At 71.5% G+C, this 187007-nt stretch carries 170 protein-coding genes, 2 tRNA genes and 2 pseudogenes; 60 read left to right on the forward strand and 114 right to left on the reverse strand.

What is annotated here, in order from left to right:
- Nucleotides 1-288 precede the first annotated feature (288 nt).
- The 4 genes from AB0C12_RS07660 to AB0C12_RS07675 form a co-directional block, all read right to left on the reverse strand.
- Nucleotides 289-954, reverse strand: a complete 666-nt coding sequence (locus tag AB0C12_RS07660; protein WP_360545308.1) for a rhomboid family intramembrane serine protease — start codon at nt 952-954, stop codon at nt 289-291.
- A 60-nt stretch (nt 955-1014) separates the two neighbouring features.
- Nucleotides 1015-1806: a serine protease gene (locus AB0C12_RS07665; protein WP_360545310.1), complete on the reverse strand. Its 792-nt coding sequence runs from the start codon at nt 1804-1806 to the stop codon at nt 1015-1017.
- Nucleotides 1807-1881: 75 nt separating this feature from the next.
- Entirely contained in the window at nt 1882-2598 is a 717-nt protein-coding gene (locus tag AB0C12_RS07670; protein WP_360545312.1) for a lytic transglycosylase domain-containing protein, read from the reverse strand.
- 385 nt (nt 2599-2983) lie between these two features.
- Nucleotides 2984-4396, reverse strand: a complete 1413-nt coding sequence (locus AB0C12_RS07675; RefSeq protein ID WP_360545314.1) for a PhoH family protein — start codon at nt 4394-4396, stop codon at nt 2984-2986.
- Between the two features lie 259 nt (nt 4397-4655).
- Here AB0C12_RS07675 and otsB point away from each other — a divergent pair, with 259 nt between their 5' ends.
- Nucleotides 4656-5498, forward strand: coding sequence for a trehalose-phosphatase (gene otsB, locus AB0C12_RS07680; protein WP_360545316.1), 843 nt, complete (start codon nt 4656-4658; stop codon nt 5496-5498).
- 162 nt (nt 5499-5660) lie between these two features.
- Here the strand turns inward: otsB and AB0C12_RS07685 are convergent, their stop codons facing one another.
- Nucleotides 5661-6533 (reverse strand): LysR family transcriptional regulator, encoded by an 873-nt coding sequence (locus tag AB0C12_RS07685; RefSeq protein WP_360545318.1) that lies wholly within the window; start codon nt 6531-6533, stop codon nt 5661-5663.
- 303 nt (nt 6534-6836) lie between these two features.
- Between AB0C12_RS07685 and AB0C12_RS07690 the strand changes: the two are divergent.
- Nucleotides 6837-7397, forward strand: a pseudogene (locus AB0C12_RS07690) (EamA family transporter); the annotation flags it as partial.
- Between the two features lie 22 nt (nt 7398-7419).
- Here the strand turns inward: AB0C12_RS07690 and AB0C12_RS07695 are convergent.
- The 4 genes from AB0C12_RS07695 to AB0C12_RS07710 are packed head-to-tail and all read right to left on the reverse strand — an operon-like array spanning nt 7420 to nt 12110.
- On the reverse strand, nt 7420-8190 hold the full coding sequence (locus tag AB0C12_RS07695) for an isoprenyl transferase (protein WP_360545320.1): 771 nt from the start codon (nt 8188-8190) through the stop codon (nt 7420-7422).
- Between the two features lie 31 nt (nt 8191-8221).
- Complete coding sequence (locus AB0C12_RS07700; RefSeq protein WP_360545322.1) at nt 8222-9349, reverse strand: geranylgeranyl reductase family protein; 1128 nt, start codon at nt 9347-9349, stop codon at nt 8222-8224.
- Between the two features lie 37 nt (nt 9350-9386).
- On the reverse strand, nt 9387-10250 hold the full coding sequence (locus AB0C12_RS07705; RefSeq protein ID WP_360545325.1) for a hypothetical protein: 864 nt from the start codon (nt 10248-10250) through the stop codon (nt 9387-9389).
- 54 nt (nt 10251-10304) lie between these two features.
- On the reverse strand, nt 10305-12110 hold the full coding sequence (locus tag AB0C12_RS07710; RefSeq protein ID WP_360545327.1) for a phosphoenolpyruvate carboxykinase (GTP): 1806 nt from the start codon (nt 12108-12110) through the stop codon (nt 10305-10307).
- A 308-nt stretch (nt 12111-12418) separates the two neighbouring features.
- Between AB0C12_RS07710 and AB0C12_RS07715 the strand changes: the two genes are divergently transcribed.
- The 3 genes from AB0C12_RS07715 to AB0C12_RS07725 all read left to right on the forward strand — a co-directional run bounded on the left by AB0C12_RS07715 (nt 12419) and on the right by AB0C12_RS07725 (nt 14428).
- On the forward strand, nt 12419-13219 hold the full coding sequence (locus AB0C12_RS07715) for a sigma-70 family RNA polymerase sigma factor (protein ID WP_360545329.1): 801 nt from the start codon (nt 12419-12421) through the stop codon (nt 13217-13219).
- Nucleotides 13216-13803 carry a GtrA family protein gene (locus AB0C12_RS07720; RefSeq protein ID WP_360545331.1) on the forward strand — a complete coding sequence of 196 codons (588 nt, stop codon included), beginning with the start codon at nt 13216-13218 and terminating at the stop codon, nt 13801-13803. The genes AB0C12_RS07715 and AB0C12_RS07720 overlap by 4 nt, the downstream gene beginning before the upstream one ends.
- Before the next feature lie 61 nt (nt 13804-13864).
- A complete protein-coding gene (locus tag AB0C12_RS07725) occupies nt 13865-14428 on the forward strand; it encodes a GtrA family protein (protein WP_360545333.1) in 564 nt (187 codons plus the stop codon).
- Between the two features lie 3 nt (nt 14429-14431).
- Here the strand turns inward: AB0C12_RS07725 and AB0C12_RS07730 are convergent, their stop codons facing one another.
- The 3 genes from AB0C12_RS07730 to AB0C12_RS07740 are packed head-to-tail and all read right to left on the reverse strand — an operon-like array spanning nt 14432 to nt 17831.
- Nucleotides 14432-14989 (reverse strand): PH domain-containing protein, encoded by a 558-nt coding sequence (locus AB0C12_RS07730; RefSeq protein WP_360545335.1) that lies wholly within the window; start codon nt 14987-14989, stop codon nt 14432-14434.
- Nucleotides 14990-14993: 4 nt separating this feature from the next.
- Nucleotides 14994-15857, reverse strand: a complete 864-nt coding sequence (locus tag AB0C12_RS07735) for a biotin--[acetyl-CoA-carboxylase] ligase (protein ID WP_360545337.1) — start codon at nt 15855-15857, stop codon at nt 14994-14996.
- 24 nt (nt 15858-15881) lie between these two features.
- A complete protein-coding gene (locus AB0C12_RS07740) occupies nt 15882-17831 on the reverse strand; it encodes a hypothetical protein (RefSeq protein ID WP_360545339.1) in 1950 nt (649 codons plus the stop codon).
- A 646-nt stretch (nt 17832-18477) separates the two neighbouring features.
- On the opposite strand from AB0C12_RS07740, the gene AB0C12_RS07745 reads away from it, so the two are divergent.
- Nucleotides 18478-20049, forward strand: a complete 1572-nt coding sequence (locus AB0C12_RS07745; protein ID WP_360547054.1) for an acyl-CoA carboxylase subunit beta — start codon at nt 18478-18480, stop codon at nt 20047-20049.
- Nucleotides 20050-20053: 4 nt separating this feature from the next.
- Here the strand turns inward: AB0C12_RS07745 and AB0C12_RS07750 are convergent, their stop codons facing one another.
- The 4 genes and pseudogenes from AB0C12_RS07750 to AB0C12_RS07765 form a co-directional block, all read right to left on the reverse strand.
- Nucleotides 20054-20710 (reverse strand): M50 family metallopeptidase, encoded by a 657-nt coding sequence (locus AB0C12_RS07750; RefSeq protein WP_360545341.1) that lies wholly within the window; start codon nt 20708-20710, stop codon nt 20054-20056.
- A gap of 79 nt (nt 20711-20789) precedes the next feature.
- Entirely contained in the window at nt 20790-21530 is a 741-nt protein-coding gene (locus AB0C12_RS07755) for a M50 family metallopeptidase (protein ID WP_360545343.1), read from the reverse strand.
- 30 nt (nt 21531-21560) lie between these two features.
- Entirely contained in the window at nt 21561-21731 is a 171-nt protein-coding gene (locus AB0C12_RS07760) for a hypothetical protein (RefSeq protein WP_360545345.1), read from the reverse strand.
- Nucleotides 21732-25096: 3365 nt separating this feature from the next.
- A pseudogene (locus AB0C12_RS07765) lies at nt 25097-26380 on the reverse strand (protein kinase); the annotation flags it as partial.
- Nucleotides 26381-26481: 101 nt separating this feature from the next.
- On the opposite strand from AB0C12_RS07765, the gene AB0C12_RS07770 reads away from it, so the two are divergent.
- The 6 genes from AB0C12_RS07770 (at nt 26482) to AB0C12_RS07795 (ending at nt 31052) form a co-directional block, all read left to right on the forward strand.
- Nucleotides 26482-26679 carry an acyl-CoA carboxylase subunit epsilon gene (locus tag AB0C12_RS07770; protein ID WP_360545347.1) on the forward strand — a complete coding sequence of 66 codons (198 nt, stop codon included), beginning with the start codon at nt 26482-26484 and terminating at the stop codon, nt 26677-26679.
- 119 nt (nt 26680-26798) lie between these two features.
- Complete coding sequence (locus AB0C12_RS07775) at nt 26799-27215, forward strand: hypothetical protein (RefSeq protein WP_360545349.1); 417 nt, start codon at nt 26799-26801, stop codon at nt 27213-27215.
- A complete protein-coding gene (locus AB0C12_RS07780) occupies nt 27215-28645 on the forward strand; it encodes a hypothetical protein (RefSeq protein ID WP_360545350.1) in 1431 nt (476 codons plus the stop codon). Before AB0C12_RS07775 ends, AB0C12_RS07780 begins: the two co-directional genes overlap by 1 nt.
- Nucleotides 28642-29751, forward strand: coding sequence for a type VII secretion-associated serine protease mycosin (gene mycP / locus AB0C12_RS07785; protein WP_360545352.1), 1110 nt, complete (start codon nt 28642-28644; stop codon nt 29749-29751). Before AB0C12_RS07780 ends, mycP begins: the two co-directional genes overlap by 4 nt.
- Before the next feature lie 27 nt (nt 29752-29778).
- Nucleotides 29779-30399 (forward strand): nucleoside triphosphate pyrophosphatase, encoded by a 621-nt coding sequence (locus tag AB0C12_RS07790; protein WP_360545354.1) that lies wholly within the window; start codon nt 29779-29781, stop codon nt 30397-30399.
- Nucleotides 30396-31052, forward strand: a complete 657-nt coding sequence (locus tag AB0C12_RS07795; protein ID WP_360545356.1) for an O-methyltransferase — start codon at nt 30396-30398, stop codon at nt 31050-31052. Before AB0C12_RS07790 ends, AB0C12_RS07795 begins: the two co-directional genes overlap by 4 nt.
- A gap of 25 nt (nt 31053-31077) precedes the next feature.
- Here AB0C12_RS07795 and AB0C12_RS07800 read toward each other — a convergent pair whose 3' ends face one another.
- From AB0C12_RS07800 to AB0C12_RS07810, 3 genes are all read right to left on the reverse strand, one after another.
- Nucleotides 31078-31833 (reverse strand): ABC transporter permease, encoded by a 756-nt coding sequence (locus AB0C12_RS07800; RefSeq protein WP_360545358.1) that lies wholly within the window; start codon nt 31831-31833, stop codon nt 31078-31080.
- Between the two features lie 3 nt (nt 31834-31836).
- Nucleotides 31837-32787 carry an ATP-binding cassette domain-containing protein gene (locus tag AB0C12_RS07805; protein WP_360545360.1) on the reverse strand — a complete coding sequence of 317 codons (951 nt, stop codon included), beginning with the start codon at nt 32785-32787 and terminating at the stop codon, nt 31837-31839.
- Between the two features lie 84 nt (nt 32788-32871).
- Entirely contained in the window at nt 32872-33444 is a 573-nt protein-coding gene (locus AB0C12_RS07810; RefSeq protein ID WP_360545362.1) for a helix-turn-helix transcriptional regulator, read from the reverse strand.
- Between the two features lie 65 nt (nt 33445-33509).
- On the opposite strand from AB0C12_RS07810, the gene AB0C12_RS07815 reads away from it, so the two are divergent.
- Nucleotides 33510-35249: a biotin carboxylase N-terminal domain-containing protein gene (locus AB0C12_RS07815; protein ID WP_360545364.1), complete on the forward strand. Its 1740-nt coding sequence runs from the start codon at nt 33510-33512 to the stop codon at nt 35247-35249.
- A gap of 54 nt (nt 35250-35303) precedes the next feature.
- Here the strand turns inward: AB0C12_RS07815 and AB0C12_RS07820 are convergent, their stop codons facing one another.
- Entirely contained in the window at nt 35304-35864 is a 561-nt protein-coding gene (locus AB0C12_RS07820; protein WP_360545366.1) for a TetR/AcrR family transcriptional regulator, read from the reverse strand.
- A gap of 77 nt (nt 35865-35941) precedes the next feature.
- Here AB0C12_RS07820 and AB0C12_RS07825 point away from each other — a divergent pair, with 77 nt between their 5' ends.
- Nucleotides 35942-36385, forward strand: coding sequence for a DoxX family membrane protein (locus AB0C12_RS07825; protein WP_360545368.1), 444 nt, complete (start codon nt 35942-35944; stop codon nt 36383-36385).
- An 18-nt stretch (nt 36386-36403) separates the two neighbouring features.
- On the opposite strand, the gene AB0C12_RS07830 is transcribed toward AB0C12_RS07825, so the two are convergent.
- Genes AB0C12_RS07830 through AB0C12_RS07840 form a run of 3 tightly spaced genes read right to left on the reverse strand, consistent with a single transcriptional unit; the run spans nt 36404 to nt 39830 of the window.
- Complete coding sequence (locus AB0C12_RS07830; protein ID WP_360545370.1) at nt 36404-37276, reverse strand: transglutaminase family protein; 873 nt, start codon at nt 37274-37276, stop codon at nt 36404-36406.
- A complete protein-coding gene (locus AB0C12_RS07835) occupies nt 37273-38214 on the reverse strand; it encodes an alpha-E domain-containing protein (RefSeq protein WP_360545372.1) in 942 nt (313 codons plus the stop codon). Before AB0C12_RS07835 ends, AB0C12_RS07830 begins: the two co-directional genes overlap by 4 nt.
- Nucleotides 38208-39830 (reverse strand): circularly permuted type 2 ATP-grasp protein, encoded by a 1623-nt coding sequence (locus tag AB0C12_RS07840; RefSeq protein WP_360545374.1) that lies wholly within the window; start codon nt 39828-39830, stop codon nt 38208-38210. Before AB0C12_RS07840 ends, AB0C12_RS07835 begins: the two co-directional genes overlap by 7 nt.
- A 428-nt stretch (nt 39831-40258) precedes the next feature.
- Here AB0C12_RS07840 and AB0C12_RS07845 point away from each other — a divergent pair, with 428 nt between their 5' ends.
- Nucleotides 40259-41032 (forward strand): DedA family protein, encoded by a 774-nt coding sequence (locus AB0C12_RS07845; RefSeq protein ID WP_360545376.1) that lies wholly within the window; start codon nt 40259-40261, stop codon nt 41030-41032.
- Nucleotides 41033-41145: 113 nt separating this feature from the next.
- On the opposite strand, the gene AB0C12_RS07850 is transcribed toward AB0C12_RS07845, so the two are convergent.
- Nucleotides 41146-42546: an NAD(P)H-quinone dehydrogenase gene (locus AB0C12_RS07850; protein WP_360545378.1), complete on the reverse strand. Its 1401-nt coding sequence runs from the start codon at nt 42544-42546 to the stop codon at nt 41146-41148.
- 107 nt (nt 42547-42653) lie between these two features.
- Here AB0C12_RS07850 and AB0C12_RS07855 point away from each other — a divergent pair, with 107 nt between their 5' ends.
- Nucleotides 42654-43115, forward strand: coding sequence for a gamma-glutamylcyclotransferase (locus AB0C12_RS07855; protein WP_360545380.1), 462 nt, complete (start codon nt 42654-42656; stop codon nt 43113-43115).
- Between the two features lie 16 nt (nt 43116-43131).
- Here AB0C12_RS07855 and AB0C12_RS07860 read toward each other — a convergent pair whose 3' ends face one another.
- From AB0C12_RS07860 to AB0C12_RS07875, 4 genes are read right to left on the reverse strand one after another with little or no spacing between them, the layout of a single operon-like run.
- A complete protein-coding gene (locus AB0C12_RS07860; protein WP_360545382.1) occupies nt 43132-44082 on the reverse strand; it encodes a GNAT family N-acetyltransferase in 951 nt (316 codons plus the stop codon).
- Between the two features lie 42 nt (nt 44083-44124).
- On the reverse strand, nt 44125-44862 hold the full coding sequence (locus AB0C12_RS07865) for a hypothetical protein (RefSeq protein WP_360545384.1): 738 nt from the start codon (nt 44860-44862) through the stop codon (nt 44125-44127).
- Between the two features lie 41 nt (nt 44863-44903).
- Complete coding sequence (locus AB0C12_RS07870) at nt 44904-45875, reverse strand: hypothetical protein (RefSeq protein WP_360545386.1); 972 nt, start codon at nt 45873-45875, stop codon at nt 44904-44906.
- Between the two features lies 1 nt (nt 45876).
- The gene (locus AB0C12_RS07875) at nt 45877-46512 is read right to left on the reverse strand and encodes an MBL fold metallo-hydrolase (protein WP_360545388.1); all 636 of its coding nucleotides are present in this window, start codon (nt 46510-46512) and stop codon (nt 45877-45879) included.
- Nucleotides 46513-46621: 109 nt separating this feature from the next.
- On the opposite strand from AB0C12_RS07875, the gene AB0C12_RS07880 reads away from it, so the two are divergent.
- Complete coding sequence (locus AB0C12_RS07880; protein ID WP_360545390.1) at nt 46622-47824, forward strand: DUF4349 domain-containing protein; 1203 nt, start codon at nt 46622-46624, stop codon at nt 47822-47824.
- A 163-nt stretch (nt 47825-47987) separates the two neighbouring features.
- Here the strand turns inward: AB0C12_RS07880 and AB0C12_RS07885 are convergent, their stop codons facing one another.
- The gene (locus AB0C12_RS07885) at nt 47988-49247 is read right to left on the reverse strand and encodes an amidohydrolase (RefSeq protein WP_360545392.1); all 1260 of its coding nucleotides are present in this window, start codon (nt 49245-49247) and stop codon (nt 47988-47990) included.
- A 190-nt stretch (nt 49248-49437) separates the two neighbouring features.
- A complete protein-coding gene (locus AB0C12_RS07890; RefSeq protein WP_360545394.1) occupies nt 49438-51009 on the reverse strand; it encodes a methylmalonyl-CoA mutase family protein in 1572 nt (523 codons plus the stop codon).
- A gap of 206 nt (nt 51010-51215) precedes the next feature.
- On the opposite strand from AB0C12_RS07890, the gene AB0C12_RS07895 reads away from it, so the two are divergent.
- Together AB0C12_RS07895 and AB0C12_RS07900 are read left to right on the forward strand one after the other, a co-directional pair.
- A complete protein-coding gene (locus AB0C12_RS07895) occupies nt 51216-53168 on the forward strand; it encodes a serine/threonine-protein kinase (protein ID WP_360545396.1) in 1953 nt (650 codons plus the stop codon).
- 27 nt (nt 53169-53195) lie between these two features.
- Nucleotides 53196-54845: a phospho-sugar mutase gene (locus tag AB0C12_RS07900; RefSeq protein ID WP_360545398.1), complete on the forward strand. Its 1650-nt coding sequence runs from the start codon at nt 53196-53198 to the stop codon at nt 54843-54845.
- 38 nt (nt 54846-54883) lie between these two features.
- Here AB0C12_RS07900 and AB0C12_RS07905 read toward each other — a convergent pair whose 3' ends face one another.
- Genes AB0C12_RS07905 through AB0C12_RS07915 form a run of 3 tightly spaced genes read right to left on the reverse strand, consistent with a single transcriptional unit; the run spans nt 54884 to nt 61108 of the window.
- Nucleotides 54884-55567: a GPP34 family phosphoprotein gene (locus AB0C12_RS07905; RefSeq protein WP_360545400.1), complete on the reverse strand. Its 684-nt coding sequence runs from the start codon at nt 55565-55567 to the stop codon at nt 54884-54886.
- Complete coding sequence (locus AB0C12_RS07910; protein ID WP_360545402.1) at nt 55564-59010, reverse strand: CDP-glycerol glycerophosphotransferase family protein; 3447 nt, start codon at nt 59008-59010, stop codon at nt 55564-55566. Before AB0C12_RS07910 ends, AB0C12_RS07905 begins: the two co-directional genes overlap by 4 nt.
- The gene (locus AB0C12_RS07915; RefSeq protein WP_360545404.1) at nt 59003-61108 is read right to left on the reverse strand and encodes a bifunctional glycosyltransferase family 2 protein/CDP-glycerol:glycerophosphate glycerophosphotransferase; all 2106 of its coding nucleotides are present in this window, start codon (nt 61106-61108) and stop codon (nt 59003-59005) included. Before AB0C12_RS07915 ends, AB0C12_RS07910 begins: the two co-directional genes overlap by 8 nt.
- Nucleotides 61109-61229: 121 nt before the next feature.
- Here AB0C12_RS07915 and AB0C12_RS07920 point away from each other — a divergent pair, with 121 nt between their 5' ends.
- A complete protein-coding gene (locus AB0C12_RS07920; protein WP_360545406.1) occupies nt 61230-61775 on the forward strand; it encodes an acyltransferase in 546 nt (181 codons plus the stop codon).
- A gap of 48 nt (nt 61776-61823) precedes the next feature.
- Here AB0C12_RS07920 and AB0C12_RS07925 read toward each other — a convergent pair whose 3' ends face one another.
- From AB0C12_RS07925 to AB0C12_RS07935, 3 genes are all read right to left on the reverse strand, one after another.
- A complete protein-coding gene (locus AB0C12_RS07925; RefSeq protein WP_360545408.1) occupies nt 61824-63107 on the reverse strand; it encodes a nucleotide sugar dehydrogenase in 1284 nt (427 codons plus the stop codon).
- A 27-nt stretch (nt 63108-63134) separates the two neighbouring features.
- On the reverse strand, nt 63135-64709 hold the full coding sequence (locus tag AB0C12_RS07930) for a glycosyltransferase (RefSeq protein WP_360545410.1): 1575 nt from the start codon (nt 64707-64709) through the stop codon (nt 63135-63137).
- Between the two features lie 117 nt (nt 64710-64826).
- Nucleotides 64827-66944, reverse strand: a complete 2118-nt coding sequence (locus tag AB0C12_RS07935; RefSeq protein WP_360545412.1) for a glycosyltransferase family 4 protein — start codon at nt 66942-66944, stop codon at nt 64827-64829.
- Nucleotides 66945-67044: 100 nt separating this feature from the next.
- Between AB0C12_RS07935 and AB0C12_RS07940 the strand changes: the two genes are divergently transcribed.
- From AB0C12_RS07940 to wecB, 3 genes are all read left to right on the forward strand, one after another.
- On the forward strand, nt 67045-67686 hold the full coding sequence (locus tag AB0C12_RS07940) for a class I SAM-dependent methyltransferase (protein ID WP_360545414.1): 642 nt from the start codon (nt 67045-67047) through the stop codon (nt 67684-67686).
- A 14-nt stretch (nt 67687-67700) separates the two neighbouring features.
- Nucleotides 67701-68525, forward strand: a complete 825-nt coding sequence (locus tag AB0C12_RS07945) for a hypothetical protein (protein WP_360545416.1) — start codon at nt 67701-67703, stop codon at nt 68523-68525.
- Between the two features lie 71 nt (nt 68526-68596).
- Complete coding sequence (gene wecB / locus AB0C12_RS07950; protein WP_360545418.1) at nt 68597-69688, forward strand: UDP-N-acetylglucosamine 2-epimerase (non-hydrolyzing); 1092 nt, start codon at nt 68597-68599, stop codon at nt 69686-69688.
- 50 nt (nt 69689-69738) lie between these two features.
- On the opposite strand, the gene AB0C12_RS07955 is transcribed toward wecB, so the two are convergent.
- From AB0C12_RS07955 to upp, 7 genes are all read right to left on the reverse strand, one after another.
- The gene (locus AB0C12_RS07955) at nt 69739-70329 is read right to left on the reverse strand and encodes a hypothetical protein (protein ID WP_360545420.1); all 591 of its coding nucleotides are present in this window, start codon (nt 70327-70329) and stop codon (nt 69739-69741) included.
- Nucleotides 70326-71702 (reverse strand): glycosyltransferase, encoded by a 1377-nt coding sequence (locus tag AB0C12_RS07960; RefSeq protein WP_360545422.1) that lies wholly within the window; start codon nt 71700-71702, stop codon nt 70326-70328. The genes AB0C12_RS07955 and AB0C12_RS07960 overlap by 4 nt, the downstream gene beginning before the upstream one ends.
- A complete protein-coding gene (locus AB0C12_RS07965) occupies nt 71699-72250 on the reverse strand; it encodes a hypothetical protein (protein WP_360545424.1) in 552 nt (183 codons plus the stop codon). The genes AB0C12_RS07960 and AB0C12_RS07965 overlap by 4 nt, the downstream gene beginning before the upstream one ends.
- A gap of 32 nt (nt 72251-72282) precedes the next feature.
- A complete protein-coding gene (locus AB0C12_RS07970) occupies nt 72283-73479 on the reverse strand; it encodes a glycosyltransferase family 4 protein (RefSeq protein ID WP_360545426.1) in 1197 nt (398 codons plus the stop codon).
- Nucleotides 73479-74486, reverse strand: a complete 1008-nt coding sequence (locus AB0C12_RS07975; RefSeq protein ID WP_360545428.1) for a Gfo/Idh/MocA family oxidoreductase — start codon at nt 74484-74486, stop codon at nt 73479-73481. The genes AB0C12_RS07970 and AB0C12_RS07975 overlap by 1 nt, the downstream gene beginning before the upstream one ends.
- Nucleotides 74483-75589 (reverse strand): DegT/DnrJ/EryC1/StrS family aminotransferase, encoded by a 1107-nt coding sequence (locus tag AB0C12_RS07980; protein WP_360545430.1) that lies wholly within the window; start codon nt 75587-75589, stop codon nt 74483-74485. Before AB0C12_RS07980 ends, AB0C12_RS07975 begins: the two co-directional genes overlap by 4 nt.
- Before the next feature lie 302 nt (nt 75590-75891).
- The gene (upp, locus tag AB0C12_RS07985; RefSeq protein ID WP_360545432.1) at nt 75892-76524 is read right to left on the reverse strand and encodes a uracil phosphoribosyltransferase; all 633 of its coding nucleotides are present in this window, start codon (nt 76522-76524) and stop codon (nt 75892-75894) included.
- Between the two features lie 62 nt (nt 76525-76586).
- On the opposite strand from upp, the gene deoC reads away from it, so the two are divergent.
- The 5 genes from deoC (at nt 76587) to AB0C12_RS08010 (ending at nt 83277) form a co-directional block, all read left to right on the forward strand.
- Entirely contained in the window at nt 76587-77585 is a 999-nt protein-coding gene (deoC, locus tag AB0C12_RS07990) for a deoxyribose-phosphate aldolase (RefSeq protein ID WP_360545434.1), read from the forward strand.
- A 4-nt stretch (nt 77586-77589) separates the two neighbouring features.
- Complete coding sequence (locus tag AB0C12_RS07995; RefSeq protein ID WP_360545436.1) at nt 77590-79023, forward strand: aldehyde dehydrogenase family protein; 1434 nt, start codon at nt 77590-77592, stop codon at nt 79021-79023.
- A gap of 79 nt (nt 79024-79102) precedes the next feature.
- A complete protein-coding gene (locus AB0C12_RS08000) occupies nt 79103-79897 on the forward strand; it encodes an aldehyde dehydrogenase family protein (RefSeq protein WP_360547056.1) in 795 nt (264 codons plus the stop codon).
- A gap of 173 nt (nt 79898-80070) precedes the next feature.
- Nucleotides 80071-80910, forward strand: a complete 840-nt coding sequence (locus AB0C12_RS08005) for a DNA primase (RefSeq protein WP_360547058.1) — start codon at nt 80071-80073, stop codon at nt 80908-80910.
- Between the two features lie 24 nt (nt 80911-80934).
- The gene (locus AB0C12_RS08010; RefSeq protein WP_360545438.1) at nt 80935-83277 is read left to right on the forward strand and encodes a transposase; all 2343 of its coding nucleotides are present in this window, start codon (nt 80935-80937) and stop codon (nt 83275-83277) included.
- A 1363-nt stretch (nt 83278-84640) separates the two neighbouring features.
- On the opposite strand, the gene AB0C12_RS08015 is transcribed toward AB0C12_RS08010, so the two are convergent.
- The 5 genes from AB0C12_RS08015 to AB0C12_RS08035 form a co-directional block, all read right to left on the reverse strand.
- Nucleotides 84641-85228: an ATP/GTP-binding protein gene (locus tag AB0C12_RS08015; protein ID WP_360547060.1), complete on the reverse strand. Its 588-nt coding sequence runs from the start codon at nt 85226-85228 to the stop codon at nt 84641-84643.
- A gap of 1 nt (nt 85229) precedes the next feature.
- Nucleotides 85230-85604, reverse strand: coding sequence for a DUF742 domain-containing protein (locus AB0C12_RS08020; protein WP_184998576.1), 375 nt, complete (start codon nt 85602-85604; stop codon nt 85230-85232).
- A 92-nt stretch (nt 85605-85696) separates the two neighbouring features.
- A complete protein-coding gene (locus AB0C12_RS08025; RefSeq protein ID WP_014447580.1) occupies nt 85697-86101 on the reverse strand; it encodes a roadblock/LC7 domain-containing protein in 405 nt (134 codons plus the stop codon).
- Complete coding sequence (locus tag AB0C12_RS08030) at nt 86098-89796, reverse strand: nitrate- and nitrite sensing domain-containing protein (RefSeq protein WP_360545440.1); 3699 nt, start codon at nt 89794-89796, stop codon at nt 86098-86100. The genes AB0C12_RS08025 and AB0C12_RS08030 overlap by 4 nt, the downstream gene beginning before the upstream one ends.
- A 447-nt stretch (nt 89797-90243) precedes the next feature.
- Entirely contained in the window at nt 90244-91311 is a 1068-nt protein-coding gene (locus AB0C12_RS08035) for an adenosine deaminase (protein ID WP_360545442.1), read from the reverse strand.
- Between the two features lie 26 nt (nt 91312-91337).
- Here AB0C12_RS08035 and AB0C12_RS08040 point away from each other — a divergent pair, with 26 nt between their 5' ends.
- A complete protein-coding gene (locus AB0C12_RS08040; RefSeq protein ID WP_360545444.1) occupies nt 91338-92147 on the forward strand; it encodes a putative RNA methyltransferase in 810 nt (269 codons plus the stop codon).
- Nucleotides 92148-92153: 6 nt separating this feature from the next.
- On the opposite strand, the gene AB0C12_RS08045 is transcribed toward AB0C12_RS08040, so the two are convergent.
- The 12 genes from AB0C12_RS08045 to trpS form a co-directional block, all read right to left on the reverse strand.
- On the reverse strand, nt 92154-92831 hold the full coding sequence (locus tag AB0C12_RS08045; protein ID WP_360545446.1) for a DUF4272 domain-containing protein: 678 nt from the start codon (nt 92829-92831) through the stop codon (nt 92154-92156).
- Between the two features lie 6 nt (nt 92832-92837).
- A complete protein-coding gene (locus AB0C12_RS08050; RefSeq protein ID WP_360545448.1) occupies nt 92838-94115 on the reverse strand; it encodes a thymidine phosphorylase in 1278 nt (425 codons plus the stop codon).
- Nucleotides 94112-94825, reverse strand: coding sequence for a cytidine deaminase (locus tag AB0C12_RS08055; protein ID WP_360545450.1), 714 nt, complete (start codon nt 94823-94825; stop codon nt 94112-94114). Before AB0C12_RS08055 ends, AB0C12_RS08050 begins: the two co-directional genes overlap by 4 nt.
- 57 nt (nt 94826-94882) lie before the next feature.
- Nucleotides 94883-96151: an ABC transporter permease gene (locus AB0C12_RS08060; RefSeq protein ID WP_360545452.1), complete on the reverse strand. Its 1269-nt coding sequence runs from the start codon at nt 96149-96151 to the stop codon at nt 94883-94885.
- Between the two features lie 5 nt (nt 96152-96156).
- Nucleotides 96157-97494, reverse strand: coding sequence for an ABC transporter permease (locus tag AB0C12_RS08065; protein WP_360545454.1), 1338 nt, complete (start codon nt 97492-97494; stop codon nt 96157-96159).
- Nucleotides 97491-99032, reverse strand: a complete 1542-nt coding sequence (locus tag AB0C12_RS08070) for an ABC transporter ATP-binding protein (RefSeq protein ID WP_360545456.1) — start codon at nt 99030-99032, stop codon at nt 97491-97493. Before AB0C12_RS08070 ends, AB0C12_RS08065 begins: the two co-directional genes overlap by 4 nt.
- Nucleotides 99033-99223: 191 nt before the next feature.
- A complete protein-coding gene (locus AB0C12_RS08075; protein WP_360545458.1) occupies nt 99224-100318 on the reverse strand; it encodes a BMP family ABC transporter substrate-binding protein in 1095 nt (364 codons plus the stop codon).
- Nucleotides 100319-100513: 195 nt separating this feature from the next.
- Entirely contained in the window at nt 100514-100795 is a 282-nt protein-coding gene (locus AB0C12_RS08080) for a hypothetical protein (protein WP_360545459.1), read from the reverse strand.
- Between the two features lie 36 nt (nt 100796-100831).
- The gene (locus tag AB0C12_RS08085; RefSeq protein WP_360545461.1) at nt 100832-101221 is read right to left on the reverse strand and encodes a hypothetical protein; all 390 of its coding nucleotides are present in this window, start codon (nt 101219-101221) and stop codon (nt 100832-100834) included.
- A 7-nt stretch (nt 101222-101228) separates the two neighbouring features.
- Entirely contained in the window at nt 101229-102149 is a 921-nt protein-coding gene (locus AB0C12_RS08090) for a YihY/virulence factor BrkB family protein (protein ID WP_360545463.1), read from the reverse strand.
- Between the two features lie 73 nt (nt 102150-102222).
- Nucleotides 102223-102756 carry a 2'-5' RNA ligase family protein gene (locus AB0C12_RS08095; RefSeq protein WP_360545465.1) on the reverse strand — a complete coding sequence of 178 codons (534 nt, stop codon included), beginning with the start codon at nt 102754-102756 and terminating at the stop codon, nt 102223-102225.
- A gap of 5 nt (nt 102757-102761) precedes the next feature.
- The gene (gene trpS, locus AB0C12_RS08100) at nt 102762-103787 is read right to left on the reverse strand and encodes a tryptophan--tRNA ligase (RefSeq protein WP_360545467.1); all 1026 of its coding nucleotides are present in this window, start codon (nt 103785-103787) and stop codon (nt 102762-102764) included.
- A gap of 152 nt (nt 103788-103939) precedes the next feature.
- Between trpS and galE the strand changes: the two genes are divergently transcribed.
- Genes galE through AB0C12_RS08115 form a run of 3 tightly spaced genes read left to right on the forward strand, consistent with a single transcriptional unit; the run spans nt 103940 to nt 106318 of the window.
- Entirely contained in the window at nt 103940-104917 is a 978-nt protein-coding gene (gene galE, locus AB0C12_RS08105; protein WP_360545469.1) for a UDP-glucose 4-epimerase GalE, read from the forward strand.
- A 13-nt stretch (nt 104918-104930) separates the two neighbouring features.
- Complete coding sequence (gene galK / locus AB0C12_RS08110) at nt 104931-106076, forward strand: galactokinase (protein WP_360545471.1); 1146 nt, start codon at nt 104931-104933, stop codon at nt 106074-106076.
- A gap of 44 nt (nt 106077-106120) precedes the next feature.
- A complete protein-coding gene (locus AB0C12_RS08115; RefSeq protein ID WP_360545473.1) occupies nt 106121-106318 on the forward strand; it encodes a hypothetical protein in 198 nt (65 codons plus the stop codon).
- A 43-nt stretch (nt 106319-106361) separates the two neighbouring features.
- Here AB0C12_RS08115 and AB0C12_RS08120 read toward each other — a convergent pair whose 3' ends face one another.
- The 17 genes from AB0C12_RS08120 to AB0C12_RS08200 all read right to left on the reverse strand — a co-directional run bounded on the left by AB0C12_RS08120 (nt 106362) and on the right by AB0C12_RS08200 (nt 125686).
- Nucleotides 106362-107354 carry a glycoside hydrolase family 43 protein gene (locus AB0C12_RS08120; RefSeq protein WP_360545475.1) on the reverse strand — a complete coding sequence of 331 codons (993 nt, stop codon included), beginning with the start codon at nt 107352-107354 and terminating at the stop codon, nt 106362-106364.
- Complete coding sequence (locus AB0C12_RS08125) at nt 107348-109498, reverse strand: family 43 glycosylhydrolase (RefSeq protein WP_360545477.1); 2151 nt, start codon at nt 109496-109498, stop codon at nt 107348-107350. Before AB0C12_RS08125 ends, AB0C12_RS08120 begins: the two co-directional genes overlap by 7 nt.
- A gap of 4 nt (nt 109499-109502) precedes the next feature.
- Nucleotides 109503-110330 carry a carbohydrate ABC transporter permease gene (locus AB0C12_RS08130; RefSeq protein ID WP_360545479.1) on the reverse strand — a complete coding sequence of 276 codons (828 nt, stop codon included), beginning with the start codon at nt 110328-110330 and terminating at the stop codon, nt 109503-109505.
- A 2-nt stretch (nt 110331-110332) separates the two neighbouring features.
- On the reverse strand, nt 110333-111271 hold the full coding sequence (locus tag AB0C12_RS08135) for a sugar ABC transporter permease (RefSeq protein ID WP_360545481.1): 939 nt from the start codon (nt 111269-111271) through the stop codon (nt 110333-110335).
- Nucleotides 111272-111276: 5 nt separating this feature from the next.
- Entirely contained in the window at nt 111277-112611 is a 1335-nt protein-coding gene (locus AB0C12_RS08140) for an ABC transporter substrate-binding protein (protein WP_360545483.1), read from the reverse strand.
- Complete coding sequence (locus tag AB0C12_RS08145; RefSeq protein WP_360545485.1) at nt 112608-114119, reverse strand: alpha-N-arabinofuranosidase; 1512 nt, start codon at nt 114117-114119, stop codon at nt 112608-112610. Before AB0C12_RS08145 ends, AB0C12_RS08140 begins: the two co-directional genes overlap by 4 nt.
- Nucleotides 114120-114234: 115 nt before the next feature.
- Entirely contained in the window at nt 114235-115260 is a 1026-nt protein-coding gene (locus AB0C12_RS08150; protein ID WP_360545487.1) for a LacI family DNA-binding transcriptional regulator, read from the reverse strand.
- 105 nt (nt 115261-115365) lie between these two features.
- Nucleotides 115366-116664: a sulfate adenylyltransferase subunit CysN gene (cysN, locus tag AB0C12_RS08155; RefSeq protein WP_360545489.1), complete on the reverse strand. Its 1299-nt coding sequence runs from the start codon at nt 116662-116664 to the stop codon at nt 115366-115368.
- Nucleotides 116664-117575: a sulfate adenylyltransferase subunit CysD gene (gene cysD / locus AB0C12_RS08160; RefSeq protein ID WP_360545491.1), complete on the reverse strand. Its 912-nt coding sequence runs from the start codon at nt 117573-117575 to the stop codon at nt 116664-116666. The genes cysN and cysD overlap by 1 nt, the downstream gene beginning before the upstream one ends.
- A 45-nt stretch (nt 117576-117620) precedes the next feature.
- Nucleotides 117621-118508 (reverse strand): inositol monophosphatase family protein, encoded by an 888-nt coding sequence (locus AB0C12_RS08165; RefSeq protein WP_360545493.1) that lies wholly within the window; start codon nt 118506-118508, stop codon nt 117621-117623.
- 19 nt (nt 118509-118527) lie between these two features.
- Nucleotides 118528-120327 (reverse strand): exopolysaccharide biosynthesis polyprenyl glycosylphosphotransferase, encoded by a 1800-nt coding sequence (locus tag AB0C12_RS08170; protein WP_360545495.1) that lies wholly within the window; start codon nt 120325-120327, stop codon nt 118528-118530.
- Nucleotides 120328-120467: 140 nt separating this feature from the next.
- Complete coding sequence (pth, locus tag AB0C12_RS08175) at nt 120468-121055, reverse strand: aminoacyl-tRNA hydrolase (protein WP_360545498.1); 588 nt, start codon at nt 121053-121055, stop codon at nt 120468-120470.
- Nucleotides 121056-121131: 76 nt separating this feature from the next.
- Nucleotides 121132-121770 (reverse strand): 50S ribosomal protein L25/general stress protein Ctc, encoded by a 639-nt coding sequence (locus AB0C12_RS08180; RefSeq protein WP_360545501.1) that lies wholly within the window; start codon nt 121768-121770, stop codon nt 121132-121134.
- Between the two features lie 321 nt (nt 121771-122091).
- On the reverse strand, nt 122092-123072 hold the full coding sequence (locus AB0C12_RS08185) for a ribose-phosphate diphosphokinase (protein WP_360545503.1): 981 nt from the start codon (nt 123070-123072) through the stop codon (nt 122092-122094).
- A 116-nt stretch (nt 123073-123188) separates the two neighbouring features.
- Complete coding sequence (gene glmU, locus AB0C12_RS08190) at nt 123189-124580, reverse strand: bifunctional UDP-N-acetylglucosamine diphosphorylase/glucosamine-1-phosphate N-acetyltransferase GlmU (protein WP_360547062.1); 1392 nt, start codon at nt 124578-124580, stop codon at nt 123189-123191.
- A gap of 144 nt (nt 124581-124724) precedes the next feature.
- Nucleotides 124725-124796, reverse strand: a tRNA-Gln gene (locus AB0C12_RS08195).
- 47 nt (nt 124797-124843) lie between these two features.
- The gene (locus tag AB0C12_RS08200; protein ID WP_360545505.1) at nt 124844-125686 is read right to left on the reverse strand and encodes a helix-turn-helix domain-containing protein; all 843 of its coding nucleotides are present in this window, start codon (nt 125684-125686) and stop codon (nt 124844-124846) included.
- Between the two features lie 197 nt (nt 125687-125883).
- Between AB0C12_RS08200 and AB0C12_RS08205 the strand changes: the two genes are divergently transcribed.
- The gene (locus AB0C12_RS08205) at nt 125884-126483 is read left to right on the forward strand and encodes a TetR/AcrR family transcriptional regulator (RefSeq protein WP_360547064.1); all 600 of its coding nucleotides are present in this window, start codon (nt 125884-125886) and stop codon (nt 126481-126483) included.
- Between the two features lie 4 nt (nt 126484-126487).
- Here AB0C12_RS08205 and AB0C12_RS08210 read toward each other — a convergent pair whose 3' ends face one another.
- The 4 genes from AB0C12_RS08210 to rsmA all read right to left on the reverse strand — a co-directional run bounded on the left by AB0C12_RS08210 (nt 126488) and on the right by rsmA (nt 130815).
- The gene (locus AB0C12_RS08210; protein ID WP_360545507.1) at nt 126488-127003 is read right to left on the reverse strand and encodes a DUF4383 domain-containing protein; all 516 of its coding nucleotides are present in this window, start codon (nt 127001-127003) and stop codon (nt 126488-126490) included.
- 54 nt (nt 127004-127057) lie between these two features.
- Complete coding sequence (locus tag AB0C12_RS08215) at nt 127058-128860, reverse strand: ABC-F family ATP-binding cassette domain-containing protein (RefSeq protein ID WP_360545509.1); 1803 nt, start codon at nt 128858-128860, stop codon at nt 127058-127060.
- A 7-nt stretch (nt 128861-128867) separates the two neighbouring features.
- A complete protein-coding gene (locus tag AB0C12_RS08220) occupies nt 128868-129815 on the reverse strand; it encodes a 4-(cytidine 5'-diphospho)-2-C-methyl-D-erythritol kinase (protein ID WP_360545511.1) in 948 nt (315 codons plus the stop codon).
- Nucleotides 129816-129915: 100 nt separating this feature from the next.
- Nucleotides 129916-130815: a 16S rRNA (adenine(1518)-N(6)/adenine(1519)-N(6))-dimethyltransferase RsmA gene (gene rsmA, locus AB0C12_RS08225; protein ID WP_360545513.1), complete on the reverse strand. Its 900-nt coding sequence runs from the start codon at nt 130813-130815 to the stop codon at nt 129916-129918.
- An 82-nt stretch (nt 130816-130897) separates the two neighbouring features.
- Between rsmA and AB0C12_RS08230 the strand changes: the two genes are divergently transcribed.
- Nucleotides 130898-131317, forward strand: a complete 420-nt coding sequence (locus AB0C12_RS08230) for a hypothetical protein (protein WP_360545515.1) — start codon at nt 130898-130900, stop codon at nt 131315-131317.
- Here AB0C12_RS08230 and AB0C12_RS08235 read toward each other — a convergent pair whose 3' ends face one another.
- A complete protein-coding gene (locus tag AB0C12_RS08235) occupies nt 131318-132229 on the reverse strand; it encodes a TatD family hydrolase (protein ID WP_360545517.1) in 912 nt (303 codons plus the stop codon).
- Between the two features lie 77 nt (nt 132230-132306).
- Here AB0C12_RS08235 and AB0C12_RS08240 point away from each other — a divergent pair, with 77 nt between their 5' ends.
- Nucleotides 132307-133341 (forward strand): hypothetical protein, encoded by a 1035-nt coding sequence (locus AB0C12_RS08240; protein WP_360545519.1) that lies wholly within the window; start codon nt 132307-132309, stop codon nt 133339-133341.
- 43 nt (nt 133342-133384) lie between these two features.
- Here the strand turns inward: AB0C12_RS08240 and AB0C12_RS08245 are convergent, their stop codons facing one another.
- Together AB0C12_RS08245 and metG are read right to left on the reverse strand one after the other, a co-directional pair.
- Complete coding sequence (locus AB0C12_RS08245) at nt 133385-134572, reverse strand: PKD domain-containing protein (protein ID WP_360545521.1); 1188 nt, start codon at nt 134570-134572, stop codon at nt 133385-133387.
- Between the two features lie 149 nt (nt 134573-134721).
- Nucleotides 134722-136518 carry a methionine--tRNA ligase gene (metG, locus tag AB0C12_RS08250; protein ID WP_360545523.1) on the reverse strand — a complete coding sequence of 599 codons (1797 nt, stop codon included), beginning with the start codon at nt 136516-136518 and terminating at the stop codon, nt 134722-134724.
- 109 nt (nt 136519-136627) lie between these two features.
- Between metG and AB0C12_RS08255 the strand changes: the two genes are divergently transcribed.
- Nucleotides 136628-137998: a hypothetical protein gene (locus AB0C12_RS08255; RefSeq protein WP_360545525.1), complete on the forward strand. Its 1371-nt coding sequence runs from the start codon at nt 136628-136630 to the stop codon at nt 137996-137998.
- Here AB0C12_RS08255 and rsmI read toward each other — a convergent pair.
- A complete protein-coding gene (rsmI, locus tag AB0C12_RS08260; protein WP_360545527.1) occupies nt 137988-138833 on the reverse strand; it encodes a 16S rRNA (cytidine(1402)-2'-O)-methyltransferase in 846 nt (281 codons plus the stop codon). The genes AB0C12_RS08255 and rsmI overlap by 11 nt on opposite strands.
- 82 nt (nt 138834-138915) lie before the next feature.
- Between rsmI and AB0C12_RS08265 the strand changes: the two genes are divergently transcribed.
- The 3 genes from AB0C12_RS08265 to AB0C12_RS08275 all read left to right on the forward strand — a co-directional run bounded on the left by AB0C12_RS08265 (nt 138916) and on the right by AB0C12_RS08275 (nt 144460).
- On the forward strand, nt 138916-140505 hold the full coding sequence (locus AB0C12_RS08265; RefSeq protein ID WP_360545529.1) for a glycosyltransferase family 39 protein: 1590 nt from the start codon (nt 138916-138918) through the stop codon (nt 140503-140505).
- Nucleotides 140506-141095: 590 nt separating this feature from the next.
- Nucleotides 141096-142028, forward strand: a complete 933-nt coding sequence (locus AB0C12_RS08270) for a hypothetical protein (RefSeq protein ID WP_360545531.1) — start codon at nt 141096-141098, stop codon at nt 142026-142028.
- Nucleotides 142025-144460 (forward strand): bifunctional polysaccharide deacetylase/glycosyltransferase family 2 protein, encoded by a 2436-nt coding sequence (locus tag AB0C12_RS08275; RefSeq protein ID WP_360545533.1) that lies wholly within the window; start codon nt 142025-142027, stop codon nt 144458-144460. The genes AB0C12_RS08270 and AB0C12_RS08275 overlap by 4 nt, the downstream gene beginning before the upstream one ends.
- A gap of 73 nt (nt 144461-144533) precedes the next feature.
- Here AB0C12_RS08275 and AB0C12_RS08280 read toward each other — a convergent pair whose 3' ends face one another.
- The 5 genes from AB0C12_RS08280 to AB0C12_RS08300 all read right to left on the reverse strand — a co-directional run bounded on the left by AB0C12_RS08280 (nt 144534) and on the right by AB0C12_RS08300 (nt 148008).
- Nucleotides 144534-145754 carry a GAF domain-containing sensor histidine kinase gene (locus AB0C12_RS08280; RefSeq protein WP_360545535.1) on the reverse strand — a complete coding sequence of 407 codons (1221 nt, stop codon included), beginning with the start codon at nt 145752-145754 and terminating at the stop codon, nt 144534-144536.
- Between the two features lie 141 nt (nt 145755-145895).
- Nucleotides 145896-146261 carry a VOC family protein gene (locus tag AB0C12_RS08285; RefSeq protein ID WP_360545537.1) on the reverse strand — a complete coding sequence of 122 codons (366 nt, stop codon included), beginning with the start codon at nt 146259-146261 and terminating at the stop codon, nt 145896-145898.
- Between the two features lie 78 nt (nt 146262-146339).
- Nucleotides 146340-147101 carry a phosphodiesterase gene (locus tag AB0C12_RS08290; protein ID WP_360545539.1) on the reverse strand — a complete coding sequence of 254 codons (762 nt, stop codon included), beginning with the start codon at nt 147099-147101 and terminating at the stop codon, nt 146340-146342.
- Between the two features lie 51 nt (nt 147102-147152).
- On the reverse strand, nt 147153-147611 hold the full coding sequence (locus tag AB0C12_RS08295; protein ID WP_360545541.1) for an N-acetyltransferase: 459 nt from the start codon (nt 147609-147611) through the stop codon (nt 147153-147155).
- Between the two features lie 94 nt (nt 147612-147705).
- The gene (locus AB0C12_RS08300; protein WP_360545543.1) at nt 147706-148008 is read right to left on the reverse strand and encodes a GNAT family N-acetyltransferase; all 303 of its coding nucleotides are present in this window, start codon (nt 148006-148008) and stop codon (nt 147706-147708) included.
- Nucleotides 148009-148303: 295 nt separating this feature from the next.
- Here AB0C12_RS08300 and AB0C12_RS08305 point away from each other — a divergent pair, with 295 nt between their 5' ends.
- Nucleotides 148304-149065: a GntR family transcriptional regulator gene (locus tag AB0C12_RS08305; protein ID WP_360545545.1), complete on the forward strand. Its 762-nt coding sequence runs from the start codon at nt 148304-148306 to the stop codon at nt 149063-149065.
- A gap of 461 nt (nt 149066-149526) precedes the next feature.
- On the opposite strand, the gene AB0C12_RS08310 is transcribed toward AB0C12_RS08305, so the two are convergent.
- The 6 genes from AB0C12_RS08310 to AB0C12_RS08335 form a co-directional block, all read right to left on the reverse strand.
- Nucleotides 149527-149600 (reverse strand) — tRNA-Ala (locus tag AB0C12_RS08310).
- A 79-nt stretch (nt 149601-149679) separates the two neighbouring features.
- Nucleotides 149680-150450: a hypothetical protein gene (locus AB0C12_RS08315; protein WP_360545547.1), complete on the reverse strand. Its 771-nt coding sequence runs from the start codon at nt 150448-150450 to the stop codon at nt 149680-149682.
- Nucleotides 150451-150602: 152 nt separating this feature from the next.
- Nucleotides 150603-151244, reverse strand: a complete 642-nt coding sequence (locus AB0C12_RS08320; RefSeq protein ID WP_360545549.1) for a GNAT family protein — start codon at nt 151242-151244, stop codon at nt 150603-150605.
- Nucleotides 151241-152551 carry a gephyrin-like molybdotransferase Glp gene (glp, locus tag AB0C12_RS08325; protein WP_360545551.1) on the reverse strand — a complete coding sequence of 437 codons (1311 nt, stop codon included), beginning with the start codon at nt 152549-152551 and terminating at the stop codon, nt 151241-151243. The genes AB0C12_RS08320 and glp overlap by 4 nt, the downstream gene beginning before the upstream one ends.
- Entirely contained in the window at nt 152548-153462 is a 915-nt protein-coding gene (locus AB0C12_RS08330; RefSeq protein ID WP_360545553.1) for a UTP--glucose-1-phosphate uridylyltransferase, read from the reverse strand. The genes glp and AB0C12_RS08330 overlap by 4 nt, the downstream gene beginning before the upstream one ends.
- A 51-nt stretch (nt 153463-153513) precedes the next feature.
- Nucleotides 153514-155634, reverse strand: a complete 2121-nt coding sequence (locus AB0C12_RS08335; protein WP_360545555.1) for a diguanylate cyclase — start codon at nt 155632-155634, stop codon at nt 153514-153516.
- Between the two features lie 81 nt (nt 155635-155715).
- On the opposite strand from AB0C12_RS08335, the gene AB0C12_RS08340 reads away from it, so the two are divergent.
- From AB0C12_RS08340 to AB0C12_RS08350, 3 genes are all read left to right on the forward strand, one after another.
- Nucleotides 155716-156321, forward strand: a complete 606-nt coding sequence (locus AB0C12_RS08340; RefSeq protein ID WP_360545557.1) for a 5-formyltetrahydrofolate cyclo-ligase — start codon at nt 155716-155718, stop codon at nt 156319-156321.
- Between the two features lie 68 nt (nt 156322-156389).
- On the forward strand, nt 156390-156761 hold the full coding sequence (locus tag AB0C12_RS08345) for an FmdB family zinc ribbon protein (RefSeq protein ID WP_360545559.1): 372 nt from the start codon (nt 156390-156392) through the stop codon (nt 156759-156761).
- A gap of 426 nt (nt 156762-157187) precedes the next feature.
- The gene (locus AB0C12_RS08350) at nt 157188-157613 is read left to right on the forward strand and encodes a flagellar biosynthesis protein FlgA (RefSeq protein ID WP_360545561.1); all 426 of its coding nucleotides are present in this window, start codon (nt 157188-157190) and stop codon (nt 157611-157613) included.
- 130 nt (nt 157614-157743) lie between these two features.
- Here the strand turns inward: AB0C12_RS08350 and AB0C12_RS08355 are convergent, their stop codons facing one another.
- Nucleotides 157744-157926: a hypothetical protein gene (locus AB0C12_RS08355; protein ID WP_360545563.1), complete on the reverse strand. Its 183-nt coding sequence runs from the start codon at nt 157924-157926 to the stop codon at nt 157744-157746.
- Nucleotides 157927-157982: 56 nt separating this feature from the next.
- Between AB0C12_RS08355 and AB0C12_RS08360 the strand changes: the two genes are divergently transcribed.
- Nucleotides 157983-158315 carry a translation initiation factor 2 gene (locus AB0C12_RS08360; protein WP_360545565.1) on the forward strand — a complete coding sequence of 111 codons (333 nt, stop codon included), beginning with the start codon at nt 157983-157985 and terminating at the stop codon, nt 158313-158315.
- Between the two features lie 481 nt (nt 158316-158796).
- Here AB0C12_RS08360 and AB0C12_RS08365 read toward each other — a convergent pair whose 3' ends face one another.
- The gene (locus AB0C12_RS08365; RefSeq protein ID WP_360545567.1) at nt 158797-159276 is read right to left on the reverse strand and encodes a DUF2231 domain-containing protein; all 480 of its coding nucleotides are present in this window, start codon (nt 159274-159276) and stop codon (nt 158797-158799) included.
- Nucleotides 159277-159479: 203 nt separating this feature from the next.
- Here AB0C12_RS08365 and AB0C12_RS08370 point away from each other — a divergent pair, with 203 nt between their 5' ends.
- Both AB0C12_RS08370 and AB0C12_RS08375 read left to right on the forward strand, forming a co-directional pair.
- The gene (locus tag AB0C12_RS08370) at nt 159480-159914 is read left to right on the forward strand and encodes a Fur family transcriptional regulator (protein ID WP_360545569.1); all 435 of its coding nucleotides are present in this window, start codon (nt 159480-159482) and stop codon (nt 159912-159914) included.
- Between the two features lie 39 nt (nt 159915-159953).
- Nucleotides 159954-160814 carry an oxygenase MpaB family protein gene (locus AB0C12_RS08375; RefSeq protein WP_360545571.1) on the forward strand — a complete coding sequence of 287 codons (861 nt, stop codon included), beginning with the start codon at nt 159954-159956 and terminating at the stop codon, nt 160812-160814.
- Here the strand turns inward: AB0C12_RS08375 and AB0C12_RS08380 are convergent.
- The 7 genes from AB0C12_RS08380 to AB0C12_RS08410 form a co-directional block, all read right to left on the reverse strand.
- The gene (locus AB0C12_RS08380; RefSeq protein WP_360547066.1) at nt 160806-161639 is read right to left on the reverse strand and encodes a PD-(D/E)XK nuclease family protein; all 834 of its coding nucleotides are present in this window, start codon (nt 161637-161639) and stop codon (nt 160806-160808) included. The genes AB0C12_RS08375 and AB0C12_RS08380 overlap by 9 nt on opposite strands.
- A gap of 89 nt (nt 161640-161728) precedes the next feature.
- On the reverse strand, nt 161729-162346 hold the full coding sequence (locus AB0C12_RS08385; RefSeq protein WP_360545573.1) for a MarC family protein: 618 nt from the start codon (nt 162344-162346) through the stop codon (nt 161729-161731).
- A 51-nt stretch (nt 162347-162397) separates the two neighbouring features.
- Nucleotides 162398-163255 (reverse strand): PHP domain-containing protein, encoded by an 858-nt coding sequence (locus AB0C12_RS08390; protein ID WP_360547068.1) that lies wholly within the window; start codon nt 163253-163255, stop codon nt 162398-162400.
- A 52-nt stretch (nt 163256-163307) separates the two neighbouring features.
- The gene (locus AB0C12_RS08395; RefSeq protein ID WP_360545575.1) at nt 163308-164171 is read right to left on the reverse strand and encodes a PH domain-containing protein; all 864 of its coding nucleotides are present in this window, start codon (nt 164169-164171) and stop codon (nt 163308-163310) included.
- A 9-nt stretch (nt 164172-164180) separates the two neighbouring features.
- On the reverse strand, nt 164181-164339 hold the full coding sequence (locus AB0C12_RS08400; protein WP_015625668.1) for a hypothetical protein: 159 nt from the start codon (nt 164337-164339) through the stop codon (nt 164181-164183).
- Nucleotides 164340-164468: 129 nt separating this feature from the next.
- Nucleotides 164469-165149: a DUF6758 family protein gene (locus AB0C12_RS08405; RefSeq protein ID WP_360545577.1), complete on the reverse strand. Its 681-nt coding sequence runs from the start codon at nt 165147-165149 to the stop codon at nt 164469-164471.
- 89 nt (nt 165150-165238) lie between these two features.
- Nucleotides 165239-165994, reverse strand: a complete 756-nt coding sequence (locus tag AB0C12_RS08410; protein WP_360545579.1) for an RNA methyltransferase — start codon at nt 165992-165994, stop codon at nt 165239-165241.
- Nucleotides 165995-166458: 464 nt separating this feature from the next.
- Here AB0C12_RS08410 and trxA point away from each other — a divergent pair, with 464 nt between their 5' ends.
- The 4 genes from trxA (at nt 166459) to AB0C12_RS08430 (ending at nt 169948) form a co-directional block, all read left to right on the forward strand.
- Nucleotides 166459-166821 (forward strand): thioredoxin, encoded by a 363-nt coding sequence (gene trxA / locus AB0C12_RS08415; RefSeq protein WP_212986446.1) that lies wholly within the window; start codon nt 166459-166461, stop codon nt 166819-166821.
- 126 nt (nt 166822-166947) lie between these two features.
- Entirely contained in the window at nt 166948-168912 is a 1965-nt protein-coding gene (locus tag AB0C12_RS08420) for an intein-containing Rv2578c family radical SAM protein (protein ID WP_360545581.1), read from the forward strand.
- A 29-nt stretch (nt 168913-168941) separates the two neighbouring features.
- Nucleotides 168942-169349, forward strand: coding sequence for a CoA-binding protein (locus AB0C12_RS08425; protein WP_360545583.1), 408 nt, complete (start codon nt 168942-168944; stop codon nt 169347-169349).
- Between the two features lie 89 nt (nt 169350-169438).
- A complete protein-coding gene (locus tag AB0C12_RS08430) occupies nt 169439-169948 on the forward strand; it encodes a DUF4190 domain-containing protein (RefSeq protein WP_360545585.1) in 510 nt (169 codons plus the stop codon).
- A gap of 47 nt (nt 169949-169995) precedes the next feature.
- On the opposite strand, the gene AB0C12_RS08435 is transcribed toward AB0C12_RS08430, so the two are convergent.
- Nucleotides 169996-170943 carry an SDR family NAD(P)-dependent oxidoreductase gene (locus AB0C12_RS08435; RefSeq protein WP_360545587.1) on the reverse strand — a complete coding sequence of 316 codons (948 nt, stop codon included), beginning with the start codon at nt 170941-170943 and terminating at the stop codon, nt 169996-169998.
- A 159-nt stretch (nt 170944-171102) separates the two neighbouring features.
- Between AB0C12_RS08435 and AB0C12_RS08440 the strand changes: the two genes are divergently transcribed.
- The gene (locus AB0C12_RS08440; protein WP_360545589.1) at nt 171103-171594 is read left to right on the forward strand and encodes a DUF4190 domain-containing protein; all 492 of its coding nucleotides are present in this window, start codon (nt 171103-171105) and stop codon (nt 171592-171594) included.
- A 14-nt stretch (nt 171595-171608) separates the two neighbouring features.
- Here the strand turns inward: AB0C12_RS08440 and AB0C12_RS08445 are convergent, their stop codons facing one another.
- Both AB0C12_RS08445 and AB0C12_RS08450 read right to left on the reverse strand, forming a co-directional pair.
- Nucleotides 171609-172244, reverse strand: a complete 636-nt coding sequence (locus AB0C12_RS08445; RefSeq protein ID WP_360545591.1) for a hypothetical protein — start codon at nt 172242-172244, stop codon at nt 171609-171611.
- A 63-nt stretch (nt 172245-172307) separates the two neighbouring features.
- Nucleotides 172308-173243: a DMT family transporter gene (locus AB0C12_RS08450; protein ID WP_360545593.1), complete on the reverse strand. Its 936-nt coding sequence runs from the start codon at nt 173241-173243 to the stop codon at nt 172308-172310.
- A gap of 132 nt (nt 173244-173375) precedes the next feature.
- On the opposite strand from AB0C12_RS08450, the gene AB0C12_RS08455 reads away from it, so the two are divergent.
- Entirely contained in the window at nt 173376-174074 is a 699-nt protein-coding gene (locus AB0C12_RS08455; protein ID WP_360545595.1) for an HAD family hydrolase, read from the forward strand.
- A 30-nt stretch (nt 174075-174104) separates the two neighbouring features.
- On the forward strand, nt 174105-174644 hold the full coding sequence (locus tag AB0C12_RS08460; RefSeq protein WP_360545597.1) for a hypothetical protein: 540 nt from the start codon (nt 174105-174107) through the stop codon (nt 174642-174644).
- 160 nt (nt 174645-174804) lie between these two features.
- Here AB0C12_RS08460 and AB0C12_RS08465 read toward each other — a convergent pair whose 3' ends face one another.
- Nucleotides 174805-175677 carry a PhzF family phenazine biosynthesis protein gene (locus AB0C12_RS08465; protein ID WP_360545599.1) on the reverse strand — a complete coding sequence of 291 codons (873 nt, stop codon included), beginning with the start codon at nt 175675-175677 and terminating at the stop codon, nt 174805-174807.
- 27 nt (nt 175678-175704) lie between these two features.
- Here AB0C12_RS08465 and AB0C12_RS08470 point away from each other — a divergent pair, with 27 nt between their 5' ends.
- The 3 genes from AB0C12_RS08470 to AB0C12_RS08480 all read left to right on the forward strand — a co-directional run bounded on the left by AB0C12_RS08470 (nt 175705) and on the right by AB0C12_RS08480 (nt 178750).
- Nucleotides 175705-177018 (forward strand): CBS domain-containing protein, encoded by a 1314-nt coding sequence (locus AB0C12_RS08470; protein WP_360545601.1) that lies wholly within the window; start codon nt 175705-175707, stop codon nt 177016-177018.
- A complete protein-coding gene (locus AB0C12_RS08475) occupies nt 177015-177539 on the forward strand; it encodes a DUF1003 domain-containing protein (protein ID WP_360545603.1) in 525 nt (174 codons plus the stop codon). Before AB0C12_RS08470 ends, AB0C12_RS08475 begins: the two co-directional genes overlap by 4 nt.
- Nucleotides 177540-177601: 62 nt before the next feature.
- Complete coding sequence (locus tag AB0C12_RS08480) at nt 177602-178750, forward strand: Mrp/NBP35 family ATP-binding protein (RefSeq protein ID WP_360545605.1); 1149 nt, start codon at nt 177602-177604, stop codon at nt 178748-178750.
- Between the two features lie 3 nt (nt 178751-178753).
- Here AB0C12_RS08480 and AB0C12_RS08485 read toward each other — a convergent pair whose 3' ends face one another.
- Nucleotides 178754-179167, reverse strand: coding sequence for a preprotein translocase subunit TatB (locus AB0C12_RS08485; RefSeq protein ID WP_360545607.1), 414 nt, complete (start codon nt 179165-179167; stop codon nt 178754-178756).
- A gap of 79 nt (nt 179168-179246) precedes the next feature.
- On the reverse strand, nt 179247-180512 hold the full coding sequence (locus AB0C12_RS08490; RefSeq protein WP_360545609.1) for a trypsin-like peptidase domain-containing protein: 1266 nt from the start codon (nt 180510-180512) through the stop codon (nt 179247-179249).
- A gap of 260 nt (nt 180513-180772) precedes the next feature.
- Between AB0C12_RS08490 and AB0C12_RS08495 the strand changes: the two genes are divergently transcribed.
- Nucleotides 180773-181381 (forward strand): O-methyltransferase, encoded by a 609-nt coding sequence (locus AB0C12_RS08495; protein WP_360545611.1) that lies wholly within the window; start codon nt 180773-180775, stop codon nt 181379-181381.
- A gap of 77 nt (nt 181382-181458) precedes the next feature.
- On the opposite strand, the gene AB0C12_RS08500 is transcribed toward AB0C12_RS08495, so the two are convergent.
- Together AB0C12_RS08500 and AB0C12_RS08505 are read right to left on the reverse strand one after the other, a co-directional pair.
- The gene (locus AB0C12_RS08500) at nt 181459-182820 is read right to left on the reverse strand and encodes a leucyl aminopeptidase family protein (protein WP_360547070.1); all 1362 of its coding nucleotides are present in this window, start codon (nt 182818-182820) and stop codon (nt 181459-181461) included.
- A gap of 148 nt (nt 182821-182968) precedes the next feature.
- Nucleotides 182969-183136: a DUF3117 domain-containing protein gene (locus AB0C12_RS08505; protein ID WP_015625691.1), complete on the reverse strand. Its 168-nt coding sequence runs from the start codon at nt 183134-183136 to the stop codon at nt 182969-182971.
- Between the two features lie 292 nt (nt 183137-183428).
- On the opposite strand from AB0C12_RS08505, the gene AB0C12_RS08510 reads away from it, so the two are divergent.
- The 3 genes from AB0C12_RS08510 to AB0C12_RS08520 all read left to right on the forward strand — a co-directional run bounded on the left by AB0C12_RS08510 (nt 183429) and on the right by AB0C12_RS08520 (nt 185953).
- Nucleotides 183429-184241, forward strand: coding sequence for a PaaX family transcriptional regulator C-terminal domain-containing protein (locus tag AB0C12_RS08510; RefSeq protein ID WP_360545613.1), 813 nt, complete (start codon nt 183429-183431; stop codon nt 184239-184241).
- Nucleotides 184238-185026: an enoyl-CoA hydratase-related protein gene (locus tag AB0C12_RS08515; RefSeq protein WP_360545615.1), complete on the forward strand. Its 789-nt coding sequence runs from the start codon at nt 184238-184240 to the stop codon at nt 185024-185026. Before AB0C12_RS08510 ends, AB0C12_RS08515 begins: the two co-directional genes overlap by 4 nt.
- Before the next feature lie 129 nt (nt 185027-185155).
- A complete protein-coding gene (locus AB0C12_RS08520; protein WP_360545617.1) occupies nt 185156-185953 on the forward strand; it encodes a serine protease in 798 nt (265 codons plus the stop codon).
- A 50-nt stretch (nt 185954-186003) separates the two neighbouring features.
- Here AB0C12_RS08520 and AB0C12_RS08525 read toward each other — a convergent pair whose 3' ends face one another.
- Entirely contained in the window at nt 186004-186561 is a 558-nt protein-coding gene (locus AB0C12_RS08525; protein WP_360545619.1) for a hypothetical protein, read from the reverse strand.
- Nucleotides 186562-187007: the final 446 nt, after the last annotated feature.

A 187007-nucleotide genomic window follows, 5' to 3' on the forward strand; every position in this document is an offset into this window, starting at 1 on the left:
GCGGCCGCCCACCCGGCATGACCACCCAGCCCGGCGCGCGCCGCCCGGCCCGGCAACGCGGCCCGGCGCGGCTACCCGGCACGGCCGCCCAACACAGCGCGGCCGCCCACCCGGCATGACCACCCAGCCCGGCGCGCGCCGCCCGGCCCGGCAACGCGGCCCGGCGCGGCTACCCGGCACGGCCGCCCAACACAGTGCGGCCGCCCACCCGGCATGACCCCGCCCAGCCCGCCGCCCGACGCGCCGGCGCGACCCGGCCCGGAGGCCCGGCCCGGCGGCGCGGCCGGCTCAGATGTCGGTGAGTGTTGTGCTGCCCGGGTCGTAGAGGGCGGCCGCGGGCCGCGGCCGCTTCCGGCGGAAGATGATCGCCGCGACCACGCCGCTGAGCAGGCCGAGCAGGTGGCCCTGCCAGGAGATCGGCTGGTCGGTCGGGAGCACGTTGTAGAGCTGGTACCAGTACAGCAGCCCGATGAACGCGGCCACGCCCAGATTCCACCAGCTGCGCTCCACGAAGCCGCGGGCCACCAGCAGCCCCAGGTAGCCGAAGACGACGCCGCTGGCGCCGACCACGACGCTTCTCGGATCGCCGATGATCCAGACGCCGAAGCCGCTGACCAGCACGATCACCAGCGTCGACCAGAGGAAGCGACGGGTGCCGCCGGCCAGCGCGAAGGTGCCGACCAGGATCAGCGGGATGCTGTTGCCGTACAGGTGGTCCCAGCCGGCGTGCAGGAACGGGCTGAAGATGACGCCGTCCAGGCCGTCGATGCGGCGCGGGATGATGCCGCCCGCCACGTCGAGCCGGCCCGCGCCGAGGCCGACGTCGATCGCCTCGATCAGGAACAGCACCGGGATGACCGCGCACATCGCCACGAAGGCACGGCCGATGGAGGCGAAGAACGCCTCCGTGCCGAATCGCGCCGCCTGATCCTCGCGCTCGCCGGGATAGCTCATCCCCCGATGGTTGCCGATGGGCGCCAGCGACGCCAACTCGGTGTGGCGGATCGGACGCGCTCAGCTCAGCTTGCGGGTCGCCGCCTGGATGTCGTCGTGGAACTTCGACACCTGGGTGTAGACGCCCGGGTAGTTCCGCCGGGCACAGCCGAGACCGAAGCTGACGATGCCGACCTGCACCCAGCGGTGGTCGGCGCTCTGGTGGACCATCGGGCCGCCGGAGTCGCCCTGGCAGGTGTCGACCCCCCGGCCGGCAGCGCAGATCGCCTCGTCCTTGACGAGCTCGACCCCGACCTTCCGGTACGCCTTGGCGCACTGCTTGTCGCCGACCAGGGAGACGGTGGCGTAGCGCAGTCTGTGCTGCTGACGCATCGACGACTCGCTGGTCTGGCCCCAGCCGAGGATGGTCATCGGGCCGGTCTCGTCGACGCCGTCGCGGCCGAGCGCCAGTACCGGGAGGTCGAGCTTGCGGTCCAGCTTGACCAGCGCCCAGTCGTCACCGCGCGTCTCGTCGCGGAAGCCGCCGGCCCGGATCACGGCGACCGAGCGGGCGTTGATCGCGGCGCCGGACTTGAGGTCGGTGGTCCCGGCGATCACGCCGATGGTGTCGTCCTTGCCGGAGCCGGTCACGCAATGACCAGCCGTGAGCACCACACCGGGCGCGGTGAGCACGCCGCCGCAGCCCATCGAGAGGCGCACCATCCAGGGGAAGCGTCCGGCCGGCGCCAGGGTGCCGCCGACGACCTCGCGGACCGGCTCGCTGTGGTCGGCGGCCCGGGCGGCTATCTGACCGCCGGACAGCACGAGGGCGAGCACCCCGACCACGAATCCCGATGCGACTTTCCGGACCATCTGGTCATTTGATCACGGCCCGTGACGGCAAAAGGGGTACGCGCCGAAGCGCGTACCCCTTTTGTCACGCTGGGATCAGTACCAGCCCGTGTTCTGCGAGTGCGACCACGCGTTGCACGGGGTGTTGTAGCGGCCCTCGATGTAGCCGAGGCCCCACTTGATCTGGGTGGCCGGGTTGGTCTTCCAGTCCGAGCCTTCCGAAGCCATCTTCGAGCCGGGCAGCGCCTGCGGCACGCCGTACGCGCCCGAGCTGGGGTTCGAGGCCTTGTGGTTCCAGCCGCTTTCTTTCTTCCACAGCTTGTCCAGGCAGGGGAACTGATCGATCTTGAAGCCCGCGCTGAGCATCAGGGCGCAGCCGGTGGCCCGGTTGCCGCTGTACTCGTCGCAGGAGGCCGGGATGTCGCCGGTGTAAGGCACCGTGCCGCCGCCCGAGCTGGACGAGGACTCCGCCTTCTTGGCCTCCGCCGCCTTCTTCTCGGCGGCCTTCTTCTCGATCAGCTTCTTCTCGGCCGTGCGGGCCTTCGCGGCTGCCGCCTTGGCCTCGGTGGCCGCCTTCGTGGCTGCCTCGTCCTCGGCCTGCCGCTGGTAGGCGCGAGCCGCCGCATGCTGACCGTGCCGCTCCTTCAGAAGCTGCATCTCGGCCACATCGACCTGGGCGACAACGCGGGCCTGGGGGGCGCCCTGCGCCTGGACTTCCTGGTCCTTACCGAGGTAGACCCCGCCGATCACGCCTGCCACGAGCAGACCCACCGAGGCCACACGGATTCCGACCCGGCTCCAGAGCCGATTCACGAAGTATCCCTTCGTCGGGGGCAATGACGCGGCCGGAATTTACCGGGATGAATCCCGGCGATGCTTCCCGCCGCGAGCTTCGCCGACCCCTCGGGCCGTGCGACCCGGCGACTTCCGCCGGTCACGGTGACCCGCCAAGTCGATCTCCGACCGGCCGGGGCACGCGATTGATGCTCGCCAGCCACCATGGCGCACGGTGAAGTGGATGTGAAATGACGACGCGCACCTGTGAAATGAATCACAGGGCGTTTAGGCGTTATTCCGGGCAAAAGCCCGCCATTTCCAGCACTTTCGAGGTAGCCAATACCTCACTTTATGTAGTTGTCCTCATTCACAGCGTGAGGCGGGAACCCCTCGGATTCCCGCCTCAGCCGATTGCGGAGCGTTACTGCGGAATGTCCTCGAGGAGATCGGTGACGACCTCTGCGATCGGCGAGCGCTCGGACCTCGTGAGGGTGACATGGGCGAAGATGGGATGACCCTTCAGCGCCTCGATCACCGCCGTGACGCCGTCGTGCCGGCCCACCCGCAGATTGTCGCGCTGGGCGACGTCGTGGGTGAGGACCACCCGCGAGCCCTGCCCGATCCGGGACAGCACCGTCAGCAGCACGTTGCGTTCCAGCGACTGGGCCTCGTCCACGATCACGAACGAGTCGTGCAGGCTGCGGCCACGGATGTGGGTCAGCGGCAGCACCTCGAGCAGGCCCCGGGCCATGACCTCCTCCATCACGTTGCCGTGCACCACCGCCCCGAGGGTGTCGAAGACCGCCTGGGCCCAGGGCGACATCTTCTCGGACTCGCTGCCGGGCAGATAGCCGAGCTCCTGGCCGCCCACGGCGTACAGCGGGCGGAAGACGACGACCTTCTTGTGGCGGTTGCGCTCCATCGTCGCCTCGAGGCCCGCGCACAGGGCCAGGGCCGACTTGCCGGTGCCGGCCCGGCCGCCCAGCGAGACGATCCCGATCGACTCGTCCAGCAGCAGGTCCAGGGCGATCCGCTGCTCGGCCGAGCGGCCGCGCAGCCCGAACGCCTCCCGGTCACCACGGACCAGCCGTACGGTCTTGTCCGGGTTGACCCGGCCCAGCGCGGAACCACGCGCGGAATGGATCACCAGGCCGGTGTGGCACGGCAGGGCTTCCGCGTCCTCGAGTTCGAGCTCCTCACCCGCGTACAGCTGGGCGACCTGGTCCTCGCTCAGCTTGAGGTCGGCCATGCCCACCCAGGTCGGGTCGCTGGCCTGGCCGTGCCGGTACTCGTCGGCCGTCAGGCCGACCGACGCGGCCTTGACCCGCAACGGCATGTCCTTGCTGACCAGCGTGACTTCGCGGCCCTCCGCGGCCAGCCCGAGCGCCACCGACAGGATCCGGGTGTCGTTCGAGTCGTTGCGGAAGCCCTGCGGCAGCACGCTCTGGTCGGCGTGGTTCAGCTCGACCCGCAGGGTGCCGCCCTCGTCGTTGCAGAGCACGGGCTGGTCCAGCCGGCCGAACTTGATCCGCAGCTCGTCGAGCATGCGCAGCGACTGCCGGGCGAACCAGCCGAGCTCCGGATGGTGGCGCTTGCCCTCCAGCTCGGAGATCACCACGAGCGGAATGATCACTTCGTGGTCGGTGAACCGGCGGAACGCCGCCGGGTCGGACAGCAGGACCGAGGTGTCCAGCACGAAGACCCGGCCGGCTGGGGCGGGCTCCGCGTCGGCGTGCCGATCGCGGGACGACCTACGTCCCGTGCCGGTACGGCTGCTGGAGACGGTGGCGGCCGGGTCTTGCGAAGCCCCGGCGTCAATACGGCGAGATGTCACAGGCCTGCTCCAGCGGGCGTGCAACCCGGTCCGCCCGCGGTCCGCCACGTCCGGCGCCCGTGCCTGGCACGGAGCCGGGATGCGGGGCCCCGTGGCGCTCTTGTCGCAGGTCCGGGCCGACCGGTTGGCCCGGGATGACCCCGTGCCATGACAAGAACGCTAGCGGTCAACTGCCACCGGCGGTAGTACCCGCGTGATCCGCCAATTCGGGGCGTCACGCCGACGTGCGATGAGCCGCACGGCAGGTAGGCTGGGACTTGTGCCTGAGTCCGAGCCGCACCCTGAGTCCGAACCGCAGCGGGGGCGTCCCACGCACCCGTTGACCGCCGCCGAGGCCTGGCAGTTCACCGCCTCGCGGGCCGGGGACACGACTCTCTTCTTCGACTTCGACGGCGTGCTGTCACCCGTCACCGACGATCCCGACGCCTCCCAGCCCGTGCCGTCGGTGCTGGGCGTGCTCGAGGAGCTGGCCGGCGCGGTGGCCCGGGTGGCGATCGTCTCGGCCCGTCCGGTCAGCTTCCTGCGCTCGCGTTTCGAGTCGCTGGCCCACGTCGACCTCTACGGGCTCTACGGCCTCGAGGTGTGGCACGACGGCGCGGTCGTCACCGAGCCGGCCGCGCTGCCCTGGGTCCCCGCGATGGCCGAGCTGGCCGAGCGGGCCAGGACCGAGCTGCCCGAGCCGATCCTGGTGGAATACAAGCGCCTGTCGGTGGCCCTGCACTACCGCACCGCGCCGCAGCTGGCCCAGACGGTCGAGCGCTGGGGGCACGAGCAGGCCGAGCGCCTGGGCCTGCGGATCCAGGGCGGCCGGATGGTCGTCGAGCTGAAGCCGCCGGTCGACCAGGACAAGGGCATGGTGATCGGCGAAGGCGTGCTGGACGCCCGCTGCGCCTGGTATTTCGGCGACGACATGTCCGACATCAAGGCGTTCGACGCGCTGCGCGCCCGCGAGGCGGTCGACCCGGACTTCTTCGGCATGTGCGTGGCGGTGGCCAACCCGGAGACCGGCGCTGAGGTGTCCAGCGCGGCCGACCTGACCCTGGAGTCACCCGAGGCCGTCGCCGGCTTCCTCGCCGACGCCCTGCACGCCTTCCGCCGCTGAGCCGGCCGCCGCCGCCCGACACCGCCGCCCCACACCGCGCCGCCCAACGCCGCCGCCAACCCACACCGCGCCGCCCAACGCCGCCGCCGCCCGACACCGCGCCGCCCCACACCGCGCCGTCCGACACCGCGCTGAGGCATCGCGCCGGCGGAGGCCGGCGCTCTATGTGTCGTCTGGCGCTGACCAGCCGTAGGCGGTGCGGGCCAGCGCCAGCACCTCGTCGAGCTGGGCCGGCGGGTCGTCGCGCCACCAGGCCAGCCGCACCGAGATGCGGGGCGCGTGGCGCAGCACCCGGTAGGCGACGCCCGGCCGCGGATACTGGTGCGCCGTCGCCTCGGCGGTGACCCCCACCGCCTGCCCGGCCGCGATCAAGGTCAGCCATTCGTCGACCGCCGGCGTCTCCCGCACCGCGGCGGGCCGGGAGTCCGCCGGCCACAGTGCCGGCGTCGTCGTGCCGGTGCGGGTGTCCATCGCGACGGTCGAACGCGACAGGTCCTCGATCCGCAGGGACCGGCGGCGGGCCAGGGAGCTGTCCGTGGCCACGGCGGCGTACCGGGACTCGCGGCCGATTTCGGCGGTGGCGAAGCGGGGATCGTCGAGCGGGCGGCGGATGACGGCGAGGTCGGCCGTACCGTCGCTCAGGCCCGCGGTCGGATCGTTGACCTGCACGAACACCAGCGGTACGCGGGGATGCGCCGCCGCCCAGGCCTTCTGCAACCGCCGGGTGTGCCGGCCCAGCGCCGCCCAGGCGTAGCCGACCCGGACCTCGGTGCGCGCGTCCGTGACGATGCGCTGGAGGTGGGCGATCTCGTCGAGGATGCGCCGGGCCTGGGCGACGATCCGGGTGCCGGTCGGGGTGAGGGCGACGTGCCGGGTGGTCCGCTGCAGCACCCGGGCGCCGAGGGCCTGTTCCAGGGCGGCGACCGAACGGGAGACAGCCGCCTGGGAGACCCCGAGGGCCGTCGCCGCGTCGGTGAACGTACCGGCGTCGACCACCGCGACCAACGCCCGGAGCTGGCGCACCCGCACATCCATACGGTCAGCGTATAGATCGGGCGGGCCGGTCATTTCCGTTCCCGGGCGCCGCCGCGAAGCCTGGACCGCATGAGATCTTCGCGGTTCGGTGGCCTGGCCACCATGCTCGCCGGCGCGGTCAGCAACCAGGCCGGCGCCGCGGTGGGCGCCCACGCGTTCGCCACCGCCGGTCCGGCCGGGGTCGTCGCGGTACGCCAGCTCGTGGCGGCCGCGGCCCTGCTGGCGGTGGCCCGGCCCGATCCGCGCCGCTTCACCTGGCCGCAGTGGTGGCCGACGCTGCTGCTGGCCGGCACGTTCGCGGTGATGAACCTCAGCCTCTACACGGCGATCGACCGGATCGGTCTCGGCCTGGCCGTCACGCTGGAGGTGCTGGGCCCGCTGACGGTGGCGCTGGCCGGCTCGCGGACCCGCTTCGACCTGGCCTGCGCCCTCGCGGCCGGGGTGGGCGTCTACGTCCTCGTCCGGCCCGGGCCGGCCAGCGACTTCGCCGGGATCGGCTGCGCGCTGCTCGCGGCGGCCGGGTGGGCCGCGTACATCCTGCTCAACCGGGTGCTGGGGGCGCGGGTGCCGGGGATCCAGGCGACCGCGGCGGCGACCACGGTGTCCGCGCTGGGCTATCTGCCGGTGGCTGTGATGCTTGTCGCACAGGGACATTTCGGTGTCACCGGGCTGGCCTATGCCGGGTGCGCGGGGCTGCTCAGCTCACTGCCGTACGCGCTCGATCTGATCGCCCTGCGCCGGATCCCGGCGCGCTTGTTCGGGATGTTCATGAGCGTGCACCCGGTGCTCGCGGCCCTGGCCGGACTGGTGCTGCTCGGTCAGGCGCTGCGCCCGCACGAGTGGGCGGGCATCACGATCGTGATCGCGGTGCTGGCGGCGAGCAGCTTCAGGCGCCGTAGCGACGCTGGCGGCCCGCGTACGAGCGCAGGGCCCGCAGAAAGTCGGTCCGGCGGAAGTCCGGCCAGTTGGCGTCGTGGAAGTAGAACTCCGAGTGCGCCGACTGCCACAGCAGGAATCCGGACAGCCGCTGCTCCCCGCTCGTGCGGATGACCAGGTCGGGGTCGGGCTGGCCCTTGGTGTAGAGGTGCTCGGCGATGTGCTCGACGTCGAGGATCTCGGCCAGCTCCTCCAGCGTGCGCCCGGCCGCGGACTGCTCGTAGAGCAGCGAGCGCACCGCGTCGGTGATCTCCCGGCGCCCGCCGTAGCCGACCGCGAGGTTGACCTCGACGCCCTCGACCCGGTCCCGGGTGCGTTCCTGCGCGGCCTTGAGCACGGTCGCCGTCGGAGCGGGCAGCACATCGAGCGCGCCGACGATGCGCAGCCGCCACGGGTTGCCGTCCTCGGCCAGCTCGGTGGCCAGATCCTCGATGATCTTGACCAGCGGGTCCAGCTCGGCGGCGGGCCGCTGGAGGTTGTCGGTGGCCAGCAGATAGAGCGTCACGTGCTTGATCCCGGCCTGGTCGCACCAGCCGAGCAGCTCCTTGATCCGGACCGCGCCCACCCGGTGCCCGTCGTTCGGATCGACGTAGCCCATCTCGCGGGCCCAGCGACGGTTGCCGTCGCACATCACGCCGACATGCTGCGGCACCGGCCGGCCGGCGAGCTTGCCGGCGAGCCGTCGTTCGTACAGCGAATAGACCAGGGACCGCAGACTCATCCCGGCAAGCCTATCGAGAGCGCGCTCCGGCTCAAGAGGCCGCGTCACGCTTGTGGAGCATCGCGGCCCCGATGCGTCCGATCGTGCGAAGGTCGAAAACCCCGTCACCCAGGCCCAGGTCCACCATCCGGTGGAAAACCACACCATCTCGGCGGGCGGCCCGGACCGCGGCGTCGACCACGGAGGGCCGTCGGGTCAGCAGCGCGGCGAGGCCCGAGTGCCGCAGATGCCGGCCGAGCCGGTCACCGAAGGACGTGGCGTAACGCGCGGCGGCCCGCTGCGGACCGGCCGCGGCGGCCGCGCCGGCCAGCGCGCCGGAGAGCACGGCGTAGAAGATGCCCTCGCCGGTGAACGGGTTGATCAGCGACAACGCGTCGCCGGCCAGCAGCACCGGGCCGCGGCCCGGCGGCGGCCGGTGGGTGGACAACGGCAGATGGTGGGCCCGCAAGCCGGTCGGCGGACCGCCGGGCAGCAGCTCCGCGAGCCGGTTCACCAGGTACGCCTTCGTGAGCGGCGTCCCCCGCAGAGTCTCGCCGTAGCCGACGTTGGCGCTGCCGTCCCCGATCGGAAACGACCACGCGTACGCGGGCCAGCGCGCACTCGTCGTCCGGATGAGCTGCTCGGTGCCGACCGCCGGGGCGTAACCGCGGATCGCGATGGCCAGGTGCCCGTCCGGGTTGACCGGGTGGCCGAGCGCACGCCGTACCACCGAACCGGCGCCGTCCGCGCCGATCACCACCCGGGCCCGGATCCGGTCGTCGAGGGTGACGCCGTCCCGATCGGGCCGGATGCTGCGCACGGTGTGCCGGCGCAGCTCAGCGCCCTGCGCGACGGCCGCCCGCACCAGCCGCTCGTCGAACACCTTGCGCGGCACGGTGTGGGCCGGGCGCGGCAAGGGCCGGGCCACCTCGTCGCCGCCGGGTGCGACCAGGCGCAGTCGTTCCACCGCCGGATATCCGTCGGTCACGCCGGTGACGCCGAGCTCGGCGAGCACGTCCACCGCGTCGGCGGCGATGCCGTCACCGCACGGTTTGTCGCGGGGGAAGTCGGCCTTGTCCAGCAGCAGCACCGACGCGCCGGCCCGGCGGGCGGCCAGCGCCGCGGCGGCCCCGGCGGGACCGGCCCCGACCACCGCGACATCGACTTGCTCGAGGCTCATCCGCCCCGACCCGTCCGGGCCACGCCACCGCCGCCGGTCATGCTGGTGCTGCCGCGGCAGCGGCATCGGTGGCGGCGGCCGTGCGGCCGGCCCGCCACACCGCGTAGCAGGCCAGCACCGCGGCGGCGACCAGCGGCGCCCCGTCGCGGATCAGTCCGTCCGGGCCCAGCAGCAGGTAGCAGAGCGGCAGATCGATCACGAGCACGCCCAAGCTGACCCACACCATCAGCTGCCGGGCCCAGGCCTTGCCGCGTTGCAGGAAGAAGGTGGTCAGCAAGACCGCGTAGCTGGCGCCGATGCCGACGAAGATCCAGAAGACCACCGCCAGGATGTACTCCGGCCGGCGGCCCAGCTCGCCGACCGAGATCACCGCCGGCACCAGAATCAGCGGGCTGTAAGTGAACGCGGCGACGCGCGCGGTGATCACCCAGGCCGCCACCGGTGGGCGGCGCGGCGCGGACTCGCGCCACTCCAGGCCCTTGCGGGTGGCCACCAGCTTGGCCGGATAACGGACCAGGTGGTTGCGCACAGTGGGGTGGCGGTAGAGCAGCACGACGACGGTGAGGCAGAGCGTGGTCAGCACGCCGAAACCGACGAGGCCGGTCAGCGGCGGCACGCCGTCGCGCGGCACGATCAGGCGGCCGACGGCGAAGATGGTGGTCACGGCCAGGATCAGCCCCAGCGGCCGGGAGACCGCGCGGCTGCGCCGCACGTGCCAGATCAGGATCAACCAGCCGAGGGTACGCAGCAGCGCCCAGCCGGTGCGGACCGCGAGCCCGAAACCCTGCTCGGGCGCGTACCAGAAATTGAGCAGCTCGACCCCGGCGGTCGCCGCCGCCGTCGCGACCAGCAGCCAGGTCAGCGCACGGACCGCGGGCGGCCGGATGTCGAGGGTGGTCACGGGCTGAAGGTACCCAGGCCGCGCCCGCCTCGAACGCGAGGCGGGCGCGGGGAATCAGCCGGCGTTCAAGCGGGACTTCAGCGCGTCCAGTTCGGACCACAGGACGGCGGGGAGTTTGTCGCCGAACTTGGCGAACCACTCCTCCACCTGCGGGATCTCGGCCAGCCACTCGTCGGTGTCGACGCGCAGCACGGCCTCCAGGTCGGCCCGGCTGATGTCCAGGCCGCTGACGTCGAGGGCGTCCGGGGTCGGCACCTGCCCGATCGGGGTCTCCACCGCCTCGCCGGTTCCGTCCAGGCGCTCGACGATCCACTTGAGGACCCGGGAATTCTCCCCGAAGCCGGGCCAGAGGAAGCCGCCGTCGGCGTCGCGGCGGAACCAGTTGACGTAGAAGATCTTCGGCAGCTTCTCGGCGTCGCCGGAAGCGGCCTTGCCCATCTCGATCCAGTGGTTGAAGTAGTCACCGGCGTGGTAGCCGATGAACGGCAGCATCGCCATCGGGTCCCGGCGCACCACGCCGACCTGGCCGACCGCGGCGGCCGTGGTCTCCGACGACAGCGTCGCGCCGAAGTAGACGCCGTGCACCCAGTCGCGGGCCTCGGTGACCAGCGGCACGGTGGTCTTGCGCCGGCCGCCGAACAGGATCGCGTCGATCGGTACGCCGCGCGGGTCGTCGTACTCCGGGGCGAGGATCGGGCACTGGTTGATGGGCGTGCAGAAGCGGCTGTTCGGGTGGCTGGACGGCGTGCCGGACTCCGGTGTCCAGTCGTTGCCCTTCCAGTCGATCAGGTGCGCGGGCGGCTCTCCCATGCCCTCCCACCAGATGTCACCGTCGTCGGTGCGGGCCACGTTGGTGAAGACCGAGTTGCCCCGGGCGAGGGTGCGCATCGCGTTCGGGTTGGTGTGCTCATCGGTGCCGGGGGCGACGCCGAACAGGCCGTACTCCGGGTTGGTGGCCCACAGCCGGCCGTCGGAGCCGAAGCGCATCCAGGCGATGTCGTCGCCGACGGTCTCGACCTTCCAGCCCGGCAGGGTCGGCTCGAGCATGGCCAGGTTGGTCTTGCCGCAGGCCGACGGGAAGGCCCCGGCGATGTAGCGGACCTGTCCGGCGGGCGAGGTCAGCTTCATGATCAGCATGTGCTCGGCCAGCCAGCCCTCGTCGCGGGCGGCGACGCTGGCGATCCGCAACGCGAAGCACTTCTTGCCGAGCAGCGAGTTGCCGCCGTACCCGGAGCCGAACGACCAGATCTCGCGGGTCTCCGGGAAGTGCGAGATGTACTTGGTCTCGTTGCACGGCCACGGCACGTCGGCCTCACCCTCGGCCAGCGGCTTGCCGACCGAGTGCAGGGCCGGCACGAAGTCCGCGTCGTCGCCCATCGCCTCGAGCACGGCGGCGCCCATCCGAGTCATGATCCGCATGGACGTGACCACGTACGCGCTGTCGGTGAGCTCGACGCCGAACATCGGGTTGGGCGAGTCGAGCGGTCCCATGCAGAACGGGACGACGTACATCGTGCGTCCGCGCATGCAGCCGCGGTACAGCTGCGTCATCGTCGCTTTCATCTCGGCGGGCGCGGTCCAGTTGTTGGTCGGACCGGCGTCCGCGGGGTCCACGGAGCAGATGAACGTGCGCTCCTCGACCCGCGCGACATCCCCGGGATCGGTACGGGCCCAGAACGAGTTCGGCCGCTTGCCGGGGTCGAGGCGGACGAGCGAGCCGGCGTCGACGAGCGCGTCGGTGAGCCGCGCCCATTCGGTGTCCGAGCCGTCGCACCAGACGACGCGGTCCGGCGTGGTCAGGGCGGCAACCTCGTCCACCCAGGTCAGGAGCTTGGTGTGAGCAGTGGGGGGCACTGACATGTGATTCCCTTCGGTCGGCACTGACCTGTGACGAAGCAGGCCGGAGAACCGGCCGCTGTCACGGGAGTCACATCAGCCTAAGCCGAGGGAACGTTCAGTTCATCGGTGAATCCTGTGGACAACCGCACAAACTTCGGCCACGGTGCGCGATCACGACCGATTCTTCGCCGCTTGATGCACAAGCGAGCATCCGGGCGTCCGGCCGCCACTTCCGGCCCGGCACTCGCCCGCTTTCACAAAACGGACGAAACGTCCTAAGCTTGCCGCTACTCGGGCTTTCCTCCCACTCCCGGCTACAGGAGGCAGGAATGACGATCCCGGCCGGCGACGGCGACGGCGACGGCGACGCCGACCTGCTCGCCGCCGTCCGCGGCGGCGACACCGCCGCGTACGGCGTCCTGTACCAGCGCCACCGGGCCGCCGCCCGGGCGCTGGCGTACGGCCTCGTGCACGACCCCGCGGACGCCGACGACCTGGTCGCCGAGACGTTCGCGAAGGTGTTCGCCAGCCTGCGGGCCGGGCGGGGACCGCTGGTGGCGTTCCGCGCGTACCTCTGCACAACCCTTCGGCACGTCTGCTACCACCGGGCGCGCCGGGACCGGCGGCTGGAGTTCACCGACGACCTGACCCGCTACGACGAGGGCGAGCCGTTCCTGGACCCGGCCCTCGACCGGCTGGAACGCACCTACGCCGCGCGGGCCTTCGAGGCACTGCCCGACCGCTGGCGTGACGTGCTGTGGCGTACGGAGGTCGAGGGAGCCAGCCCGGCCGAGGTCGCCCCGCAGCTCGGCCTGACCCCGAACGCCGTCGCCGTGCTCGCCCACCGGGCCCGGGAAGGGCTGCGCCGGCTCTACCTGCAGCAGCACGTGGCCGACGCCGATCCGCCCGAGTGCCGGTGGACCGGGGACCGGCTCGGCGGGCACGTCCGGGGCCGGATCGCTCCGCGAGTGGCTGTCCGGCTGGAGGCCCACCTGGCCTACTGCGCGGGCTGCCGGGGCCGGCACGCCGAGATCACCGAGATCAACCAACGGGGTCACCGTCCGTACAAGCAGCGGGACCACGCTGCGGTGGAAGGGTTAAGAGTCGCTCACGAAAACGGCGGACAGTGACAGGCGCCGGTACTCTCGGGTCCGTGCCTGCCGCATTCCTGCCCGCGCTGCGGGCACGCTTCGGGGCACTCGTGCGCGAGCTGAGCAAGTTCGGCACGGTCGGCGGCATCGCCTTCGCGATCGACTTCGCCATCTTCAACGTGCTGCTGCACCGGGGCTACGAGTCTCTGCTGGCCAAGACCATCTCCACCGTGATCGCCACCACCCTGGCCTTCGCGGGCAACCGGTACTGGACCTGGCGGCACCGCGAGCACACCAACATGGCCCGCCAGTACACCCTGTTCTTCCTGCTCAACGCGGTCGGCCTGGGCATCGGGCTGACCTGCCTGGCGATCAGCCACTACGGCCTGGGCGCGATCTGGCCCGAGTTCCAGACCCCGCTGGCCGACAACATCTCCGGCCAGTTCGTGGGCACCGCCGTGGGCACTCTGTTCCGCTTCTGGTCGTACCGCCGCTTCGTGTTCGGCGACACCGTGGTCCCGGATCCGACGCCCGCGCCGCTGGTGGAGGCCCCGGTCACGGAGTCCGCCGGCACGCCGCCGTCCGCGCCACCGCCCGCCCCGCGCGCTGTCCCGCGAATGTGACGTCGGAGTCACCGCACGTCCGGCTCCGTTGTCCGCGCCCTTCCCCCCGTAAGGTTGGCCAATGCCTTCAGCTCGCCCGCTGGCGGAACGCCTGCGCAATCTCGCCCCCGAGGCGCTCGCCTTCGGTGCGATCGGCGCCGCCAACACGCTGCTCTACATGGCGATCACGTGGGCTCTGCTGCCCATCGGGGCCGTCAAGGCGAGCGTCGTCGCCACGATCGTCACGACCACGCTGGCGTACGTGGCCAACAGGTACTGGACCTACCGCAAGCACACCCGCAGCGCGCTGCGCCGGGAGTACACGCTGTTCTTCGGCTTCAACCTGGTCGGCATGATCATCCAGTCCGGCGCGGTGACCATCGGCAAGTACGGCTTCGGCCTCACCGAGGAGCACGACGAGCTGCTGTTCATGGGGGTCACCCTGCTCGGCATCGCCGTTGCCACGGTCTTCCGCTTCTGGGCGTACCGGACGTTCGTCTTCCTCAAGCCGCCCGTCGACGGCCACGAGGCCGTGGTGGCCGAGCTCGACGTGGTGGCCGGCCTGGCCGAGCTCAGCGCCGAGGCCGACGGCCGCCTGGACGAGGAGCTGGCCAAGGAGATCGACGCCCAGCGGCGAGCCGTCTGACGCTCACCGCCGGCGGTCCCGCCCCCGCACGGGCTCAGGCTCCGGCTGTTCGTCGTCCTCGTCGTCGCCGTGCAGCTCCCGATCCGTCTCGATGAGCTGGTAGAGCAGCGTCTGCACCTGCTGCACGTGCGGCACCGCGACGAGCACCGCGCTCTGGTCCCCGATCGAGTCGATCCGTAACGTCCCGCTGCCCAGCATCCGGTCCAGCAGCGACTGGCTCATCACGTGATCGTTGACCCGGTTCAGCGGCAGGTCACGGCGCTCGCGGGCGATCACGCCGTCCTGCAGCAGGATCCGCTCGTCGGTGAAGACGTAGTGGGTGCCGCGCCAGACCAGCAGCGGCCACACCCCGCGGGTCACCGCCATGAACAGGGCCACGGCACCGACCAGGCAGACCCCGATCAGGCCGCCGGTCGTCGGCGGCAACATGATCCAGACCCCGAGCACGGCGGCCAGGGCCACCAGCAGGACCACGACCGGGCGTACGGCCGCCCGCGCGTGCGGATGCAGATGGAGGACAACCTCTTCCTCGTCGGTCAGCACCTCGTCCGGGAAAGCCACGCGCTCAGCGTACGTGCAGGACGTCCCCCGCCGAGACGCGCCGCTCGCCGTCAGCCGTACGGACCACGAGCTGGCCGTCACCGTCCACCGTGGTCGCCGTACCGGTGAATTCCTGGCTGTTGGGCAGCAGCACCCGCACGTCCCGCCCGATCGTCGAACAATCCCGCTGGTACGCCGCGAGCAGCCCGCACATCTCGGCGTCGCCACCGGCTTCCCGCCAGCCGCCGTACCACCGGGCGACGCCGCGCAGCAGCGCCCGCAGCAGTGGATCGCGGTCGGTGGCCGTGGCCCCGGCAATGCGCAGCGAGGTGGCCGGCAGTCCAGTGGTCTCGGGCAGTTCATCGGCCCGGGTGGTGACGTTCAGGCCGATCCCGACCACCACCGCGTCACCGGAGACCTCGGCCAGGATGCCGGCCGCCTTGGACTCCCCGGGACCGGCGTTGAGCAGCAGATCGTTCGGCCACTTGAGCGCGGCGTCGACCTCGGCCAGCCGCTGCACGGTCTCCCGCAGGGCCACCCCGGCCAGCAACGGCAACCAGCCCCAGGTGCGCTGCGGCGCCGGAGCCCAGCCCCGCTCGGCGTCGGCGACGCCGGGCCGCAGCAGGAAGCTCAACGTCAGCCCGGCCCGCGGCGGCGACACCCACTGCCGGTCGCGCCGGCCACGGCCGGCCACCTGCCGCTCGGCCACCACGACAAGCCCTTCGGCGGCGCCGGCCTGACCGGCGGCCGCGGCATCGGCGTTGGTGGAACCGGTCTCGGCCCGGATCTCCAGCCGCTGCCAGAACCCGCCGGGCACGATGAGCGCCCGCTGCAGGGCCCGCTCACCCAGCGGCGGCCGGTCCAGATCCGTATAGGGCGAGGAAGCCATCAACCCACCCTAGACCCGCCCTGATCAGCTCGGTTCGGCTGCGTGCCGGCTGACGTAGACCGTGCTCCGCGGCTCCGGCTGACCGGCCCCGGGACGCGGGCGGGGCCGGGGACGGGCCCGCGGCTGATCCGGCCGGACCGGCTCCATCGGGGGCAGCGCCTGGGTCGCCTCGGCGCCGGCCGCACGCCGGCGACGCACCATGACGGCGGGGCGGCGCGGTCTGCGGGTGTCGTCGGGTGCTTCCTCCGGGGACCAGGTGAGGTCCGGCATGGCGGCTTCGGGCAGGTCGGGAACGGTCCAGATGGGGCCTTCCAGGCTTTCCTCGCGGGCTGCGTAGGGGCCGCTCCGGTCGGCGGCCGGGCCGCGGCGCACCGGCACGCGGTTGGCGCCGGCGGTGTTGGTGGTCCGGGCGCGCTGCGGTTGGTCGGCGGGCCGGTCGTTATAGGCGGCCGGGGGTGGCCAGGCGCCCGGGGCCGGGTGCTTCGCCCGGGGGGCGTGGGCCTCCGGTGACGGTCCGGCCTCCTGGGAGGTGCCGGCCTGGGGGGCGCTGTCCCTGTCCCGGCGGCCGCGGCTGGTCCGGCGGTCCCTTCGGCTTGCTGCGTCCCGCCGGTCCTCCCGGGCTCTTCCGTGCTCAGCGCCGTCGGCCGGGGCGTCCGGCCCGGGGCTTCGGGCCAGGCGGCGGGCTGCCTGAGCGGCCCGGCTGTAGCTGGGCTGGACGGGCTCGTCCTCGTGGACGTAGGGGTTGGGGGCGAGCGTGAGCCCGTCCGTGCCGAGGAACACCCGGTCGTCGGCGGCCGGAACCGGCTCGTCGAAGCGCCTGCGACCGGTCACCTCCGGCACCGGGACGATCGCCTCGCCGCCGAACCGGCCGGCCGGGAGGCTCGCTTCTTCGTCGAACCGGCTGTTTCCCGCCGGATCACTGCCACCCGCCAGGCCGGCTCCAGCCAGATCGTCCACCTCGGCCAGGTCATCGACGTTCGCCAGGCCGACGCCCTCCACCAGATCGTCGTCCCGCAGCGGGTGGGCGGCTGCGTCCGAGAAGGCCACACCGCCTTCGGCGGTTCCGGCCGAGAAAGCGGTCGCGGCTCCGGCCGCTTGCGCGCGGGCGTCCGGCATCACGTCCTCGATCGGCCGGTCAGCCACCGGCCGGAGACCGACCGGCCCGTCGCGATCGACCGCCGTCCGGAACGCCGGACCGGTCTCGCCACCCCGGTGGGACCTGGAGCGCGGCAGCTCGATCCGGTCGTCCGGGCGGGCCGGCGGCCACTGCAGCACCGGCCGGGTCGGTTCCGTCTCGATCTCCACCGGTACGTCGAACCCGGACGACGGTGGGTAAGGCGGCACCTCAGGAAGCCGTTCCACCGGGGTCGGCCAGCCGTACTCGGCCTCGTAGGAGCCCACCGGAGCGGGCGTCCAGTACTCCCCCGCGACGGGCTCGTCCGGGTACTCGGGCCGGACCCAGCCCTCGACCCGGTCGCCGTAACGCCGGTCAGCGCGTTCGGCCCAGTCCGTTCCGGTGGATTCCTCGGGGACCGGGACGAAGCCCGTCTCGTCGGCGTCCTCCAGGGCCACGTCGGCGAAGAGCCCGGGGAACGTGCCGGTGCCCGCCACCGAGTCGAACGGACCGGAGAGGTCAGCGTCGTAGCCACCATCGGCCGGCTGCAGGCCGAGCAGGCCGAGGCCCGGCAGGTCGAGCGCGTGGGACTGTTCGGCCGGGTCGATGACGTCGGCGGCCCGGTCGAGGTCCTGGTCGATGTCCAGTTCCGGGTCGCCCGCCTGGTCGGCGGGTTCGCCCGGATCGTCGGCCCGGCTCAGCGACGCCAGCCGCAGATCGGTCGGGGCGGCACCGACCGGGGGCTGGACGCCTTCCTCGTCGAGGTCCACGAGCCGGCGGAACACGGACCGGTCCGGGCCGTCCGCGTCTTCGGCCGGCGCTGTTCCCACGCCGGATACCGCGGCGTCGACGTCCGGCACAGGAGTACCCGAGGTCGGCCACAGGCGCCGCGAACCCGGGCGGGAGCGCCCGGCCTGGTCCGCTCCTGGCCCGGACTGGCCCGGACCGGCAGGCTGGGCCTGGCCGCGTGGGGCGGGAGCAGCCGATTCGGCGGCACCGGGCTCGGCCCGACGACCCCCTCGCGGAGCGGGCACGACCGAATCGGGTGCCGTGCCGTCCTCGCCGGAAGAAGCCGGCGCCCTGCGGGTCTTGACCGAGGATTCGGCCCGCCCACGGCGCCGCTTACGGCTCGGAGCTCCCTCATCCCGGCCCGCAGCTGACGACGTACCGTCCGAGCCTGGGGAATCCGCGCGGCGGCGGGTCTCGCCGCGCTCGGCGACGCGCCGGTCTTCAGAGCTGCTGCGGAACAGCGCGGCGCGGAAGACGATGAGCGTGGTGATGCCACCGACGATCAACGCCACGCCGACGGGGGTCATCCATGTCGTCACGGGGGTTGTAACGAATGGGGCATTGAGTGCGAAACGTGCTTTCTGTCGCACCCCCGCGTACGGGCACCGCGTGGCGCCCGCCGGAGCCTGGATACGATCTCTCCGGCGTGAATGCCGCCTGGCCGGCGGGCATGCGTGGGTGAGCGGAGGACGGGGCATCGTGACGGCGCAGCAGGACGTGACGCAGCAGGATGACATCCACACGACGGCCGGCAAACTCGCCGACCTCGAACGGCGCACCGACGAGGCCGTGCACGCCGGTTCGGCCCGCGCGGTGGAGAAGCAGCACGCCCGGGGCAAGAAGACCGCCCGGGAACGCATCGAGATGCTGCTCGACGAGGGTTCCTTCGTGGAGCTCGACGGCCTGGCCCGGCACCGGTCCACCGCCTTCGGCCTGGAGAAGAACCGTCCGTACGGCGACGGCGTGGTGACCGGGCACGGCACGGTCGACGGCCGCCAGGTGTGCGTGTTCTCGCAGGACTTCACCGTGTTCGGCGGCTCGCTGGGCGAGGTCTTCGGCGAGAAGATCGTCAAGGTGCTCGACCTGGCCATGAAGATCGGCTGCCCGATCATCGGCATCAACGACTCCGGCGGCGCGCGGATCCAGGAGGGCGTCGTCGCGCTCGGCCTGTACGCCGACATCTTCTTCCGCAACGTGCGCGCCAGCGGCGTCATCCCGCAGATCTCGCTGATCATGGGCCCGTGTGCGGGCGGCGCGGTCTACTCCCCGGCGATCACCGACTTCACCGTCATGGTCGACCAGACCTCGCACATGTTCATCACCGGGCCGGACGTCATCCGTACGGTGACCGGCGAGGACGTCGGTATGGAGGACCTGGGTGGCGCCCGCACCCACAACTCCCGCAGCGGCAACGCGCACTATCTGGCCAGTGACGAGGACGACGCGATCGACTACGTGCGCGCGCTGCTGTCGTACCTGCCCAGCAACAACCTGGACGAACCGACCACCTTCGACCTGCCCGCTTCGCTGGACGTCTCGGACGCCGACCGCGACCTGGACCAGCTCATCCCGGACTCGGCCAACCAGCCCTACGACATCAAGCGCGTGGTGGAGACCGTCGTCGACGACTTCCTCGAGGTCCAGCCGCTCTACGCGCAGAACATCGTGATCGGCTTCGGCCGGGTCGAGGGCCGGCCGGTGGGCGTCGTGGCCAACCAGCCGATGCACTTCGCCGGCACGCTGGACATCGCGGCGTCCGAGAAGGCGGCACGTTTCGTGCGCACCTGCGACGCCTTCAACATCCCGGTGCTGACCTTCGTGGACGTGCCCGGCTTCCTGCCGGGCACCGGCCAGGAGTGGGACGGCATCATCCGGCGGGGGGCCAAGCTGATCTACGCGTACGCGGAAGCAACCGTCCCCAAAGTCACGGTGATCACCCGCAAGGCGTACGGCGGCGCGTACGACGTGATGGGCTCGAAGCACCTCGGTGCGGACATGAACTTCGCCTGGCCCACGGCGCAGATCGCGGTGATGGGGGCCCAGGGCGCGGTCAACATCCTCTACCGGGGCGAGCTGGCCGGCGCGGAGGACCCGGCGGCGCTGCGGACCGAGCTGATCAAGGAGTACGAGGACACGCTGGCGAACCCGTACATCGCGGCGGAACGCGGCTACGTGGACGCGGTCATCGCCCCGTCCGCGACCCGGGCGCAGGTCACGCTGGCACTGCGGACGTTGCGCACCAAGCGGGAGACCCTGCCGCCGAAGAAGCACGGCAACATCCCGCTCTGACAGCTCAGCCGGTGTAGCGCAACATCAGGGCCCCGCCCCAGACCAGGGCGCCCATCGAGCCGAGCCAGAAGAACGCCACGTAGAACGCCGTGGACAGGCCCGTCTGCTGCGACAGCACCTGCGTGTCCGGTTCGCCGTCGCCCAACCAGTGCCGGTACAGCTCGGGGATCTGCCGCACGCCGCCCATGAGCAAAAACCAGACCCAGATGTACGCGAAGACGAGCTGCGCCTCGGGCCCGGCGCGCATGGCGACCAGCCAGAGGACCGCGGCGGTGAGCGGCACGGCGATGAAGCCGAAGAAGTTGCGGACCATGACCAGCAGCAGGGCCATCAGCGCCAGGCTCATCAGCAGCACGGCCCGCGGCGCCACGTCGTGCACCAGCATCCAGGCGCCGGCGAAGCCGAAGATGGACGGTCCGAGGTAGCCGGCCAGGAACGACACCATGATGGCGAGCCAGCCACCGGCCCGGAAGCCGGTCGACCCGCCACCGCCCCCGGTGACCGTGACCTTGGTGATGCCGCGGCCCATGAGCAGGCCGAACAGCACATGCCCGCCCTCGTGGGCGATGGTGATCGCGTGCGTGGTGAACCGCCACAGCGGCACCGCGGCGACGAACGCGACCACCCCGGCGGTCCACGCGATTCCGGGTGGCGCCTCCATGCCAGCGACGCTAGCGACGGCCTTCCGTGACGCGCATCACCAGCAAATACTCAACTGGTCACCGTTCGGCTACTCGAAGTCAGGGCGTGTTGCTGACGGCGGGCAACCATTGGCCGGCCAGCATGAACCCGCCGATGACCAGCGCGGCCACGTCGACGGCCAGGAAGACGCCCACCCAGAACAGCGCGGGCACGTGCGTGACGCCGGCGAGCTGGTCGGCGTCGGACTCCGGCATCCGGCCGCGGCTGCGGAGCTTCTGCAGCTCGAAGACCGGGCGTACGCCGCCGATCAGGAGGAACCACACTCCGACGTACGCGAAGGCGGCCTGGACCTGCGGGGTCGCGTACCAGGAAACGGCGAAGACGATCGCCCCGGTGACCAGCACGGAGACCGCGCCGAACACGTTCCGGATGTTGATCAGCATGAGCAGCAGCAGGACCACCGCGACCCACAGCAGCAGGGTGATGCGGTTGCCGCCGAGCAGCCAGGCGCCGCCCAGCCCGACCAGCGACGGCGCGATGTAGCCGGCCAGCAGGGTGAACATCATGCCGGGCCCGGTCGGGCGGCCGGCCGAGAGGGTGAGCCCGGACGTGTCGAACTCCAGCCGGATGCCGCGCAGTTTGCGGCCCGTCAGCAGCGCGACCAGTGCGTGGCCACCCTCGTGGGCGATGGTGATGGCGTTGCGGGCGATCCGCCACAGCGGCCGGAAGGCGACCACGGCCAGCGCGATCACCGCCGTCACGAGGACGAGCAGGCCGGGCGGGTCCGGCTGGGCACCGAGCAGGGTGTCCCAGAGGTCACTTACCGAGTCGATCGACACAGCCCGCGAGCGTAGTCGATCAGCGCCGCACTAGGCGCGGCGGCGCAGCACGGATTCCTGCTGGGGGACGGCGCGCCGCTGCAGCATGAGGCGGCCGGCAATCGCTCCGGCAACGATCATCGCGCCGGCCAGCACCATCATCACGACCAGCGCACTGGCGGTCGCCACGACAAGCGCGACGTCGGCGATCGCGACGAGCATCCACAAAGCGATCGTGGGCCTACTGCCGTGTCGTCGAATCATCTTGCACCTCCATCCGTGGTGACCGATGAATACCCATTCACCCGTCACTCACACCTGGAGACCTACCGGTTGGCCTTGAACCCCTGGTAGATGACCTGAAGATCCTTCTGCGAAGCCGCCCAGTCCTCCGGCGACGTGTACCAGGAGATGCTGTAGGCCTGCTTGCCGGGCGTGGTGATGAACCCCCGCTTGATCGCATGCTGCGGGTTGCCACTCACCGTGGTGTAGGTGAACTCCCAGTCGGCGGCCTTGCCGAGATAGTTGAGCCCCTCCAGCCGGATCCGCTGGTAGTTCTTGTACTTCGTCCCCCGCCGATCCGCCTCCTGCTGCTTCCAGTCGGCGACGGGATCGGACTTGGGCTGCTCGGAGTGGTCGATGATGAGCAGCCGGTTGTTCTTGGAGAAGTACATCTCGGTGCCATCGGCCCGAATCGAGGCTCCCTCGGGCACCGGCACCGAATAGCCGTCACCGTTGTACATCTTCCAGCCCTTGGGGGCCTTCCCGGTCGACGCAGGCTTACTGGCAGCCGGCGAAGGCTTGGCACTGGGAGTGACCGGCGCGGTGGTCGTCGGCACGGGCGCCGCGCCCACCGGAGAACTCGGCGCGGCGGACGGCTTGCCGGATGCAACCGGCGCAACCCCGCCCTTCGGGCCGTTGTCCTGCGCCCGATCCTCCTCGTCCCCGAAAGCCCGCGGCACCAGAACAACAAGCGCCAACAGTACGGCGACCAGCACACCGATGGCGATCACGGTCTGGCGCCGGGTGAGCGTGGTGCCGAAAACGGTGATGCCGCGACCGCCGGAAGAGGGGGCACGAACGGTCATCGGCTGCCAGGCCGGGCGGGTCGGCTGGCCGAAACCCGGGGCGCCGGAGACCGGCACGGCTGCCTTGGCGGCCGCGCCAGTGCGGGCCGCCGGGATGACGGTGGTCTTCGCGGGAGTGCCGGTCGGCTTGATGACCCGCGTACGGCCGGCGTCGGCGTCACCCTTGGCGGGAGCGGACGTCTTGGCTTTCGGAACCGTGGTTGTCGCGGCGGTGGTGGCCGTGGCCGGCTTCGTGACGGCCGCTGCCTCGGCGCCCGCCAAGCCGTCGGTTACGGCGGCTTCGGCGCCCACCGTGGACTCGTCGCTCGCGTCACCCACAGGGGCCTTGGTGCCGGCTGTCGCATCGGCGGTGTTCTCGCCGCCGAGGATCTTGGCGTCTGCGTCGGTGCTGGCCGGCATTGCGTTGTCGATCTCGGGCGCCTGCTCGGGCTTGCCCGCTGCGCCGGGCGAGCTCTCGGCTGCTGCTGTCGCGGCGCTCGACTTGAGCGCTGCCGCCGCCCGGCCCTTGCCCTTCTTCCGGGACGCCTTCGTGCCCGAACCAGTACCCGCCCGAGTGGCGCCGGCCGGCTTCCTGCTTGTCTCGGTTCCGGCGTTGCTGACAGCGGCGCTCGACTCGGTCCCGCCGCCTGCTTCGGCGACGACGACCTCAGGTGCCGTGCTCTCAGTCTTGGGAGCTTCGCTGCCGGGCTGGGGCGCGGCGGCGCTGTCGCTTTCCACTTCGGCGGCGCCGGGCTCTGCCGCAGCCGTGTCGCTTCCCACCGCGGGAACTGCGGTCCCCGCGGGCGCGCCATCGCTTACTGTCCCTGCCTTGATTGCGGCGGGTTCCTCTACCGGCGCATCGCCGCTCGCCTCCGGCGCATCGATCGCAACGCCCGCTCCGCCGATCCCGGGGTCGGGCGTGTCCGAAACGGCCCCGGCCTTGTCGGCGTCGACCGTCGAGGCCGCTGCCGCCGTCTCAGTCGCGCCCGCATCGGCAACAGACTCGGCTTCCGCCGCGCCGGAGGCCGCCGTCGTGCTCACCTCGCTGGCGGGCTCCACCTCGTCGGCGTCAGCCTCTGTCGACTCGGCGGTCTCGGCGGTCATGCCGCCGACTGCCACCGCCTTGCTGGTCTCGCCCCTGGTGCCAGCGACGTCGGCGCCTGCTTCTGCCGACTTCTCAGCTACGTCTCCCGAAGTCGCGGCGGCCGCCGGTGTTGCGCTTGTGGACGACTTCGCAACCTCGGTGGCAGATGTGCCGGGGCGCGGCCCGAACGGCATGCGCGCGCTGGACTTCTTCTTCGCCGTGGTCGCGGTCGCGGCTTCGCCCGCCGACGTGCCACTGTCCTGCGTCGCTTTGTCCCGCGTCGCGCTATCCGAGGTCTCCTGATCCCGCGTGGCGTTGCCTGGCGTCGCAGCATCCCGCGTCGCGGCACCCGAGATCGCCGCATCACGCGCAGCACCGCCTGGCGCCGCGCCACCTGTCGCATCACCCGAGGTCGCCGCATCCCGCGTCGCGCCACCCGAGATCGCCGCATCACGCGCAGCACCGCCTAGCGCCGCGCCACCTGCCGCGCCACCCGAGGTCGCCGCATCCCGCGTCGCGCCACCCGAGATCGCCGCATCACGCGCAGCACCGCCTAGCGCCGCGCCATCTGCCGCGCCACCCGAGGTCGCCGCATCCCGCGTCGCGCCACCCGAGATCGCCGCATCACGCGCAGCACCGCCTAGCGCCGCGCCACCTGCCGCGCCACCCGAGGTCGCCGCATCCCGCGTCGCGCCACCCGAGATCGCCGCATCACGCGCAGCACCGCCTAGCGCCGCGCCATCTGCCGCGCCACCCGAGGTCGCCGCATCCCGCGTCGCGCCACCCGAGATCGCCGCATCACGCGCAGCACCGCCTAGCGCCGCGCCACCTGCCGCGCCACCCGAGATCGCCGCATCACGCGTCGCGCCACCCGAGATCGCCGCATCACGCGCAGCACCGCCTGGCGCCGCGCCATCTGCCGCGCCACCTGAAATCGCCTGATCCCGCGTCGCGCCACCCGAGGTCGCAGCATCACGCGCGGTACCGCCTGGCGCCGCGCCATCTTGTGTCGCGCCACCCGAGGTCGCCGCATCCCGCGTGGCGTTGCCTGGGGTTTTGGAGTCGGGGCGTTCGGCTGTCGGGGTGGTGGCGCTTGCTGAGGCTGGGGTTGCAGCCGGTGGGGACAGCTTCTCCGCGGGGCGGGGGGCTGCGGGCTTGGCCGGTGCCGCCACTCGGGCGGTGGCCGTTGTGCGGGGTGGCGGCGGAGTTGTGGAGCGAGGGTCGGCCACGGCGGCGCCTGCGGCGGCTGCTCGCGGGGTTGGCGGGGGTGACTTCGGGGGCTGGGTGGCCGGCCTGCGGGACTCCGGCGCGGTGGGCGGCGGGGTGGTGGCTTGGCCCGGTGGGGTTGCTGCGCGCTTGCGGTGGGCTGCCACCTCGTCGGCCGTGATTGAGCCGAAAGCGGAGCCGGACCCGCGCATCGTCGCGTCCAGGGCTGGACGACGCGAAGCCGCGGCCTCCGCTCCTGGGGGCGGGGACGATGGTGTGCCCGTACCGAATCGGTTTTCGATCTTGGTGGCATCCAGCTCGGGTGGCTTCGGGGCGTCGACCCGCGTCGGGGTTTCCGCTGGTGGGCGGCCTACCGAGGCCTTGCCCGGCACGAAGATCGGGCCGCGACCGGGCGCGCCGGGGGCCGTCGGTGGGCGGCCCGGATTGACCGGAGGGCCCGGCGGAGTGTCTTGCGCGCGGGCCGGAATGACCGGTGGACGCGCCGGGCTGACCGGCGGGCGGGCGGGGGTGATCGGCGGGCGAGCCGGGGTGACCGGCGGGCGCGGGCCGGGGACGACCGGCGCGGAGGCCGACACGCCGGGCACTACCGGCGGCGTGAGGCCCGCGGACGGGCGCTCGCGGCCGACGCCGGGGCGGCGCATCGTCGGGCTCATCGGGAAGCTCAGCTTCGACCGGCGGCCGGTCGCCCGCAGCAGCAACCGCTCCGCTTCCTCGGCGTTGATGCGGTGCGCCGGATCCTTGCGCAGCAGGCCGTTGAGCACCGGCTTGAGCGGCCCGGCGTTGCGGGCCGGCGGCGGATTCTCGGTGGCCAGCGCGGCCAGCGTGGCGATCGCGGACGGCCGCGCGAACGGCGAGGCGCCCTCGACGGCCGCGTAGAGGGTCGCGCCGAGTGACCACAGGTCGGCGCCGGGGCCCGCGGTGCCGTCGCGGGCGCGTTCCGGGGCGATGTAGGCCGGTGAGCCCAGCACCAGGCCGGTGCGGGTCACGTTCGGGTCGCCGGGGACCGTCGCGAGTCCGAAGTCGGTCAGGACGACGCGGCCGTCCTCGCTGATCAGCACGTTGCCCGGCTTCACGTCGCGGTGCACGACGCCGGCGCGGTGCGCGGCGCGCAGGGCGTTCAGCACGCCGAGGCCGATCTCCGCGGCGCGGACCGGGGCGAAAGGCCCGTCGGCGGCGAGAATGTCCTGCAAGGACCGGGACGGGACGTACTCCATGACGATCCACGGATCGGCGTCGGTGCGCAGCACGTCGAAGACTCGGACCACGTTGATGTTGTTGAGCCGGGCGATGGCGCGCGCTTCCCGCAGCGAACGCTCGCGCATCTCCTGCCGCTCCTCGGGGGTCAGCCCCGGTGGCGGCACGAGCTCCTTGATGGCGACCTCGCGGTGCAGGACGACGTCGGTCGCCCGCCAGACACGACCCATCCCGCCCTGACCGAGCGGCGCAACGAGCCGGTAACGGTCAGCGACAATGAGCGGAGGGGAAGTAGACATCACGCAGAAAATACCCGGTCATGTCGAGCCGCAGCGAATCGATCAGCCGAGTGTGGGACGCGTGTCACCGAGAACCTCCCGCCAGGCCTTAAGCTTGATCAATGGATGAGGAACCGCTGGTCAGCGTCGTGCGCGGCACACCGACCCCGGAAGAGCTGGCGGCGCTGGTGTGCGTCCTGGCCGGCCGGGCCGTGAGCGGTGATTCACGTTCACGCACGCCGGCCCCGACCCCGTGGACGAGAAGTGCCCGCCCGGCCGCGGTCCGGCCATCCTGGCGATCCTCGGCGCAACCCCGCTAGACATCGACGGGTCTCGGTAACGTTGCGACTGTCCATAGCCCTGGGTAGGGGCTGCAGCAACAAGCGGTAACAGACTACTCTCGCGGGAGATTTCGCACTCTCGGGGGAGGGCCTGGACCATGATCGCAGACGACGGACCACCGCCGCTGATCGGCAGTGAAAGCTCGATCGAGACGGACATCCGCGCGATGGAAGAGTTCGCCGCGACGCTCGCCAACGAGGTCCAAACGGGATATGACCCGCAGCTGCAGAAGGTCATCCCGGCCATGCTGACCGAGCTGCCGACCCCGAACTCCGACTTTCCGGAGTTTGCGAGCTTCATGCAGCTGCACCACGAGGTCCAGCAGCAGACCTTCTCCAACACCTTCAACTTCCGCGACGGCACCCACCACTTCGCGGTGGTCGCGCAGTCGATCAGCAAGGAGTACGCCTCCAGCGACGCCTTCGCCCAGGCGAAAGTCCGCGACGTCAACGACGGCTTCGCAGCGGCGAGCGACCCGCTGAGGAGCGAGACCGGAACAGGGGAGAACGGCTGATGCTGATCGCTGACGGGGGCGGCGGCTATGGCGGCACCCACTGGGCGTCCAAGGAAGTCCCGGCCATGTGGGCAGCCATCGCCAACCAGGACACCGAGGCGCACTACCAAGTGGTCGGTGGCTGGAGCAAGACGGCCGATCTGACGCTCGCGCACCTCGCTCAGGTCCGGGTGTACCGCGACAATCTGGCCAGCGTGTGGCCACCGTCGAAGAGCCCGGCGGCGGCGGCTTACATCGCCCGCCTCGACAAGCTGATGGCCGACCTCCAGGCGACTCACGACGCGGCGTCGGCGAACTACACGGCTTTCTCGACGGTGACGCTGACTCTGAGTCTGGCCCGGCAGAAGCTTGAGGCGTTGTACGACAAGTACGAAAGCAACGCCAAGCAGAACTTTGTCTGGCAGCAGAAGCGGGATGCTGCGGCGGCATCTCCGTCTCCGTCGCCTACGCCGACACCTTCGCCGTCTCCTGGGCCGTCGCCTACGGCTCAGACGCCGCCGGTGTCTGCGGCGGCGCAGGAAGAGCTGAACCGGCAGGCTCGGGTCATCATGTACGACCTGAGCAGCACGGTGTTGAGTGGGGCGGCGGCGCTACAGAAGCCAAAGCCCTACAACCCGCAACAAGGGCAGGTTGGTACCGGTGAAGAGAATCAACGGAGTGATGGAGGCGTCGGCAGCTTCGCCACTCCACCGATCATTCCTCCCCCCGGTGGAGGTGGTGGCGGATCCTCAGGAGGATCAGTCATCCCCAATACGTCATCCCACGTCACCCCGCTGACGCCGACAACGCACACGCCGGTAGGTGGCGGCCCTGTCACCGGTGGCGTTGGCACCGGCCCAATCCTCGGCGGGGTCGGTAATCCGCCAGTCATCACGCCGCCCAATCCGGGCCTCCAGCCACCGGTTCCGACACCCGCGCCTCCTGGGCCCGGCCCGGTGCCGGGACTCATTGGAACCCCAGGCGCGAGTGGTCTTCTCCCGACCAGTGGGCCGCTGCCGAACGGCACGGGAGCGCCACGATCAGGCCTCGTCAAGCCGGGAATGCCTGGGGGCGCCGGTCGCATGACGATGCCGTCGGGCGGCGTCATCGGCGCCAACCCGGGCAGCGGGATGATCGGGCAGATGCCGACCGGCGCCCAGGGCGGCCGTCCGCCCGGCGCGGGCCGAGTAAATCCCGTCGGTGGAGTCATCGGCCAGCAGGGCGGCGCCCCGCAGGGCCGAGGCGGCACGCCGGCCCACGGCATGCCTATGCAGAACGGGCCGATGGCGGGTAACCAGGGTCGCACTCGGGGTCGACGTCAGGACGGCGAGCAAGAGCGCTGGGATCCGGACAATCCGTGGTCGACCGAGGAAGGCGTCGATCCGGTCGTGCTTCCCCCGGACGATTTCGGCCCTATTGATCCGGGTCCCGCTATCGGTTATCCGAGATGAGACGTAGAGTAATCGCTTTGTTCGCGGCGGCGCTGGCTGGAGCTGGCGCCGCCGCTTACGGCACTCCCGCTTTCGCGGATACCCGGCAAGACCAGTGGCATCTCAGTTATCTGAAGATTGATGAAGCGCATCGCATCAGCACCGGAAAAGGTGTCACTGTAGCTGTCATTGACTCTGGCGTAGCAAGACATCCCGACCTTCCAGGCGTCGTAAGCGGTACCGACTTATTCAAACCCGGCGGCGATGGACGCACCGATCTCACCGGACATGGCACCAGCATGGCCGGCCTCATCGCCGCCCATGGCAACAGCCGACAACGCGCTCTAGGGATTGCGCCCGACGCCAAGATCATTCCAATCCGGGTACTCGGTAAAGGCAAGACCATTGGCAGTCTCGGCCCCGCCATTCGGTATGCCATTTCACATGGCGCCAAAGTAATTAATATCTCTCTTGGCGGCGGAGTCGCCCCTGACGACATCAAGGGGGTTAAAGAAGCCGAGGAAGCCGATGTGGTGGTCGTTGCGGGAGCGGGAAACAAGCCGGACGCCACTTCAGTCGCAGCGCCCGCATTCCTAGAGAGCGTGGTCGCTGTAGGCGCGGTGGATCGCAACGGCAAGCAAGCCGCGATCTCGGTCTCGGGAGAGGCACTTGACATCGCTGCGCCCGGACAAGACATTGCGAGTACCGGACGCACGGGCGGCTATATCGTCGGCCAAGACGGCACCTCCGATGCCGCAGCGATCGTTTCCGGCGCAGCTGCGCTACTGCGTAGCAAGTACCCGAACATGAGCGCCGCGGAGGTTGTTGAGCGGCTTGAGTCCACGGCTGTTGACAAGGGGGCGCCCGGGGTCGACCCCGACTACGGGCACGGCGTCATCGACATCGTCGCCGCGCTCAAGGGGCCTGCCGCCTCCGTCCCACCGTCCTCCGCCGCGCCCGCCCCCGCCACAACCACCGCCGCCGCGCCAGTTCCGGCCCCCCAGGCGGAACCCGAGCCGGCCAGCAGCAACACGCCGCTCATCGTCAGCGGCGTAGCCGTCCTCATCGTCCTGAGCGGCCTCGTCGCCTTCCTCCTAGCGCGCCGTCGCTCCCACCCGCGCTCCTGATCATCCGGGCTTGTAGCGTTGACTCCCGTGCAGACCGACATCGCCCCTCGCTTGGTGCTTGCTTCCGCCAGCCCGGCCCGGCGCGCCCTGCTCGCCGCCGCCGGGATTGACGCGACCGTGCAGGTCAGTGGCGTTGATGAGTCTGTAGTAGAGGCTGACAACGCCGCGGATCTCTGTCTTGCGCTGGCTCGGATGAAGGCGCGGGCCGTCGCCGCCACGCTGCCCGCCGATCCTGATGTTCTGGTCCTCGGCTGTGATTCCGTGCTGGCCTTCGACGGGGAGATCCTCGGCAAGCCGCACAGTCCGGCCGAGGCCACCCGGCGCTGGCATGCCATGCGGGGGCGGTCCGGTGTGCTGCACACCGGGCATCACCTCACCGACCTGGTCAGTGGCAAGCAGGCCGAGGATGTCGGCGCGACCGTGGTGCATTTTGCCGATGTCACCGATGATGAGATCTTGGCCTACGTCGCCTCGGGCGAACCCCTGCATGTTGCCGGGGCGTTCACCCTGGACGGCAAGGGTGGTGCGTTCGTCGAGCGGATCGAAGGGGATGCCGGCAATGTCATCGGTTTGTCGCTGCCGCTGCTCCGGCGTTTGCTCATGAGCTTCGGGCTCACCGTTCCCCAGCTGTGGAGGGCGCAGCCGTGAGTTTCAAGGAGCTTCCGCTCACCCCTGAGCTGCATGACTACCTGCTCAGTCACAGCACGCCGGCCGATGAGGTCACCACCGACCTCATCGCCGAGACGCGGGCTGTGGTGGCCGGGCATGCCAGCATGCAGGTCGCCCCGGAGCAGGCCGCGTTCCTGCGGTTGCTGACGTCGCTTCTCGGCGTACGGAATGCGGTTGAAGTGGGCACCTTCACCGGGCTGTCCGCGCTGTCCATCGCGCGGGGTCTCGCCGAAGGCGGGAAGCTGGTCTGTTTCGACATCTCCGAGCAGTTCACCCGGCTGGCCCACCGCTACTGGGAGCGGGCCGGAGTCGACGACCGGATCGATCTGCGGATCGGGCGGGCCACCGAGCGGCTCAAGGAGCTGCCCGAGGAGCCGTATCTCGATCTGGTCTTCATCGACGCCGACAAGGGCGGCTACATCACGTACTGGAACGAGCTGGTCCCCCGGGTGCGGCCGGGCGGCGTCATCCTGGTCGACAACACGTTGTGGTCGGGCCGGGTCGTCGACCCGCGCAGCGAGTCCGACCGGTTCATCACCGGCTTCAACGACGTGGCCCGCAACGACCCGCGCGTCGAGCTGGTCATCCTCCCCATCGCCGACGGCCTGACCATCGCCCGCCGGCTCCCCTGAGGAAGCCGGCGAGCCCAGAGATCGGTCAGCGCACGCTGCGCGCGAACAGCCGAGCCGCCCAGGTCAAGGCCAGCGCAGCGAGCACGGCCATGATCAGCAGCCCCTGCCAGACGGCCGGGGCGCCCAGGTCGCCCAGAAACAGAGCCCGCACCCCGTTGACCGCCCACGAGAACGGGTTCCAGTCCGCGACCGCCTGCAGCCAGCCAGGGGCGAAGGTCAACGGCAGCAAGATCCCGGACAACAGCAGTACGGGCTGAGCCACCGTGTTCATCAGCGGCGCCAGCGCGTCCTCGCTCTTGACCGCCAGTGCCACCCCGTACGACAGCGCCGAGGTCATCAGCGAGATCAGGGCCAGCATCAGGTACGCCAGCAGCAGGTTGCCGATGAACACCCGCAGGTCGAAGGCGAGCGCCAGCAGCGTGATGATCACCGCCTGGGCCAGTAGGGACACGGTGTCGCGCAGTGACCGTCCCAGCAGCAGAGCGAACCGGCTGACCGGGGTGACCCGGGAGCGCTCGATCACCCCGGCGCGCAGCTCGGCGATCAGGCCGAAGCCCTGGAACAGTCCGCCGAAGATGGCCAGCAGCACCAGCAGGCCGGGCACGAAGATCTCGTACGCCTCGGCGTTGGTCCGCACGCCCAGCGCCGGCTTGAGCAGCGGTGCGAACAGCAGCAGGTACATCACCGGCTGGAAGATGCCGACGAGGATCCAGACCGGGTTGCGCAGCAGCAGCTGCATCTGCCGCTGGAAGATCAGTGCGGTGTCGCGTACCAGTTTCACAGCTCAGCTCTCCCGCAGCGATCGGCCGGTCTTGGTCAGGAACACGTCGTCGAGGCTGGGCCGGTGCAGCTCGATCGTGCCCAGCGGCACCGAGGCGCCGTCCAGCGCGCGCAGGATCAGCGGGATCGCGGTCGCGCCCTCGTCGACGTAGAGCCGGACGCTGTCCTCGTGGGTCTCCAGCTTGTTGACGAAGTCGGCCGAGCCCAGCACTTCGGCCGCCCGCGCCGGTGACGCCACCCCGACCCGGACCACGTCGCCGGAGATTTCCCGCTTGAGCGCGGCCGGGGTGCCCGAGGCGACGATCTCGCCGTTGTCCATGATCGAGATGCGGTCGCAGAGCGCGTCCGCCTCGTCCAGGTAGTGCGTGGTGATGAAGACGGTCATGCCCTCGGCGCGCAGCCGGCGGATCTCGTCCCACATGTGGGCGCGGCTCTGCGGGTCGAGGCCGGTGGTCGGCTCGTCGAGGAAGACCACCTTCGGCTCGTGGATGATGCCGAGCGCGATGTCGACCCGGCGGCGCTGGCCCCCGGAGTAGGTCTTGCACTTGCGGTCGGCGTACTCGCTGAGCTGGAAACCCTCCAGCACGCGGCCGGCCCGTTCCGTGGCGACCGACTTCGAGATGCCGTAGAGGCGGGCCTGCAGGACCAGCTCCTCCCGGGCGGTGGAGTCGTCCCAGGTGCTGCCGCCCTGGGCCACGTACCCGATGCGGCGCCGGACCTCGCCCGGGTCCTTGCGCAGGTCGGCGCCCGCGATGGTGGCCTCGCCGCCGTCGGGCTGGATGAGGGTGGCGAGCATGCGCAGCGTCGTGGTCTTGCCGGCGCCGTTCGGGCCGAGGAAGCCGAAGATCTCGCCCTCGTCGACGGTCAGGTCGACGCCCCGGACGGCGTCGACGGTTTTCTTCTCGCGGCCCTGGCGGGACATGAAGGACTTCCGTAGCCCCCGCGTTTCGATCATGGTGACCCCCAGTCGTAGGCAGGCGGACGCCCGCCACCGGTCGTGAGGCAGCGTAGGACCGGTCGACGCGTTAGTCAAACTTGATTATTCAGTGATCACCGCCGAGCCGGGGAAGTACGGCTCGTCCTTCTCGATCCGCTTCGCGGTGCGCTCACACCAGCGGATCTCCGCCTCGGCCCGCTCGATCTGCAGCTCCCACATCCAGCTCACGTAGACCGGCTTGCTGTCGGCCCAGTCGGCGCCGGTGAGGGCCTGCAACTGCGTGATGCCGGCACTGAGCTGGACTGCACGGTTACGCAGGGCGGCCGCAGCCTCGGTGCGCGGGAGGGCGGGCAGGAACGAGAAGGCGGCCATGAACGGATCCGGCGGCGCGGCGATCGACCACCAGTTGCCCCGCAGCAGCGACTGGAACTCGGCGATGCCCTTCTCGGTGATCTCGTACGTCGTGCGGGCCGGCCGCGCTCCGACCTGCTCGGTCGCCACCTCGCGCAGCAGCTCCTCCTCGGCCAGCTTGCGCAGGGCGTGGTAGATCGAGCCGGGCTGGACGTTGGCCCACTTGTCGGCACTCCAGCTCAGCAGCTCACGGCGCACGTCGTAGCCGTGCACGGGCTGCATCCACTGGACCAGGCCGAGGATCATCATGCGGGTCGCCGACATATCTCACAGGTTAATAGCCAAACTTGACTGAGCGGCCCGCCGGTCCCGGACGATAGGCTCAGCCCGTGCGCAAGGTACTGATCGCCAATCGCGGCGAGATCGCCGTCCGTGTCATCCGGGCCTGCAAGGACGCGGGCCTGACCAGCGTCGCCGTCTACGCGGACGCCGATCGCGACGCGCTGCCCGCGCGACTCGCCGACGAGGCGTGGGCGTTGGAGGGCGAGACCGCGGCGGAGACCTATCTGCGCATCGACAAGCTGCTCGACGTCGCCGCCCGTAGTGGCGCCGACGCGGTCCACCCCGGCTACGGCTTCCTGTCGGAGAACGCCGACTTCGCTCAGGCCGTACAGGATGCGGGTCTGACCTGGATCGGCCCGACGCCGCAGGCGATCCGCGACCTGGGCGACAAGGTCACCGCGCGGCACATCGCGCAGCGGGCCGGCGCGCCGCTGGTGCCGGGCACGCCCGAGCCGGTCAAGCACGCCGACGAGATCATCGAGTTCGCCCGCGAGCACGGCCTGCCGGTCGCCATCAAGGCGGCGTTCGGCGGCGGTGGCCGCGGCCTCAAGGTCGCCCGCACGGCCGAGGAGATCCCGGCGCTGTTCGAGTCGGCGACCCGCGAGGCGGTCGCCGCGTTCGGCCGCGGCGAGTGCTTCGTGGAGCGTTACCTGGACCGCCCCCGGCACGTGGAGGCGCAGGTCCTGGCGGACACCCACGGCAACGTGATCGTGGTCGGCACCCGCGACTGCTCCCTGCAGCGCCGCCACCAGAAGCTCGTCGAGGAGGCCCCGGCGCCGTTCCTCAGCGACGACCAGCGCGAACGGATCCACACCAGCGCCAAGGCGATCTGCCGCGAGGCCGGCTACCACGGCGCCGGCACGGTCGAATACCTCGTCGGCCAGGACGGCACCATCTCGTTCCTCGAGGTCAACACCCGCTTGCAGGTCGAGCACCCGGTCAGCGAGGAGACCACCGGCCTCGACCTGGTGCGCGAACAGTTCCGCATCGCCGACGGCGCGCGGCTGCCGTTCACCGAGGACCCGGTCCCGCGCGGGCACTCGATCGAGTTCCGGATCAACGGCGAGGACGCCGGCCGCAACTTCCTGCCGGCCCCGGGCCAGGTCACGAGCCTGACCTGGCCGTCCGGCCCGGGCGTGCGGGTGGACGCGGGCGTCGAGGCCGGCAGCGTGATCGGCGGCAACTTCGACTCCCTGCTGGCCAAGATCATCGTGACCGGCGCCGACCGCACCGAGGCGCTGCAACGCGCCCGCCGCGTGCTCGACGAGACAGTCATCGAGGGCCTGGCCACGGTGCTGCCGTTCCACCGCCTGGTCGTGCGCGACCCAGCGTTCGTGGACTTCACCGTGCACACCAACTGGATCGAGACCGAATGGGCGGGCGGCGTCCCCGCCTTCACCCCGGTCCCGGTGCCCGACCAGGATCAAGAGCGGGAAACCGTCGTGGTCGAGGTCGGCGGCAAGCGCCTGGAAGTGCGCCTCCCGGCCAACCTTTCCGGTACGCGCACAGTCACCCCAGCCCGCCCCCATGCACGCCGCTCGGGGTCCGGAACCCAGACCGCAGGAGCAGGCGGCGCGGCGGCGCTGACTGCCCCGATGCAGGGCACGATCGTGAAGGTCGCAGCCCAGAACGGCGACACGGTCTCGGAGGGCGACGTGATCGTGGTCGTCGAGGCGATGAAGATGGAGCAGCCGTTGCCGGCCCACCGGGCCGGCACGGTCTCGGGCCTGTCCGTCGAGGTCGGCGCCACCGTGACAGCCGGCACGACGATCTGCGAGATCGCCTGACCGGCCACCTCCTCATCGGCTCGGCCGGCGGGTTCACGCGACTTCTCCATCGGCTCAGCCGGCGGGGGTCAGGTGTCGGAGCACGGCTCGGGCCGCTTCATCGGGCAGCTCCGGCATGTCCGGCAGGGCGCCGCTGAGCCACAGCGTCGCGAAGCCGTGCGCGAGCGACCACGCCGCCAGCCCGGTCTCCCGCACATCCGCGCCGGCCTGACCGTCCGGCAGGTCAGCGACCCCCGAGTAGAGCGCGGCGCTCGACCTGTCCCGCGCGGCCAGCAGCGCCGGGTCCTCCGCGTGGTAGAGATCCGGACGCCACATCACCTCGAAGTGCGCCCGATGCGTCGTCGCGAACCGCACGTAGGTGACGCCGAGCTCGAGGAAGCTGCCCGTCGCCGCCCGGGTCTCCCGCAGCGCCGCCGCCAGTAGCTCGAAGCCCTCCGCCGCCAGCGCCGTGAGCAGCCCTCGCTTGTCGCCGAAATGGTGAGCCGGCGCCGCGTGCGAGACGCCGGCCCGCCGGGCGAGGTCACGCAGGCTCAGCGCCGCCGGGCCCTCCTCGGCGATCGATTCAGCAGCGGCGGCCAGCAACGCACGCCGCAGATCCCCATGGTGGTAGCTCATGTCACCAGCATAACTTTCCATTGACAAGATGTGAGCGGCCGAGGCATCTTGGCATTGACAAGTTTGGAGGACATGCGATGGCACCCTTGATCACTCTGTTCGCCGGCACGCTGCTGGCCCGCCTGGTCGGCCTGCTCGGCGTGGACGGTCTCGACGGCTGGCTGCCCGCGCTGCGGGTCGGGCTGGCCCTGATGTTCGTGCTGACCGGCCTGGCCCACTTCGGCCTCGGCCGGCGCGCGAGCCTGGTCGCCATGGTCCCGCCGCGCCTGCCCCGGCCGGAGCTGCTGGTCACGGTCACCGGAGTCCTGGAGCTGGCCGGCGCCGCCGGGCTGCTGCTGCCGGCGACCTACCGCCTGGCGGCCGGCTGCCTGGCGCTGCTGATGGTGATGATGTTCCCGGCCAACGTGTACGCGGCCCGGCACCACGTCGAGCTGGCCGGCCGGCCCGCCACCCCGCTACCGCTGCGCACGGCCTTGCAGGTGGTCTTCGTAGCCGCAGCACTCACCGTGGCGCTCGCTTGAGCGCGGGGGCGGGCCGGGTCAGCGGAGCCGGGTGATCGTCACCTCGACGGCCTGTCCCGTACTGGCCGGCCCCGCGTACACGCCCTTGAGCGGCGGCACATCGCCGTACTCCCGGCCTCGCCCGACCACGACGTGGCGCTCCCCCACCGGCACCCCGTTGGTCGGGTCGAAGGCCGTCCACCGGCCTACCCACCACTCCACCCACGCATGACTCTGGCCGATCACACTGTCCCCGATGGCCGCCGACGGCTTCGGGTGCAGGTAGCCGGAGACGTACCGAGCCGGCAGCCCCATCTCGCGCAGCAGCCCGACGGTCAGGTGGCTGATGTCCTGGCAGACGCCTTTCCGCTGCTCCCACGCGTGCAGTGCGTCGCTCTGCACTCCCGTGGCACCGGGCTGATAGGTGACCTCACCGCGCACGAACTCGCAGACGGCCAGCGCGGCCGCATGCGGTGTTCCGTGCGCGGCTCGGATGTCGGCCGCGATCCCGGTCAGCTCGTCGTTCAGGCCGGTGCGCCTGGTGCCCAGCAGCAGCTCGTACCAGCGGTCGACGTTCTCCGGCACCGCCAGCTCGTCCCAGGCCACGCCTTCGCCCTGCTCGATCAGGTCGCCCGGCGGCAGCGTCTCCACCGTGGACGTCGCTGTGACCGTGAGCGCCTCGTGCTTGGCGTGCACGTCGAAGGCCGTGACCACGGTGCCCCAGTAGTCCTCGTAGCGGTACGTGCGCGCCGGCGGCCACACCTCGACCCGGGCGTCCAGCACCGCCTGGTGGGTCTCGTTGCGCGGCCACATCCGGGCCTCGTTGTAGGACGACGACACCGGCCCGGCGTAGTCGAACCCGCTGCGGTGCTGGATCTTCAGCCGCCAGCTGTCCACCAGGGCCGAGCTCATGCGACCACCGCTCCCCGGACCCAGTTGACCGCCGTCGTCTGCCGGAAGTAGCGCCGCGAGACGGCCTCGTTGACCTGCGAACATGTCTTCTCCAGGCTGGCCAGCACCGGCCCGAGGTCGTCGATCAGCTCGTCCGCGCCGCGGAACTCCAGGTTGGTGCGGGCCCGGCCGACGATCCGCTGCGCGTCCGTCGCCACGCCGGCCCGGCCGGGGTCGGGCTCCAGGTCGGCCAGGCAGCCTTCGGCGGTGGAGAGGGCGGCGAAGACAGAGCGCGGGAAAAGCCGGTCCAGCAGCAAAAACTCCGCCGCGTGGCGGTCGTCCAGCGATCCCCGGTACGTCCGCAGAAACGTCTCCCAGGCCCCGCTGGACCGCAGCAACGTCAGCCAGGACGGAATGCTGCCGCCGGCCCGCTCGTGCGTGCGCAGCAGCCGCGCGGTCATGTCCACCCGTTCCACGCTGCGGCCCAGCACCAGGAACAGCCAGCCCTCGTCGCGGCTCATGGTGGCGTCGGTCAGGCCGGTCATCACCGCGCACCGCTCCCGGACCCAGCGGAAGAACGAGTGCACCCCCTGCTGCTCCACCCGGCGACGCGCGTTGGGCAGGCCGTGCCAGGTCGAGTTGAGGCATTCCCACATCTCCGAGGAGACGGTCTCGCGGGCGCCGCGGGCGTTCTCCCGGGCCGCCGCCAGCGCGCCGACCACCGAACTGGGACTGCGCTCGTCCAGGCCGAGCAGGCCGACGACCCGGGCCGCGGTGAACGGCTCGTCCTCCATCGGCATGCCCATCACCGCGAGCAACGACCGGCAGGCCTGGTCCTCGCTGGTCCACGGGTCGGCCAGGATGCGCTGCAGGTGCACGTCCAGGATCCGGGCGGTGTCCTCGGCGCGCTCGACGTAGCGGCCGATCCAGTAGAGCGACTCGGCGATCCGGCTCAGCATCGCGGCCCTCCCTGCTGTTGTTGCTGCTGTTGCTGCTGGGAATCGGCGGCGCCGGCGCCCGGGCCGGGCTCGGGGCTGGACGCCGAGGGCAGCGGCGCCGGTTCGGCCGACAGGTGCGGCACCTCGAACGGCGGCTCGAGCTCACCCGCGGCGGAAAACCCAAGTAAATGCGGCGACATGTCGTCGGCATCCGCCAGCACCCAGGTGTCCTTCGAGCCCCCACCCTGGCTGGAGTTCACGACCAGGGCACCCTCGGGCAGCGCCACCCGGGTCAGGCCGCCGGGCAGCACCCAGATCTTCTCGCCGTCGTTGACCGCGAACGGCCGCAGGTCGACATGCCGGCCGCGCAGCCGGTTGCCGATCAGCGTCGGCACCATCGACAGCTTCACCTCGCGCTGGGCGATCCAGCCCCGCGGATCGGCGACGATCTTGGCGGTGACCTCGGCCAGCTCCGCCGCTGTGGCCTGCGAGCCGATCACGATGCCCGCGCCGCCGGCCCCGTCGACCGGCTTGAGGACCAGCTCACCGACGCGCGGCAGAACCTCTTCCAGCACCCCGGGCTCGTCCAGCCGGTACGTGTCCACGTTGGGCAGCAACGGCTCCTCGTCCAGGTAGTAGCGGATCAGGTCGGGCACGTACGTGTAGAGCAGTTTGTCGTCGGCGACGCCGTTGCCGACCGCGTTGGCGATGGTGACCCGCCCGGCCCGGGCCGCGTTGAGCAGGCCGGCCACGCCGATCACCGAGTCGGCCCGGAAGTGCACCGGGTCGAGGAAGTCGTCGTCGATCCGCCGGTAGATGACGTCGACCCGCTGCTCACCCGCGGTGGTCCGCATGGCCACGTCGTTGCCGACGCACACCAGATCGCGGCCCTCGACGAGCTCGACGCCCATCTCCCGGGCGATCAGGGCGTGCTCGAAGTAGGCGGAGTTGTAGACGCCCGGGCTCAGCACCACCACCGTGGGATCGGTGACGCCTACCGGGGCGGCGGCGCGCAGGGCCCGCAGCAGCATGCTCGGGTACGACTCCACCGGCAGGATCCGGGTGGCGGCGAAGACCTCGGGCAGCACCTGGGCCATCGCCCGGCGGTTCTCCATCACGTAACTGACCCCGGACGGGATCCGTACGTTGTCCTCCAGCACCCGGAAGGCGCCCTGCTCGTCGCGGATCAGGTCGACCCCGGCGACATGGATCCGTACGCCGTTGGGCGGATTGATCCCGGCCGCCGCCCGCAGGAAATGCGCGCTGGTGGCGATGATCCGCCGCGGCACCACGCCGTCCGCGAGCACCTGGCCGGCGCCGTACACGTCGGCGAGGAACGCCTCCAGCGCGCGGATCCGCTGTGCGACGCCCAGCTCGACCGTGCGCCACTCGGCGGCCGCGATGATCCGCGGGACGATGTCGAGGGGAAAGGGTCGTTCGACGCCCTTGAGCGCGAACGTGATGCCCTGGTCCAGGAAGGCCCGGGCCAGCACCTCGGCACGAACGCCCAGCTCAGCGCTCGACAGCGGCTGCAGCGTGGCGTGCAGGGCCTCGTAGGTCTCGCGAGGCATACCGAGCTCGCCGAACATCTCGTCCCAGCCGGGGCCGAGGCGGTACTCCTCGAAAAGATCCGCCATGGCCTGACCCTACGGGCGACTCGTTGCGCGCGGGTAACAGTGGTCACGCCCCCTTCACGGGCGGACTGCGACGCATGTGGGGCGGGCCGCCGGTACGGGACCTACCGACGGCCCTGGCGCAGCGAGCCCGGCGTGCAGCCGGGCCGGCGCCGCTCGCCCGAGACACCGGGAACGGGGGACCCGGCGTATCGGGGACTGCACCAAGGCTACGCGTGCCCGGCCCGCACCAGAAGCGGCTATCCGCACCTAGATCGCCAGAGATTGGCAGAAATGCCTCGCGTCACGGACCACACCGGCAACGTCGAGCACGTAGCGTGGCGGGCATCACCCTTAGCCGGGCCTGATCAGGGAGCATCCTGTACTCAGCTCATTCTCAGGGGCGCCCACGGAGAATGCCGTGAGCCCTGGAGCCGCGAGGTGGCCGACCGATGACCGATTTGTTGACCGTGATGGCAACACCGGCATGGGCGTACCTTGCGCTTTTCGGATTCCTCGCCGTCGATGCGATGGTCCCGGTGGTGCCGATCCAGGCCATCATGATCACGTCCGGCGCGCTCACCGTGTACGGCAACCTGAGCCTCCCGCTGGTCATCGCGGTCGGCGCCCTGGGCATGTTCACCGGCGACACGATCGCGTTCGTGCTGGGGCGCACCGCCGGGCACGTCGGCGGCCATTGGCTCAGCGGACGGCTGAGCGCCTTGCGACAACGCTTCGCGCCCCGTAACGAGCACGCGGAGAAGCCGGAGTCGAAGACCCGCCGGGCCGCCGAGCGCTTCACCCGCGGCCTGCGCAAGCCCGGCCCGCTGGTGCTGCTGCTCTGCCGGTTCGTCCCCGGCGGCCGGATGGCGGCGGGTTACCACGCCGGCCGCAGCGGCTATCCGATCAAGCTCTTCGTGATCTACGACGGCGGGGCGGCACTGTGCTGGGCCACCTACGGCGGCCTGGTCGGGCACGTCGGCGGCACCGCGATCACCCAGTCGGCCTGGCGGCTGTTCGCGATCGCCGCCTGCGCCGCGCTCATCTTCGGCACGGCGGGCTGGATCCTGGCCCTCTTCGGCGGCCGCAAGGACCACGCCGAGGAGGCCGGCGAGGAGAGCAACGAGAGCACGACCGGCGACGACCAGGCGCGGGACGCGCACGACGAGCAGCCCGGCTTCGACGACGCTTCGGCGCAGGACCGCCCGGCCGACCTGCGGCACTGAACCCGGCGCGCCGCCCCGGCCCCCGCGTCCCGGCCGGCCCCGCATCCCGGCCGGCCCCGCATCCCGGCCGGCCCACGAAGCAGGGCCGGCCGGGACGCTGCGCGCGCCGGCGCCTACTGCAGCTCGTGCAGCATCAGCTGGCGGGCCGCCTCGGCGATCGACCCGGACAGCGACGGGTAGATCGTGATCGTGTGGGCCAGCTGGTCCACCGTCAGGTTGTTCTCGATCGCCATCGTGATCGGCAGGATCAGCTCGCTGGCCTTGGGCGCCACCACCACGCCGCCGACGATCTGGCCGGTGGCCGGGCGGCAGAAGAGCTTCACGAAGCCGTCCTTGAGGCCCGCCATCTTGGCCCGGGCGTTGCCGGTCAGCGGGAGCATCACCTGGCGGGCGGGCACCTTGCCGGCGTCGACGTCGTTCTGCGAGACGCCGACCGTGGCCAGCTCGGGGTCGGTGAAGACGTTGGCCGAGACCGTCCGCAGGCGCAGCGGCGCCACGGCCTCGCCCATGGCGTGCCAGACCGCGATCCGGCCCTGCATGGCGGCCACGCTGGCCAGGGGCAGCACGCCGGTGCAGTCGCCGGCGGCGTAGATGCCGGGGACGTTGGTGCGCGAAACCCGGTCGACGGTCACGTAACCGCCGTTGGCCACGTCCACGCCGTACTCACGCAGGCCCAGCTCGGCGGTGTTGGGCACGGCGCCGACGGCCATCAGGGCGTGTGAGCCCTCGACCGTACGGCCGTCGGAGAGCGTGACCAGCACCCCGTCGCCGGTGCTGACCACCGAGTCGGCACGGGACTGGTTGAGGATGGTCATGCCGCGCTCGCGGAAGACCCGTTCGATGGCCATGGCGGCGTCGGCGTCCTCGTGCGGCATCACCCGCTCGCGGCTGGAGACCAGCGTGACCTGCACGCCCATGGCCAGGTAGGCGCTGGCGAACTCGGCCCCGGTGACACCCGAGCCGATCACCACCAGGTGGCTGGGGAGCTCGTCGAGGTCGTAGACCTGACGCCAGTCGAGGATGCGCTCGCCGTCGGGCACGGCGGTGGGCAACACCCGCGGGGTGGCGCCGGTGGCGATCAGCACCGTCGTGGCGTCGACCGCGTATTCGGTGCCGCCCGCGGGGGTGATCAGGACCTGGTGGGTGTGACCCAGCGTGTCCTCGCCCATCCGGGCCCGGCCGGTCACCACGTCCACGCCCGCCTTGATCAGCTTGGCCTGGATGTCGCCGGACTGGGCCAGCGCGAGCCGCTTCACCCGGTCGTTGACGGCCTTGGCGTCGACGGTCACGCCCTCCAGGCCGGCCGAGCGGATACCGAAGCGCTCGTTGTGCCGGTACCCCGTCACCACCTCCGAGCTGGCGATGAAGGTCTTCGACGGCACGCAGTCGGAGAGCACGCAAGCGCCGCCGGCCCCGTCGGCCTCGACGAGGGTGACCTCCGCGTCGAGTTGTGCGGCGACGAGCGCCGCCTCGTACCCGCCCGGCCCACCGCCGATGATCACGATCCGGCTCACGATAGTCCGACCTCCATTGCAGTGTTTTGTCGCTTTCGTGCCGCAGATGTGCCGACACGCACACCTCGTATTCTCCACCACCGGCCGTCCGGGCTATCGTCATCGCCGTGGGTCACTACGCCGCGTACGGTTCCAACCTCGATCCAGCCCGGATGCGGGCCTACTGCCCGCACTCGCCCATGGTCGGCGTCGGGTGGGTGGAGGGCTGGCGCCTGACGTTCGCCGGCGAGGGCGACATGGGCTGGGAGGGCGCGGTCACCACGATCGTGGAGTCCCCGGGCGACCGGGTCTTCGTCTCGCTCTACGACGTGCACCCGTGGGACGCCGCCCAGCTCGACGAGGTCGAGGGGGTGACCGCCGGTGCGTACCAGAAGCTCACCGTGCGTGTCTCCACGCTCGAGGGCGAGTTCAGCGCCTGGGTCTACGTCTTCGACGGCTACGAGGGCGGCATGCCGACGGCCTGGTATCTCTCCGAGATCGCCAACGCGGCCGAGAAGGCCGGCGCGCCGGACGACTACGTGGCCGAGCTGCGCCAGCGGCCCACCCGCACCTCCTCGCCGGAGCTGTAGGACAGGCCCTGGCCCCTCAGACCGTCCGCTGGTAGATGTTGGCCTCGTAGAGCGGCCGCATCCCGACCGCGCGGTAGAGCCGCGCGGCCTCGGTCGGATTGGCCAGGTCAACCCCGAGGCCGGCCGTCGTGCGGCCCTTGGCCGCATAGGCCGCGAAGGCCCGGTGCAGCAGGGCCGCACCCACACCCCGCCGACGGTACGGCCGCAGCACCGCCAGCGACCGCACCCATCCGCCGTTGTCCTCGGCGCTGGAGTCGGAGGACTGGAGCACCCCGGCCCACTCGCCGTCGACCTCACCGACGAACCATTCGTCCCAGGCGACGCTCGCCTCGCCGGCCACCTGCTGCCGCCAGGTGTCGTAGCCGGTGGCGTCGTGGTCGCTGTCGCGGAACGCCTCCTCGATGGTGGCGTGGAACCGGCGCAGCTCGGCCTCGTCGTCGTGGCGCAGCGGCCGGACGGTGACACCGGGCGCCGGCTGCGGGACGGTGACCGGACCGTCCAGCGCCATGGTCATCCGCGCGTGCTGCTTGACGAAGGCGAAACCGGCGTCGGTGAGCGCCGAGATCCACGGCAGCTCGGTCGGGACCGCGCCCGCCCGGACCGCGTACGGGTCGTGCCCGAACTCCCGGCCCCGCTCGGTGACCCGGTCGAGCAGCAGGGCGAGCAGCGGGCGCAGGGCGGGCACCCCACGCTCGGGCCACACGTAGACCTCGATGAACTCGCGCGCACCGCCCGAGGGGTTGTCCGGATACGCCCAGCCGACGATCTCACCGGCGGCGTCCAGCGCCACCCAGCAGTCCCGGGCCGGATCGGTGTGCGGCATGGTCAGCGCCGCGCGCACCTCCTCGGCGGTGTAGTCGGGCTCACCGACCGCGGCGATGTCGCTCGCGTGGGTCAGCCGGAGGAGCTCCGGCACGTCGTCCAGGGTCGGCCGGCGGGTACGCCAGCCCTCGGGCAGTTCCGTCACCCGGAGATCTGAGCACAGCGGCGCGGCCGCACCAAGCGCTTTTCAGCGGCTCAGCCGGTGCGACAGCGAGGCCAGCAGGCCGATCAGCTCGATCCGCTCGGCCCGGTCGAGGCGCGCGTACGCCTGCCCGGCCAGCGAGTCGGCCACCGACTCGGCCCACATGAGCCGCCGCACGATCGGCCCGGGCGACGGGTACGGCGGCTGCCAGCCGAACGCCACCGCGTCCGTCTCACCGTCCGGGCCCGCGAGGATCGCCTCCAGCGGAGTGAGCCCGCTGGCCCGGACCGCCACCACGTGCACGCCCAGCCGGTGCTCGTGCAGCAGGTGCAGCATCACCGCGGCCTGGGCACCCGCCGAGGCGTCCGGCACGGGCATCGCCCGCCACGCCGCGAACAACGTCAGGCCCGCGGCGTCCACCGCCTCGACGACCCGCTTGGCCAGCTCCAGCAACCGGTTCAGCCGGGGGAAGCCACCGAGCTCGTCCACGCCCCACCGGCACAGCTCGTGCAGGTGCCAGGTGGCCACCTCCACCGGTGGCGTCGTCTTGGCCGCGGCCTCCCAGCCGTCGGTCACCGCCTCGGGGGCGATGAAGCCGATCGCCGCGGCGACCGTCTCCGGGCGTACGTCGCCGAGCGCGCCGGCCCGGGCCGACACGTGGTACGCCCACCCGGACAACCCCATCAACCGCGCACGGCGCAGCGTCTGCGGGGACTCGGCGAACGCCCCGACGAGGTTGGCGAGTCCCGGCTTGGCGTTGGCGGCTGCCTGTTCGGGGGTCACCTGAGCGATTCTGCTCCCCCTGACCGGTTCGTGAAAATGGCCTACTGATCCGGTTCATCCGCGTCGAGATCCTCCAGGGCCGCCTCGACGTCCCCGACCTCACGCCGCGCGGCCGACGCGTCCCGCTCCGCCGAGCGCCGCGCCAGCTTGCGCCGGGACACCTCGGCCTGCGCCACGATCCGCTGTCGTTCCAGCTCAGCGAGCTGTTCCTCGATCTCGTCGACGGCGTGGGCGGCCTCCTGCTCGGCCGTCTCGGCGCGTTCCAGGCGGGTCCGGGTCTTGGCCTCCGCGGCCCGGGCGGCGGTCAGCCGGCGTTTGAGTTCGCGCCGTCGTTCCGCTCGTTCCTGCCGGGCTTTCTCGGCGGCGCGGCGTTTGCGCTCCTCCAGCGCCGAGGGCCGGGCGGTCCGCTCGGGCTCCGCGGCGACAGCGAACGGGTTCGGCGGCGCCTCGTCGTCCTCGTCCTCGTCGGCGTCCTCGTCCTGCTCGTCCGGCTCGTCGGCGGTGACCAGGCGCAGCCGCGGGCGCGGCACCTCACCGAAGCCGGCGTACGTGGCCGCTTTGACCAACCGTCCACTGCGTACCTGCTCGGCGATGTCCGGCTCGGCCAGGGCGGCGGTCAGCGTCGCCTCGACCTCGGCCATCGGCAACTTCACCGTACGCAGCCCCGGGTCGTCCTCCAGGGCAAGCTTCTGCGCGGCGTTGACCAGGGCGGACACCACCTGCCGGCGTTGCGTGGACAGCTCGCGCAACTGCTCGCCCTGCAGGCTGCGCTGGGCCGAGCGCAGCGCGGTGGACAGCTCCACCAGCTCGTCGATCAGCTCCGGGCGGCGCAGGGCGAGCAGGTTCACCAGCCAGGCCGCCACGGTCGGCTTGCGCAGCGCGGCCAGCCGCTTGGCGGTCTCCTTGTCGCCGGCCCGCTTCGCCTCGTCGATCGCGGCGGCCCGGCCCGCGACGAAACCCTCCGGCGGCGCCTCGTAGAGCGCCCGGATCACGTCCTCGGTGCTGGTCGGCACGTCAGTCCAGCGTCGTGCCGGGCGCGACGCGGGCGTACCGGGTGCCGCCGAGGCGTTCGAGGTGACCGTCGGAGACCTGCGCGCCGGTCTCGGTGAGCAGGGAGTCGTGCAGCGCGAAGGCCCGGCCCGGCTTGACCGCGCGGACGAATTCGATCGCTTCGCTGAGCTTGAGCCAGGGCGCGTTGAGCGGCACGAACAGCGTGTCGACGTGCTCGTCGGGCGCGGTGAACGAGTCGCCGGGGGTGTAGACCGAGCCGGAGTCGTCGGCGATCAGGAAGCCCAGGTTCGCGATCCGGGGGATCTCGGGGTGGATCACGGCGTGCTGCCCGCCGTACGCCCGGACGGTGAAGCCCGCCGCGGTGAACTCGGTGCCCGCCTCGACCCCGGTGACCACGTCGGCGACGGCGGTCAGCTTGGGCAGCACGTCGGGGTGCGCGAAGACCCGCAGGTCAGGCCGCTGGGCCACGGTATCGACGAGCCCGTCAACGTCGAGATGGTCGAAGTGCTCGTGGGTGATCAGGACAGCGTCGGCGCCGGTCAGCGCCGACCGTTCGCTGAACGCCCCCGGGTCGACGACCAGGACGGCGTCGCCACCCTCGAGACGTAGACAGGAATGCGTGAACTTCGTGACGCGCACGTGAGCCCTCCGGTGCCGAATCGTGACCGCTCATGTCGCAGTCTGCCGGAACCGGCTCCCGCGCGCCGCACGTCCCAGGGGGCAGACCTCAACGGGGAACGGAGTATCCATGCGTGCTCGACGAAGGATCACCGCGGCGCTCAGCGCTGCCGGACTGGCCGTGACGTTGGCTCTCGCCGGTTGCAGCGGCGACAGCGCGGACAACAGCGCCTCTTCGGCGGGCAGTGCCCCTCAGCTCGGCGAGCCGGCCCCGGCCGAGGCTCCCGCCAAGGGTGAGGCGGACACCGCCGAGCGTGGCAAGGATCAGGCGGCCCAGGCACCCGACCTGGGCGTGGACCAGCGCTCGATCGTCTACACCGGCGCCATCACGGTCCGCGTCGAGGACGTGAACATCGCCGCCGCCCGCGCCGCCGGCATCGCGACCGGGGCCGGCGGCTTCATCAGCGGCGACAAACGCAACAGCGGCTCCGGCTCGCAGGACGCCACCCTCGAGCTGCGCGTACCGGCCGAGAAGTTCAACCCCGTGGTGGACCAGCTGGCCGGGCTGGGCAAGGAGGAACAGCGCGGCATCAACACCGAGGACGTCACCGAACAGACCATCGACCTGGACGCCCGGATCGCCACCCAGCAGGCCCGGGTGGACAGCGGCCGCAAACTGCTGGCCCAGGCCAAGTCGCTCAACGACCTGGTGATGCTGGAACGCGAAGTGGCGACCCGGGAGGCGGACCTGGCCTCCCTGCAGGCGAAGAAGCGCCGCCTGGCCGACCTGACCGCGCTGTCGACGATCACGGTGGTCTTGCTCGACCCCGACGCCGTGGCAGTCGAGGAGGAAGAGGGCGCACCGGGCTTCCTGGCCGGTCTGCAGAACGGCTGGAAGGGCCTGCTGGCGTCGCTGGGGGTCGTGCTGACCGTGCTGGGCTGGCTGCTCCCGTGGCTGCTCGTCCTGGCCCTGCCGGCCTGGGGAATCATCTGGCTCTACCGCCGCAACCGCGCCCGCCGCCCGGCCCGAACCCCGCTCGCCCCACCGGCCATGCCGGCCTACGCAATGGCCGGCCCGGCCCGAACCTACCCACCCCGCCCCCAGCCGGCCCAAACCCAGCCGACCCAAACACAACCGGCCCAGCCCGCACCGACCCAGCCGACCCAGCCGCAGCCGGCCCAGCCGCAGCCCGCCCAGCCCGCCCAGACCCAGCCCGCCCAGACCCAGCCCGCCCAGACCCAGCCCGCCCAGACCCAGCCCGCCCAGCCTCATCAGCCGTCCTCCACCAGCAAGGACGCCCCACCCACGGGTGAGGAGAAGTCCGGGGAGTAAGGCCGGAAAACGCACGGACCTGGCAGGGTGAGGGTGGCCGTCCATGAGCCGCTAGGCGATTGGCCACCCTCGCCCGGTCTCGGCGGGAGCGACGGTCAGTGCCCTGCAACCAGGCACGACATGACCTTGATCCGGCCCTTGATCCGGCCCTTGATCCGAAGCTTCAGAACGCCCCCGTCGACAGCGCCGCCAGCGCGGTGTGGACCATCACCCGCACCCCGTAGCCGATGCACTTCTCGTCGACGTCGAAGTTCGAGGTGTGCAGGTCGTATTTGACCTCGGAGCCCGGCGTGCCCGTGCCGAGCCGGATCATCGCGCCCGGGACGTTGTCCAGGTAGAAGGCGAAGTCCTCGCCGCCCATGCTGATCTCGGCCTCGACCACGCGGTCCGCGCCCAGCGCCGCGCCGGCCGCGCCCGCGATCACCGCGGCCGCCATCCGGTCGTTGATCACCGGCGGCACGCCGCGGTTGTATTTGACCTCGACCTCGGCGCCGGTCGGGGCGACCACGTCGCGGATCAGCTTGGTGATCAGCTCCGGGGCTTCGCGCCAGGCTTCGCGGTTGAGGATGCGGACGGTGCCGCGGACGTAGCCCTCGCCGGGGATCGCGTTGAACGCCTCGCCGGCCTGCACCGCGCCCCAGACCATGGAGACGCCCGCGCGGGGGTCGACACGCCGGTCCAGCAGGGCGGGGACGTCGACGATGACCCGGCCCAGCGCGTGCACCAGGTCGGCGGTCAGGTGCGGCCGGGCGGTGTGCCCGCCGGGGCCGGTGAGGCGCACCTCGACGGTGTCGGCGGCCGCCGTGAACGGGCCGGAGCGGACCCCGACCAGGCCGGCCGGCAGCTGCGGGTAGCAGTGCAGCGCGAAGATCCCCACGACGTCCTTGAGCGCGCCGGAGGCGATCACCTCCGGGGCGCCGGAGGGCACGTACTCCTCGGCCGGCTGGAAGATCAGCCGCACCCGGCCGGGCAGCTCGCCCTGCTCGTTGAGCTGGGCCAGGGCCAGACCGAGTCCGAGCAGAACGGTGGTGTGCACGTCGTGACCGCAGGCGTGGGCGACCTTGGCGACCGTCGAGCGGTACGGCACGTCCTTGGTGTCCTGCAGCGGCAGGGCGTCCAGGTCCGCGCGGAAGGCGATCACCCGGTCGCCCTCGCCGATGTCGCAGATCAGGCCGTTGCCCTTGGGCAGCAGCTGCGGGGTCAGGCCGGCGACGGCCAGCTCACGCGCGATCAGGGCGGCGGTCTCGAACTCGGCGTTCGACGGCTCCGGGTGCGCGTGGATGTGCCGCCGGATGGCCACGAGCTCGGCGCCCCGGGCGGCCAGCCAGCGGTCCAGCTGGCCGGGCAGCGGGTCGGCGCCGGGCGGGGGCCCCGGGAAAGGGGCCTGGGGTGAGCTGTCGGGCACGGTCAATGCACTCGTCACGTCGGATTCTCTATCGCTCTCGTCATTTGAACCGGTTTCCGCAACGCGCGAAAGCTTAGACCTGTTCCGGTGACGCTGTGCAACGTCATTCCCGTATTGATCGTCTCGCGCTGTGTTACCAAAGCCCTGATAAGAGCACTGTGCGGACGCCATCTCCTTCAACGGGTAACAATTACCCGAGGTGACGCTTCTAAAAGTGTTCCACGGGCCGGTACACGCCCCACACCCCGCGCAACGTGGTGCAGACCTCGCCCACGGTGGCACGCAGCCGCAAGGCCTCCCGCATCGGCGGCAGCACGTTCTCGGTGCCCTCGGCCGCCTTGCGCAGGTCGGCCAGGGCCGCCTCGACCGCCGCGGAGTCCCGATCGGCGCGCAGCTTCTTGAGCCGGGCGGCCTGGTCGGCCTCGATGACCGGGTCGACGCGCAGCGGCTCGTACTTCTCCTCCTCGTCGCTCGCGAAGCGGTTGACCCCGACGACCACCCGCTCGCCGTCGTCGATCTGCTGGGAGATCCGGTACGCCGAGCTTTCGATCTCCTGCTTCTGGAAGCCCTGCTCGATGGCGTCCACCGAGGACCCGAAGCTGAACACCCGCTCGATCAGCGCGGTCGCCGCCGCCTCCACCTCGTCGGTCATGGCCTCGATGACGTACGAGCCGGCGAACGGGTCGACGGTGTCCACCAGGCCGCTCTCGTACGCGAGGACCTGCTGGGTGCGCAGGGCCAGCCGGGCCGACTTCTGGGTGGGCAGCGCGATGGCCTCGTCGTACGCGTTGGTGTGCAACGACTGGGTGCCACCGGCCACCGCGCCGAGCGCCTGGATCGCCACCCGGACCAGGTTGACCTCCGGCTGCTGGGCGGTGAGCTGCACGCCGGCGGTCTGGGTGTGGAACCGCAGCATCAGCGACTTGGGATTCTTCGCCCCGAACTCGTCGCGCATGATCCGGGCCCACATCCGCCGGGCGGCGCGGAACTTGGCGATCTCCTCCAGCAGCGTGGTGCGGGCGACGAAGAAGAACGACAGCCGGGGCGCGAAGTCGTCGACGGCCAGCCCGGCCGCGATCGCCGCGCGCACGTACTCGATGCCGTTGGCCAGCGTGAACGCGATCTCCTGGGCGGGCGTCGCGCCGGCCTCGGCCATGTGGTAGCCCGAGATGGAGATGGTGTTCCACTTCGGGATCTCGGTCCGGCAGTAGGCGAACGTGTCGGCGACCAGCCGCAGCGACGGCTTGGGCGGGAAGATGTACGTCCCGCGGGCGATGTATTCCTTCAGGATGTCGTTCTGGATCGTGCCGGTCAGCGCCGCCCCGGGCACGCCCTGCTCCTCGGCCACCAGTTGGTAGAGCAGGAGCAGGAGCGAGCCGGGCGCGTTGATCGTCATCGACGTGGAGACCTTGTCGAGCGGGATCCCGGCGAACAGCTGCCGCATGTCGTCGATCGAGTCGATGGCCACGCCGACCTTGCCGACCTCGCCGTGGGCGATCGGGTCGTCGGAGTCGTAACCCATCTGGGTGGGCAGGTCGAAGGCGACGGACAGGCCCATCGTGCCGGCGGCCAGCAGCTGGTGGTAGCGGGCGTTGGACTCCACCGCGGTGCCGAAGCCGGCGTACTGGCGCATGGTCCACGGGCGCTGGGTGTACATGGTCGGGTAGACGCCCCGGGTGTACGGATAGGCACCGGGCTCACCGAGCCGCTCGTCGACGTCCGGGGCCACGTCGTCGCGGTGGTACACCGGCTTGATCTCGAACCCGGATTCTGCGTTCACAAGGACGATCCTAAAGCAGCGTTAAGCACAGGCAGGTGAGGGATTTTGCACTCAGCGTCCGAAAAGTTCCACTGTACGCGACCTCTCGGCTACCCACGGTCGAGTTCACCAGAACACCCTTCCAGCGACTTTCCGAAAAGGGGTGGGAACCGGCAAGATAGCGGAGTTGGCCGACAGCCCCCTACACCCCCTTCGGTGGCATCTTCGTGACTCAGATTCCGACGTGGAGCGGTGGCAACTCCGCCCCGACCAGCGGACGCGCAGCCCCGGGCACGCTCATCGGCGGGCGGTACACACTTCGTGCCGCGGTCGGGCACGGTGGCATGGGCACGGTCTGGCGGGCAGCGGACACGCTGCTGCGCCGTGACGTTGCCATCAAGGAGGTCATCCTCCCGCCCGGCCTGGCGCCCAGTGACCGCGACTCGATGTACGAGCGCACGATGCGCGAGGCCCGCGCCGCGGCCGCCCTGCAGCACCCGGCGGTCGTGCAGGTCTACGACGTGGTGCACGAGAACGGCCGGCCGTGGATCGTCATGGAGCTGCTGGAGGCGCGCAGCCTCGCCGACATGGTGATCGAGGACGGCCCGGTCAACCCGCGGGTGGTGGCCAAGATCGGCATCGCCCTGCTCGGCGCGCTCGAGGTGGCGCACGCGCACGGCGTGCTGCACCGCGACGTCAAGCCGGCCAACGTGCTGATCTGCACCGACGGCCGCTGCGTGCTGACCGACTTCGGCGTGGCCCGGATGCCCACCGACGTGCAGCTCACCACGCCCGGCATGGTGCTCGGCTCGCCGCACTTCATCTCGCCCGAGCGGGCCATGGGCAGCGACTTCGGCCCGCCCAGCGACCTGTTCTCCCTGGGTGTCACGCTCTACACCGCGATCGAGGGCCGGCCGCCGTTCGACAAGGGTGACCCGATCGAGACGATGCACGCCGTCGTCGAGGACCCGCCGACCCCGGCCGTCCGCGCCGGCTCGCTGACGCCGGTGCTGATGGGCCTGCTGGAGAAGGACCCGGCCCGCCGCTTCGACGTGCCGACCGCCCGGACGATGCTGCGCCAGCAGCTCGCCGGCCCGCTGGCCAGCAAGGCCCCGCCGCACATGATGACGGATCCGTACTCGGTGGTCCCGTCGCAGCGCCCGCCGGCGGCCGAGACCCAGCCGATCCCGCCCGCCCAGCCGAAGCCCTCCGGCCAGATCGGCGGCCGGGCCATGCTCGCGCCCGGCGAGTCGCTGACCGGGCGCCTGGCCAAGCTCAAGCAGGGCAGCGGTGGGGGCCGGCGCCGCGCGGCCGAGGCCGCCGCGGCCGGCGCCCCGACCGGGGCCTATCCGCCTCCGCCGCCGATGGACAACGACCGGACCAGCGTGATTCCGCCGTCCGGGGGTTCGGAGAGCGACGCGACCAGCGTGCTGCCCCCGCGCCGGCAGTGGGACGGTGCCCGCGCGGCCCGTGACCCGCTGCCCGGCACGGTGGTGACCAGCCCGGCGGCCAAGCGCCGCGCCATGATCGACAACACGGTCGCCACCGTGCGCCGGACGACCGACAAGGCCGTCACCACGGTCAAGGGCTGGCCGCGCAACACCCAGCTCGCCGCCGGTGGTGGTGCGCTGGCCGTGGTGGTGCTGCTGGTGCTGGTGGTCGCCCTGAGCGGGGACGACGACCCCGGCACCCCGCCCAACCAGCCGCCCGCGGCCAACCAGGTGGTGCCGGCCTCGTTCGCGACCCAGGACTACAAGGGTGACAAGGCCGTCACGGTCAAGGTGCCCAAGGCTTGGGAACGCGCCGCGACCGGCAACTGGGTCGACTACATCAACCCCGAGGACAAGTCGACGAAGGTCCGGGTGCTGGTCGAGAAGGGTTCGATCGCTCCCCGCAAGTTCGCCGACACGACCGCGCCGGGCACGCTGAAGAAGTCCAAGGCCTGCCCGAAGCCGTTCAAGCACCTGGGCACGACCGACGTCGAGATCTCCGGGCTGCCGGCCGCCCAGTTCGAGTACACGTGCGGCGAGGGCGACACCATGCGGCACGGGATCTGGCGGCAGACCACCACCGACGGCAAGATGTACTCCTTCTATCTCACCACCACCGAGGCGAAGTTCGCCGACAGCAAGCAGTACTTCGACGAGATGGCCAAGACCTTCACCCTCAAGTCGAGCTGACCCGCCGGGCCGTGCTATCCACAGAGCATGGCAACTGACGATCTCCGCAGGCTGGCCGAGACCTGGCTGGCCGACGATCCCGACCCGGCCGCGCGTGACGAGATCCGGGAGCTGCTCGCGCGGCTCCCGGAGAGCGCCGACGAGCTCGCCGACCGGTTCGCCGGCCCGCTGACCTTCGGCACGGCCGGGCTGCGCGGCCGGCTGCGGGCCGGGCCGAACGGGATGAACCTCGCGGTGGTCACCCGCGCCGCGGCCGGCCTGATCGGCTGGCTGGGCGCGCAGGGCGGGCAGGGACCGCTGGTCATCGGGTACGACGCCCGGTACGGCTCCCGGGAGTTCGCCGAGCAGACCGCCCGGGTGGCCACGGCGGCCGGGCGCGCGGCCCTGCTGCTCCCCCGCCCGCTGCCGACGCCGGTGCTGGCGTACGCGGTGCGACAGCTGGACGCCGTGGCCGGGGTCATGGTCACCGCCAGTCACAACCCGCCTCAGGACAACGGCTACAAGGTCTACCTGGGCGCTCAGCTGGGCGGTCCGGCCGGTGCCGGCGCGCAGATCGTCCCGCCCGCCGATGCGGGCATCGAGGCCGCCATCCAGGCGGTCGGGCCCGTGACCGAGGTCCCGCTGGGTGAGCCCGGCACGGTCCTCGACGAGACGATCATCCAGGGGTACGTGGACAGCGCGGCCGCTGTCGTCGCCGCCGGCCCCCGTGACCTGAAGGTGGCGTACACGCCGCTGCACGGGGTCGGTGGCAAGGTGCTCGCCGCGACGTTCGCCGCGGCCGGTTTCGCCGCTCCGGCCGTGGTCGCCGAGCAGGCCGAGCCGGATCCGGCGTTCCCGACCGTCGCGTTCCCCAACCCGGAGGAGCCGGGCGCGATGGACCTGCTGCTGGACCTGGCCGGACGGACCGGCGCCGACCTGGCCATCGCCAACGACCCGGACGCCGACCGGTGTGCCATCGCGATCCCCGGCGCCGAGCCGGGCAGCTGGCGGCCGCTGAGCGGGGACGAGCTGGGCGTGCTGCTCGCCGACCACCTGATCCGGCGCGGCGTGCCGGGCACGTACGCCACCACGATCGTCTCCTCGACGCTGCTGCGGGCTCTGTGCACCGCCCGGGGCGTTCCGTACGCGGAGACCCTGACCGGCTTCAAGTGGATCGTCCGCGGCGCCGAGGAGCTCGCGTACGGCTACGAGGAGGCGCTGGGCTACTGCGTCGCGCCGGGGCTGGTCCGCGACAAGGACGGCATCACCGCGGCGGTGACCGTGGCCGACCTGGCCGCCACGCTCAAGGCCGAGGGGCGTTCCCTGGCCGACCACCTCGACGAGCTGGACGCCGAGTTCGGCGTGCACCGCACCGGGCAGGTCTCGCTGCGGGTCGAGGACCTCGGCCTGATCACGAGCACCATGGCCCGGATCCGCCAGGACCCGCCGAAGAGCCTGCTCGGCGATGCCGTGACCGAGGTCGAGGACCGCCTGCCGGACGCCGACGTGCTGACCCTGCGGACGGCGCGGGCCCGGGTGGTCATCCGGCCGTCCGGCACCGAGCCGAAGCTCAAGGCGTACCTGGAAGTGGTCGAGCCGGTGACCGACGGTGACCTGACCGCCGCCCGGTCACGCGCCGTGGCCGCCCTGGACAGCGGGCTGCGCCCGGAGATCTCGGCCGCGCTCGGCCTGGCCTGACCGCTGGTGGCCGGGGCCGCCAGGGCCCCGGTCCCGCGTCAGATCACCTTCGGGGCGCCCAGCGCCGCGCTGATCGCCCGGCTCAGGGTGGCCACCACCAGGGCGACGCTCGGGCGCACGATCGAGTCCTCGAGGTTCATCGTGCCGGAGAAGCCCGCTCCGCTGGCGATCTGCTCCAGCCGCTGGTGGGCCCGGGCGGCCTCCTCCGGCGGCAGCCGCAGGGCCGGCTCCATCCGGGTCGCCACGAGCAGCGTGGCCAGGGCCGCGGTCCGCTCGTCCGGCGGCGCGTCGGTGATCAGCGCCTCGGCCAGCCGCTTGCGGATCTCCGCCTCGAACGCGGGGTCAGCGGTCGGATAGCGGTGCACGTGGATGTGACCCATCTGGGTCTCGTCCACGTCACGCACCACGCCCCGCTCGATCAGATCCTGCAGGACCCGGTTACGGAGGTTGTGGCGCAGCCGCTGCACCCACTGCGCGGGGGTGTGCGGGTCGTCAGCGGCGGCTTTGGCGAGCACCAGGTCGGCGATCGGGTCGCCGATCGGGGTCGGGTCGTTGACGACGAGGTTGCCGTTCACGTAGGCGATCCGGCCGGCCAACGCGAGGTCCACCAGCACGGCCGCGGACATACCGAGGTCGAGCCCGATGCGGGAACCGGTCGCCTTGCCGGTCTGGTCGTCGTACGCGAGGAGGAGGAGTTCCTCAGCGAGCGCGATGGAGGTCATGGCAAAACGATAGTGGCCTCAGTCACGTCGCCTCCACTGCCACTCCCCTTTCGGACAGCTGCGAGCAACCAGTCGACCAGCCGCTCGGCCGCCCGGCCGTCCCGCGCGGTCGCATATGTCTCCGCGAACGCCTTGGCGGCCCCCGCGTGTTCGGCGGCGACGGTGTCGAGCGCACCCAGCGCCGCGGCCACCTCGGCGGAGGTGCTCAGCAGCGGTCCGGGAGCCACGGCGCCGAGGTCGACGTTGAGCCCCGGCGAAGCCTGGAACTCCGCCCGGTCGGGCACGTAGAGCAGGACCGGCCGGCCGGTGACCGCGAAGTCGGCCAGCAGGGTCGAGTAGTCGGTGATCAGTGCGTCAGCGGCCAGCAGCAGCTCGCCCACCTGCGGGTATCCGGACACGTCGAGCACGCCGGGCACCAGGCCCAGCACGTCGTCGCCGAGCGCCGGGTGCCGGCGGACGAGCAACGTGTGGCCGGGCGGCAGGGCGGCCACGACGGTGGGCAGATCCAGCAGCTTGCCGGGGTCGCTCCAGCCCCGCTTGCGCCAGTCCATCGGGCGCCGGGTGGGTGCGTACAGGATCAGCCGGGTGTCGGCGGGCAGCGCCAGGCGCGCGAGCACCGCGGCCCGGGCGGTCTCGGCGTCCATGGTGGTGAGCAGGTCGTCGGCCGGGCGGCCCCACTCCAGAACCGGGCCGCCGAACCGCAGCTCCCGGCGCAGCACGGGGGTGGCCGAGGGGCCCGGCGACGCCAGGGCCGTCCAGCTCGCCGCGTCGGAGTCGAGCTGGTCGATCAGCTCCTGGCCGAGCGGGTGGGCGACCGCCGTGGCCCCGGTGCGGGCGATCGGCCAGCCACCGCCGAGCCGGAGCACCATCTGACCGTCGGCCGGGCGGAACCAGCGCGGCAGGTCGTCGTTGGTGACGATCCAGCGGCTGGTGGTCAGGGCGGCGTACCAGGCCTCGCTGCCGTGGGTGACCGGCTCGGCGCCGGACGGCACCGGCTGGCCACGCTCGACCGTCCAGCGGGCGGGCGGGGCCTGCGGCCGGCGGGTCAGCTCGGCCAGCAGAGCGGCCGGGTCGTCGGCGAAGCGCCGGCCCGGTGCGGCGTCGAAGAGGACCGCGTCCCGCAGGGCGGGCCGGGCACCGGGCGAGGCGTACGCGGCGCGCAGACGGTCCTGCTCGGCCGGGTCGGGCTCGGGAGTCTCGACGACCAGGACGGTGCGCTCCTCGCCGGCCGAGCGCAGCACCGTGCGCACCCCGTCGGCGGCGGTCGCCGAGGTCGGCAGGCCCGCGGTGACCGCGCCGGTGAAACCGAGACTGGCGATGGTCGGGTGGTGCACCCCGGCGGACCGGAACGACAGATCCCACATGCCCGCCACCAGCGGCAACGGTCCGGCGAGACCGGGCATCGCGGCCGGGTCGACGACCACCTGCCAGCGCCCGTCCACCGCCCGCAGCGGCAGGCTGAGGTCCTTGCGGCGGCCGCGCAGCCGCAGCAGCAGCTCCCCCTCGACGTCCGCCGGGCTGTCGCCGCTGAGCACGAGGGCACCGTCGGGACGCCAGTCCGCGGACGTCACCACCGGGCCGGCCGGGCGGGTGCGCAGGAAGACGTGGCCGGCGGCCGAGACGGCGGTGTAGACCTCGTCGGTGCCCCGGACCGTGCGCAACGGCTCGTAGCCGTCGTCGGCGACGAGCTGGACCGGCTTGTCCCGGACCACGATGTCGATCTGGAAGCGCTGGGCGTACAGGCCGGCGGCGTGGTTGTCGTCGGTGACGTCGAGGCCGATGCCGGCCAGCGGGAACCGCGCGGTGAAAGCGAAGCCGTCCGGGACCGGGCTCACCTCGGCCGGCACCCGGTGCGTGACGATGCCGCGGACCCGGCTCAGCTCGATCCGGACCGGGCCCGCCGGGCGGCTGCGCAGCATGCCCCGCAGCACCAGGTGGTCGCCGTCACGGTGGCTAGCGGTGAGCCAGCCGTCCGACTTGCTGATCCGCAGCCGCAGCCGGCCCTTGGTCTCGATCGGGGCGACCCAGACACCGGGCTCCAGTTGCCGGCGGGGCAGCGGATCGCTCCAGCCCTCGGGCATCCGCAGGCCGGCGCGGCGGACCGTGATGCCGCGGGCGGCGGCGACCGCGACCGTCCAGCTGCCGCTGCGCCACACCTTGCCGTTGCGCATCACGGCCGGATCGATCGAGACGGTGAAGCCCGCGGCCTGCTCGGCCGGGCGGGCCTCGGGATCACGGTGGGCCCGCGCCCGCAGCGGGAGGCGGCGCCGGCCGCCGTCGCTGGAGAGCCACAGCAGCCGCATCGAGCCGAACCGGCGCGGCGGGCCGCCGGGCACGTAGGCGTAGCCGGTCAGCTCCAGCCGGCCGTCGCGCCAGACCAGGCTGCGGACCGCGGACTCCAGCGGGCGCTGCGCTGCCGCCTTGGGCTTGCGGAAGCCGCGGTCGATCAGCTCGACCAGGTCGTCGATGCGGCGGTCCCGGATCAGCTGCCAGTGCTTGCGGACCTTGGCCGGCTGCCGGTCGACCGCTCCCGGGTCGAGCTCGGCGAGATAATCGGTGGCCAGCCGCATGAACGTCTCGCGGAACTCCGGCGAGGCCGCCGGCAGGAACCGGAGGTAGCTGCTGAGCTTGTCCCAGACCGCCTGTTCCTCGTACACCCGGCGGAGCTCGTCCTGGCCGGCGTCGGTGAGCAGCTTGCGGGTCAGCTCGACCGAGAAGAAGCGGTCGACGAGGTTGCGCAGGTCATTGTTGGACTGGGTGATCGAGCGGACCGCGCCCTCGCGGACCCGCCAGAAGTAGATCGGCTCGTTGACGACCGCGACGCTGGTGGCCAGGGCGTGCGCCGGCACGGTGACCGGCACGTCCTCGAAGAGCCGGCCGACCGGGAACTCGAAGCCGTGCGCGTCGTAGAAGTCGCGGCGGTACAGCTTGTTCCAGATCGTGCGGTCGCGCAGCAGCTCCGGCCGGCGGGTGACGTGCGTGTTCAGGTCGGTGGTGGCGATCGCCTCGTTGTGCGGCGCCCCGCGGTACGCACCGCGTGAGGAGTACCGCCGGACGGCACCGCTGGCGAAGTCCGCGCCGCCGGCCAGCGCCTGCACCAGCAGCTCGTACGCGTGCGCGGCCAGCACGTCGTCACTGTCGACGAAGGCCAGGTATTCGCCCCGCGCGGCCGGCACGGCCACGTTGCGGGCGGCGCTGAGCCCGGCGTTGGCCTGCCGGATGATCTCGAAACGGGGATCCGCCGCCGCGAACTCAGCCGCGATGGCCGCGGACCCGTCGGTGCTGCCGTCGTCGACCATCAGCACCTGGAGGTCGGCGTAGGTCTGCGCGCGCAGCGAGTCGAGGCAGTCGCGCAGGAAGGGCTCGACGTTGTAGATCGGCACGATCACGCTGACCAGACCGGGGATCCGCCCGGACATCGGCTCGGTCATGGGCTCAGACATCGGCGAACACCCGCCGGACCACGCGCTCGGCGGCGTGGCCGTCCTCCAGGGCACAGAACCGCGCCCGGAAGCGGGCCCGGGCCGCGGTGGCCTCGGGGCTGTCCACCTGGCCGGTGCGGAACGCGGCCACCAGCTCGTCGAACGTCCGGGTGAACGTGCCCGGGTGCTCGGTCTCCAGGTCGAACGTGACGCCCCGCACCGCCCGGTAGATCTCCCAGTCCGGCGCGAAGATGATCAGCGGCCGGTCCAGCACGGCATAGTCGAACATCACCGAGGAGAAGTCGGTGATCAGCGCGTCGGCGGCCAGGTAGAGCGTCTCCACCGAGGGGAACGCGGACACGTCGGTGACCCGTGGGTGCAGGGCCGGGAAGCCGGCCAGGCCGTAGAAGTAGTGGCCGCGCAGCAGCACCCGGGTGTCCGGGCCCAGCGCCTCGGCCAGCGCGTCGACGTCGAGCACCGGGGTGAAGGTCGCGTGCCACTCGCGGTGGGTCGGGGTGTACAGCACCACCCGCTCGCCGGGCGCCAGGCCGAGCTCGGCGCGGGCGGCCGCGACGTCCGACTCGGTGGCCAGGGCCAGCCGGTCGTTGCGCGGATAGCCGGTCTCCAGCGTCTCGCCCCGGATCGGGAACTGCCGGTCCCAGAGCAGGGTGGTGTGCCGGTTGGCGGTGATGCTGAAATCCCACTTGGCGATGTTGCGGCGCATCCGCTCGGCGTTGAAGGTGGCCGTGGAGGCCGGGAACTTCGGCTGGTCGAGGCCCATGGTCTTGAGCGGCGTGCCGTGGTGCGTCTGCACGTGGACCGCACCCGGCCGCTTCACCACCTCCGGCGGGAAGGTGGCGTTGTTGATCAGATACTTGGCGCGGGCGATGGTGCGGTAGTAGGCCCGGCTGCCGGCGATGACGTGGTCGACGCCCTCGGGCAGCGGCCGGTGGCCCCGCTTGACCACCCAGACGCCGCGGACGCCGGGGGCCAGCTCCTTGGCCTTCTCGTAGATGGCGGCCGGGTTGCAGGCATAACCGCGATACCAGTACGCGGCGTACACGGCCAGGCTCTCGTCGATCGGGCGGCGCAGCTGCCACTTGTAGTACCAGCGCAGGGCCGGCTTGCGCAGGCGGGCTTTGGCCGTACGCGGCACCCGGCGAACCGAGCGCGCCAAGCCGGCCACGCCGCGCAACGCCCGGTAGCCGCTGAAGGAGTCAGCGGAGAGCAGCTTGAGCCGCAGGCCGGCGGCGCCACCGGGACGGGCGGCGGCCCCGGCCTCGTGCTTGCGCAGCAGCTCCGACACCGCGGTGAACATCGCCCGGCGGGCCGCGCGGGGCGTACGGCTGTCGTCCTCGACGATCGTGAGCAGCTCGGTGACGGCCCGGTCCAGCGCGCGCCGGCGCAGCTTTCCAGACGCGGCGGCGACCACGGGACGGCTCAGCGCGTCGTCGTACTGGGCGACCGCGTCGGCGTGCCGGGGCGAGCGGGTGGTGCGGATCGAGCCGTCGCGGTCCAGCCGGCGGATGTAACAGGCCGGCTCGAAGGTCGTGACAGTGCCCGCCTCGGCCAGCACCGCGTACGCGAAAGCCACGTCCTCGTACCAGCCCGGCCGGAAGCGGATGCCGGAGTCGAGCAGGAACTGCCGGCGCACGATCAGCGCGCCGAGCGGAGGTGCCGCCCGGGTCAACGCCTCGGCCCCGGTGGCCGCGGACCCCGGCGTACGCCAGCCGGACACCGACCTGTTCCACCGTTCCCGCGCGGCCCCGACGACCAGCACGTCCGGCTTCTCCTCGCGCAGCCGGGCCTCCACCGCGGCGAGCGCGCCGGGCACGATCCGGTCGTCACCGTCGACGAACCAGACGTACTCGCCGGTGGCCTGCTCCAGGCCGGCGTTGCGGGCCGGGCCGGGGCCGCCGTTGGTCGTGAGGTGCACCACAGTCAACCGGGAGTCGCGGGCGGCCCGCTCGTCGAGGACCTCGCCGCTGTGATCCGGCGACGCGTCATCCACGCCGATCACCTCGGCGTCCACCGTCTGCTGATCGAGGACCGAGGACAGCGCCTCGGCGAGATATCCCTGAACGCTCCACGCGGGAACGACGACGCTGATCATGGTCATAGCGGTGCGCGGGCCGTCCGTACGAGGTCTGGAGAGGAGAACGCCCAGATTAGCACCGGTCGGATTCCGGAATTGTTTCCCCGATTTCGGCTGGGCGCTCCTCAGGGCTCACACTGCTCTGATGGATCACACCCACAATGACACCGATGCCGCCGGCGCCCGGCCGCCGTTCGTGCACCCCTCCGCGGACGTGGAGGAGGGTGCCACGCTCGGCGCCGGCACCAAGGTCTGGCACCTCGCGCACGTCCGCTCGTCCGCCGTGGTCGGCGAGGACTGCGTGATCGGGCGCAACGTCTACCTCGACGCCAACGCCGTCGTGGGCAGCCGCGTCAAGATTCAGAACAACGTCTCGGTCTACCAGGGCGTCACGATCGAGGACGAGGTCTTCGTCGGCCCGTGCGCGGTCTTCACCAACGACCTGCGGCCGCGGGCGCAGAACCCGGACTGGAAGATCACCCCGACGCTGGTCCGGCGGGGCGCCTCGATCGGCGCGAACGCCACGCTGATCTGCGGCATCGAGGTCGGCGAGTACGCGATGATCGCGGCCGGCTCGGTCGTGACCAAGGACGTCCAGCCCTACCAGCTGGTGGCCGGCAACCCGGCCCGGCCCAAGGGCTGGGTCGACGAGAGCGGCGAGATCGTCAGCCGCGAGATCGAGCGGGGCTGACCGGCCGGACGTTGCCCGGGGCGGCCGGAGCCGCCCCGGGACCACACGTCAGCCGCCGATGACGATCCGGCGGATGCCCTCGAGGCGCTCCGGGTCGGTGGTGCGCCGGCCGTCGACGATCACCTTGACGCCGGGCAGGTCCGCGGCGGTGAGGCCGCGGTACTCGGCGTGGTCGGCCTGCACGACCGCCGCGCCCAGCTCCTCGCCGTTCCACGGCGGCAGACCCAGGGCGGTCAGCTCGGCGGTGGAGTACATCGGGTCGGACACGTACGGCTTCGCGCCGCGGCGGCGCAGCTCCTCCACGGCCGGGAAGACGCCGGAGAACGCCGTCTCCTTGACCCCGCCCCGGTAGGCGGCCCCGAGCACCAGCACGCCCAGCCCGTCGAGGTCACCGACCGCGGCGGCGAGCAGGTCGACCGCGTACGCCGGCATCGCCGCGTTGGCCTCGCGGGCCGAGCGGACCACCGTGGCCGACGGGTCGTTCCACAGGTAGAGCCGCGGGTAGACCGGGATGCAGTGCCCGCCGACCGCGATCCCGGGCCGGTGGATGTGGCTGTACGGCTGGGTGTTGCAGGCGTCGATGACCAGGTTGACATCGACGTCGATGGTGTCGGCGTACCGGGCGAACTGGTTGGCCAGCCCGATGTTGACGTCCCGGTAGGTGGTCTCGGCCAGCTTGGCCAGCTCGGCGGCCTCGGCCGAACCGAGGTCCCAGACGCCGTTCGGGCGGTCCAGGTCGGGCCGGTCGTCGAAGTCGAGCACGGCCTCGTAGAACTCGACACCGCGCTGCGCCGACGCGGCGTCCACGCCGCCGACCAGCTTCGGGTACTTGCGCAGGTCGGCGAAGACCCGGCCGGTGAGCACCCGCTCGGGGCTGAAGACCAGGTGGAAGTCGCGCCCGGCGACCAGGCCGGAGCCCTGCTCCAGCAGCGGCGCCCAGCGGGTGCGGGTGGTGCCGACCGGCAGGGTGGTCTCGTAGCTGACCAGGGTGCCGGGGCGCAGGCCACGGGCGATGTCGCGGGTGGCGGACTCCATCCAGCCGAAGTCCGGCACGCCCTCGCCGTCGACGAACAGCGGCACCACCACGACCACGGCCTCGGCCTCGGCCACGGCGGCCGCGGTGTCGGTGGTGGCCGTCAGCAGACCGGCGTTGACCGCCTGCTTGAGCTTGACATCGAGGTCGGCCTCACCCGGGAAGGGCACCAGGCCGTCGTTGACGGTGCGCACCGTCGGCTCGGAGACGTCCGCCCCGATCACGGTGTGCCCCTTGGACGCGAACTGGACGGCGAGCGGCAGCCCGATCTTGCCCAGGGCGACGACACAGATCTTCATGCTGGGGTACATCCTCCTTGGCGCGGGTCAGCGCTTGGGGCGAAGCCGGCGCGCGAGACGGCCGGCGATCCGGCGGGGGGTGACGGTGGTGCTCACGACGTGCAGCCTGGCCTTCTCGTCGAGCTCGGCGCCGACGAGGTGAAAACGGAGGCCACGCCGATGGAGGATACGCGTCGCCCGCGAGAGGTCGAACGCGGTCACCGGAAGACTGTACGACTCGCCGCGGGTGGTCCAGCTGAAGCGCACGCGCCGCCGCTGCCGCCGCTTGGTCTGCCCGGCGACGATGTCGTCGATCGTCAGATAGCCCAGGACCCGGGTGCCGCCGTCGTCGTCGTTGGCGGACTCGGTGAGGGTGGCCGGGAGGTCACCCGCCGTCACCTGCGGGGCCGGGCCGTCGCCGCTGTTCAGGTTGGGCAGGGAGGTGTGCCAGCCGACCAGCAGGGCCCGCCGGCCGTCCGGGGTCCGGCCCCAGCGCACGTCGGCCGGGCCGGTCTGGTGGACGAGCTGGCGGACGTGCGAGGTCGCGTCGAACCACTCGTCGGGGAAGCCGAGGGCCGGGTCCCGGAAGCCGGGGAAGTTCAGGTAGTAGCGCTCACCCTCGGCGACCACCGGTGACAGGCCGTGCTCGGCGAAGTGCTTCGCGACGGTCAGCAGATCCTGGACCGTGCCGTACTGGGCGACGCTGAGCGGGATCCGGTGCCGCACGTCCAGGCCGGCCCGGATCTCCTCGGTCAGGTACGTGTCCGCCAGCTTGCGGACACCCTCCTGCACGCGGACCCGTTCCTCCTGGTCCGCCTCGAGGAAACGCTTGCCCAGCAGCTTGCCGAGCTCCCACGTGAAGTGCCGGCGCAGCACCGCGTCGCGGGCCTCCGGGTCGGTGATGACGTCGGCGACCGTGTCCATGATCAGCGCGGCGTCCTGCACGAAGCCGGACAGCGAGGTGCGGTACGTGATGTTGCTGGAGTCCGTGCGCCGCACCGCGTAGTAGAACTCGTAGTCGGCGCGGACCGCGATCCGCCGGGCCGCCATCACCGCGCGGATGGTGAACGGCTGGTCACTGCCGGAGCGCAGCTCCTCCGGATAGCGGATGTGGTGCTCCTCCAGCAGGGAGCGGCGGAACAGCTTGGTGTTGGACAGCGCCCAGGGCAGCGCCGAGTTGACCAGCGTGATGTCGTCGCGGTTGCCCGGGGCGAAGACGGCCTGGTTCACCACCCGGCCGCCGGCGCCGACCAGGCGGCCCAGCACGATGTCGGCCTCCAGCTCGTCGGCCGCGGTGACCAGCCGTTGCAGCGCCTCGGTGCCGAGGTAGTCGTCGGCGCCCAGAAAGAAGACGTACCGGCCGGTGGCCAGGTCCAGGCCGCGGTTGCTCGGGCCCGCCGGACCGCCGGAATTCTCCTGGTGCAGCACCTTGAAGGTGCCCGGATACTCCGCCGCCCAGCGGTCCAGCTCGGCGCCGCTGCCGTCGGTGGACCCGTCGTCGATGGTGAGGATCTCCAGCCGGTCGATCCCGATGCTCTGGTCGACCAGCGAACGCAGACACTCCGTCAGGTACGGCATCGTGTTGTACACGGCCACCACAACACTGACGTCGGGCCCACCCACTACGCGCCTCCCCGGCGACTCAAGTCTGAAAGACGACGGGAGTCTATGACACCCCCGCTCGCCCGTACCGCTGGAACCTCTTCGCTAAGCAGGCGTTTCCAGCATTATGCCGATCGGTTACTTTCCCGGCCCCGTACCGCTGCCGGGCACCTGATCGAGGGACCCGGTGACGACCACGCCGGGGTGACCCGCGACGAGGCGGCCGGCCAGCTCCCGGGCGACCGGCCCGGCGGCCACCACGTAGCGCGTCCGCGCCAGGTCCAGACCCGGCAGCAGCTCGCCGCGCAGCTCCGACCAGAGCGCGTCGGAACGCTTGCGCGCCCACCGGGGACCGATGAGGACGGCCTCCGCTTTGCGCGCACCGCGGCGATGCAGCCGGCGGGCCCGGCGCAGCAGCACCTCCCAGCCCGGTTCCGGCCGTCGGCGGGCCACGTTCAGCAGACCGTCGACGACTTTTCCCGGCGCCTTCCGGACAACGACATCCTCGGCATGCCGGATGCGCTCAAGACCGGCGCCGGCCCGTAAGCGGTGCACGGTGACCCCGGCGCCCTCCGTGATGCCGTCCACCGTGGTCAGCACGTCGACCTGCGCCCCGGCGGCGACCGCACGCGGCAGCGCCGCACGCACCCGCGCGGCGGCGGTGGCGTCGGTGACGAGCACGACGATCCGGTCGCCGGGCGTGAAGGCCGGCTCGGTGACTGCGGTGATCGGCTCCTGGTACCACCGTTGCAGCTGGGCGGCGACGGCCGTGGTGCCGTACCGCTCCCGCAGGGCCTCCCGGGCGGCCACGAGATCAAGCTGCGGCAGCTCCTTGACCAGCTCCTCGAACGCCTCGGCCACGCGCTCCGGCGGGCAGTCCACCTCGACCAGCCGGCCGGCGACGCCGGACAGGCCCGCCATGGTCTCCCGCGGTCCGTCGCTGGCGGCCACCAGCACCGGCAGCCCGGTGGCGACCGCTTCGACGACGGTCATGCCGAACGTCTCCTTGCTGCTCAGGTGGACCAGCAGGTCGTGATCGTGCATGAGCGCGGCGACCTGATCCGGCCGCACCGGGGCCAGCAGCCGGACCCGGTCGGCCAGCCCCAGTTCGGCCGCGCGGCGACCGAGCTCCTCGGTCAGCGGGCCGGACCCGACCATGGTCAGCGTCCGGGACGGATCCGCGGCCGCGGCGATCGCAAAGGCCTCCAGCAGGACCCGTACGCCCTTGTGCTCGATCAGCCGCCCGACGTAGAGCCACCTCTTCAGCTCGGTCACGGGCTCGGGGCGGACCGCGAAGCCGGCGAAGTCGATCGGGTTGGGCACGACCTGGAACTTGGCGGCGTGCTGGGGGAACTCGGCGCCCAGGTAGTCGCGGAGGCTGCCACCCACGCACAGCACCACGTCGGCCCGGTTGAGCATGGCGGCGTACCGGCTGCGCACGCCGGCCTTGCCCAGCACCCGCGGGAGGAACGTGGCGTGCTCGGTGACCACGACACGGGCTTCCGGCCGGGCCAGCGCGGCCGCCACGGCACCTCCGTAGAGACCGGTGTGGGCGTGCACCACCGGCGCCTCGATCCGGCCGGTCGGCAGCGCGGCGCGTACGGCGCGTACGTGGGCGTCGATCCACTGCGGGTAGCCACCGGTGGTCAGGCTCGGCACCGCCACCCGGCACAGCTCGCCCTGCGGCGTGTCCCGGACGACGACCAGCCCGGCCCGCGCGGCCAGCCGGTCGGTGACCGCGTCGACCGCGTCCGGCGACGCCTCGGCGCGCGGATAGAACCAGCCCTCACTGTGCAGCGTCGAGACCGTGCCCACACCGGAACGCACCGCGTCGGTGGTGGCCCGGACGAAGGCGCCGGCGAAGTCGTCGTTCGGGCCCGGATACCACGGGGTCACGACGGCGAGGTCGGCCGGCTGCGGCCGGCGGCCACGCTCGGCGTCCGGCTCGACGGTGACCGTGACGTCACGCCGCCGGCGTCCCACGCTCCAGGCCGCGACCAGTGCCGGCACATCGCCGGCCACCACGGCGGCACCCGCCGGCAGGGCGCGGCCCGCCAACAACGCCGCGACAGCGCGCCGGTCGGGCAACCGGCGCAGCTCCACTCCGGGCGGTGGCTCGACAGCGGACCAGGCCGGTCCGTCGAGCACGACCAGCGTCACCGCGGCACCACCGGCGGCCGCCTGGGCGCTCAGCCGTAGCGCTGCGTTGATCCGCCGGCTGCCGAGCGCGAGGTAGACCACGGTCCGGCGCGACATCCAGCCTCTTTTCTCCGAAGTTGATGACCGCGGCCCGCACCGAGGTACTACTCTGCGCAGGTTCGCGTCACCTGCTCCCGCTGCGAAGGTGGATCATGTCATGACGCTTCTCACCGACGCGGAAGCCTCGAAGTACTGGAACGAGCGCCACCAGCAGGAGACCGATCTGCGCTCCGGCGGCGACATCTCGTTCGACGAGGCGACCAACTATATGTTCTACCTGCGACGACTCACCATGCTCATGGACCGCGTCGGTCTGCAGAACAATCCCGTGGCGCCGCTCTACCTGCTCGACGCCGGCTGCGGCAAGGGCTACTTCAGCCGGGAGCTGGCCAAGTTCGGCCACCAGGTCGACGGCATCGACGGCAGCGAGGCGGCCATCGCGCACTGCCGGGAGCTGGGCGGCGGCCCGCGATACCACCAGACCACGCTCTCGGGCTGGCGCACGCCGTGGCTGTACGACGTCGTCTTCACCGTCGACGTGCTCTTCCACATCCTGGACGACGCGGAATGGGCCCGTTCCACCCGCAACCTGGCCTCGCTGGTCCGGCTGGGCGGCAAGCTCGTCATCGGCGACTGGGGCCAGGACGGCGACCACGTGTACGGCAACTATCAGGTGGTCCGCGGGCGGGACAAGTACCTGCCGTTGCTGGACGCCTGCGGCATGCGTTTCGACGGCTGGGAGCCGTACCGCTTCCGGCGTAGCCCCATCGGGCTCTACACCTTCACCCGCATCGGCTGAGGATCGGCATCAACATGCTCATTCACGAACTGCTTCCCCTCGTCGGCGATGTGACGACCGTCGTGGAGGTGAGCGAGAACGGCCAGGCACTCCGCGAGCTGCTGCGGGCCCCGGCCGAGACGTACCGGGCGTACGTGCCCGACGGCGAGAAGATGGACGCCGGCACCGTGGTGACCGCCTTCCTGGGTCCCAAGCCCGAAGCCCACGTCGACGTCGAGACGGTGGCCCCGGCGCTGCGGGAGCTCCCCGTCGGCGGCCGCGCGCTGCTCCTGCTCGGCTGGCCGGTGCCCGACCTGCCCTACCACCGGCTGCTCGACGAGCTGGTCGCCGCGGGCTGCCAGGTGCTCCAGGTCGTACCGCTGGACAAGGTCTCGCGGCACGGGGCGCACTGCGCCGTCCTGGCCGCGCGGGTCGACCGCCTCGCGCCGCTGCGCACGCACCTGACGGACACGCCGGTCGTGCTCGACGGAGAGAGCCCGGACCTGCGCGCCCTGCTTCGGCTCACCGGTGAGTACGTGTTCCAGGACCTGCTCAGCCGGCCGCTGCGCAGCAAGCTCGCCGACGCGGCCGACCGGATCAAGGCCCAGGACCAGCGCATCCGGCAGCTGGAGAAGGAGGTCGCGGCCCGCGACGCCACCATCGCCAAGGCCGAGAGCCGGCTCGCCCGGGCCCGCAACGACATCGCCGACCTGCGCGCCTCGACCCCGTTCCGGGTCGGCACCACGGTCGTGCAGGGCGCGCGCCGGCCCACCCGGGGCATCGTCAGCGTGCCGGTCGGACTGGTCCGCATCTGGCGTAAGCGGGGCGTCCCCGGCGGTCGTCCCGGCCCGGAAGCCTGACCCCGGCCGCCCTGTAGGGTGGGCCGGCGAACTCGACCAGCCGGTTTCCTGACTCCACGGAGAAGACTGCGATGAAGGTATTGAGCATTGTCGGCGCCCGGCCACAACTGGTGAAGCTGGCACCCATCGCGCAGGCCTTCGCCGGCACCGACCACCAGCACGTGATCGTCCACACCGGACAGCACTACGACGTCAACCTGTCGGACGTGTTCTTCACCGGGCTCGGCATCCCCGACCCGGACGTGCACCTGGGGGTCGGCTCGGGCAGCCACGGCGTGCAGACCGGCGCGGTGCTCAGCGCCATGGACCCGGTGCTGGAGCTGGAGAAGCCGGACTGGGTGCTGGTCTACGGCGACACCAACTCGACGCTGGCCGGCGCCGTCGCCGCGGTCAAGATGCACATCCCGGTGGCGCACCTGGAGGCCGGGCTGCGCTCGTTCAACCGCCGGATGCCGGAGGAGCACAACCGGGTGCTCACCGACCACGCGGCCGACCTGCTGCTCGCCCCGACCGAGGAAGCGGTCCGCCACCTGCGTTCCGAGGGCCTGGGTGACCGGGCCGAGCTGGTCGGCGACGTGATGGTCGACGTCTGCTACCGCGTCCGCGACGACGTGCTGGCCGGCCGGCACCCCGCCCCGGCGCTGCCCGACGGCATCGACCCCGCCCAGCCGTACCTGCTGGCCACCCTGCACCGCGCGGAGAACACCGACGATCCGCGGCGGCTGTCGCAGCTGCTGGGTGCCCTGGCCGAGCTGCCCGTGCCGGTGGCGCTGCTGGCCCACCCGCGGCTGGTGGCCCGGGCCGAGGCGCAGGGCCTGAAGCTGCAGCAGGGCGCGGTGCACGTCGGCACGCCCCTGCCGTACGCGTCGATGGTGGCCGCTGTGCTCGGCTCCGCCGGTGTGGTCACCGACTCGGGCGGCCTGCAGAAGGAGGCCTACCTCCTGGGCCGGCCGTGCACGACCCTGCGCACCGAGACCGAATGGGTCGAGACGCTCGAGGACGGCTGGAACCACCTCGTGACGGACCCGGCCGAGCTCGGCGACACCTGGACCACGCTGGCCACCCGTCCCGCCCCGCAGGCCGAGCGGGGCACCCCGTACGGCGACGGCGCCGCGGCGAAGCGGGTCGTCGAAGTGCTGGCCGAGCGTTTCGCCGCTCGCTGACCCACGAAAAAGGCCCCCCGCTCGGCGCGGGGGGCCTTTTTGGCGTTTCGCTACTTGTCGCCGACGTAGGGCTTGCGGTCGAGGGCCGTCGTCGTACGGACCCCCGGGTAACGCCGCGACAGCCGCCAGGCCAGCGGCACCGACGGCTGGTCGGCGGCCACGATCCGGTCGGCCCGGGCCAGGTCCAGCTGGGCGAGCCGCTGCTGCCCCCGGCGGGACAGGATCAGCGGGCGCATGACCTTGAACGTCGGCCAGAACATCTTCTTGTGGATACCCTTGGACACCCGGGACTGGGCCCGCCGGGTGAGCGCCAGGCCGGCGTCCACCTTCTTCAGCGCCGGCCGGCCGACGGTCATCGACCGCGCCTTGCCGAACGCCTTGGCCGGCAGGGTGAACAGGACACCCCGCTCGATCCGCCGGATCGGCACGTCGGTCGCCTCGACCTCGAACACCCGGTGGACGCGCACCCGCGGATCGAGGGCGGCCTCCTCCGTGCTGCTGTTCTCGGCCACGAGCAGGTCGATGTCCACCCCGGCGTCCACCAGGTCCTGCACGTAGGACCGGACCCGGGTGGTCAGCTTGTAGCTGAGGGCGAGGACGACGACGCGGGGCCGGGTCACCGGGTCAGCTGGCGTGCTCACGACGACAACTCCTGAACGGTCGACGGTCGGACGAAGGCGCGCATCCGGGTCTCCAGCGGCTCCAGCAGCGTGTCCCGCTGGAAGGTGTCGGCGTGCCGGCGGGCGGCCTCGCGCACCTCCGGGCCGGCCTCCCGAGCCGCCTGACCGGCCTCGATGAAGGACTGCGCCAGCTTCTCGGGATCGAGGCTGTCGGCGTGGAACCACAACGGATAACCCTCGAGCACCTCACGGGCCGCGATGTCCGGCGCGTGCACCGAGACGATCGGCCGGCCGGTGGCCATGTACTCGAAGATCTTGCCCGAGGTGACGTACCGCCCACCGGCGGCCAGGAACACCAGCACGTCGCTGTCGGCGTAGACCGAGGACACCTCGGTCTTGGACACCGGCCCTCGCAGCCGCAGACCGGCGTCCGTGGCCGGATCGACCTGGCCCGCGGCGTCCAGGCCCAGCCGGGGCAGGAAGCTCGAGTGGCTGTGCTTGAAGAAGCCCAGGTGACCGAAGATGTTGAGCTCGGACCCGGCCAGATCCGGGTGCGTGCGGGCGATCCGGAAGGCCTCCGCCATCTCCTCCACCGGCTGGTGCGTGGTCACCGTGCCGAGGTAGCCGAACTTCAGCGGACGCTGCGGAGCGGTCGTCTCCACCGACTCGGCCGAGGGCAGCTCGAGCAGGTCCGGGTCCCAGCCGTTCGGCACGACCATCATCCGGTCGGCCGCCTGCGGATAGCGGTCGGCGTGCCAGTCACGCAGGGCGTTGTTGACGAAGACCGTCGCCGCGGACTTGCCGATCACCCGGCGCTCCCACTTCCACGTCGGATGCTCCGGCGGGTACGCGGGCTCGTCCTTGAACAGGTCGAGGGTCCAGGAGTCGCGGTAGTCGATCACGTACGGGATCTTGGCCAGCTTGCCGATCGCCCAGCCCGCGGCGAAGGCGGAGAACGGGTTGCCGGTGGCCAGCACCGCGTCGAACTTCTCCCGCCGGTGCAGCTTGAGGGCCTTGGTGACCGACGAACGGGCCCAGGAGACGTACTGCTCGGGGAACTGCTTGGCCTCGCGCCACTCGAAGAACTTCTTGGACACCGTGGGCATCGTGCCGCGGAACCAGCTCATGTTCTGCAGCTCGTGCTCCCACCGGAAGGTGTCCAGCTCGGGCCGCTCGACGGTGATCCGCGGGTCGACGGTGTCCAGCAGCTTCTCGTCGGTGGAGCCGATCACGTCGTAGAGGAATCCCAGCGGCGCGGCGAAGACCGTGACGTCCCAGCCGGCGCGCGCGAAGTGGTTCGCCGTCGCCCGGGCCCGGTAGACACCGCTGGCCCGCGACGGGGGGAAATAGAAGGCGAGATAGAGCAGGCGAGGACGCCGTTCGCTAGCGGTCATACCTTGTCCTCATGGTCCACGGTTTCCCCTTGATGCCCTGGGCTGGTCACCTGGTCGATACGGAAGGCGATACGCGGTCGGTGGCGCCCGTCCGTGGCGAGGCGCTGGGCGACCGGGAACGACTGCGGGTCCGTCACCACGAGCGCGTCGAACCGTCCCCACCGGCGGCTGAACTCGGCCAGGGGGCGGTCTCCGGCGTCTCGCCACAGCCGACCGTACAGGGGCAGGAAAACCCGCCGGTGCAGCGGGCGGCCGATGCGCCGGTCGTACGCCGACACCAGCCGCTTGCCGCGGCGGCCCCCGACGCGCCGCAGCAGGGACTTCGGCGCCCGGTCGAGGACGAGACGCTCGGCGGCGAGCGGCCAGTGCTCACGGCCCAGCCGGGCCAGCTCGACCAGCTCCACTCCGGCGGCGAACTCGTCGTCGGACCAGGCCTCCGCCTTGTCGACCAGCACGACGGGACGTTCACCCGCCGCCGCCAGCGTGCGAGTCTCCTCGGTCACGGCCAGCCGCCGGTTGGCACCCAGGGCAAGGAAAAGAACTCGCATGATGCTCCAGAATGCCGTCGGTCGGATCAGGCTCAGGGCCGGGACTGCGGGGCGAACCAGGCCTCGTGGTGCTGACGGGCCACCGCCTGGTAGCCGAAGCGGTCGGCCAGGACGCGGCGGGCCCGGTCCAGGTCCATGCCGTCGGGGTACCGGTCCCGCAGCTGCTCGTACCCGGCCACGATGGCCGCGCTGTCCTCTTCGACCTCGATCAGCTGCCCGGCGTCGGACTCGATGCCGGCCAGGGTCTGCTCGGGGCCGCCGCAGCGGGTGACGATCACCGGCATACCGGCCGCGGCCGCCTCGATGACGACGACGCCGAAGGTCTCGTAGCGGCTCGGGTGCACGAGCACGTCGTGCTCCCGCATGAGGCTCAGGGCCTCCACGGGCGACAGTGCGCCGGCGAAGGTCACCGCCTCGGCCACGCCCAGCTCCTCGGCCCGCTCGGCCAGCCGGCCACGCAACTCACCCTCGCCCACCAGAGTCAGGGTGAGGGCCGGCTCCTGCCGGCGGCAGGCGGCGAACGCCTCGAGCAACCAGGTGACACCCTTGCGCTCGATCAGGCCGCCGACGAACAGCCAGCGGTGCAGCGTCTTCACCGGCTCGGCGCGGGGGGTGGCGAAGTCGATCGGGTTGGCGATCGGCCGCAGCTTGTCCGCGTGCTCGGGGAAGGCCGTCGTGAGCTGCTCGCGCAGCTCATCGCCGACCACGAAGAAGGCCTCGCAGGCCGCCAGCACCTCGGCGTAGCCGGCGTGGCCGTCCGGCTCGGCGAGCATCCGGTCCAGGAACGTGGCGTGCTCGGTGACGAACAGCCGGCTGCCGGGCCGCATGTTGCGCAGGGCCGGCAGGCCGCCGAGCAGGCCGACGTGCGCGTGCACGACCTCGGCGTCGAGCGGCCGGCCGCCGAGCGCGATCTTGAGCGCGTCGGCGGCGCGCCGGGCCTGCTCCGCGAACGGCAGCGCCCGCGGCATGGGCACCGGCACAGTGACGAGATCGGCCCCGCCGACCGTCTTGCTGGGAGCACCCGCCGCCGGCATCAACGCGCGGAACGCCGCGGTGATCTCGGCGTCCTGCCCCGCGGAGAGCCGCGCCACCCAGCTGTCGCAGTGGTACACGGTGAACGACGTCGTGCCGGGTGCGGTCGCCTCGGTCATGGCCTGGACGAACGCACCGCGGAACGGCAGCTGGGAGCTGGGATACCAGGGCGTGACGACGGCGACGGGGCCGGACATCACGCCCGCTTCGCGGGGATCACGACCGTCGTGCCGCTGGTGGCCGAGCGGAGCACAGCCTCCGCGACCTCGACCGTACGCATGCCCTGGCGCAGCGTGACGATGTCGCTGTCCTTGCCCTCCACGGCGTCACGGAAGCGCTCGTGCTCGACCAGCAGCGGCTCCCGCTTCGGGATCGCGTACCGGACCATGTCGCCCTCGGCCACCCCGCGGAACGCCCGCAGGGCCTCCCACTCGGTGTCCACCGCGCCGTTGGCGTAGAAGGTGAGGTCGGCGGTCAGCGTGTCGGCGACGAAGCTGCCCTTGGCGCCGGTGATGACCGTGGACCGCTCCTTGAACGGGCTGAGCCAGTTCACCAGGTGGTTGGCCATCAGGCCGTCGCCCAGCGAGGCCACGGCGGAGACCATGTCCTCGTGCGGGCGGCCGCTGCGCGACACGGTGCGCGCGGAGACGTCCAGATACTCGTGCCCGGTCACCCAGGCGGTGAGGTCGATGTCGTGGGTGGCCAGGTCCATGACCACGCCGACGTCGGCGATCCGGCCCGGGAACGGGCCCTGGCGCCGGGTGACGACCTGGTAGATGTCGCCGAGCTCGCCGGCCTCGAGCCGGGTGCGCAGGCTCTGCAGCGACGGGTTGTACCGCTCGATGTGACCGACGGCACCGACCAGGCCACGGCTCTCGAACGCCTCGACCAGCTTGCCGGCCGCCTCGACCGACGGGGCCAGCGGCTTCTCGATCAGAGCGTGCACGCCGGCCTCGGCCAGCCGCAGCCCGATCTCCTCGTGCAGGGCGGTCGGGCAGGCGATGACCGCGTAGTCGAGCTGGAGCGCGAGGAGCTGCTCCAGGTCGGCCACGACCGGCACGCCGTGCGGCGCCACCGCGTTCGGCGCCGGGTCGAGCACGCCGACGAGCTGCACGCCGTCCAGCAGGTTGAGCACGCGGGCGTGGTTGCGCCCCATCGCGCCGAGGCCGATCAGGCCCGCGCGGAGTCCGCTCGGCGCGCTCATGCCTTCGCCGCCACGGTGTTGACGCCCTCGACGATGCGGTCGAGCTGCTCCTGGGTCAGGCTCGGGAACACCGGCAGCGACACGACCTCGCGGGCCGCGCGGTCGGTCTCCGGCAGCTTCCAGTCGCCGACCTGGCCGTCCTCGTTCAGGTACGGGCGCAGCTCGTGGATCGGCGTCGGGTAGTAGACGGCGTTGCCGATGCCCAGCTCCTTGAGCCCGGCCTGGAACGCGTCCCGGTCACCCTGCACCCGGACCGTGTACTGGTGGTAGACGTGGCGGGCGCCCGCGGCCACCGGCGGCACCGTCACACCGGTGAGGTTGGCGTCGAAGTACGCGGCGTTGGCGCGGCGCTTCTCCGTCCAGGCCTCGAGCTGTCCGAGCTGGACGCGGCCGATCGCGGCGGCCACGTCGGTCATCCGCATGTTGGCGCCGACGATCTCGTTCTGGTAGCGCGCCTCCATGCCCTGGTTGCGCAGCAGGCGCAGGGTGCGGGCGAGCTGGGCGTCCCCGGTGCTGATCATGCCGCCCTCGAGGGAGTGCATGTTCTTGGTCGGGTAGAAGCTGAAGCACCCGGCCGCTCCGAAGCTGCCGACGGGCTTGCCGTCGAGGGCCGCGGCGTGCGCCTGGGCGGCGTCCTCCACCACGGCGAGGCTGTGCTGCTCGGCGATCTGCATGATGCGGTCCATCGCGGCCGGGTGGCCGTACAGGTGGACCGGCATGATCGCGACGGTGCGCGGGGTGATCGCGGCGGCGACGGCGTCCGGGTCCAGGCAGAAGCTGCCGGCCTCGATGTCGGCGAACACCGGGGTGGCGCCGACCAGGCGGACCGCGTTCGCGCTGGCGGCGAACGAGAACGACGGGACGATGATCTCGTCGCCCGGGCCGAAGCCCAGCGCCATCAGCGAGAGCTGCAGCGCCGACGTGCCGGAGTTGACGGCCACGCAGTGCCGGCCGCCGACGACCTCGCCGAACTCGGCTTCGAAGGCGGCGACCTCGGGACCCTGCACGACCATGCCGCTGCGCAGGACACGAACGGCGGCCTCGATCTCGGCCTCACCGATGACCGGACGAGCGGGCGGAATGGCGTCCTGCGGCCCAGACATGGGCGGTCCTCCTGTGTACACGTGGCTGATGCAACGCCGGGAGTGAGCATGTGACGTGGCTCGACGGCACCGGCACGGCGCTTGGCGGCCGGAACAGTACCTTACCGAGACGTGAGATCGCCTACCGTACGCATCGGCCGCAACCATCACTGACGTGCCATAGGGCTACCAGAAACGCCCGCCGCTTGTCACTTTCCGTGAGCTGTTTCGCAGTTCGTTCGGGAAATCGGCACTGTATGTCTCGGGCTGTGATCCGTCCCCCACGCGGCGCTACCAGCGACGTTCACCAGGATTTCATCCCCTCAGAACCGCGGCATGCCGCCGAACTGGCGGTCGCCCGCGTCACCGAGGCCGGGGACGATGTACATCTTCTCGTTGAGGCCCTCGTCGATCGAGGCGGTGACCAGCCGCAGCGGCAGACCGGAGGTGCGCAGCCGCTCGATGCCCTCCGGCGCGGCGAGCACGCAGCAGACGATGACGTCGGTACAGCCCCGGTCGACCAGCAGCTGGCAGCAGTGCACCAGCGAGCCGCCGGTGGCGAGCATCGGGTCGAGCACGAGCACGGGCAGCCCGGCGAGGTCGCCCGGCAGCGACTCCATGTACGCGCGCGGCTCGTAGGTGGCCTCGTCGCGGGCCAGGCCCACGAAGCCCATCGACGACTCGGGCAGCAGCGCCAGGGCGGCGTCGGCCATGCCCAGGCCGGCCCGCAGCACCGGCACGATCAGCGGCGGGTTGGCCAGCCGGGTGCCCTGGGTCGGCGCCACCGGGGTGCTGATCGGGAACTGCTCGACGGCGAAGGTGCGGGCGGCCTCGTACACGACCATGGTGGTCAGTTCGTGCAGGGCGGCGCGGAAGGCTCCGGAGTCGCTCTGCGCGTCACGCATGACGGTGAGCCGGGACTGGGCCAACGGATGATCAACGACGAGTACGTCCACGCCGATCAACCTACCGGGGTTCCTCAAGATCAACTGTCGGTGGGCCGCGTAGAATCCCTCTCATGACTGCGACAGCGACGTCGAGGCTGCCTCACTTGTCCGGTTCTTCTGGCAGTGCGGCGGAGCCGCCCTTCGGTGGCACTGTGTCCGGTTCCGCCTTCAACCTCCGATCTTTCCTGCACGGACTGCCCGGGGTGGACAAGGTCGGCGTCGAGGCGCGGGCGGCCGCCCTGGGCACCCGGTCGGTGAAGACCACCGCCAAGGCGGCGGCGATCGACCTGGCCATCCGGATGGTCGACCTGACCACCCTCGAGGGCGCCGACACCCCCGGCAAGGTCCGGGCCCTGTCGGCCAAGGCGCTGCGTCCCGACCCCTCGGACCCCACCTGCCCCAGCGTGGCCGCCATCTGCGTCTACCCGGCGATGGTCCCGGTCGCGGCCGAGGTGCTGGCCGGCTCCGGCGTGCACCTGGCCAGTGTGGCCACGGCGTTCCCGTCCGGGCAGGCCCCGCTCGACGTCAAGCTGGCCGACACCCGCGACGCCGTCGCCGGCGGCGCCGACGAGATCGACATGGTGATCAGCCGGGGCGCGTTCCTGTCCGGTCGCTACGACTTCGTGTACGACGAGATCGTCGCGGTCAAGGAAGCCTGTGGGTCCGCACACCTCAAGGTGATCCTGGAGACCGGCGAGCTGGGGACGTACGACAACGTGCGCCGCGCCTCCTGGCTGGCGATGCTGGCCGGCGCCGACTTCATCAAGACCTCCACCGGCAAGGTGCCCGTGGCCGCGACGCTGCCGGTGACCTTGGTCATGCTCGAGGCGGTCCGGGACTTCCGGGCCCAGACCGGGCGCCAGGTCGGCGTCAAGCCCGCCGGCGGCATCCGCACCACCAAGGACGCCATCAAGTACCTGGTGCTGATCAACGAGACGGTCGGCGACGACTGGCTCGACCCGGACTGGTTCCGCTTCGGCGCCTCCTCGTTGCTCAACGACCTGCTGATGCAGCGGACCAAGCTCACGACCGGCCACTACGCCGGCCCGGACTACTTCACGCTGGACTGAGGCCATGTCTTTCCTTGAGTACGCCCCGGCGCCGGAGTCCCGCTCCGTCGTCGACATCGCACCCTCCTACGGCCTGTTCATCGACGGCGCCTTCGGGCCCGCCTCGTCCTCCGGCGGGGTCTTCAAGACCGTCAACCCGGCCTCCGAGGAGGTCCTCGCCGAGGTCGCCTCGGCCGGCGCCGAGGACGTCGACCGGGCCGTCGCCGCCGCCCGCCGGGCCTTCGGTCCCTGGTCGGCCCTGCCCGGCGCCGAACGCGCCAAGTACCTCTTCCGGATCGCCCGCATCATCCAGGAACGCTCCCGTGAGCTGGCCGTGCTGGAGTCCCTGGACAACGGCAAGCCGATCCGCGAATCCCGCGACGTCGACGTGCCCCTGGTCGCCGCGCACTTCTTCTACTACGCGGGCTGGGCCGACAAGCTCAAGTACGCGGGCCACGGCTCCGACCCCCGGCCGCTGGGCGTCGCCGCACAGGTCATCCCGTGGAACTTCCCGCTGCTGATGCTGGCCTGGAAGATCGCGCCCGCCCTGGCGGCGGGCAACACGGTCGTGCTCAAGCCGGCCGAGACCACCCCGTTGTCCGCGCTCTTCTTCGCCGACATCTGCCAGCAGGCCGACCTGCCGCCGGGCGTCGTCAACATCATCACCGGCGCCGGCGAGACCGGCCGCACCCTGGTCGAGCACCCCGGCGTCGACAAGGTCGCCTTCACCGGCTCCACCGAGGTCGGCCGGCAGATCGCCCGGTCCGTCGCCGGCACCAGCAAGCGCCTGACCCTCGAGCTGGGCGGCAAGGCGGCCAACATCGTCTTCGACGACGCGCCCATCGACCAGGCGGTCGAAGGCATCGTCAACGGCATCTTCTTCAACCAGGGGCACGTCTGCTGCGCCGGGTCGCGGCTGCTGGTCCAGGAGTCCGCGTACGACGAGGTGCTCACCGCCCTCAAACGCCGGATGGCGACGCTGCGGGTCGGTGATCCGCTGGACAAGAACACCGACGTCGGCGCGATCAACTCGGCCGCGCAGCTGGCCCGCATCCGCGAGCTCTCCGACGTCGGCGCCGCCGAAGGGGCCGAACGGTGGTCACCGCCGTGCGAGCTGCCGGCCCAGGGCTTCTGGTTCGCCCCGACGATCTTCACCGGCGTCACCCAGGCGCACCGGATCGCCCGCGAGGAGATCTTCGGACCGGTGCTGTCGGTGCTGACCTTCCGCACGCCGGACGAGGCGATCGAAAAGGCCAACAACACACCGTACGGTCTGTCGGCCGGCATCTGGACCGAGAAGGGCTCATTGATCCTGGCGATGGCCGACAAGCTCCGGGCCGGCGTGGTCTGGGCCAACACGTTCAACAAGTTCGACCCGACGTCGCCGTTCGGCGGCTACAAGGAATCCGGTTACGGCCGCGAGGGCGGCCGGCACGGCCTGGAGGCGTACCTTGCCTAAGTCCCCGTCCCCCGCCAAGGCCGCCAAGGCCGAGCGGTCGGCTTCCCCGGCCGAGAGCGACCGGCGCGGTCGGCTCGCGGTGCGCAAGACCTACAAGCTGTACATCGGCGGGGCTTTCCCGCGCAGCGAATCAGGACGGACCTATCTCGTGGACGGCGACAACGTGGCCCTCGCCTCCCGCAAGGACGCCCGCGACGCCGTCGTGGCGGCCCGCAAGGCGCAGACGAAGTGGGCCGCCGCCACCGCCTACAACCGCGGGCAGGTGCTCTACCGGATCGCCGAGATGGTCGAGGCGCGGCGCGACGAGTTCCTCGCGCTGGGCGTCGCGGCCGGCGAGCTGGACGCGGCCGTCGACCGCTGGGTCTGGTACGCGGGCTGGTCCGACAAGATCGCCCAGGTGCACGGCAGCGCCAACCCGGTCGCCGGCCCGTACTTCAACATCTCCGCGCCGGAGCCCACCGGTGTGGTCGGCGTGGTCGCCCCGGCCTCGTTCCTCGGGCTGGTCAGCGTCATCGCACCGGCGATCGTCACCGGGAACACGGTCGTGGTGCTCACCGCCACGCCGCAGGTCGCCGTCACCCTCGCCGAGGTGCTGGCCACCTCCGACGTCCCGGGCGGAGTGGTGAACATTCTCACCGGGCACGCCGCCGAGACCGCGCCGTGGCTCGCCTCGCACGACGACGTCAACGCGCTCGACCTCACCGGTGTGGCCGATCCCGAGCTCGCCACCGAGCTGGAGCGGTCCGCGGCCGGCAGCCTCAAGCGGGTCGTCCGCCCGCCGGCCGACACGCCCGACTTCACCGCCGATCCGGGACTGCGGCCGATGACGGCGCTGCTGGAGACCAAGACGGTCTGGCATCCGAAGGGTTTCTGACCTCGGTCGGTCTCCTTTCAGGAGCGCACACTAAGGTGTGTGCCCAGACTCACCCGTCCGAACAGCTCGCTTGAACCAACCCGGAGGTCACCGTGACCAGCCAGTCGCCCGAAGAGGGCTCGACGGTCAAGGAGGAGAAGGCCGTCGTCAAGGACGGGCTCTCCGGCCGTGAGCTGTGGGATGAGGTACGAATCTCGCCCGTCGAGATCGCCATGCCGGGCGGCGTGGGGCTGACGCTGCGGGCGTACCGGCTCGCCTCGGAGCTCACGCCGACCGAGATCGAGACCGACGAGGACGACCCGTTCGACGCCCGGGAGCGTGCGGCCGCGGCCCGCGCTGCCGAGGAGGACGGCGTCATCGTCGACGACGAGTTCGCCGCGCTGGTCGCCGAGGGTGACGCGGGCACGAAGTCGGAGCGCAAGTCCGACGGCACGGTCACCACCGAGGACGGCGAGGTCGTGGCCGAGCCCGACCCGGCCGACTTCGCCGACGAGCCGGAAGAGGCCGCTGAGGCCGAGGAGGAGGACGAAGAGGTCCCGATCTTCCTGAGCCACCGCGGCAAGCTGCTCACTTTCAAGACCCCGGAGTCGCTGGTCTCCTTCATTCGTTCGGGTGCACCGCACGACCTGGCCCAGCTCGAGACGTGGCCGACCGTCGTGGAACGGGTACAGTCGAGCGACATCGACCCGGCGCAGGACGACCGCTACGAGCTGGACCTCGTGGTGGAGAACCTGCGCGGTGGTCACGACACGTGGGATCTGCCGCTGCTCATCGCCGCCGGCGAGGTGGCCCGGGACCTGGGCCACGCCCTGCGCCTCAAGCCCGTGATCCTGGCCCTGGCGCCGGGATCGCCGCTCGACGACCTGGACGAGTCTCTCCGGTCGGCCGAGAGTGGCGGAATGGGCGGTTTCTTCGGACGGCGCAAGCTGCGTAAAATCGGGGCGCAACAGGCGAGTCTGGGTTGGCGCTCGATTATCGGCAAGATCTCTGCCGCTGTGGACTGGCGCGACTGACCCCTCAACAGGGACCATCAGTCCTTGGCCGAATACAGCACTCCCGGGGAGGAGGACGACGCCGTGGCGCTCGTGCGCGTGTACTGCGGTCTGGCGTCGGCTGATGAGACGGTGCGGACGGCCTCGGCCGGCTCGCAACTGACCATCGCCGTGGTGGACGACACGGGAAGGCTGCTCGGCGTTCACGAGATCAGCGACGACCCGGGGGGCTATGCCCAGCTCGGCACGCTGCTCGTGGAACGGACGAGTGGCTTCGCGGACGCCGCGGTCGCCGCCGACAGCGACGACCACATGGTCACGTCGCTGCTGACCGCAGCCGGCCGTCCCCTCGCCGTCGCCGACGACGACTCAGCCGACGACTTCGCCGAACGGTTCGCCGACGACGACTCCCCCGAGGAGATGTCGGCCTCACCGGCGGCCCGTCGCGCCGTGGGTCTCGCCCGCGCGCTGCAGGCCGGAGCCCTCACGGCAGCCACCATCCCGGCGCCCCGCGAGCTGGTCAGCTACAAGCCGGTGCTCGCTGCCCACGTCGCGATGCTCAACGGCCGGCACGCGGCTGCCACCTCGCTGCGCGAGGTGCTGCGCGAGCTGTATCCGGCGGCGCTGCGGGCGTACCCGGATCCGGCCCATCCGCTGGCCCTCGCCGTGCTGGACGCGCTCCCGGAGCCCGGCCGCCTCACCGGCCGCGGTCACGACAGTGACCAGGTCGCCGAAGACGTGGCAGCGGAGCTGACCCGCGCCGGCGCCGGCACCGACGACCAGGTCGTCGCCGCCGTCACCGCGCTCGTCGTGGCGATCAGCGAGTCCCCCCGCCGCGGCGGGATCAACAAGTCTCTGTCGTCGGCCGCAGCCGACACCGTGCGGCACGCGATCGGCGCTGTCCGGTCCTGCGACTCCGCCTGCGAGGCCATGGTCGGCACCCTCGTCGCCCGCGTGACCCCGCAGTCGCTGAGCGGCAGCCCCGGCCGCCGCCAGGCCGGCTCCCGGCGCGCCGCCGAGAACCAGCGCTCCACCGAGACCGGCACCCGCATGCCCCGCCCGACGGACACCGGCACCCGCCTGCCCCGTCCGGTGGACACCGGCACCCGGATGCCCCGCCCCGCCGCCGCGGCCGACACGGGCACCCGCCTGCGTCCGGCGGAGACCGGCACCCGGCTGGGCCGCCGCAACCGTCCCGAGCCGGCCGCGGCGAGCCACGCTCCCGCGATGCCGCGCCCGCTGACCAGCCCGCCCGTCGCGCCCGAGCCGGTCATGCCACCGCCGCTCGCGCCACGTCCGGTCACCCCGCCGCCGGTTGCTCCGGCCGCCGCGTCGGGCCTGCCCAGCCGTACCCCCGATCCGGGCCCGGCCAGCCGGCCCGTCTCGGTGCCGCCGCCCCCGCCGGGCATGACGCCGATCGTCCCGGGCTCGCGCCCGTCGTCGGTGCCGCCGGCGGACAGCGGCCAGCCGTTCCGCCCGACCCTGACCAACGCGGCCATGAGCAGCGCCCGCGCCGAACGCCAGCGCACGGTCATCCCGCCCCGGGCCAACACCCGCAACGGACAGCCGGCCCCGAACGGCGCGACGGACTACTCGCTGCCGATGCCGGCCCAGCGCTCGACGCAGGAGACCCCGGAGCCGGGCTCCCGCGCGAACTGGCCGCTGCTGAACAACAGCGACGAGGCAGCGGCCACGCCGCCGCCGGCCGCGGTGAGCAGCCCGCCGTCGGACGGCCGGGTCCGCCCGCCGTGGCAGGACATGCCCAAGGAGCCGCCGTCCCTGCGCCTGGTGGAGTCGGTGCTCAACGGCCTGACCAACACCCCGGCCGACGTGACAGCGATCACCGAGCCGCCCCCGCTGCGCCTGGTCGACGACCGCGGCGGCCGCAACGGCCGAGCAGCAGCCCGCCGCACCACCCTGACCGCCCTGGACCGCAGCACGTCACCCCCGGTCCCGGCCGAAGGCGACGGCGACCTGCTGATCTTCGCGGCGGCCCGGTCGGCCTGGTTCACGGGTCACGACGAGGAAGCCTCAACCAACCTGGACTGGACGAACCCATCCGACACGGGCTGGCGCGCGGCGGAAAAGGCCGCGACGCCGTCGGTGGCGGCCGAGACGTCGGCGGGCCTGCCGAAGCGGGTTCCGCAGGCCAACCTGGTTCCGGGTTCGCCGCTGCGCGAAGAGCGCCCGCTGCGCATCGTCCGCGACGCGGCAAGCATCGCGGCGCACACCACGGGGTACTTCCGGGGCTGGCGGCGCGGCCAGGAGATCGGCGGGTACGCGATCGGCGGCCGGCCAGGTCGCGAGGCGGCCGGGGGCTGGGACTTCAGCCGAGATGGCGGCGCCCAGCAGGAGGACTACCGGAACGCTGGGTATCGCAGCAGCTGACAGTTTGCTCTGACGGAACGGCCACGCCCTCGTGTTGGGGTGTGGCCGTTTTGCTGTGTTGGCGCTTTGCGTTCGGGGGGAGTTCGCTGCGGTGGCTGCCGCTTGGGTGGTTGGAGCGTGACGGTCAGGGGCCCGGGTATCGGGAGAGTCGGGAGGGGCGCCGGGTGGACGTCTCGGCGGGGTTCTAAGGGCTGCAGCGTCGCAGTGCTCGGCCCCTGCGAAGCCTCGCATGGCTCCTTGCGAGGCCTTAGAGAGCCGTCGGGTTGCCTGGTGTGCCCGGGGCTGGCCGCCTGGTGGGGCCTGACCCAGTAGGGCCGAGCTGGCCTGGGGTAGGGCCCGAGGTAGCCCGGTAGGACGCCGGGCGAGCGAAGCTGACCTCGTAAGGCAGGGCGGCCGGGCAAGCCGGGCGGCCCTGGCAAGGCCGGGCGAGCTGGGCTTGGCAAGCTGGGCTTGGCAAGCTGGGCTTGGCAAGCTGGGCGGGCTTGGCAAGCCGGGCGGGCAAGGCTGAGCGGTCTGGCAAGGCCGAGCGGGCTTGGCAAGGCCGGGCGGGCTTGGCAAGGCCGAGCGGGCTTGGCAAGGCCGAGCGGGCCTGGCAAGGCCGGGCGGGCCTGGCAAGGCCGGGCGGGCCTGGCAGACCGGGCGGGCCTGGCAAGGCCGGGCGGGCCTGGCAAGGCCGGGCGGGCCTGGCAGACCGGGCGGGCCAGGGCCGGGCAAGCTGGGCGGCCCTGGCGAGGCTGGGCGAGCTGGGCTTGGCAAGCTGGGCGAGCCCGGCAAGGCCGGGCAAGCCGGGCGGGCAAGCTGGGCGGGCCCGGGCAAGCCGGGCGGGCCGGGCAAGACCGGGTGGGCCAGGCGGGCCTGGCAAGACCGGGGCGAGGCCTGGCAAGACCGAGCGGGGCCTGGCAAGACCGGGCAGGCCAGGGTCGGCCGGCCTTCCTCGGGTCAGACGGCGGGCCTGCTTGGGCTCCTCGATGTGCTTCTGCAGCGCAGCGGGGCCAAGCGGGCCGGGCAAGGCCAACCGGGGCCAAGCGCGGCCGGGCGACGCGGGGGCGAGCCGGGCGAGGCCGGGCGGGCCTGGCAAGGCCTGGCACGGCCTGGCGGCACAGTAAGGCACGGCGGCGGGATACTGCGGCGGGGCGTGCGACTCAGCTCCGCGGGGACCTGGGCCATCAGAAGAAGCACCCAGCAGCCGCGCTACGGGTCGCGGTGGCCATGCGCCGGACCGCTGCCACGAGCGCGAGCTAGCGACCGAACCCCCGACCCTCCGGCCAGTCGCAGCGGTAAAAGCCTGTCACCCAACCCCAAAACTGCTGCGGGCACGCAAAAGTCCCGCTCTGTCGGGCAGAGCGGGACCTTCAGCAGCCTGTCAGGCCGGCGCTACCGCACGCGAGCGACGCATAGTCAGCACATACTCGACCAGCGAGATCAGTACGTTCTTCGTCGACTCACGGTTACGGGCGTCGCAGCTCACCACGGGTACGTCGCTGGAGATCGCGAGCGCGTCGCGAACGTCCTGGGCGTTGTGGTACTGCATACCGTCGAAGCAGTTTATGGCGACCAGGTACGGCAGCCGTCGGTGCTCGAAGAAGTCGATGGCGGCGAAGCAGTCGGCGAGCCGACGCGTGTCCACCATGACCACCGCACCGATGGCTCCCCTGACCAGCTCGTCCCACATGAACCAGAACCGCGTCTGGCCAGGCGTGCCGAACAGGTAGAGGATCAGATCCCGGTCGATGCTGATCCGGCCGAAGTCCATTGCCACCGTGGTCGTCGTCTTACCCGGCACCTGCCGGTTGTCGTAGACACCAACACCGGCGGAGGTCATGATCGCCTCGGTGGTCAGCGGGGTGATCTCAGAGACCGACCCCACCAGCGTCGTCTTACCGACGCCGAAACCACCGGCGATGACAATCTTCGCCGATGTCACACGCCCGGCGGCCGGCCGGCGCGACATGTCAGAGCCTGCGAAGTCCACTCAGCACCCTTTCCAGCAGTTCCGTACCCACCGCATCGGACTCATCATCAAGCGATGTCGGCTCGTACACCGCGACCAGGCCATCGGTGGCCATGTCCGCGACGATCACTCGAGCCACCCCGAGCGGCAGTTGCATGCGTGCGGCGATCTCGGCCAGCGACTGCACTCTGCCGCCGTCGCACATCGCCGCGATGTACTGGTGTTCGCTCCCGCCCCTGCCCGCTCCGGTGGAACGGCCACGCACGGTGGTCTCGACGAGCGCTTCCAGCGCGATTTCCAGCTTCGGCCGGGTCCGGCCACGGGTCACGGCGTACGGTCTGACCAGTGCTCCGGTCGGCTCATCGCGTTCGGGCATCGTCACCGCTCACCCCATCCCTTGGCCCATAGAAGTGTCTCTTGTCGTCAAGCTTTTGGACAGATGCCGGACGGAGCCGGCGGACCATCCGTTCAGCCGAGAACTCCGGCCGCGGACCGCGGCGCGGGCGTGAGCGCCTCGCCGACCCGGTCGACCAGGAGCGCCATCTCGTAGCCCACCTGACCGACGTCGCAGCTGCGGGCTGCGAGCACGGCGAACGACGAACCGTCGGAGATCGACATCAGGAAGAGGAACCCGTTGTCCATCTCGACGACCGTCTGCAGCACCGCACCACCCTCGAAGCACCTCGCGGCGCCCTGAGTGAGGCTGACCAGGCCGGAGGCGATAGCCGCCAGCTGGTCGGCACGGTCACGCGGAAGGTCCCTGGAGGCCGCGAGAAGCAGACCGTCGGCGGAGACCGCGATCGCGTGCGCCACCCCGGGAACGCGGTCGGCAAAGTTGGCGAGCAGCCAACCCAGATCCTGCGTACTTGTCATGCTTCATGCTCCTTGCCAGCCTGCGAGGACTGCTGCCCTCCCGGAGTCTCCTCCGGGTTGGTCGAATTTTCCTTCGTGCGACCCCGCTGCACCCCGCGATGGTAAGCGGACAGGAGCCCGCGAACCGCCTCGGGTGTGCGGCGTTGTACGGAGGTCTCGGCCCGGTCGACGCCACCCGGCACGAGCTGTGCCATCGGCGTGCGGCGCGGCAGACCTGCCGTCGTCGTGGTGTCGACCGGCATCTCGGCCGCCTTGCGGGCGGCCTGCCAGCCGTCGTCCGCGGCGGTCTGCCACGGGCTCGAGACGGCGCCGTTCAGTGAGCTGTTGCCGTTTCCGTTCGCCGCGACCGCGCCGACCGGGGCCGGCTCGCGGTCGCCGCGGGACTCCGGGGAGGCCTGCTGCGGCACCCCGACCGAGCGCGCCGGTTCCCCGGTGGAGAAGCGCTGGGTGGTGACCACCGAGTCGGCGTTGTCGTCGTTCGACGGCGCCGGGGCGGCGGGGGCCTGCTTCGCGGGGGCCTGCTTCGCGGGCTCGCTGGGCCGGGCCGTGGTGAACCAGGCCGACTCGAGCTCACGGAAGATCGGCAGTTCCATGGTCTCGTCGGCGAACTGCGCCTGCGTTTCCCCGGACTGTCGTTGCCGCGCCGCGGCCTGGGCGGCGGCGATCTGCGCGGCGGCGGTCGCCTGAGCGGCGGCTGCCTGCGCGGTCGCTGCCTCGTGGGCGGCTGCGGCGGCCGCGGCCGACCGTTCCGCCTCGGACTGCGGCGTGGCGTTCTGCGGGTTGGTCGGGCGGGCAACCTGGGGCTGCGAGCTCGAGTTACCGCGGTCGGAGCGGTAGCGGGGCAGTTCCGCCGTCATGTCCAGGGCGGCCGCGAGGCTTTCCGGGACGTGCGGGGCGCTGCTGCTGCCGGACTCGCGCTCCGCGCTGACCGGGGGCCAGGCGGGCGGGGCCGCAGCGGCGGCCGACTGCGGCGCGGGCGGCGCCGAGCTGGGCCTGTTCTGCCCGGACGGCTGACCCTGGTACGGCGGTGCGGAAGCCGGCGGGGCCGACGACACGGGCGGCGCGGAGACCGGCCGGCCAGCACCGTACGGCGGGGCGGACGGCACCGGCGGCGCGGACACCGGCGGGACCGGGGGCGCGGAGACCGGGGGCACGAACGTGTTGCGGCTCTGCGACTCCGGGTTGGCCGGCAGCTGACGCGGGATGGTGTGGCCGTACGAGCCCGTGTCCTCGGGCCGGTAGGCGTCACCGTTGCGGCGCTGCGGCAGCCCGTCGGGACCGCTGAAGCCCTGCGGGCCGGCCGGCGACTGCGGCCGCGGCGGGATCGGCTCGTTGCTGCGCGGGCCGTGGAAGCCGTTGGCCCCGTTCGAGCCGTTGCCGGAGCCGTTGGCGCCGCCGAAGCCGTTGCTGGGGCCACCGAAGCCGTTGCTCGGGCCGCCGAAGCCGTTGCCGTTGCCGGCGGGCTCGAAGCCGTTCGAGGGGGCGCCGGTCAGGTCGGACCAGGCCGGGACCGAACGGTTGCCGTTGCCACCGGCGCCGAGCATGCCACCGGCGGGCATCGGCGGGTTCGGGTCGAACGGGCGCCCGGTCGGGTAGCCGCCACCGCGACCGTTGGAGCTGCTCTCGAGGGCCAGCGGCGGCTCGGTGAACGCGTTGCGCGCCGGCTGGTCGTACGGGCTGGCCCCGGGCTGCAGCCGGTTGGCCGCCGAGGCGGAGACCATGACGCTGGCCGGCAGGCCCACGTCGGCGACCGTGCCGCGCTCGGTGTCGGCCGGCCGCAGCTCGACCTTGACGCCGTGCCGGTTGGCCAGGCGGGCGACCACGACCAGGCCCATCATCCGGGAGACGGCCACGTCCACCATCGGCGGCTGGGCGAGCCGCTCGTTGAGGTCGCGCAGCTGCTCGCGGCTGATGCCGATGCCGCGGTCCTCGACCGAGAGCACCGCGCCGTCGCCCAGGCGGCGGGCCTCGACGATGACGTGCGAGTTCGGCGGGGAGAACGCGGTCGCGTTGTCGAAGAGCTCGGCGACCAGGTGGACCATGTCGTTGACCGCGTGCGCGGACACCTCGATGTCACGGTCGATCATGCCGAACTCGATGCGGGTGTAGTGCTCGACCTCGGACTGCGCGGCGCGGAGCACGTCGATCAGAGCCGCCGGCTCCCGCTGCACACGGGTCGAGTCGGCACCGGCGAGGACCAGGAGGTTCTCGTCGTTGCGGCGCATCCGGGTGGCGAGGTGGTCGAGCTGGAAGAGCTCGGCCAGGCGGTCCGGGTCCTCCTCGCCGCGCTCGAGGCGGTCGAGGTGGCCGATCAGCCGGTCGACCAGGATCTGCGAGCGGCGGGCCAGGTTGACGAACATCGTCGAGACGGAGGACCGCAGGGCGGCCTGCTCGGCGGCGGTGCGGACGGCTTCCAGGTGGACCGCGTTGAACGCCTCGGTCACCTGCCCGAACTCGTCCCGGCTGCGGACCGGCAGCGGCTCGGCGACCTGGTCGGCCACCTGGGCCGGGGTCAGTGAGCCGGTCAGTGCGGGGTCACGCAGCCGCTCGACCGCCTGGGGCAGGCCGAACTGGGCGACGTTGAGGGCACCCTGGCGCAGCTCGCGCAGCGACCGGGCCATCGAGCGGGCGACCAGCCAGGCGAAGATGATGGCCAGCAGCAGCAGGCCGAGCAGGATGCTGGTCTCCACGAAGACCTGCGTCTGCACGTCGTCACGGATCTCGGTGGCCTGCTCCACGACCTGGCTGTCGAGGCGGTTCTCGACGTTGCGGAACAGGTCGTTGTAGCCCTGCATCGCCGTTTCCCACTGGGGGAGGTTGAACGGGATGGACGCCGAGTTGTTCGGGGCCAGTCCCTGCAGCGGGATGGTGAGGTTGGTGGCGCTGCGCTTGGCCGGGCCGCTGACGACCCGGTCGAAGAGGGCCTTGTCCTCGTCGGTCGCGACCTGGCGCATGCTGGCGTCGGAGATCGCGTAACCGGTGTCGGTGAGCAGGAACTTGCGCCGCAGGCTGGGCGTGAAGTCCCCGGCGCCGAGGACCTCGAGGCCGACGGCACGCTGCTGGGAGATGTAGTCCTTGCCCCGGGCGACGGCGGCGACGACGCGCAACCGGTCGCTGAGGTTGGTGTCCTGGGCGAGCTGCGCGGACGCGTCGCGGACGTTCAACAGGTCGTTGATCAGGGGGTCGTAATTCTCCCTGAGCTCCTTGGTGTTGAAGTCGCCGTTGGCGGTGCGGCTGCGGATCGAGGGCAGCTCGAGCAGGTTGCTGTCGAGCCGCTTGAGCAGGATGTTGACCTGCTCGGGCACGTCGTCGAGGGCGGCCTTCTGCTGCGAGTACGGCAGCTTGGCGGCGTCCACCTTCGGGTGTTCGGCCTTGTAGGCAGCGTCCGCGGCGGTGCGCTGCGGCGTGTTCTTCCGGGTGGTCGCGATCATCACGCCGTAGGCGCGTTCGTTCTGCAGGTGATCGACAAGGCCACCGGCGGCCTGCGACAGCACCGACAGGGTGCGGGCGCGCTCGGCGTCACTGGCCTCGTTGATGTGGTCGATCAGGCCGCTGGTGCCGACGACGACCGTCGCCAGCGTGGGCACGAGCATGATGAGCCCGAGCTTCGACCAGATCGGCAGATCCCGCAGCCGGCCGGCCGGCCGTCCGAGACGCGACATGACAGCGTTCGCCGTCTTGGGGCGCTTGCTCACGTCACCGTCCTCCTGATTCGGACCCGGCCATCGGATCACCGGGCACCGCACACGGCCGACTCACCGGGTCGGGCCCCCGAGATTCCATCACGACGAGTGTCAAAGAGAAAGAGCAGCCTGACCCGGACCGTTTGTGTGATGCGATGTTGCGTCCGAAGAGTTGGACATCGCCGGTCAGTCATCACTGCTCGTATAAGGGCGCTTCTCTTTAAGTCACTCGCTCCGAACGGTGCCACGGGGTTCCCGCACACACCGATCGGACCCGATCCAGCTTCGATCGCGGCAGCACAGACGATTGCTCGCACACGAGCCGACGGCAAGGCAAGATGCCGGATTGTGCAGTGTTTGAGACAGCACTCTGTCCGAAAGGATGAGGCGGCTGACCGAATCGCCAGTTTCGTGAGACGAAAGTACGGACGTGTCGCCAATGCCGCTTAAAAGCGGACTTTAGGCTAGCAACTTCGCGTACGCCGGCTTGATCACATCGTTGATGATCGCCAGCCGCTCGTCGTACGGGATGAACGCCGACTTCATCGCGTTGATCGTGAACCACTGCAGTTCACTCCAGCCCCACCCGAAGGCCTCGGCCAGCAGCGCCATCTCGCGCGACATCGACGTACCGCTCATCAGCCGGTTGTCGGTGTTGACGGTGACCCGGAAACGCAGGTCGTGCAGCAGCCCGATGGGGTGCTCGGCGATCGACGGTGCCGCGCCGGTCTGCACGTTGGACGACGGGCACAGCTCCAGCGGGATCCGCTTGTCCCGCACGTACGACGACAGCCGCCCCAGGCTCGTCCCGGTGATGTCGTCCACGATCCGCACGCCGTGGCCCAGCCGGTCGGCGCCGCACCACTGGATCGCCTGCCAGATCGACGGCAGCCCGAAGGCCTCGCCGGCGTGGATGGTGAAGTGGAAGTTCTCCCGCTGGAGGTATTCGAACGCGTCCAGGTGCCGGGTGGGCGGGAAGCCCGCCTCCGCGCCGGCGATGTCGAAGCCGACCACTCCGGTGTCGCGGTACCGCACCGCCAGCTCGGCGATCTCCTGCGACCGGGCGGCGTGCCGCATCGCGGTCAGCAGGGTGCCGATCCGGATGTGGTGCCCCTGGGCGGCCGCCTCGGCGCAACCCTCGCGGAATCCGGCGTGCACCGCGTCGACGACCGCGTCCAGGCTCAGGCCGCGCTCCAGGTGCTGCTCCGGGGCGTACCGGATCTCGGCGTAGACGACGCCGTCGGCGGCCAGGTCCAGCGCGCACTCCTTGGCCACCCGGTGCAGGCCCGCCTCGGTCTGCATCACCGCGACGGTGTGCGCGAAGGTCTCCAGGTAGCGTTCCAGCGACCCGGAGTCGGCCGCGGCGACAAACCAGTCCCCCAGCCGGGCCGGGTCGGTCTCGGGCAGGTCGTGCCCGATCTCGGCGGCGAGCTCCACGATCGTGGCGGGCCGCAGCCCACCGTCGAGGTGGTCGTGCAGCAGGGCCTTCGGGGCGTTGACGATGTCGGCGTGGGTGATGGCGACCATCTACAGATGCTAGAGGGAAGCAGCGGATGATCGACGGAGCATTGCCGTACCTGCGCTGCCCGGTGTGCGGCGAAGGGCTGGCCCGGACCGGCGACCAGGCCCTGCGCTGCCGCCAGGGGCACAGCTTCGACATCGCGCGGCAGGGCTACGTGAACCTGACGGCGGGCCGGTCGCCCCATCCGGGCGACTCGGCCGAGATGATCGCGGACCGGGCGGCGTTTCTGGCCGAAGGCCATTACGCCTTCATCGCGGAGGCGCTGGCCGAGACGGTACGGGCGGACGACGGTCTGGTCCTCGACGCGGGTACGGGCACCGGCGACTACCTGGCGCATGTCCTCGACGCTCTGCCGGCCGTACCGGGTCTCGGCCTCGACGTGTCGAAGCCGGCCCTGCGCCGCGCCGCCCGCGCCCACCCCCGGGCCGGCGCCGCCCTGGCCGACCTGTGGCGTCCCCTGCCGCTGGCCGACGCCTCGGTCTCGGCGCTGCTGAACGTCTTCGCCCCGCGCAACGGCCCGGAGTTCCACCGGGTCCTGCGCCGCGACGGCATGCTCCTGGTCGTCACCCCGGCCCCGGAGCACCTGGCGGAGCTGGTGACCGCCCACAGCCTGATCCGGGTCGACCCGGCCAAGGCCGACCGGGTGGCCCAGACACTGGGTACGGACTTCCGTGCGGAAGTCACGACCACCCACAGCCGCCGGCTCAGCCTCACGGCCACGGAGACCCGGACCCTGATCGGGATGACCCCGAGCGCCCGCCACGTCCCCCTGGACGAGATCAGGGCGGCGGAGCAGACCGTCACCGCGGCGGTGACCCTGACCGTCTACCGGCCGGTGTAGCTCCGGCTAGACGGAGAGGTCGACTTCTTCCCACTCCGGCGGCTCCTCGTGGTACGGCCCCACGAACACCACCCCCCACTCGAGCGCCCACCTGCGCTGCCCGATGGCGTTGCTGTCCATCTCCCCCGGCACCGGCACACCGGCCTTCTCCGACTCCTGGAACGCCCAGTCCAGGCAGTAGTAGAGGTCGAGCAGCACCGCCGCCTCGACCGCGTCCCGCGGCGCCACCAGCGACCGGGACCGCCAGCGGTCGAACAGCTCCCCGCCGGGCAGGTCCGGCATCTGCTGCATCAGCCTGTCCTCGGGCGGCTCGGTCGGGTCCAGGTGCCGGCTCAGCCCCAGCAGCCAGGCCAGCGCGAAGACCGCGTCGTGGTGCAGCACGAAGGACCGGTGGTCACCCTTGCCGCCGGCCACGAACTGCCACTCCGGCGGTGTGACGAAATCCACCAGGTGTGAGCTCAGCAACCAGGTCATCGCCGCCTCGGTCGGCATGCCGAAACAGCGGGCCACCACCACGTGCAGCACCGCCGCCCGGGCCTCGAGCTCGGCCGTCGCGCGCAGCTCCACCCCGTCCCCCGGCTCCCAGACCAGCGGGAACGCCGGTGGCGGCAGCGGCAGGCCGAGCCGGTGCAGCTCGTCCAGGCTGGCGTCGCGCACCGCTCGGGGATCGGGGGCGGCCTTCATGACCGATCAGGCTATGCGGTCGATCAGCAGCGGTGCGGGGGCGGGCGCGCCCGGCGCGATCCGGACCGCGCCCTCGGCGGTGGCCAGCGCCGCCGGGATCCGGCCGGCGTCATCGGTACGCAGTTCGAGCAGCACGTCCCCGGCCCGTACGGTGTCGCCCGGGCGCACCTTGAGCATGATCCCGGCGCCGAAGCTCACCGGGTCCTCCTTGCGGGCCCGTCCCGCGCCGAGCCGCCAGGCGGCCAGGCCAACGTCCAGCGCGTCGATGCCCGCGACCACACCGTCGGTGCCGGCGCGCAGCACCTCGGTCTCGCGGGCGGTGGGCAGCGCCGCGTCCGGGTCCCCGCCCTGGGCCCGGATCATCGCCCGCCACGAGTCCATCGCCGCGCCGGACCGGAGCACCTCGGCCGGGTCGGTGTCCAGACCGGCCGCGGCGAGCATCTCCCGGGCCAGCGCCAGGGTCAGCTCCACCACGTCGGCGGGACCGCCACCGGCCAGCACCTCCAGCGACTCCTGGACCTCGATCGCGTTGCCGACGGCCAGGCCCAGCGGGGTGTTCATGTCGGTCAGCAGCGCCACCGTCCGGACCCCGTGCGCGGCGCCCAGCTCGACCATGGTGCGGGCCAGCTCGCGGGCGGTGTCCACGTCCTTCATGAACGCGCCGGTGCCGACCTTGACGTCGAGCACCAGCGCGCCGGTGCCCTCGGCGATCTTCTTGCTCATGATCGAGCTGGCGATCAGCGGGATGGCCTCGACCGTGCCGGTGACGTCGCGCAGGGCGTACAGCTTGCGGTCGGCCGGGGCGAGCCCGTCGCCGGCCGCGCAGATGACCGCACCGACGTCCTGGAGCTGGCGGACGAACTCGTCGTTGCTCAGGGCCGCCCGCCAGCCCGGGATCGACTCGAGCTTGTCGAGGGTGCCGCCGGTGTGCCCGAGCCCGCGCCCGGAGAGCTGCGGCACGGCGGCGCCGCAGGCGGCGACCAACGGGGTCAGCGGCAACGTGATCTTGTCGCCGACACCGCCGGTGGAGTGCTTGTCCACGGTCGGCCGGGAGACGGCCGACAGGTCCAGGCGCTCGCCGCTGGCGATCATCGCCGCGGTCCAGCGGGCGATCTCCGCGGGGGTCATCCCGCGCAGCAGGATGGCCATGGCCAGCGCGGACATCTGCTCGTCGGCGACGGCACCTCGGGTGTACGCGTCCACGACCCAGTCGATCGCGGCGTCGGAGAGCACCCCGCCGTCGCGCTTGGTCCGGATGACGTCGACCGCGGCGAACTCGCTCATGACTGCTCCCACTTGGTGCCGATGCCTTCCGGCGGTTCTCCCTCGCCGGCCCAGGACAGGCCGCCCTCGGCGTCGACGACCACGACCCTGGGGGTACGGGTGAGCCCCCAGGTCACCGCCGCACCGGCCGTCGCGAAGTTCGGCCCCTCCTCGAGGACGCCCTTCTCCGCCTCGGCCTCACCGGGGCTGCCGGCCGACCGCTCCCAGTAACCGGTCCACACCTGCTCGCCGCCGGAGAGGTCCGGGTGCACGAACACCGTCCCGCGGCCGCGCCACTTGGCCAGCTGGGCGGGTACGGCCGGCACCGCGGACGGCCCGGTGACCTTCTCGATGTCGTCGGGCCCGAACGCGTTCGGCAGCAGCTCGGCCATCCGCAGCGGCCGGGGCAGCGCCTCCACCAGACACTCGGCCCCGCCGTGCTCGTACAGCAGCTGGCGGCAGCGACCGCACGGCATCAGCGGCAGGCCGTTGGCGTCGACGCACGAGACGGCGACCAGCCGGCCCCCGCCCGTGGCGTGCAGCGAGCTGACCAGGCCGCACTCGGCGCAGAGGCCGACGCCGTACGACGCGTTCTCCACGTTGCAACCGACCACGACCCGGCCGTCGTCGACGAGCCCGGCCACCCCGACCGGGAAGTCGGAGTACGGGGCGTAGGCGCGGCGCATGGCCTCGATGGCGGCGGCCCGCAGCGAGCCCCAGTCGATCTCCATGCCGCCGATTCTGCCCCACCACCGTTCCGGCCGGTCGTGGCTCCCCTGAACGGCCGGTCAGCTCTTGATGTAGGGCTGTCCGTCGGCGGCCGGCGCGCGGACCCGGCCGACCAGTCCGGCCACCGCGATGATGGTCGCCAGGTACGGCAGCATGTTGAGGAACTGGCTCGGCACCGAGCTGCCCGCGACACTCAGGTACGTGGCCAGCTTCTGCGCGAAGCCGAAGAACAGCGCCGCCCCGAGCGCCCCGAACGGCGTCCAGCGGCCGAAGATCAGCGCCGCCAGCGCGATGAAGCCGGCCCCCGCCGTCATGTTCTTGTTGAAGCTGCCCGTCGCCACCAGCGTGAAGTAGGCGCCACCGGCACCCGCGATGACGCCACCCAGCAGCACGTTGAGGTACCGCAGACCACGTACCCGGATGCCGACCGTGTCCGCCGCCGTGGGGTGCTCGCCGACCGCCCGGGTCCGCAGGCCCCAGCGGGTCCGGGTGAGCCCGAAGTGGATCGCGAAGACCAGGATCAGGGCCAGCCAGACCAGCAGGTTGGTGTCGAACAGGACCGGGCCGACGACCGGGATGTCGGCCAGGCCGGGGATGCGCCACTCGGGCAACCGCGGCGGCTGGTTGTACGACTGCGCGTCGGTCTGCATCAGCCGCTCGTAGAGGAAGCCGGTCATACCCAGCGCCAGCAGGTTGAGCACGATGCCGACCACGACCTGGTCCACCAGGTAGCGGATCGCCAGTACGGCCAGGATCGCCGCGATGAGCACGCCGCCGACCGCCGCGCTGAACAGGCCGGCCCACACGCTGGTCGCCATCGTGCCGACCATGGCCGCGCCGAACGCCCCCATCAGGAACTGGCCCTCGATGGCCACGTTGACCACGCCGGAGCGTTCGCCGAGCACGCCGGCCAGGGCGCCGAGCACCAGCGGCACCGCGAGTTCCAGCGTGCCGCTCGCCGTGTCGACCAGCGGCAGGAACTTGCCGGCCACCTGCCAGCACAGGAACGACAGCACGAAGCCGAGGATGCCCAGGCTCAGCACGGAGGTCTGGTAGCGGCGGGCCAGCCCGGCCAGCAGCACCGCGCCCGCGGCCACCGCGACCAGGCCGAACAGGATCGTGCCCAGCTGGCCGTTGATGGACAGCGCCGCGCCGGCGGCGTCCTCGCTCAGGGTGAACCGAGCGGTCTTCGAGGGGGCGAGCGGCCCGAAGACGGCCGTCGCGATCAGGCCGATCAGGAGCACGCCGACCCCGAGCCGCCGCTGCCGGTCCCAGAACCGGGCCGGGGCCGCGGTCGGTGTCAGGTCCTCCACTGTCGCCGTCGACACCGGGGTCACCAGCCCTTCGCCATCGATGCGCCGAGCCGCGCGGAGCGGGCGGCCCGCAGGTGGAAGATCGCCTTCACCAGGGCCGGGGCCGCGATGAAGATGACGATCAGAGCCTGGAGCACGGTCACCAGCTCCAGGGAGATGCTCGAGAACGACTGCATCCGGTTGCCGCCGGCCCGCAGCGCGCCGAACAGCACCGCGGCGGCCAGGGTGCCCCACGGCCGGTTGCGGCCGAGCAGGGCGACCAGCAGGCCGTCGAAGCCGATGTTGCCGGCCACCTGGGTGGTCAGCGCGTGCGCGGTGCCCAGCACCTGGGTCGCCCCGCCGAGCCCGGCCAGGCCACCGGCGGTGACCATGAGCAGGGTGTACGTGCGCGCGACGCTGATGCCCGCGGTGCGGCTGGCGGCCGGGTTGGCGCCGACCGCGCGCAGCTCGAAGCCGAACGCGGACCGGTTGAGCAGCCAGGCGACCGCCGCGGTGGCCAGCACGGCCAGCACGATGCCCAGGTTGACCCGGACCTCACCACCGACGGCCGGCAGCTGCGCCGAGGAGTCGACCGGCTCGCTGATCGCGTCGCTGCGCCCGCTCTGCTGGATGCCCTTCTGCAGGATCAGCCAGCTCAGGAACAGGTTCGCGGTGTAGTTCAGCATGATCGTGACGATGACCTCGTGGGCGCCGGTGCGGGCCTTGAGGATGCCCGGCACGAAGCCCCAGAGCGCGCCGCCGAGCAGGCCGGCGACGAGCGCGGCGATCAGGTGGATCACCGGCGGCAGCGGCAGCAGGAAACCGGCCAGCGCGGCGCAGATCGTGCCGACGACCGCCTGGCCCTGGCCACCGATGTTGAACAGGCCGCCGCGGAAGGCCAGCGCCACCGACAGGCCGGTGAAGACCAGCGGGGCCGCGTACGTCAGCGTCTCGGAGATCGGGAAGACGACCTGGCGCCAGGTGCCGGTGCCGTTGCTCCAGGCGGTGATCGCGGCCGGGTCGACGATCGCGCCCTTGAACAGGTCCGCGTACGCGTTGCTGACCACGGTCCAGCTGGCGTCGAGCGCGTCGCCGGGCCGGGCGGTGAAGTACGAGAACGTGTCCAGCACCGCCGGGTCGGACACGATGATCAGGATCGCGCCGATGACCATGGCCAGGACGACCGAGAGCACGGTCACGGTGACCGTGTTGGCCGACCACAGGTTGTGCAGGAAGTGGCTCAGGAAGGAGTCGTCGTCGCCCGGCTTCCGGCCGGGGGCGGCAGCCGGCTTGTCCGGCCCGCCCGTGGCGACAGCCGGGTCCGCGGCCGGCTCGTCGGCCGGCTTCCGCGGTGCGCCGACCGGTTCGTCGGTGGTCACTTGGTCCCCTTCTCTGCGGCCCCGTCGCTGTCCGCGGCCGGTCCGGTGCCCGGCTCGGTCACCGGCTCGGCCGGCGCCGCGGCCGCGGGGTCCGTGATGCCGGCCATCAGCAGGCCGATCTCCTCGCGGGGCGTGTCCGGCGAGACGATCGCCAGGATCCGCCCCCTGTACATGACCGCGATCCGGTCGGCCAGCGCCGCGACCTCGTCCAGCTCGCTGGAGACCACCAGTACGGCGGTGCCGACGTCCCGCTCGTGCACGACGCGGCCGTGGATGAACTCGATCGAGCCGACGTCCACGCCGCGGGTCGGCTGCGAGGCGATGAACAGCCGCAGCGGCCGGGACAGCTCCCGGGCCACCACGACCTTCTGCTGGTTGCCGCCGGAGAGCGTGCTGACCGCCGCGTCCGGCGAGGACGTACGGATGTCGAACTGCTCCACCCGCTCGCGGGCCGCCGCGGCGACCGCCGCCGGGTTGAGCCGGAAGGCGTTGCCGTACGGCGCCCGGTCGTACTGGTCGAGCACCAGGTTCTCGGCGACGGTGAACTCCTTGACCACGCCGTCGAGACTGCGGTCCTCGGGCACGTAGCCGACGCCGGAGCGCAGGATCTGCTTGGTGGTCATGCCGGTCAGGTCCTCGTTGTCGACCTGGATGGTCCCGGCCCGCGGCTCGCGCAGGCCCATCACGGCCTCCACCAGCTCGGTCTGGCCGTTGCCCTGCACGCCCGCGATGCCGAGCACCTCACCGGCCCGCACGACCAGGTCGACGCCGTCCACCGCACGGACGCCGCGGTCGTCGTCGACGATCAGGCCGGAGATCTTGAGGACCTCCCGGCCGGGCTCGGCCGGGGCCTTGGTGACCTCCAGGTTGACCGCGCGGCCGACCATCAGGGCGGCCAGCTCGTCCTCGGGGGTGTCGGGAGAGGCCGTACCCACGGTCCGGCCGCGGCGGATCACCGTGATGCGGTCGGCGATCTCCTTGACCTCTTTGAGCTTGTGGGTGATGAAGACGATGGACTTGCCGGCGGTGGCCAGGCTGCGCATGACGGTCAGCAGCTCGCCGGTCTCCTGCGGGGTGAGCACCGCGGTCGGCTCGTCCAGGATCAGCAGGTCGACGTCGCGGGTCAGCGCCTTGACGATCTCGACCCGCTGCTGGGCGCCGACCGGCAGGTTCTCCACCAGGGCGTCCGGGTCGACCGGCAGGCCGTAGCGCTCGGAGACCTCGAGCACCTCGCGCCGGGCCCGGCGCCGGTCCAGGAAGCCGGCCCGCGCCTTCTCGGCGCCGAGGGCGATGTTCTCCGCCACGGTGAAGACCGGTACGAGCATGAAGTGCTGGTGCACCATGCCGATGCCGGCCGCGATGGCGTCGCGGGGGCTGCGGAAGGTCCGCGCCACGCCGTCGACGAGCACCTCGCCCTCGTCGGGCTGGAGCAGCCCGTAGAGCTGGTTCATCAGGGTGGACTTGCCCGCGCCGTTCTCACCGAGCAGGGCGTGCACCTCGCCCGGTTCGACGGTCAGGTCGATGTGGTCGTTGGCCACCAGGTCGCCGAAGCGCTTGGTGATGCCGCGCAGTTCGAGTCTCAGCGGAATCTCCTGCAGACGAGAGGCTGGTGATCAACGGGGGGACGTTAGCAGCCTGAGCAGAGCCGCCGCGCAGGCCGCGGGGATGGACCCCACGACCGCGCGGCGGCCGGATTGCTAGCTCGTGACCCGGTGACCCGGGAAACGGATCACTTGGGGGCGTTGGCCGACTCGACCTTGACCGTACCCGCGATGATGTCCGCCTTGAGCTTGTCGACCTCGGACTTGAGGCCGGCGTCGACCTTGCTGTCGAACTGGTTGTACGGCGCGATGGAGACACCGTTGTTCTCCAGCGTGCCCAGGTAGCCCGGGGTGGCCGCGAGCGGCTTGCCGGAAGCGCCCTCGGAGACAGCCGTCTCGACCGCGTCGGTGATGTTCTTGACGACGGTGGTCAGGAAGACGTCGCAGTACTGCTCGGCGCTCTTGCAGCCGTCCTGGTCGACCCAGATGACCGACACCTTGCCGCCGGACGCCTTGGCGACCTCGGCGGTGCCCAGGCCGGTGCCACCGGCCACCGGCATGACCACGTCGGCGCCCTGGGCGACGAACGTGTTGGTGATCGACTTGCCCTTGTTCTGGTCACCGAAGTTCTCGGCGAAGGTGCCGTTCTGCTTGGCCTTGTCCCAGCCGAGTACGGCGACGTTCTTGCCCTTGGCCTTGTTGTACTGCGCGACACCGTCGGCGAAGCCGTCCATGAAGACGGTGACCGGCGGGATCTTCAGGCCGCCGTAGGTGGCCACCTTGCCGGACTTGGAGTAGCCCGCGGCGAGGTAGCCGGCCAGGAAGGCCGCCTGCTCGGTGGCGAACTGCATCGGGAAGACGTTGGTCGCGCCCGCGATGCTGCTGTCCACGATGCCGAACTGCTGGGTCGGGCTCTCCTTGGCCACCTTCTCGGTGGCGCCGCCCATCAGGCCGCCGACCGCGAGGATGAAGTTGCACTTCTGCGTGACGAACTGCCGCAGGTTGGGCTCGTAGTCGGCCTCGGCCGTCGATGCCACGTACTTCGGGTCGACACCGCTCTGCGCCTCCTTGGCGGCCTGCATGCCGGCCCACGCCGAGGCGTTGAACGAGCGGTCGTCGATGCCACCGGTGTCGGTGACCATGCACGCCTTATATGCCGCGGCGGCGCTGCTCGCGCCCCCACTCGGGGTCTCGTCCGGGGCGTCGCCACAGGCAGCGGCGGCGAGCGAGAGCCCACCCGCCGCGAGAATCGCAACGATTCGCTTCCCACGTACTGGGCGCAAGACGCCCTCCTTCCACAGCGCACCGGCACTTCGCGGTGCGTCTCAGGTCGGGAGCGTAGCCGCAGGCCACGGCGGCGTCAGGAATTCGGACCGGACTGTTGGCGCACCGTTATCTGGCCGCGACCGGCCGGGCTCCTGAACGCCGCTTTAGCAAGACTGGGGCGGGAAATGCCCGGTTGCCCGAGTAACCCGCCGTTAATCTTTCGGCGGCACCGGACCCACGGCCACGTTTTCTTCGGCGCGTCGCGGTGCGGGGGCCGCCGCGCGCCAGGCCCGGACACCCAGCACGCCGACCGTCGTGCCGATCACGAGAGACGCGGCGATCAGCAGGGCGTGCACCCAGAGGAACGACGTCGGGCTGCCGTCGGCGAACGACCGGTCGTCGCGGTAGATCGCCAGGCCGAACCGGGGCCAGATGAGCCACGTCCAGACACCGACCAGGACCAGGAACGCCGACCACCGTCGCGAGAGCACCACGACACGAGTATGCCCGCCCGGCCGCGGGGCTCCCGGTCAGCCGCCCGCGGTGAGCTTCGCGGCGATGCGGGCGAAGCCGGCGCGGACCTCGGCCTCGGACGGCGGCCGGCCCGGCGTCGTGCGCAGCGGCCCCTCGCCGTCCAGCTCGGTCGCGGTGGTGTCGATGTCCTGGCCGGAACGGGCCAGCTCGATCTCGGCGCGGATCGCGTCGGCGTCGGCCAGCGGCAGCAGCGGTTCCACGACCGCCATCAGGTCCTCGTCGGCCACCACGGCCTGAGCCAGCGCGAGGGCGTGCGGCCGTTCGTACGGCCCGCAGACCAGCGGCTCCCATTCCTCGTCGTCGTCCAGCGCGCCGATGGTGATGATCCAGGGCAGGTCCGCCACCGGCGAGTCAGGCGGCAGGTGCAGCGTCACGAGGGTCCCCACCCGCTCATCATTCCGGGCGGTGGTGCCGAATCCAGGTATTTTGCCCCACCGGAGCAGTTTTATCGTCAGCTGACAGGTCCACCACGCGGCCGTGCGGGCTGGTCGCCGCCCAGGCCGCGCCGAACAGCAGCAACTGGTTGAAGACGTACAGGTAGACCAGCACGCCCACGGCGCTGGCGACCAGACCGTACGCGGGGTTGCGCTCGACCAGGCCGAGCAGCGAGCGGCCCACCGTGTTGAGCAGGGTGATGCCGATGCCGACCTGCAGCACCGGCGGGGCCATCCGGCGCGCGGTCATCCGCAGCCGCGGTACGGCGGCCAGCAGGGCCGCCGCCAGCAGCATGTTGATGCCCAGCGTGAGGAGGAGGCTGACCATCGCCCGCAGGAAGGACACGTGCCCGCCGGCCAGCCACTCCAGCAGCGATTCCAGGCCGTAGACGGCGAACACCGAGATGGCGAGCAGCAGCAGGATCCCGATCATCACGAGCAGGTCGACGACCTGGCGCACGCCGATGTAGCCGGGCTGCTCGTTGAGCCGCCAGATCAGCCGCTGCGACGAACGGATCGCCTCCACCCAGCCGATGCCGGTGAACACCAGGCCGACGATGCCGACGATGCCGACGGTCTTGCCGCTGGCCAGGATCGCCTCGACGTCCAGGAACGGCAGATTCTCCCCGAGGAACTCCTGCACGACCTGGAACAGCGCACTGTTGGACTTGATCAGGAAGCCGAAGACCGAGTAGCCGATCAGCGCCAGGGCGAAGACCGCGAAGAAGCCGTAGTAGGCGATCGCCGCGGCGAGCCGGCCACCCAGCACCTCGTCGTAGCGCAGCAGGGCACGGCACAGGTGGTCGAAGTACCGCGAGCGGTGCCGCAGGGCCATGATCCGGGTCTCGACCGCGGCGTACGCCCGGTCGATGGCGTTCACGCCGCCGACCGTACCCAATGCGGCGGGGTCTGTCCGCGCAGGCCCGGGCGGGTCCTCCGGCGGGCCGGGCTGGTTAACGCAGGCCGCCGAGCGGGTAGTCGCGCCGGCGCTGCCACGGGCCCTCGCCGCCGTGCGAGAAGAGCGTGAAACCGCCGACGTCGAAGCGCGCCGAGAAGCCGGCCAGATCCTCGAAGACCGCGTCCAGCGCATCGCCCGGCACGTCCTGGGCGACCGTCACGTGCGGGTGGTACGGGAACCGGGTGTCCCGGTTGATCGCCTCGGACGCGGTGATCGCGGCGGCCAGCAGCTCGCACTCGCTGATGCCGACCGCGAGGGTCACGAAGACCACCTCGGTGACCGGCCGGAACGTGCCGGTGCCGCGCAGGTGGATGGTGAACGGCTGCTGGGCCGCGGCGACCGCCTCGAGGTGCTTCTCGACGTCGGGCAACGCGTCGGTGCGGATCTCGGTCGGGCCGAGCAGAGTGACGTGCGCCGGCGTGTACGCCGCCTGCGGATCGCCCGCCGCGCCCCGGCGGCGGGTCAGCTCCGAGCCCCACGGCTCGGGGATGTCGATCGCGACGCCGATGCGCGTCGTGCCCTCGGCCACGCGGGTCAGACCTCGCGCGCCGGGCTGAGGAAACCGAGGTGCTGGTAGGCGTTGGCCAGCGTGACCGCGGAGACCGCCCGGGCCTTGTCGGCGCCGACCGCGAGGACCTTGTCGAGGTAGCCCGGGTCCTCCAGGTAGGTGCGGGTGCGCTCCTGGACCGGCTTGACGAACTCGACGAAGACCTCGGCCAGGTCCTTCTTGAGGTCGCCGTAGCCGCGGCCGTCGTACTCCTCGAGCAGTTCGTCTATGGTCCGCTGGGTCAGCGCCGCGTACATGGTCAGCAGGTTGCTGATGCCGGGCTTGTTCTCCTCGTCGTAGAGGATCTCGCGGCCGGTGTCGGTGACCGCCGACTTGATCTTCTTGGCCGACCGGGCGGGCTCTTCGAGCAGCTCGAGGATGCCGTTGGGCGACGACGCGGACTTCGACATCTTCGAGGTCGGGTCCTGCAGGTCGGTGATCTTGGCGGTGTCGCGCACGATGTACGCCGCCGGCACGGTGAAGGTCGGGCCGAACCGGGTGTTGAACCGCTGGGCCAGGTCGCGGGTGAGCTCGAGGTGCTGGCGCTGGTCCTCGCCCACCGGCACGGCGTCGGCCTGATAGAGCAGGATGTCCGCGGCCTGCAGGATCGGGTAGGTGAACAGCCCGACACTGGTGGTGTCCGAGCCCTGCTTGGCCGACTTGTCCTTGAACTGGACCATCCGGCCGGCCTCGCCGAAGCCGGTGATGCAGCTCAGCACCCAGGCGAGCTGCGCGTGCTCGGGGACGTGCGACTGCACGAAGAGGGTGCAGCGCTCCGGGTCCAGACCCAGGGCGAGCAGCTGCGCGACCGACAGACGGGTGCGGTTGCGCAGGGCCACCGGGTCGTGCCCCATGGTGATCGCGTGCAGGTCCACGACGCAGTAGAAGGCGTCGGCGGTCTCCTGCATGGACACCCAGTTGCGGACCGCGCCGAGGTAGTTGCCGAGGTGGAAGGAATCGGCGGTCGGCTGGATGCCGGAGAGCACCCGGGGACGGTGGTCGGCGTCGGACATGAGCGCCATTGTGTCAGCTTCGCGGGGCTTTCCGTCAAACGCCCGGCACCGGATAGTCTGATGTTTGAACGTGTTGACTTATGATCGTTCTTGGTGGAAAGCTATTCTGAAGTCAGCGCGTCCGTCCAGCATCCGCTACGAAAGGTCACGACGTGAAACTGCTCGTCACGGGAGGGGCCGGATATATCGGCAGCGTCACCAGCCGGCTGCTGCTCGACGCCGGTCACGAGGTCACCGTCCTGGACAACCTCAGCACCGGTTTCCGGGAGGCGGTCGCGCCCGACGCCACCTTCGTACAGGCCGACATCGCCGAGGCCGGCAGCGTGCTGACCCCGCAGGCCGGCTTCGACGCGGTGGTGCACTTCGCGGGCCTGATCGCCGCGGGCGAGTCGATGGTCAAGCCCGAGCTGTACTGGGACCACAACCTGGTCCGCTCGCTGGCGCTGCTGGACGCCGTACGCAGCGCCGGGGTGCCGCGCATCGTCTTCTCCTCCACCGCCGCGGTCTACGGCAACCCCACCGAGCTGCCCATCACCGAGTCCGCGGTCAAGGCCCCGACCAGCACGTACGGCGCGACCAAGCTGGCCTTCGACCTCGCGCTGACCTCCGAGACGTTCGCGCACCGGCTGGCCGCGGTCTCGCTGCGCTATTTCAACGTGGCCGGCGCGCTGATCCGCCCCGACGGCACCGCCATCGGCGAGCGGCACGACCCGGAGACCCACCTCATCCCGATCGCCCTGCAGGTGGCCGCGGGCCGGCGGGAGAAGCTCCAGCTCTTCGGCGACGACTACCCGACCGCCGACGGCACCTGCGTGCGCGACTACATCCACGTGGAGGACCTGGCCCGGGCCCACCTGCTCGCGCTCGGCGCGGCCACCCCGGGCGAGCACAGGATCTACAACCTGGGCAACGGCAACGGCTTCTCCAACCGTCAGGTCGCCGAGGTGGCTCGCGAGGTCACCGGGGCCGAGCTGCCGGTCGAGGTCGCGCCGCGCCGCGACGGTGACCCGGCCAGCCTGGTCGCCTCGTCGCAGCGGGCCCGCGACGAGCTCGGCTGGGTGCCGGAGAAGGACACGCTGACCGACATGATCGGCGACGCGTGGGCGTTCTACCGCAGCCACGTCGCGTGATCTGATCATGGACATGACTGTTGCATCCTCCGCGGCGCAGGCCTTCCGCGACGCCTACGGCGCCGAGCCCACCGGACTCTGGGCGGCGCCCGGCCGGGTCAACCTCATCGGCGAGCACACCGACTACAACGACGGCTTCGTGCTCCCCTTCGCCTTGCCGCAGCACGTGGTCGCGGCGGCGTCCCCGGCCGAGGGCCCGGACTGGACGGTGTGCTCGACCTTCACCGAGGGCTCGGTCTCGTTCGGCGCCACGCAGCCCGGCGACGTCGAGGGCTGGGCCGGTTATGTGGCCGGCATCGTCTGGGCCTTGCAGGAGGCCGGCTTCGAGGTGCCGCCGGCCCGGATCGCGTTCGCCTCGGACGTGCCCGTGGGCGCCGGGGTCTCGTCGTCCGCCGCCCTGGAGTCGGCCACGCTGACCGCCCTGGTCGAGCTGGGCGGGCTGAATCTCCCGGTGGCCGAGCGGCCGGCGCTGGCCCAGCGCGCGGAGAACCTCTACGTCGGGGCGCCGACCGGGATCATGGACCAGTCGGCCTCGATCCGCTGCACCGAGGGCCGGGCGCTGTTCCTGGACTGCCGGTCGCTGGCGGTCGAGCAGATCCCGTTCGACCTGGCGGCCGACGGCCGGGCCATCCTGATCATCAACAGCAACGCCCCGCACCAGCACGTCGACGGCGAGTACGGCGCCCGCCGCAAGTCCTGCGAGGAGGCCGCCCGCATCCTCGGCGTCCCGGCCCTGCGTGACGTCACCCTCGACGGCCTCGACGCGGCGCTGGCCCGGCTCGACGACGACGTGACCCGCCGCCGGGTACGCCACATCGTCACCGAGAACCAGCGGGTCCTCGACACGGTGGAACTGCTGCGGTCCGGCCGGATCCGCGAGATCGGCCCGCTGATGACGGCGTCGCACGCCTCGATGCGCGACGACTTCGAGATCACGGTGGCCCAGGTCGACGTCGCGGTCGAGGCGGCGCTGGCGGCGGGCGCGTACGGGGCCCGGATGACCGGCGGCGGCTTCGGCGGCTGCGTGCTGGCCCTGATCGAAGCGGACCGGGCGGACGAGACCACGGCGGCGGTCGAACGCGCGTACGCGGAGCACGACTTCACCGCACCGACCACCTGGTCGGCCGTTCCCGGCCCGGGGGCTGCCCGCCTGCCCTGACCCGCGGGGGTGTCAGCGGTCGCGCAGCGGGTATGGATCCGGTCATGACTGCGCAATCCGAACCGAACCAGCCGAACGAGTTCGGCTTCGCCGGGGGCGCCACCGCGCCGCAGCCCGAGTCCGAGCGGGACCCGGCCGACCGGGTCGACGCCGAGCGGGTCGCGGTGCCGTCCGACGACCTCACCAAAGCCCTCTCCGACGGCATCGAGAACGCGACCCAGCGCGACGACGCGAAGGACTGACGGCAGATCACCGGGCGGGCTCCGGAGCCCGCCCGGTGCCGTTTCACCTGGGCCAGGGCTGGGGCTGGGCGTTGGGGCCGCGCACGACCGGGCGGCCGTCCACCCAGTCGACCCGGTCCAGCCAGAGCTGGCGGCCCGGGGCGACGCTGCCGATCGCCTCCGGCGGCCACGCGTGGTAGAGCAGCCAGGTCTCCCCGGCCGGCGTGGTGACCAGAAAGCTGTGCCCGGGCCCGGCCGCGGCCGGTGTCGAGCGCAGGATCGGATTCTCCGCCGCTTTGCGGCACGGCCCGAGCGGGCTGTCGCACTCGGCGTAACCGACGGCGTAGACGTCTTTGTCGAAGGCGTTCGCCGAGTAGAACAGGAACAGCTTGCCGTCGTGGCGGACCAGCTGCGGCGCCTCGATGACGTGGTCCTCCCAGCCGGCGTCGTTGGTCAGCAGCCGGACCGGCGCGCCCACCAGCGACCGGCCGTCCGGGCTCAGCCGGCTGCCGTAGAGGTGGGTCGGCTCCCCGATGTGGTTGCCGTCGTTCTTCCAGTGCAGCCAGAGAGCGCCGTCGGCGTCGGCGTACGGGCTGGCGTCGATCGAGCCACCCTCGCCGGCCTGGCAGATCAGCGGCTCGGTCGCGTCGTCGACGAACGGACCCAGCGGGGACCCGGCCCGGGCGACGCCGATGCATTGCAGGTTCGCCGCCGTGGACCGGGCCGTGTAATACAGCAGGTAACCACCGTCCGCGGCGATGACCTCGGGCGCCCACGTGTTGCCGCGCTCGGCCCACTTGCCCACCTCGGGCAGCGCCTCCCCGGCCGGGGTCCAGATGACCAGGTCCGGCGAGGTCATCACCGGTACGTTCTGGCTGGTGTTGTTGGTGCCGTAGGCGTACCAGGTGCCGTCGGCCAGGATCGCGCCCGGATCCGGGAAGTTCTCCAGGTACACCGGGTTGGTGAAGGTGGGCTGGGCCACGGTCGGCTCCTTCGTGCCGCCGCATCCGGCGGCGAGCATTCCGATGGACAGGATGCTGATCAGGCGTTTCACCACCGGCGGAACCGCAGGTAGTCGAAGGACGCGGTGACGGCCGGCTGGGCGCCGCCGTGGGCGATCAGCCCGATCCGCGGTTGCGAGTCCGCGGGCAGGGTCCACACGCCGCCCCAGGTCCAGGTACGGCCGTCCCGGCTGACCCCGGCCCGGTACTCGTGCTCCCCGTTGACGTTGTCGACGTGGTGCGCCAGCCGCAGCCAGGTGGTGGTCAGGCCGGGGGTGCCGGCGATGGTGCCGCCGTACGAGGTGGTGCCCGCGTACGGGATCTCGTGGCCGAACTCGACCTGCCGGGTGTTCCAGATGGCCACCGCGGACAGCCGCGCGAACTCGTCGTCCCCGGCGTACGCGATGAGCCCGGCCTGCTGGTAGTTGCGCACCGAGTCCTCGCCCAGGTCCAGGCTCAGTTTGGTCTCGGCGATCCAGCTGCCGTCCGGTGCGTCGCGCAGCAGCACGCCCGCGTTGTTCGAGGTGCCGGTGAGGTCGGCGTTCTGCACCGGCCAGCGCAGCGCGCCGCCGGTGACGGTCGCCGCCGGGTCGGGCCGCACGAACGTCCAGGCCGGGCTCAGCGCCGAGCCGGTGAACTCGTCGGAGTACGCGGTCAGTGCCCGCCCGGGTTCCGGCACGGCGGCCGCCCGGCGGACCGGTTCGGCCGGCGGGCCCACGCTGACGTTGTCCACCTCTGCAGTGGCGGTGGCCGTGACACCGACGACGGTTCGCCCGCCGGTCCGCCCGGTCGCCACCGTGGTGTCGTCGAGTGTGGCGGTGATCCGGCCGTCGCGGACGTCCACGGCCAGGTGGTGCCAGGCCGTCGCGTCGAAGCCGGCCGGCAGCGCGGTCCGGCGCGCGCCGACGACCAGGGCGTTGCCCGAGACCCGGACCGCGGTGGATCCGATCATCAGGCCGGCGGGGCCGCGGACGTCGGCCTCCGCGCGCAGGTCTCCGCGCTGCGGCGCCCGGGCGAGCAGCGTGCCGGATCCGCGGAGCCGGCCGTCGACTGCCGCCCACTTGCCGTCGGCCACCCGCCACTGCCGAGGGGACAGGGTGTCGAAGTCGTCCTGCAACGGCGTGCGGGTGACCGGCGTGGCGACCGGCCGCTCGGACGCCCACTCGCCGGCCCGCACGGTCGGCCAGCCGCCGATCCAGTCCAGGCGGTCCAGCAGCATCGGCCGCTCGTTGATCCCGAACGGCTCGTCCAGGTACGGGTCGGCCCGGTCGATGGCGTGGTACGCGAGCCAGTCCTGGCCGGCCAGGTCGGTGATCAGCCCGTTGTGGCCGGTGCCGACCCACTTGTTGCCGTTGGGGGCGACGACCGGGGTGCCGCCGGCCCGGGACACGTCCAGCCGCAGGCCGTCGCGGTCGGTGAACGGACCGCGCGGGTCACGGGAGCGTCCCACCGACACCGAGTAGCCCGTGGTCGGGCCGGCGCAGCAGTTGGCCGAGGAGGCGAACAGGTAGTACCAGCCGTCGCGGCGGACGACGTACGCGCCCTCGAACTTGTTGTCGATCGCGACGCGGGTCGCCGTACCGGTGATGTGCAGGCCGTCCGCGGACAGCTCGCTGACCCAGATGCCGCCGAAGTAGCTGCCGTAGTAGAGGTAGCCGCGGCCGTCCGGGGTGGTGAGCCGGGCCGGGTCGAAGGTCCACAGCCAGCCGCCGTCGCCGCTGGGCCGGGGTGCGACGACCGGCTCGTCCACGAAGGTCCAGGGGCCGGTCGGGGTCGGTGCGGTGGCCGCTCCGATCGCCGACCGGCCCGGGCCGCCCGTGGTTTCGGTGACGGTGACGTACATGACCCACTTACTGCCGATGCGGCGGACGTCGGGAGCCCAGAAGGCGGCGTTCTCGGCCGCGAACGCCGGACGCTGACCCTCGGCGAACGCGTCGCCCACGTACGTCCACGACACCAGGTCGGTCGAGCGCGCGGTCGGGATCCGGTGGAAGACCTTCTCGCCCTCGCGCAGCGGGTCGGTGGTGCCGTACGCGTACCAGAAACCGTCGTCGCCCCGCACGACCATCGGGTCGGCGAACGTGTCCGCGAAGGACGCGGAGACCGGGTTGGTGTAGGTCGGCCGCTGCGGCGCGGCCTGCGCCGCAGCGGGAGTGAGCAGCAGAATCGCCGCGGCGAGCGCGGCCGTGCACCGTCGCATGAGATCAGCCCTTCAGGCCGGACCGGGAGACACCCTCGATGATGTAGCGCTGGCTGACCATGAACAGGATCAGCGCCGGGATGCTGGCCAGCGCGGCGCCGGCCATGATCACCGGATAGTTGATGTTGTACGCGCCCTGCAGCGTGCCCAGCCCGGGCGGCAGCGTGAAGTTCTCCGGGCTGAACAGCGTGTAGACCGGCCAGATGAAGTCGTTCCAATTGGTCAGGAAGCTGATCACGGCCAGGGTGGCCAGGGCCGGTTTGGACAGCGGCAGGATCACCTTGGTGAAGATCTGCCACGAGTTGGCCCCCTCCAGCAGCGCGGCCTCCTCCAGCTCCCGGGGCAGTCCGAGGAAGAACTGCCGCAGGAAGAAGACCCCGAAGGCGCTGGCCGCGCCGGGCACGATCAGCGCCCAGAGGCTGTCCAGCCAGCCCAGCCGGTCGATGATCAGGAAGTTGGGGATGATCAGCGTGAAGATCGGCACGAACAGGGTCGCGATGATCAGCGCGAAGACGATCTTCTTGCCGCGGAACTCCATCCGGGCCAGCGCGTAGGCGGCCATCGACGCGACCACGAGCACCAGCAGCGCCTGTCCGCTCGCGGCGAGCAGGCTGTTGAGGAACCAGCGCAGCACGGGCGTCTGCGAGTCACCGGTGAACAACGTGTCGTACGCGCTGGTCGTCGGGTCCGCCGGCAGGACCGTGGGCGGCACCCGGGTCGCCTCGTCGGCGCTCTTGAACGAGGTGGTCAGCATCCACACGATCGGGGCGATGAAGACCAGGCTGAGCAGGCCCAGCAGGGAGTACCAGGCGATACCGCGGATTCGGCCCATGCTCAGTCCTTCTCCCGGAACAGGCGGAAAGTGATCATGCTGACCAGCAGCAGGCCCAGGGTCAGCAGGTAGCTCATCGCGGCCGCGCTGCCCATCCGGTAGCTGCGCAGGCCCTCCTCGGCGATGTACATGATCGCCGTGCGGGTCTCGACCCCCGGCGCGCCCTGGGTGATCAGGTACGCCTGGCCGAACATGTTGCTGGAGGCCAGGATCGTGTTGATGACGATGAACAGCAGCACCGGCCGCAGCCCGGGCAGCGTCACGTGGCGGAACTCGGCCCAGCGGCCGGCCCCGTCCACCTTGGCCGCGTCGTAGAGCTCGCGCGGGATGTCCTGCAGGCCGGCCAGATAGATGACGGCGTTGAAGCCCAGCGTCCACCAGACGGTCACGCCGACCAGGGAGATCCACGCCCAGGGCAGGCCGGTGGTCCAGGCGGTGTCATCGGGCAGGCCGACGGCTCCCAGCATGGCGTTGATCGCGCCCAGGTTCGGGTCGAGCAGGAAGCGCCACAGCACGCCGATGACCGCCACACCCAGCACGTACGGCGCGAAGTACACCGCCCGGAAGAAGGTGCGGCCCTTGAACGAGCGGTTCAGCAGCAGCGCGATGGCCAGCGGCACGGTGACCAGCAGCGGCACGCTGAACACCGTGAAGATCGCGGTGGCCTGCATGCTCTGCCAGAAGAAGTCGAACACCGGCGACGCGCTGTCGAACAGCGCCTGGTAGTTGTCCAGCCCCACGAAGGGCTTGCCGGGCAGCAGGTAGTCCCATTCGTGCAGGCTGATCCAGAGCCCGTAGCCGGCCGGCACGAGCGTGAAGGTCGTGAACAGCAACGCGTAGGGCAGCAGGTACAGGTATGGGGTGACGCCCGACCCCCGCCTCGGCGCCCGGGTCGCGGGCGCCGAGGTCGAGGTGGTGGCCGTCTCCAGCACGTCCACCATGGTGGTCAGCCGCCGTACTTCTTGCGGTTCTGCTCGAGGATCTGGTTGGCCTTGGCGGCCGCGTCGGCCAGCGCCTTGCCGGGCTCCTTGCGCAGCAGGATCGCCTCGTTGACCGCGGTGTCCACGGTGGCCAGGGCGTCCGGGATGCCCGGCACCGACGGCGGGAAGTGCAGGTTGTCGATCTGGGTGCCGATCGCCGCCTGCTCCTTGAGCGCCGCGAAGTCGGCGCTGTCGCGGATCTCCTTGCGGGCCGGCACCTGACCGCCCTTGGCCCACTCCAGCGACTGCTGGCTGATGAAGTTGATGAAGACCTTGCCCGCCTGCAGCTTGTTGGCGTCCTGGGTGCGCTGCTTGAACTGCACGAACTGGTGCGAGCCGGCCCACGCGGCGGGCTGGGTGCCGATCTGCGGCAGCGCCGAGACGCCCCACTCCATGCCCTTGACCCCGCGCAGCGTGTTGATCGTCCAGATGCCGTTCCAGTTGAACGCGGCCTTGCCGTTCTGCAGGGCGATCAGGTCGGCGTCCTGGGCCACGTTCTTCGGGCTGTAGCCGTTCTTGACCAGGTCGGTGAGCCAGGTCAGCGCCTGCACGCCGGGCTGCTCGGCGAACAGCGGCTTGGTCGCCTTCTCGTCGAACAGCTGGCCGCCGAACTGCCAGGTCAGCGCCTCGAACTGGAGCGTGCCGGTGAACGGGAACGGAGTCGCCCAGTGCCCCTGGACGCCCTTGGACTTGAGTTTGTCCAGGGCCGCCATGTACTCCTCGTTGGTGGTCGGCGGCTTCTCCGGGTCCAGCCCGGCGGCCCGCAGGACCTTCTTGTTCCAGAACATGCCGAGCGGGTGCACGTCCAGCGGGATGGCGTAGCGCTTGCCGTTGTAGACCCCGGCCTGCCACACCGGTGGCGAGAAGTCGCTCTCGGTCAGCTGCAGGGACTTGGCCAGGTCGTCCAGCGGCAGGACCACGCCCCGGGCGGCGTTGGTGGCGACCTGGTCGACGTGCATGATGCCCAGGTCCGGGCCGTTGCCGGTGGACACGGCGGCCGGCACCTTCTGGTAGTAGTCGGCCCACTCGTACACGTTCATCGTGACCTTGATGTTGGGGTTCGCGCTGTTGAACTTCTCCACCAGCGACTTCATCACCGGGCCGTCACCGCCGGTGAAGCCGTTCCAGAAGGTCAGCGCGACGTTGGGACCGGTGTAGTTGGTGGCCGCGGGCTGGGCGTTCTCGCCACCACCGCCGACGACGGGATTGGGGCCGTCGTCACCGCAGGCGCCGAGCAGGACGGCGCCGCCGGCGCCTACGCCGAGCCCGAGCAGGCCGCGGCGGGTGAGATGTGGTTTCACGGTTTCTCCTCGGGGGTGAAGCTCAGGGCGTGCCAGGAGACAGGGGGAAGCAGGACGGTGGCGCGGCCACCGTCGAGGGCAGGCATTTCTTCGGTACGGGGACGGACGCGATCAGGAGCAGCGGCCGTGTTGCCGATGGACGGGTCGTCCTCGGCGAGCCGGATCCACTGTCCCGGGCGCAGTCCGGGAAAAGCCCGCAGGTCGATGTCCAGCGGGACAGCTTCGGTGCCGCGGTTGACGGCGAAGACGGCGAGCCGGCCGGAGCGCTCGTCGAGGGTGGCGACCGCGTCCACCACCGGCACCTCGCCGTAGCGGCCGGTGGACATGGTCGGTGACTGCACGCCCGCCCGCAGCACGGTGCCGTGGGCGAGCCGGGCGGTCTGGGCGAACGGGTGGTAGATGGTCTGCCGCCAGGCGGGGCCGCCCGGTGTGGTCCGGATCGGCGCGATGATGTTGACCAGTTGGGCCTGCGCGCCGACGGTGACCCGGTCGGCGTGGCGCAGCATGCTGATCAGCAGGTTGCCCACGACCATCGCGTCGGTGACGGTGTAGTCGTCCTCGATGAGCGCCGGGGTGTCCTCGATCGGCCGGTCCTCCGGCTCGGTGAAGCGGGACTGGTACCAGACGTTCCACTCGTCGAGGGCCAGGTTGATCCGCTTCTGCCGGCGCAGCTTGGCCCGTACGTGATCGGCGGTGGCGACGATGTCGTCGATGAAACCGTCGAGATTGACAGCGGCGGCCCGGAAGCTGGCCTCGTCCTGGCTCTCCGGGTCGTAGTAGCTGTGCAGGGACAGGTAGTCGACGTGGTCGTACGTCTGCTCCAGCACGGTGGCTTCCCACGCGGCGAAGGTCGGCATGTCCGCCTTGGAGCTGCCGGCGGCCACGAGCTGGATGGTGGGGTCGACCCGCTTCATGGCGTGCCCGGCCCGGGCGGCGAGCCGGCCGTACTCCAGCGCGGTCAGGTGGCCGATCTGCCAGGGCCCGTCCATCTCGTTGCCCAGGCACCAGAGCCGGATGTCGTGCGGGCGGGCCACGCCGTGCTTGCGGCGCAGGTCGGCGGCCGCGGTGCCGTCCGGCAGGTTGCAGTACTCGACCAGCTCGGCGGCCTCGACGATGCCGCGGGTGCCCAGGTTGACCGCCATCATCGGCTCGACCCCGGCCAGCTCGGCCCAGCGCATGAACTCGTTGAGCCCGAACGCGTTGCTCTCCAGCGACCGCCAGGCCAGGTCGAGGCGCCGCGGCCGGTCGCCGACCGGGCCGACGCCGTCCTCCCAGCGGTAGTTGGAGACGAAGTTGCCGCCCGGGTAGCGCACCAGCGTGACGCCCAGCTCGCGGACCAGCTCGAGCACGTCGGTGCGCAGCCCGTCAGCGTCCGCCGCCGGGTGGCCGGGCTCGAAGATGCCGGTGTAGACGCAGCGACCCATGTGCTCGACGAACGAGCCGAAGAGCCGCCGGTCCACCGCACCGATGGCGAAGGCGGGGTCGAGGGTCAGCCGAGCCTTGTCCACGTAGCGCTCCTGTCCGCAGGTCTGTGTGCCGCCTCACACTGTTTACAACGTTGGAACCAACGTTGTAAAGAGGTCGACACCCGGTCGTTACCTGGGACGATGCGATTTGTGGTGCTTAGCGGGAGTCTCGCCCTACGGTGCTTTCCCGGGCGACCAGCCGGTGGCTCACCCTGAGCTCGCGCGGCGGACCCGCGGCGGCCTCCCCCTCGCCGAGGCGCTCGGCGAGCAGGTCCACCGCGAGTTCGGCGATCCGGCCGAGGTCCGGGGCGATGGTGCTCAGGGTCGGCGTGCTGAACCGGCCGTCCTCGATGTCGTCGAAGCCGATCACCGCCACGTCGCCGGGCACCGAGCAACCCCGCTCCAGCAGCGTGCGGATGGCCCCGAGGGCGAGCAGGTCGTTGAAGCAGAACACCGCGTCGGGCGGCTGCGGGCCGTCCAGCAGCCGGGCCATCGCGGCGGCCCCGTCGGCGCGGTGGAAGCTCTCCACCTGGGCGACCAGCGCCGGATCGGTGGGCAGCCCAGCCTGTTCCAGCGCCGCGCGGTAGCCGGCGAGCCGCTGCTGCGCGGTCACCGCCGACGGGAAGTCCTGCGCCCCGATCGCCGCGATGCGCCGGCGCCCCGACCCGGCCAGGTGCCGCGTCGCATCGGCCGCCGCGGCGGTGTTGTCGATCGCGACATGGTCGGCCGGGCCGTGCGACACGCGCTCACCGAGCAGCACCATCGGGGTCTCGTCGCCGCCGCGCGCCAGCTCCTCACCGGCCAGGGCCAGCGGGCTGAAGATCAGGCCGTCGATCGCGTGCCGGCGCAGCCCGGCGACCAGGTTGCGCTCCCGCTCGGCGTGCCCGTCGGTCTGGTCGATCAGCACGGTCCAGGACCGGCGCTCCGCCGCGTGCACGATCCGCCCGGCCAGCTCGGCGAAGTACGGCGACTGCAGCTCCGGCACGGCCAGCGCGATCACTCCGGACCGGCCGCTGCGCAACTGCCGGGCCGCCATGTTCGGCTTGTAGCCCAGGGCGTCGATCGCCTGCTGCACCCGGGCGCGGGTCTCCGGGGCGACGTGCACGTAGCCGTTGACCACATTGGAGACGGTCTTGATCGACACGCCTGCTTGTGCGGCCACGTCCTTCAGACCCGGAGGCACCGGCCTCGCCCACTCTCGTCGCCCGGCTGCGCCCGGACTATACAACGATGCAAACCGCCCCGTCCCGCCCTTTCCTGGCGCGGGCCGGGGCGTCCGCCGTCTGCCCTACTGGGCCTCGATGATCATGCCGGCGCCCACCGTACGGTTGGTCGTCTCGTCGATCAGGATGAAGCCACCGGTGGTGCGGTTACGGCGGTACTCGTCGGCGAGCAGCGGCACCGTGGTGCGCAGCTTGACCCGGCCGATCTCGTTGAGGCCCAGCTGCGGCGCGTTCTCGTCGCGGTGCAACGTGTTCACGTCGAGGCGGTACTGCAGGCCACGGACCACCGTACGGGCCGTACGGGTGGTGTGCTTGATCGTGTATTTCGCGCCGACCCGTAGCGGGGCCGTCTCGTCCATCCAGCAGATCATCGCCTCGACGTCCTGGGCGACCGCCGGCGCGTTGTGCGGCCGGCAGATCATGTCGCCCCGGGAGATGTCGATCTCGTCGGTCAGCCGGACCGTCACCGACATCGGCGGGAACGCCTCGTCGACCGGGCCGTCCGCGGTGTCGATGGCGGCGATCGTGCTGGTCATGCCCGACGGCAGCACCATCACCTCGTCGCCCGGCTTGAGCACGCCCGAGGCGACCTGGCCGGCGTACCCGCGGTAGTCGGTGATGTCCTTGGACTGCGGACGGATCACGTACTGCACCGGGAACCGCACGTCGACCAGGTTGCGGTCCGAGGCGATGTGCACGTGCTCCAGGTGGTGCAGCAGCGACGGGCCCTCGTACCAGGGGCTCTTCTCCGAGCGGGAGGCGATGTTGTCGCCGTCCAGCGCCGAGATCGGGATGACCGTCAGGTCGGGCGCGTCGAGCTTGGCCGCGAACGAGGTGAATTCGTCGGCGATCTTCTCGTAGACACCGCGGTCCCAGTCGACCAGGTCCATCTTGTTGACGCAGAGCACCAGGTGCGGCACCCGCAACAGGCTGGTCAGGAACGCGTGCCGGCGGGACTGCTCGACCAGGCCCTTGCGCGCGTCCACCAGGATCAGCGCCAGGTCGGCCGTCGAGGCGCCGGTGACCATGTTCCGGGTGTACTGGATGTGCCCGGGGGTGTCGGCGATGATGAACTTGCGCCGCGGCGTCGCGAAGTAGCGGTACGCCACGTCGATGGTGATGCCCTGCTCCCGCTCGGCCCGCAGGCCGTCGGTGAGCAACGCCAGGTTGGTGTATTCGTCACCGCGTGCGGCGCTGACCGCCTCGACCGCCTCGAGCTGGTCGGCGAAGATGGTCTTGGTGTCGTAGAGCAGCCGGCCGATCAGCGTCGACTTGCCGTCGTCCACGCTGCCCGCGGTGGCGAACCGCAGCAGGTCCATCGGACGGGCCGTCGCCTCGTCGGGCTCCAGAACTGCCTGACTCATCAGAAGTAGCCTTCCCGCTTGCGGTCTTCCATCGCGGCCTCGCTGACCTTGTCGTCGCCCCGGGTGGCACCGCGTTCGGTGATCCGGGTCGCCGCGACCTCGTCGATGACCTTGTCGACCGTGTCGGCCTCGGACAGCACGGCGGCGGTCTGCGACGCGTCGCCGACGGTGCGGTAGCGCACCCGGCGGGTCTCGACCGTCTCGCCGTCCCGGGGCACGATGAACTCGTTGACCGCGTAGAACATCCCCGCGCGCTCGACGACCTCACGGTCGTGGGCGTAGTAGATGCTCGGCAGCGCGATGCGCTCCTTGGCGATGTAGTGCCAGACGTCCAGCTCGGTCCAGTTGGACAGCGGGAACACCCGGATCGACTCGCCCGGGTGGTGCCGGCCGTTGTAGAGCGACCACAGCTCGGGGCGCTGGTTCTTCGGGTCCCACTGGCCGAACTCGTCGCGGAAGCTGAACATCCGCTCCTTGGCCCGGGCCTTCTCCTCGTCGCGGCGGGCGCCGCCGAAGAGCGCGTCGAAGCGGTACTTCTCGACCGCGGCCAGCAGCACCGGGGTCTGGATCCGGTTACGGGTGCCGTCCGGCAGCTCGCGCACCAGGCCGGAGTCGATGGCCTCCTGCACGCTGGCGATCACCAGGTTGAGACCCAGCTCGGCGACCCGGGTGTCGCGGTACTCCAGCACCTCGGGGAAGTTGTGACCGGTGTCGACGTGCATGACCGGGAACGGGATGCGCGCCGGCGCGAACGCCTTCTCCGCGAGGCGCAGCATCACGATCGAGTCCTTGCCGCCGGAGAAGAGCAGCACGGGCCGCTCGAACTCGGCCATGACCTCACGCATGACGAAGATGCTCTCGGCCTCGAGAGCGTCGAGATGCGAGACGCGATAGGGCTTCGTCTGGCTCATGGGTTCCAGACCTTTCCGGTGTCGGCCGAATTCATCCGGGAGGGATTATGGGAGGTGTCGCTGCAACGCTGCGAGCAGACGGGGCGCAAGGTCCTTGCGACAGACCACCAGATCCGGCAACTTCGGATCGGCCTGGTTGTATTTCAGCGCAGTTCCGTCGATACGGGAAGCATGCAGTCCAGTGGCCGACGCCACAGCCACCGGGGCGGCACTGTCCCACTCGTACTGGCCGCCGGCGTGCACGTAGGCGTCGGCGTCCCCGTTGATCACCGCGGCGATCTTGACCCCGGCCGATCCCATCGGGACCAGCTCGGCGCCGATGTCCTCGGCCAGGGCGGTGACGAACGCCGGCGGGCGGGTGCGGCTGGCGGCGATCCGGATCGGTCCCCCGGTCGCGGCGGCCAGCGGCAGCGGCGGGTACGCGGGCGGCTGATCGGTGGCGAGCGTACGGTGCCGGGCCGGCATCGCCACAGCACCGGCGGACAGGCAGCTGGGGCTGGAGCAGTCGGCGGTCCAGAGCGCCACGTGCACGGCCCAGTCGGTGCGGCCCTCCTCGGAGAACTCGCGGGTGCCGTCCAGCGGGTCGATGATCCAGACCCGGGAGGCGTCCAGGCGGTCCGGGCGCACGGCGTCGTGCCGGTCGTCCGCCCACGCCACGCGCGAGTGGTCGTCCTCCTCCGAGAGCACCGCATCCGCCGGGCGCCACCGGGCGAGCTCGGCCCGCAACAGATCGTGCGCGGCCTTGTCACCGGCGGCCTTGAGCAGCTTGCCGTCCGCGTACCCGACTTCCTCGCGGACCTGGAGCAGCACCTGGCCGGCCCGGTCGGCCAGCCAGCGCGCGAACGCGGCGTCGATGACCGGCGGCGTGCCACCGTCACCGGCGGGCTCCCGCTGACCGGCTATGCGCGCCGACGTCCCTGTCTGCTCGCTCATCCAACCGCTCCCTGTCCGTTCAGTAGGCCCCTGACGACCGGACCACGGCCGTCATGGTGCGCAAAAGGATCACCAGGTCCAAGCTGAGAGACCAGTTCTCCACATAGCGAAGGTCCAGCCGTACCGTCTCCTCCCACGACAGGTCCGATCGTCCGGAAACCTGCCATAGGCCCGTCATGCCGGGCTTGACGGCAAGACGGCGGCGCACGTCGTCGGCGTAGACGGCAACCTCGGACGGCAGCGGCGGTCGCGGCCCGACCAGCGACATCTGCCCGGCGATCACGTTCAGCAGCTGCGGCAGCTCGTCCAGGGACAGCCTCCGCAACCACCGGCCGACCGGGGTCACGCGCGGGTCGTCGCGCATTTTGAAGAGCACACCGTCGTGCTCGTTGAGATGCCGGAGCTCGGCCAGCCGGGCCTCGGCGTCGACGTACATGCTGCGGAACTTGAAGATGCGGAACTCGGACCCGTCACGCCCGACCCGCACCTGACGAAAGAGTACCGGGCCGCGTGAGGTCACCCGGACGCAGAGTGCGACGGCCAGCAGCACCGGACCGAAGAGAATGAGCAGGGCCAGTGCCCCGACCCGGTCCACGAGGTCCTTCACGATCCGCGCGCCGCCGTGCAGCCGCGGGTGCTCGACGTGCAGCATCGGCAGCCCGTCGAACGGCCGGATCGTGGTGCGCGCCCCGGCCACGTCGATGAGCGCGCTCGCCACCACCAGGTCGACCTCGTCGCGCTCCAGGCGCCAGGCCAGCCGGCGCAGCGCCGCCCCGTCCAGCTCCGGGCAGCTCAGCACCACCACGGTGTCCGCGTCGGCGGCGTCGACCGCGGTCGCGACGTCGTCGAACGTGCCGAAGACCGGCAGGTCGATGACCCCGTCGTGGTCCGGCGGCAGGCACGCGCCGACCACCTCCAGCCCGTGGTACCGCTCCCGGCGCAGCTGCCGGGTGATGCCGATGACCGACAGCTCGTGGCCGACCACGATTACCCGGCGCAGCCGCTCGCCGCGCGACCGGGCGATGTGCAGCCGCTTGCGCAGGGCGAAGCGCAGGACCACGGCGGAGACCATCGCGGTGGGCAGCGCGGCCAGGACGTAGGACCGGGCCAGATCGAGATCGAGCGCGTACGACACGACGGCCACACCCGCGATCAGGCCGACCCCGCCCCGGAACACCCGCTGGTACTCGTCCGTGCCGACGAACAGGAAGCGGCGCTCGTACGCCCGGCTCACCACCAGCACCGCCAGCAGGGCCAGCGGCAGCAACGCCGACAACCACAGGTACGACCGGTTGTAGGTGGTCACCTCGTCACCGAAGCGCAGCCCGAAGGTCACGGCGCCCGCCGCGATGCCGGCCAGCAGGTCACACAGGACCAGGGCACGCACGTACTGCCGTTCCCAGCGCTGGCGCCGCGACATCGCCGCGTGCCGCCCCCGGACCCGCACGAACGGCCGGGTCGCGGGGCGGGCGGCGGCCGAACGGTTCGGCTCGGCCGACCAGTGCCGCTCGACGGCCCGGTTGCGGGCCCGGCCGGCGGGAACCCGGCCACCGGCTCCGGCCAGCGGCGGCGCGTTGTCGAGCACGTCCTCGCCGGCGTCGTCACCGGTCGATCGGGCCGGCGACGGGATCTTGCTGTTGCGGGCCCGGTACGGCGACGGCCGGTGCGGACGGGGGCCGTGGTTGCCGGGCGGATGGTTGGCCGGACCGTGGTGCTCCGGCGGCTCCGACGGGACCACGTCGCGGCGCTGCACCGTCGGTAGTACCACCGTCGGCTCACCCAATGTCGCCTCGTGGCTCTCGGAGAGTTCCTGCCGCACCCGAACCTCCCCCGTACCGCGTGGTGTCCGCACACCGTTTGGGTGCGCTACGTGACCAACGCGCTAACCGGGGGAGGCGTCACGGGACCGATAGACGGACAAAACAGCCTAATCGATCTGTCCGTTCTGGCCGTATCCCTTCAGCTTCCGTGGTATTTGTTCTGCGTCCACTCCACACCCTCGAGCACCACGGCCTCCACCACGTCGGCCGCCCGATCGACCAGGAACTCCAGCTCCTTGCGCTCCGCACCGGCGAAATCCGACAGCACGTAGTCCGCGGGATCCTGGCGTCCCGGCGGCCGGCCGATGCCGAACCGGACCCGGGCGTACTCCTTGCTGCCCAACGACTTCGACATCGAACGCAGCCCGTTGTGACCACCCTCACCGCCACCGCGCTTCACCCGCACCTGCCCGTACGGCACGTCCAGCTCGTCGTGCACGGCCACGATGTTGTCCACCGGCACCTTGAAGAACTGGGCCAGCGCCACCACCGGCGCCCCCGACAGATTCATGAAGGTCAACGGCTTGACCAGGATCAGCTTCGGGCCGCCGAAACCCAGCCGGCCCTCCGCCACCTCGGCCACCGCCCGCTTGGGCCGGCCGAACTTGCCGCCCACCCGCGAGGCCAGCAGGTCGGCCACCATGAAACCGACGTTGTGCCGGTTGCCCGCGTACTCCCGGCCGGGATTGCCCAGGCCGACCACCAGCCAGGGTGCGTCCTCGGTCATCACGCTCTCCTTACGACAACAGGGAAAGTGCCGACGGCACTTTCCCTGCAGATCGCGGTTCTCGGGTGGTGCTGGCTCAGGAAGCGGCTTCCTCGGTGGACCCCTCGGACTCGGCGGCGGCCGCGGCCTCACCGGCGTCGGCGGAGTCACCCTCGAGCTGCTCGGCGGTCTGCGCCGCGGTCACCATCGCCAGCACGAAGTCCGCGTCGACGGCCAGCTCGGTGCCCTCGGGCAGCGTCACGTCGCCCGCGGTGACCTGCGAACCGGCCTCCAGGCCCTCGATCGAGACCTCGAAACCGCTGGGCAGGTGCATCGCCTCGGCGGTGACCGCCAGGGTGTTGGACTCGTTGACGACCAGCGTGTTGCGGGCGGCCTCGCCGACCAGCGTCACCGGGACGTCGACCTGGACCTTCTCGCCACGCTTGACGATGATCAGGTCGACGTGCTCGTACGTCTCCTTGATCGGGTCACGCTGGATCGCCTTCGGCAGGGCCAGCGTCGCGCCCGTGCCACCGACGACGTCGATCGTGAACACCTGGTTGAGGCCACCGTGGCGGATCGCGGCGGCGAACTCACGGGCGGGAAGCGCGATGTGGACGGGGGCTTCGCCGTGTCCGTACAGCACGGCGGGCACCAGGCCGGCCCGGCGCGTGCGGCGGGCACCACCCTTGCCGAACTCGGTACGGGGCTCGGCGCTGATCTTTACCTCGGACACGGGGATACTCCTGAAAACGTTGGAACGGGCGGCGTGAGAAGTCGGCGGGCTGCGGGCAATCGGCGCTCGGCGAAGGGGCGCACGGGCACAGGCCCGGAGCACCGCGTCGATCACGGTGCCTCAAGCGAACTCTGCAAACTGCAGCAGACCGCGTGGCACCCTCGCCGTGGCAACCGCACCAGCTTACCTGCCGCTGCTACGGGCAGACCGGCGGGTCCCGCCGGATCACTCTCCCTGCGGAAATTTCACCCGCACGAATGCACCTTGCATCGCCGAGCAAGCCACTTCCTGCCACAAACCGGACGCCGGCCGGCCGAGCCGTCAGCTCAACCCGCCGAACAAAGTGGTGACGGAGCCGTCATCGAAGACCTCGCGGATCGCCCGGGCCAGCAGCGGCGCGATCGACAACACGGTGATCTTGTCGAGCTGCTTCTCGGCCGGCAACGGCAGCGTATTGGTCACCACGAGCTCACTGATCTGGCTGTTCTTCAGCCGCTCGGTCGCCGGATCCGACAGCAACGCGTGCGTCGAGGCCACGATCACATCGGCGGCCCCCGAGTCGAACAGGATGTCCGCGGCCTTGGTGATCGTGCCACCGGTGTCGATCATGTCGTCGACGATCAGGCACACCCGGCCCTCGACCTCACCGACCACCCGGTTGGCCACCACCTGGTTCGGCTTCAACGGGTCCCGCGTCTTGTGGATGAACGCCAGCGGGCAGCCGCCCAGCCGGTCCGTCCACCGCTCGGCCACCCGCACCCGGCCCGAGTCCGGCGCCACGACCGTCATCGGCCGGCCCTCGAACTTCTTGATGATGTGCTCGGCGAGGATGTCCATCGCGAACAGGTGGTCCACCGGACCGTCGAAGAAGCCCTGGATCTGCGCGGTGTGCAGATCCACGGTCAGGATCCGGTTGGCCCCCGCGGTCTTCAGCAGGTCGGCGATCAGCCGCGCGGAGATCGGCTCCCGGCCGCGGTGCTTCTTGTCCTGCCGCGAATACGGATAGAACGGCAGCACGACCGTGATCCGCTTGGCCGAGCCACGCTTCAACGCGTCGACCATGATCAGCGTTTCCATGACCCAGGTGTTGATGCCCTCGGTCATCGACTGCACCACGAACGCGTCCGAGCCGCGCACCGAGTCCTTGAACCGGACGAAGATCTCCCCGTTGGCGAACTCGTACGAGTCGGAACGGGTCGGCGCGACGCCGAGCACCTGCCCGATCTCCTCCGCCAGCTCCGGGAAGCCCCGGCCGGAGAAAAGCATCAAACTCTTACGGTTCTCCGCGACGATGCTGCCCATCGGCTCGTCCGCTCCCGTGCAATCGAGGGGGTTGTCACCTGAAGTATTACCCGCGGCCGTACCGGTGCCACGAACGGCAGCCCGGTCGTGGGATGCCTCACCCCAGCTTGCGCCGGTTACGCCCCGGTGTCCTCAGTCTCCGGCTTCCCGGCCCGATCCGCAGCCTCGGCCGAAACGGTGCCCGGCCGCTTGCGCGCCACCCACCCCTCGACGTTGCGCTGCGGCGCCCGCGTGACTCCCAGACTGCCCGCCGGCACGTCCTTGGCGACCGCGCTGCCGGCGGCCACATAAGCACCCGGCCCGATCTCCACGGGAGCGATCAGCACGGTGTCGCTGCCGACAAAAGCGGCCTCGCCCACGGTGGTGTGATGCTTGTTGACGCCGTCGTAGTTGGCGAAGATCGTGCCCGCCCCGATGTTCGCCTTCGGGCCGATCGTCGCGTCACCCACGTACGTCAGGTGCGGCACCTTGGCCCCCGCGCCCAGCTCGGCGTTCTTCGTCTCGACGAACCCGCCGACCTTGGACTTGCGGCCCAGCCGGGTCCCCGGCCGCAGGAACGAGAACGGACCCACCGAGGCATCCGGCCCGATCTGCGCGCCGATGGAATGCGTCCGCAGCACCGTGGCCCCGGCCGCGACCACCGTGTCGATCAGCGTCGTGTCCGGCCCGATCACCGCGCCGGTCGCCACCGTCGTCGAACCCTGCAACTGCGAATTCTGATCCACCACGGCGTCGGGCTCGAGGGCGACGGTCACGTCGATCCAGGTCGTCGCCGGATCGAGGATCGACACCCCGGCCCGCATCCACTCGGTGTTGACCCGGTCCCGCAGCAGCCCCCGCAGCCGCGCCAGCTCGGCCCGGTCATTGCACCCAAGGGTCTCCAGCGCGTCGGCGGCCACATGCACCCCCACCGCGTGCCCGACGGCGGCGAGCAGCCCGAACACGTCGGTCAGATACTCCTCACCCTGATCGTTGTCGGTGGAGAGCTTGCCCAGCGCCTCCCGCAGCAACGCGGCGTCGAACGCGTAGATGCCGGCGTTGACCTCACGCACGGCCCGCACCTCGGCGGAAGCGTCCCGCTCCTCCACGATGCGCTCGAGGTTGCCGGCACCGTCCCGCACGATCCGGCCCAGCCCGGTCGGATCGGGAACCTCGGCGGCGAGCACGGTCGCACCCCGGCTCGTCGACTCGTGCGCGGCGATCAGTGCCTCGACGGTGCCGGGTCGCAGCAGCGGCACATCGGCGTTGAGCACGACCACGGTGCCGATGGCCTCGGGAATGGCATCCAGGGCGATCCGGACGGCGTGCCCGGTGCCGTTCTGCTCGGCCTGCAGGACCGGGGTGGCACCGGGGGCGATCTCGGTGAGATGCGCGCGGACCTGGTCGGCCTTGTGCCCGACGACCACGACGGTGCGGGAGGCGCGCGCGGCCTCGGCGGCGTGCAGGACGTGACCGAGCAGGGTGCGCCCGAGCAGCGGATGCAACATCTTCGGCGTGGCGGACTTCATCCGTTTGCCCTCGCCGGCGGCAAGAACGACAACGGTACGGCTCCGGGCCTGGCTCACGCGGACTCCATTGATCGCAGTGGCGGTGCAAGCGGCGCTTACTCAGCCGCACGGACTCAAGACCTGAGTCCCCTACCATAAAACAAGCTCGGCCGCCAGGGTTCGAACCCGGAACTTTCGGACCAAAACCGAAGGTGATGCCTATTTCACCACGGCCGATTGGTTCGGTCGCCACACTATCGTCTGCGACCGATTGCCGAAATCTACTATGTCAGCCGCGTCAACGTGGCCATCACTCCCTCCACCCGCCAGTACAGCTCACGCGATCGGGGAACCGACACGACCAGGCAGCCGTGGTAGTCGCGGCCGGTGTTGGCCCGTCTGGTGGCCGGCGCGTGGCGCTTGATCGTCGGCCGCTGGAACAGCCGGCGCGGTACCTTCAGCTCCTCGGCCCACCACGTGACGGCCGCCTCCGCGTCAGCCGTCTCATGGATGTGCACCCGGTAGTCCACGGACTCGGCGTCCCGGCCGCAGACGGCCAGGAAACGCAGGAACAGCGAGATCAGCCCGGGATCACTGTTGATGAAGGTCAGCCGGTCGAGCCGGCGCCAGGGCTTGGACTTCGCGCCCTCGCACCAGTACACCGCGGCGCCGATCATCAGCAGGTCACGGTCCGAGAGCTCGCCCACAGCGCGCGCCGCCTCGGCGTGCACCTCGCTCTGTCGTCGATCCCGCTCCTCCCGCTTGGCGTCCCAGCGCCCCGCCGCCATCACCGCGGCGTGCTCCTGCTTGCGGCGCGCACGCTCACTGTCGCGATCCAGCGGGATGTGTTTCACCCATGCGTGCGCTGTCGACTTGGCGACCCCGATCTCGCTCGCGAGGTCGTTGACCGACCAGCCCTGCGCGCGCAGTTCGAGTGCTCGCGCCCGCAGGTCGTCCTTCGCGTTCGGCCGGCGGGTCCAGTCCGGCGGCTCGATGCCCCGGAGCCAGTCGGTCAGCGTGGCGCTTCCGACTCCGAAGTGCTTCATCAGCTGGGACAGGGACATTCCCGGATCGACCCGGAGGCGTCGAGCCTCGGCGCGCGGGTCTTCCTCAAGAGGTGTGCGCATGTCGATATCTTACTAGTCGTGAGACTAGTTGTCGTACGCCTCATCGATGGCCGGTAGGCCGCGCGGGACAATGGACACCCCGGACAAGCTGGCAGGATGGCCGGGTGACAGACCAGAGCGAGCCAGGCCACGAGCCGCGCGCCCGGCGGGCCTCTCGCGCCGCCGCCGCGTCCACCAAGGGCACTGCCCGGGTTCGTATGCCGGCCGCGCAGCGGCGGGAGCAGTTGATCGCGATCGGCCGCCAGCTGTTCGCCGAGCGCGGTTTCGACGCCACGTCGATCGAGGAGGTCGCGGCCCGCGCGAAGGTTTCCAAGCCGGTCGTCTACGAGCACTTCGGCGGCAAGGAGGGCCTGTACGCCGTGGTCGTGGACCGGGAGGTGCGGGCGCTGCTGGACCGGATCACCGGGGCGTTGACCGCCGGGGATCCTCGGGAGTTGCTGGAGCAGGCCGCGCTGGCGTTGCTGGACTACATCGACCAGGAGCCGCACGGTTTCCAGGTGCTGGTGCGGGAGTCACCCGTGTTGTCGCCGGGCGGCAATTTCTCCAGCGTCATGAACGATGTGGCGCATCAGGTGGAGCACATTCTGGGCGCCGAGTTCAAGGCGCGGGAGCTGGATCCGAAGTTCGCCGAGCTGTATTCGCAGGCGCTGGTCGGCATGGTGGCGCTGGTGGGTCAGTGGTGGCGGGAGGCCCGCAAGCCGAAGAAGGAGATGGTGGCGGCCCATCTGGTCAATCTGGCTTGGAACGGGCTCTCCCACCTGGAGACGAAGCCGGCCTTGTCGACGCGGTCCCGGTGACCGGTCAGGCGGACTGCGACTGGCGTTCGCGGGCCTGGCGCGGCGGGCTGGCCTGCTCCGGCGGGGCGACCTTGCTGTAGTACGCCGCCATGATGAGCACCAGGCCGAGCAGGTAGGTGACCACGACCGTGGAGATGCTGAAGTTGAGGAAGTTGGCGTCGGTGCGGATCGCCGCGAGTTCGTAGCTGCCGACGACCAGCAGGCCCCAGCCGAAGTACTTGTCGATCACGGTGTCGGAGTTGCGGCCGATCACGGTGGCGATGAGCACGATGGCGCCGACGAGCACGCAGATCAGGGACCAGAAGAGGTTGGTCTCCTGGCCGAGCACGCGGTCCTCGCCGTTGCCGAACAGGCCGTCATCGGCGGTGACGATGGCGCCGAGGACGCCGAACAGCACGAGGTAGGCCCCGGTCAGCGCGCCCAGAGCGCGGTAGATCGGCCGCAGCGGGTGGTTGACCGGATTGTGTCCCATGGTGTCCGTCTCCAACGTCGGGTGGTGTCGTAGGAGATTCTCGCGCATCGCCGGAGCCGGCGCAGGGGCACCCCCGGATCATGGTCGCTCCGGGGGTGCGGGTCAGCTCTCGGGTACGCGTTCGGCGAGCTCGAGCCAGGCTTCCTCGACCTGGCCGCGTTCCTCCTGGACGGCTTTGAGCTGGGCGTCCAGCTCCATGATCTTGTCGTAGTCGCTGCCGTGCACGGCCAGGCTCTCGTTGATCTTGAGAATGCGCTCGTCGAGCTTGGCCACCTGGCGTTCGAGGCGGGACAGGTCCTTGCGGGCGGCCCGCAGCTCGGCGGCCGACATGCCGGAGGTGGCCGCCGGGGCCTTGCCGCCGGTGGCCAGCAGCTCGCCGGGCGGGGCCGCCGGGTTGCCGGCCCGGGCCAGGTATTCGTCGATGCCGCCGGGCAGGTGCACCAGCCGGCCGTCGCCGAACATCCCGTACGCCGTGTCGGTCACGCGTTCGACCAGGTAGCGGTCGTGGCTGGCGACGATCATCGTGCCCGGCCAGGAGTCCAGCAGGTCCTCCAGCGACGCCAGCGTGTCGGTGTCCAGGTCGTTGGTGGGCTCGTCGAGCAGCAGCACGTTGGGCTCGGTGGCCAGCAGCCGCAGCAGTTGCAGGCGCCGCCGCTCGCCGCCGGACAGGTCGCTGACCGGGGTCCAGATGCGCTTGTCGGTGAAGCCGAAGACCTCGGCGAGCTGGCCCGCGGAGAGCTCCCGGTCGCCGAGCTGCACGCGCCGGGCGACCTCCTCGACCGCTTCGAGCAGCCGCAGGTGCCCCGGCAGCTCCCGCAGCTCCTGGGAGAGGAAGGCCGCCTTCACCGTCGAGCCGGTGACCAGCCGCCCGCCGTCGGGCTTGGTGATCCCGGCGAGCAGGCGCAGCAGGGTGGTCTTGCCGGCGCCGTTGGCGCCGAGGATGGCGATCCGGTCGCCCGGGCCGACCTGCCAGGTCAGCTTCTGGAAGATCGGCTTGGGGCCGGCGTGCAGGGTGACTTCTTCGAGGTCGTAGACCTGCTTGCCGAGCCGGGTGGTGGCCAGCCGCTGCAGGCTCACCTGGTCCCGGACCGGGGGCACGTCGGCGATCAGCGCGTTCGCGGCGTCGATCCGGAACTGCGGCTTCGAGGTGCGGGCCGGCGGGCCGCGGCGCAGCCAGGCGATCTCCTTGCGGAGCAGGTTCTGCCGGCGGGACTCGACCGCGGCGGCGACGCGCAGGCGCTCGGCCCGGGACAGGGTCCAGGCCGCATAGCCACCCTCGTACGCATAGACCTGCTCGTCGACGACCTCCCAGGTCGCGGTGCAGACAGCGTCGAGGAACCACCGGTCGTGGGTGACCACGACGAGTGAGCCACGCCGGCCCAGGAGATAGCGGGCCAGCCAGTCGACGCCGGCCACGTCCAGGTGGTTGGTGGGCTCGTCGAGGATGAGCAGGTCGGACTCACGGACCAGCAGGGCGGCCAGCGCGACCCGGCGACGTTCGCCACCGGACATCGGCCCGACCGGGGTCTCCAGGCCGAGGTGGCCCATGCCGAGGCCGGTGAGGATCGCCCGGACGCCGGCGTCGCCGGCCCACTCGTGCTCGGCGCCCATGCCCTCGCTGAGCCAGGCGGTGCCCAGCACGACATCGCGGACGGTCGCCTCGGGGGCGAGCGTCAGCGTCTGCGGAAGTGCGGCGACGCGCAGGTCACGGCGGTGCGTGACCCGGCCGGAGTCCGGCTCCTCGAGCTTGGCGAGCATGCGCAGCAGGGTGGACTTGCCGGCCCCGTTGAGGCCGACGATGCCCACCCGGGCGTCGTCGTCCAGCCCCAGGGAAACGTCGGTAAGCAGCTGACCGGCGGCTCCGTAGCCCTTGTTCACCCGGTCCAGATTGATGATGTTGGCCACGATGCCTCTAGGTTACCCGGGCCCCCGGCATCGGTCCCCGCGCGGTGAGGGCGGTGCGGCACACCCCGGCCTCGTTGAGGCGGGCCGCGACCCGTTCGGCGTGCGGGCCGTCGGTGGCGAGGAACACACAGGTGGGTCCGGAGCCGGAGACGATGCCGGCGACCGCGCCCGCGTCGTAGCCGGCCTTGAGCACGTCGGCCAGGGCCGGGCGCAGCGACAACGCGGCCGGCTGGAGGTCGTTGGCGAGCGCGGCGCCGAGCACCTCGGGTTTGCGCTGGCGCAGGGCACCCATCAGCTCGTCCGCGCTCTCCAGGGCCGCGGGCGGCCACGGGCTGTCGCGCAGCCGGTCGAGCTCGCGGTAGACCTCGGGGGTGGACAGGCCGCCGTCGGCGATGGCGACCACCCAGTGCCAGGTGGTCGGCCGGGCCAGGATCGGGCTGACGGTCTCGCCGTGCCCGGTGCCCAGGGCCGTGCCGCCGTGCAGCAGGAACGGCACGTCCGAGCCGAGCTCGGCGCCGATCTCGGCCAGCTCGTCCTTGCTGTAGCCGGTCCCCCAGAGCAGGTCGCAGGCGAGCAGGGTGGCGGCCGCGTCGGCGCTCCCGCCGGCCAGGCCGCCGGCGAGCGGGATCGACTTGCGCAGGTGCAGCCGGGCATGCGCGGGTACGCGCGCCTTGGCGGCCAGCGCCCGGGCGGCCCGCATGATCAGGTTGCTGTCGTCGAGAGCGAGCTCACCGGCGCCCTCGCCCTCCATGGTCAGCGCGAGGGTGTCACCACGGCGCGCGGTCAGCTCGTCGAACAGGCTGATCGCGTGGTAGACCGTGTTCAGCTCGTGAAACCCGTCGGCGCGCAGCGGACCGACCCCGAGATGCAGGTTGATCTTCGAGGGCACGCGGACCTTCACCGGGCCGGCGAACCGGCGGGGCTTGTCGTCGTCCGGCCCCCACGCCTCCGTCACGGAGTGACGTCCGCGATCGACCGCCGGATGCCGAACGGCGCGGCCGGCCGCTGCATGATCGGGTCGGGGGTCCCCATGACGGGGCCGATCGGTCGCGCTGTCATGAGTCCACCTCCTCGTGCCGCCGGCCGGACGCGCTGAGCTTACCGCCGTACCCCGGGCCGGTGGCGGCCGCCGCGATCGCGGCGAACTGCCGCACCGAGAGTGACTCGCCGCGGGCCTGCGGGCTGACCCCCGCGGTGACCAGGACCTTCTCGGCCTCGACGGCGCCGCCGGCCCAGCCGGCCAGGGCGGCCCGCAGCGTCTTGCGGCGCTGCGCGAAGGCCGCGTCGACCACCTGGAAGACCGTCCGGCGGTCCACGCCGGCGGGCGGGGTGCGGGCCGCGAACGCGACCAGGCCGGAATCCACGTTCGGCACCGGCCAGAACACCGCGGGCGGGACCTTGCCGGCCGCGCGCGCCTCGGCGTACCAGGCGAGTTTGACCGACGGGACGCCGTACACCTTCGAGCCGGGGCCGGCCACCAGCCGGTCCGCGACCTCCTTCTGCACCATCACCAGGCCGCCGCGCAGCGTGGGCAGCTCGGCGAGCAGGTGCAGCACGACCGGCACCGCCACGTTGTACGGCAGGTTCGCCACCAGCATCGTCGGCGCCGGGAGCAGCTCGGCCGCGCGGATCCGTAACGCGTCGGCGTGGTGCACGGTCAGTTTGGCGACATCGGCCCGTTCCGCCACCGTCTCGGGCAGCGCGGCGGCGAGCACCGGGTCGAGCTCGACGGCGTGCACGTGCGCGGCCGTCCCGAGCAGTCCCAGCGTCAGCGAACCCAGTCCGGGTCCCACTTCCAGGACCACGTCGTCGCTGGTCAGTTCGGCTGCGGTGACGATCCGGCGGACGGTGTTGGGGTCGTGCACGAAGTTCTGGCCGAGCTTCTTGGTCGGCGCGACGCCGAGGCGTGCGGCGAGCTCCCGGATCTCCGCCGGGCCGAGCAGTGCGTCAGCCATGAGGTCAGAGCCTACGGCCGCCGGGGGGTGACCGGACGCCACGGGGCAGCGGTGACCGGCCCCGACACGGTAGAACGAGGGCATGACGGAGCTGCTCGAGCTGCGCGGCGTGGTGGAAGCCGCCCCGGACGACGTCGCCGGTGTGCTGCTCGATGCCCGGCCCGGTGGGCGGTCGCCGCTGGCCGCGACCGGCTCCGCGACGCCGGCCCGGGGTGACGAGTTCACCGTCACGCTGGAGGGCAGCACCATCACGGTCACCCTCGACCGGGCCGCGCGTTCGATCGCCCAGCAGGGCGAGTGGTGGTATCGCGGCGTCACCAGCGTCGAGCCGGACGAACGCGGCTCGCTGGTGCTCTACCGCATCTTCAACGTGGCGCCGGGGCACCGCTGGGCGGTCCGGTTCGTCTCCCGGGGGCCGCTGGCGGCGGCGCCCACGGCGTTCGCGAAGGTGCTCGGCGGGCTGGGCGAGCAGCTCGACTGCGCTGCCTATCCGCTGGCCTGATCAGCGCCACGGCCCGAAGGCGCGCTCCCCGTTGGCCGAGACGGCCGCGCAGAGCGCGTCCACGTCGGTGCCGGTGGTCTGGGCCAGGGCCCGCATGGTGAGCGGGATCAGGTACGAAGCGTTGGGCCGCCCCCGATACGGCACCGGCGTCAGGTACGGCGCATCCGTCTCGACCAGCAGCTGCTCGGGCGGGGTGAGCGCAGCCGCCGCGCGCAGGTGGCCGGCGCTGGCGAAGGTGACCGTCCCGGCGAAGCTGAGCAGGTAGCCGCGGCGCACGCACTCGGCGGCGAAGTCGGCGTCGCCGGAGAAGCAGTGCAGCACCACGACCTCCGGGGCGCCTTCCTCGTCCAGCACCCGCAGCACGTCGGCGTGGGCCTCGCGGTCGTGGATGATCAGCGGTTTGGCGTACCGCTTGGCCATCGCGATGTGGGCCCGGAAGCTGAGCTCCTGGGCGGCCCGGCCGTCGTCGCCGGTGCGGAAGGTGTCCAGGCCGGTCTCGCCGAGGCCGCGGACCCGGGGCTGGGCGGCGAGGGCCTCGATCTCGCGCAGCGCCTCGTCGAGGTCGGCCAGCCGTGGCGCCTCGTTCGGGTGCAGCGCGACGGCGGCCAGCACCGACGGGTTGCGCCCGGCCAGCTCGGCGCTCCACACCGAGGACGCCACGTCGACGCCGACCTGCAGCAGCCGGTCCACACCGGACTTGGCAGCGGCGTCGATCAGGGCCTGCACCGGATCGTCGGTGCCGGCGCCGCCCGGACCGCTTCCGCCGGGCACGCCGGCCTCGTGGACGGTGATGTCGAGATGGGTGTGGCTGTCGAAGACCGGAACCGCCAGTGGCTCCGGCGCGGGCGGGAACTCACCCGCGCGCCGGGCGGCCCGGGCCTTGCGCGATTCGGAAGGCTGAGAACTGTTCATCGCTGTCCAGGATCACACAGCACCACGGGTAACCCGGCGTTCATCCCCGGTACACCCGCCGGGCCTAACTTGCTCTGGTGACCGTGACCGGTGAGGCCGCCGACGTCGGTACCGACCCTCTCGAGCCGCCGCTGACGGCTCCGCTGCGCCGCGACCTGACCTGGGAACGGGTGCAGTCGATGGCCCAGTCCGCCGGCCACCGTGACGACATGGTGCTGCAGCGGATCCGCGCCACCGCCGCCGTACGCCGCGGCACCCGGATGACCAAGGTGCTGTCCGCCGCCCAGTTCGCCGGTCACCTGGCCGGGTGGATGCCGTACGGCTTCTGTTACCGGGCCTGCGACATCGCCCACCTGCGCCGGCCCGATGAGCTGGCGTTGCTGCGCACGGACGGGGCCGGCGACCCGCAGGTGGCGTACGCGTTGCGCTGGCGCGCGGTCGACCCCGGCGACTACGAGATCCCGATGGGCGCCGTCCAGCCGGGGCTGTCCGCCCTGCCGGCCCACTCGCGGATCGGCCCGATGGTGCTGGGCACCGGTTTCACGCCGAGCACCGACGACCTGATCCCGGAGTTCGTCACCGCGGACTTCGCCGACCTGCCGCTGCCGGCCAACGCGCAGCTGCTGGCCTACCCGGGCACCGGCGACGAGGTGGTGCTCTACACGTACCAGCCGGAGCAGCACGGCTGGCTGCGGCTGGCCGGCCCGCGCTGGCGGCACCTGCTGGAGGGCCTGCCCGGGGTGAGCCCGGACCGTGAGTACGTGCCGTGCACCGACGCGGGCTCGGCCCGGCTGATCGGGCGGATCAACGATCACGAGTACCAGGCCATCGCCGACCCGCCGGAGGAGTTCCGGGCCCGGGCGCTGACCCGCGCGGCCCGCTATCCGGTGACGACGCTGTGCCGCCGGGCCGAGAAGGCGCTGTGGCGCGATGTGCCGTGCTGGGTGTTGCAGCGCGACGACAGCTGGGCCCGGCTGCGGCTGGTGCGGCCCGACGCCGACACGGTGGCCGCGGTGGGTGCGCGCTGTTACGAGCGCGGCGTCTACGAGGTGTGGGCGCCGCTGCGGGAGCTCACCGATCACCACATCGCCGAGTTGCCGTACCAGCTGTAACGGGGCCGGCGCCGGCCGGCCCCGTTCCACAGTGCTCAGGTGATCAGCTGCGGGTGATCTTCGCCTTGACCGTGGCGAACTTGCCCCAGTTGCTGGATACGTCCTGGGTCGACGCGTCGACCCACAGGGTGCCCTTGGCGACGCCCTTGAGCCGCAGGCTCCACTTGCCCTTCTTGGCCTTCACGTAGTGCGCCACGCAGTACTTCTCGGCCTGCGCGTCGGTCTTGACCAGCTTCCACGTGTTGTTCGAGCTGTAGCAGTAGAACTTGCTGCCGGTCTGACGGGAGGCGAACACCGCGACGCGGTACACGCCGGAGCCCTTGTCCTTGGCCGTACCGGTGGCGTACTTCCAGCTCTTGATCCGGTTGCTGTTCTTCGGCTTCTTGACGGTGGTGGTGGGCTTCCAGCCGTCGGCCTTGACCGTGACCTTGCCCACCACGATGGCCGACGAGGCGCCGTACTTGTTGTAGAAGGTCGCCCGCGACGTGACGGATCCCTTGATGTAGCTGCCGTTCTTGCGGGTGTAGTAGTAGAGCCAGGCGCTCTGGTTCTTGCCCTTGAGCGTCACCACCCAGCCGTCGCCCTGGTCGAACACGATCTTCGTGGTGCCGTTCGGCACGTTGGAGAAGGTGACCGAGAACGGCTCGTGCGCCCAGACGGTGGTCTTGCTGAACTTGAACTTGCCCGGCGTCGTGATGGTGACGGTCGAGGTGGCCTTGCTGCTGTTGCCGGCGGCGTCCTGGTAGGTCACCGTGACCGTGAACTTGCCGTTGGCGGTGTACTCGTGGGTGTACTGCGCCGTGTCCGCCGCCAGCGTGGTCGACGTGCCGTCGCCCCAGGTCGCGGTGCGGGTGACCTGCTCGGCGGGGGTGGTGTCGTCGGTGACCGCACCCTGGGTGAGGCTGACCGACTGACCGATCCACAGCGCCCGCGAGTTGAGCGCGAACTTGCCGACCGGGGCGGCGGTGTCGGCCGGGTCCGGCTCGGGCCCGGGATCGGTGGTGTCGGTCGGGTCCGGGGTGGGTTCCTCGGTGTCCGTGGGGTCCGGCGCGGGAACGGCCGGGTCCGTGGCGTCCGGCGTCGGCTCCTCCTGCACCGACGCGGCGTCCGTCGACCCCGGCTGCGGGGCGGCGGGTTCGGCCGAGGCGGGTCCGCCGACCAGGCTGCTGCCGGCCACCAGAGCACCACTGATCGCGAACGCCAGCAGCGGACGCGTGAGACGTGAATTCATCAAGCTCCTTCGAGGGGAAGACCGAACGAAGGAAGAGCGTCATCGGCACGACGACGTCAGAACGTCGCCGTACCGATGAAACGCTTGCGTATCCCCCGTGCGCGCCGAAGGTACCCGACGGCCACAAGGTTGATCAATCCGATGAAGGGTCAGGAACCCAGGCGCTCGAGCTCCTCCTCGACCACCGAGGGGTCCAGCTTGCGGAAGACCGGCTTGGGCGCGGCCAGCGGCGTACCAGCCACCAGCGGCACCGGCTCCCACCGGGCGCCGACCGTGTAGTCGCCGGTGAGCACCGGATAGCCCGGGCCGCCGTCGAGGTCGTCGACCTCCACGATGGACGGCATGGGCGCGTGCACCCCGGTGCCGCCGAGCAGCTCGTGCACCTTCTGCGCGGAGTGCGGCAGGAACGGGGTCAGCAGCGTGTTCAGGTCGCTGATGGCCTGCAACGCGGTGGCCAGAATGGTGCCCATCCGCGGCTTGGCGGCCTCGTCCTTGAGCTTCCACGGCGCCTGGTCGGACAGGTACTTGTTGGCCTCGGCGACCAGCCGCATGGCCTCACCGATCGCGGCCTTCTGCCGGTGCTTGCCGATCAGCTCGCCGACGCTGGTGAAGCCCTCGCGCACCGACGCGAGCAGGGCGAGGTCCTCCTCCTGCGGATCGACCACCGGCGGGATCGCGCCGAAGTTCTTCGCGGCCATCGAGATCGACCGGTTGACCAGGTTGCCCCAGCCGGCGACCAGCTCGTCGTTGTTGCGCCGGACGAACTCGGCCCAGGTGAAGTCGGTGTCGTTGGACTCCGGGCCGGCGGCCGCGATGAAGTAGCGCAGGGCGTCGGCGTCGTAGCGCTCCAGGAAGTCGCGGACGTAGATGACGACCTTGCGCGACGAGGAGAACTTGCGGCCCTCCATGGTCAGATACTCGCTGGAGACGACCTCGGTGGGCAGGTTGAGCGCGCCCAGCGAGCCGGGCTGTCCGCCCTTGTCGCCCGCACCGGAGTAGCCGAGCAGCAGCGACGGCCAGATCACCGAGTGGAAGACGATGTTGTCCTTGCCCATGAAGTAGTAGCCGAGCGCGTCCTTGCCCTGCGCGTCGGCGGACCACCACTGCCGCCAGGCCTCCGGGTCACCGGACCGGCGGGCCCACTCGATCGACGCCGACAGGTAGCCGATGACCGCGTCGAACCACACGTAGATGCGCTTGTCCGGGCGGTCCCGCCAGCCGTCCAGCGGGATCGGGATGCCCCACTCGAGGTCCCGGGTGATCGCCCGCGGCTGCAGGTCGTCGAGCAGGTTGCGGGAGAACTTCAGCACGTTGGGGCGCCAGCCCTCGCGCGCGTCCAGCCACTTGCCCAGCGACTGCGCGAACGCCGGCAGGTCGAGGAAGAAGTGCTCGGTCTCGACGAACTGCGGCGTCTCGCCGTTGATCCGGGAGCGGGGGTTGATCAGCTGCTCCGGGTCGAGCTGGTTGCCGCAGTTGTCGCACTGGTCGCCGCGGGCGCTCTCGTAGCCGCAGATCGGGCAGGTGCCCTCGATGTAGCGGTCCGGCAGGGTCCGGCCGGTGGACGGCGAGATCGCGCCCAGCGTCGTCTTGGCGACGATGTAGCCGTTGGCGTGCAGGCCGGTGAACAGCTCCTGGACGACGGCGTAGTGGTTGCCGGTGGTGGTCCGGGTGAACAGGTCGTAGGACAGACCGAGGCCGTGCAGGTCCTCGACGATGACCCGGTTGTAGCGGTCGGCGAGCTCACGGGGCGTCACCCCGTCCGCGTCCGCCTGGACCTGGATCGGCGTGCCGTGCTCGTCGGTCCCCGAGACCATGAGCACGTCGTGTCCGGACATCCGCATGTACCGGCTGAAAACGTCGGAGGGCACCCCGAAGCCGGAGACATGACCGATGTGGCGCGGGCCGTTGGCGTAGGGCCAGGCGACCGCGGCGAGAACGTGACTCATGGGTACCAAGCGTAGTGACCTCGACTGCCGGCCTGCGGGCCGCCCTTTTTGTCCCGACACGCCACACATCTCCCTGATCGTCGCCGGAAGCCGTAGTCCAATGGGAGCCATGACGGGTGACGCGCCACAGCCTGGGGAAACCTCCCGCGACGACGGCAGCCCGTGGTCGCACGCGGACCCCGCCTCCCCGTGGTGGCGCGCCGACGACCAGGACACCAGCGGTCCCCGCACCCAGCGCCGGCGGACCACCCCGGCGACTGCTGCCGCGGCCGCGCCGTCCACTACGCCGACCTTGGACCCGCCGCCGCCGGCCCAGCACACCGGCGAGGCCGGCGAGGCCCACCGAGCCGGCGCCGAAGACGTCCGCGCGGCCCTGACCGGCGAAGCACCCCGCCAGGCGAAAGCCGAGCCCGGTATCCGCGAGCCGGCACCGCGCCACGCGCAACCCCAGCCGAAGCCGCTCGAACAGCAGGCCACCCCGGCCAAGGCCGGGGACGCCCGCCCGGAGAATGACAAGGCCACCGAACAGCACCACGACCGGGTGGACGCCGAACGCTTCAACACCGCCGGCGAAGGCACCGTCTACGCCACCCGCAACCGGGTCAGCCCCGCCGAGCCCGAGCGGGAGACCACGATCGTCGACGCGCTCGCCGCCGTACCGGTGGAGCCGCCGCAGGCCGAAGCCCCCGAGGTGATGGTCCTGCCCGAGCCCGACCGCAACCGGCCCACCGTGGCCCTGGACCGCAACGCGGTGCCCGGCCAGCCGCCCTCCGGGCTGTCCCGGCTCGGCCGCACCCGGCACGATCCGGCCCGGGCCGACCGGGCCCTGCAGGACCGGGTACGCCAGGAGCGCACCGCCGCGCTGCTCGAGACGTCCCCGTTCTGGAAAGCCGAGGAGGAACGCCGCGCGCTGTCCGCACCACCGGCCGAGGCCCCCGAAAAGGCCGCCGAGGTCCGCCCGCGGGCCCGCCGTCGCGCGCCGGAGCCCCGCCGTCCCGCCGCCGGCCTGTTCGGGCTGCTCGCGCTCGGGCTGATCGCCGCGTTCTTCGCCTGGGTCAGCGCCGAGCCGTTCTGGCTGGCGGTCGGGCACGGCGACCGCGGCTCCGCGACGGTCACCCGGTGCACCGGGTCAGGGGTCAGCCAGCGCTGCACCGGCCAGTTCACCGCCGCGAACGGCACCTACCGGGTGGACCGGCTGGCCCTGTTCGGCATCGAACCGGCCCAGCGGGCGCCCGGGACGAGCGCGCCGGCCCGGATGGTCAGCAGTGACAGCCGGCAGGCGTACGTGGGTGACACCGGCATGCTCGTGCACCTGCGCTGGGCGCTGAGCTTCGTGCTGGTGCTGCTCTGCGGCCTGGGTATCGCCGCGCTGACCGGGGCCCGGCGGCTGGAGACGGCCCGGGCGCGCCGCGCGGCTCTGCTGATCAGCCTGGCCGGTCCGCTGGTGCTGCTCGCCGGTTTCCTGTCCGTCACTTATTGACGGTGTGCACGAGCGCGTACACGTCGCGCTTGCGCAGCCCGTACATGTCGGCCACGGCCTGGATCGCGTCGCGCCGTGACTCGCCCGCGGCCTCGCGCTCGACGACCGCCGCGCGCAGGTCCTCGTCGGCCGGCCGCTCGGCCGGCCCGGCGGGCGACCCCGCCACCACCACGGTGATCTCCCCGCGCGGTTCGGCCGCGGCCGACCAGGCCGCCAGCTCGCCCAGCGGGCCCCGGCGGATCTCCTCGTAGGTCTTGGTCAGCTCGCGGCACACCGCGGCCTCGCGCTCGGCGCCGAACGCGCCCGCCAGGTCGGTCAGCGCCGCCGAGATCCGGTGCGGCGCCTCGAAGAAGACCAGCGTGCGAGGCTCGGCGGCGAGCTCGCGCAGCCGGGACCGGCGGCCCGAGCCGCTGCGCGGCAGGAAACCCTCGAAGCAGAACCGGTCGCTGGGCAGCCCGGAGAGCGCCAGGGCGGTGGTCACGGCACTGGGACCGGGGGCCGCGGTGACCGGGAAGCCGGCGTCCAGCGCGGCCCGGACCAGGCGGTAGCCCGGGTCGGAGACGCTGGGCATCCCGCCGTCGGTGACCACGGCGACGACCGCGCCGTCGCGCAGGGCGGAGACCAGATCGGGGGTACGGCGTTCCTCGTTGCCCTCGAAATACGACACGATCCGCCCGGCCACGGTGACGTCCAGGTCCCTGGCCAGGCGCAGCAGCCGGCGGGTGTCCTCCGCGGCGACCACGTCCGCGCTCGCCAGCACCTCGCGCAGCCGGGTGGACGCGTCGCCGACGTTGCCCAGCGGCGCGCCGACCAGCACGACCCGGCCCGTACCCATCTCCGCCACCCGCAAAGTCCATCACATGAAGACGCGCGGGCGCCGAGCGCCGTGGACTTGTCCCGCGGCCTACGATCGCGGGGTGACTTCGGCGACAGCTGAGACAGAGATCAGCGCAGACATCCCTGCGGACGAGCCACCGGACGCCACGTCGGCCACCGGCGCCGGGGGTGTGCCGGACGCGGTGCGCCGCCGGCTGGCGACCCTGGACCGGTGGTGGAACCCGTACTCGTGGCTGGTCACCGGGGTGATCGTGGCGATCGCGGCGATCCTGCGGCTGGTCGGGCTGACCCGGCCGAAGGGGTACATCTTCGACGAGGTCTACTACCCGACCGACGCCTGGGACATGCTCCAGCACGGCGTGGAGTGGGACGAGAAGACCAACGGCCCGGCGTACGTGGTGCACCCACCGCTGGGCAAGTGGCTGATCGCGCTCGGCGAGAAGGTGTTCGGCAACAACGAGCTGGGCTGGCGGATCTCGGGGGCGATCGCCGGCACCCTGATGATCCTGATCCTGATCCGGATCGCGTACCGGCTGTTCCACTCGATCGTGCTGGCCGGCATCGCGGGCCTGCTGATGACGCTGGACGGCTTCCAGCTGGTGCTGTCACGCACGTCGCTGCTCGACATCTTCCTGGGGCTGTTCATCCTGGCCACCTTCGGGGCGCTGGTGCTGGACCGCGACCACTACCGCCGGCGCTGGCTGCGGGCCCTGGCGGACGGCTACGACCCGGCGACCGCCCGGGGCCTGCCCCGCGTCTTCCCCTGGTGGCTGCTCGCGGCCGGGGTGCTCTTCGGGCTGGCCTGCGGCGTCAAGTGGAGTGCGCTGTTCTTCGCGCCCTTCTACGGGCTGCTGGTGATCGTGTGGCGGGCCCAGGCGCGGCGCTCGGCCGGCGTACGCCGCCCGGTGCGGCGCGGCCTGCTCGGCGACCTCGGTTACCTGGTGCTGAGCTTCGTCCTCACGATCATCTTCTACCTGGCCTCGTGGACCGGCTGGTTCGTCACCGACACCGGCTACTTCCGGCACTACCGCGAGGCCAACGGGCTCAGCGAGCCGCCGATCCTGGGCCCGCTGCTGAACCTGCTGCACTACCACTCCGAGGCGTACAACTTCCACAGCGGACTGACCGACCGGCACGTGTACCAGTCCTGGCCGTGGCAGTGGCTGCTGCTGGGCCGCCCGGTGGCGTTCTACTGGAACGGCAACGGCAGCTGCGGGGCCCCGAGCTGCGCGGCGGAGATCCTGCTGCTGGGCACGCCGATTCTGTGGTGGTCGTTCCTGCCCGCGCTGGGCGCGCTGGTCTGGTTCGGCATCGCCCGGCGGGACTGGCGGGCCTTCGCCATCGGTACGGGCGTGGTGGCCGGCCTGCTCCCGTGGTTCTACTTCGCGGTGGCCGACGGACGCACCATGTTCGCCTTCTATGTGCTGCCGGCGCTGCCGTTCCTGATCCTGGCCGTCGTCTACGTGCTCGGCGCGATCATGACGCCACCGGAAGGGACAGCCACCGGCGCGGGACGAACGGACAGACAGCTGGTCGGCACCGTCGTGGCAGGCGTCTATGTCCTGCTGGTCGCGCTCTGCTTCGCGTACTTCTATCCGATCTTCGTGGGGCAGCTGATCCCGTACGCCGACTGGTCGGCCCGGATGTGGCTCGGTGGTCGCTGGATCTAGCAGCCGGAAACGCGGAAACGCCCGTCGCGGTCAGCGGCGGGCGTTTCTCGTGAACCGTGTTTCCAGAGACAAGGCGCGCGCCCCGATCGCCTGCCACGGGGGAAGCGGGCGATAGAGGCGCGCATGAGGAAGCTTAACGACCGCCGATGGTGGACACAACGGGTGGACTTACTCAGTTACCGGGAAAGTTGGCGCAGGTCGTCATCGGCCCGTGACCAGGCGCGCACGTCGCGTTCCGCTCGGACAAAAGGTGCATAGCGCTATATTGGTTTTAATGGCACTTATCCGCTGGTGAAACCCATTCGGATAATGGCGGGGACGACAGTCGGGAATGCGACAGGAAGTCGTCGGCGAAAACGGCGTAACCTTTGCTCCCGGCGTCATTGTCCGCAGGTCAGCGAGACCCCCGGAAATGTCACGCACACCATCTCCAGCAGGTCAAACGTGAACGCTCACCGTTTCGGCTGATTCCGGTCCCACGTTCGGCGGTCATCAGAACCGGTGACTGCCGTCAAGATCGCCGGAGATGTTCCTAAGCTCGCCGCGTGACATTGCAGGAGCCCCAAAACCCGCCAATCGCCGACGTCGACATGCCTGACACCGAGGTGATCGTCGTCGCGCATCCCTCGCCGGTGTTCGTGGACTCGACCGGCCGCCGCAGCCGCCTGCTGCGCCGGGTCGCGTACGGCTTCGGTGCCCTCTGCATGGTCTACGGGGGGCTGATCAGCGTCAGCCTGGCCGGCGGACCGGTCAGCTCGAGCGCCGTCCTGCCCCTGCCCGACCTCGCGGACGGCAAGGACGAGGAGGACCTCGTCGTGGCCCGGCCGAGCCCGACCCCCGAACCGGTCGTCACCGCGACCAGCGCCCAGCCGATCCTGGAGGTCCTGCCCCGGCGCGGACTGCCGGTCAGCGGGCCGCGGCACGCGCGGGCGGTCACGCCGCGCGGCACCGCCAGTTCCCGGCCGGCCCGGACGCCGGCGCCCGGGCCGACGACGACGAAGACCCCGGTGAAAGGGCCCCCGCCCAAGCCGGTCGAGTCGTCGACCACCACACCGACCACCACCGTCGAACCGTCGGACACCACCGAACCGACGACGCCACCCCCGCCGCCGGTCGCGCCGGTGCCCCCGAAGCCACCGGCCCCGCCAGTCATCCCGCAGACCGGCAGTGGCAGCGGCGGCCAGGGCGGCGGCACCGGTAGCGGCAGCAGCGGCGGCGGTAGCGGCAGCAGCAGCAGCGGCAGCAGCAGCAGCGGCAGCAGCGGCAGCAGCGGCAGCGGCAGCAGCGGCAGCAGCGGCGGCGGTAGCGGTAGCGGTGGCCAAGGCGGTGGCAGCGGAGGCTCGGCGGGCGAGCAGCCCGGGACGAAGGCGCCCGCCGAGCAGGAGCCCGTCCCGCCGGCCCCGCCCGCGGTCGAGGTCGCCGTCAAGATCGCTCCCGTGGTCGCCGTCCGGGCCGAGGTGGCCGTCGCCCGCGACGCCGAGCCCGCCGAGGAGCCGGAGCCCAGCGACCAGGACACGCCGTGACCCGCCCACCGGCCCGCCGCAACCGCAACCGCGGCCGCTCCCGCCGCCGGTTGCTGCCCCGTCCGCGGGTCCTGCTCGGCACGCTGCTGATCAGCCTCTTCGTCGGCGTGCTGGTGGTGCAGGCCTACATCAACGCCGAGTTCACGAGCGACCACCTCGAGTCCGAGGTCGGCGACCAGGACGGCGTCCCGGCCGCCATCCGCAACGGTGGACCGATCATCAACACCACCGGCGGCCAGGAGAGCTCCAACCGGCTGCCGGCCCGCACCATCGCGCTGACCTTCGACGACGGCCCCGACCCGGAGTGGACGCCGAAGGTCCTGCAGGTGCTCAAGGAGAACGACGCGCACGGCACGTTCTTCGTCGTCGGTTCCGAGGTGGCCCGCAATCCCGACCTGACCCGGAAGATCACCGCCGACGGCAACGAGCTGGGCCTGCACACGTTCACCCATCCGAACATGCAGCGGCTGGCCCCGTGGCGGCGCACCTTCGAGCTGTCGCAGACCCAGGTCGCCATCGCCCGGGCCGCGGACGTGCACACCAACCTGGTGCGGTTCCCGTACTCCTCGAAGCCGCAGGCCATCGACGAGGTGAACTGGCGGATCGTCAAGGAGGCGGGCCGGCAGGGCTATCTGGTCGTGGTCAACGACCTGGACAGCGAGGACTGGCAGCGCCCCGGCGTCGAGCAGATCGTCCGCAACGCGACCCCGAAGGGCGACACCTCGGCGGTCATCCTGTTCCACGACGCGGGCGGCGAGCGGTCCCAGACGCTGGCGGCGCTGCGGGTCTTCATCCCGATGATGAAGGCGCGCGGCTACCGGTTCACCACGGTCACCGAGGGCCTGAACCTGTCCATCGCGGACCAGCGCAAGGACTCAGCCGCGGCGGTGCCGCTGCTGCCGGTGAACCCCGAGGCGAGCAGCACGGACAGGCTGCGTGGGGCCGGACTGCTCTGGACCGTACGGCTGGCCGACGGCCTGGTGTGGGCCCTGGCCGGACTGTTCCTGGTGGTCGGACTGCTGACCATCGGCCGTACGGCATTGCTTCTCGCCCTCGCCACCCGGCACGCCCGGCAGCGCCGCAAGCCGGGCTGGTCCTGGGGGCCGCCGGTCACCGAACCGGTCTCGGTCATCGTGCCCGCCTACAACGAGAAGGAAGGCATCGAGGCCGCCGTCCGGTCCCTGGCCGGCGGTGACTACCCGGACATCGAGGTGGTGGTCGTCGACGACGGTTCGACCGACGGCACGGCCGCGATCGTCGAACGGCTCGGCCTGCCCAACGTGCGGGTCATCCGGGTGCCCAACGGCGGCAAGGCCAACGCCCTCAACACCGGGATCGCGCTGGCCCGGCACGACATCATCGTCACCGTCGACGGCGACACCATCTTCGAGCCGGATTCGATCCGGATGCTGGTGCAGCCGTTCGCCAGCCCGGCGGTCGGCGCGGTGGCGGGCAACGTCAAGGTCGGCAACCGCGAGACGCTGGTCGCGGCCTGGCAGCACATCGAGTACGTGATCGGCTTCAACCTCGACCGCCGCCTGTACGAGGTGCTCAACTGCATGCCGACCGTGCCCGGCGCGATCGGCGCGTTCCGCCGGGCGGCGCTGGCCCAGGTCGGCGGGATCAGCGACGAGACGCTGGCCGAGGACACCGACGTGACGATGGCGCTGTGCCGGGCCGGCTGGCGGGTCGTCTACGAGGAGCGGGCCAAGGCCTGGACCGAGGCGCCGGCGACGCTGGAGCAGCTCTACCGCCAGCGGTACCGGTGGAGCTACGGGACCATGCAGGCGATGTGGAAGCACCGCCGGGCGCTGACCGACTCCGGCGACTCGGGGCGCTTCGGCCGGGTCGGGCTGCCGTTCCTGGCCCTGTTCGGGGTGGCGCTGCCGCTGCTGGCGCCGGTCGTCGACATCATGCTGCTGTACGGCCTGGTCTTCTGGGAGCTCAGCGCGACGATGATCGCCTGGGGGCTGATGCTGGCCCTGCAGCTGTTCACCGCGGCCGTGGCGTTCCGCTTCGACAACGAGTCGCTGCGTCCGCTGTGGCGCCTGCCGCTGCAACAGTTCGCGTACCGGCAGCTGATGTACCTGGTGTTGATCCAGTCGGCGGTGACCGCCATGACCGGCGGCCGGCTGCGCTGGCACAAACTGCACCGCGCCGGACTCACCGGTGCGCGCGACCTCGCCGCGGAGGCCCCGATGATCCCCTCGATCCCACCCACCGGGCCCAGCCAGGGCATCGCTCCGGCCGTCGACACCTGGCCGCCGGTGCTGGGCCGGGTGAGCGACCCGGCCCATCCGGCGGCGGGCCGCGCCACCGCGCGACCGCCGGTGCCGAGTCAGGCACCGGGGCCCTGGGAACCCGAAGACCTGCCGTCAGCCGGCTCGCCCCCGGGCGGCGGTTCCGGCCCTGTGGTCACCCGCGGGGCATGAGAAAAGGGTCCCGCACCCGCCCGAACTGCAGCCGGGCGGGTGCGGGACCCCGTCGTTCAGACGGTGCTCCGGGTCAGGCGTCGACCAGCTCGCGTTCGGCGAACGGGAAGACGACGTGCAACGAGGTTCCGTCACCGGGGCGGTCGGAGAGCGCCACCGTCGCGTGGTGGGCGTCGAGGACCCGCTTGGCGACGGCCAGACCCTGGTCCGGGCCGTGCAGGACGGCCGGGTTGGCGATCGCGCCGTAGTACAGGTGCGGGAACAGGTCGGGGCGCATCCCGTCCGGCATGTCCATGTCGTCGAGCCGCACGGTGGGACCGGACTCGATCTCCGTGCCGACCCGGACCCGACCACCGGCCGGGGTGTACTTGACCGCCGCGAACAGCAGGTGCATGAGGACCTGCTCCAGGCGTACCGGATCAGCGATGATCGGCAGCGACGGGCCGCCGGCCTGGTTGAGGATCCAGATCTGCTTGGTCGCGGCGATCGGCCGGATCGCCTCGACGGCCCGCTGGGTCAGCCGGGTCAGGTCGATCTGGCGCATGTGCAGGCTGTCCGCGCCACTGACCTCGGCCATCGAGCCCAGGTGGTCCAGCAGGTCGCTGAACCCGCGCACGTGCGCCGCGGTGGCCCGGCCGACGAGGTCGGCCAGCTCGGCGTCGTGGTGGCCGGTGTGGCCGAGATCAGCCAGGTACGACCGCATCAGCCGCAGTGGCGCCCGCAGCTCCCCGCCGACCAGGCCGGCCAGGTCGTCCTTGCGGCGTTCCAGCTCCTGCAGGCGGGCAGTGGTGTTGGCCAGGGCGCTCGCATACCGGCGCAGCTCGAGCTGCGAGGTGACCTGCCGGGCCAGCGCCCGCAGCGCCTGCACCTGCTCGACGTCGAGCTTGCGGGGCTGGGAATCCATCACGCACAGGGTGCCGAGGGCGAAGCCGTCGCTGGTGACCAGCGGCGCCCCGGCGTAGAACCGGATCCCCTGGTGTGAGCCGGCCGCGGGATTGTCGGCGAACCGCGGGTCGTCGCGGACGTCGGGCACCACGAGCACGTCCTTGCCGAGGATGGCGTGACCGCAGAACGACAGGTCGCGCGGCGTCTCGGTCAGATCGGTGCCGATCTTGGCCTTGAACCACTGGCGATCGATGTCGATGAGGCTGACCAGCGACATCGGCACGCCACAGACCGTCGAGGCGAGCTTGACGATGTCGTCGAAGTCGCTCTCGGGGGCGGTGTCGAGCACGTGCAGTTCGTAGAGGGCGGCGAGCCGGTCGGCTTCGTTGCCGGGCAGGGGTGCTGGCATGACTGTCACCTCCTGGAGACACTCCAGGAATACCACCCGAAAGTAGCGATGCGCCCTTTTTGCCAGCTTCTGCTGCCGGTGGCCGGACTCGGGTCAGGCCGTCCTCCGCTCAGGCCGTTCTCCGCTCAGGCCGTCCTCCGCTCAGGCCGGGCGGTGGCAGACCGCCTCGATGTTGTTGCCGTCCGCGTCGAAGGCGAAGGCGCCGTAGTAGTTGGCGTGGTATTCCGGCCGCAGGCCCGGCGGTCCGTTGTCGACCCCGCCGGAGTGCAGCGCGGCGGCGTGGAAGGCGTCGACCGCGGCCCGGTCCGGCGCGGTGAAGGCCACGTGCACCCGGTGCGACGGCTCACGGAGGGCCAGCCAGAAGAACGGCTTGCCGCTGTCGTCGCCGAAACCGACCAGCTCGGGCTCCTGCACCAGGACCTTGACCCCGAGCGGGCGCAGCGCGTTTTCGTAGAAGTGCCGACTGTCGTCGATGTGGTGCACCCCGAGGACAACATGGTCGATCATGGTCAGCCCCTCTCCCAGCCCACCTAGACCGTATCTCCGGGGTACGACATTCCTTGATCCCCGTGCGCCGAGCGGCAGTCAGTATGCGCCGAGCAGAGCAGCGGCGTGACTGACCTGCACGGTGTGGGTGACGCAATCATCACCCTCGATCATGTGCAACAGGAACCCGGTGGGCTCGGCCAGGTAGCCGGGCGGCGCGTCGGAATTGAGCAACAGCCCGGTCTGACGCCACAGACTCGGGGCGACAGTGAGCACGCTGCCGGCGAAGGCGGCGGTGATGGGCCGGTGCACATGCCCGGCCATCACCCGGGCGACGTTGCCGTGCGCGGCGACGACCTCGCGCAACGCGTCACCGTCAAGCAGCCGCATGCCGTCGAGAAACCGGATGCCGACCGGCATGGGCGGATGGTGCAGACCGATCAGAGCCGGCACGTCGGGCCGGCGCCGCAGCATGTCATCGAGCCAGGAGAGCTGAGCGGCACCGAGCCGCCCGGCCGGCGAACCCTCCACCAGCGAATCCAGCGCGACCAGGGTGAACTCCGGATACTCGACCGCGTAGTACGGCTGGCCGCCGAAAACATCGAGCAGCGGCCCGCGGCAGTCATGGTTGCCGGTCACCAGGTGCAACGGCAGCGGAAAATCGCCGATGATCTCCTTGAGCGCCGCGTACTCGTCGGGCCGGCCGTGATCGGTGAGATCGCCGGTGATGACGACACAGTCGGGCCGCGGGTCGAGTCCCATGACCCGGGCGAGAGCCAGCTGGAGGCCGGTGGCGGGCCCGGCCCCGAGCGCCCCGGTGGTGATGTGCGAGTCGCTCAGCTGAGCGATGAACGTCGTCATGCGCCCATGATCCGGCGCAACCCGCGCCGGGCAACCGATCGGTCGTAACTCCTACAGCGTCAAAAACAGGACGTCCATGACGGCGCCGGTGGACAACGCGAGCGCGCCGCACCGCTGCCAGCCCGCGCGGGCATAGACCGCCCGCGCAGCGGCACGCGGATCGGCGGCGAGGATGGCGACGGGCTCGGGCCGGTCGGCGAGCAGCGCGCTGATCAGTGCCCGGCCCACACCCGCATTCCGGTACGCGGTCAGCACCTGCCACTCCATGACGACGAACTTGGCGAGCTGCCGTACGGCGGCCGGCGGCTCCTCCACAGTCCCACCGAACCACTCGCCGGACGGCAGGTGCCACCCGTAGGCGACGCCGCCCAGCCGATCGCCGGCGAAGGCGCCGACCAACGCGAACCTGGGACGACGGACCTCCTCGGGCAGCCGCGCGGCAAAGGCCGCGACGTCTTCAGGCCCTTCGCAGTACGGGGCTTCCGCATAGACGGCGGCGTAGAGCTCCACCAGCTGGGGGAACAGTCCGGGCAGGTCCGCAGCGGCCGCGCGGCGGACCTGGAGCCTGGCTCTTTCACCCGTACGGTGAGCCTCCCGCACGTGCCTATTTCACCTTGCGGGTCGACCGGGCCACGATCGCCTCGTATTCCGGGTGCTTCTCCAGCCACCCGCTCAGGAAAGGACAGATCGGCACGACGGTCCGGCCCTTGCCCCGCGCGTCGTCCATCGCCGCCCGGGCCAGGGCCGAGCCGACGCCCTGGCCCTCGAACTGCGGGTCGACCTTGGTGTGGGTGTAGGCGATGATGCCGCCGGTCAGCTGGTAGGTGAGCACACCGGCCAGCGCGCCCGCCTCGTCGTGGGCCTCGAAGCGCTCCCGCTCGGGCACGTCGGTCACCGTGAACGTCATCCCGACATCCAAGCACGGCCGGTGGCCGGCTGGTTCTGCTGACCGCGCGGACGGGCACGGGCGCAACAAAACCGAACCATCTGAAGGACGCCAGGGCCGCGCTGCCCCTCACACTGACAGAAGACGAGATTGCCGAGCTGGAGAAGCCCTACACACCCCAGGACAACTACTGGTGATAAATACCAAGGCGACACCAGCTGTCCGGCACCATTGTCAAGACCTCAAGGCATTAATGGCGCCTCGGTAAGAGCTTCATGCTGTTGAGCGAGGAGGAACCGGCGTGGCGGGTTCGCCCATGTACAAGATCATTGCTGAACAACTCCGGGCCAAGATCGAATCTGGGGAGTATCGGCCGGGCCAGCAGCTTCCGACGGAACTGGAGCTGCGAGATCAATACAACGCTTCACGCAACACCGTGCGCGACGCGATCAAGACGTTGGTGGACGCGGGCTTGATCGAGGCCCTCTCCAGCCGGGGGACCTTCGTCAAGCAGAGCATCGTCCCGTTCGAGATCACGGTGACCAAAGACCCGGAAACCGGCTTCGGTGGCAGTGAGGGGGCGGCCTATGAGCGGGAGATCAGCGATCAGGGACGAGTCCCCTCCGCTTCGGCGCCGAGAGTAGAAATCCAGACGACACGGCCCGATATCAGCGTCGCACTCGCGCTGGAGCCTGATGCTCACGTCATCAGCCGGCATCAGGAACGATTCATCGACGGGATCCCCTTCTCGCTGCAGACGAGCTTCTACCCGCGAGGCCTCGTCCAGCGCGGCGCCGACCGCCTGATGGATCCGGTCGACCTGGCCGAAGGAACGGTCCACTACCTCAGCGAAACCCTCGGGCTCGAGCAGGTGGGCTACAAAGACACCATTCGGGTTCGACCCGTCGACGAGACGGAGGAGCGATTCTTCGATCTGCGGGCGAGCAGCCAAAGATCGGTCATCGAACACAAGCGAATCGCCTACGCCCCCGACGGCGTCCCGATCCGGCTCACCATCACGGTCTTCCACCCGGACCGCGCGGAAATCACCATAAACGAGGGTGAGGTGCCATCCTGATATCCGGCACGGAGGCAGAGCGACACCAAAAATTGCATAGATCGGAGGAGAGCGTCATGACCAACGCACTCCCCAAGGCACACTGGAATCCTTCGGTGGAGGCAATCCGCCCATACATCACCGCGCCACGATCCGTATCAACGAGTCCGAAGCCCTGGTGTGGAGCGAGGAGCAAGGCTGGTACTGCGGCACATTCGTCTGCGGCGAACATGGTCAGCGCACGGTGCTCGCGGACTCCGCCGGCCCGGGCGGCGGCGTACTCCCGTCCGTCGGCGATGTTGTCGACTGTTGTCTGAACGGCGTCCGCACTGCCGTCGAGGCACGCCCTACCTGGCGACCGCAACCGAAGCACTCACCGCGCGCACTACAGCGCGGGGCGTCCGGGGGCTCGGCCCCCGGAGCAGAAATGACGAGATCCCCCCGTCCGCGCACTATGCGGACGAAGGGATCCCAGGATCTCGTGGAGCTGTGGGGATTTGAACCCCAGACCCCCTCGATGCGAACGAGGTGCGCTACCAGACTGCGCCACAGCCCCCCGGTCCCGTAGGACCGCAGCAAGGCTAACAGGTCGGCCCGGCACCCCGCGAATCACCCTCCCCGGCGCGCCGGGGAGATCATTTCGGGCCCCGGCCGCCGGCCTCGTACGGTCGTCCGCGCAGTCCGCCGCCCCGGCGGTACGACACCGAGCCGCCGTTGACCGCGGCCGGCAGGTCGGACGGGTCGCGGTCCAGACCCATCGCGGCTCGCCGTACGGCTTCCTTCTGGGCCGCCAGCCGACGCTGCGCTTCCCTTCGTGCCGCCGCCCTGCGCGCCTGCTCTCGCCGTACCTCTGCTTGTCTTGCGGCCAGCCAGGCCGCTTCCCGGGCCTCGACGCGGCGCCGGTGCCGGTCCGCGATCGCGCGGTTGCGCAGGTGCACCAGGTAGATGGCCAGCAGGGTGCCGGTCACCGCGAAGCTGATCCAGAAGCCGGGGCCGACCGCCAGCACGCCGATCAGTTCGATCACGTTGAGCAGCAGCAGCGCCGCGAAGACCCGGCGGCGGCGGACCACTGCCGGGGTCTGGCGGCGGACCGGGGGGCGGCGGACCGGCCGGCGGGCCGGGACCAGACGTAGTTTGCGGGCCGGGGGCGCCGATACGGGGGCGGCCGACACGGGGGCCGGGTCACCCGTTAGGGTCCGCGACGTAACCAGATACTGGCGTCCGGGGTTGACCGGTCGGCGTCCGGGCACAGTGCGGAGCCGACGGCGGCGCTGCAGCACCCGAGCCGTCGACGACGCCCGCTCCGCCGCGAGGCGCTCGGTGGCGTCGTACCGGCGCACGAGCGCCGGTGCGAGGGCGAGCAACCCGGCGGCGGCGAGGACGGCGAGGAGCACCGAGGTCGGCACCCTCACCCCTCCCGTCAGCCTGCGGTGCCCGGGCCGGTGGCTCCGGGCACACAAAAGTCCTAATCTCCCCGAGGCTACGCACGGGAGTCACGATTTAACGGCACGCCGCGCCGGGGACGTACCGTCGTGATGATCAAATAAGTGGCGGCAGGCTACTGGGCGTTGGCTCGCAGGCGCCGCCAGCGGGCCACCAGGCCACCCTCGGCCGCGACCTCTTCGCTGGTCATCGCATAGCCCAGGTGATCGCGCCAGGCACCGTCGATGTGCATGTAGCGCGGGTGGTACGCCTCTTCGCGGAAGCCGAGCTTCTCCACCACGCGACGGCTGGGGCCGTTCTCGGGACGGATGTTGATCTCGACGCGGTGCAGGCCGCCGGCGCCGAACGCGTGGTCCACCGCCAGCGCCAGCGCGGTCGGGATGACGCCGCGTCCGGCCACTCGCGAGTCCACCCAGTAGCCCACGTACGCCGAGCCGAACGCCCGCCGCACGATGCTGCCCAGATTGATGTGCCCGACCAGCCGCTCGTTGCCGTCCTCGCGCAGGCAGACGGCGAACGGCATGCTGTCGCCCTGCCGAGCGGCCCGCTTCATGTCGCGGTAGACGTACAGGTAGGCGCGGGTGGAGTTCATCTCCGCCCACGGGCCGGGCGGTGCCGACTCCCACGGGCTCAGCCACGCCTGGTTGGCGATCCGGACCTCGGACCAGGCCCGCGCGTCACTGCGGCGGTACGGCCTGAGCAGCACGGATCCCTCCGCCAGGACGGCAGGCCATCCGGGCGTGGACCCCAGCATCATCGCCTCCGGTCGAGCAGCAACACGTCGACGGTCGACCCGGCTGCCGCCGCGGTGACCCGCTCCCCGAGCACCAGCAGACCGTTGGCCTCGGCGAGGCCGGACAGAGTGTACGGCCCTCCGGCGAGCGGCTGCACAGTGTAGCCACCGCCGCGCCGTTCCGCGACGTGTGCCGGGCGGAACTCGCGGAGGCCTCCAGGCGACGACACGGTCTCCAGCAGGTGCGCTTTGACGCTCGGGCGGAACACCGGTTCGGAGCCGGCCAGCAGCTGGATGACCGGCCGGGCCAGCACCTCGAAGCCGATCAGGGCGGCGCCGGGCTCGCCGGGCAGGCAGACCACCGGGACCTCCTCGCCGCCGACCGTGCCGAAGCCGAGGGTGGCACCCGGGCACAGGGCGACGTCGGTGAACTCGACCGTGCCCCGGCCGTGGTCGCGGCGGGACAGCACCCGGCGCAGCATGTCGCCCGGGCCGGTGCCCGTACCCCCGGTGGTGATGATCAGGTCGGCCCGCAGTGTCTGGTCCTCCAGCAGGCCGCGCAGGCCCTCGGGGTCGTCGTCGCAGATGCCGATCCGGTACGCGAGCGCGCCGGCCTCGACAGCGGCCGCGGTCAGCGCGTGCGAGTTGGCGTCCACCACCTGGCCGGGCTGGCTGGGCCGGCCCACGTCGACGAGCTCGTCGCCGGTGGCCACCACGACCACCCGGGGGCTGGGCCGGACCACGACGTGCCCGATCCCGGACGCCGCGAAGACCGCCACCATCGCCGGGGTCACGTACGAGCCCGCGGACGCCAGCACCCGGCCGACGGGGAGCTCGTCGCCCGCCCGCCGGACGCCGGATCCCCGCTTCGGGGCGTGCAGGATCTCCACCGCCGCCATGCCCTGGTCGGTCCAGTGCACCGGCACGACCACGTCGGCCCCGATCGGCAGCGGCGCACCGGCCGCCACCGAGAAACACGTGCCGGGGGTCAGCCGGACCGGCCGCCAGCTGGCCGCACCCAGGTCACCGACGACGTTGAGGCGGACCGGGCGCGGCCCGCCCTCGAACGCCCCGAACGACGGGTGCGAACCGATCCGCCCCGCGGCCGCGAGGTCCTCCCAGCGGGCCGCGTACCCGTCGATGGCCGCCTGGTCGAAGGCCGGGTACGGGTGCGGCGCCAGCACGTCGTTGGCCAGCACGTTGCCGTGGGCCTGGGTGAGGTCGAGGTCGAGCGGAGGCAGCGCCCGCAACCTGCGCAGCACGCTGCCCAGGTATTCGGCGAGAGGCATCAGCTCGTTGGCGGCCGCCTCGGCATCGGCCGTAGCGGTCATCCCTTGGCACCGCCGGCGACGAACTCGGCCAGCCAGGCACGGAACTCTTCGCCCAGGTCCGCCCGCTTGGCCGCGATCTGGACGACGGCCTGCAGGTAGCCCAGCGGCATCCCGGTGTCGTAGCGGTGGCCGCGGTAGACGATGCCGTGCACCGGCGTACCGGAATCGAGCAGTGCCGCCATCGCGTCGGTGAGCTGGATCTCGCCGCCGCTGCCGGGCTTGGTGTTGTCGATCGCGTCGAAGATCGTGGCCGGCAGGATGTAACGGCCCAGCACGGCCAGGTTGCTCGGGGCGTCGGCCGGGGCCGGCTTCTCCACCAGGCCGGTCACCTCGACGACGTCCTCGCCCAGGTCGGACGGGCGCACCGAGGCGATGCCGTAGCGCGACGTCTCCTCGGGCTTGACCTCCATGAAGGCCAGCACGATGCCGCCGGTGCGGGCCTGCAGGTCGAGCATCGCCGGCAGCAGCGGCTCGTCCTCCTCGACGAACTCGTCGCCGAGCAGCACCGCGAACGCGTTGTCACCGATGTGCGAGGCGGCGACGCCGACCGCGTGGCCCAGGCCGAGCGGCTCGCCCTGGCGACAGGTGTAGATGTCGGCGAGCTCGCTGGTGCGGCGGACGGCGGCCAGCCGCTCGGTGTCGCCCTTCTCCTCCAGCCGGGCCTCCACGTCGGGCCGCCGGTCGAAGTGGTCGACCATGGAGGTCTTGCCCCGGCCGGTCACCAGCAGCACGTCGGTGATCCCGGCCGCGGCGGCTTCCTCCACGATGTACTGCAGGACCGGGCGGTCCACGACGGGCAGGAGTTCCTTGGGCACGGCCTTGGTGGCCGGCAGGAAACGCGTCGCGAGTCCGGCCGCCGGAATGACAGCCTTCACCGCCCGACGGCCGCTCGCATGGGCCTCTGTCGTCATCTGAGGGGTCACCGCACCTTCGCTCAGTTCATGCCCGGACATGCCGCGAGACTATCGGCCACGGGCCTGTCGCGGCGGTTGTGGCCCGCCGGGCGTGCCCGGCGGCACGGCATCTGGACCCGCCGCATGATCGAAATGCCCCTCCGGTACGCCCGCCGAAACCGCGGTATCCGTCACAGTTGCCGCGGGCACCGGCGCGGACTCGGCCAACCGGTAGGTGTCTCTCCCCGCATTCTTCGCGGCGTAGAGCGCGTCGTCAGCCGCATCGAGAACCTGCTGCGCGGTCGTACCGTGCTCGGGGTAGACGGCGATGCCGATCGAGACGCTGATCGCGACCCGGTCGACCGGCTGCCCGGCGGCCGCGTCCTGCCGGCGGGCGTCGATCGGCACCGGGATCTCCCGGACCGCGGCCCCGAGCCGCTCGGCCACGATCACCCCGCCGTACGCGTCGGTCTCCGGCAGCAGCACCACGAACTCCTCGCCACCCTGCCGGAACGCGACGTCGACCTCACGCAACCCGATCCGGATCCGCCGGGCGAACTCCCCCAGCACCGTGTCCCCGGCGGCGTGCCCGTACTTGTCGTTGACGTCCTTGAAATGGTCCAGGTCGAGCACGAGCACGGTCAGCATCCGGCCGAAGCGGCTGGCCCGTTCCACCTCGCGGCGCAGCGCCTCGCGCAGGTAGCGGTAGTTCCACAGCCCGGTGAGCGGATCGGTGAGCGAGAGCCGCTGCGCCTCCTCGTGCATCCGGACGTTGTGCACGGCCACCCCGGCCTGCCCGGCGAAGGTCCGCAGGGTGAGCAGGTCAGCGTCGTCGAAACCGTCGCTGCCGAGCCGGTCGTAGAGGGCCAGCACACCCAGCGTCGCCGGCCGCCCGGAGATCAACGTGTCGCCGGGCACGAGCGGGTCGCCGACGGTGGCCGGGGCGCAGATCGGCACGGCCACGTACGTCCGGCAGGCCGGCTCGTCGAGCGTGCTCCCGTCCGGCCCGCACCGGCCGCGCCGCGGCTCGCCGCTGGCCGCGACCGCACCGAGGATGCCCGTGCCCAGCGGCACCCGCAGCGCGGGCAGCTCGGCCTCCGGCACGTCCCAGCGGCCGGTCAGCCCTTCGGCGCAGCGGGCCACCAGCCGGCCGTCGGCCGGGTCGATGAGCAGCACGACGCCGGCCCGGGCCCCGGTGGCCGACAACGCGGTCTGCAGGATGACCTCAAGGATCCGGTGCAGGTCGTGGGTGCTGGACAGGGTGTCGCCGAGGATGGCGAGATGGCCGCGGAGCTGGTCGCGGCTGGCGGTCAGAGCCTGCACGTACGCCTGGAGCTCGCGGGTCATCCGGTTGAAGGTGCCGGCGAGCCGGCCCAGCTCGTCGTCGCGACCGACCGGCACCCGGGTGCCGAGCTCGCCGTCGGCCACCTTCGCGACGGCCCGGACCAGCTCCTCCAGCGGCCGGGTGGTGGAGCGGGCGAGCCGGCGGGCGACGATCATCGCCACCCCGGCGACCAGGACGACACCGGCCAGGAGCAGCGCGTACAGGCCGACGGAGCTGTTCTGGCGCACGGACACGACCAGGGGCAGCGGCTGGCCCGGCTCGACGGGGACCGCGCGCAGATAGTGACGGCCGCGCGCGGTGACGTCACCGGGCAGCGCGGCGGCCACGGCCCGGCTCACGGCGGCCGATTCGGAACTCAGAGCAGGTCCGGCGCCGGGACTGTCGCCGGCCAGCAGCGTCACCTCGGCGCCGCAGGACGCGGCCAGTCGGGCCACGAACCCGGCGTCCAGCGCCTGCGCGGCCGCCACGGTGACCTGCCCCTGCCGGGCGCGCGCGACGATGGCGGTCACGCTGCCGCCGGTGGCGGGCGCCTGGCAGTCGCGCTGACCGCCGGGGTCGCTCGCCCCGATCCGGATCTCGGAGGCCAGCCCGCGCGTGACGAGCTGGTCCGCGGCGGTTCGCCGGTCCGCCTCCGGCAGCACGGCGACGGCGTCGGCGGCGGCCTGCAGCTGCCGGCACATCGCGCCGATGGCGGTACGCACCGTCGTCGCGGCATGATCGAGTCGCTCGACCGTCCGGTCCCGGCTCACTGTGGCGACGGTCATGCCGACGAAGAAGGATCCGAGCAGAACCGGACCGAGCACGACCGCCAGAAAAGCAGTAGTGAGTCGGCCACGCAGAGTCACACGTCCTCCTGGAAGTGGCCTTCTTTGGAGCGATGCTGACATAGTGTGCGCCGTTTGCCGGTTTCTAAAAGGGGGTGTTGCATGCCGGATTTCGCCGGTGGAGCGGAAAAATCTCGGCCCGAGAAGATCGCGCTACGCAATCAGCTGCTCGCAGCGCGTAAATCTCTCACCCCCCAAACCCGCGCGAAGGCCGCGGCCGCGATCCAAGCCGCCCTGAGAGATCTCGTACGCGCACAGTCCCCCACGATGATCGCGGGGTATGTCCCCCTGGCGCCGGAGCCCGGCGGCCCCGACCTGCCCGAGGTCCTGGGCGGACGGCTCATCCTGCCGGTGCTGCTGCCGGACAACGACCTCGACTGGGTCCGCTACGAGGGGCCGGACACGCTGCGGCCAGGCCCGCGAGGCCTGCGGGAGCCGATCGGGCCCCGCCTCGGCGTCGACGCGATCGCCCAGGCCAACCTGCTGATCGTCCCCGCACTGGCCGTCGACCGCAGCGGCATGCGCCTGGGCCGTGGCGGCGGCTCCTACGACCGCGCGCTGACCCGCGCCGGACGGGCGTACACGGTGGCGCTGCTGCACGACGGTGAGCTGCTGCCCGAGGTGCCGGCCGAGCCGCACGACCGCCGCGTACACGCCGCGATCACACCGGCCGAGGGTCTCAGCGACACCGCGGACTGGACGAAATAAACTCCGATGACGGAGCATTGGCACTCCTAGACGGCGAGTGCCAAGCCATTGAGCAACACGGAGGACCAGTGCCCACGTACCAGTACGCCTGCACCGAGTGTGGTGAACAGCTCGAGGCGGTGCAGTCCTTCTCCGACCCGGCCCTCACCGAGTGCCCGAACTGCAGCGGCAAGCTCCGCAAGGTCTTCAACTCGGTGGGCATCGTCTTCAAGGGCTCCGGCTTCTACCGCAACGACTCCCGCGCCGGGAACGTGAGCGCCGAGAAGTCCGCCGCGCCCGCCGGCGAGAGCAAGTCGGACTCGTCGTCCTCGACCCCCGCCGCGACGCCTGCGGCCGCGGGCTCGAGCTCGAGCTCGGGTTCAGCCAGCTCGGGCTCGTCGGGGTCCAGCTCGTCGGGCTCCACCCCGGCCAAGTCAGCGACGACTTCGTCCTCCTCCTAGCACGACCGGCTCAGAACTGGGCGGCTGTCCACATCCCAGGGTTGTCCACAGGGCGGCCCCGGGATCTGCTGTGTCCCGCCTATCGTCCTGATCCCTGGCGCCGGATGTCGACGGTGCCCTGGGGGTCAGGAGGCGGTTATGCGCGGCAGAGGCCGCCGGGAGCCCCGGCTGGATCCCGTCCGCTGGCGCCGGCCTGGGCGGGCGGCCTTGCTGCGGTCGGCGGTCGTGGCGGTTCTGATCGGTACGGCGGCGGTGGTGATGTGGGCGCGGCCCGGCGCGTGCGAGCCCGGTCGAGTCGGGTGCGATGCTTGCGGCAGATCTACGCCTGAGCCTGGCGCCCGTGAGCTGGGCACGACGAGCGACCCTGAGCTTCCCGCCTTGACCCCGGTCTCAGTCGTGCGCACTGCGGAGGTCCAGGAGCCGGTCATGGCAGATGAGCCGACGCCGGATCCGGCCGCTGTTGCCGAGTGCCGCGCCGCCGAGGGTGCCGGGACCGCGACGGCACGTGGCCCGACCGGCTTGTCGCCGCGGGCGGCCGGAGCCTCCGACCGGTCCGGCGGGCCGCCGGGTGCCATCGCGGTGCCGCCGGGCTCGATCGGTGTGCCGATCCGCCTGGCCGAGCCCACTGCCTTACGGCTCATCCACCCCGGCGACCACGTCGACGTCTTCCGGCTGTCCAGCACCGGCGAGAGCCCGCAAGCCATCGCGACGGCGGCCCTGGTGCTAGAAGTCACCGGAGCCGAGGATCCCACCAGCGGTGGACTGCTCCTCGCGCTGACGCCGGCCGACGCCAGGCGGGCTGTGACCACGCCCGGCGGCGGCTATGCCGTGCTGATCCGCCCTGACGGGTAGCCGTTCCGCTCCGACCCGACGGGCAACCTTTCGGCCCGGCCCGAGGGGCAGTCGCTTCAGCCCCGCCCAATGGGCGGTCGCTTCGGCCCGGCCGGGCGGGCAGTCGCTTCAGCCCGGTCGGGCGGGTGGCTCAGCCCCAGTGCGGCGGGCGATCCTCGAGCAGGCGGTCGTCATTCGAATCGTCCCCGCCGAAACCCCAGCCGCGCTCGGTGTCGTCGCGGGTCTGCTCGGGCAGCAGCGGCGTCTCTTCGGGCTCGAAGTCAACGGTGCGCTCCGCGTCGGCATCACGTTCAGGCTCGTCCAAGATGTCCACGCTACGAGGGTAAGCCGCGTCGCGTGCGCTGTCGGTACCCGAGGGATGTAGCGTCGATGAACGTGAGCGCCCCGACCGGATCCGACGACGACGCGTACTGGCAGCGCCCGGATGCCGAGCCGGAGCCCTTCGGCGCCGGCCGCCCGGCCCCGGCGCCCGATCCCGCCCCCACCTACCAAGGCCCGCCCCGCACGCCACCACCGTCGCCGCACTGGCAGCCACCGGTGGTGCGGCAGCCGCCGCCGCCACGCACGATGCCGCCGCAGGACATGGACGCGCTCGACGAATCCGAGGGCTCGGCCCGCACGGTGACCTACGGCATCGGCCTGGTCGTCGGCGCGATCGCCCTGATCCTGATGTGCCTGCTCTGCGCCCGCGTCCTCTTCTGACCCGACAACCGGCTCAGCCGGCCTCGACCTGAGCCAAAGGCCGGGCCGGGGCTCAGCGGAGAGGCCGCCAGGCGGAATACGCCCAGCCGGAGCGTGAGCCACGCCGAAGCGGACCAAATCCGGAGCGCAGCCAGCCGAAGCCGGAGCGCAGGCCGGTCGAAGCCGGAGTGCAAGCCGGTCAAAGCCGGAGCGCAAGCGCAAGCCGACGGAAGCAGGAGCGCAAGCCGGCCGAAGCAGACCAAAGCCGGAGCACGACCCAGCCGAAGCAGGCCAAGCCAGCCGAAGCCGGAGCGCAAGCCGACCGAAGCGGACCAAAGCCGGAGCGCGACCCAGCCGAAGCAGGCCGAAGCCGGCCGAAGCCGGAGCGCAAGCCAGCCGAAGCAGGCCAAAGCCGGAGCGCAGGCCAGCCGAAGCAGACCAAAGCCGAAGCGCGAGCACCGCTCCGGCCACCACCCCACATGGCGGCCGGAGCGGCGGATCGTCAGGACCCCGAGCCCCACACAGCCTGAGCCCCGGAATCCCCGGTCCTGAACACGTAATAGCCGGAAACCGCCGCGAGCGCCACCATGATCACCGTGAGTCCTACGTCCGCTGCGCGAGGTAGTGGGCGTTCCGTTCGGCGCAGGGTCAGGAAGACCATGATCAGAGTGACGATGCCGAGGCCCAGCGAGAAGTAGAACGTCAGCTCGCCGTACCCCATGTGGTCGTCGATCGCCGCCAGCGGCGGACCGCTCATGCCGTCGGCCACCAGCCGGTCGCGGAGCGCCTCGCCCGACTCGGTAGCCACCCAGGCCGTCAGTGGCGCGGCCACCGCCAGCAGCACCGCCGCCCAGCCGACCCGTGACCGCCAGCGGGGCAGCACCCCGTACACAATGGCCGTCAGCGCCAGCAACGGTACGAAGACCACCGCCGCGTGGATCACGAGAGCGTGTACGGGCAGGCCGTTGATCTGATCGAACACGGTCACCTCCTTCAGTCGCACGGGATCCGGTCCGCCAGACCAGAACTCTCTGACGACGCAAACATCCCCCCTGTGTGCGCCTACGCGCAGTGGACCATTCCGGTTCACTGTCGCGCGCACCGGTGCCCAGAAAACATGAATCGGTGCCTGACCCGGCAGATGAACCGGTTGAGTACGCCGGCCTGCCGTGCTGTCATGGTGTGATGACGAGCGGTGAGCAATTGCTGCGAGCGACCGGGCTGCGGGTCACGCGGCCCCGGGTGGCGGTGCTCGATGTGCTGACCCAGGGCGGTCACCTGGAGGTCGAGGAGATCACCCGGCAGGTGCGGGACCGCCTGGACTCGGTGTCCACGCAGGCCGTCTACGACGTTCTCGGCGCTCTGTCGCGGGCCGGGCTGGCCCGGCGGATCGAGCCGGCCGGCAGTCCCGCGCGGTTCGAGGCGCGGGTCGGCGACAACCATCATCACGTCGTCTGCCGCGGTTGCGGGACGATCGAGGACGTCGACTGCGCCATCGGCGAGCGGCCCTGCCTCGACCCGAACGTCAGCCACGGATTTGATGTCGACGAGGCCGAGGTCACCTTCTGGGGTCTGTGCCCCGCCTGCCGGCCGAACAGAACCGTCGAACGTTCTGTCTGAACCTGTTCAACTTCGGCTTCCGCGTGGCACGCTGGAGGCATGGACAGCAGCCCGGACATCGGACTCTTCGGCCCGGATTCGGTCACGTGGAAAGTGCACAACGAACCGATCGTGACGATGGGCGGCCTCCGCTCCCTCTATCTGCAGGCGCTGCACCCGCGCGCGGTCGCGGCAGTCGCGCAGAATTCCGGCTACAAGGCCGACCCGTGGGGCCGATTCAACCGCACCTCCGAGTACGTCGGCACCGTGCTCTACGGCAGCACCGACGAGGTCGAACGGGTCGCGAGCCGGATCAGGCGCATGCACTCCCGGATGACCGCGACCGACCCGCGCACCGGTGAACGCTTCCGCATCGACGAGCCGGAGCTGCTGCGCTGGGTGCACGTCGCCGAGGTGGAATCGTTCCTGTCCACCGCCCGCCGCGCCGGCCTGAAGCTGACCGACGAAGAGGTGGACACCTACTACACCGAGCAGCTCAAGGCCGCCGAGCTGGTCGGCCTGGACCCGGCGACCGTCCCGAGCACGGCCGCCGAGGTGGCCGCCTACTACGAGGAGATGCGCCCGCAGCTGGGCATCACCCGCGAGGCCGCCGAGACCGCCCTCTTCCTCACCGTGCCGCCGCTGCCCGACTTCTGGGGCAACCGGGCCCTGCGACTGGGCCTGAACCTCGGGCCGGCCCGCTGGGCCTACTTCGGCGTCGCGGGCACGGCAGTCGCCCTGCTGCCCGCCTGGGCCCGCAAGATGTACGGCGGCCTGGGCCTGCCCACCACCGACCTGTCCGCCGACCTCTCGGTGCGCGGCCTGCGTCTGCTGCTCTCCGCCGTCCTGACCACCGTCCCGGAGCAGTACAAGATGGCTCCGCAACGCCGGGCCGCGCTGGAACGGGTCGGTCTAGCCTGACGCCCGTTCGAGGTGCTCGACCGCGGCCCACGGCTCCTTGGCCGCGACCTCCTGCCCCGCCGGGCACGTACGCCGGAAGTCGCACCACCCGCAGAGGCTGCCCGGATTGGTGGGGAACTCGGCGTCCGGATCCGCCCCGGCCGCCACCGCCTTTTCCGCCGCGATGATGTCGCGGGCGGTGTCCTCGGCCCGCGACACCTGCCGGGCCAGGGACTCCTCGGTGTGCTCGTGCGCCGCGACCGTGCCCGTGGGCAGGTGGTGCAGCTCGACCCGGTGGCACGGCCGGCGGAACACCCGCTGCGCCGCATACGCGTAGAGGGCCAGGGCCTGTGAGCCGCGGGCGTCGTCGGCGTCCAGCCCGGACCGGCCGGTCTTGTAGTCGACGATGACCGCCTCCGGCCCCTGCTCACCCTGCCGGGCGTCGATGCGGTCGGCCCGGCCGTTGAAGGCCAGCACCGCCGTCTTCGTCGCCACCACCCGCTCCACGCCCAGCGGCTCCTCCACCGGATCGAGACCGGCCACATAGGTGTCGAGCCAGTCGAGGGACCTGCGGTAGGCGATCCGCTCCTGCTCGACGTCGCGGTAGCCCTCGCGGACCCAGGTCGCCTTGAGCAGCGTGGGCAGCGACTCGCGGACCCGGCGGTCCGGGGGCACGGCATACCAGTTCTTCAGGGCTGTGTGCACGCTCGCGCCCAGGGAGTTGTGCGCCCAGGGCGGTCCCTTCGGCGGGGACGGGCGGTCGACGTAGGCGTAGCGGTAGCGCCGTGGGCAGTCCGCATACGAGCCGAGCTTGCTCGGCGTGCAGACGAAGAGCCGCTCGGGCATGCCGGCGAAGCCCAACTGCTCGGGCACGGCGGCCGATCGGGGGGAAGTCCTGGGCACCCGGTAATCCTGCCAGCACCCTGCGACAAGAATCAGGCCGCGGCCGTGTACAACTCCACGAAGGCCGCGACCGCGTCCGCGATGAGCTGCACCGCGATGGCCGCCAGGAGCAGACCGGCGATGCGGGTGAGCACTTCGATGCCGCCGGGGCGCAGCAGCTTGACGATGCCGCCGGAGAAGCGCAGCACCAGCCAGACCGTCATCATGACCGCGAGGATGCCGAGGCCGATCACGGTGTAGTCGTTCAGCCCGTCCGCGCGCTGCACGAACAGCATGGTGGCGACGATCGCGCCCGGGCCGGCCAGCAGCGGCGTGCCCAGCGGCACCAGGGCCACGTTGGTCGTGCCGCCCTGCTCAGAGGGCTCGTCCGTCTTGCCGGTCAGCAGCTGCAGGGCCACCAGGACCAGCAGCAGCCCGCCCGCGCCCTGCAACGCGGGCAGCTGGACGTGCAGGTAGTCGAGCAGAGTCTGGCCGGCCACCGCGAAGATCACGATCACGCCCAGCGCCAGCAGCACCGCCTGGGTGCCGGCGCGCGTGCGCTCCTTGGCGGGCAGCGTCCCGGTCAGGGCCAGGAACACCGGCACCATGCCCGGCGGGTCGACGATCACCAGGAGGGTCACGAAGACCTCGCCGAACAACTTCAGATTCACGGGATCAACCTAGGCGCCCGCGCGCAGCGATGCCCTGAACTGCGGTGACCGTCACCCCAGCACGGGAACGCCGCTGGCGGCGGCGACGATCTGCTCGTACGCGGAGGGGTCGGTGGTGAAAGCACCCAGCTGGACCGTCTTGTGCGTGCCGTGGAAGTCCGACGAGCCGGTGACGACCAGGCCGAGCTCCTCGGCCAGCGCGCGCACGTGCGCGCGCTGCGCGACCGTATGGTCCTCGTGGTCGGCCTCCAGGCCGACCAGACCCGCGGCGGCCAGCTCCACGATCAGCTTGTCCGGCACGATGCGACCGCGCACCGTCGCGTTCGGATGGGCGAAGACCGGCACTCCGCCGGCGGCCCGGACGGTCCGCACGGCCTCGAAAACGTCAAGATCGGCTTTGGGTACGAAGTAGCGGGCGCCCAGCCACCGGGAGGCGAAGGCCTCGCTCGTGGTGCGGACCAGCCCGGCCCGGATCAGCGCCTGGGCGATGTGCGGCCGCCCGACCGATCCGCCCGCCGCGTAACCGCTGACCTCGGGCCAGCTGATGTCCACCCCGTCCGCGCGGAGCAACCCGACGATCTTCTCCGCGCGCTGCTCACGGTCGCTGCGCAGCCGGATCAGGTCGGCGGCCAGGGCTGGATCCCGGGGATCGAACAGGTACGCCAGCAGGTGCAGTGGGATGGCCGGCTCCACGCCGTACCACCGGCAGGACAGCTCGGCGCCGCGGACCAGAGCCAGGCCGGGCGGGCGCGCCGCCTCGGCCGCCGCCCAGCCGCCGGTGGTGTCGTGATCCGTGATGGCCATCACGTCCAGGCCGGCCCGGGCACCCGCGGCCACCAGCTCGGCCGGGGTCAGCGTGCCGTCGCTGGCGGTCGAATGGCAGTGCAGGTCGATGCTGGGCAGGTCGATTCTGGTCACCCGAAGACGCTACCGGGTGGTCGCCGCACAGCACTGAGGAGCGTCAGGCGTCGTCGCCCGCGTCACCGTCCTTGCCCAGCCGGGCCTCGACCGCCTGCGGCTCGTACATCTCCTCGACGACGCGCAGGTACAGCTCGTTGGGGTTGGGCAGGTGCTTGACCTCACGCAGCGCCTGGTCCTGGCCGGCCGACTCCAGCACGAACGTGCCGTAGCTGAGCATGCGGCCCAGGGCGGACTGCTCGTACTTCATGTCGGTGACCCGCAGCAGCGGCATCATGGCGACCTTGCGGGTGACGATGCCGTTGACCACCATGACCCGCTTGTTGGTCAGGATGAAGCGGTCGAAATACCAGTCGCCGACCTTCCAGGCGACCCAGCCCATGACGCCGAGCCAGATCAGCACGGCCGCGGTGACCAGGCCGTCGATCTCCTGGCGGGTCAGGAAGCCGGCGAGGTAACCGAGCAGCAGGGTCGAGCCGATGCCGACCAGCAGCGGAGTGGACAGGTGGATCCAGTGCCGCTTCCACTCGCCGCGGTACCGCTCGGTCGGGAAGAGGTAGCGGGAGACCAGTGTGGTCGGCTCGTCCTCCAGCGGCAGGACCCGCCGGGGTCCACCCGGGACACCGGCGCCCTCGCCGCCGAGCCCCTGGAGCTCTTCCTCGGTGAAGATGGGGGCGTCGTATTCGCCCGGGTCGCGGTATTCCTCGTCGCGCGGATCGCTCCCGTAGCCCGCGCTCGGCGAATAGCCGGCATCGGGTGAGTAGCCGGGACCGGCTGAGGCCACGCCCCGGCGGTACTCAGGACCGTCGTCGCGAAACGCCGGATCGTTGTAGCCGAAGGTGTCGTCGTCGTCGCGAGGGCGGCGCGCACCCTCGTCTTCAGGTTGCCGCGGCTCGCCAGGACCCATCAGGTGATGTTAAGCGACGAGGTTGGTGAAGAACGTTCCGAAACCACGGGCGATGTCCCCGATGGTGTCGCCCAGGGACTCGAACACCGCGGCGGCCGAGTTCGGGTTGAAGGCGATGAAGAAGATCAAGAATGCGATGCCAAGCCAGGTGAGAACCTTCTTGATCATGGCGGGCCTTCTCCTCCGTTGCGGGTGACGGTCATCGCCGCGGCAACACTCACGGTATCAGTTCAACTGCGCTCTGTGAACATTGTGCCCGAAAAGCCGATGGCGTTCCCGCAGGTCAGGCCTTCGAGTTCAGGCCTTGCCGTGCAGGTACGGGCTCGGCGCTCCGTACACGAGCTCGGGCGGCACCCCGTCGGACAGGTCGTGCAGGACGACATGCTCGGCCAGGAAGTAGCCCGCGCTTGCCGGCCACGCTACCGCATAGAGCCACATTCCTTTGGCTTCACTCACATAGGCGCTGCGATCTTCCGGCGACTTCACACACCACAGTGGAGTCGGGTGCCCGCCGACCCTGATCTTGGCATGCGGGCCGGCGTGTCCACCCCGGTCACACTCGCCCAGAGCCTGGGTGATCAGGTGGCCGGGATCGATGCCGGGGATGCCGGCGAAACGGGTCCCCAGCCCCACGCCCGGCTGCTCGGCGATCAGCACGAGATCGGCCGGGCCACCACCCAACGGGTCCGGGCCGCTGCAGGACAGCGCCGTCGCGCGTACGCCGGAACGCTCATCCCCCGCCCAGCCGACGCCGGTGACCATCCACCCGGGCGGCAACGGCCACGGGCACCACAGCGGCATGTGGTCGACCGTGGGCGCCACCCGCAGCCGCACGCTGTCGAGGATCTCCGGGCCGATGTGCTCGGCCACGTGGAACGGGGAGACGTCGCCACAGTTGTCGCAGCGCCAATCACTGTGCATCAGGTCCGGCGGCCGGACCTGCGCAGCACAACGGGGGCAACTCACTGTGACACCCACCCTCTTAAGGTGGGGCCCGGCCGGGTCGCCGTCAAGCGAATCGGCAGAACCGGGTCGAGCCGTTCGCCCACCCGGGCCACTCGCGATGATCACCCGGGCGGAGGACCCGCGTGGGCGCGTACCCAGGAATGCATCGCGATGCCGCTCGCCACGCCCGCGTTGATCGAGCGCGTGGAGCCGTACTGGGCGATCGAGAAGAGCGCGCTGCACGCGGCGCGGGCGGCCGCGGACAGCCCGGGCCCCTCCTGGCCGAAGATCAGCACGCATTCCCGCGGCAGGGTGACGGTCTCCATCGGGCGTGAGCCCGGCAGGTTGTCGATGCCGATGATCGGCAGCCCCGCGGTCGCCGCCCAGCCGGCGAACTCCTCGATCGTCGGATGGTGTCGCACGTGCTGATAGCGATCCGTGACCATGGCGCCCCGCCTGTTCCACCGCCGCAGGCCGACGATGTGGACCTCGGCGGCGAGGAAGGCGTTGGCGTTGCGCACCACGGTGCCGATGTTGAAATCGTGCTGCCAGTTCTCGATCGCCACGTGGAAGCCGTGCCGGCGCCGATCGAGGTCGGCGACGATGGCCTCACGGCGCCAGTAGCGGTAGCGGTCGACGACATTGCGCCGATCGCCCTGCGCGAGCAGCTCGGGGTCGTAATGATGGTCAGCGGGCCAGGCACCGGGCCAAGGGCCGACGCCGACCTCGAGCTCGGGCTCGGCCTCTGCCTCGGGACCGGCCGGGCTGAGCGGTGCCGCCGGGCTGAGCGGTGCCGCCGGGCTGAGCGGTGCCGCCTGGCCCGACGGCGCAGCTGGGCTCAGGGGCACGGCCGGGCTCACAGGATCTTCGGCGGTCATGGTCGAGCAGGCTATCCAGGGGCTCGCGGGCCACACCTGGGGGGAGACGCAATGAGCGGCGGGGCCCTCCCCGGCACCCGCCGCCCACGCTCTGTTGAGAAAGAGTTTGCCTTACCCTCCGTATCGATGTGAAGGGTTCCCAACAGTGAGCCAAGTCACATTTAACTTTGTTACCTATTACCTTCGGTGGTTACCTCGTCGTTATCAAGCTGCGATAGGTCGTCCTGAGACCGGTTATCGAGGCAGCCTGAGGCGCAAACTGGACGACACAGGGTTGTTCACAACTGAGAGCGCTCTCCCTACTTTGGGTTACGCTGAGTCGCTCAAGGTCCACGCCGCGACCGCAAAAGGTGCCTCAGACCACGTGTCGCCGGCGCCGACGGCGGGAATCACTGAGGACGTGAGCAGGTTGGACCGCACGTAGGCCAATTTCCCGTGGCCTTTTTCCCGTGGACGGAGAGATCATGGCGACCGTTGCGCTGACCACAGAGAATTTCGACGAGGTGACCGGCAAGGACGGCATCGTCCTGGTCGACTTCTGGGCCAGCTGGTGCGGGCCCTGCGTCCGCTTCGCGCCGACGTACGAGCGTTCCTCGGAGAAGCACACCGAGATCACCTTCGGCAAGGTCGACACCGAGGCCCAGCAGGAGCTGGCCGCGAAGTTCGACATCCGCTCGATCCCGACGATCATGGCAGTGCGCGACGGCGTCATCGTCTTCTCGCAGCCCGGCGCCCTCCCCGAGTCCGCGCTGGAGAGCCTGATCGAGCAGGTCGAGAAGCTCGACATGGACGACGTGCGCAAGCAGCTGGCCGCGCACAACCACTGACCCGCGAGGTCACCGGCGCCGCGGACCTGCCAGGTCCGCGGCGCTTTCGCGTCCGGCCCACTTCTTTCCGGTACGGCTTCCGGATGCGGGTAGACAGTGGATCGAACATGTGTTCGAATCTTCGCCATGCGATGGTCACACCTGTCGGCCCCGGCCGGCGACGACTCGCTCCCGGACAGGGCAGCGCCGGCGGCCCCACCCCTGCCGCTGGCGCTGCCCGGCGCGACCGTCCGCACCTTCGACACGCCCGGGTTCGCCGGCATGACGTTCTACGAGATCCGGGCCAAGTCCCTGATCAACAGGGTGCCCGGCGCGTCCCGGGTGCCCTTCGAGTGGACGATCAATCCCTACCGGGGCTGCTCGCACGCCTGCTCCTACTGCCTGAGCGGCGACACCCCGATCCTGCTGGCCGACGGGTCGACCCGGCCGCTGTCGCAGGTGCAGGTCGGCGACGCGGTGCTCGGCACGATGGGCGCCGGTCCGCACCGGCGCTATGTGCCGACCACGGTGCTCGACCACTGGACCACCAGCAAGCCGGCCTTCCGGGTCACCCTGGCCGACGGCACCCGCCTGGTGTCCAGTGGTGATCACCGCTTCCTGACCGACCGCGGCTGGCGGCACGTCAGCCCGGCGGAGGCCGGTCTCCCGGCCCTCGCGGTGGGCGACCGGCTGTCCGGCGTGGGCGGCTTCGCCGACCCGCCGAAGGAGTCCCCCGACTACCGCACCGGCTACCTCTGCGGACTGGTCCGCGGCGACGCCGGAGCCCCGGCCGGCGCCCGGGAGAGCGACGCCTGGATCCGCGCGGACTCCTATCTCGAAGACATCCCGATGCACGTGGCGCTGCGCTGGCCGGAGCTCCCGTCCGGCAGCTGGTATCGCGGCTTCCTGGCCGGCGCGTTCGGCGCGACCGGCTGCACCGACCGGCTGGCCGTCGTCTTCACCAGCCGCGACCAGGGCTTCCTGGACCGGATCACGGACGCCCTGACCCACCTCGGCCTGCCCAGCCGCCGCCCGCCGCACCCGCAGCTCGGCGAGGTCTACTCCGTCGAGGTCGCCCGTGACCTGTGGGCCGCCCTGCGCTTCCGGCACCTGACCGGGGTGAGCGGGGCACCGCTGGACGCGGCCGGGGTCGGGGTGCGCAGCGAGCCCCAGCTCACCGTGGCCGACATCGAGGACCTCGGGCTGACCCTGCCGCTCTACGACATCACCACCGGCACGGGCGACTTCATCGCCGACGGCGTGGTGAGTCACAACTGCTTCGCCCGCAACACCCACACGTACCTCGACCTGGACGCCGGCCACGACTTCGACTCCAAGGTGGTCGTCAAGGTCAACGCGGGTGAGCTGGTCCGCCGTGAGCTGGCCGCCCCGAGGTGGTCCGGCGCACCCATCGCCATGGGCACCAACGTGGACGTCTACCAGCGGGCCGAGGGCCGCTACCGTCTGATGCCGCCGATCCTGACGGCCCTGCGCGACTTCGCCAACCCGTTCTCGATCCTGACCAAGGGCACGCTGATCCTGCGCGACCTGGAGCTGCTGCGGCAGGCGGCCACGGTCACCGACGTCAGCCTGTCGATGTCGATCGGCTTCGTCGACGAGCGGATGTGGCGGGCCGTCGAGTCGGGCACCCCGAGCCCACGCCGGCGCCTCGACGCGGTCGCCCGCCTGACCGACGCCGGGTTCTCGGTGGGGGTCCTGATGGCCCCGATCCTCCCGGGCCTGACCGACTCGGACGAGTCCATCGAGGAGACCGTCGCCGCCATCGCCGCCGCCGGCGCGGCCAGCGTCTCCCCACTGGTGCTGCACCTGCGGCCGGGCGCCCGCGAGTGGTACGCGGCGTGGCTCACCCGCGAGCACCCGGAGCTGGCGCCGCGCTATCGCGAGCTGTTCCGGGCCGGCTCGTACGCACCGCAGTCGTTCCAGAAGGAGATCGGCGCGCGGGTGCGGATGGCAGCCCGGCGGCACGGACTGCACCGAGCGGCGATGGGTGAGGCCCGCGCCGCCGGTGCGAACGCGGCACCGGCAACGGCATACGGAGTGACCGGCACGACGATCCGCGAAGCCGAACCCCAGCAACTGACCCTGCTGTGACCCGGCCGCGCGTGGCTAGAGTCGGGGGTATGAGGAGTGCACAGCAGATCCTGGCCGAGGCGAACGTCATTGCCGTGGTCGGGGCCTCCCGGGACCCGCACAAGCCGTCGCACACCGTGCCGTTGCAGATGCTCCGGTACGGGTGGCGCATCATCCCGGTCAACCCGTTCGTCGACGAGGTCTTCGGGGTCCGCACCGTGCCCACGCTCGCCGACCTGGACGAGCCCGTCGACCTGGTCGACATCTTCCGGCCCGCCGCCGACGCGCTGGAGATCGTGCGGCAGGCCGTCGCCATCAAGGCTCCCGCGGTCTGGTTGCAGACCGGCATCGTCTCGGCCGAGGCCCGCCGGATCGCCACCGAGGCCGGGCTGGACTACGTCGAGGACCGCTGCCTGGCCGTCGAACGGGCCGTCGGCCGGCTCACCAAGTTGTCCTGAGCCGATCCGGCAGGTCGGATACCCTGCGTCGGGTCCCCTCGACTACGCCCCGGCTAGTACCGTGCCGGGGTGAACGAGGAGGACCTCTGATGACTTACCCGCCGCCCGGTGGTACGCCGGATCCATATCAGCCCCAGCAGCCCTACGGGCAGCAGCCGGGTTACGACCCCAACTCGCCCTACTCGCAGGACCCCTATGCGGCTCCGGCCAGCGGCGCGCCGTCCAGCGGACAGCCGTACGGGCAGCAGCCGCCCTACGGTGCCCCGTCCAGCGGACAGCCCTACGGCCAGCCGCAGTACGGCCAGCAGCAGCCCGGCTACGGCCAGCCGTACGCGCAGCAGCCCTACACGCCCCAGGCGCCGACCAACACCATGGCCATCCTGGCGCTGGTCTTCGCCTTCGTGTTCGCGCCCGCCGCGATCGTCATGGGGCACGTCGCCAAGAAGCAGATCCGGCAGACCGGCGAGTCCGGTGAGGGCCTGGCCACCGCCGGCCTCTGGCTGGGTTACATCTTCACCAGCATCTACGTGCTGATCTGCGCCTTCTACATCGTCGTGGCGATCTTCGCGATCGGCTCGTCCGGCAGCACCACCTACTGACGTACGGCCCGCCCGGTGGACCAGCGTCCACCGGGCGTTCCGGCGGCTCAGCGGAACTCGGCCTCGCGGACGCTGTTGCCGCCGTCGACCACGAGCATCTGCCCGGTGATGTACGACGCCGCGGGCGAGCACAGGAAGGCGATCGCCGCCGCCACCTCGTCCGGGGTGCCCGGGCGCCCGATCGGGGTGCCGAGGCCCTGCTTGATCTCCGTGACGGTGGACGCGGCGGTGTAGATCGTGCCCGGCGCCACGCAGTTGACGTTGATGCCGTCGGCCACCAGCTCCATCGCCAGCGCCCGGGTCAGGCCGACGACGCCCGACTTCGCCGCGGCGTAGGCGGCCTCGGTGGGCAGGGCGTTGATCGGGCCCGCCGTCGCCGCCAGGTTCACGATGCGGCCCCAGCCCTGCTCGGACATGCCGCCCACGAACGCCCGGCTGCACAGGAACGCGGTGCTCAGGTTCCGGTCGATCTCGGCGCGCCACTCGTCGTAGGTGAGCTGGGCGACCGGGCGCAGCACCTCGGGGCTGGTCCGGCTGGCCAGGCCCGCGTTGTTGACCAGCACCTCGACGTCGCCGAGCTGGTCGAGGACCGCGTCGGCGAGCGCACCGACCTCGGCCTCGTCGGTGAGATCGGCCACGAAACCGGTGACGCCCAGCTCGGACGCGCGTTCGTGGATCCGCCGCGTCGTCGACACGATCGCCACCCGGGCGCCGAGGTCGCGCAGCCGGCGCGCGGTCGCGTACCCGATGCCGTCCGGGCTGCCGGCGCCGGTGACCAGCGCGACCTTTCCGTCCAACCGCAGCGTCACGGGGCCCTCCTCCGGCTCGGTCACGGGGTCGTCCTGGGCCGGGCCGGACTCGGCGACCGGATCGGGCCCCAGGTCCTGCTCGGGCTCGGAACTGGGCGCGGCAGACCGGGGCCGACGGCCGGCCGCCGGGCGGGTGGCGTCCCGCCTCGAGCGGCTGCCGCTGGCGGTACGGGCGTCGAAGACCATGCGGCGATCCTGCCCGCTCCCGCGAGCCGGGGCAAACATCGGACCACCGTGGCGCGCGGCGACCGCACACCGCGCACAACCAGGCACGCGGTGTGCGCGGCGCCGTGACACGGCCGCCTATTCTGGCGGGCGCAGATGCAGCGCCGGACGGAGGCAGTCATGACCTATCCACCGCCGCCCGGACCGGACGGCACCTATCCGCCACCGCCGGACCCGCCGATCCAGGCGTATCAACCGCCACCGCCCAACCCGCAGCAGTACGGCTACGACTATCCGGCACCTCAGATCCAGGGGTACGGCGTCCCGCCCACGCCGGGTTACGACTACGGCAACTCCGGCAGCCCGTACTCCCAGCAGGAGGGCTATCCGTACGCGCCGGCCCGGCCGACCGAGGGCCTGGCGATCGCGTCCCTGGTCGTGTCGTGCGCCGGGGTGGCCGGCCTGTGCCTCTGGTCGATCGGCGGGCTGCTCGGCATCGTCGGTGCGATCCTCGGTCACGTGGCCCGCAGCCGGATCCGCACCACGGGTGCGGGCGGGGCCGGCCTGGCGCTGGCCGGCATCATCGTCGGCTGGGTCGTCACCGCGATCGCGGTGCTGGGCATCGCCGTCTTCGTCATCTTCCTGGTCAGAGACTCCGGCAGCACCTACTGAGAGCTGCTGAGGGCTCAGCCGCCCGGCTGGGGCGCGGTCGGCACCCCGGGCTCGGCCAGCGGGATCACCGGGCCCTGCTCGACGAAGATCAGCGGCGCGGTCCGCCCGTACCGCCGCGGCATGGCCTCGCGCGCCCGCTCGACGTCGCGGGTGCCGATCTCCACGCCGCGGCCGTCGTGGCGGGCCACCACGCTGGAGATGCGGACGCCGTCGGCCTGCCAGGCATCGAGGTCGGCGACGATCCGGTCGTGCCAGCCGGTGAGCTCGGCCAGGCTGTGCGTCGTGTCACGGACCACGATGCAGGTGTCCTGCGCGCTCTGCCGGATGAAGTCGTCGAACGCGGCCGACGGCACCCGGTGGACGATCGCGCGTACCCGTTCCTGGTCGACCTCCAGCCCGGCGTAGCTGCCGGCGTGCTCGGCGCGGCCGCCCGCGTCGATGCGGGCCATCGCCGCCTCCAGCTCCGGGGGCGTCGCCGGCAGCACCCGCCCGCCCATCGTGACGGTCGCCGGCCGGCGGGAGAACTCACAGCCGGCCGTGGTCCAGCCTCCGGTCAGGCCGGGCTCGGGGATCTCCGGCTCACCGCAGGAGCTGGTCACGAGCACCGCCCCGAGCAGCAGGCAGCAGAGCCGGTATCGACAGCGGCGCATCTCATCCCACCTCTCTACCGCGCACGGCGGTAGTTCGCCAGGTTCAACGAGGAGAGCCGGGCGTCAGCGCGGGGTGGGATCCGCCACGTCGGCCAGCGAGGCCGTGGTCCGGCGCCGCTCCCGACTGCCGCCGAGCACCACGACAGCCACTCCGAGCATCAGCAGCGCCAGCCCCGGCAGGGCCACCAGCCGCGGTGTCTGCCCCAGCCAGGCCCAGGCCAGCAGCGCCGCGCCGGGCACCTCGAGCAGGATCAGCACGCTGACCTTGGTGGCCGAGGTCCGTTCGAGGGCGTAGTTGAACATCGAGTGCCCGAGCAGCTGAGCCCCGATCACCAGAGCCAGGATCGCCGCCCAGGTGCGGCCGTCGTAGCCGTGCAGCTCCACCCCGGCCACCAGGCAGACCACCAGCAGGATGGCCGCGCAGGTGCCGTAGCAGACCCAGGTGTACGTGGTGGTGCTCAGCCGGGACCGGGCCCGTTCCCCGAACGCCGTGTAGATCGCCGCGGCGATCGCGCCCAGCAGGGCCAGGACATCCGCGAGAACGGCCTGGGCCGACACGCCGATGTCGAGTCCGGTCGCCCAGACCGTGCCCGCCACGGCCAGGCCGATGCCCGTCCAACCGGCCGCCGAGGGGCGCCGGCCCTGGGCCATCGCGATCAGGCCCTGCCAGACAGGCTGGGTCGCGACCAGGGCGGTGGCCGTGGCCACGGAACCGAGCTGCACGCTGGGCATCCAGGTCGCGAAGTGCAGCGCCAGCGCCACCCCGGCCAGGACCGCGAACAGCCCGGTGCGGCTGCGCAGGCTCGCCAGCTCGGCCCGGCGCGGGCCGGCTGTGATCGGCGTCAGCGCGGCGAAAGCCAGGCCGTTACGCCAGAACGCCACGGCCAGCGCCGGAGCCGCCACGAAGGCGATCAGCGGGGCCGAGGTCGAGACGGCGAGCACCGCCACGGCCAGGGCCGCCCCGGTCAGCCACGGGGGCCGTTCGCGGGGTGACTGCATATTCATCCCTCGCCGTCGCTTCTTGCATATCTACACATCACAGTTTGTCGACCTCAGTTGAGCGGAAAGTGAGCCAGTAGTTACGCTCGCCGCCGATGCATTTCCGTCAATCCCTCAGGAGAGTGGTTTTCGATGCCCGCGTTCCAAGCGGTCGTGTTCGACTTTTTCGGCACGCTGACCCGTTCCGTGCGGCGGGGGCCCCAGCACGCCGACATCGCTCGGGCGCTGGGCTGTGATCCCGACGCGGTGCTGAGCGTCCTGGATCGTACGTTCCAGGTTCGGGCCCGGGGTGATCTCGGGTCGGCCGAGGCGACTCTGCGCTGGGTGACCGAGCAGGCCGGGGGCCGGCCGCGCACCGCCCAGTTGCAGGCCGCGGTGCCGGCCCGGGTCGACGCCCTGAAGGCCGACACCCGGCTGCGCGCCGACGCGGAGAGCGTTCTCCGGGCCGTCAAGCAGCGTGGCCTGCGCACCGCGCTGATCAGCGACTGCACCCATGAACTGCCGGCCTTCCTGCCGAGCATGCCGATCGCCCCGCTGCTCGACGTGAACGTCTTCTCCGTCGAGGTCGGCCGGTGCAAGCCGGACCCGCTGATCTATCTGGAGGCGTGCTGGCGGATGCGGGTGGCCCCCGAGGACTGCCTGTACATCGGTGACGGCGGCAGCCGCGAGCTCACCGGGGCCGCTGCTGTCGGGATGACCGCCGTCCGGCTGGCCGCGCCCGACCTGGCCGATCACCTGGTGTTCGACGCGGACGACGACTTCGCCGGCCCCAGCGTGCCGTCGCTGACCGCCGTGCTGGATCTGCTTGATCCCGTACCCGCCCTGACCTGATTGCATGCAGGATGCATTGAGTCCTCGCGGATGCGGCCCGGCGCCGGCCGGGCCGCGTGCGAGGATGACCGGGTGACGACCGAGCTCGTGGCTGAGGCGATCAAGAAGGCCGGCATCGCCTGGATCAACGCACCCGGCGGCCCGTCCCTCGCCCTGTGGGTCATGCCGCTCGACGGCGCGCTCATCCTGGTCTGCGGCCCCGGCGAGCAGGCCGCACCCGGCCTGGCCGAGGCACCCCGCGCCTCGGTGCGCCTGCGCGGCGACAACGGCGGCCTGATCGTGATCGTCGAAGCGCGGGTCGAGCGGCTCACCCCGGGCTCCGAGGAGTGGACCGAGATCGCCCCACAGCTGGCCGGCAAGCGCCTCAACGCGAGCGGCACCGCTGAGGAGCTGGTCGCCCGCTGGGCCGGGACCGACTGCGCGGTCCTGCGCCTGACGCCGGTCGACGAGCCCGTCGCGGCCCCGCACCTGCCGACCGGCTCGCAGGCGGAGCCGCCACGCGAGACTCCGGCCCGCATCAAGGTCCGTCGCCCGTTCCGCCTGCACCGCGTACGCAAGCGCAAGCCGTAGGCGGACCGCCCGAAAGACCAGGATCAAGGGCTTGCTGTCCCAGGTCCATCGGGGTGCGAGCCGTCGCTCCCGCGGGCACCGGGCAGGCCCGGCCAATCGCCTGGCGGCTCATGAACGGCCGGGCCCACCCTGCCGGCTGCGTGCTCGCAAGACCCGGCGGTCAGCCCACGAACGGCGGCACCTTGATCTCGCCCTGAGCCACCGGGATCACATGGCCGGACACCGTGGCCAGCGTGGCCGCGCCGCCCGTCGCCGTCACCGTGCATTCCAGGAGGGACGGCCGGTGCATCTCGATGCCCTGATGCACCGTGTACGACGTCGTCCCCTCCGGCGACAGCCAGCCCCGAGCGACCAGCCACACGCCCAGCCCCAGGGCCGCCGAGCCGGTCGCCGGGTCCTCGGGCACCGACACACCCGGGCAGAACACCCGCACGTACGCCGTCCGCTCGGCCTCCTCCCAGGCAAAGACGCTGATGCCCGTCACGCCCAGCGCGCGGGCTCGCGCCGGGTCGGCCCACGCGCGGGCCAGCGCTTCCCGGCGCACCGGCAGGAAGACGAAGTCCAGTCCGCAGCCGGCCGCCGCCGGTTCCGCCGCCGCCCCGGCGAAGTCATCCGCCGTCAGGCCCACCAGATCCAGCAGGTCCCGGGCCGGCAGCGGCGCCCCCAGGGTCGGCTTGCCGCCGGTCAGCGTGGCCACGTCCGAGCCCACCGTGATCGGCAGCATCCCGGCGCCGCACTCCTGCACCACCTGCCCCGGCTGGGCCAGGCCGCGCCGGACCGAGGTCACAGCGGCGCCGACGCTCGGGTGACCCGCGAACGGCAGCTCCGCCTCCGGGGTGAAGATCCGCGCCCGGTACGTCGCACCCGCGGCCGACGGCAGCACGAAGACTGTCTCCGAAAGATTGAACTCCCGCGCCAGTGTCTGCATCTGGTCGCCGGCCAGACCCTCGGCGCCGAAGACCACGGCCAGCGGGTTTCCGGCGAAGGGGCGGTCGGTGAACACGTCGACGATCTCGTACGCCACGGTAGACATGGGTCGACGCTAACTTAGGCTGGTGCGGTGACCATGGGGAGCAGGGTTTATCTGGCGCGGCTCGCGGCGCTGCCCGTTTTCGACCCCAACGGCGACCGGGTGGGCCGGGTGCGCGACGCCGTCCTGCGTTTGCGCACCACCAACCGTCCGCCGCAGGTCGTCGGTCTCGTCGCCGAGATGGCGTTGCGCCGCCGGATCTTCCTGCCGATCGGCCGGGTGACCTCGATGGACGCCGAGGCCGTGGTGCTCAGCACCGGCATGCTCAACCTGCGCCGGTTCGAGAAGCGGCCCAATGAGCTGCTGGTGCTCGAGGAGGTGCTGGACCGGCGGGTCACGGTGGAGCCGGAGGACCGGCAGGGTCCCGGCACCACCGGCACGGTCGTGGACCTGGGCATGGAGCTCAACCGCAACAACGAGTGGCTGATCACCCGGGTGGCCGTCCGCCAGCACACCGGCCGGCTGGCCCGGCGCGGGCACACGTACCAGGTGGAGTACGACCGGATCCGCGGCCTGGTCGGGCCGACCGACACCCAGGGCACCTCGAACCTCGTCGCCCTGCTCGAACAGATGCGGCCCGCGGACATGGCGAACGCCCTGCAGGACCTGGCCGACGCGCGGCGCAACGAGGTCGCCGCGGCGCTGAGCGACCGGACGCTGGCCGACGTGCTCGAGGAGCTGCCGGAGCACGACCAGGTGGAGATCCTGATCCAGCTGGACCGGGAACGCGCCGCCGATGTCCTGGAACGCATGGACCCGGACGACGCCGCCGACCTGCTCGCCGAGCTGCCCCAGGCCGAGCAGGCCGTGCTGCTCGACCTGATGGAACCGGAAGAGGCGGCGCCGGTCCGGCAGCTGATGAGCTACACCCCCGGCACCGCCGGCTCGGTGATGACCTCGGAACCCGTGATCCTCACTCCGGACACCACGGTGGCCGAGGCGCTGGCCCGGATCCGTGAACCGGAGCTGTCCCCGGTCGTCGCCGCCCAGGTCTTCGTGGCCCGGGCACCGTCGGCGACACCCAGCGGCAAGTACCTCGGCATGGTCCACTTCCAGCGGCTGCTGCGTGAGCCGCCCTCGTCGATTCTGGGCGGCCTCATCGAGACCGACATAGATCCGCTGACGCCCGAGACCGGCCTCACCGAGATCACCCGGCGGATGGCGACCTACGACATGGTGGCGATGCCGGTGGTCGACAACGCGTACCGGCTGGTGGGGGCGGTGACCGTGGACGACGTGCTGGACCACTCGCTGCCGCGCGACTGGCGTGACCGGGACGCCCAGGACGCCCAGGACCAGGCCGACGCACTGCTGCGCCAGGCCCACCTGGAGACGGGCTCATGACCGAGCCCCGCCGGGACCGCCTCGACCAGCCGATCGAGCCGGGCCGGGTCCGCCTGCCGCGCTTCGACCCGGAGGCCTTCGGACGCTGGTCGGAGAGCATCGCCCGGTACATGGGCACGGCGAAGTTCATCGTCTACATGACGATCATCATCGGCGCCTGGTTCGCCTGGAACACCCTGGCGCCGAAGGATCTGCGCTTCGACCCGTACACGTTCACGTTCCTGACCTTGATCCTGTCCCTGCAGGCGTCCTACGCCGCGCCGCTCATCCTGCTCGCGCAGAACCGCCAGGCCGACCGGGACCGCCTGACGATGGAGGAGGACCGCCGGCGCGCGGCCATGCAGAAGGCCGACACCGAGTATCTGGCCCGCGAGATCGCCTCGCTGCGGATCGCCGTCGGCGAGGTCGCGACCCGCGACTTCCTGCGCTCGGAGCTGGCCCGGCTGGCCGACGAGCTCGACGAGGCGGCCCATCGACGGCAGAAGCTGGAACGCAAGGAGTGGGAAGAGGAGCGCACCTGAGCCGACCCGCGGCGGAAAACCCATGCGAATTCGCAGATCGAGCGCGACGTAGCATGGCACCTATGTCCGCACCAGCCCCCACCATCGAGGACGCGATCCAGGCGGCCCTCGCCACCGTCGACGATCCCGAGATCCGCCGCCCGATCACCGAGCTCGGCATGGTCAAGGGCTTCACCGTCGCCGGGTCCGGTGTGAAGGTCGAGCTGCTGCTCACCGTCGCCGGTTGCCCGCTGCGCGACAAGCTCACCAACGACATCACCGCCGCGGTCACCGCGATCCCCGGGATCACCACCGTGGAGATCGACTTCGGCGTCATGACCGAGGAGCAGCGCAAGTCCCTGCAGGCCACGCTGCGCGGTGGCGGTGAGTCCGCCGAGCCGGTCATCCCGTTCGCCCAGCCGGGTTCCAAGACCCGGGTGTACGCGGTGGCCAGCGGCAAGGGCGGCGTGGGCAAGTCCAGCGTCACGGTCAACCTGGCCGCCGCCCTGGCCAAGCGCGGGTTGTCGGTCGGGGTGGTCGACGCCGACATCTACGGCCACTCGGTGCCCCGCATGCTCGGCGTCGAGGGCCGGCCCACCCGGGTCGAGGACATGATCATGCCGCCGCAGTCGCACGGCGTGAAGGTCATCTCGATCGGCATGTTCACCTCGGGCAACGCCGCCGTGGTGTGGCGCGGGCCGATGCTGCACCGGGCCCTGCAGCAGTTCCTCGCCGACGTCTTCTGGGGCGACCTGGACGTGCTGCTGCTGGACCTGCCGCCGGGCACCGGTGACGTGGCCATCTCGCTGGCCCAGCTGCTGCCCAACGCCGAGATCCTGGTCGTCACCACGCCGCAGATGGCCGCGGCCGAGGTGGCCGAGCGGGCCGGGGCGATCGTGCAGCAGACCCACCAGCGGCTGGTCGGCGTGGTGGAGAACATGTCGTGGCTCGAGCTGCCCGACGGCACCCGCATGGAGGTCTTCGGCGCCGGTGGTGGCCAGACGGTGGCCGACTCGCTGACCAAGACGGTGGGCGCCTCGGTGCCGCTGCTGGGTCAGATCCCGCTGGACACCCGGGTCCGCGAGGCCGGCGACGCCGGCACGCCGGTGGTGCTGGCCGACCCGGAGTCACCGGCGGCCACGGCGCTGGACGCGGTCGCGGACCGGCTCGCCATCCGGCGGGAGTCGCTGGTCGGCAAGCCGCTGGGCCTGCTGGTCAACGCCCGCAAGTAGGGCCTACGTAGCGTCCAGATCGAATCTGCGCGGCGCCGGGGTGGACTTCTCCACCGCGGCGCCGTTGCTCTGCGCCTTCAGGTCGGCGGCGGATGCCACCTCGCCGAGGTCCGCTTTCACGCCGTTCAGGTCGCTCTTGACGTCCTCGAAGAGGCCCTGCAGCGGCTTGCGGATGGCCTGCTCGTCGTCCTCGCTCAGCAGATGCTTGCGGATGAACGCCTTCGGGTGCAGGTCCTGCAGCTGGATGTCGGTGCCCAGCTCACGGCTCAGATCGGTGGTGGCGTTCTGGGCCATCGCCCGCAGGCCGCGCAGCATCCGCAAGCCGTCGCCGATCACCTTGGGCAGGCGCTCACCGAAGATCAGCAGCGCGAGCATCAGCAGGGCGCCGATCTCCCACCAGTTGAGGTTCTCGAACACGCGCGGACCTCCCTCGTCGCGTACCTGAGCAAGAGTACGCACGCACTCTGTGTCTGCGCCGCCCGCCCATGAGGACGGTTCACTTCGCGTCGGCCGCCAGGGTCACGGAAGCCGTCTGGGTCTTGGTGCCGCGCCGGTATTCCACGGCGACGACCGATTCCGGGGCGTACTTACGGACCAGCGCGATCAGGTCGGTGCCGTCCTCCAGCAGGTGACCGTTGATCTTGGTGATCACATCGCCCGACTTCAGCCCGGCCGTGGCCGCCGGACCGGTGGGCTGGACCGAGCGCAACCGGGCCCCGGACGAGCCCGCGGAGCCGGAGGTGCCACCGGTGGAGACCTCGGCGCCGATCACCGTGCGGCGGGCCTTGCCGTGGTCGATGATCTCGCGGGCGACCCGCATGGCCTGGTTGATCGGGATGGCGAAGGCCAGGCCGATGTTGCCGGCCTCGGTGTCGCTGCCGCCGACGGACCGGATCACCGAGTTCATGCCGACCACCCGGCCGGCCGCGTCGACCAGCGGACCACCGGAGTTGCCCTGGTTGACCGCCGCGTCGGTCTGGATGGCGGCGTAGTAGCGGACCGTGCCGCCCGGATCGCCGGCCTGGATGGTGCGGTCCAGCGCGCTCACGATGCCGGAGGTGACGGTGTTGACCAGAGCCAGCGGCGAACCGAAAGCGAGGACGGGGTCACCGACGGCGATGGAGTCCGAGTCGCCAAGTGAGACAGCCGTCACACTCTTCTTTGCGACTTTGATCACTGCGATGTCCGATTCCGGATCCCGCCCGACCACGGTCGCCGAGGCGGTGGAGCCGTCACTGAAGGACACCGACATGGAGTCGTTCGCGCCCTCGACCACGTGGTCGTTGGTCACCACGTAGCCGTCGGGGGAGATCACGAAGCCCGAGCCGATCGCGCCGGTGACCCGGACGGTGACCACGCTCGGCAGCACCTGCTTGGCCACGCCGGCCAGCGAATCGGGGGCCCGCTGGGCCGCCGAGGGGGCCGCCAGCGGCGCGCCGCCGAGCTGCGTGCCACCGCCGACGCCGCTGCGGGTGGCGAACACGAAGCCCAGCGTGCCGCCGAGACCACCGGCCAGCAACGCGGTGACCAGGCAGATGAGCAGCACCGGGGTCATCGACCGGCGCGGCGCGTCCGGGTTGACGACAGGCTCGGGCTGCGGGCCGGTGCTGACCGGGGCGGTGGGCACGACCACCGCCGACGGTGCGTACGGATCCCGCCACGGATCAGTCAGCGCGTCGGACCACCACGGCGACCCGGCCGACGCCCCAGGCGTGGCGGACGGCGGCGGTTGAGGCTGGCGCCAGTTCCAGCCGTCGGTCACGTCGGTGCCTCCCCTGGTCGGTACCGGAGCGCCGGGCTCCGGCATCCAGGATGACACGGATCGGTGGAGATCATCCGGTCAGTGGGACCCCGGGCCCGGGCCCGCCGCTTTCCGCCGCCGAAGTCCCGGTGCGCGAAGGGTGAGCATCGCTCTACGCTCATACCCGATGTGCACCGGTTCCGGACCGCGCATCCCCTCTCCAGACGGAGGTCGTCATCGTCACCGCAGCCCGATCGTTCGGCGCCCCGACCGCGCAGTCGGTGCAGTTCACCGAGGCCTACGCCGCCGAGGACATCGTCCTGCAGACCGCCCGCAACCTGGCCCACGAGGTCGGCCTGGCGGCCGTCTCCCCCGGCGCGGGGTCCGTGCTGAGCGTGCTCGCCGCGGCGGGCAGCGCCAAGGCGGTCGTCGAGATCGGCACCGGTACGGGCGTGAGCGGCGTCTGGCTGCTCCGCGGCATGCGCGCGGACGGCGTCCTGACCACGATCGACGTGGAGAACGAGCACCAGCGCATCGCCCGGAGGATCTTTCAGGAGGCGGGCTTCGCGGCGTCGCGGACCCGGATCATCACCGGCCGCGCGCTGGACGTGCTGCCCCGCCTCGCCGACGGCGTCTACGACCTGGTCTTCGTGGACGCGGACGCCACCGAGTTCGGCGCCTGTGCGGACGCCGCCCTACGCCTGCTGCGCCGCGGCGGAATCCTGGTGGTCAACGGCGCCCTGGCCGGCGGCCGGATCAGCGACCCCTCAGCCCGCGACGTCGACACGATCACGATCCGCGAAACGGTCAAGGCCGTCCGCGAGTCGGAGGAATGGATCCCGGCCCTGATCCCCGCCGGCGGCGGCCTCCTGACCGCCGTCAAACGCTGACTGTGTTCAATGGCCTCGCCTTCGGCTCGGCGGGATTGCGCCCCTTCAGGTCGGTGTCGAGCCGCATCGGCGGGCGGTTATGAACTCAACCAGCGCAACAGGGTGCGGGTGCCCCAGCCGGTGGCGCCGCTGGTGAGGTCGCCGTCGTCCGCGGCGGCCCAGCTGGGCGCCGACATGTCGAGGTGGGCCCAGCGGTCCAGGTGGTCGCCCAGGAACTCGCTCAGGAACAGCGCCGCCACTACCGAGCCCGCGCCGCGTGCCGGTGAGCTGTGCCGGTCGGCGATGTCGCTGTGCAGGTATTCCAGGTAGTCGCCGGGCAGCGGCAGGCGCCACATCGCCTCGCCCGCGGCGGCTCCGGCGGCGGCCAGCGCCGCGGCGAGCTCGTCGTTGTGGCTGTACAGGGCCGCCGTGCGCTTGCCCAGGGCGACCGCGTTCGCGCCGGTCAGGGTGGCCAGGTCGATCACCACGTCCGGGTTCAGCTCGGCCACGGCGTACGCCAGGGCGTCGGCCAGGACCAGCCGGCCTTCGGCGTCGGAGTTGGTGCTCTCGGAGGTCGTGCCGTCGTACTGGGTGATGACGTCGCCCGGCCGGTAGGCCGAGCCGCTGATCGCGTTTTCCGCCAGCGGCGCGAGCGTGGTCACGCGTACGGGAAGGTTCAGGTCGGCGGCACCCAGGGTGGCCGCGACGACGGCCGCCGCCCCGCTCATGTCCTTTTTCATCAGTTTCATGGCGTCGCGGTTCTTGATCGAGATGCCGCCGGTGTCGAACGTGATTCCCTTGCCCACGAGGACCACATGGCGGGACGCGGCGGCCGGCTGCCAGCTCATCTCCAGCAGCCGGGGCGGGCTCGCGGAGCCGGCGCCGACGGCCAGGATGCCGCCGAAGCCCTCCGCGGCGAGCTGCTCCGGCTCGCGGACGGTCACCGTCAGGCCCGGGCGTGTCGCCGCCTCGGCGACGATCTGCGCGGCGAACCAGGCCGGGTTCTTCACCGAGGCCGGCATGTTGGCCAGGTCGCGAGCGAGCCAGGTCGCGGCGGCGGTCACCCGGGCCGTCTCGAGGCTCTGGGTGTAGTTGCCCGGGTCGTCGACCCGGATGGTGATCTCGGTGCTCCGGGGCCCGGTGAAGGCGTCCCGGAAGCGGTAGGAGCCGAACCAGAGGCCCTCGGCCAGCCCGCGCAGCGCCTCGGCGGGGACGCCGGGCCCCGGCTCGATCTGCACCTGCTCCTCGGGGCGTACGGCTCGGGCGATCGCGGCGCCGGCGGCACGCCAGCCGGCCTCGTCGCTCGCGCCGACCCCGGCCAGCAGAACTCTCGCGGGTCGCCGCGTCGGGCGCGGCAGAATCTGCACCGCGCCGGGTCGTCCGGGATCATCCGCGCTGCTCAGCAGGGCGGCGACCTCGGCTTCCAGCTCGGCGCCGGCCGCGCCGGCACCCGTCGGCAGGCCGTCGGCACCGACCGCGAGCACGCGAGTGGAATCGTCGGCGGACCCGGGCGTCAGCCTGATCGCGAACACTGGAGGATGACCTTTCCGCAAGACGTGGAAAGCCCGCCGGTACGGCAGGTACCGTACCGGCGGGCCACGTGAAACGTCAGCCGGCGATCGCCTTCAACGCGTCACCAAGCGCGTTGGCCTCGTCCGGAGTCATCTCAACGACGAGACGGCCACCACCCTCCAGCGGGACGCGCATGACGATCCCGCGCCCTTCCTTGGTGACCTCCAGCGGACCATCGCCCGTCCGCGGCTTCATCGCCGCCATCTTGTCTCCCCTCAGACCTACATCAGGGTCGCGGTGGGTTACCCCACAGCCACTTCGTCAACGCACCGTGCTCAGCCCCACGGTGCGCCGTACCTCGTATCCGACCGGCGGAGTCGCCCCCGCTGGACCGACCCGAGACCGCAGCGCTGCGAGCCTCGCCCGACGTCACGCGACGTGGCCCACCGTGCCGATCAAACATTTTCCCTGATGAACACCGGCGAACCCAAACCCAGCCCGGGCTGATGTGACAGCGTCTAGCATATCGCCTTTCGGGCTGTCACAATGTGCGGTCATGCAGGCGCGGTCGGCACTCTTCGACCTCTACGGCGACTATCTGCGCCCGAGAGGCGGCCGCGCGCCGGTCGCCGCCCTCGTCAAACTGCTCGCACCGGTCGGTATCGCCCCGCCCGCGGTCCGCACCGCGGTCTCCCGGATGGTGCGTCAGGGCTGGTTGCACCCTATGCGACTGGTCTCCGGCCCGGGCTATCTGCTCACCCCGAAAGCCGCGCGCCGGCTCGACGAGGCGGCGGCCCGCATCTACCGGACCGGGCGCAACGGCTGGGACGGACGCTTTGATCTTGTCCTCACCCACGCCCCGGTCCCGCGCCGGGAAGCGAAACGACTGACTTTTCTGGGGTACGGCATGTTGGGCGAGTTGGCCTGGGTCGCCCCGCGCGCCACCGACGAGGTCGACACCGTCCTGGCCGACGCCGGGGTCGGCTACGAACGGTTCAGTGCCAGCCACGCGGCCGGCTCACCGGGAGCGGCCGAGGTGGTCGGGCGCGCCTGGGACCTCACCGAGATCGGCCAGGCCTACGAGGACTTCATCGCCACCCAGCGCCCCATCGTCACGGCGGTCAACGCCCGCAGTTCCGACGAGGAGGCGTACGCGGCCCGCTTCCAGCTGGTGCACGCCTGGCGCTCGTTCCTGTTCCGCGACCCGCAGCTGCCCCCGGCCCTGCTGCCCGCCCGCTGGCCCGGTGCCAGCGCGGCGACCTTCTTCGACCGGCACGCCGCCCGCCTGCGCCCGGCCGCCGACCGCTACGTGGAGAGGTGCCTGGCGTCGGTGTCACGCGGCGGACGTGTGGGATTCTCAGACTCATGACAGATTCCTTGCTCGTCGACCGCACCGACGCTGTCGTCACCCTCACCCTGAACCGGCCCGACGCCATGAACGCCCTCGACGTGGACCTCAAGGAGGCCCTGCGGGACACGCTGGCGTCGATCGAGACCGACCGGTCCGTCCGGGCGGTCGTGCTGGCCGGGGCGGGCAAGGCCTTCTGCGTGGGCCAGGATCTCCGTGAGCACGCCCGCGACCTGGACAAGGGCGCCACTGAGCTGGACACCGTGCGGCAGCACTACAACCCGATCGCGCAACGGCTGGCCAGCCTGCCCAAGCCGGTGGTCGCGGCGGTCCGGGGCACGGCGGCCGGGGCCGGCGCGTCGCTGGCGCTGCTGGCCGACTTCCGCATCGGCGGCCCGCGCACCACCTTCCTGATGGCCTTCGCCAACGTCGGCCTGGCCGGCGACACCGGGGTGAGCTGGTCGCTGCCGCACATCGTGGGCCGGGCCCGGGCGCTGGAGCTGCTGCTGCTGGCCCAGCCGGTGCGCGCCCAGGAGAGCTTCGACTACGGCCTGCTCACCCAGCTGGTCGACGACGACGAGCAGGTGCTGCCGACGGCGCAGGAGCTGGCCGCCCGGCTGGCCGCCGGCCCCACGGTGGCGTACGCGGCCATCAAGCGCGAGCTCTCCATCGGTACGGCCGGCTCGCTCTCCGACGCGCTGGCCGCCGAGGCCCAGGCACAGGCGATCTGCGGGCGTACGGCCGACCACCAGGCGGCGGTGACGTCGTTCGTGGCGAAGGAGAAGCCGGTCTTCGAGGGCCGGTGATTCTTCCTGCGAGGTAGCGCCGACGGTATGAGTACTTCGGGATACCCGCATCAATGCAGGTAAATGTTTGACTTCCCCCATCGAGATGAGGTGCAGCCGCAGGGCGCATCTCGGGCTGGGGAGGTCTGGATGGCAAGGTGGCGCAGGATCCTGAGCGGGGCGGCAGCCGCTCTCACGGTGGCCGCGATGGGCAGCCTGATGCAGTCGTCGCCCGCGGCGGCCGCCCCCGACGGCCCGGACATGGTCGTCGGCGGCACCACGGCCACGCAGGGTGAGTTCCCGTTCATGGTCCGGCTGTCGATGGGCTGCGGCGGCGCGCTCTACAGCCCGACCCTGGTGCTGACGGCCGCCCACTGCGTGAGCGGCACCGGTACGAACACGTCGATCACCGCGACGATCGGCGTGGTCGACCTCCAGTCGACCAGCAAGGTCACCCGCAAGTCGAACTACGTGTACCGGGCCCCCGGCTACAACGGCAACGGCAAGGACTGGGCGCTGATCCGCCTGGCCAGCCCGGTGACCGGCTTCGCGACCCTGCCGATCGCCAAGACCACCGCGTACGACTCGGGCACGTTCACGATCGCCGGCTGGGGCGCGGCCACGGAGGGCGGCGGCCAGCAGCGTTACATGCGCAAGGCGACCGTGCCGTTCGTCAGCGACTCCACCTGCAACTCCAGCACGATGTACAACGGCCAGATCATCGCCAGCAACGAGATCTGCGCGGGCTACGCCGCCGGTGGCGTGGACACCTGCCAGGGCGACTCGGGCGGCCCGATGTTCCGCCGCGACTCGGCCAACGCCTGGATCCAGGTCGGCATCGTGAGCTGGGGCGACGGCTGCGCCCGGCGCAACAAGCCCGGCGTCTACACCCAGGTGAGCTACTTCGCCGCGACGATCGCCTCGGCGGCCTCGAGCCTCGGCGGCTGATCGACCGGTACACGAACGGGCCCGGAGCTGCGCGCTCCGGGCCCGTTGCGTCAATTGTCGTCCTCGTCCTCTTCGGGATCCTGGTTGGCCTGCTCACCCAGCACGAACGCCTGCATGGCGAGCTCGTCGCCGGACGGCGAGACGAACGTCGGCAGCTCGGCCGGGCCCAGCTCCAGCACGTACGACCAGAACTGCCGCACCGCCTCCGCCGGGGTGGCGGCCTCGATCGGCAGGTCCAGGCTGACCAGCCAGGTCTGCCGGTCCGGGCCGGCGTTCAGCCGGGCGGCGAACCGTTCGTAATGCTCCTCGTCGATCTCGGCGACCGGCTCGGCCAGCTTGAGCTCACCGGCCGGCACCGGCTCGTCGAAGGACCGCCGGGTGTAGGTGACGGCCAGCTCGGGCACGCCGTGCGCACCCCGCCGGGCCGGCGCTCCGTCGACCACCCCGAGCGCCACCACCTGCGGCGCCTGCTCGTCCGCGACCAGCAGGACCCGGTCGCCGGCCGCCGGTTGCACGCCGGCCAGACCCGCCACGGTCAGGGTGTCGTGATGGAACAACCGCTCGGTCGCCCACCGATCCGCTGGAATGATCACCGCCCACTGCGCCATGCGCACCATCACATCACGAGCCCCCGAACTACCCGGCGCTGGCTCGGACGGGCGTGCCGGGCTGGCACTGAGGAGGCCGGCGCGACGGCCTGAGCGGGCCGCTGACGGCCGCACGAGGCCGCGATGACCTCAGGCGTGGCCCGGCGGCCGGAGCGCCGCACACTCGCGCTGATCAAGCGCAAGCCGAACGAGGCGCCGAGGCGCCGCACGGCCGTGGCCGCAGACCGCGGCTACTCCGCCAGGAGATCAGTCACGCCGGGGCGCAGCCCGCACACCTGCGGCGCCCCTCACCCTGCGGCAGGCCCACCCCCGCGGCGCGGCACAGCCCCCGCGGCAGGCCCGCCCTCACTGCAGGCCCACCCCCGCGGCGCGGCACAGCCCCCGCGGCAGGCCCGCCCTCACTGCAGGCCCACCCCCGCGGCGCGGCACAGCCCCCGCGGCAGGCC

Origin of the sequence: Actinoplanes sp. NPDC048967, from assembly GCF_040649415.1 — a bacterium.
Lineage (GTDB): Bacteria > Actinomycetota > Actinomycetes > Mycobacteriales > Micromonosporaceae > Actinoplanes.

Bases quoted from the DNA above. Each gene is read 5' to 3' on its own strand.
- AB0C12_RS08525 (WP_360545619.1), bottom strand. From the start codon at position 186,561: ATGGCGCAGTGGGCGGTGATCATTCCAGCGGATCGGTGGGCGACCGAG.
- rsmA (WP_360545513.1), bottom strand. From the start codon at position 130,815: ATGGCTGACGCACTGCTCGGCCCGGCGGAGATCCGGGAGCTCGCCGCA.
- AB0C12_RS07840 (WP_360545374.1), bottom strand. From the start codon at position 39,830: ATGGCGGATCTTTTCGAGGAGTACCGCCTCGGCCCCGGCTGGGACGAG.
- cysN (WP_360545489.1), bottom strand. From the start codon at position 116,664: ATGAGTCAGGCAGTTCTGGAGCCCGACGAGGCGACGGCCCGTCCGATG.
- glp (WP_360545551.1), bottom strand. From the start codon at position 152,551: ATGACCGCTACGGCCGATGCCGAGGCGGCCGCCAACGAGCTGATGCCT.
- AB0C12_RS07710 (WP_360545327.1), bottom strand. From the start codon at position 12,110: ATGTCAGTGCCCCCCACTGCTCACACCAAGCTCCTGACCTGGGTGGAC.
- AB0C12_RS08290 (WP_360545539.1), bottom strand. From the start codon at position 147,101: ATGACGACGTTCATCGCTCAGCTGAGCGACTCGCACATCACCACCGGG.
- rsmI (WP_360545527.1), bottom strand. From the start codon at position 138,833: ATGGGTACGGGCCGGGTCGTGCTGGTCGGCGCGCCGCTGGGCAACGTC.
- AB0C12_RS07805 (WP_360545360.1), bottom strand. From the start codon at position 32,787: ATGATCGAAACGCGGGGGCTACGGAAGTCCTTCATGTCCCGCCAGGGC.
- AB0C12_RS07825 (WP_360545368.1), top strand. From the start codon at position 35,942: ATGGCACCCTTGATCACTCTGTTCGCCGGCACGCTGCTGGCCCGCCTG.
- AB0C12_RS08185 (WP_360545503.1), bottom strand. From the start codon at position 123,072: ATGGGCAGCATCGTCGCGGAGAACCGTAAGAGTTTGATGCTTTTCTCC.
- AB0C12_RS07880 (WP_360545390.1), top strand. From the start codon at position 46,622: ATGCGTGCTCGACGAAGGATCACCGCGGCGCTCAGCGCTGCCGGACTG.
- AB0C12_RS07810 (WP_360545362.1), bottom strand. From the start codon at position 33,444: ATGTCGGCGACCCGCATGATGATCCTCGGCCTGGTCCAGTGGATGCAG.
- AB0C12_RS08125 (WP_360545477.1), bottom strand. From the start codon at position 109,498: ATGCGACGGTGCACGGCCGCGCTCGCCGCGGCGATTCTGCTGCTCACT.
- AB0C12_RS08460 (WP_360545597.1), top strand. From the start codon at position 174,105: ATGCGGCCCGGCGCCGGCCGGGCCGCGTGCGAGGATGACCGGGTGACG.
- AB0C12_RS08025 (WP_014447580.1), bottom strand. From the start codon at position 86,101: ATGACAAGTACGCAGGATCTGGGTTGGCTGCTCGCCAACTTTGCCGAC.
- trxA (WP_212986446.1), top strand. From the start codon at position 166,459: ATGGCGACCGTTGCGCTGACCACAGAGAATTTCGACGAGGTGACCGGC.
- AB0C12_RS07780 (WP_360545350.1), top strand. From the start codon at position 27,215: ATGCTGATCGCTGACGGGGGCGGCGGCTATGGCGGCACCCACTGGGCG.
- AB0C12_RS08360 (WP_360545565.1), top strand. From the start codon at position 157,983: ATGAACGTGAGCGCCCCGACCGGATCCGACGACGACGCGTACTGGCAG.
- AB0C12_RS08350 (WP_360545561.1), top strand. From the start codon at position 157,188: ATGGCAGATGAGCCGACGCCGGATCCGGCCGCTGTTGCCGAGTGCCGC.
- AB0C12_RS07900 (WP_360545398.1), top strand. From the start codon at position 53,196: ATGGCAACTGACGATCTCCGCAGGCTGGCCGAGACCTGGCTGGCCGAC.
- AB0C12_RS07820 (WP_360545366.1), bottom strand. From the start codon at position 35,864: ATGAGCTACCACCATGGGGATCTGCGGCGTGCGTTGCTGGCCGCCGCT.
- AB0C12_RS08320 (WP_360545549.1), bottom strand. From the start codon at position 151,244: ATGATGCTGGGGTCCACGCCCGGATGGCCTGCCGTCCTGGCGGAGGGA.
- AB0C12_RS08205 (WP_360547064.1), top strand. From the start codon at position 125,884: ATGCCGGCCGCGCAGCGGCGGGAGCAGTTGATCGCGATCGGCCGCCAG.
- AB0C12_RS08520 (WP_360545617.1), top strand. From the start codon at position 185,156: ATGGCAAGGTGGCGCAGGATCCTGAGCGGGGCGGCAGCCGCTCTCACG.
- AB0C12_RS08395 (WP_360545575.1), bottom strand. From the start codon at position 164,171: ATGGGTCCTGGCGAGCCGCGGCAACCTGAAGACGAGGGTGCGCGCCGC.
- AB0C12_RS08020 (WP_184998576.1), bottom strand. From the start codon at position 85,604: ATGCCCGAACGCGATGAGCCGACCGGAGCACTGGTCAGACCGTACGCC.
- AB0C12_RS07735 (WP_360545337.1), bottom strand. From the start codon at position 15,857: ATGGCTTCCTCGCCCTATACGGATCTGGACCGGCCGCCGCTGGGTGAG.
- AB0C12_RS07695 (WP_360545320.1), bottom strand. From the start codon at position 8,190: ATGAGTCTGCGGTCCCTGGTCTATTCGCTGTACGAACGACGGCTCGCC.
- AB0C12_RS07905 (WP_360545400.1), bottom strand. From the start codon at position 55,567: ATGACCTCCATCGCGCTCGCTGAGGAACTCCTCCTCCTCGCGTACGAC.
- AB0C12_RS08420 (WP_360545581.1), top strand. From the start codon at position 166,948: ATGCGATGGTCACACCTGTCGGCCCCGGCCGGCGACGACTCGCTCCCG.
- AB0C12_RS08040 (WP_360545444.1), top strand. From the start codon at position 91,338: ATGATCGACGGAGCATTGCCGTACCTGCGCTGCCCGGTGTGCGGCGAA.
- AB0C12_RS08135 (WP_360545481.1), bottom strand. From the start codon at position 111,271: ATGGTGGACGTGCTGGAGACGGCCACCACCTCGACCTCGGCGCCCGCG.
- cysD (WP_360545491.1), bottom strand. From the start codon at position 117,575: ATGAGCCAGACGAAGCCCTATCGCGTCTCGCATCTCGACGCTCTCGAG.
- AB0C12_RS08270 (WP_360545531.1), top strand. From the start codon at position 141,096: ATGCCTGACACCGAGGTGATCGTCGTCGCGCATCCCTCGCCGGTGTTC.
- AB0C12_RS08045 (WP_360545446.1), bottom strand. From the start codon at position 92,831: ATGAAGGCCGCCCCCGATCCCCGAGCGGTGCGCGACGCCAGCCTGGAC.
- AB0C12_RS07665 (WP_360545310.1), bottom strand. From the start codon at position 1,806: ATGGTCCGGAAAGTCGCATCGGGATTCGTGGTCGGGGTGCTCGCCCTC.
- AB0C12_RS08115 (WP_360545473.1), top strand. From the start codon at position 106,121: ATGACTGCGCAATCCGAACCGAACCAGCCGAACGAGTTCGGCTTCGCC.
- AB0C12_RS07915 (WP_360545404.1), bottom strand. From the start codon at position 61,108: ATGACCATGATCAGCGTCGTCGTTCCCGCGTGGAGCGTTCAGGGATAT.
- pth (WP_360545498.1), bottom strand. From the start codon at position 121,055: ATGACCGAGGACGCACCCTGGCTGGTGGTCGGCCTGGGCAATCCCGGC.
- AB0C12_RS07685 (WP_360545318.1), bottom strand. From the start codon at position 6,533: ATGGATGTGCGGGTGCGCCAGCTCCGGGCGTTGGTCGCGGTGGTCGAC.
- AB0C12_RS08440 (WP_360545589.1), top strand. From the start codon at position 171,103: ATGACCTATCCACCGCCGCCCGGACCGGACGGCACCTATCCGCCACCG.
- AB0C12_RS08480 (WP_360545605.1), top strand. From the start codon at position 177,602: ATGTCCGCACCAGCCCCCACCATCGAGGACGCGATCCAGGCGGCCCTC.
- AB0C12_RS08255 (WP_360545525.1), top strand. From the start codon at position 136,628: ATGACGGGTGACGCGCCACAGCCTGGGGAAACCTCCCGCGACGACGGC.
- AB0C12_RS07965 (WP_360545424.1), bottom strand. From the start codon at position 72,250: ATGCGAGTTCTTTTCCTTGCCCTGGGTGCCAACCGGCGGCTGGCCGTG.
- AB0C12_RS07935 (WP_360545412.1), bottom strand. From the start codon at position 66,944: ATGTCGCGCCGGACCGTGGTCTACCTCGCGCTCGGCAGCCGGCGGATC.
- AB0C12_RS08425 (WP_360545583.1), top strand. From the start codon at position 168,942: ATGAGGAGTGCACAGCAGATCCTGGCCGAGGCGAACGTCATTGCCGTG.
- wecB (WP_360545418.1), top strand. From the start codon at position 68,597: ATGAAGGTATTGAGCATTGTCGGCGCCCGGCCACAACTGGTGAAGCTG.
- AB0C12_RS08410 (WP_360545579.1), bottom strand. From the start codon at position 165,994: ATGACCGCCGAAGATCCTGTGAGCCCGGCCGTGCCCCTGAGCCCAGCT.
- trpS (WP_360545467.1), bottom strand. From the start codon at position 103,787: ATGTCCGACGCCGACCACCGTCCCCGGGTGCTCTCCGGCATCCAGCCG.
- AB0C12_RS07975 (WP_360545428.1), bottom strand. From the start codon at position 74,486: ATGAGCGCGCCGAGCGGACTCCGCGCGGGCCTGATCGGCCTCGGCGCG.
- AB0C12_RS07830 (WP_360545370.1), bottom strand. From the start codon at position 37,276: ATGAGCTCGGCCCTGGTGGACAGCTGGCGGCTGAAGATCCAGCACCGC.
- AB0C12_RS08245 (WP_360545521.1), bottom strand. From the start codon at position 134,572: ATGAATTCACGTCTCACGCGTCCGCTGCTGGCGTTCGCGATCAGTGGT.
- galK (WP_360545471.1), top strand. From the start codon at position 104,931: ATGACTGTTGCATCCTCCGCGGCGCAGGCCTTCCGCGACGCCTACGGC.
- AB0C12_RS08330 (WP_360545553.1), bottom strand. From the start codon at position 153,462: ATGACGACAGAGGCCCATGCGAGCGGCCGTCGGGCGGTGAAGGCTGTC.
- AB0C12_RS08200 (WP_360545505.1), bottom strand. From the start codon at position 125,686: ATGCGCACACCTCTTGAGGAAGACCCGCGCGCCGAGGCTCGACGCCTC.
- metG (WP_360545523.1), bottom strand. From the start codon at position 136,518: ATGAGTCACGTTCTCGCCGCGGTCGCCTGGCCCTACGCCAACGGCCCG.
- AB0C12_RS07980 (WP_360545430.1), bottom strand. From the start codon at position 75,589: ATGTCTGGGCCGCAGGACGCCATTCCGCCCGCTCGTCCGGTCATCGGT.
- AB0C12_RS08515 (WP_360545615.1), top strand. From the start codon at position 184,238: ATGACAGATTCCTTGCTCGTCGACCGCACCGACGCTGTCGTCACCCTC.
- AB0C12_RS07760 (WP_360545345.1), bottom strand. From the start codon at position 21,731: ATGCTCGTCGCGATCGCCGACGTCGCGCTTGTCGTGGCGACCGCCAGT.
- AB0C12_RS07750 (WP_360545341.1), bottom strand. From the start codon at position 20,710: ATGGAGGCGCCACCCGGAATCGCGTGGACCGCCGGGGTGGTCGCGTTC.
- AB0C12_RS07960 (WP_360545422.1), bottom strand. From the start codon at position 71,702: ATGACCGCTAGCGAACGGCGTCCTCGCCTGCTCTATCTCGCCTTCTAT.
- AB0C12_RS08305 (WP_360545545.1), top strand. From the start codon at position 148,304: ATGTACAAGATCATTGCTGAACAACTCCGGGCCAAGATCGAATCTGGG.
- AB0C12_RS08510 (WP_360545613.1), top strand. From the start codon at position 183,429: ATGCAGGCGCGGTCGGCACTCTTCGACCTCTACGGCGACTATCTGCGC.
- AB0C12_RS07940 (WP_360545414.1), top strand. From the start codon at position 67,045: ATGACGCTTCTCACCGACGCGGAAGCCTCGAAGTACTGGAACGAGCGC.
- AB0C12_RS08050 (WP_360545448.1), bottom strand. From the start codon at position 94,115: ATGAGCGAGTTCGCCGCGGTCGACGTCATCCGGACCAAGCGCGACGGC.
- AB0C12_RS08300 (WP_360545543.1), bottom strand. From the start codon at position 148,008: ATGACGTTCACGGTGACCGACGTGCCCGAGCGGGAGCGCTTCGAGGCC.
- AB0C12_RS08165 (WP_360545493.1), bottom strand. From the start codon at position 118,508: ATGAGCGAGCAGACAGGGACGTCGGCGCGCATAGCCGGTCAGCGGGAG.
- AB0C12_RS07775 (WP_360545349.1), top strand. From the start codon at position 26,799: ATGATCGCAGACGACGGACCACCGCCGCTGATCGGCAGTGAAAGCTCG.
- AB0C12_RS08455 (WP_360545595.1), top strand. From the start codon at position 173,376: ATGCCCGCGTTCCAAGCGGTCGTGTTCGACTTTTTCGGCACGCTGACC.
- AB0C12_RS08210 (WP_360545507.1), bottom strand. From the start codon at position 127,003: ATGCGCGAGAATCTCCTACGACACCACCCGACGTTGGAGACGGACACC.
- AB0C12_RS07770 (WP_360545347.1), top strand. From the start codon at position 26,482: ATGGATGAGGAACCGCTGGTCAGCGTCGTGCGCGGCACACCGACCCCG.
- AB0C12_RS07970 (WP_360545426.1), bottom strand. From the start codon at position 73,479: ATGTCCGGCCCCGTCGCCGTCGTCACGCCCTGGTATCCCAGCTCCCAG.
- AB0C12_RS08285 (WP_360545537.1), bottom strand. From the start codon at position 146,261: ATGATCGACCATGTTGTCCTCGGGGTGCACCACATCGACGACAGTCGG.
- AB0C12_RS07945 (WP_360545416.1), top strand. From the start codon at position 67,701: ATGCTCATTCACGAACTGCTTCCCCTCGTCGGCGATGTGACGACCGTC.
- AB0C12_RS08130 (WP_360545479.1), bottom strand. From the start codon at position 110,330: ATGGGCCGAATCCGCGGTATCGCCTGGTACTCCCTGCTGGGCCTGCTC.
- AB0C12_RS08475 (WP_360545603.1), top strand. From the start codon at position 177,015: ATGACCGAGCCCCGCCGGGACCGCCTCGACCAGCCGATCGAGCCGGGC.
- AB0C12_RS07920 (WP_360545406.1), top strand. From the start codon at position 61,230: ATGGATCACACCCACAATGACACCGATGCCGCCGGCGCCCGGCCGCCG.
- AB0C12_RS07845 (WP_360545376.1), top strand. From the start codon at position 40,259: ATGACCGATTTGTTGACCGTGATGGCAACACCGGCATGGGCGTACCTT.
- AB0C12_RS07995 (WP_360545436.1), top strand. From the start codon at position 77,590: ATGTCTTTCCTTGAGTACGCCCCGGCGCCGGAGTCCCGCTCCGTCGTC.
- AB0C12_RS08465 (WP_360545599.1), bottom strand. From the start codon at position 175,677: ATGTCTACCGTGGCGTACGAGATCGTCGACGTGTTCACCGACCGCCCC.
- AB0C12_RS08235 (WP_360545517.1), bottom strand. From the start codon at position 132,229: ATGAACAGTTCTCAGCCTTCCGAATCGCGCAAGGCCCGGGCCGCCCGG.
- AB0C12_RS08340 (WP_360545557.1), top strand. From the start codon at position 155,716: ATGCCGGATTTCGCCGGTGGAGCGGAAAAATCTCGGCCCGAGAAGATC.
- AB0C12_RS07910 (WP_360545402.1), bottom strand. From the start codon at position 59,010: ATGTCTGAGCCCATGACCGAGCCGATGTCCGGGCGGATCCCCGGTCTG.
- AB0C12_RS07700 (WP_360545322.1), bottom strand. From the start codon at position 9,349: ATGAGCCTCGAGCAAGTCGATGTCGCGGTGGTCGGGGCCGGTCCCGCC.
- AB0C12_RS08375 (WP_360545571.1), top strand. From the start codon at position 159,954: ATGGACAGCAGCCCGGACATCGGACTCTTCGGCCCGGATTCGGTCACG.
- AB0C12_RS08055 (WP_360545450.1), bottom strand. From the start codon at position 94,825: ATGGAGATCGACTGGGGCTCGCTGCGGGCCGCCGCCATCGAGGCCATG.
- AB0C12_RS07715 (WP_360545329.1), top strand. From the start codon at position 12,419: ATGACGATCCCGGCCGGCGACGGCGACGGCGACGGCGACGCCGACCTG.
- AB0C12_RS08370 (WP_360545569.1), top strand. From the start codon at position 159,480: ATGACGAGCGGTGAGCAATTGCTGCGAGCGACCGGGCTGCGGGTCACG.
- AB0C12_RS08505 (WP_015625691.1), bottom strand. From the start codon at position 183,136: ATGGCGGCGATGAAGCCGCGGACGGGCGATGGTCCGCTGGAGGTCACC.
- AB0C12_RS08445 (WP_360545591.1), bottom strand. From the start codon at position 172,244: ATGCGCCGCTGTCGATACCGGCTCTGCTGCCTGCTGCTCGGGGCGGTG.
- AB0C12_RS08400 (WP_015625668.1), bottom strand. From the start codon at position 164,339: ATGATCAAGAAGGTTCTCACCTGGCTTGGCATCGCATTCTTGATCTTC.
- AB0C12_RS08450 (WP_360545593.1), bottom strand. From the start codon at position 173,243: ATGCAGTCACCCCGCGAACGGCCCCCGTGGCTGACCGGGGCGGCCCTG.
- AB0C12_RS07925 (WP_360545408.1), bottom strand. From the start codon at position 63,107: ATGAAGATCTGTGTCGTCGCCCTGGGCAAGATCGGGCTGCCGCTCGCC.
- AB0C12_RS07835 (WP_360545372.1), bottom strand. From the start codon at position 38,214: ATGCTGAGCCGGATCGCCGAGTCGCTCTACTGGATCGGCCGCTACGTC.
- AB0C12_RS07725 (WP_360545333.1), top strand. From the start codon at position 13,865: ATGCCTTCAGCTCGCCCGCTGGCGGAACGCCTGCGCAATCTCGCCCCC.
- mycP (WP_360545352.1), top strand. From the start codon at position 28,642: ATGAGACGTAGAGTAATCGCTTTGTTCGCGGCGGCGCTGGCTGGAGCT.
- deoC (WP_360545434.1), top strand. From the start codon at position 76,587: ATGACTGCGACAGCGACGTCGAGGCTGCCTCACTTGTCCGGTTCTTCT.
- glmU (WP_360547062.1), bottom strand. From the start codon at position 124,580: ATGAAGTCCGCCACGCCGAAGATGTTGCATCCGCTGCTCGGGCGCACC.
- AB0C12_RS08380 (WP_360547066.1), bottom strand. From the start codon at position 161,639: ATGCCCGAGCGGCTCTTCGTCTGCACGCCGAGCAAGCTCGGCTCGTAT.
- AB0C12_RS08280 (WP_360545535.1), bottom strand. From the start codon at position 145,754: ATGCCAGCACCCCTGCCCGGCAACGAAGCCGACCGGCTCGCCGCCCTC.
- AB0C12_RS08230 (WP_360545515.1), top strand. From the start codon at position 130,898: ATGACGGAGCTGCTCGAGCTGCGCGGCGTGGTGGAAGCCGCCCCGGAC.
- AB0C12_RS08435 (WP_360545587.1), bottom strand. From the start codon at position 170,943: ATGGTCTTCGACGCCCGTACCGCCAGCGGCAGCCGCTCGAGGCGGGAC.
- AB0C12_RS08015 (WP_360547060.1), bottom strand. From the start codon at position 85,228: ATGTCGCGCCGGCCGGCCGCCGGGCGTGTGACATCGGCGAAGATTGTC.
- AB0C12_RS08035 (WP_360545442.1), bottom strand. From the start codon at position 91,311: ATGGTCGCCATCACCCACGCCGACATCGTCAACGCCCCGAAGGCCCTG.
- AB0C12_RS07660 (WP_360545308.1), bottom strand. From the start codon at position 954: ATGAGCTATCCCGGCGAGCGCGAGGATCAGGCGGCGCGATTCGGCACG.
- AB0C12_RS08430 (WP_360545585.1), top strand. From the start codon at position 169,439: ATGACTTACCCGCCGCCCGGTGGTACGCCGGATCCATATCAGCCCCAG.